The organism is Cupriavidus sp. GW822-FHT06G04 (genome assembly GCF_058799075.1).
The window spans coordinates 171,877-398,550 of the sequence record NZ_JBXALD010000003.1 but is presented as its reverse complement, the minus strand read 5'-3'; the positions used below and the strand labels follow the sequence as shown (position 1 = coordinate 398,550).

Below are 226,674 nucleotides of genomic sequence, written 5' to 3'. Positions count from 1 at the left end.
CGTCGCCTTTACGGCGGCATTGGCATACCTCGTCGTTGCGCTTCCTTTGTTCCGGATCGTCGTGGGCTCGACACCAGAGGTGGTAATTGCCACGATGGCTAGCGTCGGGGTATTGATGGGGATGTATGGCAGCGCGCCGTTCTGCATGATGACGGAGTTGTTTCCGACACGCACACGCTACAGCGCCATGTCGGTAGGCTACAACGTGGCCATGGTGCTATTTGGCGGCACCGCTCCTTTAATCAGCGCTTCTCTGACGAAGCTGACCGGAAACCCTTCATCACCCGCCTATTTCATGATGGGGGGCGCAGTGTTGTCTATTTTTGCCATCTTGGCGTCTCCTGAAACGTCACGAGTACCGATTGATGAGCTCGGACAGTCGGACGAGCACATTCGCCGCGTGCGCATGGCGCTCAAGGCATCGGCTCGCGTTGAGTGATCTCCTGATTATGAAAACCGCTACATACGACTACATTGTTATCGGCGCCGGCTCGGCAGGGTGTGTTCTCGCTTCTCGGCTGAGTGAAGATCCCAGCGTCAAGGTACTGCTGATAGAGGCGGGCGCTCCCGCGTCATCCATCTTTGTTCAGATGCCGGCAGGGATCCGGGTTCTCTATAAGAGCCAAAAATTCAACTGGCGCTATTGGACGGAGCCCCAGACACAACTGGACAATCGGAATATTTATATACCCCGGGGCAAGGTGGTGGGCGGTTCATCCTCGATCAATTCCATGATTGCTATCCGGGGGAACCGATCCGATTACGACAACTGGGCATCTCAGGGCCTGTCGGGCTGGGACTATGAATCCCTTCGTCCGTACTTTCGAAAGATTGAGGATGCATCACTGGTAACGAAGGCGAGGAATGACGATCGCGGGTACGCGGGTCCGATTCGCCTGTCATACGGCACGCAGCAAAACGCCATATCGACTGCGTTCATAGAGAGCGCAGTATCGGCCGGTATGCCGGAGAACAACGGATTCAATGGGGCGTCGCAGGTAGGCGCAGGATTCTACGAGCTTACGATTGCCGAGGGAAAGCGATCCGGTGCTTATCGTTACCTGGATCGAGCAGGTAACCGATCCAATCTGACATTGATGGCGAACTGTAAAGTCCGCAGGATTCTCCTTGCCGGAAAGCGAGCGCAAGGCGTAGTGATTGAGGATGGATGGGAGGAGGTGGAGCTTCGCGCGGACCGCGAAGTGATTCTGACAGCAGGGGCCATTGCCTCACCGCAACTCCTGATGCTTTCGGGGATCGGACCGGCCAAACATCTGCAGTCGATTGGTATCGCTCCCGTGGTCGATCTGCAAGGCGTCGGTGAGAACCTTCAGGACCATCTTGATTGCGCGATTCGCTTAGAAGCGTCGCAGCCCAATACGCTCACGCCCTATATCGGCCTGGTAAGAGGCGGAATGGCAGGAGCTCGCTATCTTCTTTCAGGAGGCGGGCCGGCTTCCTCTCAAGGCGTTGAGGCAGGAGCATTTTACAACTCCGACAGAAATCCGGATCTGCCTGAGTGGCAGGCCCATCTGATCATTGCGCTGCGCAATCCACCGCCTAACGAAAAAGTTCCCCACGGATTTGCAGTCCGCGTATGCCAGCTGCGTCCAAAAAGTAGAGGCGTGCTGCGACTGCGTTCTTCAGATCCGTCCGATTCTCCCCGAATCGACCCTCGCTTCCTCTCAGACGAGTCTGACCTGGAGAGTTTGGTGCGCGGCGTGGAACGCACGTGCGAGATTGTCGACCAGCCGGCGCTCCGGAAGTACATCAAACGAAGGCTCGACATCGATGCTTTCTCCACCGGTGCAGCCCGTAAGGCATGGATACGCTCGCATGCGGAAACCATCTATCACCCGGTTGGCACGTGTCGCATGGGAGTCGACGACAACGCTGTTGTTGACGAGGAGTTGAAAGTGCGCGGGGTTGAGAACTTGAGAGTAATTGATGGATCTGTGATGCCAACGATCATCAGTGGGAACACGAACCTTCCCATTATGGCCATGGCAGAGAAGGCCGCAGACTTGATACGAAATTCACGCACATCCGCTCGTTGAAGTTTTCGGAGAACTCTGTTCACTGGCGTTTCGAGCTTGCTCCGTCGCCTTCTTCCCGGTTGTCCCCTTACACGGGGACGAAAGGTTGCAGCATAGATTTCCCAGCATCGAATGGGAACGTCTACGGGCTTGCGTCGTTTGATGGAAGCGTTGGGCCACACCCTTTCTCTCAAGCGCCGAAACCGCCGGAATGCCAAAGCGCGGGTTCCAGCAAAGAGGACCACGTGAACAAGGGACTCGCCAGTCAACACATACCCATCACGGGCGCGTCACAGGGCATCGGCCGCTGGACATTCCCTGTACTTCAATAACCTTAAGGAGATAAGAATGGTCAAGTTCACCTATCTGGTACTCACGAACGCGGTTCCGGGGCGTGAAGAAGAGTTCAATCGCTGGTATACCGAGCAGCACCTTCCAGACGTGTTGCGCGTACCGGGCGTGGTGAGCGCACAGCGCTTCAGTCGCACGGAGCAGCAGCGAAAAGCGGGGCCTCATCCGTGGCAGTACCTGGCACTCTATAACTGCGAGGCCGCTGACCCGCAGGTCGTCACAGATGGGATCCAGGCTCGCGTCAACACAGCGGAGATGCAAATGAGTGACACGGTGGGCGATGTCAAATATGGTTGCTATTTCGAGCCAATCACCGAGGTGATTCGCAGTAAGTAGACGGCATGGAAGTACCTGCTTTCCCGTCGTCTCAAAGATGAGTCGGGTAGAAGCTCAACAGCTTCTCCGCCACGTGAGGCGACGGGCCAGGGCGGGTCGCTTACTCCGCCGTAGCGGCGATGGAAGGCCATGCAACCCGGTGCGAGAGCTTGGGACTTGGGCCGAGGAGGCCAGCCTAAAACCTTCAGCGCTGCAATCACATGGGCGACTGCGCTGTTGCCCGTAGCGGATCACGCATCCATTTCGCGGCGCCAGGCTTGCGGGCTCTGCGATGTCCATCTCCGGAATGCGCGAGTAAATGCACTGTGCTCCGAGTACCCAAGTATCCAGGCCACCTCAGCGAGCGAAAGCCGTGGATCTTTTAGGTAATTCTCTGCAATCCGGCGTCTCGTGTCGTCACGTAGCTCGCGAAATTTCAGACCCAGTTTGTCGAGTCGCCGCTGCAACGTGCGGGGGGTCATGTGCATGGAGGAAGCCACTGTTTCAAGGCTCACTTCGCCTTGACGCGCGAGCCCGGCTACCGCTTGCCTGATGGCATGTTCCATGTCATCCATCTTCGGCATGGCACCCAGCAGAGCCTGTACCTGAAGCTCCATGATTCGCAGTAGCGCTTCATCAGGTTGACGCAGAGGCGCCTGCAAAAGGTCGACGGGGAAGCGCAGACTCGTCTCCGGTTGGTCGAACTTCACCGGGCAGCCGAAGTATGCAAGATAAGGGGTGGTGTCTTGAGGTGTTGCGTTAACAAAGCACACCTCCTCCAGCCTCACATCACCATCTGTCATGGCTCGCGTGAAACGGGTCATCGCAGCCAAGGCCGTTTCGTCAACGAGCGGCCCCGTTGGTTCCGTCGAACGGGGCCACGTCATCACGACGGACTTACCTTCGGTTCTTAGCTCCGCCGGCGTTACGTTTGCAACCACACGGTCGTACTGTTGCCAGCGTTGCAAGACAGCCCCGACGTCAGGGCAAGCCCCAAGTGCGTATCCAAGCACGCCGAGATGCGCAGGCGCAATGCGCTGGCCAACGTGCAATCCGAGGAGCGGATCATTGCAAACCTCGGCGGCACGCTCAAGCAAACGCCGCCAGTGATCGAGCGCGTAGAGTCGCACTTCCTGGCAATTAGGGCTGGATTCCCCCAGCACATGCACGGCATCCAGCCCTTGGTCCTGCAAGTAGTCGAAAAGCAGGTTCACGTAGGTGCTGGCGTAGTAAGCGGTGGGCGCGGACATGGGATGACAATGAACAATGTCGCGAAGTGTCAAGAAAGTGTCGAGGACTGTCAATGCGGAGGGTCACCAGTTTGATCAAACTGTCGGCAAGCCAAGCGAACAGGAGTCTAAATTGCCGTCCGATATGATGAACTGGCTGCATTCCATATTTGGGAAGTCCGTGGATTGGAAGCAGGCGTTCATGCTCAGCATGGTTCCTCTCTTCATCATTGCATTCAGTCTCGAGACCCTGATCAATCGAAGGCGTAGAGCCGAATCGACACTGAACTGGAAAGAGGTGTGGGCGAACATCGCATTGGGCACCACTTACCAGATCATGGAGCCCCTGGGAGTGGCTCTTGTGACAGGATCCATCTATGCGTGGGTATATTCAAAACGTTTGTTTGATATCCCGGTGGACGGTTGGACCATTCTCCCAATCATTCTGTCGGTCGAGTTCTGCTACTACTGGTTTCATCGCGCCAGCCATCGAATCCGCTGGTTTTGGGCGGCGCACGTCGTTCATCATACCGGCGAGAACATGAACTTCACTACGGCGGCACGACAATCGATGCTCAATGTGGTCGCTGGGAGTTTCATCTTTTTCCTTCCTCCCGTGCTCCTCGGTGTGCCGCCGGCCGCAGTCGCACTCATCCTGGCCGTGAATCTGTCCTATCAGTATTTCATTCATACCGAACTGATCCGCCGCCTTCCTGGCTGGATTGAGTACATCTTCAATACACCGTCCCATCACCGTGCCCATCATGGCCGAAACGACCAATATATCGACAAGAACTACGGTGGCATGTTGATCATTTTCGATCGCATGTTTGGCACTTTCGAAGAAGAACGGGAGACGGTGCAATACGGCATCACCCAACAGATTAAGTCCTACAATATCCTGGTGCTGAATCTCCACGAGTTTGTCGACATGTGGCGTGACGTGATGTCACCGGGGCCCGTGTGGCAGCGACTGCAACACCTGTGGCGGCCGCCGGAATGGGTGCGCCGTGGTCATGAACCCATCCACACATGGACGGTGGACAGGAACGAGCCGACCGGCAGTGAGTCGACACCCACTCCGTCAACGTCCGCTACCTGAGAGCCAACTCATGCATCGCCTCTCTCAAATATACCTGGCCGTTTCGGCACTGGCTTTCCTGCTAATTGGCTTGCATACGTTTCACGACCCCGCTACGGCAATGGCGGGCCTCGATATGCAACCCCATTCGGTGAATGCCTTCAATGAGATCCGTGCCAACTACGGTGGCATGCATCTCGGTATCAGTCTGTTGCTGGCCCTGGGTCTACTCTCGAAGGCGTGGCGAAAGCCCTCGATGTGGATCAACGTCGTGTTCACCAGCGGCCTGGTGCTCGGGCGGCTGGTCAGCATTTCCGCTGACGGGTGGCCAAATGATCTCGTTCGAATGTTGCTTGGAATCGAAGCAGCAGCGGCATTCACCGGCCTAGCGCTGTTGTGCTTCCTCAACAAACATGATGCGCGCTCTTCCATGAGATGAGCGCTCACTTTGAGCGCCCGCGACGCGTGGACATGAGGTCATCGTTCACCCAGTCCTATCAAGTTAAACTCGCACCGATCAACCTCCACCTGTCCTGATACCGGTCTTGCGGACAACGCGCGAGATATCCGCGTTGACGGGCTTCACCGCTTTCTAAGCATCCTTTCATCGCGACGGGTCCGACGCAGCGAAGAGAACGCTAGCTCTCCCGAGAGCAGTCAAGGTGTTGGGGCCTGGCCCCAGTAGAGACTACGGAGGTTGCGTCCAGGACCGTAGTGTTCGGTCTCTTCTGGGGTCTTTCGATGCCGTGTCTGCAATTGCCACCCTCTGCGAAGTGCTTATTAGCAGGCGCAGATCTTTGCCGGCATCCGGCCGCCATTGTGAGAGTATAATTTCACGATAGTGAAACAACACAGAAAACCGCTCTCCACGCTGGTGTTCCTTTTGCAAGAACGACCTCCATGCCACGACCACTACCTGATCCGAAGCCACCGTCGCGTGCGACGATTCGCACCATTCACCAACTGGGCGACCGCATTCGAGCAACGCGGGCAGGGAAAAGGATGCCCATTGACCAGGCGGCAAGACATTGCGGGGTCTCGGTCGGCATGCTGTCCAAGCTCGAGAACGGCAAGGGCGTCAATCTCGAGCACGCCCTGCGTGCGTTGGACGGACTGGGTTTGGCGATGCTGGTCGTTCCCAGGGCGCATGCGCCTTGGCTTGAACAGGCAGCGGCCCATACGGCCAAGATCGGCGAGGACGCGGCCAGGCGACAGCACGCCTGGCTGGAAGAGTAGTAGAGGCCTGCGATCAGGCTGGGCATCAATCTCTGATGCGATCCCAGATCGGTGCGGAAATGCACTTCGCTTGGTGTGCTGACGCGCCTTATGCTTTCCTGATCCATCCGATGCGGTGCCGCTCCTGCGTGGCCTCGTGCCGCGCATCCTCTTCGCTGTGCAGATAGCCGCTCGTCGTCGACAGCGAGCTGTGCCCAAAGTTGTCGCGCACATAACGCAGGTCGACCTGCTGGTCGGTCATATGCGAGCCGGCGGTGTGGCGCAGCCAGTGGGCCGAGGCGCTGGCCAGCACCGCGGCCTGCGCCCCCCACTCGGGCCCGCGCGCCCGCAGGCGCTCCGCGGCCATGCCAAACACCTCTTTCAGGATCAGGTGCAGCGCGCCGCGTGACAGGGGTTTCTCGCCACCCTCTCTGCCAATCACCGGCAGCACCAGTGGCCGCGTCTCCCCGAACTGCGGGGTAGGCGGCAGGTCGTGGGCGCGACGGTAGCGCGCGAGTTCGGCAATCAGTTCGTCGGTCGCCGGCACCAGCCGGGTCTTGTTGCCTTTGCCGGTCACCTCGAGCCACCAGCGCTCGATGCCCTGGCCATCGCGCCGGCAGAAGAACGCGCCCATGGGGGTCGCCGTCAGCTCGGAGGCGCGCAGGCCGCCCAGATAGAGCACGGTCAGCACCCACCGGCAGCGCGCGGCGTGCCGGCGTTCCCGCGCGGTCTCGGTCGGCATGGCCGCGACGGTGTCTTTGACCGTTTCCCACAGGTCGTGGCTCAGATAGCGGGTGATGCGCGCTCGGGTGGGGGCGCGCCGGCGGCGGGCGAGGGCAAGCGGGTTGCCGGCCAGGTAGCCCGCCTCGGTCAGCCAGGCGAACAGCGCGTTCAGGATCACCATCGCGTGGCGCACGCTGGACGGCGACAGCGGCCCGGCAAACGGGCGCCAGTCGGGGTGGCCGCGTGCAAGCTTCTTGCTGCCGGCCAGCACCCAGCGCGCGGCGGGTTGCGGATCGGCGAGGAAGCGCTCGTAGGCGAGCAGGTCTTCGTGCGTCAGCGAGGACAAGGGCTTGCCCACCTGGAGCACGGTCCACAGGATCAGCCGCTCCACCTCGCGGCGATAAGTGGTGAGCGTCGCGGTGCTGTCGGCATAGCGCGCGAGCCAGGCGGTGACGGCGGCCAGGTCGTCGGCCGCGGCGATCCGCGTGGCGCTGGCGGGCGCGCGGTTGCTGCCGGCCGCGCCGGACAGCGCCGGGGTCAGGCGCAGGCGCTCCAGCGGGGTGGGAAGCGGGGCGGCCAGGCCATCCAAAGGTTTAATCGGGAGCAGTTCCATGGTGTATCGGCCTAAGCGTCGGTTTGCACAAATTTGTTCCCGCTGGTCGCACGCCAGCAAGCCGATTGCAGGGCGATGGTAACAATATTGCGTCGAGAAACGCTGCAAGAAATTGTTCCCCCAGCCGACACTTGAAGCAATTTTGTACCTTCCCCCAACGCATCGGTCCGTCGTCAGCCTTCACCCCGCCGACGGCGCGGGGCGATCCGATGGACGGGATTCAGCTGCGCAAAGCGATGACGTTCGCCGTCAGGCGTGCCACGCAAGCTAGCCGAGTCACGCCGCGCCTGCCGCCGGTGCGTGCGCTCCAGCGCGCCAGCCAGGCGTGCCCATGGGGGTCGGGAACAAAATTCTGCAAAAAGAGGGCACAAATTTATGCATACCGACAGGGGCAGCGTGGGGAGGCGATTCGAGCCAATATTATAGACATAAGCGTACTTATGTCTAAACTTTTACACGAATCTTGTTATCCACTACGTATTACGTAGTAATATTTAACTCTGAATGTCCAAAAAGGTGCTCGACCATGACGCCAGACGCTGTAGATCCCCTTCGCCTCGAAGCCGAGGTCGAGCAGTTGCGGCACCTTCACGCCGACACGCGCACGCTCTACCGCGAGGTGTGCGGGCTGCTGTTCTTTCGCTACGGCATCACGCCCACCACCAACAAGCTCTATCAACTGGTGCGCAAGGGCAGCATGGGCACGCCGGCCCAGGCGCTGCAGCAGTTCTGGCAAGACCTGCGCGCCCGTTCGCGGGTCACGATTGACCATCCCGATCTCCCCGACAGCCTGAAGCAGGTGGCTGCCGACGCCGTCCAGACCATCTGGCGCGCCGCCGGCGAAGCCGTCTTGGCCGAACTCGCCGCGACGCGCCAAGACATAGAGGCGCAGGAGCAAGTCGTCGCGGCCGAGCGGGATGCCGCGCAGATGGCTTTCGCCGACGCTCAAGCCGCGCTCACCGCGCTCGAGCGCGAGCGCGAGGCGTTGCGGGCTGAATGCCGCCAGTTGCAGGAGCAGGTGGCGCAGGCGCGCGGCGCCGAAGCAGCCGCATCGACGCACCGGGAGGCCTTGCAGAGCGAACTGCTGGCGGCGCGCGAGCAGGCGGGCGCCGCGCGCAGTGATTTCCTGGCGGAGCTGGAGCGCATGCGCGAGCAACTCGAAGCGATGGAGGCGCGCGGGGACGCTGCCGTGCGGCGTGCCCAACTGGAATTGGACCAGGAACGCACGGCGCGGCGCCAGAGTGACCGGGGACTCGATGCGGCGCGGGTGGAGGTGGATCGCTTGCGCGACATGCAGCGGCAGGAAGCGGTGGCCGCGGCCGAAGCGCTGGGTAGTTGGCAAGCCCAGGCGCAGGCGGCGCAGGTACGTTGCGCGGCGCTGCAGGACGCGCAGGAGAGCGGACAGCAACAACTGGGTGCCGCCCAGGAGGCCTTGGCAGAAATGACCCGGCGGGCCGAGCGTGCCGAGACTGAACGGGACCTGTCGCGCGAGTTGCTGGGCAATTGGCGCGACGGCGCCAAGGTGCGATCCGGGGCACGGCGCAAGGCCGCCGCCTAACCGCTTCGAGCCACCGCCCATGCACGCGCCCCATGAGATTGCCCGCGCCGACGCCATTCGCTGGGTGCGTATCAAGATGGCGCAATCGGGCCTGACACTGGCCGATTTATTGGCGGCCGGCTGTTTCGCGCCCACAGCGGCACGGCCACGCTACCGCAAAATGCCGAGGGGCAAACCTGGGATGGGCGAGGGGAGCGTCCCGACTGGTTTCAGCGGGCCATCAACGCCGGACAGCAGCCGGAATTCTTTCAGATCGACTGAGGAATCTGCGCCAAACGCCCCTGGCTCAATGACGCGGGGCGCGCTTGCGCGGGGGCGTCACGTCTGGCACGCGAAACAGTTCCGCGACCGGGACTTCCAGGGCGAGCGCCAGCCGTTCAATGACGTCGATCGACAAATTGCGGGCCGCCCTTTCGACGTGTGCCAGAAACGAACGGTCCATGTCCGCTTGCCAGGCCAGATCTTCCTGCGTCCATGCATAGGCCGCGCGCAGTCGCCGAATATTCAGGGCGAGCAATTCACGAGCGGAGGGCTGATGGACACGGGACATGCGTCCATATTGCGGACCGTTCCCTTATCTGTCAGTGGTCGTTGAGTCACAATATTTTCCTGCTATATAAGCTCGCCGTTTCCATGAAAGACAAGGCTTTCCGAACATATTCTTGCGTCAAGGTCTTCTCATTCTGTAGTCGTTGAGACACAATGCCGCCTTTGCAGCGGCCCTTAACCAAGGGCTTCGCGCGGCGTCACACTGCTGCGCACACCGATCGCCGCCCCGCGCGCATAGCACCGAGAGGGCCTGCCGCCGAACGGCGGATCTGGGGCGGCAGGCACGAGCGGCTACGCATTGCCCTGCGTCAGCGCAACGACACGATGCACGATGATTTTGTTTCTGGACTACGACGGTGTTCTGCACCCCGATGCGGCCTATCTGGTCAATGGCCGGCCTCAATTGCGTGCGGCAGGCTCGCTGTTCATGTGGGCGCCGATTCTCGTGGAAGCTCTCGCCCCCTATCCCCAGGTCCAGATTGTTCTCTCCACGTCGTGGGTGCGCGTGCTCAAGAGCTTCAGCCGAACCCAAGCCTATCTGCCCGCTGCGTTGCAGGCGCGCGTGATCGGCGCTACTTGGCATTCGGCCATGGCGCGACACCATGAGGGTGCGCACCGCATCGACGCGAGCTGGTTCAGCGAACTCACGCGGTATGCCCAGATCGCGCGATACGTTGCGCGATCTGGGCTGCGGGCCGAACATTGGCTGGCCATCGACGACGACAGCGAGGGCTGGCCCGTCGCGCTGCGCGACCACTTGGTCGAGACGGATGGGGCGCTGGGGCTTGCGAGCGCGTCGACACGGTGCGACCTGACCCAGCGACTGCAGGGGATGGCCGCAAGCACGCTCAGCGGGAAGTGAACACCATGCTACGCGTGACCGTGGAACTCATTCCAGACGGACAGGAAGACTGCCGCCGAACACTTGGGCAGCTTGAGATCGAGAACATCGCGGGCGATTCGCTGGTGACCGGTGCCTACCGAATCGTCATGGACGAGTTCGATGCGCGGGGCCCGGGGCCGCGCACAACGTTCCGGACCATCGCATCGCTAGACAATGTGGAACGGGACCTCGTTCGCCCAATGCAATTGGTCGGCATGGCGCTTAGCGTCGTGGCACCGGTTAAGCGCACGATGCATCGTTCGGAGGACGTGCCGCAGGGCACCGTGCTATCGCGCGAGTCGATCTAAGACGGTTTCGAGTTGCTGGGAGGGGTACCATGGCTGAAAAATTTGTATTCCGAGACCTGGCGTTTCGCGCGGGTGCACACCTATGGTCCAACCCCAAACTGCGCGGCACCCCGGCGGAAATCCCTATCATCCTCGCGCGTCCGACCCTGTTTGATGTGGTCCAACTCGCCCAACGCTACCCGCTGGAAACGTTGTACCGGGCGAATCGCCGGCTCCGGGCGACCCGGGAGATTTCCGAGCGCCAGTTTCTTCGCACGCAGGAGATTCTGCGCAACATCCAACGCGCAAAGAATGATGGTGCGCTCAGTTGCGAAGATTGCGTGACGGCGGTGACCGTAGGTTACGAAGATCCTCCGAGGGAGGAACGAACGTCGACACCAGCGCAACGACACTGCGCATTGGCGAATTGGTTGCCGGGCGGACTGCAAACCATCAAATCTGAACCCGAAGAATACATCCGCCTTGACGACGTGCCGTCGGAGTTCACGGTGCCTCTCCGTCGATGGCTACGGTGGCAACTCGATTGCGCGCCGGGCCAGTCGTCGGGGTGGCTGATCGATACGCCTGACGGCCAGGGTCTCTCACACGGCGGATGGTGCGCTTTCCTGTCCTGGCTAACCGACGCCTTGCTTTGTCGATTAGATCAAATCGAAGTTGGTATGTGACGAGCATCGCTCCGCCGCCGCTTCGACAACTTTCATGTAGCCGTCCGATGCAAAACTCTCTCGTTGTTCTTTCCCTTCCGGGCGCGTGGGTCTCCCGTGCCGAATTTCTATCCGCGCTAAGTTCTCAAGCGCCAAAGTATCGTCTTGTTGACGGCATGCTCACGGATTTGCACACGGGGGAGAGCGTCCTCATCGAGTTTCGGAAAGGACGTCGTAGGAATACCGTGCTGGATTTTTGGTGTTTTGGTCTGCACTGGCACGACACCAGCGAGATGCGTGCAGTGAGGCAGCACGCGTCGTGCGTCATTATCAAGGGCGCGGGGGGCAGTTTGCATCGGATGATGCATCTGATGGCTGCGGCAAGCGCTGTGGTTCAAGCTGGGGCGCTGGGTGTGCTCGTCGAGCACGTCGGCATTGCCCATACGCCGCAAAAATGGCTGGACTTCGCGAGCGAGGGCGTCGATGGGATTCTTCGGGCGTTTGTCGTGACGGTCGATGGGGCCGGCAGCGGTGCCTATAGTTGCGGTATGCATAATTTTGGGATGAAGGAAGTCAGTGCCCCGGCCGAAATCCCAAACTGTGCGAATGTTGTCGGAATCATTACCCGGCATTTGTTGGTGAAGGGCGCGAGCATTGCCCGCGGACAAACTATCGCCATCGGCGGGAAGGCAGACCGGTATCAATTTTGGGATGTGCGATCTGCGGTGGCTCCCGATGGGGCCGTATTCGACCACCAAATTGGCACGTGGAAGCTGCTGCGTGCCGAGGCCATCCATTAGAGTTCGAGGCAGCGCTGTGGACTGACGAGAACGGCCGTAGGAGGCGCCCTTCACCGACGTCAAATGCCGCCGTCCCGTACGACACTCTTGGTCGCTCATCATTCATGCGCCGAGAGTCCAGTTCGTGACTGAAAGGCGGTGCAACTCCCAACAGTCCCGGAAATCGATGTGTTTTACCGCTTTGTAAGCAGGACGGAAAATCAGCGTTCATGAACACTGGGCCGGGCAGTTAAGCGCTTAGCGGTCTCCTCCCCGAAGTCATTGTCGGGTGCTGATTCCGGGAGCCCGGCGAACGAAATCGTGGTTCGCAATTTGATCAAACATGAATTTGGCCAAGTCTTCACGGGCGACCGTCAGCGAATGCTTGGCGTGACCATACAAGCCGACGTTGAGTTGCTCCGCGGCGTGGCGATTCTTCAATACAGCCGCTCGAACCATTGTCCAATCAAGCGACGAGATACGGATCGCTCTTGCAAGTCCGATCATATCTTCGTAAGCACTTGGCATCGCGAACTTGATGATTGCGGCAGGCAGCCAGATCTTGAGGTCGAAATCATCGCCAGGATCAGCGGCTGTCCCGGTCGAGACCGCGATGAACCGCTTCACCTGCTCGCGTTCCATCGCTGAGATGATTGCCCGGGTCGCCGTAGTGATTGGCATACCTTTCGGGTGTGGCTGCCTGGCAGGGCCCAGCGCCGAAAGCACCGCATCTGATCCACGGATTGCGTCTCGCAACAAGTCAATATCGGTAAACTCGCCTCGGACAATCTGCACATTGGCGTTCTCAAACTTACTGCTGGAACGTGCAAAGACGGTGAGTTCGAAGCCGCGCTGCAGGCCCTCGTTTACAAGGGATGGCCCGGTTTTCCCGGTCGCTCCGAAAAGGGTAACTTTCATCTCTCTCTCAATTGCCGCTTCACAGCCTCAGGTGCTAGTGGCCCGATCAAATTTGATAGCATTGCATACGTGTTCGAACCACGGACAGTTGCTCCGAGCTATCGAGCGCTGTCGATGATCGAGCCGCCGTCGGGGGTAAGGCTGTATCCGGTCAAAAACTGGGCATCCTTACTCGCCAAGAACAGGACGACAGGCGCAATATCGTCTTCCGGCGAACCATAGCGGCCGAGCGGGTTGGTCGGCGGAGGGACGTTGGTTTCCGGACCCCATGTCTCGGCCACCGGCAGTACATTATTCACCGTGATCTTGTCGGGGCCCCACTCACGGGCAGCGGTGCGGGTGAGAGCGCGCACTGCCTCTTTGGCCATGTTGTACGGACCATATCCCACCAAGCCCAGGACACCAGCCATTGAGCCGAAGTTGATGACACGTCCTTCACCGCTCGCCTTGAGGTAGGGGTACGCCGCCTGCATCGTCCGCAGATACGCAATCGGTCCCATCTCGAAATTGCGCTGCAACTGTTCCGTCGACAGATCGGTAATGGAAGAGAACGGCGCGGATGAGTCGAAGGCATTGTTGACGAGGATGTCGATCCCGCCATAGGTAGCGACGACTTTATCCACCGCTGCCTTAATCTCGCCGGCATTGGCGATGTCGCAAAGCGCGCCGATTGCCGTTCCGCCATCAGCGCGAATGTCGGCAACGACCGCATCCACATTGGCCAGGGTGCGCGAAAGAACGGCCACTTTGGCGCCTTCTGCGGCAAACAGTTTTGCGGTGGCGCGGCCGATGCCGCGGCCGGCACCAGTGATGATCGCGACTTTTCCGTTGAGTCGAGCCATGGTTGATCTCCGTTAGTTGAGGGATGTTTGGCGCTCCGCAAATGGAGCGTAGGGGGACGGGGTCTCGCGAGCGATGTTCTGTGTTGCGAACGACGAAACGAGCAGCACAACGCCGACTACCGCAGGCAGCGCACCTCTCAGTTCACGGACGCCAAGGTGAGCCAAACCAGACAGCAGCAGGTGATAAAACATGCCGGCGTAGGCCAGGTCGCTTAGCGGCGCGCTGACGCGCGCCAAAATGGCGGCCACGCCCAGGAGCTTTACCGCAGTGAGAAACGGTACGAGATAGCCGGGATAGCCAAGGTCTGTAAGTGCCTGGACAACCCAAGCCCGTTTGGCTAAATACATCGTCGCGGAAGCGAGATAGAGCAAGGAGAGCAGCGCCGTGCTGATCCAGTACACGTAACTTTGAGTCATGAGGTTTCCTAAAGCTGGGGGATTGCATCGACACGCAACAGAATGTCGTCTAAGCTAAAAGTCAGCAAGTAGGATGAAAAACTGGTGGTTAGTATGGAAAAGAAGACTAATGGCGGCGATGAGATCAACATGCACGAGGAAATGCGCCGGGCATTTGCGCTACTGTCGGGAAAGTGGAAGCTGGAAATCATGTGGCTGCTCAACCAGCGGATCTATCGCTTTGGGGAACTGCGCAAGGCCATACCGGGGATCACTCAGCACATGTTGACGGCACAGCTTCGTGAATTGGAGGCGGATGGCCTAATATCGCGCACGGTGTTTGCTGAGGTGCCGCCGCGCGTCGAGTACGAGATCACGGCAAAGGCGCGCGGCTTGGGGGCCACGATGGAGGCGCTGACAGCGTGGTGGAATGAGTATGGGAGAAGTGTGCCGGCGAAGCCGACGTCGCGCGGGCGCAGGGCAAAGGGGAGTTAGCGCATCCGGCATGAGACTGCGTTTGCCCCGGCACCGGTTCGCATCACGCTCGCCAAGCGCAGGGGTGAGCATCGTCAACCCGCTAGTGAGGGAGAGTCTTAACGTGCCAGGAATTACACAAACTCCCGTCAACGGCGACCTGGAGTTCTCGTGCTTCGCATTGCGCGCCCCCATACGCCGGCACAACATGCAGTCAGAGGGCTATACCGCTGCTTGCCGTTGACCATCCCCAGCGACGAGCGGCTCAGAGCCGCAGCGGGCTCAATGAAAGCCGTAATCGATCAGTTGCCTGCCCGCGACGAAGCGCCCATCGTTGGAGGGTGCGCCGAGAACCACAGCGAAAACACGTCGCATCGCTTTGCCCTTGGCCACCGAGCGCTTTGCCGTGACCGCCAGGCAATAGCCTGCCTTGGCAGTATGGCCCGTCTTCAGGCCATCGATAGTTGGATCGTCCAGCAGCCGATTCTTGTTGTGTCTGGTGAAGCTGCCATAGCTGAAATCCCGCTGAGCGGAGAAGGCCAGGTAGACCGGAAAATCCTCCGTCAAGCGCACCGACAGGTGGGCAATGTCTCGGGCAGTCGAGTAGTGGTTTGGCGTGGTAATGCCGGAAGGGGTGGCGAAGTGACTGGCACTCAGCCCTAGACGATTGGCGTAATCGTTCATTTTCCCTAGAAATGCGTCCTCCGACCCGGCGACCGTACGGGCCAGGACCATTGCCGCATCGTTTGCTGAGACAACAATGAGACCCGTCAGTAGGTCCTGAATGCTGATGATCTGGCCGGCCTGGAGGCGCATGGTTGCCTCGTCGCCGCCCACATGAGCAAGGTCGCTGGCCTCCACACGCACCAACTGTTCCCACTTGATCGTGCTCGCCTTCAGGGCGTCAAGCACGACGTAGGCTGTCATCATTTTAGTTAGCGACGCGGGCTGTAGACGCTCGTCAGCATTCTTCTCGAGCATGACGCGATGCGAGCCGCTGTCGAGCAAAATGTAAGAGCGTGCTGCAATCTGTGGAGCCTGCGCGGCCGTTGCGGGGAGGGGGAGGGCGCCGAAAGCAAATGCCGAGGCGGCAAGAAAACGAGTGAAGCGCAAAAAAGGCATCAATGAACTGTCGTGCGTGGGCCGAGGCGTGAGGCCGCCTCGAGGAGAGCATTGTGTAGGTGACTACGCCTGGGCGGAGGACGCTAGCTGGACGCACCGTTTTGCAAGGACATCAGTTGGGTCCACTAGTGCGACGCTCGCGCTTCCGACCGGGAAGCTGTCGGTCTGCGAGAAAACGAGCGGGAGTTCGGTGCAGCCGAGGATCTGGACTTGCGCACCCTTATTTTGGAGGTGCTCGATGGCTGCCCGAAGCGACGCTGCACAGTGCCCCTGCGTGTAGCCAGCCTTCACGCCTGTCGGGCCATAGATTGCCTCCATCACCATCGCCTGGAAGTCGGGCGGCGGTGTGATCAGTTCTAGCTGCCCTGCGGCAGCATCGTGATATACCCGACTCTCCACCGTGCCCGACGTCGCAAGAAGTCCAACTTTCGTTCCCTTTCCATACTTGCCGACGATGTGTCCGATGGTTTCCGTCAGCATGTTGACGATCGGAATCGAGAGATGCGGCTGAATCCGCTCAACATACGCATGGGCGGTATTGCAGGGGATCGCAATGGCGTTTGCCCCCTCAGATTCCAGACGTTTGCAGGTTGCGTAGAGTGCAACTGTCGGGTCCGCTTCGTGGCGCAGCAGATTTGCCGTGCGATCCGGGATTTGCGGATTCTGCTCCACGACCATCTTAATGTGATCCTGGTCCTTGGACGCAACGGTGTTGCTCACGATCTTTCCCATAAAGTCCACCGTTGCAGCCGGGCCCACGCCGCCGACGATGCCGAGCTTGAACGCCGGATTGAATTGTCCGTCCGCCAGCGACGTCGCATAGTCAGCGTAGATCTGGTTCACGTCGACAATGGGGATACCACGACGTTGCAGGGCGGTGGCGACCAGTGACAGTTCGGTCATGCCTGGGACAATCAAGGAGGCCCCGGCGTCAAGCAACTCCAAGCACGATTGATGGACGTGCTCCAAGGAGAGCCCCTCGGTATTGCCGGCTTTGATGCCGTCGGCGCCGTACACCGCCTCCATCAGCACGGCCTGTGTCGTGGTGGTCGGATAGACTATCTCATAGCGTTGTCTGAAGTGTGTATCGAACAATGCGGCAACGCGAACGTAGTCTGATGCCAGGACACCAATACGCCCACCCTCCGGCAATGCGTCGCGCAACGCCTGGCCCAGTGCATCCATCATGTTGACAATGCGAATGGACAACTCCGACTGGAGTTCATCACGGAAGGTGTGAGATGCGAAACAGGGCATAAGCACCGCATCAACCTTCCTGCTCTCGAATGACTGGCAGGTCTTGAACACGTAGAGCTTACGGCTCGTCATGTTTGCGTCGCGGGTGAGCGGCTCCGCGACATCTCGAAAGGGATGCTGCTCGAACAGGAAGTGATATCGGCCCTGGTCGGCCATGACTGCACGGCTTTTCACAAGCTTGAGGAAAAGATCAGCCCCGGCAAGCGTCCCGAGGCCGCCGATCATTCCAAAGGTAAGGTCTTGCATTGCGTCTAGGTGATCCGGTTTCGAGGCTGATTTCGTGCAGAGAGATTCAAGCTTAGTTCATGGATGCGTGGCGGCTGACCTGTGCGGCGATCGCCCCTGCCGGCGCGACATCTGCGTCATCACCGACCGTTCCAGGTGACGTCTCGTTCTCAAGTTTTGCCACGACAGCGGTGGCGACACTGTTGCCAACGACGTTGGTCGCGGTCCGACCCATGTCGAAGAACTGGTCGATGCCAATGATGAGCAGGAGGCCAGCCTCCGGCAGATGAAACATGGGCAGCGTGGCAGCGACCACCACCAGCGATGCCCGTGCAACGCCAGCCATGCCCTTGCTCGTGACCATGAGCACCAGGAGGATGGTCAGTTGCTGGGTCAAGGACAGTTCGATGTTGTACGCCTGGGCAATGAACATGACGGCGAAAGCCTGGTACATCATCGACCCATCGAGGTTGAACGAGTATCCCAGCGGCAGGACGAAGCTCGACACGCGCTTGGAGACGCCAAAGCGTTCCAGGGCCGTGATGGTCTTCGGGTAGGCCGATTCGCTGCTGGCGGTCGAGAATGCGAGCAGAATGGGTTCACGAATCAGCTTCCCGAGTTGCCAGGTCCTACGGCCGAGGAACAGGAAACCCACACCGAACAGCATCGCCCAGAGGATCGCGAGCCCGAGGTAGAACTCGCCGATCAGCTTGCCGTAGCTGGCCAGAACACCGACGCCTTCCACCGTGATGGAAGCCGCCATCGCGGCGAAGACGCCGACCGGCGCGAAGCGCATCACATAGTCCGTAATGCGAAACATGACCTTCGTCAGTTCTTCAATTGCGTTGACGAGGGTGGAATTGCCGCTGCCCTTTACAAACGCCAACGCCGCGCCGAAGAAGAGTGAGAACACGAGAATCTGCAGAATCTCGTTGTTGGCCATGGCTTCGAAGATACTCTTCGGGAACACATGTGTGATAAAGCCCTTCAGGCTGAAGTCTCCAACCCTGAGGTTGGTCGCTGCCGCGCTGGCTTCGGGGATGGTGAGATTCAAATGGGCACCTGGCTGGAACAGGTTGACCAGCAGTATGCCAAGCGCGAGGGAGATCGCCGAGGCGGAAACGAACCAGACCATGGCCTTCAGGCCAATTCGGCCGACGGCGCCACCGTCAGCCATGCTGGCCAGCCCACCAACCAAGGTGGCGAACACCAGGGGGGCAATGATCATCTTGATCATGCGCAGGAAAATGTCGGTCACGATGCCGAAATAGCCGGCGATTTCCTTTGCGGCCTGGGCATCCTTGGCCAGGCTGTGGCACAGCCAGCCAACGGCTATGCCGGCCACCATTGCAACCACGATATGTGTGGTCAGTCGCTTCGTGTTCATTGTGTCCTCCACCTACAGATGGTCTGACCGGGAACTCGTCGATCCCCGGTGCTTATTTATTGAATGCGATCGGCGCGCGGGGCGACGTCAAGACTTCCGGCCGGAGAATCTCGTTCAGTGCTTCCTGCGACAGCAGGCCTCGCTCCAACACGATGTCGGCAACCTTGCGGCCCGTTTCTAGCGCCTCTCGTGCGACCTCGGTCGAATTTGCGTAACCGATGTAGGGGTTCAGCGCGGTCACAAGCACGATGGATCTGTCCAGCATCTCTCGCATATGGTCACGGTTCGCCGTAATGCCGCGTACGCACTTTTCCTCGAGCGTAGCGCAAGCCTGCGTCAAATGGCTGATACTGCGGAACAGCGAATAGGCAATGACCGGCTCAAAGGCGTTGAGCTGCAGTTGCCCGGCTTCAGCGGCCATCGTGATGGTCATATCATTGCCGATAACTTCAAAGGCCACCTGATTCACAACTTCCGGAATCACGGGATTTACCTTGCCAGGCATGATGCTGGAACCTGCCTGCACCGGCGGCAAGTTAATCTCGCCCAGCCCAGAGCGTGGACCACTCGAGAGAAGGCGCAGGTCGTTGCAAACTTTGGAGAGCTTGACGGCTATCCGCTTGAGCACCCCCGAGAGCTGAACGAATGCTCCGCAGTCTTGTGTCGCCTCAATGAGGTAGGGCGCGGTATGCAGCGGGAGTCCGCTTACGGTGCACAGGTGCTTGCGCACGAGCACTGCGTAGTCCGGATGGGCGTTGATGCCGGTGCCGATCGCTGTCGCGCCGAGATTCATTTCGCTGATGAGTGGCAGTGCTTCGCCCAATCGCTGGCGGTCTTCATTCAGCATGACGGCGTACGTACCAAACTCCTGTCCCAGCGTCATGGGCACGGCGTCTTGGAGTTGCGTGCGACCCACCTTCAGCATGTCGCGGAACTCTGCGGACTTGCGTTCGAAGGACGACTCAAGCAGCGCCATCTGGTCCAGCAATCGCAGCACGCTCCGACAGGTGGCAATCTTAAGCGCGGTTGGGTACACGTCGTTGGTCGATTGACTCATGTTGACGTGTTCATTCGGATGCAGCGCGTCGTATTCACCGCGCTGGCGTCCGAGAATTTCCAGCGCCTTGTTGCACACGACCTCATTGGCATTCATGTTGTGGTCGACGTGCCCGCGCCGCCCTGAATCAGATCGACGGCAAACTGGTCGGCGTGCTGGCCCGCGCGAATGGCCTTGCAGGCCTCGACAATGGCGTTGGCGCGCTGCTCATCAAGCAGTTCCAACTCGCGGTTTGCAAGCGCCGCGGCCTCCTTGATATCGACCAGGGCCACAATCAGCTCTGGGTACTTCGAGATTGGGTCGCCAGTGATCGGGAAGTTCTCCAGTGCCCTCAGCGTATGAATGCCGTAGTACGCGTCTGCCGGCACCTCGCGGTAGCCAAGCAAGTCATGCTCGCGCCGCGTTCCCTTGAAATCTTGTTGAATAGCCATCGCATTCCTCATCAGTGCGCCTTGTTTGCCAACCGGATTCTAGGAGCGCAATGGAATCCACTTTATGAGGATGTAAATTGAAACTATTCCATACCAGAATAGTTTTGCTTGGAGCGCCACATAGCGCACTTTATGCTGTACTTTGATGATCAGGATTCGCTTATTTCTTGCGTTTTCGGTCCATACATGGGGTTTACGTGGGCGTTCGGCTGCCCACTTGGGTACGTGTGACCCTCAGCGGCAAAGAGGTGCCAAATGCAACTGAAGTGGATCGAAGATCTTTTGGCGATCGAACAGACGCACAGCTTCTCCCGGGCCTCAGAGCTCCGATTTGTTACGCAATCAGCACTTTCTCGACGCGTAAAGTCGCTGGAAGATTGGGTTGGCGTCGAATTGGTAGACCGAGGCACCTACCCGGTCGAATTGACGCCTGCTGGCCGCAGGTTCTGCGAGCAAAGCAAAGAATCCGTCGGTGCCATTACGGAACTGCGTTCGGAACTGCGCCAGGAGGCAAAGATGCCAGGCCGTTCCATCCAGATCGCCGCCGGCCATACGCTCTCGTTGACGTTCTTGCCAAGGTGGTTGAAGCAGTTCCACCAACAAACCGGTGATTTCAATGCGCGAGTCGTCGCAGCGAACGTTCACGATGCCGTCGTCGCATTGGCTGAAGGCAGTTGCGACTTGATGATCGGCTATCACCATCCACTCGTGCCGATCCTGCTCGACCGCGACAAGTTCGCCGGCATCACGTTAGGCCATGAGGATTTCATCCCTGTATCTGCGCCAGACGACCGCGGCAAACCGATCTTTTCGCTGCCGGGCACGACCGACGCTCCGCTCCCGTACCTCGCGTACACGGCCACGACATTCATGGGACGCGTTGTCGATATGATCTTGAACAGCGCCGACGCACCGTACCATCTGCGTAGCTGCTACGAGGCGGACATGGCGATGTTGCTGATGAAGATGGTGGTCGAGCGATACGGCGTTGCGTGGTTACCGGTAAGCGCGGTTGCGGAGGAGATCGCAGCGGGACGCCTCGTCCAGGCGGGCCACGACACCTGGACTGCTCAATTGGAAATCAGGTGCTACCGGGCGATTGCCAACGCCAACCCTACGCTGCAAGACCTGTGGCAGTCATTGGACAATACTTCATCGTGTGAACACGTCGAAGATGATGCTCCAGTCTGAACAAGCGGCGAAGGGAAGGGGAGTCGCTGGGACCTGTTGGCAGAATGCGGGGAAGCAATGACCGCGGAATGGTTGCAAGGGTCATCCGTCGACACAGAACTAGAAAGGCCTACAGAATGCGCGCGTTCGAGATCGAGATCTCAAAGCCAACGAATGCTGACAGCTTCGAAAACATGTGCACGGATGTCTACGGTGTCGTGTTCGACGATCCGACTCCAAAGAGGAACGGCAGATCAGGGCAGAAGCAGGGCGGTGTAGACATTTTCGTTACATCAAGAGCCGGTCGAATTGGCATCCAGTGCAAGCGGTATGTCGATGGCGGGGTGACCACCAAGACAATTGATGATGAGGTTGCCGCGGCCGACGCGGCGGGTTGGAAGATTGTCCGTCTCATAATTGCCACGACAGCTGCAAGCGACACGGCGCTCGTCAAGCACGCACAGGAAGTCAGCGACCTTCGGCAGGCCAATGGCCAATTCTTGGTCGAAGTGGAATCGTGGACCGAGATATGCAACCACATCCAACGATACGACGCATTGCATCCGAAATACTCCCCAAACAGCGCGGGCGGTGCCATTGCGGTGCTACGTGAGCAGGGAGAAAGGACTGGGGCGCAGATCGCTGCCATGCCTGCGACGATGGAAGCAACATTCAAGGCGGCACTATTGCAGATGTTGCCTACAGGTCGGACAGATTCACCGAATGGGCTTGTGACGAGGCAGCTTGACAAGGTGAACGACCTGCTGCGCGGCCTGAAATTTCAGGCTGCGCAGGAGTTGCTTGCCACTCTCGAAACCGAGATCGCGAGCTTCGACAGACATCAGAAGGCGCGCTGGACTCTTCAGAATGGCATTGCACACTGGCAACAGAATCGTGAGGAGGTCGCTGCTGAGTGGTTTCTACGTGCCTATGACCTGTTTTGGGATGACGAGCGCATCGCCGCTAACAAAATCCGAGCGCATATCATCCAGGGAGACCTCAAGCTTGCCAACGCTGAAGGGGCACGCCTGCTAGGCCTATTCCCGCTTTCGCTCCATGTTTGGCTAGCGGCTACCAATGCTCGAATCTGCGAGAACGAGGACTTGACGGAAGCCGAATTGCCGGCGCGCTTCAGAGAAGAAGCAGATGCGCTGCAAATGATGGCCTACGCCTTTTATCGGCAACAGAGCGACTTGGCGGTAACCTACGCACGGCGAGCTTTACGCGCAAAGGATGCAGGCCTTTTCACCCGCAAAGGGGCCGCAGGCATCATCGTTAGCGTCGCAGGAAAGGACGGGATTTCCGCGGACTTCGACGCCTACGCCGAAGATTTGCGTGAGGGTCTCGATGAGGTAATCGCCGCGTTCGAGCCTGCGGCAACAGAACTATGGCGGATCGAAAATAGCCAGCACAGGGCCGAAGCTGCCTCGCACGTGGCGCTTGCCCACATGCTAACCGGCAAGCCTGGCGTGGCGCTCGCCATATGCGAGCGAATCGAAACGGAAATTCCTGAGTATGCCGATAACGTGGCCGCCCTACACATCGGATCCTTGCTCTTCCTCCGCCGGCACGAGGATCTTGTTAAATTTTCCATAGCCCACCTCAATGCGCTGGACGAAGACGGATTGCTCCTTGCGGCCGAAACGGCCGCAAACCGAGGCGAGTCCGAGGCATTTGCTCGCATCACTCACGCATTGCGCGAGCATGCGCCGGACGAGAAACCGGTTGTCAAGCTGCTTGAAATGGTGTGCGCGTGCAACTCCGGCCAATCCGAAAAGGTGGTCAAGGAAGTCAGTGAGACGCCCGCTGATGGCCTTGATCTGATTACACTCAGCGCCTTTGCGGGGCTGATGCTCAATGCCGGCCGTGACAGCGAAGCGCTCCGGTTTGTCGAGGTCATAAAGAAGCGAGTCTCCACCCATTCGAGTTCGCGCGAGCGTCTGATCGTCGCGGATATTTTGATTCGCGCCGATCAGTTCTCCGACGCCGTCGGCCTCTTGGAGTCGGTGGACCCCAGCGGCCGCAGCCTACCAATTCAGACGCGACGACTGCGTGCCCTATTGTTTGGTGGGTACCGGCGAAAGTCAAAAGACCTCCTGGAAAAAGTGCCACCCGAATGGCTTTCAGATGACGCCTTCCGCCGCCTAGCGATGGGCGTCGCACAAGAAGCCAATGACTGGAGCCAGCTCGAACTGCTTGCGAGACTGCATCGCGAGGCCCATCCAGAGCGGGCGGAAGCATGGGTCTTTTGGTACCAAGTTGTTCTTCATACCAGACCACCCGCACAAATCCGAAACGCCTTCAGCGAGGCGCCCGAGCGTCTTACGGGGACCCTGAAGCAGATCGCGCACTTGGCGGCGGCAGAGTTGCAGTATGGCAAGCCAGAGGTCGGGTACGCGCGGCTTTATCGCATGTTCCGCTCGAACATGGACGACGTCAGTGCCGCCTCCTCCTATCTAATGGGAGTTTTGATCGGTCACCGAGCCAGACACGGTAGAACACACTTTCCGGAGGTGAGGCCTGGCTCCATGGTGACGCTTGAGGGCGCGGACAGGAGCATCGTAAAAATCGTGATCGATCCTGCAGGCATGACGGATCTGCCGAAATCTGCGAGATTCCTTGCTGCGGACAGCCCGCTGGCGAAAACGATGCTAGGACTGGCATGCGGCGACACCGTTGACATCGAGGGAACGTTCGATGTTCGCAATTTCACGATTCGTGAGATCAGTGATGCTCATCAAGGACTGGGCGAGTACGCGCACGAACTCTTGTCGAAATCGCTAGAACCCGCGCCTGGTCTGCAGCTCTTCAGCCTGACCGAGAAAGAGGATGGGAACCTGGATGTCTCGCCCATCCATGACCGACTCAAGGCGCAAACGCAACGTAGCAAATCGGTAATGGAGCAATACGCCGAGAGCAAGCTTCCGCTTGGCTTGTGTGCGCAAATGCTCGGCGCCGACGGCATGCAAATGGTCTTCAGTTGGGACCAGCGCAACCCTCCGCTCGCAAGTGGTGTCACCACAGCGCCAGAGCTTGAGGCCGCAAGTGCATTGTTGCTCGACCAATCGTTCCCCGTTGTGATGGACGCGCTCACGCTGGCTGAACTTGTCCGCTTTGGACAGGGTGATCTTCTCTCAGTGTTGCCACGGGTGTATGTTTGCCGGGGGACCTACGATCGATTCAAACAAGCGGAAGTCGAGGCGTTGGATTCTCGCGCAGAGGGACATGCGGCCGATATAGATGGGCAGTTCGCATTCTTGCCTATCACGGAAGAGGCTCGCAAGTGGAAGGCAAGCCAATATACCGAAGCATTGAGGCTAATGGACGAACACTGCGAAGTTTGCCCGGTGTATGGGCCGGAGCAAATGCCTCACGAACTCATCCTTCTAAAGGATCTTCTCGATACAGATACCTATGACGCGCTCGCGTTGTGCCTCGAAAAGGGGGCAGCCTTGTTCTCGGTGGATGAACGCCTTAGGAACTGGGTCTATGGAGTGTTTGGTATCAAGGGTGTGTTCCCCTATCTCGTGGCGATGAAGGGCTTGCAGGACGGCAAGATCTCACGTGGTGATCACGCAGAGTTCGCCCTCAACTCGGCGCTGCACAATCGCACCGTTTTCGCCCTTCATGCAGATGACGTCTTTTGGGGACTCCAGCAGCCGCAGATGGCGGCGCGGACGCTTGAATTTGTTGCCACCCACCTCGCAACCGCGCTCAATCGCCGGTACGCGATCGGCCTAGCGCGCGACCTGATTCAAGGAATGCCAAACGTGTCCATGCAGTACGGCGCAGTTGTAGAGTTCGTGAAATTTATCGCCAATGGCTTGTTTCGCAGAAAGGATAACGTCACAGGAATGCGCGAGGGCTTTGCCCGATGGTTGCGGCAAGTAGCGGACATGTTGTTTGCTTATACCTCGCCGTATCCCGCTACACGAGAGATTCCCAGGGAAGACAAGGCTGAATTTCTCAACGTGCTGGAGCATGGCTTAGAAACGGGAATTGCATTGGCCGGGGAGGGCGGCGCGATAGAGCCGCCCGCGATCGGAGCGCTCTATTGCAGAACCGGCTTCGTCGTTCATCAGCCAAATGCGAAAGCGCTCACAAACGTCACGGTGTCACCGGCAACGGCAAGCTAATAGGACGGCGACGGGTCAACGCGTAGGGCAGGGCAGGCCAGCTTTCGTCGCATCACCTATACGTTGCGCATGAATGACGCACGTGCATTTGGCAATCCGCTGATATCGTGGCAGCAATGCGTGGCTAGTAGTCAATCATAAGCGTTCTGCTCGCGTCCACCGACGCTTTGCCGTGACCGCCAGGCAATTGGCTGCCTTGGCAGTGCGGCCCATCTTCAGGCTATCGGCGGCAGTTGGAATCTGCCCCCGTCTGCGAGATAGATGAAGCCCTGCTTCGCGATGGCATAATGGAAGCAGGCCTAGCCTACGAGGCCACCCCAATGTCTCATTGGTGGCCGCCAAAAGCCCGCGCAAGCGGGCTTTTGTTCGTCTCTATGGCTCAGAATTGCGCTGAAGGCGAACCTGAGCACTCGAGCGTGGCGCGATGTGTGAACGAGAAATAGCAGTTAGAGGATTTTCAGATTCAGCGCTAGTTGGCGGCGGCACAACACTCCACAGGCTCGTATAGCCGGTAACCCAGCCAGTGACAACGATGCCGAGACTATTCGCGTATCCATATGCCGAATGGTGGTGCCCTGGGCGGGTGCAGCGGTGCCGATATGCCGTAAGCTAAGCACTCATCCTTGGGATTGCGTAGACATTTTGCCGAGAATCTACGTTCATTCGACGATACGTGACCCTCAACCAATGGGGAGTTGCCTTCCTAAAACGGGCAGCTTCATCCGGATTTTTGTGTTCGATCCTGTCGGCAACGAGGTTCACGGCGTTTTTTACTATTCCATAGATTGAGTCCCGGCCTAAAGGAACAGCTTGCTCGTCTCCGTGGAGCCGGGATACCAAGGGCGTTGCTGACGGAGGAGGAGGAATGTGGATACCACGTGCCGCCAAGTATCTGTAAATGGCATACTTGGCCGAAGGATTCAGGACAATCTTCCTTGCCTGCTGCCCGCTCGCGTTCCTTAAAGAAAGCGACCACGTTTCATCTCCGGAGCTTGGTGACTTGTAGCAAAACAAATCGGACAGGCGGATACAGGCCAACTCCTCCCCGCGGATGCCAGTGTTTCCCATGAACCGAATTACGAAGAGCATCCGCTCGGCCTCGTCATGCGCTGGATGTCCGACTGGAAACTTCTCGCACTCTAACTCGAGCTCTCGGAGTAATCGAACAAACGACAAAAGGGGCAGGGATCTCGAGGGCTTTGTGGATCCCATGGCACTTTTCTTCCGACGGATTCGTCGCTCGCGGAAGAGGTTATATTGGATGTGCCGGAAATCGACCAGAAACGAAAATAAACTTTCCAAGACGCGAAATGCGAATGAGCAGCTCGCGTCCGACAAAGCTCCCTCGAACGGCCGCCAATCTCCGGCAGTACGACGCCGATTGCGCATTCCGCACCAGGAGTCTGGAGGATCCCGGAGAAATGCATCATAGAAGTCTAGGTCTGACGGGGTGATTTCGGCCAACAGCTTTCGATCGATGAAGAGCGCCCAGCAGTAAAACCTATGGACTTCCTTCTCATAGGCACGCTCCGTAGCATGGGTAGCAAATCCAGACAGCCACTGCAGTACAGTCCCCAGCTCCTGATACGCGCCATCATGTAAAGCGCGATCGACGGGATCGCAAGGATGCCCTGGTTGGCATAGAGTTCGGAGATCCCTCAGGGAAGAAGGAAACGGTGAGATGCTTAGCCCATCTTCTTGAGCGGCCATGTAAACTCCTGCGGCACGTATGCGTTGGACATCATCGCACGGGTCGAAGGCATTCGGCCGATAACAAAACTGTGGGCAGTAAGGGATGCAAATGAAAAAGTATGTTTGTTTTGGCGCGTATGAGCCGAAGAGCATTCGGACACGTATTTACGTCGCGATCAAACATAGTTTTGCGTCTTTCGACTGTTTGGACTGTTCCTGCCGGCTGCTCTGATATTCGTTGAATTTTACATAAGACAAATTATGCACACAGAGTGTGTAGCGGCAAAGTTGTAATGTCCGGTTCTGGCAAAGTTCAAATGTCCGCCTGAGGCGCCCGTCCATGGTATTCAGCCTGCCCGGTTGAATGCAATGGAGACGCCAGAGGATGGCTAGACCCGAGGTCATTACAGTAAGCATGCGTGAGTTAGACAGGCTCAAGACCGTCCAGGCGGTCGTGGATGGTCAGTTGCGGCCCGGCGTGGCCGCCGAACGGTTGGAGATCACGGATCGGCAATTCCGGCGGCTGCTGGAACGGTACCGACAGGAAGGCCCGTCCGGACTGGTGTCCCGCAAGCGCGGCCGGCCCAGCAACAACCGCCTGTCGACGGACCGCGAATCCGTGGCCCTTAGGCTGATCCGGGAACACTACGCCGACTTCGGGCCGACGCTTGCCTGCGAGAAGCTGCGCGAACGCCATGGAACCACGTTGTCCAAGGAGACGATCCGTCGGCTGATGACCGCGGCCGGGCTGTGGGTGCCGCGCAAGCAGCGCCCGCGCAAGGTCTACCAGCCGCGTAACCAGCGTGCCTGCCTGGGCGAGCTGATCCAGATCGACGGCTGCGATCACCGCTGGTTCGAGGACCGCGCGCCGGCCTGCACCCTGCTGGTGTATGTCGATGACGCGACGAGCCGGATCATGGAGCTGCGCTTCACACATTCAGAGTCTACGTTCACGTACTTCGCCGCAACGCGCGCCTAGCTGGAGCGCCATGGCAAGCCCGTGTCGTTCTACAGTGACAAGGCCAGCGTCTTCCGCGTCAACAAGCCGAGTGCGACCGGCGGCGATGGTCACACCCAGTTTGCCCGGGTCCTGTTCGAGCTGAACGTCGAGGGCATTTGCGCCAACAGCAGCCAGGCCAAGGGCCGCGTCGAACGGACCCACCTAACTCTGCAGGACCGCCTCGTCAAGGAACTGCGCCTGCGCGATATCAGCACCATGGAGGCCGCCAACGCGTTCATGCCGGAGTTCATCGCGGACTACAACTCGCGCTTTGCCAAGGTGCCGCGCAACAGCCATAACGCTCATCGTCCGCTGCAATCCGATGAGAACCTGGACCTGATCTTCACCGTGCGTGAGCCACGTTGCGTGTCCAAGAGCCTGACGATTCAGTACGACAAGATGCTCTACCTGCTGGCCGATACTCCGGAACATCGCAAGCTGGCTGGGCGCTATATCGATGTCTACCACTACCCGGATGGCACGATTGAGCCGCGGGCCAATGGCGCTGCCCTGCCCTACACGACCCATGACCGTCTCTCGGAAGTCGACCAGGGCTCAATCGTGGACAACAAGCGCCTCGGGCACGTGCTGCAATTGGCGCAATACGTTCAGGAGAAGCGCGACAATCGACGATCGCAATCTGTGCCACGACCCGACGGGACACCACGTAGGCGTGGCCGACCTCCCGGCACCAAAGCGCAGCGGTCGCTGGACCAGAACGACATGCTGGAAGCATTGCAACGACTTCAGCAGCAGCCGTGGCCGCTTAACGGGACTGAGAATTGACTTTCAGCCGCCGCTGGAACTTACATGCAGCGACTCCAACGCCATGCCGATTATTTGATGTATGAGGAGAAATTCTTGATGTAGTCATCAAGATTCTCCTCGAGCATAAGACGGTATTGCTCGCAAAAGTACCCTGAGGGTTTCTTCCTTTGCCATAGCCATCTCTTCCCCCCGAGGCAAAACCGCAGGCGCTGACCCACGCATTGAAACGAGCCGCCCCATACATCATGGATGCGCTCACCGTTCCCTAACTACCCACATTTCCGAGCTGCTCATTTGAGAGATGAATGTGTGCATTCGCTCTGTCGTAAAACGCTCTCGGGCGAGCCCCCGCGCCCGGCCAAGGTTCCCTTGAACGTCAGGCGCCAGCGGCGGATCAACCGGCTCGACCTGGAGCGCGCTATCGGGGACGCGGCGCGCCCCACCCTGCTCCCAGCTCAAGCGTCGCCGGCCAGCGCCACTGCCTTACCGCCCCCCCAAAAAAGCCAACGGTGGCGGATAGATGGCCGGACGGGACTTCTGTCACGGCGGCGCGGACAGCCTGGGCCATCGGCAGCTTCCCCGCATGCTAGAGGCGCAGGCACGGGCCCTGATCCATGCCCACTACGCCGATTGCGGCCCCACTCTGGCCTGCGAGAAGCTGCGCGAGCGACACGGCATCGATCTGGCCAAGAAAAACGGCGCGCCTAGCCAGTGAGAGGACATTCTGGTTTAGCCGGAACATCAGGTTTGTAGAGGGTGATGTGGTCGCGAATCTCGCGCGACGTGACCCCGGCGGGCGAGGATTCGACGGAGTGGCGGATAGCACCGGCCATGATCGTCATGGGAATTCCTAGTTCGTTCTGGGTTGTCAGAAGGCGTCCAAAATGTGAGAGCCCCGGTGCCACACCAATGAGCACGGGGCTAGGCCGCAACTGCTCCCCACCGGAACCTGTAGCGTCGTTCTTCTCTGCCAGCAGCATGTACGCAACGACGCGCTGCGTCGACTCAACCTCACGGCGCAGTCCGGTGAAACGTTCTTCTGCACGGCGCGGCCTTCATCATCACCGCGTTGCGAAATTACGGACAGTCGGACTGGCCGTTTTCCCCACGCGATCCACTCGCCCCCCTGTTCAGCACTAGCCGTCGCAGCACCTACCATGCATTCGCATCTCGAAAAAGCGAAGGGCTCCGATTTAATGATTGACGACAAAAACGCCGGGGATTTCACAGGATTTTGGAGTGGCGTGATTGACGTTCTTTGGGTGCGACCCTAGATTCTTCGCGCTATAGCTGCGGACGCAACGATTTTACCGCGTGCCTTTCAACCGGAATGGGATGTGTGTATGAATGCAGTGACCAAAAGCTTCACCGATACGCTGCGCCACCCGAGCGCGCGTCTGAGCCAGCATCTGCGGGTCTGGGTCGGGACTCGCGAACACGACTTCGACGTGGTGAAGTTCCGGGTGCGGGGAGGCTTCTGCAAGGACTATACGGCTGACGTGACGGTGACTTCTTCGCAGCTTGATCTCGACGGCAGGCAGTACGTCGGGCGGCGCGCCGGGCTGCAGGTCGACGAGCGCGTGGCCGTACCCTCCGTCAGCTATGTCGAACCCGTCGATCGAGAAGCCGCAACCTTCAACGGGGTGATCACGCGCATCGAGCGTATTGGCGTGAGTCGCGACGAAGCCACCTACCGGCTGCGCATCGAGCCGCGCTTTGCCGCCCTCTGCAAGCGGATCATCAAGTCAGATACCTTCAAGGACGTGACGCTGCAGGAGATGATCCGGCAGGCGCTGGTTGATCGCAAGAATTTCGACGCCTTTGACGTGGCGTTCCAGATCGAAGGCCTGCTGGAGAAGATGGAGCAGGTGGTGATGTACGAGGAGTCCCTGTGGAGCTTCATCACCCGGCACTGCCGCCGCAAGGGCGTTTTCTGGTTTTACAAACAGGGGCGCGGCAAGAATGGCCAGCTCGACACGATTGTCTTTGCCAACAATCCGCGCGCCTATATCCGTTCGGTCGAGGTCCCGCTTATCCCGGATTCAGGCCTCTCGGCCGGGTGCCACGAGGCAGTGCTGTCGCTCAATGACGCGCGCACCCTCGTGCCCGCCACCATCGAACTGTACGAGCGTAATTACCGCACGCCGGACGACCCGTTACGGGCGACGGTGAACGTCTCCAGTGAAGCCGGCGACCGCTCGGTGTTCGGACAGGTCAGCCGCAGCGCGGAGTTTCACCTGACGCAGCAGCAAGGCGAAGCACTCACGCAGATGCGGCGCGACGAACAGATCGCGCGCCAGGTGACGCTTTCCGGCACGACGAACGCCCTAGGCATTGCACCGGGCGTCGTGATGAAAACGACCAATGTGAAGGTGCCGCGCGCCGAATACGGGTTCGTGGTCACGTCGATGGTCATGAAAGGCAGCCGCACGACACCGGCACACGCCCGCTTCAAGGCGATGCCCGCGCATCTGACTTACCGGGCCAAATTTGACTACGAGCGTGACTGGCGTTTTCTGAAGGGCCCGATTGTCGGCGTGGTCACGACAAGCGACTCTGCCCCATACGGCGACATGGACGAGCACGGGCGCTATAGCGTGCTGCCGAAGTTCCTGCAGGGCGCGGACAACACCGACAACAAGTTGCTGAAACTGCGTTTGGTGCGTGTGTCGTCATCGGACCAGGGCGGTTTGCATGCGCCGCTGCTGCCGGATACCGAGGTGCTGCTGGAGGGGGCGCATGCGGACGTGGACCGTATGCACATCAGCGGAGCCCTGCACGACTACGCCCACCGCGATCCGGTTCGGGGCACAGATGCGTTGTTCAGCTATGCGATCTGGCGCTCGCCACTGCTCGGTGCCGAGGTCGTTTTCAACGATCTGAAGGACAAGGAAAGCGCACGGCTGGCTACTGTGTACAGCCAAACGGCATTTAACCAGGGCTACCTGCTCAACGGTAAAAAGCTCGCCCGTGGTGAGGGGTTCGAAGCGACCACGAAATCGTGGGGCACGATGCGTGCAGCGAAGGGCCTGTTCTTCACGGCGGACGCAGCAGCCGGTGCTGACACGCCGCACCTTGAGATGCCCGCTGCCGTCGCGCAGCTCAAGGCGGCGCTGCAGCGCGTGACGGATCTTGCTGCGGCAACGACGCGGGCCGGGGCCGATCCTGCTGATCGTGCCACGCAGTTGGCGCTGCTCGACGGTCTGAACCAGCTGCGCGACGCGGGGCTGCTCGCGAGCGCACCGGGCGGCATGGCGTTTGTGACGCCGAAGTCGGTGCAGCACTCGGCGGGCGAGAACCTGATCGCGACCGCTCGGGACATGGACGTCAGCATTGCGAAACGTCTGCGCATGGCAGCGGGCGAGCTGATCTCGTTCTGCGCGCACAAGCTCGGTATCAATCTGGTCGCGGCGAAGGGGAAGTTCACGGCGTCGGCGTTGACGGACGGCATGGACCTGTTCGCTCAGAAGCAGCTCCGCATCGCGAGCGAGAGCGAGGACGTTCAGGTCGCGGCGAAGTCGAAAATCACACTCAACAGCGGCGGAGCCTCGCTTGAGATCGAAGGCGGCAACATGACGTTCCACTGCCCCGGCGCGTTCACCATCAAGGCAGGCTCGTTCACGTTCGTTGGCCCGGCTAACGTGCCCGCAGTGCTGCCAGTCCTGCCGAAAAGCAACCTAACGCTCAATGAGCGGTACTCCCATACGAACTGACGCGCCATGATTATCAGCCCTCCGTTTTTGCCTGAATCCGGCCTTACGTCTAGCGACCAATCGAAGCCGGACCCCATGATGGACGCCGTCGACGAGTTCGAACTTGCTCACGGTATTTACCCAATTGCGTTTGACCGGCGCTGGCATTGCGGTGCCCATCTCGCCCCTGACACGCATGGCCCTGTGTATGCCATCGCCGATGGCGAGGTGGTCGCCTACCGGGTCTGCCAGCATGCGATGGACTCGGGCAATGGCAACGCGGGCTTCGTCCTGCTGAAACACTCGACCGAAACGGGCGAAGGTCGCACGATGACGTTCTATTCGCTCTACATGCACTTGCTGCCGCTCGCCGAGTACCAGTCGTTCGGGCACGACGCAAAAGGATTGCCAGAGTTCCTTCGCAAACCTACCGGCCAAGTCGCCCAAGGTGCGGTGGAGCCTGCGGTGGCTGGCGGTGGCAACAAGGTGCGGCGCAAGGACGTTATCGGTTTTCTCGGGCAGTATGAAGGCGTGGTGTATATGCACTTCGAAATCTTCATGATGCCGGGGGATTTCGATACGTACTTCAGCCATACGGCGCTCGGCAATGCCGCGCCAGACACGCCGACGACCTCGGATTGCTGGGGGCATACCTGGTACACGATTCCCGGCGGACAGCAGTTCTATGCCCTGCCGCCGGGAACGGACGCACACAACAAACTGCATGGCATCAATTTCGACGCGGGTCACACCGGTACAAATCCATTGCCGCTCGTCGTCGAGACCTACTTCAGCAAGGGCGGGAAGTACACCAACGTCTGGAGCGTCGCGACGGGCGGTTCGCGTACGCTGCTAACTGCGCAGCCAGTAGTTGAAGCCGATTACGAATACGATCTTTATCGTCGCGCGACGGCACTCTACAGCGCCTGCCCGAGCGACGGATACGAGATGCTGCGCTTCGGGCGCATCCTCTCGACGCCGGCGACGCTGTCCGGGAGAGACTGTGCGACATGGGTGAAAGTGACCTACGCCCCGGGAGTGCAGGGTTACATTGATATCAACAACACCTCGGTTAAGAAGTTGTCTGACGCAGATTTCCCGTCGTTTATGGGCTGGCAGAAACTTAGCGATGGCGCTACGCCCTTTGGCAGCGATGGGCTGTGCGATATCGACGCACTCAAGAAAATCGTCAAGGATGCAGCGGCCAGCAAACATGAGCAGACGGTAGTTATTGAAACGATAGAGGTACAGAAGGCGGACGAGCTTTCCGGCTACGTACGGTGCAACGATCAGGTACGGCAGGCGTTGCGCGGGTTTATCTGCAATGCCCCGAGCGAATGGGATAGCACGAACAACGAGACGCGTTACGCGAAACTGCTCGATGTAGGCGGTTTCTATCACGGCAACGATCAGGGTTACAACGACTTTCTTAAGTATCTTAAGGAAATACAGTTCTGGGGCGTGACGGGTCTCCCCGCAGGGCAGAAGCTGTGGTTCTTCCACCCGCTTGCGTTTATCCGGCATTTTAGGAAGTGCGGATGGCTTAGTTTGGACGAACTTACGCAGCTTCTTCCCCGTCGGTATGGTTTGAATCATGCTGGAGCAACGTTGAGCTGGCAGACGGCTCGCGGCCGATTGAGTGGCGGCACTATTGCTTATGCTGAGTTCTGCAAGGCATGTCGAAAATATGGAATTACGACGCCAGAAAGACAGACGGCATTCTTGTCGCAGACCTATATTGAGACGGGATTACTGAGAACGGCGATTGAGGATGGCCAAGGAAATGCGACCACCGGAAATGCGCAATATTACCAAGCATTCTATGGTCGTGGGCTAATGCAGCTTACTTGGCCGACGCTATATGACGACTATGGCAAATTTCGTGGGTTTGCCGGAAATGAATCTGGACACTATGTTGACCCAAGAATTACCACTGTTTCGACGCATTATTGGTCTGGACCGCCGGCTGTAGATTCTCACGGGCGTACGTACAGTGGCAGAAGACAATGGTATCCGCGCTACGATCCTGACATCGTTGCCTCAAATCGTTCAAATTCTTGCGATAGCGCCGGATTTTTTTGGGTCTGGAAGCATTTCATGGGGGCCTCGAATATTTCACGCGTAGCCGATAACGGTATTGATACTGAAACGATTGGTCGGGTATCCGTGTTGGTCAACGGAGGCGGGAATGGATACGATGATAGGCAGCAGTATGCCGCCTTTATCCTTCGTTATCGCGGGGACACGACGGAGGCGGTGATGAGTAAAACATTGACCTATGCGAGACAGAGAATCGTCCCGGTTCCAAATCGCTCACCAACGTGGGGCGCGTCGACAGCGCTCTCGCAGGTCTTCGTTGACTTTACCGCTCAAAGCCCGTTATGAAGGGAGGATATTACTCATGAAAATTTTCGCCGTCGTAATGCTATGCGCTTTGTTTTCCACATTCAATACCAGTGCCAATTCTAGTGCCGCGGCACTTGGGCCGATGCCGGCGATTTCAGACGTTTCGCCAAAGTTGAAAAAAACTCTTGACGCGCTGAGGACGCAGATTGAATCCGATGCTAAAGATTGCGACGAAGCGGCAAAAGCAATGAATTCAAATGGGCGATATAGTTCTTCCATAAAAAAAAATATCGACACGGGTAAGATAGTTGCTCTTCGGGTTTCTGGAGTCGTGATGTGTGATGGAGTACATTCTTCGTCGTTTCAATATGGCATTACTTTCGAAAAAGCAAGTGGGAAACGGCTTGATTTGAATCTAATATACAATATTGCTATCCGACAAGATGGGCGTCTATTTGTTAGACCCGATCTCATCGATTCGGTGAAGACTAGCTATAGGTCAGCTAACAAAAATAACCCGTCCTGTCTTTATGCAACGGAATGGGAAGATGAACTGGCTAATCTTCCAATCACGTTTTCTCCACTTCCCGATGGATCTATTGCTCTTTACTATGCGGCGCCGGATGTATCTGCCGCTTGCTTTCCCGCTTTGCGGTTGGAGCCGAAGGAGTTTTCGAAGTTTAGAGATGCGAAACAGGCGACGCAATACGCATTGCCGTAGCCCCTCTTTTCAATACTGATTCGAGGGACTTGTAATTAAGGTTGGTTATGTTGATTTGGAACGGCAACTTGATTTCACTCGATCTGCGAAAGAAGTTATTTCGTGAGAAATTTAAAGCAGCTGGGGTAAGACGGAATTTGGTCATGCTGACATCCGTTTTTTTGCGGGAACTGTCCATGCAGATAATACGTATAAAGTGACTGGTTCATCAATAACAATCGACAACTCAAGAAAATGCGCGCTTGACAAACCTGTGCTTTATGCAATCGAGAGCTTCGATAAATCGGCGGTAATGGTCTCAGAAACTGGGTATGTTGCCAAACAGGACCTAGCCACTTGCCAAGCTGGGCGGGCCGCACACGTCCTCTCGATCCCGTCAAATGTAGGGGTGCTATCCGACATCAATCTCTCAGCCGGTATTTATGTTGCCCTTGATTTTGTTAGCGTGCGGCCATTCGCATATCTGGCTACTGTTGCACGTATCGGCACCTCGCGGAATCTTGTTTCGCTAAGGGAAGCGTATGTTTCAGGCCGGAAACTTGGCGAACTGAGGGAGTCCGCCTTTGGTGGAACCGGCGACGCGGGGACTGCGATCATCTCCGCTGATGGACGCTATGTCGCGCCAAGCGGCGAGATAGACTGTTCGCAAGACGCTTATCCAGGGGTGTGGGGCGTTCGGGGCAACCGACGTGTCACAGCGACGGACGATGCCTGCGCGTCGCTTTTTAAATAAAACCAATCTCTCGACATGAAATCCCCTATCCGCAAAGGCGACAAACTGGAAAACGGCGGCGAAGTGACCGGTGGCTCCGAATGGTTCGTATTCATGGGTCGCCCGCTGGCCCGCAAGGGCGACGAAGCCCTTTGCGACGAGCACGGCCCGACCGTCATCGACGAGGGCTACGCAAAGTTTCCCGACCGCGACGGCAGGCCGGTCGCCCTCCACCACTACCGTTGCGCGTGCGGCTGCCGCCTGATCTCGTCGCTCCAGAACGTCAATATCGAGTAATGCCGGTCGATCTGTCTTTGGCCGGACGCCCCAGTGCCTATCCACGCCGCCCACGGTTCTGGCCGTGGTGGTTCTGCATCTGGCTTGTCTGCAACGTTTTGGGCGTTACCGTTGCCATGCTGCTCTGGCCGAAGGGAGAGCCCGTGAGTGGCGCGCCGTTCTGGTTCTGGTTCGTTGGGGTACCTAACGGTGCGTTCCTGCTCCTGTTTGCCATTGAGCGCGCTGGCTACGAGGGTCTCTGGTATCGGGCGTACTGGCGCAACTTTCATCGTAGCCGTTGGCTGGCGGAGCGGTTGTGTAGAGCACAAAAACCCCTCCAGGTACTCGGTGTCGGCTACTGCCTGCCGCTTGGCGAACAGACGCTTGCCGGTGCGATTGCTGCCAGGGAACGCATGCCTGCAGCGCAGTTGCCCCGTACAGGTGCTGAACTCGTCTTTCACGCTCGTTTCGAGGACGCGGACTGGAGGGTCGACGAACCTGATGCGGTCGGTCTTAAGGTGGGCGAAGAAAGCATTGAGGCGGGCCGGATGCCGAAGAAAATTGAGTTGCTGACGCTCAAGATTGCCGATTCGCTCAAACCGCTTGTGACGAGCCTACGCGCCCTGACGCGCTACGAGCGGCAATGGTGGCCGCAGATTCGCGTACTGAGCGCAACGGGAAGCGAGCAGCGGGACGTCGCGCGGGTCATTGACGCACTGCGCATTGCGGGCCTGCCGCCGCTCGCGGTGCAAGCGGTAGCGGCTACGGATGGCCTGATGGTCGCCGATGCGTGGCTCGACGCAAAGGACGCGCGTCCGCTGCTCGTCGTCGCGACCGCATGGCACGAGGCGGGACCGCCCGAAGGCAGCACCGAGGGGTGCGTCGCCGTACTTCTGACGGCGGGATATTTCCGGCTGCCGGACACGGTCAAGGTCGCCGCGCTGCTTCACAGGCCCGTTACCGCACTCGCGGGCGAGGTCGAATACGGCTTCGCCAATGCTGCGGTATGGGGTAAGGCCGACTTCGCCTCAATCGTTCGCGCATGGATAACGCGTCCTGTAGATGGAGGCGACAGAGCATTACGCGCGGCCAATATGAATTCCATTTCAAAAGACGAGGCGCAGCGACGCCCCGACCGCATCGCCGGCGACCTCGGTGACGCAAACGGCTGGCTGTCCATCATAGCGGCGATCGAATCAGGCGCGGCAGATGGTCCACAACTCATCATAGACGGCTTACAGTCCGCAGTCCTGCGCGTAACGCCCGCAATAAACGATAACAACCGGAATACCGATGAACGACCCCAGGCTTACCCTGCGCTCGCTTAAGCCTCCAACCGCGAACGAGGAATCCGCGCCGTCGAGCCGTCTGCCAATCTGGGGAATACCCGTCGGGGCGCTGATCGTCGCCCTGCTCGCAATCGGCTTCGTATCGCTGCGCGGCGACATGGTTGGCGTTACCGCAGGCGAGTCGCGGCTGAAAGCGATCATCGTCATCCTGTCAACCTTCGCAGTCGTTGTCGTCGTTCACCTCGTCCTGTTCGCGACCGGCGCTTACGGCTTCGCGGCGCGACTCTTTCGTAGTGAGACTGGAGACCGTGAGGCGGCGAAGCCGCTTAAGCGCGACGCGCGGTTGCAACACATGTATGAGGAGCTGCGTGTCTCGCATGGCTGGTTCTGGCGCGGCCGTCTGCGCTGGCTGATGGTCGACGGCACCGATGAGCGCGTCGATCAGGTGGCCCCCGGCCTCAAGCAGGCAGGCGTCATGCACGTTGGCGAAATCGTCCTTGTTCACGCCGCGCCGGACGGAATCGAGAAAGAAAAGTGGCTTGGCCAGATCCGCCGGTTGTGCCGCCGTCGCCCGGTGGATGGCCTCGTACATGTGGCTCGCGCTGAAGAAGCCGGTACGGGCCTGCCCCGCGAACTCTCAATGATCGCGACCGCGCTTGGTTGGGCTGCGCCCGTCACGTTCCTGCATCCGGTCGAGACGAAGGGTAGCCTTTCCGAACGCTTCGACGCGGTCGGTGCCTTCATGCCGAACGAGTCGCGCAGGCAGGCGCAGGAGGCGGCCGCCAGGGCGCCAGAATTGCTGACCACGGTCGAGCAAGGGTCGGCAGACGCTGGCGTGCGCCTCTATACGCGGGAAAAGGCGACCTGGTTGATGGAGGTCTCGAAGTACATCAGCGACCACGCTGAACGGATTGGTGGAAACCTGCGTGCACTCGCCGCCTCGAACTGGCTGCGTGCGCCGCTCGCGGGTGTCCTGTTCGCGCCGGTCTTTCCGGGCGCCGCTGTCGTACCGGTGCCGGTGGCTAATGGTGTTGACGATGCACCAGCACGAGCCGTGACGGCGTGGCCGATGGCCGACGTGCCTCGCGAACAGCCGCGCGCCCTGCTGCCGGTGTGGCAGCAGATTGCGGCCTGGATGCCGAGCTATCGGAGTCGCCGCATGGGGTTGTACTGGCCCGACGTGCTTGCGTGGTGCGTCGTGATCGGGGCCATCGTGTGGATCATCCTGATGGCGATCTCGGGGCTGGGCAACCGGGCGCTTGTCAAGGATGCCGAAGCAACTGCCACCCTGGCGCTCGCGGCCACGCCCGGCACAGCGCCTGCGCTGCGTGCGCAGCTTGCGCTGCAGAACGAGATCGCAACGCTCGAATATCGCCAGCAGCATGGTGCGCCGTGGTACCTGCGCGCGGGCCTGTCGCGCAACGATGACCTGCTCGCTGCGCTCTGGCGGCCGTACCAGACCGTGGCGACCCGCAACCTGCAGCAGCCGGTCGTACAGGCGCTCGAAGGGCAACTTGGCGCATTCTCGCAAGTACGCGCCGACGAACAGCAGAGTCACGACGCCCAGCAGCAGGCGTACAACCGCCTCAAGGCGTATCTCATGCTCGCCACGCCGGCGCGCACCGATGCGCCGTTCCTGAAAGCACAGATGCTCGCAGTCTGGCCCGCCGTCGCCGGCATTCCCACGGGCGAATGGCTCGACACCTCACAGCGGCTCGCGGGGTTCTGGTCGAATCGCCTGAAGACCCATCCGGAGTGGCGTATCAACGCATCGATGCCGCTCGTCACGCAGATGCGCTCCACGCTCGTGAACCAGATCGGCCTTGCCGCGAGCGATGATGTGCTCTACCAGCGCGTACTCGATCAGGCGCGCGGCAAGTACGCGGACGTATCACTCGCGACCCTGCTTGCTGGCACCGACTCCCACGGACTGTTTACGACGACGCAGACGGTACCTGGCATCTTTACGCGTGCCGCCTGGGAGGGCGTAGTCGAGAAGGCCATCGATGACGCAGTGAAAGGACAGCGCGTCGAGGGCGACTGGGTACTGACCGGGCACCAGCCGACCGAGCAGATCAGCGCGACCGCCGTGGAAGTTGCGGTCGACGCGGCGAAGACCGCTGTCGATGACAGGCAGAGTGCCGACGAGCTGAGAAAGCGGCTGCGCGACCGGTATTTCACGGACTATACGGCAGCGTGGGCGACCATGCTGAATAGCTTCCGGTGGATCGGGGCGACCACCTTCTCGGGCGTGATTGACCAGCTTACGCGTCTGACCGATGCGCAAACCTCACCGCTGCTGGCGGTCATGAAGTCGGTGCAGTATCAGGGCGAGGCAGGCCGTCCCTCGCAGGCGCTGACCGCCACGCTCGTGCGCAAGGCGCAGGGACTGCTGGGAGGGAGCGGAAGCGATCAGGTGCAGGCCCCCGCGGTGAACCCGCTGGACCGTACATTCGGCCCGCTGCTGGCGCTGATGGGCGACGTGAATCCGCCTGCGGCCCGCGGCAATGCGGGGAACGTCCCGGGGGCGAATGCCGCCGCATTCAGCGGCGTCAGTCTCTCGCGCGTACTGACGGCCGATACGACGGTGCGCCTGAAGCTGCAGCAGATCCAGGCGAGCCCGGACGCGCAGGCGATGGCGCGCTCGCTTGCGCAGGCGATCTTCCAGGGCAAGCTTTCCGATCTGTCGCAGGCGCGCGACGATGCCGCGTTGACCGCCGCGAGCCTGGGCGCGCAGTGGTCGGGCTTCGGGCAGACCCTGTTCGTCCAGCCGCTCGATGCAGCCTGGCAGGCAGTCCTGCAACCCGCCGCCGCGAGCCTGAACGACGCGTGGCGCGCCGCCGTGGCAGCCCCGTTCCAGTCGTCGTTTGCCTCGCGCTATCCTTTTGCATCAACGAGTGCAGACGCGTCCTTTGCCGAGTTCGGCCGCTACGTGCGCCCCGACACAGGACTCATCAACCGCTTCATCGACATCGAGCTGACCGGCGTGCTCAAGCGTCAGGGCGACCAGTGGGTGCCGAACGAACTCGCGCCGCAGTCACTGCAGTTGGATCCGAAATTCCTTGCGATGTTGCGCCTCATCGGCCCGATGGGTGCGCGCCTCTATGCGAGTGGCGAAGCGGGTTATCACTTCAATCTCATGCCGCAGCCAACGCCCACCGTGACGCGCACGGAACTGACGGTGGACGGCCAGCCGATCGTCTACTTCAACCAGCACGAAACCTGGTCGCCGCTAGCATGGCCTGGCAACGGCCTGAACGGCCATGCGTCGTTGAACTGGCAGTCGCTGGACGCTGGGACGCGCATCGCATTCGATGCGGCCGGAGACTGGGCGTTCCTGCGCATGCTGGAAAAGGCCCGCGTGAAACCGCTCGACGATACGCGCTATGAACTCGTCTGGAACGCTGGGGCTGATGGCGACGCGGCGAAGGCCGCTTCCACCGCCTCTGCAGCGACCGGCACTGCCAGTGATAGTGATAGCGCGGACGGCAGGACGGCACCACTGCGCTATGTGCTGCGCACGCAGGCAGGGTCCGGGCCGCTGGACCTGCTCAAGCTGCGCGGCTTCCAGATGCCTGAGCGAATTTTCATAACGGGCCAGGCCGGGCAGATCTCCGGACGCCCTTCCCTGCCGCCATTGCCTCAGGAGTTGCAGCCATGACCGCACCGTTGAAGGAGTACCAGGCCGACCAAGCGAATCCGTTCCTGACGAAATTCGATAGCGAGATGCGCTACCTGCGCGCAGCCGGTCGCGAGTTTGCGCGCGACCAGCCCGATGCTGCACGGCGTCTCGGCATTCAGTATGGCCAGGAGGATGAGCAGGTCCGGGCGGTCAACGAAGGCTTTGCGTTTCTGGCGGCGCGGCTGCTTGGGAAACTCGACGACGGGTTGCCGGAAATCACCGAGGCGCCACTCGACAACCTGTTCGAGTATGCGGCACGACCAATCCCGTCATTGTCGATCATCGAATGCAGTCCCCTGAACCGCAACGCCACGACGACGGCGCAGATCCCGGCCGGCGCCGTGGTGCGTTCCGCGCCCATCGGCCCCAAGCAGGTGCAGTGCCTCTACCGGACCACGCAGGCTGTCGAACTGCTGCCGCTCTCGGTCGAGCATGCAGAGGTCGCGGTGCGTGCCGATGGACGCACAGTGATCCGTCTTACGTTCGGTCTGTGGCTCGGGGAACAGCGCGAACGGATCGACCTGTCGCGTATCCGGCTGTACCTGCACGGCGACCGGCCCGCCGCCGCGGCGCTCTACGCGGCCCTGATCCATCAGATGGAGTCCGTTGGACTGCGCCTGCCATCGGTACGTGATGGCGCGCTGGAGCGACTGAGGCGGGTGAACTTCGAGCCGGCAGGATTCGGGCCGTCGACACGGCTATGGCCGATCCTGGACCCGAAGCGCGACGAGGAACTCGATCGCGAGCAGACGATGCTGGAGTACTTCGTGTTTCCGCAGAAATTTCACTTTGTCGACCTGTGCGGCTTCGATAGCGCGGTGCTACCCGCCGGAGAAAAGCAGATGGTCTTCGAGATCGAACTCGACGGCCGCATCCCCGGCGACCATCCCGTGACCCGCAGCAGCTTCCGCCTGTTCTGCACACCGGTGATTAACGTGTTCGAGGTCGACGCGCTGGCGCTGCGGCCTGCTGGCTGGCACGACCGGGAGCACCAGATCCGCGTGCAGGAGGGCCTGGCGGATCATGTCGAACCCTATGACGTGCTTGCGCTGGATGCTGCCGACCCGGAGGACAGCGCACAGTATTCCTACAAGGCGTTCACGAGTTTCCGGCATCGCGGAGGGATGCTGCGCTACGAGAAACCGGAGCGGTACTTCCATACCTCAACGCGCTTCGGCCCGGTGGGGCGGCAATTGTGGGTGTCGCTCTCGGGCCAGCTCTGGGAGGGCACAATTGCCGACGCGAAGAACGATAAGGACCGTCCAGCGCCTGACCGCTACCTGACGGTGCGGGTGTTCGCCAACAACGGGCACCTGCCGCGCATGGCGCTGTCCGAGGCGACTATCACGGAGACGGTCTCGGGCTTTACCGGCGTCGCGTCGGTGCGCAACCTCACGGCACCGAGCCTGCCACTCTATCCGCCGCGCTATTACCCTGGCTACGATTGGCGCGTACTGGGCCACCACACCGCGGGCGGAGCGAACGAACTGAACCGTATCCATCCGGAGGGCGCACCGGCGTTGCGCGAGGTGCTGAAGCTTTACGACTGGACGCCGGAGGATGCTGCGGCACGGCGTATCGACGCGATCCGTGACGTGCGGGTGTCCTGGCGGCGGGTGCTGGCGCATGGCGGCCCGCTCACAGAGGTCCGTCTGCACGTCGATCTCGACGCCAGTGCCTTTGACGGGCCGGGCGACGCCGTGCTGTTCGGCGATGTGCTGAATCATTTCATCGGGCGTTATGGGGCCGTCCATCATGCGACGGGGCTGACGCTGGGCATCGACGGCCGGGAGATTGTCTATCCACGCATCGAATTCGAGGGGGCACCGTTCTGATGCACAAGAAGATGATCCGGGGCGCGTGCGGCGTCATCCTCGCGCTGGCACTCAGCGCATGCGGTGCGTGGCAGTCCGTGAAGGATGGCTCCGTGGCTGCCACGCAGGCGGTGTTCGAGACGAAGGTCAAGCAGATGGATGTCGTCGTCACGGCACGTAGCGCGCTGAACCCGGACGCGCGGGGCGCGGCGCTGCCGGTCATGTTGCGGATCTGGCAGTTGAAGGACGACAAACCGTTCGCAACGGCGACCTATGCGCAACTGCTCGGTGGCGAAGATGCGCTGAAGGCGTCGACGCTCTGGAGCCGCGACGTGACACTCGGACCTGGACAGACGCTAAAGCTGTTCGAGCCGATGGACGATGCGGCGAACTACGTCGGTGTGGCGGCGTTCTTTCGCGATACGGCTGATGCCGAGTGGTCGGTGCTGATTCCGAAATCACAGTGGAAAAGGACTGACCCGGTGAGGTTGGTGGCTGCGGATCGCGCGCTTGAAATCGACTCGGAGCACCGATGAAACCTTTGCGCAGATAGATGGTTGCCGTTACGCTGGCCGGTCCGAGGTCGACCAGAGCGCAATTGTCGACAACAAGCGACTGGACCATGCGCTGGAAATCGCCCAGCGCGTGCAGCCCGGTGACGAAGACCTGGCGCGCATTTACATGGCGCAAGGTCTCACACAGCCTGTCGCTGCAGTACGCCAAGGTGCTGTACCTGCTGGAAGATCTCCCGCAACACCGCCGCCTGATCCGCCGATACATCGAGGTGGCCGGGTATCCGGATGGTCATGTCGAGTTGCGGGCGGATGGCACTTCCCTGCCCCCAACCGTCAGAAAAACGGCCTCTCTAGTCGAGACGAATTTTCAAACGGTCTATCAAACGCTTCCATCGAGCACGTTCTTGACTTATGAAATTCATGAACGCTGCCGGCGGTGCATGACTTGACTCGAAGCCAAGATCAGCAACCGCAGCATGAAAGCTCGGATCCAAAGAGGCCGAAGCAACTACATTGTCTAAGCGCATAACTGCGGACTGAGGGGTGCCTCGGGGAGCGAGCAGCCCGTACCACCCTTCCACCCGCACGTCGGGCAAACCTTGCTCCGCGAAGGTCGGTAGCTGAGGATACATCGACAACTTTGCGGGCCCGGCGACCGCAATCGCGCACAGTCGCCCAATTCCTACGTACTTCAAACTGTCAGCCCCGGCGAACACGACGTCGGTGTCGCCAGCAATCACACTTTGGACCGAGTCGCTGCCGCCTTTGTAGGGCACATGGATGACATCCAGGCCTGCGCTCTTGGTGAATTGCTCCAACGCCAAGTGGCTAGTATTCCCGTGTCCGGCGGATGCTATCGCCAGTCTGCCCGGATGCTCCTTTGCGTAGCGGACGACAGCCTGAATCGAACAAAGACCTTTGCTCGGATTCCCGTACATGACGAGAGGTACCTTCGCGACCAACGAGACTGCCGAGAAGTCGCTCACGGAGTCGTAAGGAAGGTTCGCATAAAGACTCGGATTTATCGCATGCGCGGCGGCAGCCATAAGCAGCGTGTATCCGTCCGGCGCAGCTCTGGCGACATACTGCGTCGCAATGGCTCCACTTGCTCCCGGTTTATAGAGCAATACTACGGGCACACCAAGAGCCCTCTGCATGCTCGCAGCAAGCGGCCGGGCCAAGACATCGGCCGTCCCGCCAGGTGGGTAGGGGATGACAATCGAGATGGCACGATCAGGGTACGCTGCACGGACGCTGCCACAAGTCAACGCGATGCAAAACCATGCGACGCAGCGAATAAATGCAAGCACTTAGGGAACCTTGTCACGGAGTTGGTTGGCAGCCGGCCATTCTGCCCTAACTCTTGATCGCGGAGGCGTATCCGTAAATCAACGACTCCATCATGCGTAAAGTTGTCACAACCGGTAAATCTGAGCCTCGCCTCGACCAGCCGTAAGCTCGCTTGGCGCGTCGCGCCCGCCAGATCGCTTAAGCAAAGGGGAACGGCCCTTCGAACTGGTCCACGTAGCAGAGGTGCGTTACGCCCTCGCTCGTATCGGCCGCCCAGCGATGCAGCAGGAATGCGGCTGGTTCCAAGTATGAGGCTGGCCGGGCGTCCTCATGCACACGCAATGCAATCTGAGTTGTGGTGCTCGGACACGTTGACACCGGTACTGCACCGATCCTAGTCTGCATCATTCGGTGAACATGACCCGCGATAATACGGTCGATATTGTCGTGCCGAGCAATCAGATCGCGGAAGGGAGTCAGATCGCGCAATCCGTATTTATCGAGATAGGGAATGCCGGTGCTGAACGGCGGATGATGCATGGCAACGACACACCGTCTGTCCTTGTTTGAATTAAGTTCGTGACCGAGCCACGCCAGCGTTGAACGATCGAGCTCACCATGGTGGAGTCCCGGAACGGTGGTGTCGATGGCAAGGAAGCGAACGGCGCCGATGTCGAATGCGAAGTTGAGAGGGCCTTCTCCTGATTGCGAAGGCCAAGGCTGATCGTGAAATGCCTCCCGTAAAGATCGTCGTTCGTCGTGGTTACCCGGCATCAGCAAGTATCGAGATTCCAACATGCCAAGAATCTCTTTTAGCATGGCATAGGCCTCAGGCGAGCCGTCGTCGGTCAGGTCGCCGGTAATCAGGACTGCATCAGGGGCCGGCCGCAGGCGATTGATGGCTTCAATAGCCGACACGAGCATTGCATTGGAATCCACGAGGTTTTGATACAACATGCCTCTGGGCCGGATATGCACATCCGAGAGTTGCGCAACGACGGTCATGAGATTTCCTTTTTGTTGGTTGTCCTGAGTCCGGCCGGCTTCGCTCCAGGCTCATATCCTCGTACAGACGATGTAACATGCCCCACACAGGGTCCGCATGGGCAAGGTCCCCGACTTGCACGGTGGGATCGCCACTCATAGGTCGAGTTTTGGGGCGCCGATCTCGCCAGATTTAAACACAATGGCTAACGGCGGTCCCATCCTGACTTACGCCGCGTACTAGCTCATACGGGAGGCGGTGGCGATCCCCAAGCGCAGGAACTGCGCGGGGCTGCCTTGATGATCGGACAACGGTGCGCCAGAGTTCTGGCACATAAAAATTTCCAGGAGCCGACTAACGGTTCCGTTCAGTCAGGTAAAACTGTGACCAAGAAGACTTCGATACCCAAGACATCCAGGCAGCGGCTAGAACAGCTTTCAGCTCGTCGAAACATGAAGATGGCGAGGTCTGCCCATGCATACGTGCGAGGAAGCACTACACGCTTCTACCAATGGTTAAATGAGACGAGCGTCTCAGCTCTGCCTCAAGGTCCGGCCATTTGGATCTGTGGTGATTGTCATACCGGAAATCTCGGCCCCGTTGCCAATACAGAAGGCGACGTGGAAGTACAGATTCGGGATCTGGACCAGACCGTGATTGGAAATCCCGTCCATGATGTCATTCGGCTCGCGCTGTCGTTGGCCACCGCGGCGCGGGGCTCAGATTTACCGGGTGTGACAACTTTACGCATGATGGAGTCGTTGATTTACGGATACGCCTCCGCGATCAAGCCTGGAAGGCACTCTCCGGATTTGTTTCGACCTCCGAAGCCGATTGAGCTTACGGTCAGGCAGGCGACAGAACGAACGTGGCGGCAACTGGCGCGAGAACGCATCGAAGACACGCGCCCCAGCATACCGTTGGGCAAACGGTTCTGGCCGACAACCAAGCGCGAAACCAAAGAACTGAACGCGTTGTTTCGCACCGAAGACGTTGCCGATCTCGCGACGGCTCTTCGCCATCGTCCGAACGCTGGTAAGGTAAAGCTGCTTGATGCGGCTTATTGGGTAAAGGGCTGCAGTTCCTTGGGGAGGCTGCGGTATGCCGTGTTGCTCGACGTAGATGGCGGCACAGTAGTAGGTGACGATCTTTGCCTGATGGACATTAAGGAGGGCGTGACCGCCGCCGCGCCGCGGGCCAAAGGGCCAGGCATGCCCCGCGACAATGCTGCCAGAGTGGTAGAAGGCGCTCGCAACTTGTCACCGGCACTGGGCGAACGGATGCGCGCAGCCACGCTGCTTGAGCGCTCTGTCGTGGTAAGAGAGTTGCTGCCGCAGGACCTAAAGCTGGATATTGAGCGTCTGAGCAGGCGTGACGCAATGGATGTTGCAAGGTATTTGGGGGCGGTAGTTGGAAAGGCGCACGCACGACAACTCGATTCGGACGATCGAAAGGCGTGGCATCGAGCCTTGGAAGTGCGGCGTTCGCGGACGCTCGACGCTCCGAGTTGGCTATGGCGTAGTGTCGTAGAGTTGATGGCGACCCATGAAGCCGGCTACCTTGAACATTGCCGGCGATACGCCCTCGGCTAATCGCAAGCGATATGCAGAAGGATGAGATCGTTCGCTTGGGACGAGCTCCGCGCGAGACGCTCGCAACGAACGCGCGGGGCTTTGTTGTATGCCGGCGTCAGTCGGGGCGGCGTGACGGCGTTCGTGTACTCGGACCTCTCTGATTCTTTAGATCGAAATCTCTAATATTGCACACGTTGGTTTTCAGGTCGTCAGCACGATCTTGCCGACATTCTCGGCAGACTCCATGCGGCGATGCGCGTCCGGCGCATGCATGAGCGGGAACGTGCTGTCGATGATCGGCTTCAGACTCGTACCGGCATTGAAGTGATCGAGCCAATGTTCGCGGAAGCGCCGCGTCATCGCTTGTTTCTCGGCCTGGGTGCGGGACTTCATCACGGTGCCGATGATTTGCAGATGGCGGTACAGGATCTGCGCGAGCTCGACCTTGATCTCACCGCCGCCGCCTAGCAGACCAACCTGGACGAGTCGGCCGCCATTTGCCAGCGATGCAATGTTTTTCTGAAAATACGGCACGCCGACGAAATCGATCACGACATCGACACCGCGTTTTTCGGTGTATGCGGCGATGATTTCCGCAAAGTCTTCGTTCCGGTAGTCGATGACGTGATCAGCGCCGAGTTGCAGCACTGCGTCACGTTTCGACGCCGCAGTCGTGGCAAACACGGTCGCCCCCGTCGCACGGGCGAGCTGAACCACGGCTGAGCCGACGCCGCTGGCAGCGGCGTGTACGAGGACCGCATCGCCCCGCCTGAGTCGTCCAAGGTGCAGCAGCGCTTCGTGGGCTGTGATGAAGACCTCGGGAATGGCAGCCGCATGGACGTAATCAAGTCCGACAGGGATCGGCATGGCCATGCGCCAGTCGATACGCGCGATCTCGGCATATCCACCGCCGCCGACAACACCCATGACGCGGTCGCCAATGCGGTAGCCCTCGACTTCAGAACCAATATCGATGACTTCGCCGGCGATTTCCAGCCCCATCAGGGTCGAGTCACCGAAGTCCGCACGGCCGTAGCCGCCGCGGCGATGCGTGAGATCGGCGCGGTTGACACCTGCCGCATGGACGCGCACCAGAAGGTCATGCGGGCGGACATCGGGCGCCGGAACTTCTCCCAGTTGAAGAACGTCGGCGTCGCCGAACGTGCTGAAGACGATGGCTTTCATCTGTATGCTCGCTTCGTTGTTGCTGTCGATGCACTGATAGTAGAGCAGCAGACAGTCAAAACCATGATGCAAAAATGCATCACGGCGAAGGCAAAGTGCAGGTTCCGCACAGCTCCGATACCGCGCTAGACTTTCTGATCTTTGAAGGCTTCGACGATCTTGTCGATCATGGCACGGACGCGTGCGGTGTGCCGCAGGTCCTGATGGGTCACCAGCCAGACCTCATAGCGTCGCGCGCGCTCGCGCTCAGGCCAGATGCGCACGAGGCCGTCCCGCTCGGCAATCGGCACTGGCACCTCGCCGATGGCCCGACCCATGCGGATCATCGCGCGCAGCATCAGGCTGGAGTTGACGGACGAGACCACGCGACCGGAGTCGATCGGCAGACCCACGAGAGTCGGCAAGACACGCGACGTCAGAAACGGCTCCCACATCACGAGATCGTGGCCAGTAAAGCCGTCTACACGACGCGGCTCGCCGCGTTGCGCCAGATACGAAGGCGAGGCGTACAGGCCTACCGGCCACCGTGCCAGCCGGCGCGCGACCAGGTCGGGGTTTTCCGGCTTCTGGTTGCGGATTGCGATATCGGCCTCGCGCCGCGCGAGGTTGAGCAACTGCGTGGACGTGTTGAGGACGACGTGCACATCCGGATGCTCGGCGTGGAGCCGTGCAATCGACGGGATGACGAACTCAAGCGCAAGCGTGTCGGTGGTTGTCACCTTTACCTCGCCAGCCAGGCGCGTGTCGGTACCCTGCGCCTGCCGCACCAGGTCGTCGGCGAACTTCTCCATCTTCTCCGCCGACTGCAGTGCGTTTTCGCCGGCGGGCGTGAGGACGTATCCCTCCGACGTGCGCAAGAATAGCGTGGCGCCCAGCGCGCGCTCCAGGGCCGCCACACGGCGTCCGACCGTGGCCTGATCGACGCCAGCCACGCGCGCGGCACTACGTAGCGTGCCTTCACGCTGAAGCGCGAGGAAGATGCGAGTATCGTCCCAGTTCATGAGGCCGCATTATGCCGCATCAGAAGAAATGCCTGACGCCGAAGCGGAACCGTTTGATTCGACCCTGAACCCACACCAAGAATTCAATCCCGCACAAACCGCACGCCCGTACTGACATCTAAAAATGGCCAGCCGTACGACATTTTTAGCAAAGCCTAGACAGAGTGTGCTGGCAATTATCGGCAATGTGGCGAATAGAAATGTCCTGCCCTTAGTCCCTTTCCGGCATGCTGGCGACTCCCCCATTTGTTGATCATCAAGCGGCAGCGGCTCGCCAATCGGCTCGATCTGGAGCGCGTGATGCCACACCATCCACTTTTCGCCACGCCTGGCGACGAGCGCACAGAAGGCCCGCCCGGCGGCTGAACGGCGGCTTGCGACCCGATAGCGGTCTACGGCGGGAGCACCGTACGAACGTGCCCTGCTGTTGCAGTGCAATGCCTCGGATCGGTCCATGAGCCGCCAATCGACATCCAAAGTCAGTTCGCGCCGGAGCATCCGCTTGCGTATCGAAGATGTCGGAAAAACTGGCAGGGGCCAGGTCCAGACCGATATCGGCGGTCTGGAGCCGGTCAGAACTGCATCGATGCGTTCATCAGGAACGTACGCGTCGATGCCGGCAGGACGAAGCCGTCGTATGTCGTGGTCCAGTAGCGGCGGTTGAACACATTGTTCAGTGCCGCGCGCACGGTCACCTGCTTGCCGGCGACACGCGTCGTGTAGCGGGCGCCCAGGTCGGCCGTGGTGTACGACGGGATCTGCTGCGTGTTGGCCGAGTTCACGTACATCGAACCGGTTACCTTGGCACCGGTCCACAGTGTCAGGCCCGGCACGACTGGGGTGTCGTACTCGACGCGGCCAGAAACGATGTAGTTCGGCGTGGCGAACACGCGGTTACCGTTGACCGTCGGATCATCCACGTCCTTGGTCTTGGTGTTCAGCCACAGCACGCCACCCATCAGGCGCACGTCACGCGTCACACGCCAGAAGCCGCTGGTGTCCAGACCGGTGAACTGCTGCATGCCGTTCTGCACCACGTAGTTGGCCGAGTTCGTGTACGAGTAGCCCTTCTCCACGCGGAACAGCGCTACGTTGGCGCCCCACTTGTCGCGATCAGTCTTGAAGCCCATTTCGTACTGGCGGCTTTTGAGAGGACCGAAGGTCTCGCCCGCATTTGCGGCGGTCGGGCCAGCCGAGGCACCCGGCTCCAGCGACTCCACGTAGCTGAAGTAGGCAGTCGAGAATTCGTCGGTCTTGAACATCACCGCCGCAGTCGGCGTCAGCGGGTTCGTGCTGTAGCGCGACGTCTTGACTGCCGAGGGGTCGTAGTTGTCCTGGGAGAACATGTTGTAGCGCACGCCGGCAAGCACCGACAGTCGCTGCGTGATCTGCACGGTATCGCTCAGATACACCGACTTCTGCTGGATCTTGTAGTCGCGATACGGCATGTAATCCTTGCCAACGCCGGGCTGCTCGGGCAGGTACACCGGGTTATAGAGGTTGTTCATGCCCATGAAGATGCCGTTGCCGCCCAGGCCGCTGTCGAGCTCGCGTACCTGCGACTGATAGCCCAGGCCGGCGACGATCTCGTGCTTGAGGCCGCCCGTGTTGAATTTGCCCTGCACCATGGCGTCGTACGCCTGGTAGTAGTAGGCCGTCTTCCAGCGATAGTTGGTATCGGAGAAGTTGCCTGCGTCGTCGCTTACGTACAGGAAGCTGTCCGCGTTCAGGCGATTCTGGCGCGAGAAACGGTACTTGAAGCTCGTCTTCCAGTCGCTGTTGATGCGGTAGTCCACACCGGTGCCCACGGTCAGCGTGTCGGTCTCGTGCGACGACCATGGCTGAGCCAGGTTGCGCGCCACGCTGCTGGCGGCAGGGATGGTGGTCGGGCCGAACGACAGGCCGAAGATCGTGCCTTGCGACTTGCGCTTCCAGTACATGACATCCGCACTCCACGTCAGGTCCGGCGTGATGCGGAAATCTGTGGCCAGCGAGAACGTCTGGCGGCGCACGTGCACGTTCGGCTCGTTGGTATTGCCGTCCTCGTTCACCGCGTTGACGCGGTAGCCGAAGCGATCATCATTGCCGAAGCGGCCACCGATGTCGACTTTCTCGCTCCAGACGTTGTTGGTCTGGTAGCCAAAGGTCACCTCGCGCAGCGGCTTGTCCGTGGGCTTCTTGGTGACGTAGTTGATGATGCCGCCCGGCGAGCCGAATCCGTACATGAAGCCCGAGAGACCCTTGAGCAGCTCCACCTGTTCAAACGGCTCCAGCGGGATGTCCGCGTCCCAGGTCACGAAGTTCTGGCCATCGACCTTGGTGCCGTCGAGCATGTCCACGCGGATGCCGCGCACGGCGAAGTACGAGTTCTCGGTTCGAGCGTTGTCGCCCAGCACCTGTACAGCGGGGTCGTACTTGAAGACGTCGTTGGCGGTCTGCGCCAGGCGCTGCTGGATCTCGTCGCTCGATACCGCATTCACGGAGAAAGGCGTATCTACAGCCTTGCGATCACCGAGCGCACCGCTGCTCACCCGCTCCACCTTGACTGCTTCGCCCGTACGGTCTGCCACGACCGTGGCAGGCGGCAGCGTTGTCGTGGCGCTATCGGGCTGGGACTGGGCCTGAGCCTGGACCGCGCCTGACAGGGTCAGGCCCATCACGGCGATGGCAACCGGCGACAGGACAGTGGACAGACGCGGCGCGCGCACGGCGGCGCGTCCGCTGGAGAAGCGGTGTTTAGACATCGAATTCCCGGATTTTTGTTGAAAATGGGCCAGATATGCAGCGTGAAGCACAAACGGGCCGCATCAAGGTGATCCTGATGCACAATGATAATACGAATTGTTCGCATTTATTGCATCGAAAAGCCTCACCTTCGACATGTGTTGAACCATCAACGAGATCATTGTTGCGAGCGCCCAACGATTGGGGCAGAGCATTGCAATACGAACGGTGCGGCCCACGCGGGGTCGAGGGCCACCAACGGCAAGTTCAGGCGCTGGCCATCAAGCTGCCGCCGCAAGCCGCTGGCGATACCCATCTGCTGCCCTGAACGCCTGCAGGCTGGAAGCAAATGCAAAACGGCGACGCCACCAGGCGTCGCCGTTCGACTACCAGCCAGCGCTACGTTTCAGATACGTCTCAGCCCACCTTCCAAACGGGCTGAGGGTTCTTGACGCCGGCGCCGCTCAACCTTACTTGGCCGCGGTCTTGACCGGCGTGCCCGTGTAGCTCAGCGAAGACAGTTCTTCCTTCGCATTTTCCGGGGTCTCGAGTTCGAGCACGACACGGCCCACCATCAGGCCAAGAGAGGGGGAACTACGCACATACTTCGTTTCACCGGCATCGAGCACGAAGCTGAGCGTCTTCTCGGTTTCCGTAGCTGCCGACGCAATGTACTTGCCAGCCGGACGATCGACGAAGAAAAAGCCACCGGGCTTCGATTCGCCCACCACTTCATTGTTCAGACGGATATCGGGCTGAATGGCCGCGCCGAACATCGATGCGGAACGCAGAAAATAGATGCGCCCTTCGCCCGCCTTCACGGTCGGAATGGATGCGGCCATCTCGCTATGCTTGACCCCCGAGGCGCAGCCAGCCAACAGCGACGTAGCGGCCACTGTGGCAAGCAGCATGCGCGTGATCTGTTTCATTGAATTTCTCCTGTTGTAATAGGAACTGCAGTGGAAAGAGGTGAATAGGTTTGCTCACCCGGAAGGTAGAAGCCGACAAGCTGCTTGTCCTGAATAACGAGATACGCCTCGTGTACCTGGCGGCCTTCGATCGTAAAGACCGTGCCGGCGGGCCGATACACCGTCCCCTGAGGCAACCGCCCTACAGGCTTCCAGATCGAGCTGCTGGCAAGCATTCGTGTGTATCCGGTATCGAGACGGAGGTCAGCGTTGTTCTCAAAACGGATGGCTGGCGTCGCTGCGCTTTCCGTGAGCGGCGTGAGATCGACTGGCGCGGATTGGATCATCGGCGCACAACCGGCGAGTGCTACCAGACCAATCAACGAGAGTTGCTTTTTCATAAATTGTTTATCGTTAATGCTCCGCGCGTGCGATCGCTTCGGCAGCGTCAAGTAGTCAACGAGCCGAGAAAGATATCAAATGACAGCACTGCGTAAAATGACGCCGTGCCCAATCTGATGAGATTTGTATGGAAATCGCAACGTACGCTGAACACACCCAAAATTCTATTCAGCTCCATTTCCAATGCTTCAAATCACCGCCGACAGGATGGACCATTCGTCGAGCCTACATCGGCCTGTGTCGGGCTAAAGCCGAACAACCGTCGTGCCGAATTACGTTCCGTTTGGCCGAATCGCTCGCGCCGCTGTGCCTCTTTCTCGGTCAACGCTCAGCCCCTCCCCTCTAAAGTGGGATTGGCAGCAATACTGGGCGATCCTTCTCTTTTGCCCTGTGGGTCTTTGTGTCCCGGGTCTATCGCTTTCGCGCAGTCGAAGCAGTGATCGCCGAACTGCCGCGAAGCGCGCCGGCCATACTGGGCGATGCTCTCGCCTTCAACTAGCGCAAGGTAATCCTTCGCTATATGATTGCTCCGCCATTCGCTTGACAACCGGCCACGCCAGGCCGGCCCGCGTAGAGCGCCCGGCCTTTATGGAGATATTCATGTCTTTAACTAGTGCAGCGCAGTCGTTCCCTGCCGGTTTTCACGCGCAGGACATCTCCACCAACGGCACCACGCTGCATGTGCGCAGCGGCGGCGCGGGGCCAGCTGTTGTCTTGATGCATGGCTATGGGGAAACCGGCGACATGTGGGCCGCAATGGCCGCGGATCTTGTGCGCGACCATCTGGTGATCGTCCCCGATCTGCGCGGTCTTGGCCTGTCGGCGAAGCCTGCGGACGGCTTCGACAAGAAGAATCAGGCAGTCGACCTTGCCGGCGTGCTCGCGGTGCTCGGTGTCGAGCAATTCGATCTCGTCGCGCACGACATCGGCAACATGGTGGCCTTTCAGTTTGCCGCGCAACAGCCCGAACGGGTCAGGCGTCTCGCGCTGATCGACGCACCGCTGCCGGGCGTCGGCCCATGGGACGACATCCTGAAGAGCCCGATGCTGTGGCATTTCCGCTTTGGGGGGCCAGATATGGAACGATTGGTCGCGGGCCGCGAGCGCATCTATCTGGATCGATTCTGGAACGAGTTCTCGGCGAATCCGGCGCGCTTCAGCGAAGCGGCCCGCAACCACTATGCGGAACTCTATGCATTACCGGGCGCGATGCGCGCTGGCTTCGCGCAGTTCGCTGCATTCGACCAAGACGCGGCCGACAACCGCGCCTGGCTTGCTAGCGGTTCACGGCTCCGTATGCCGGTGCTAGCGGCCGGCGGTGAGAAATCGTTCGGCTCGACGATGGCCGTCGTGGCGAGATCAGCCGCCGATGACGTGCGTGAGGTCATCGTGCCCGACTCGGGCCACTGGGTAATGGAAGAGAATCCGCAGGCAACCATCGCACTGGTGCGCGACTTTATCACCGGGAACTGAACAAAGCGTGGGGCGGATGCGCAGCGCAGGCGATGGCGCGCCAAGCACGCCGCCATCGTTTTTGCGCGAAATCGGTGAGCCGAGCGGATCCGATTCCGCCATTCCGCGCCAAGGCCAATCCCGGTTGAGCAGCGTCACGCGTTGCACGCGCTAAGCTTCCCATTTCATTCTCCTCAGCCTTATTGACTGGACATCCGGGACATATCGACGAACACAACTTCCCAGATGTGGCCATCCGGGTCTTCAAAACTGCGACCGTACATGAAACCGAGGTCTTGCTTGGCGTTGATGTCCGGTTTGCCCCCGTGCGCGCCGGCAGTCTCAATCATCTTGTCGACACTTCTACGATCCTCCGCGCTTAGCGCCAGCATTACCTCGCTTTCCTGCCGGGAGTCCGTAATCGGTTTTTTCGTGAAATTCGCCCATTTTTCATGCGTCAAGAGCATCACGAAAATCGCGTCCGACAACACCATGCAGGAGCTCGTATCGTCACTGAACTGCGGATTTCTGACGGCACCGATGGCAGCATAGAATTCCGTCGCCTTTGATAGGTCCCGTACCGGCAAGTTGATAAATATCTGCCTAGACATAGGTATTTCACTCCTTTCCGTAAAGGTTTAAAACACTTCTGACGATAGCCAGCCCCAGTCCGGGCGAGCGATCCTGTACCACCACCTTGTTCATTCGCGTCGCAGCGCGCGAGTGGCGGCATAGCGCCAGACTGCGGCCAAAGATGGCGACAGTCGCGCCCACCATCCCGCAGCACCCTACTCCATCTTGTCCGTGCGCACGCTGTAGGGAATTCGTTCCTCTTCGTAGAGCCGGTAGATCAGCGCGAGCATTTCCCTGATATCACGTGACTCGTCCATGGCGCGCATACTCATGATGATGGGCGACGTGAGCGTCGGGTCATCCAGTTCCATGTAGCTCACGTCGTCGCGCTTGAGCCCGTAGACACTGCTCGGCACGACGGAAATCCCCTCACCCGCCGCCACCAGTCCCAACGCAATCTGCAATTCACGGACCTCATAGATGCGCCGCGGCGTCAGCGCACGCTCCTGAAATGCAGAGAGAACCTGGTCCGCATAACTGGGCCTCGGGGTCTTCGGAAAAACAATAAGGGTTTCGTAGATCAGGTCCCGAAGCGATAGCACCGGCTTGGACACGGAGAGCGGGTGGCCAACCGGAAGCGCGACAATCATCTTCTCCTCACGCAGAATCACCCGGCGGATGTTCGCGTCCTCATGGCGAATGCGACCGAATCCGATATCGATGCGACCGTCCTTGAGCGCGCGAAGCTGGTCCATCGTCGACATCTCGTGCAGGCTGAGTTCCACCGATTTGTTCTCGTCGCGAAATCGCCGGATGATCTTGGGCAGCATGCCGTAGAGCGTGGAACCGACAAAGCCCACGGACAGGCTACGCTCAATGTTGCCCACACGCCGCGTCATCGACTCCAGATCGTTCGTCTGCGCAATGAGTTGCACCGCGTGCGAATAGAAGAACTTGCCGGTCTCCGTAAGCTTGAGCGGGCGAGAGTTCCGTTCGAATAACTGCACTCCAAGAATCTCCTCAAGCTGCTGGATTTGCCGACTAAGCGGCGGCTGCGCGATATGGAGCCGTTGAGCTGCACGTGTGAAGTTGCGCTCTTCAGCAACCGCCACAAAATAGCGCAGGTGCCGTAGCTCCATACAATACCTCCTGGATATAGCCCGATACTAAAACGGTGTTGGACGGGTCCGTTTTGCGCCCCTATTCTGCTTTCACGATCTGTTTCAGCGGCCGATTATACCTTCCAGGTAGCTCTGGATCGACCTGAAATGAGGGTTAACCCCATCAAAAAATACAGAGACTTAGGAGCAGACATGAGTGCCAAAGTATTCGCCACGAAGGAAGTGCAGGACCTGCTGAAGGCCGCAGCAAATCTGGATAGCCCAGAGGGCAACGCGCGTGTCAAAGAGATCACGCATCGTTTATTGGGCGACCTCTTCAAGGCCATCGACGACCTGGACATGACGCCCGATGAAATCTGGGCCGGGGTGAATTACTTCAACAAGCTCGGCAAGGATGGCGAGGCTGCGCTCCTGGCTGCTGGCATTGGTCTCGAAAAATATCTCGACATCCGCATGGACGCAGCCGATCGTGAAGCCGACATCCACGGCGGCACGCCGCGCACCATTGAAGGCCCACTGTATGTCGCGGGTGCTCCCGTGCGCGACGGCGTCTCGAAGATTGACATCAATCCCGACGAAGATGCCGGCCCCCTAGTGATTCGCGGCACGGTCACGAGCCCCGACGGCAAGCCCGTGGCCAATGCCATCGTCGAGTGCTGGCATGCCAACTCGAAGGGCTTCTATTCGCACTTCGATCCGACCGGCGCGCAAAATGACTTCAACCTGCGTGGCGCAGTCAGGACGGGCGCCGACGGTAAGTACGAATTCCGCACGCTGATGCCTGTTGGCTACGGGTGCCCGCCGCAAGGCGCGACACAGCAGTTGCTTGACGCGATGGCGCGCCACGGCAATCGCCCGGCGCACGTGCACTTCTTCGTGACCAGCGACAAGATGCGCAAGCTGACAACGCAGATCAACATCGAAGGCGATCCGCTGATCTGGGATGACTTCGCATACGCCACGCGTGAAGAGCTGGTACCGCACGTGATCGAAAAGACCGGCGGCGCCGCGCTTGGACTCAAGGCCGACGCATATAGGGAAATCGAGTTCGACATCGTGTTGACCCCGTTGGTCGAGGGGAAGGACAACCAGCTCGTCAATCGCCCACGCGTGTCCGCCACCGCGTAAGCGCTCCGCACGGCGGCCCGCATTGACAGGTCGCCAACTCCTCCGCAAGAACTTTCCGAACCGTGCGGGCCTGACCACCAGGCCCGCCTGGGGAGACGACTCATGCCTGCAACTATCGACAAAGCCCGCCAACTGGACGATCTGTTGAGCAACGCCGTTCAGGATGACAAGGAGAACGGCGTCTTCCGCTGCCGCCGCGACATCTTTACGAACGCCGACCTGTTCGAACTCGAGATGAAGCACATCTTCGAGAGCAATTGGGTCTATCTGGCCCACGAAAGCCAGGTCCCTGAGATCAACGACTACTACACCACGTGGATGGGTCGCCAGCCGATCGTCATCACGCGGGACAAAACCGGCGAACTGCACGCCGTGATCAATGCGTGTGCGCACAAGGGCGCCATGCTGTGCCGTCGCAAGCATGGCAACAAGGGCAGCTTCACGTGCCCGTTCCATGGCTGGACCTTCTCCAACGCCGGCAAGCTCCTGAAGGTGAAGGACGAGAAAACCACGGAATACCCAGTGCAGTTCAACAAGCAGGGCTCGCACGACTTGAAAAAGGTTGCGCGCTTCCAGAACTACCGAGGCTTCCTGTTCGGCAGTCTCAGTGAAGACGTAATGCCACTCGAAGATTACCTGGGTGAGACAAAGGTCATCATCGACCAGATCGTCTCGCAGGCGCCGCAAGGCCTGGAAGTGTTGCGCGGCAACTCTTCTTACATCTACGACGGCAACTGGAAGCTACAGATGGAGAACGGCTGCGACGGCTATCACGTCAGCACCGTGCACTGGAACTACGCCGCAACGATGGGCCGCCGCAAGGTCGAGGGCACCAAGGCCGTCGATGCAAACAGCTGGAGCAAGTCGGTGGCGGGCGTGTATGGATTCGAGCACGGTCATATCCTGCTCTGGACCAGGACGATGAATCCCGAAGTGCGCCCGGTCTACCAGCACCGCGACGAAATCGCCTCGCGTGTCGGGGAAGACAAGGCCGACTACATCGTGAATCAGACGCGCAACCTGTGCCTGTACCCGAACGTGTTCCTGATGGATCAGTTCAGCACGCAGATTCGCGTGGTGCGTCCTATCAGTGTCGACAAGACCGAGGTCAGCATTTTTTGCTTCGCGCCGAAAGGCGAAAGCGCCGAAAGCCGCGCCATTCGTATTCGTCAGTACGAAGACTTCTTCAATGTCTCCGGCATGGGCACCAGCGACGATCTGGAAGAGTTCCGTGCATGTCAGGCAGGCTACGCGAGCACGACGTCGATGTGGAATGACATGTCGCGCGGAGCGCCCTTGTGGGTCCGCGGTCCCGACGCAAACGCCAAGGGCATGGGCGTGAATCCGCTGATCTCCGGCGAGCGCAGCGAGGACGAAGGCCTGTTCGTCGTGCAACACGAATACTGGATGCAGGTGATGCGCGACGCCCTGCGCAAGGAACGAGCAGAGGCAGACGTATGACCATCGACTATCAAGACATCTGTCAGGCGCTCTTTCAGGAGGCACGCTATCTCGATGACCGTCAATGGGACGAGTGGCTGGCCTGCTACACCGATGACGTCACCTACTGGATGCCCGCCTGGGACGACGACGACAAGCTCACCGAAGACCCGCAAACGGAAATCTCGCTGATGTTTTACGCGGACCGTGGTGGCCTGGAAGACCGCGTGTTCCGTATCCGAACCGAGCGCAGCAGCGCCTCGATGCCGGAACCGCGCACCAGCCACAATGTGACCAACGTCGAGGTGCTGGCGCAGCGCGACGACGAAGTCGACGTTCGCTACAACTTCAACACGCTGAGCCATCGCTACAAGGTGACAGACCAGTTTTTCGGCACGGTCTACCTTACCTTGCGCAAGCGTGAAGATCGCCTGCTGATTTCCAGCAAGAAGGTCGTGCTCAAGAATGACTATATCCGCCAGGTGCTCGACGTCTATCACGTCTGACGGCACGGGTTGGAATAAAGACAGGACGCAGGAGGCAACATGTCCAGCTACAACATCGCACTGAATTTTGAAGACGGCGTGACCCGCTTCGTCGAATGCAAGGCGGGCGAGAAAGTTCTCGATGCCGCGTTTCGCGCCAAGATCAATCTGCCGATGGATTGCTCCGACGGCGTGTGCGGCACCTGCAAGTGCCGCGCCGAAAGCGGCAGCTACGACCTGGGCGACGACTACATCGAGGATGCACTGAGCGATGACGAGAAGGCCGGCGGACTCGTGCTCACGTGCCAGATGGTGCCGCAGAGCGACTGCGTGATCGCGGTTCCGGCGTCGTCGACCGTTTGCAAGACCGAGCAAAGCAAATTTGCCGCAACGGTCACCAAGATCGAACAGCACAACGATGCGGCCGTGGTCCTTGAACTGAACGTCGACAGCATTCCCCCGGTCTTCCTGGCGGGGCAGTACGTCAACATCGATGTACCGGGCAGCGGCCAGCATCGCTCGTATTCGTTCTCTTCCGCGCCTGGCGCAGCGACAATCAGTTTTCTGATCAAGAAGATTCCGGGCGGGGTGATGAGCACGTGGCTGGAATCGGCCCGGCCCGGCCACCACGTACAACTGACCGGCCCGCTGGGCAGCTTTTATCTGCGTGCCGCGGAACGGCCCTTGCTGTTGCTGGCCGGCGGCACCGGCCTGGCTCCTTTCCTCTCGATGCTCGAAGTGCTGGTGCGTGCGAACTCGCAGCAGAAGGTGCATATGATCTACGGCGTGACGCGGGATCTCGATCTGGTCCAGGTCGAGCAAATCAAGGCATACGCCGCAAAGCTGCCTCACTTCACCTTCAGCACCGTGGTTGCGGAAGCGGCATCGAATCACCCGCGCAAGGGCTGGGTGACCGAGCATATTCCGGCGGAGTGTTTGAACGATGGGGATGTCGACGTGTACCTGTGTGGGCCGCCGCCGATGGTCGACGCCGTGCGCAAGTACTTTGACGACCATGGCGTCAAGCCCAACAGCTTCCATTACGAGAAGTTCACGCCCAACGCGGCCCCGGTGACGCCATGAGCGCCCGACGATTCGAAGGCAAGGTGATGGTGGTCACTGGCGCAGCCCAGGGTATTTGCCGTGGGGTGGCCCTGCGCGCAGCGGCCGAAGGCGCCAAGGTCCTGTTTGTCGACCGCGCCGACTTCGTTGCCGAAGTCGCTGCCGAAGCACAGGGGGCCGAGACAGCCGGCTTCATTGCGGACCTGGAAACCTATGACGGCGCCGCCGCCACGATGGATTTCGCGGTGAAGATATTTGGCCGCGTCGACATTTTGATCAACGGTGTGGGCGGCGCCATCCGCATGCGGCCTTTCGCCGAATTCGAACCCGACCAGATCGATGCCGAGATTCGCCGTTCGCTCATGCCTACCCTGTACGCATGCCATGCGGTGCTGCCGCACATGCTTGCCCAAGGTGGCGGCACCATCGTGAACGTGTCCTCGAACGCTACGCGCGGAATACGTCGCGTGCCGTACTCGGCGGCCAAGGGTGGCGTCAACGCCATGACGCAGTCCCTGGCGATGGAATATGGCGAGCACAACATTCGCGTGGTTGCGGCGGCCCCCGGCGGGACCGAAGCGCCTGCGCGACGCGTGCCGCGCAACGCCGCGGGCGACAACGCACAAGAGAAGGCCTGGATGCGCGAGGCGGTCGCCCACGTGACCGGGTCTACGTTCTTCAAGCGATACGGCACGCTGGACGAGCAGATCGCCCCGATTCTCTTCCTCGCCTCTGACGAAGCGGGTTACATCACGGGCGCGGTGCTGCCGGTGGCCGGCGGCGACAACGGCTAGCGCCCTGCCCCGCCGCAGGCCCTGCATCAGCATGCGGCCGGCAAACTCAACGTTTCAGCCTCGAACGGCCGCTGCCGACGTAATTCGTCGCGCTAGCGATTGGCGTCAAGCATTGCGCATGCTGCGCCATTCCGCCCATTGCCACGACAACAGCGCCGGGATTCCGAACGCCAGCTCTCGCGTGCGCTTCACCAAGGCAAGCGCCAGCGATGTGGGCGGATCGATCCCCAGAGTGGTTCCCAGCGCCACCAGCACGGCTTCCTGCACGCCCAGCCCCGCCGGGATGAAGAACGCGATCTGGCGCGCCGCCAGCGTCAATGCTTCGATCGCCAGTGCGTCGCCAAAGTCGACTGTCTGCCCCAGCAGCGACAGTCCCCACCACACTTCCAGCGTCCCCACTACCAGACTAGCCAACTGCCACGCCAGCGTGCTCGCCAGCAGGCGTCCACGTCCGCATAGGGATCGGATTTGCCAGTCGAAGCGCTCGCCATCCAACCGCGACAGCAGACGGTGCTGCTCGCCAAGCATGCGTCGCGCGGCGGCTTCAAGCCACGCAAACCATGCCCCATGACGTAGCGCATAGGCGAACAGGGCAGGCACCGGCAACGACAGCAGCAGGCCCACCGTCACCAGCACGATGTTGCCGGTAGCCGGTATCGTCGAGATAAGCAGCAGTGAGCCGGCGAGCGCGAACAGGTAGTGCGCGAACATCGTCACCATGACCTCGACCAGCACACTGGCGGTGACGGCGCTGCCGTCGGGCACCCGGCGCAGAGCCAACCGGATGCCAACGATCTCGCCGCCGACCCCGGCAGTTGGCAGTAGTCGGGAAACGGCCTCGCGCACGGCGGCCACCCAGAGCAGGAAGTTGGTATCCGCGCGCGCATCAGGGTCGGCCGGCGCCAACAGTGTTCGCCATCCGCGCGCGTCCAGCCAGAGCGCCGCGGCGTGGATCGGCGCCAGCCATATCAATGGCCAGCCGGCATGAGCGAGGATATCGAAGACCTGGGTCAGCGCTTGCCGCGCCACCACCACGGTGAGGATCAGCAAGCCCACCAACGCCCCCGGCAAGGCAAAGCGCTTCCACGTCATGCAGTGAGCAAGTCGGTAAAGCCGCCTCGGCGCGGTGCCACCCGCTCCGCCGCCGCACGCACGCGCGGAGACAGCAAAGCGGCCAGTTCATCGGCATGCCGATAGTCGGGCATCGACGCACCGATGCGGGCACCCGAGGTGACCGCGGGATGCAAGTACATTTCCACCACGCCCGGCGGCAGCCGGTCCAGCGCCGCCAGCACCGCGGCCTCGTCCATCGCGCCGCTGCCCGACAGTCCCAACACAAAGTCGTTGTGTGCGATGCCGGCACGCTCCAGGCGCCGTCGCAGCAGGGCCAGCCACGGTCGCAGGAAGACGGCGCCCCCGACCTCGCGAGGCAGACGCATGGCGCGCAGGCCATAGTCGCGGCCGACGCGGAGGATCAGGCCCAGAATGGTCGGGTGCAGATGAAAGTGCTTGTGCGCGTTCACGTGGTCCAGGGTCAGTCCTGTTTGCCGGAACGCTTCGAATTGCGCCCGTATCTCCAGCGCAAGCTGCGCGCGCGCCGCGGGAAACAGGGCAAAGCGCAGACCGTCGCGCACCATCGCATCGCCGAAGCGGCCATCGATATCGACCAGATCGGGAATCGACTCCCACGGCAGCGTCGACCAGCCATCGGCCAGTACCAGATGCAAGCCAACGCGCAGTCCCGGCAGCCGGTGCGCGCGGGCCACGGCATCGGCGGCAGCTGGTGCGCTCACCATCAGGCTCGCGGCGTTGAGGATGCCGTCGCAGTGCGCCTGCTCTACAGCCGCATTGACATCGCCGTGCAGACCGAAGTCGTCGGCGGTGACGATCAGCATCGTGCGGCTGGCCACGTCTCAGGCCTCGTGAGAATGCAGGAAGCGGAAGAATTCCACGCCTTCGCGCAGTCGCCGCCGGGTCATGCTCCAGCTACCCATCATCTCCCTGACGATTTCCCAGATTTTGGACGGGCGGAAATAAAAGCGCCGGTAAAACGTTTCTACGCCGTGATAGATCTCCTCGCGGCTCAGATGCGGATAGCTGATGGCGGCCAGCTGCACGCCCTGGTCGTTCACGAGATGGATCACCTTGTTTTCCTCGAGCCAGCCGTTATCGACCGCCTGCCGGTAGAGCGTGGTGCCGGGATACGGCGCCGCCAGCGATACCTGGATCGTGTGGGGATTGATCTCCTTGGCGTAGGCGATGGTCTTCTCGATGGTCTCGCGCGTTTCGCCGGGCAACCCCAGGATGAATGTGCCGTGGATCTGGATGCCAAGCTTGCGGCAGTCCTCGGTGAAGCGCCGCGCGATGTCAGTGCGAAGCCCTTTCTTGATATTCAAAAGGATCTGATCGTCGCCGGACTCATAGCCCACCAGCAGCAGGCGCAGGCCGTTCTCCTTCATGATCTTGAGCGTGTCATACGGCACATTGGCCTTGGCATTGCACGACCATGGCAGACCGATCTCGCCCAAGCCGCGCGCAATCTCTTCCACGCGTGGCTTGAAGTCGGTGAACGTGTCGTCGTCGAACATGATCTCGCGCACTTCGGGCATGTTCTCCTTGATCCACCGGACCTCGTCGATCACGCTCTGGGCCGATCGCGTGCGGTAGCGATGCCCGCCTACGGTCTGCGGCCACAGGCAGAACGTGCAGCGCGAACGGCAGCCGCGCCCCGTGTAGATCGACACATACGGATGCAGCAGATAGCCGATGAAGTAATTGCGGATCTTCAGGTCGCGCTTGTAGACCGGCGCGACGAACGGCAGCTCATCCATGTTTTCGATCATGGGGCGCGACGGATTGTGTTCGATCGACCCATCCGGCAGCCGGAAGCTGAGGCCGGCGATCTCGCGCAGGGGCTTGCCCGCCGCCACTTCCTGGCACGTGTAGTCGAATTCCTCGCGGCACACGAAATCGATGGCAGTGGTGGCCGAGAGCGTGCCACCGGGGTCCACCGCCGCCTTCGCGCCCACCATGCCGATTATCAAGCCGGGACGACGCGCCTTGAGCTGCTCGGCAAACCTGGCGTCGGTGGGAAACGACGGGGTGCTGGTATGGATGATCACCAGGTCGTAGCCCACGGCGATATTGAGCGTCTGCTCAACGCCCAGTCCATCGGCCGGCGCATCGAGCACGCGGCTGTTTGGCACCAGCGCGGCCGGTTGCGCCAGCCAGGTGGGATACCAGAACGACTTGATCTCACGCTTTGCCTGGTAGCGCGATCCGGCGCCGCCATCGAACCCATCGAACGAGGGCGCCTGCAGGAACAGCGTTTTCATCGGGTTTCATCCTGTAGATGGGGATGGGAGGAAGTTGCCAGTTCATGGGACATGGCGGCGTGTGCCGTTGCCTGCACGATGCCTGGGCGGGACGCGGGGTAAGCGCCAGGATGTCCGGGCGGCGCATCCATCGTAGCCATCACATGGCCACGCCAGTGCACGTGGCCATTGCCCAGCGCGGCGGCCCATTCGACCAGCAGCAGCGTGTCGCGCAGCGGGGCCATCAGGGCTCTGCCCGGGCGGCCCGCCAGCGCGCAGCGTGCCAGCACGCCGGCCAGCGCGATAACGAATACCACCGGCAGCGGGGCCAGCAGACAGCCCAGCAGCAGCATCGGCCACGTGAACGTGATGAACATGAAATAGAAGCCGGGTGCGCTGAGCGATCGGATCGTGCGCAGCCAGCGCAGTTCGTGTCGCCACAAAGCTGGCAGGCTGGTTTCGGTCACGTCGGTATCGACCACCACCTCTGAGAGAACAGTCTGCCAGCCGCACTGGCGCGTCAGCTCACCAAGCCAGAAATCGTCGGCCAGCCGGTTGGCCAGTGCGTGGAAGCCACCGATGGCGTTCAGCGTGTCGCGCCGCAGCGCGATCGTCGCGCCAAAGCCGAAGCGCCGCGACCCGCCGGCATGGGCCACGCGCACCGACGGTGCAAACCAGTCGTCGATGAACGCGGCGCCGAGGCGGGACCAGACGCTGTCGACGGCGCGGCCCCGATACAGACAGGTGACCACGCCGACATGGGGATCGCTCAGCGCGCCAGCCAGCCGTTGCAGGTAGTCGGGCGGCACGGCGATGTCACTGTCCGCGATGACCAGGTGTTCATGCCGGGCCGCCCGGTAAAGGTTGATCAGGTTGCTGACCTTGGGATTGCGGCCATGAACGCGGGCATCGACGACCAGCGCGATATCGCAATCGGGAAACTCGGCTTGCAGCCGGTGCACCACGCCAATGGCCGGGTCATCGGCGGCACATACGCCAAACACCAGTTGGAAACAGGCGTGTCGCTGGCGGCAGAGTGTGGCGAGGTTCTCGTACAGGTGCGGCTCGGCGCCGCAGAGCGGCTTGAGCACGGAGATCGGCGCGTAGTGACGGGGCAGCTCGGACGGTTTGAGCGGGTGCCGGCTGACGCTGACGGCGACGATGGCGTACACCGTGGCGGCTTCGACCAGCAGTTGTCCCACGGTAGCGGTCCAGACGGCGCTCATCTTGCCCCTCGCATACAGGAGATGCCCTTGAACTGTTGCTGCCGCGAGGTATCGGTAGCGCCGTCCCCGTTGCCACTGAGACGCCGGCAGTCGCCCTCGCATTGCCGGCACTACTCTGTCATCCAACTGTTAAGCGGACATTAACCCTCAAAGAAAATTGTGTGATACCAGACACGCCGGCGCACGGTGGAAGCATTGCAGCCCCAAACAGAATGGAGCGTGATGGATGGAGAGCTATGGGCGCTGCCACGCGGACGGCCGGGCGCATCGACCATATCGCTACCGGTAGGCGTGGTCGTCCACGACTTTCGCTACCGTCCGGAGCGCGCGCCGGAGCGTCTCAAGACTGACGGACCCAAGTGCCAGGCGGATGGCGTGCGGCACCTGTTTGGTGGCGGCGTAAGGATGCGCGGTAGAGACGGAGATACGCTCTTCCAGCAAGGTCTTCGTGATCGAATCGGCACGCGCATCCTCAGGTAGCGGCAGCCAGACGAAGTATGAGGCGGGATGCCGGACAAGATCGAGATGCCCGAGCACTTCGGTCACGATGTGCTGGCGCACCGCGGCGTCGCGTCGCTTTTCCGCCTCCAGCCGCGCAACCGTTCCATCCTCGATCCAGCCACAGGCAATCGCTGTCATCGTGGTCGGCGTATGCCAGGTGGTTGCTCGGATCGTTCGCTCGAACCTGGGAATCCAGGCCTGCGGTGCGCAAACCGGGCCGACGCGCAATCCAGTGGCCACGCTCTTGGAAAGACTCGATACGTGCACCGTGATTTCCGGCGCCAACGCTGCCAGTGGCGGTGGAGCGTCGGCTGCCAGGAATGCGTATGCCGCGTCCTCTATCAGGATCAGACCATGCTGGCGGGCTATGGCCACCAGATCGCGCCGCCGGCGCGCGCTCATGACCCAGCCAAGCGGATTGTGCAGCGTCGGCATGGCATACACGGCACGCACCCGGCGTTTTCGGCACAGCCCGGCCAGTGCGTCCAGGTCCGGGCCCTTGGTGCCCGCCGGGATCGCCACCAGTTCCAGCCGGCACGCTTCGGCGGTGAGTTTGAAGCCCGGGTAGGTCAATGCGTCGACCGCGACCACATCGCCGGGCTCCAGCAACGCCATCGCCGTAACCGTCAGACCGTGCTGCGCGCCACTCACCAGCACCGTGTTGTCGGCCTTCGCGGGCAATCCGCGTCCGGCAAGATGCCGCGCCATCGTTTCGCGGTCACGCGTTCTGCCGCCATGCGGATGGTATTTCAGCAACGCTTCCAGATTGCCGGCACCGGCCAGCTCGCGCAGGGCCGTCCTCAGCAAGTCGCCTTGTCCGGGCATCGATGGATTGTTGAATCTCAGGTCAACGGTGTCATCGCTCCAAGGCTGGAGGTCGATGCCGTGTCCACGCGGCAGCACTTCCTTTACGAACGTCCCCCGCCCCGTTTCGCCGCTTACCAGCCCCATCTCGTTCAGCTCAGCGTAAACGCGCGTCGCCGTGACCAGCGCCAGTCCTTCGCGGGCGGCGAGCTCGCGGTGAGTCGGCAGCCGCGTGCCGGGACGCAAACGCCCTTCATGGATGTCGGCCGCAAACTGATCGACCAGTTGTTTGTAGCGGTGTCGAGGCATGGCGAACGGATGCAGGACATTCGTGGAAATGTCCTGATTATGAGCCGCGATCGGATGTCGCACAAAAGCATTCGTCGTCTCTGGTACGCGCTTGCTGGCCAGCACGTTCTACACGCGTCCCGCGACTTGTATCCATGACAATGATTTGATTGTATTGAAACGCCACCCTACGATGGTCTCCAATGCGTTAGCCGCAAGCCTAAGCCCTTGTTGAAGCCATCATGGAATTGAATACCACCACCATCCTCGTGACGTTCGTCGGCGTCTTTCTGATCTGCTTCATGAAGGGAGCCTTTGGCGGAGGCTTTGCGATAGTAGGTATTCCGCTGCTGTCGCTTGTGATGGACCCCGTATCGGCGGGTGGCCTGCTCGCGCCGCTGTTTATCGCGATGGATCTCTTCAGCCTGCGCTACTGGAAACCGTCGACGTGGTCCAGGCCAGATCTGCTTTTGCTGGTCCCCGGACTGGTAGTCGGAATCGGCGTCGGCTACTTACTGTTCCGCGTGCTTGACCACCGCGCCATCTCCATCGTCATGGCCGTGGTCACACTGAGCTTTGTCGGTCTGTGGCTGTTACGGGGCGCAGAGGTTGCGGTTCAGCCCCGCTCTTCGCCCAAGGCGGTGGCAGCTGGCCTGACCTCGGGAATCACCACCATGGTCGCTCATTCCGGCGGTCCCCCGTTGGCGATGTACCTGTTGCCGCTGGGCCTGAGCAAACAGGTCTACGCGGGAACCACCAGCATGTTTTTCACCGTCGGCAACATCGTCAAGGCCGTGCCATGGCTGGCGCTGGCCAAGCCCGCAGGCGCCGTGTGGACGCTGATGACAATCTGCCTTCTTGCCGTGCCGGCCGGTGTTTGGCTTGGTTGGCGTCTGCAAGGCCGACTGAATCAGCGCCAGATGTATCGGGCATGTTATGGCCTGCTGGTTTTGACCGCATTAAAGCTGCTGTGGGATGGGACCACGGGATACCTCGGTTAGCAGCAACGTGGCGGGTCGACGCAAAATCACCCAGTCATCGCCAGGGTAACTTCAGCCGCGCCGCCAGCGTATCGAGTCAAGTCGACGCGCCCGAAACCCTGCGAAAGCCCCGAGGGGCACTGGCCGCGGCGATCGCGGCGGGCACCTGCCGCCTCAGCCACGCATGCGCCGGGTCCGCGGAGTGGCGCGGATGCCAGGCCATCACCACGGTCTCGCCACGCGGCAGGAACGGCAGAGGCACCACCACGAGGCCCAGGCCGGGTGCCATCGCCCGCCCCAGTCGTTCGCTGAGGGTGGCGACGAAGTCGCCGCGCGCGGCAATCACGGGCGCGGCGCTGGCGTTTGCGACGGTGAGCACGACGCGCCGCGTCAACCCGTGCGCGGCTAGTGCCTCGTCAACGGCCGACGGCGCTCCAGGACGCCGCTGCACGTCAATGTGCAACTGTGCTGCGTAGCGGCGCGCGGTTGCAGGGCGGGCGGCGAACGGATGACCGGCCCGCACCACGGCGATCAAAGCCTGAGGGTACAACTCGACCACTTCGATTTCCGGCTCTCGCGGCCTGAACGTGCCGATGTCGAGATCGACGCGGCCGTCGCGCAGTGCTCCGTCGTCGTCTTGTGTCTCAGTCACAAAGCGCAACTGGGCGCGGGGCATCTCGATCGCCAGTGCGGCGCCGAGGGCACCGCCGAAGGCAATTGCAAAGCCGTCCGGCGCGCGCACGACGAAGCGCCTTTCAGTGCTCGCCAGGTCGTCGACGCGTGGCGGCTGGACCAGCGCCGCGGCCTGCGCAATCCACTGCGCCACCGGTTCGCGCAGCGCCAGCGCACGCGGCGTAGGCACCAGGCGCCGGCCGGCGCGCACAAGGAGCGGATCGCCGGTGAGTTCGCGCAGGCGGGCCAGCGCGTGACTGGTGGCTGGCACGCTCAGATGAAGCCGCTCGGCGGCACCGGTGACGCTGCCGGCCGCGAGCAACGCGTCAAGGGTGCGCAAGAGGTTGAGATCGTATGTTTTCATACCGTGCAATATTGGGTTCAGAACATTGCACTGGTCAAGTGGGTTCGGCAGATCCAGACTAGCCGCCATCGCACCTCACAACTCACGCGATCCCCTTCATCCCTGATCCCAAAGGAAACGTCATGCGCTCCCCTTCAACACACGATTCCCCCATCCTCGTAACCGGCGCCGCCGGTGCGGTCGGCGCCATTGGGCGCAGCGTCACCGAGATGCTGCTCGCCCGGGGCCATAAGGTGCGCGCAATGGTGCGACGCGACGACGCACGCGCGGAAGCCCTTCGCCTGCTCGGTGCCCAGGTGACCGTGGGCGACTTGACCGACCTCGCTTCGGTGCATCGCGCCATCGAGGGCTGCAAGCGCATTTACTTTGGCATGTCGGTCTCCGCTGCCTATCTCGAGGCGACTGTGAACGTTGCCGCAGTCAGCCGTCACCATGGCGTCGAGGCCATCGTGAACATGTCGCAGATGACGGTCTCGCAAATGAGCATCACCGAGACCACCGACAGCCCCCAACACAAGCTGCACTGGCTCGCCGAGCAGGCACTTGCATGGTCCGGCCTGCCGGTCGTCACGATACGCCCGACGGTGTTCCTCGAAGGCTTCTTCCAGGCGGCCGTCGCGGGGAGCGTGCGCGACGGCGATGCGCTCATCCTGCCGCTTGGCAGCGGCCGCACCGCGCCGATCTCTGCAGTGGATGTCGCGTTAGCAGTTGCTTTGGTGCTCCACGCGCCGGCCACGCATATCGGTCGCATCTATGAGCTCACGGGCCCGGAGTCGGCCGACCTGACGTACTTCGCGAGGGTCTTTTCCGAGGTGTTGGGACGCGAGATCCGCTATCGCGATGTGCCCGTCGATACCTGGATCGGACGAATGCGCGAACTCGGTCTTCCGGCCCACGTGCTATCGCATCTGGCGGCGATGGCGCGCTTGCATCAGCAAGGGCGCTACGACCGCATGACGGACGACTTCACGCGGCTGACTGGCTGCGCGCCGACAAGCATGCGCGAATTCGTACAGGCGCGCGCCGCGGAATTCACGCGGCCCGTGATGACCGCCTGAACGAAGCGCATGCATCCGGAGCGCCTCCCAGGTTTCCACGCAACCAAGGAATATCAAATGATCCGAACACGCATGCTGGTGGCGGCGGTCACAACCGTCGCTTTCGCCAATGTCGCCGCTTTCGCCAATTTCGCCACCACCGCTATCAGTCGTCCCTTGGCGACGATCAACCACCACGCTCGCCTGCCGTCGGTCGGCGCACCTCGGCCAAACGCCAATAGCGTCAGCGAGATCGCTGGCGACCCGCTGGACAACGCGCGCGAAGGCGACGGCACGATCTACGGGTATCGCGTATAAGCCTGACTTATATGGTCATACCGATGCTCCGCCATCGCGGCAAATGATGAATTCGGCGGAGGCCGCGCTGTGGGCATTCATCGACGTCGTAGTGCCAAGAATGCGGGAAAGACTTGGCGTGGCGCTTCCTGATGCGTAGGCCGATTTAACAACGGCCGACCCCGCGGAAACGACGAGGGCGAAAGCGCCGAGTCCGGCCGCGGATTCAAGCGGCGCAACGCCCCGCAATAGTCCTATCACCGCGCCCCCGCTTCCGACGCATCCGGCGCGGCGAGCGCGTGAAGGCAGATCCCAATCATGGTCTCGATCCAGGCGTCGTTGGCCGGTGGCGACTCCGGCAGCAGCAAGCGGTAACGCCTCGCGCCCCACACCGCCATCACCAGGGTTTGTACGGTCTCCGCAGTGGCCGGTGCAGGCAACTCCGGACACGCGTCGAGCGCTACCTGCCAGGCGCGACAGAATTCGTCGAATACGCGCCGGTGATGCTTGGGCTCGGCAATGCGGTCTTCGCTTTCCAGCATGGCAAGGTCGAAGTACGGCAACTGCAGGTCGGGGTCGCAGCAGGTGAGGCGTACGAGGTGGCTCACCCGCGCGCGCCAAGACAACGCCGTGGCTTCCGTCACCTCGGCGCGGATGCGGGCCAACATGGTTTCGACGATGTGACGCACGTAGCCGGACAGCAACGCGTCGCGGTTCGGGAAGTACTCGTACAGCGTGCCGACCGAATAGCCCGCTTCCAGCGCCACTGCGCGTGTGGTGGCGGCGGCCGGTCCATCGCGGCGCCAAATCCGAACAAACGCGTCGTAAATGGCCTGCACCGTGAACCTGGCGCGCGCCTGCGATGGACGTTTCAGAGGTTTGGCGCACCCTTCGGAGGGCTCGGCGTCGCCGTTGGTTTTTCCGAACCCGGTGGCGGTCCTGCGCCGATAGAGTGAAGTCATGAATTTGACGGACAGGAGACTAAAAATGACTCAGCTTACACAAGGTGCCGGCCAACGGCTTCTCACTCGCAAGAGCGCTCTCGGCGATAGCCGCGTCGAGAACATCAACGCATTGCCCGATGCCAGCCTCGCGGACGGCGAAATCGCGCTGCGCCTCAGCCGCTTCGCGCTGACCACCAACAATATCACCTACGCCGCGTTCGGCGACGCCATGCAGTATTGGGACTTTTACCCAACTGGCCAGCCGGAGTGGGGCCACATGCCAGTGTGGGGCTTTGCCGACGTGGTGGCTTCCACGGTGGAGGGGGTGAATCCGGGCGAGCGCTTCTACGGCTACTTCCCGATTGCGAGTCACGTCCGCATGCAGCCGGAGCGCGTGACTGACCGCGGTTTCTACGATGGCGCGGCGCATCGCAAACCGCTGGTGTCTGCATACAACCAGTACACCCGCGTAAGCCATGATGCCGCCTATGATCCGGCGCTCGAAAATTACCAGATGCTGTACCGGCCGCTATTCATCACGTCGTACATGCTGGCCGATTTCCTGCAGGACAACGAGTTCTTCGGTGCGCGCCGGCTGGTGTTCTCCAGTGCGTCAAGCAAGACAGCGTATGGCACGGCATTCTGCCTGCAAGACGTGCCCGGCCTCACGCTGACCGCACTAACCTCGGCCGGCAACCAGGCTTTTGTCGATAGTCTGGGCGCTTACCACGAAAGCGCTACGTATGGTGAACTGGAGAGCCTGGCGGCGGACGTGCCCACCTTATATGTGGATTTCTCCGGCGACCCAGCGCTGCGGCGCCGCATCCACGAGTACTTCGGCGTGGCGCTCGTCTACGATTGTTATGCCGGCTCCGCGCAAAACACCGACTTCCTCGAAGCGGAGGATCTACCCGGTCCCGCGCCAAAGTTCTACTTCGCGCCGGTGCAAATCCGCAAGCGCAACGCCGACTGGGGGCCGGCAGTCGTCAACGAGAGATTCAATGCCGCGCAGCGCCGATTCATCGACCACGTCCGCGAACCTTCGCGTGGGTGGCTGACGGTGGTTGAAGAGGCAGGCATGCCAGCGGCGCAGCAGCGTATCGCCGCACTGCATGCCGGCAGGTCGGACCCGCGCGAAGGGTACGTGATCCGCCTCGGCTGAACAGAGCAGATATCGACCGATGGCCGCAAGGCGCAAGGCAGGCCATCCTCGCCTACGACTACCGGACCGGGGGGCCATACCAGCGCCCCATTTCCGATTCGGAGCGCAAGGCAACAAGTCCATCACGCGTGACAACGGCGAAATGCCATAGCCGGACGGCATGCGGCCAAGCATCCGTCGCGCTTCACCCTCCCCATCGCTGGGCACGCATGCCCCACGGCACCATCGCGACGCACGCTGACGTGGGCGACGTCGGTGTTTACGCCCGGAAACCGTGCGCGGCGCGAGCGCGCATGTCGATTTGACGATTTCCCCAATTTCCCTCGCACCGCCCGCAAAGCGTTGATATGGCAGGCCGACGTCGCCATGCCGGCGTGCGATCGCCGGCTGGCCCGGGTGGTTGGCACGCCGTTTGCTGTCTTGTATCCAAGATTGGATATGAGATGGCACACCATGCCCCTGCGCACCACAACGACTGAAAACACTGAACCCGACGCCGCGTGGATCACGCGCTTCGAGGCGCCCATGACTGCTGCAACGACGCCCTCTTCCGCGCTGCTGGCGGGGCTGCGTTTCGCCGCCAAGGACAACATCGATGTCGCGGGCGTGCCCACCACGGCCGCGTGCCCGGCATTCGCCTATACCCCCGACCATAACGCGACCGTCATCGATCGGCTGCTTGCGGCCGGCGCCATGCTGACGGGAAAGACCAATCTGGACCAGTTTGCCTGCGGCCTCAATGGCACGCGCTCGCCCTATGGCGCCGTCCGCAATGCGTTCAACCCCGTCTATGTGAGCGGCGGTTCCAGTTCGGGCTCCGCGCGGGCCGTTGCAATCGGCGAAGTCGATTTCGCCCTGGGCACCGATACGGCGGGCTCGGGGCGTGTTCCGGCTGGTCTCAACAACATCGTTGGCCTGAAGCCCAGCAAGGGATTGATTTCCGCCCACGGCGTCTTTCCGGCAGCGCAAAGCGTGGACTGCGTGTCGATCCTGGCGACAACGGTGGCGACGGCGGTGCGCGTGCTAGAGGTGGCAGCGGCCCATGATCCAAAGGACCCATACTCGCGCGCCCTCGCTATGGAACGTACGCCATTTGCCGCGGCGTTTCGCTTTGGCGTGCCTGCCGATCCCGAGTTTTTCGGCGATGCACTCGCGCGCCGCGCCTTTTCGAATGCGGTAGCGGCGCTGGAAACGCTTGGCGGGCAAGCCGTCGAAATCGACTACGCACCATTGGCCGAAGCCGCGGCATTGCTCTATGACAGCGCGCTGGTCGCCGAGCGCTATGCCGCCGTGCGGGGCTTCTTCGACCGCTCCGCCGACGCCGTGATCGAGCCGGTGCGCTCGATTCTGGCCGCTGGCCGTCGCTACAGCGCGGCGGATGTCTACGATGCCCAGCACAAGCTTCAGGCGCTTGCGCAACGCGCCAGTGCGATGTGGGCGCAGATCGACGTGCTTGTGGTGCCCACGGCGCCCACGCATTGCACGATCGAAGCGATGCAGGCGGACCCCGTGGTGCGCAATCGCGAACTGGGTCACTACACCAACTTCGTCAACCTGCTCGACTACGCGGCGCTATCGGTGCCGGCAAGCATCCGTCCGGATGGCCTGCCGTTCGGTATCACGCTGATTGGCCGGGCCGGCAGTGACTGGCAGCTTGCCGATCTGGGCCAGCGGTTTCACCACGCCACAGGCCTGCCGCAAGGCGCGACCGATCGTCCATTACCTGCACCCGTTCCCATCGCGGCGCTGACGCCTTCGCCGGCGACGCACCTGCCGCTCGTGGTGGTGGGTGCGCATTTGTCCGGCATGCCGCTGAATGGCCAGTTGACTTCGCTCGGCGCCACGCTCGACTGCGCCACGGCTACCGCCGACCGGTATCGCCTGCATGCCCTGGCCGGCACCACACCACCCAAACCAGGCTTGCGCCGCGTGGGCGACGACGAAGCCGGCGTGCCGATCGAGGTCGAGGTGTGGCAGGTGCCGCTTGCCGGCGTCGGTCGGTTCCTCGCACTTGTGCCCCCGCCACTGGCGTTGGGCAGTATCGAACTGGCCGACGGGCGCTGGCTGCATGGCTTCGTCTGCGAAGGCCACGCGCTTACGCACGCGCCCGATGTCAGCGCTTTCGGCGGCTGGCGGGCCTATATGCGATCGCTGGCCAACTGATAAGACGTCCTGTCCCAATACCCATCCAAATCCGACCAGGAAACCAACATGACCCACCCGACCCGCCGTCTCGTCCTGAAAGCAGGCGCCGCCGCCATGGCCACGCTGGCCGCCCCCGCCATCGTCCGCGCGCAAGGCACGCCAAAAGTGCGCATCGGTTATTGGCCGGTGGCCTCGGGCCTGCCGTTCTTCGCTGCCGTCGAGAAGGGCTTTTTCAAGGACGCCGGCGTCGCCGTCGAGCCGATCAAGTTCGCCAGTCCGCAACAGGTCATTGAAGCCATTCTTGCCGGGCGCTGCGACGGCAGCGCCAACGGCACGGCGTCGGCCGCGCTGGCGATTGGTGATATCGCGCAACCTGGCCTATTGAAGATTTTCTGCACAAATCCCACCAACGCCAAATTCGTGCTCGATGAATTCATTGTCGCGAAGGACAGTCCCATCAAATCCGTTGCCGAATTGAAGGGCAAGCGCGTGGCGTGCGGTCCCGGCGTGCAGAACGTGGTGTTGGCCAAAACCATGCTTGAACGCGCGGGCGCGGGCAAGATCAGCGTCACCGAGTTGCCGATCGGCCAGCATGTGGCGGCACTGGCCGCCGGCCAGATCGACGGCGTCTATTCGCTGGAGCCGACCGGCACCATCGGCCGGCTCAACGGCACCACACGCACACTGGAAGCTGGCGTAGTGGCGCGCTATATCCTTGGCGACGCCATGGCGCCGTGGCACGGCGGATCGGCCAGCCTGACGACTGAATTCCTTGCCAAGCACAAGGATGTGGCCAAGACCTACATGACCGCCTACAAGCGCGGCGTAGACCTGGTCCGCCAGAATCCGAACGACGCCCGTCCGCACCTCAAGGGATACACCGCGATCGAGGGCCAACTGACGGCCGAGGTGCCCATGTCCAACTACCTGTTCTTCGACGAGTTCAAGCCGGCCGACGCAGCGTACTTCCAGAAGTTCTATGACCTGTTCACCGAGAAGGGCATCTTCTCGCGCAAGGTCGACGTCAATACCCTGCTCTACAAGGCCTGACCATCATGTCCGAGCTATCCAACACCGCGCCGGTGCAAAACACCGCGTCGGCCACCGGCGCTGGCGCCCAGCCATGGGCGCCGCCGGCATCGCACGACGCCGCACCGCGGGCCTCCGTGGGAGAACGCTTCCTTCCCGCGATCGGCCCCCTCGCACTATTCATCATCTGGGATCTGGTAGTGCGCTTTCACCTGGTGAAGCCGATCCTTCTTCCCAGCCCCGCCGATACGATCACGGCGCTGCTATCGGGCCTGGCCGGTGGCGCACTGCTAGCGGATTTCGCGGTCACGGTGTCCCGCACCTTGCAGGCATTTGCCATCGCGGCCGCCATCGGCATGCCGCTGGGCGTGCTGTTGGGCAGCAACGAACGGGCCTATCGAAGCGTCGAATTCCTGATCGACTTCTTCCGTTCCACGCCCTCGTCGGCGCTGATCCCGCTGTTCCTGCTGATCTTTGGCGTCACCGATATCAACAAGGTAGCCATCGCAGCGTTTGGCGCGCTGCTGATCGTGGTGTTCAACAGTGCGTACGGCGTCATGAATGCGCGCAAGCAGCGCGTAATGGCCGCGCGCGTAATGGGCGCGTCGCGCTGGCGCATCTTCCGCGACGTGCTGGTGTGGGAAAGCCTGCAGCCGAGCTTTGTCGGCCTGCGCTCTGCCGTGTCGATGGCGCTTGTCATTGTCATCGTGGCCGAAATGTTCATCGGCTCGGAAAACGGCCTGGGCCACGCCATCATCGACGCCCAGCAAGTATTGAACGTCAAGACGATGTACGCGGCCATCCTGGCAGCCGGCGCACTTGGCTACCTGCTGAACATCGCGTTTCTGATGCTGGAGCGCCGCATCATCCATTGGAGTGGAAGGTAATCATGAGCACAGTCCTGTCCCCCGCACGCCATGCCGACGTCCCCGCCGCGCCTTTTCGCCCCGGGCCGCCCGGCACGCACATCACCATTCGCGGCCTGACCAAATATTTCGCGGGCTGGCCCCTTTACGAGAACTTCGACCTCGATATCCCCAAGGGCAAGATCGTCTCGGTGTTTGGACCAAACGGCTGCGGCAAAAGCACGTTGATCAACATGATCGCCGGGCTGATCCCGATCGACCGCGGCGAAATACTGTTCGACGGCAAGTCGCTGAAGGACACACGCATCGGGTACGTATTCCAGAACTACCGCGAGGCACTGTTTCCTTGGATGCGCACCATCGACAACATTGCCTATCCGCTACTGCTCGCCGGCCAAAGCAAGGCGGAAGTGGACAGGCGGATGGCTGAACTGGTGGCGTCATTCGACGTGAAGTTCGATCTGAACCGCTACCCCTACGAGCTCTCGGGCGGCCAGCAGCAAACCGCATCGATCATGCGCGCCCTGGCGCCGCGTCCGGAGGTGCTCTTTCTGGACGAGCCGTTCTCGGCGCTCGATTTCGAGATGACGCTCTTTATTCGCGAAAAACTCCAGGAAGTCTTCATGCAGACCGGCACCACGATGTTGCTGGTTTCGCACGATCTGGAGGAGGCGGTGTATCTGGCCGACAAGATCCTGCTGCTTACCAAGCGCCCCACGCGCGTGGCCGAGATACTCGACTACGACGAAGCGCGGCCGCGCACCGTGGAGACGCTCTCGCAGCCCAGCTTCGTGGACGCCAAGCGCCAGAGTCTCGAAATCTTCCAACGCGAGGTCCGGCGCTGAAAGCGCGCATGAGCGCTCCCCTTCCGGCAGGCCCAGGCCTGCCGAGCCCCACATATCCAGCTACGATGCGCCATTTCAATGGTTCCGCGCGCCCACCGCGCACCGCTCTAACCGACGCCGACTCCCTTGCAGCGATCGACACGGGATCCACCGCGGCGATCGATGGCGCACGCACTTCGCGTGCCGATGATGTCTATGCATGGCTCAAGCGCGACATCGCCGACTTCCGTCTGGTGCCGGGCGACCGTTTTACCGAGGCCGAGGTATGCGAGCGACTGGGCGTGTCGCGTACGCCAGTGCGGCAAGCATTGTTCCGACTGAAGCAGGAGGGCTTTGTCGACGTCAATTTCCGCGCGGGCTGGAACGTCTTGCCATTCGACTTCGACAAGTTCGAACAGCTCTACGATCTGCGCATGGTGCTTGAAACCGAAGCGGTTCGAAGACTCTGCGCGCTGGCACCGCAGAATACGCACGCGGCGCTGGCAGAACTGGCAACGATATGGCTGGTGCCGCGCGAAGAACGACTGACCGACATGGCGCGCGTTGGCGAACTCGACGAGTCGTTTCATTGCACGCTGGTGGAAGCGGCAGGCAATCACGAGATGACGCGTGTGCACCGCGACGTGACCGAACGCATCCGCATGATCCGCCGGCTGGACTTCACCAAACCGGCGCGCGTGGAAGCCACGTACGAGGAACATGGCCAGATTCTTCGGGCAATACTCGTCCATCGCGCCGACGAGGCTTGCGGCTTGCTGCGTGCGCATATCGGCGCAAGTCAGTCCGAGGTGCGCACGATTACCCTGCATGAGGTCTATCTGGCGCGCAACCGGGCACGGGAGTCGAACGGATAGCTGCGACAGGTGCGATCGTTGCGAAAGATGCGGCAACAGCAACGCCGCGTACAGGCGCTCAGTCGCGGGCCGATGGCGGCGGAGCGCACGATTCACGCAGGATCATCTGCGTGGTCAGTCGTGCTTCCTGTCTGCCTTGCGTTGCCGCCTCACCGCGACTGTCGCCGCTGCCGATCGCACGCAGCAGGATTTCCGCCGCGGCCGTGCCCACCGCCTCCAGATCCCAGCTGACGGCGGTGATCGCCGGGGAATACAGTTGCGGCAGGTCGCCATCGCCGACGCAGATCAGGCTGACATCATGGGGGACGCGGCGGCCGCTCTGGCGCGTCGCTTGCAGCACGCCGGACAGGATGCGCGTGCCCAGGCAGATAAAGGCGGTGGGGCGTGAAGGGGAGGATAACAGCGCCAGCGCGTCGCTGAACGACAAGTCCATCGCGGAGCGGCTGGCGCGCACGAGCGACTCGTCCAATGCCACGCCGCGCTCGGCCAGCGCCGCGCGATATCCGTCGATCCGTTCGCGGCCGGGTCGCAAGGCACCGTCGGAAGTCATCAGCGCGATGCGCGTATGTCCCAGGTCCAGCAGATATCGACACGCTTCGTAGGCGCCGCGGAAATGATCGACATGGACGCCGGACCCGCTCGCGCCGAAATCTCGATCCATCGCCACCACGGCGAGATCGCGCGAGACCTGCTCCAGATAGTCGGCGCGCTCCACTTCACAGGGGCCGAGAATCAGGCCATCCACGCGACGACGACGGAACAGGTCCACCATTAATTCTTCCTGCGCCCTGCTGTTGTGCGTATTGCCGACGACCATCGCGCAGCCTTCGCGCTGCAGGCGCATCTCCACGGCAGTAATGATGCGCGCGTACAGCGGGTTGGCCAGATCGGAGACCAGCAGCCCTACCACGCCAGACGTTCCGGTGCGCATGCTCTGCGCGATGGGATCGGGCGCATAGGCCAACGCCTTTGCCGCGCGCTCAACCGCGTGTAGCGCTGCTTCGCTCACGGGGCCGCTCCGATTGAGCGCCCGTGACGCCGTGCCAAGCGACACGCCCGCCGCACGCGCCACGTCACGAATGGTGACGCGGGGCGGGGTGTCAGCGTTGGCGTTGCGCGTGCGGCTGGTCATCAATCATCCTCGCAAAAATAGCAAACAGGTCGCGGTGTCAGTGGCAGTGTCGCTGGCGATTATCGCTGAAAAAGCCGCGCAAAAACGGCGCATTGCGTCGCTGGCGGATCATCGCCAGGTCAGTACATCGCCCGCCCACCGCTGATGTCGAACACGGCGCCGGTGCTGAAACTGCAGCGTGCGGAGCACAACCACGCGGCCAGCTCGGCCACTTCCTCCACGCGTACAAAGCGCTTCATCGGCACGCGCTCCAGCAGTCGTGCCTGGAGCTGCGCGCGCTGGCCGGGGTCGTATGCGCCAAAGATGTCCGTGTCCGCCGCGCTGGGCGTGATGCAGTTGACCAGCACCCCGGACTCTGCCAACTCCTTGCCCAGGCTCTTGGTCAGCGAGATCAGCGCCGCTTTCGATGCCGCGTAGGCGCCCGCAAAAGGATTGCCCTCCTTGCCGGCGATCGACGCAACATTGACCACGCGTCCGTAGCGCTGGTGCACCATCGTGGGCACAATCGCCTGCACGCACTGCAATGCGCCAAAGACATTCACGTCGAACACGCGCTTCCACTCGTCGACGGACGCCTCGACGGTAGGACCGTTGCGCCCGAGAATAGCGGCGTTGTTGACCAGCACGGTAGGTGCACCCAGCGCTTCGATCGACTGCGCGAGTGCGCGATCCACCTCGGCGCGATGCGTGATGTCGACGGGCACGGCCAATACGTTCGCCCCGCTCGATTGCAGGGCCTGCGCGGCATCTTCAAGCTGCCGTGCATCGCGATCCCACAGCGCGATGCTGACCTCTTCGGCCGCGAGCCGGCGGCAAATGGCCAGGCCAATGCCGCGCGCCGCGCCGGTCACCACCGCGACGCGCTGCGACGGTTCGCGCCCCGCTTCCTCGATCATTGCGGCGCTCCAATGCGGCGGATCGGATCGGCGCCATCCCAACCTTTTGCCGCAGCGGCAATCGTCGCGAAATACTCGCCCTTGCCGCCCGCCATCTCTGAAATCTCAACAATGTTGCCCGGCAGCGCGGCATGCACGTAATAGGCAAATCGGCCGCGCATCCCCATGCGCCCGCCGTGCCCCTCGACATAGCCACGCGCACGCAACGTCGCCGCGTAGTCATCGAAGCGGTCGTCGGTCCAGTAGGCGATATGCTGCATGCATTCCCCGCCGCGCTTGAGCGAATCGAGATAGAGCGACGGCGCGTCGTTGCGCTGCTGGATCAGTTCGATCTGGACACCGCCCGAATTGGCCAGCGCAATCGACAGGTCCGGCAAAGCCGATGGCAGCCCGTAGTAGCGGAATTCCGTGGTGCCAACGGTCTGCTTGTAGAACCACGGCCCCACGCCCAGCACCTCGCCCCAATGTTGCATGGCCTTCTCGATGTCGCGCACGACGTAGCCAATCTGACGCACACCCCCGAACAGCAAGCTCATCGCAGCTCCTGCAGATTTTGGAAACGTTTCCACTTTTAGAGTTTAGGCGACTTTAAGTGGCTGAGCGCTCCGCGTTAACCATGATTGGCGCTAACGTCTACGATATCCCATAGTGGTTTGGAAACGTTTCCACACGTATGGAAACGGAACAATATGTCCGCATGCAAGACGGGCAGCTACCGATGGAGACAGACATGAACAAACTCGTTGCGTGCGCGCTGCTCGCCGTAACCGCCACCGCTGCCCATGCCGGCGACGCGGGCAGCTATCCCGATCGTCCCGTGCGGATGTTGCTGCCGTTCTCGGCGGGCGGCGGCGGCGATATCCTCGGCCGCCTGCTCGCGGAGCGTTTCGCGGCGCAGTTGAAGCAACCGGTGGTAGTGGAAAACAAGCCCGGCGCAGCGGGCACCATCGGCACGCACGCGGTGGCCACCGCAGCGCCGGACGGCTACACGATCATGATCGGCGGCATGTCGACCCATCTGCTTGCACCGGCCACCTACGCGAAGCTTCCGTACGACCCGGTACGCGATTTCCAGAGCCTCGGCGCTATCGGTAGTTCGTCGATCGTCATGATTGCGTCGAACCAGTACCCGGCCAACGACCTCAAGGAACTGATCACGCTCTCGCGCAAGGACCCTGCGCCGATCCAGTACGCGAGTTGGGGCGCGGGATCGACGGGCCATTTCTGCGGCGAGGTATTGCGCCAGAAAGCCGGCATCGCGATGCAGCACGTACCGTACAAGGGCACTTCGCAGATCGTTACCGACATCATTGGCAATCACATCTCGGTGGGCTTCGTCGACATGGTGACCGCCACGCCTTTCGTGAAGGAAGGCAAAGTCAAGGCGCTGGCGGTATGCACGCGCCGTTCGCCAAGTCTGCCCAACGTTGCCAGCTACAAGGAACAGGGCGTCGACTTCGACCGCGAACTGAACTGGGCGATGTATGTCCCTGCAAAGACGCCAAAGGCGATCGTCGACAGGCTTTCGCACGTGCTGGACACCACGCTGCGGGAGCCCGAAGTCGTGAGCAAGCTGCTGTCTCTCGGTATCACCGCCAAGTACGTGCCGGGATCCCAACAACAGGCCAGCAATGCGCGCGACATTCCGATGTGGAAGGCGATTGCCGCGCAAGCCCAGATCAAGCTCGACTGAGCCATTAACGTTCAACGCCGCGACCGAGCCGCGAGTGCGGCGACATCGCGCTCGCACTTTTAGTGCAACCGCTGTTCCCTACAGGAGTTCTGCTTCATGTCAGCAACGCTTGACGCCGCGCGCATCCAGACCGTGCGCGATCACATGACCCTGGAATGCGTGCACGACTGGGATGCCGTCATCGAAACCTTCGCCCATCCGCGTTACGAGATGCATGGCAGCGGCGTAGTATTCGATGGCGAAGCCGAGGTGCGCGGATACTTCGACGCATCGCGCGTTCCGTTCCCCGATCTGACCAATGAGATCATCGCCATCGCGGCCGCCGACGACACCGTGCTGGTCGAATTCTGGCTGCAGGGCACGCACCTGGGTCCGCTCCAGGCCAACGGCAAGACCTTTGCGCCAACCGGCCGCACGTTCCGGGTGCGCATGGCGGCAACGTTTGAATTTGCGCCCGGGTCGGACAAGATCATCTGCGAGCGCCCGTATTCCGCGCCGGACGCCAAGCTGCGCGCACTCGGCCTGCTCTAGCGCGGCGCCCGTAACGCACGTCCCGCGTCAACCGTTCTGCGCAAGCTGGCCAAGCTGCCGCTGCGCCGCGGCGGCAGCTGCCGTGCGCGTTTCCACCCCAAGCTTCTCGTAGATGTGTTCCAGATGCTTGTTGACGGTGCGCGGGCTCATGCCCAGGATCTCCGCCACGTCGCGATTGGTTTTGCCGCGCGCCACCCATGCCATGACCTCAGCTTCGCGCGCGGTCAGCGCGAGGCCGGACGACGTACCCGCTTCGGATGCGATGCCAGCTGACGAACGTGCCACAAGCTCCACCACCATCCAGTCCGAACCTTCTCCCGTCAGTCGTCTCAGGCAAAGCTGATCGATCGCGGCCTGTCCGGCAAGGCGCAGTTGCCGCAGCGCATCGGCCAGCGCGTGCGGCACCATCGCACCGGCCGCCGGCGCCGGCCAGCCATGCGCCTGCAGCAACTGCGTGGCACTGCCATTGCTCCACAGCCAGCGGCCATCGGGGCCGGCCGCAAACATCGGTGTGGCGCTGCCCAGCACCACCTCGCGTGCACTGCGGGCCAGCCGCGCCTTGCTGGCGTGAGATCGCACCCGTGCCACCACTTCCGCGATGACGACCGGCTTGGTGACGTAGTCGCATGCGCCCACTTCGAACCCGCGCACGATGTGCCCGGTGTCGCTCAGTCCGGTCATGAAGATCACGGGAAGATCGGCGTGGCGATCCATCAGCGCCTCGCAGGTGGCAAAGCCGTCCATGCCCGGCATGTCGACGTCCAGCAATACCGCATCGGGCGCAAAGAACGCCAGTGCATCGAGCGCGGCGTTGCCGCTCGACGCAGCGTGCACGAGCATCGCTTCGCCGCCAAGCGCGCGGCTCAACATGCAGCGCGCATCGGGGCTGTCGTCGACTACCAGCACGCGCGTGCCAACCGCGGCACAAGGCAATGGAATTTCAGGATCGGGTTGCATGTAACGCCTCGCCAATTGAAGCGGCCAGGGCCGCCGCGTCCGTTCGTGCCAGTGTCAGCATCTGCCGCGCCCAGGCGGCCACGGCGCCGCCGTCCTGTGCCATTTCCGCCAGATACGCCTCCGCCGCGCGTAGGCGGCCCGTTGCGCCCATCGCCAGCAGCTCGCGCAATGTCTCGTCATCGGGCTGGGCTGGTTGCGGCGCGGGAGCCAGCGCAAGCGCCCGGTGCACCATATCGATCAGTTCCGGCTCGCGCACCGGCTTGCTGACGAAGCCAAGGTAGCCGTGCAACAGGCGCGCCTCCTCCGTATTTTCATGGGCGTTGGCAGAGACGATGACCACCTGCGACGTCGGTTGCTCGGCGCGGATTTGCCGGCACAGATCCCAACCCGATGCATCGGGCAGGTTCAGGTCCAGCAGCACCAGCTGCGGCCGCCACTCGCGCAACGCTGGCATGACCTGCGCGCCTTCGCCCACCTCGCGAACGGCCAGGTCGAGCGGCGCGAGGAAGCCGCGCAGCACGGCACGATGCGCGACGCGGTCATCGACAATCAACACGCGTGCACCGGTTGGCACCACCGGTGCGGGCATGTCCTTGCGCGGCACGGCTGCCGCCGAGACGGCGGGGAGATAGAGCCGTACCAGGAATTCGCTGCCCTCGCCCGGCGCGCTGCGCACCTGGATTTCTCCGCCCATCAGATCGGCCAGCAGCCGCACGATCGCCAATCCCAGACCGATGCCTTCGCGATCGTCGTGCGGCGTCACGCGCTCGAACGGATCGAAAATTCGCGCCTGATCCTCGGCGGGAATGCCAGGGCCGGTGTCGTGCACGCTGATCGTGCCGAGTTCGCGTTGATGGCGCACCGTCAGCGTCACCGCGCCGTGGTCGGTGAACTTGATTGCGTTGCTGACGAGGTTGATGACAACCTGCCGCAGCCGCTTGGAGTCGGCATGCACGTGGCGGGGAAGGCGGCCGACCACGCGATAGTGAAACGCGAGCCCGCGTGCGGCGGCCAGCGGCCGGAACATCCGCACCAGATCATCGAACAGCGATTCGAGCGAAACGGCCTCCTGTTCAAGGCGGAGCTTCCCGGCCTCGATGCGCGACAATTCCAGCAGGCCATCGACCAGGCTCGACAGGTGTTCCCCAGCCCGGCCGATGGTGCGCACATCCTCGCGGCACGCGCCGGGCAGCGCCGGTGCGCGCAGCAGCAGTTGCGAGTAACCGAGGATCGAATTGAGCCCCGCGCGCATTTCATGACTCATGCCGGTTATAAAACGGCTTTTTGCCACATTGGCTTTTTCGGCCACTTCCTTGGCGTTTTGCAGCAGCGCATCGGTCTGCCGGTGCGCGTCGATTTCCTTCTGCAGCAACATGTTCTGGCGCTCGGATTCCTCTTGTGCCACCGCGCGGCTTTCATTGACCAGTACCAGCCACCACGCGGCCACCGCGGCAAACAGCGTGAGCCCCGCGCCGATCTTCAGGAATAGCGCACCACCGGCCCCGCCGGCCGGATCCAGCACGCTCGACAGTTTTTCCTGCGTGTATAGCAGCCACAGCAGCGTACCGAAAACGAACATCATGCCGGCCAGCAACAGCACAAACTGCCCCACGCGGCGCGCGGCATCCGGCGGCGTGCCAGCCGGCAGCACCCGGGTCAGCGCCGTGGCAATCTGCTCCTGCGCGCTGGCGCCGGGCTTGCAGCGGTCTCCACAACGGGCGTCCAGCGTGCAGCACAGCGAGCAAATTGGCCCGCGATACGCGGGGCAGCCTGCCATGTCTTCGCGTTCGAAGCGGTTGCGGCAGATGGTGCAGCGGATCACCGCATGTCGCGCGCCGAAATCCACTGGCGTGCGCGCCATGAAATAGCGGCTTTTCGTCAGCAGCGCGATAAGCGGCGGCAGCAGCGTCGACAACAGCAGCGATACGCCGATCGACGCGGGACGCAGCGCATCGCCAAAGACGCCCACATGCATCAGCAGCGACAACGCCGAGGCCAGCGCCATGCTGCCGAATCCGGCGGGATTGATATCGAAGAGATATGCGCGTCGGAACTCCACATGGCGCGGCGACAGACCCAGCGGCTTGCTGAGCACCAGATCGCCGAATATCGCACCCACCCAGGCCACGGCCAGATGCGCATAGAGCGCCAGTACCTGCTCCATCGCCTCGAACACGCCCATGGCCATCAGCATGACTGCAATCACCACGTTGAACGCCAGCCATACCACGCGACCGGGGTGGCTGTGCGTAAGCCGCGCGAACACATTGGACCAGGCGAGCGACCCGGCATAGGCGTTGGTGATATTGATCTTGGTTTGCGAAACCAGCACCAGCAAGCCGGTCAGCACCACTGGCGCCCAGGTTGGCCAGCCATCGCCCAGACCGCGCGCAAAGCCCGCCAGATACATCTGCGTCGGCTCCAGCGCGTGGGCAATCGGCAATTCCGCCTGCAGCACGATAAACGCCAGAAACGCCCCGCCTGCCATCTTGCCGCACCGAGCACGATCCAGCCCGGGCCGGCGGCAATCAGCGCGCTCCACCAGCGCACCCGGTTGTCGCGCGTCAACGGCGGCATGAAACGCAGGAAGTCCACCTGTTCGGCGATCTGACCGATCAGCGCCGCGGCCACGGTGGCGGCCGCGCCGAAGGCATGCCACGAGAAGCCGCCGGCATCGGCCAGGCGACCGTTCAGCGTCAGGAACGCCGCATAGTGCTCGGGTTCGCGCCACAGAATCAGCGCATAGGGCAGCACCAGCAATACCAGCCACAGCGGTTGCGTCCACAACTGAATGCGCGACAGCAACGTCACACCGTGCGTGACCAGCGGGATCACGATTACCGACGACAACAGGTAGCCGATCCAGCGGGGCATGCCGAACAGCAGCTCGAACGCCTGCGCCATGATGGCCGCCTCGAGCGCGAAGAAGATAAACGTGAAGCTCGCGTAGATCAGCGATGTGATGGTCGAGCCCAGGTAGCCAAATCCGGCGCCCCGTGCCAGCAGGTCCATGTCGAGCCCATCGCGTGCCGCGTGATAGGCGATCGGCAGACCGGTCAGAAACATCACGACGCTGACCGCAAAAATCGCCCACATCGCATTGGTGAAGCCATAGCTCAGCGTGATGGCCGCACCAATCGCTTCCAGCGCCAGGAACGCCACTGCACCAAAAGCGGTATTGGCCACCCGGAACGCGCTCCATTTGCGGAACGACCTTGGTGCATAGCGCAAGGCGTAATCCTCGAGCGTTTCGTCGGCAACCCAGCGGTTGTAGTCGCGCCGGATCTTGCTGATGCGCTGCACGGGCTGGGTGGCACTCGGCATATCGGTGGATGCGGGCAAGGTCGAACCGTCCAGCGAATGCAAGAGGTGTGCCGTGTCCGGCCGAAACACTGGGCCCCTGCCCTGCGCATGCGCATACGTTGAATGACGTATTCCGCGCGCAGCATGCGCGCCGCATGATCCGCCCCAACGCAGCACCACCACCCACCTGCCTCGAAGGAGCGTTGAACATGCGTGACAAGAAAGACTACGGGTCGCCTGCCGCGGCTGCGGCCGAAGAGCGAGCGGTATCGCTGAACCGACGCCGCCTGATGCAGGGGCTGGCCGCCCTGCCCGCGCTGCCGCTGGCCGGCATGGCTGCGCAGGCGCACGGCGCCAACCTGCCGACATCGGCCGTCAACACGACCAAGCTGGCAGTGACCGATACCGAGGTCACGGTGGGCCAGCTCCATTCCGCCACGGGCACGATGGCGATTTCGGAAACCGGTTCGATTCAGGCCGAGCAGCTTGCTATCGACCAGATCAACGCCGCCGGCGGCATCCTGGGCCGCAAGATCAAGATCATCAAGGAAGACGGCGCGTCAGACTGGCCCACCTTCGCTGAAAAGTCGAAAAAGCTTCTCGTCAACGACCGCGTGGCCGCCGTGTTCGGCTGCTGGACCTCGGCTTCGCGCAAGGCCGTGCTGCCAGTGTTCGAGAAAGAAAACGGCCTGCTCTATTACCCCACCTTCTACGAAGGGCTGGAGCAATCCAAGAACGTGATCTATACGGGCCAGGAGGCTACGCAGCAAATCATCTGGGGACTGGACTGGGCAGCCAAGCAGAAGAATGCCAAGAGTTTCTTCCTGATCGGCTCGGACTACATCTGGCCGCGTACGTCGAACAAGATCGCGCGCAAGCACATCGAGAACTTCCAGAAGGCGAAGGTGGTGGGCGAAGAGTATTACCCGCTGGGCCACACCAACTTCAATTCGCTGATCAACAAGATCAAGGTTGCCAAGCCCGACTGCATCTACGCCATCGTCGTGGGTGGGTCCAACGTGGCGTTCTACAAGCAGCTCAAGGCGGCCGGCATCACCGCGGACAAGCAGTTCCTGCTGACCATCTCCGTGACCGAGGATGAAGTGCTGGGTATCGGCGGCGAAAACATCGCCGGCTTCTACGCGGCGATGAAGTACTTCCAGTCGCTCGATAACGCCAACAACAAGCAGTTTGTCGACGCGTTCAAGGCCAAGTACGGCGCCAAGTCCGTGATTGGCGATGTCACGCAGGCCGCCTACCTGGGCCCGTGGCTGTGGAAAGCCGCCGTGGAAAAGGCCGGCAGCTTCGACATCGACAAGGTGGTAGCCGCATCGCCGGGCATCGAACTGAAGAGCGCGCCGGAGGGCTACGTGAAGGTGGATCCGAACCATCACCTGTGGAGCAAGACCCGCGTGGGCCTGGCGCAACTCGACGGGCAGTTCAAGGTGGTGGCCGAATCGCCGCAACTGATTCCGCCGAATCCGTTCCCCAAGGGTTACCAGTAATCGTCCACGCGGGAGCACGGTCATGAATCTCTCCGACATGCTGAACATCGGCCTGATGCAGGGCTTTGCCGGGCTGAGCCTGTTCTCGGTGCTGCTGCTGATGGCGCTTGGCCTGGCCATCATCTTCGGGCAGATGGGTGTCATCAACATGGCCCATGGCGAGTTCATGACCATTGGCGCCTACACGATCTATTTAGCCTCCACGACCGTGGAGCGGCTGTGGCCGTCGTTGATGTCCTGGTATTTTCCGGTGGCGATCTGCGCGGCCTTCGGCATTGCCTTTGCGGCCGGGTGGCTCTGCGAATGGGCGCTGATCCGGCACCTTTACAAGCGTCCGCTGGACACCCTGCTGGCCACCTGGGGGCTGTCGCTGGGCATGCAGCAGGTGTTTCGTTCCACCTTCGGGCCCAAGGAGGTCAGCCCAACGCTGCCCGACTGGCTGATGGGGTCATGGGCGCCCGCGCCGGGGCTCGATATCCCCATCAACGGGCTGTTCGTGATGGCGCTGACGCTGGGTGTCACCGGGCTGGTGTGGCTGGCGCTGCATCGCTCGCGCTGGGGATTGCGCGTGCGGGCCACCACGGCGAACCGCGCCATGGCCAACGCAGCCGGCATCAATACACGGCGCACCGACCGCGTGACCTTCGCCATTGGTTGCGGGATTGCCGGGGTGGCCGGCGCGGCATTCACGACCATCGGATCGACCGGGCCCACCAGCGGCGCGCTCTATATCGTCGATTCGTTCCTGGTAGTCACCTTCGGCGGCGCAGCCAGTCTGGCGGGCACCGTGGCGTCGGCATTCGGCATCGCGCAAACGCAGTCTATTACCGAATTTTTCATGACCGGATCGATGGCGCGCGTTTTGACGCTGCTGATCATTGTGTCGATCCTGATGATTCGCCCGCAAGGCCTGTTCGCCCCGGCCGTGCGCCGCTGATCCCGATTCATCCCGTTTTCGGAGTTCGATGATGTCACCCACTCAAACGCTGCCGCTGCGGCAACGGCTGCGCGCCATCAGTGGCGAATGGATCGGCTACGCGCTGCTGGCGCTGGTATTGGTTGTCGTGATGCCGCTGACGCTCGATGTATTCCGTCTGAATCTGATCGGCAAGTACCTGAGCTATGCGTTCGTGGCCGTGGGCCTGGTCATGCTGTGGGGCTATGGCGGCGTGCTGAGTCTCGGCCAGGGTGTGTTCTTCGGGCTTGGCGGCTATGCCATGGCGATGTTCCTGAAGCTCGAAGCTTCGGACGCGAAAAGCACCGCCATCCAGTCGACGCCGGGCATTCCCGACTTCATGGACTGGAACCAGATCACCGCGCTGCCGTGGTGGTGGGAGCCGTTCCGGCATTTGCCCTTTGCGCTGCTGGGCGTGATTGCGGTGCCCGTGCTGCTGGCGTTCGTGGTCAGCTTCGCGATGTTCCGGCGTCGCGTCGGCGGCGTCTATTTCGCGATCATCACGCAGGCCGTGGCGCTGATTCTGTCGGTACTGATCATCGGGCAGCAGGGCTATACCGGCGGCGTGAATGGCATCACCGACCTCAAGACGATGCTGGGCTGGGATATCCGCACGGACAGCGCCAAGCTGGTGCTGTACTTCGTCAGCGTGGCGCTGCTGTTCGGCACGATGCTGCTGTGCCGCTGGATCCAGCGCACCAAGCTGGGCGTGCTGCTGCTGGCGATGCGCGACAAGGAGGACCGCGTGCGGTTTTCCGGCTACGACGTGGCGATGTTCAAGGTCTTCGTGTTCTGCCTGGCCGCCGCGCTGGCGGCTATCGGGGGCGCCATGTTCACGCTGCAAGTGGGCTTCATGTCGCCCTCGTTCGTGGGCATCGTGCCCTCGATCGAAATGGTGATTTTCGTGGCCGTGGGCGGGCGCATGAGCCTGGTGGGCGCCGTATGGGGAACGATGCTGGTGAACGCCGGCAAAACCTACTTTTCGGAGAGCTTTCCGGACCTGTGGCTGTTCCTGATGGCGGCGCTGTTTATCGGCGTAGTGGTGGCTTTTCCCGATGGCCTTGCGGGCCTGTACAACAAGTACGTTGGCCGCAAGCGCCGCCCCGCCAAACCTACCGAGCCTGCCGAAGGCATGCCGGCCACCACGGTCTGACCCGGAGCGATCATGAGCAACACCGATTTCATGCTGGCGGTGGAAGACTTGTCCGTGTCGTTCGACGGATTCAAGGCCATCGACAATCTCACGCTGTATGTCGATCGCGACGAACTGCGCGTCATTATCGGCCCGAACGGCGCGGGAAAAACCACGCTGCTGGACCTGGTGTGCGGCAAGACGCGCGCCACCGGCGGCAGCATCAAGTTTGCCAATCGCGAAATGACCGGCTTGTCCGAATACGCGATCGTGCGCGCCGGCGTCGGCCGCAAGTTCCAGACGCCATCGATCTACGAGAACCTCTCCGTGTTCCAGAACCTCGCCGTGTCGTTTCCGCGCGGACGTGGCGTGTTTGGCGCGCTGGCGTTTCGCACCACCGACGACGTGCGCCAGCGCGTAGACGAGGTCGCAGCGGAAATCGGCCTGTCAGATGCACTGGAGCGCGAGGCCGCGCAGCTTTCGCATGGGCAGAAGCAATGGCTGGAGATCGGCATGCTGCTGATGCAGGAACCGCAGTTGCTGATGCTGGACGAGCCGATTGCCGGCATGAGCGTGCGCGAACGCGAGCTCACCGCCGCCCTTCTCAAGCGCATCAGCCGCGGCCGCGCGGTCATCGTGATCGAGCACGACATGGATTTCGTGCAGCAGATCGCGGACAAGGTCACCGTCATGCATCAGGGCCGGATCCTGGCAGAAGGATCGATGGCCCAGGTGCAAAACGACCCGCGCGTCATCGACGTTTATCTGGGCCACTAGGCCCGCACGCCACCTGTAAGGAGAACATCCGCATGCTGACCGTCGACAACGTGGTGGTGAACTATGGCCAGAGCGAAGCGCTGCACGGCGTGTCGTTTGCGGCCGCGCAGGGCGAGACCGTCGCCATCATGGGCCGCAACGGCATGGGCAAGACCACGCTGTTCAAGGCCATGATCGGCATGCTGCCACTGCGCGCCGGGCAGGTCTGCGTGAACGGCCACGACGTATCGCAAGACGAAAGCTACCGCCGCGTACGCGCCGGCATCGGCTACGTGCCGCAGGGCCGCATGATCTTTTCGCACCTGACCGTGGAAGAGAACATCCTGACCGGCATGGAACAGGGCAAGACCCGCCGCATCCCGGACGAGATCTTCGCCATGTTCCCGGTGCTGTTCGACATGCGCCGGCGCAAGGGCGGCAATCTGTCAGGCGGCCAGCAACAGCAGCTTGCCATTGCACGGGCGCTGGTCTCCAACCCGAAAGTGCTGCTGCTGGACGAGCCCACCGAAGGCATCCAGCCGTCGATCATCAAGGACATCGCGCGGGCGCTCAACGAGATCCGGCGCACCCGAGACATCACGATCGTGTTCTCCGAGCAGGTGCTGAGCTTTGCGCTCGATGTAGCGGACCGCCTGTTCGTCATCGAGGGCGGCCGCTTCGTCCACGAAACGCAGCGCCACGACACCGACGTGGCGCACATCCGCGAATACCTGTCCGTCTAGCTTCGCGCCCGGCAATTCCCGCTTCAACCATTTATTCACCTGCACCCATCCAGGAGGCAACGTCATGACCGATACCCTGATCAAGGTCGATCTGGCCCAATCGCCGTACGAAAACCCCGACGTCCACAACCGCTGGCATCCAGACATCCCGATGGCATGCTGGGTCAAGCCGGGCGACGACTTCATTCTCGAAACTTACGACTGGACCGGCGGCTTTATCAAGAACAACGATTCCGCCGACGACGTGCGCGACATCGATCTATCGATCGTGCACTTCCTCTCGGGCCCGGTTGGTGTGGAAGGCGCCGAGCCCGGCGACCTGCTGGTGGTGGACCTGCTCGACATCGGCGCCAAACCGGACAGCCTGTGGGGCTTCAATGGCTTCTTTTCGAAGCAGAACGGCGGCGGCTTCCTGACCGATCATTTTCCGCAGGCGCAGAAGTCGATCTGGGACTTCCACGGCATGTTTACGTCGTCGCGCCATATTCCTGGCGTGAACTTCGCTGGGCTGATCCATCCGGGCCTGATCGGCTGCCTGCCGGACAAGGCGATGCTCGATACGTGGAACCAACGCGAAGCCGAGTTGCTGGCGACCGATCCGAACCGCGTGCCCGCGCTGGCCAACCCACCGTTTGCAGCCACCGCGCACATGGGCAAATTGCAAGGCGACGCGCGCGACCAGGCGGCTGCCAGTGGCGCGCGCACGGTGCCGCCGCGCGAACACGGCGGCAACTGCGACATCAAGGACCTGTCACGCGGCGCCAAGGTTTATTTCCCGGTCTATGTCGACGGCGCCGGCCTGTCCGTGGGCGACCTGCATTTCTCGCAGGGCGATGGCGAAATCACGTTCTGCGGCGCCATCGAAATGGCCGGATGGGTGCACATGCGCGTTACGCTGATCAAGGACGGCATGGCCAAATACGGCGTGCGCAATCCGATCTTCAAGCCCAGCCCCATCACGCCCAGCTACAACGATTACCTGATTTTCGAAGGCATCTCCGTCGACGAATCGGGCAAGCAGCATTACCTCGATGTCAACGTGGCATATCGCCAGGCATGCCTGAACGCCATCGAGTACCTGACAAAGTTTGGATATTCGCGCGCACAAGCCTATTCGATCCTCGGCACCGCGCCCGTGCAGGGACATATCAGCGGCGTGGTAGACGTGCCCAACGCCTGCGCCACGCTATGGCTGCCGACGCAGATCTTCGACTTCGATATCCGGCCAAGCGCGAGCGGACCGACAAAGATGACCCAGGGCGGCATCGACCTGCCGCTGTCGCCCGACAAGATCTAAGCCCGCAACCTAGCTGCCGAAGCCACCATGCCCACCTACGACTATCGTTGCCACGACTGCGGCACCTTCACAGTGATGCGCGCCATGGCGCGACGCGACGATCCGGCGCCCTGCCCCGACTGCGGCATGGCCGCGTGCCGGGCATTGGTGGCCGCGCCAGCACTGGGCCGCCTCAGCGCTGCCGCGCATGCCGCACACGCGACCAACGAGCGCAGTGCCGCGGCGCCAAAGGAAAGTCGATCCCACGGTGCCGGCTGCGGTTGCTGCGCGCCGGTGAAACTTGCGAGCTCATCCCAAGCCCCCAAACAGCCAGGTGGTCGGCCCTGGATGATCAGTCATTGAGTGATCGCGTGGACGGTGCTGATGGCACCGTGTCGTGATGTGGCGCGGGGCACTTTCTCGGTTGCCGGCTCAAGCAAAAAAGCCGCCTTCAAGATGAAGTGCGGCTTTTCTGCTGTTCACCACTGACGTGGTGGCCCGAATTATCCTGCAAGCATTGCCGGCTCAGAACGCCGAGCGAACGACACCGCCGTCTGCACGCAGTGCCGCACCAGTGGTGGCCGACGACGCTTGGGAGCACACGTAGACCACCAGATTCGCGACCTCTTCGGGCTTGGTGAATCGCTTCAGCAACGACGACGGCCGAGCCTCTTCGAAGAACGTTTTCTCGAAGGACTCGAACGATTGGCCACCGGACAGCTTGTCGACAAACTCGCTGACGCCTTCGGAACTGGTCGGCCCCGGCAATACCGAATTCACCGTGACGCCCGTACCCGCGCAAGATTCCGCAAGCCCGCGCGAAATCGCAAGCTGCGCGGTCTTGGTCATGCCGTAGTGAATCATCTCCACCGGAATCTGAATACCGCTCTCGCTGCTGATAAACACCACGCGGCCCCAATTGCGCTGCTTCATCGCCGGCAGATACGCCCGCGCCAGCCGCACACCGGACATGATATTGATGTCGAAAAACTTCTGCCAGTCCTCGTCCGGGATTTCCTCGAACGGTTTGGGATCGAAGATGCCGAGGTTATTGACGAGGATATCGACCGACGGAAATTGCCCCACCAGCTTTTCCACGCCAGCCACCGTCGCCAGATCCCCCGCAAAGCCGTGCACGCGCGCCCCAGGAACATCAGCCTTCAAACGCCCCAGCGCCTCGGCCACGGACTGCTCGGACCGGCCGTTCAAAATCACCTCCGCCCCTTCGCGCGCCAGCCCCAAAGCGATGGCGAAACCGATGCCCTTCGTCGAGCCGCTAACCAGCGCCAATTTGCCCTGCAATTGATAGTCCATTTGCCTTTCGCTCCTGTTTTAGGTGTGCGCTGCGGGGCATCCGGCCCTGGCCGCTGCGCGCGCTGCGTGGTTGGATGAAACGGTGGTTCGGTACGCTACCACGATGCGGGTGCGTTTGCTGGTCCTGTGCTGGGGCACGGCGCGGTTGCGGGGCGGGTGAATGCTTTGGCTTTTCGTATTGCCAGGTCAGTTGGACCGGCGGTCTCCTAGGCTCTGTGGGTATTGGGGGTGAAGTGGCTGGCCGAAGGTGAGGTTTTCGCTTATTGATTCGACTCTTGGCGCTATCGGCGCCGGCTAGTAGCCGGCTTCACTGGGGCAACTCTATCCCGGGCCAGACGAAGTATCCAGCCTGAAGCGGCTGGCATTCAGGTCCCTCCGGTTATGCTGCGAAAGAGGCGCGGCCTACCGGCGCAAGAACGCTTCTTCGTCTCGCCTATACCAAGCCGACTAAAAATGGCCGCTTTCGTCAGCCCAACCGTGCTTGGAGCTCATCCACGAGTATCGACGAGTTGCCGTGCGTGTGGACAACGTGGACCTCAGTTCTGGCTCGGCTTATGCCCACATAGAACAACCGACGACTTTCATTAAGCTCCTCAGAGCTTGCGCCAGCCCGCGGCAATCGCCCGTGATCAATCCCAAACAGAAATACGACGCGGAACTCTCGACCCTTTGCGCTGTGAAGCGTGGACAGCATCAGCCTGTCGAATGTATGTTCGCCCGCAAACTCAGCAACAGTCATCTCCGCGTAGTCGGCACTTGCTGAGACTCTCTCCAGCAACGAACCCAGGAGGTTGAGCTCATTCCTCAGGTTCAGGGATAGTTGGGCATACTGGTCCACCACAGTGCGTATGAATCGCTGTAGCCAGTCATACAGCACCATGTCGGGCCTTCTCATTTCCCATAGACAAGCCACTAGCGCTCGATGAAATGCCGCTGCATCCGATTCTGCTCGGATAGCATCTCTGAACAGCTTTCGCCCCTCCGATACCAACTGGGAAAACCGTGGACTACCAGTACGCCACCCGCCGCAACACCATTGAGCGCATCGTTCCAACCACTGCATCAGCCGGCTCGACCGCGGATACAACGCATTACCATCCGTACGAATAAATGGAACTTCAGCGGTGCGCGCCATCTCTGCGACAGCATTGCCAATCCAAGCGGCCGGATACAAGATGGCAATTTCATCGTAGCGAACACCTGGCTCACGCGCCATAGCAGCGGGAACAAGTTCTGTCATGAGACGGCGGGCCTGCACCTCGTAACTACCCACGAGGGAATGAAAGTAAATTTCACCTTGGGGTGCCCCTGCGACTGCGGCATATCCACGATCCACTCCGAGTGCAGCGCCAGAAGCTGCCACGATTCGATGTCCGCTTCGATAGTTGCGCTGGAGACGAATGGTCTCCACGTCATCCCTCTCGGCAAGGCGCTGCAACATTTGCGGCTGAGCTCCCGTAAAACCGTATATCGACTGGTCCACGTCCCCTACTGCGAACAGCCGCATACCGGTACCAAAGCAAAGGCCCATAACCATGCGGTGCAGAGCCGCCCCTAGGTCCTGGTATTCGTCAACGACCAGAACAGGGTATTTCGCAAGCAATGCGGTTTGCAGCCAAGAATTCTCCCTCAGAGCGCGAACTGCGAGCAAAGGCATGTCATCGAAGTCAACGAGCCCACGGCCGCGTAGGTCCGCCTCATAGGCCTCCGCCAACTGCGCCAAACGGGGATTCGTATCGCGCCATAGATCGCTGTCTCGATTAAGAATGGATCGACGATAGCTCCCCATTTGCGAGCGCGCGGTTTGCATATTGGGCGCCACACCCCACACGCGCTGCACAGCATCATTGAATGCCGCTGAGCATTCCGCGTTGGTGGCGACAAGGAAATCCTCTGGCAACCCCAAATTCGCCACCTTCGCGTAAGGAAGAATGACCTGCGTTAGCGAGAATGAATGTATTGTTCCTACGAAAATACGCCCGCCTGGATCTACGCCCAGCGAAGAAAGGCGCCCCTCCAGCTCACGAACACATTCGTTGTTGTACGTAATGCATGCGACACCGCGGGGCTCGGCCACGTCCTCCGCTAGAAGGCGGGCCATTTTAATAGTGAGAGTCTTCGTCTTGCCACTACCGGGACCAGCCAAGACTACACAGTGTCCTCGCGATTCGTAAGCTGCCCACTGCCCAGGATTGTCGCGAAGTTCCTCGGCAGCTTGCAGATAGGCGGCGCGATCAGACACGACGTACTACGTAGGAGATTGCGCCAGCAATATAGGCTGGAGGCGTCAAACCTTCGATCTTCGACGCAAGCCGCTGGGCGAAGCGTCCTTTTCCGATGATTTCGATCATCTTGAGATAGTTCGCATTGTTCAGCTTCTCAGGGTCCGCCTCCCATGCATCGATCCATGCACGACGTTCATCGCTCCAATTCGACTCTCGGAGAGTCGCTATAATCGCATCGGTAAAGTCTTCGTCATCAAACAAGTCGACTTCCAAGGTGACAACGTTTGAAAAGATGCCAAACTCCTCACACCTCTGAACGAAGGCCTCGTAGTCCGCTATGGCGAAGAGTTCTTGCGCCAACTGCGGCTGCGCAACCCCGGTCCGGGTCTGCTCTATGTTCAGCGCAAGCCGCAATGATCGGTTGAGCCCCAGTGGTTTCTTCCCTGCTCGCGGATCCCAGTCCGTAATGATGGAGAAAGGAATGCCCAAGGCAGTGAGGAACTTTGCGTATGGGGTAAAGTTCGTCCCAGAAACCGAACATATCGTGATACCCAGGTGGTCAAGGTCGTGCCCCATAGAGGCAGCCATCACAGGCAGCAAGAACTTTTCAGCATCCCCTTCGACCAGAATGATGCCCCTCGCAAACAGCATTTCTGCCCGCGTAACATCGAGATAACGAGCGAGGTCATCCTCCTCATCATGGGTGAGAGGAATCGCAGCAGAGGATGTCCCTACAGTGCCGTGCTCCGCAGATTCCCGCAACAGAACAAGGGATCTTAGAGGCGCCACGCTAGCGATATGCGGCGAGTGCGTTGTGAGCATAAGGGAAAGCTGTTCTCCTCCTGCTCCGGCGAAATCCTCGAAGAGGTGGCGATACACAGACCTTTGCAAGTGAGGATGCAGATGAGCCTCAGGTTCCTCGATGGCCAGCACAGTGTGGTCTCGGCGGTTCTCGCGCATCAATTGCTGCAATTCTAGGGTCTTAAGAGTCAGAAACGCCACGTTGGCCGACCCCAGGCTCGCGTCACTAATGGTTCTAAGACCGCCATCGATGAGCAGCTTCAGATTCCTGATAAGGCGGGTTACATCCGTGGTACCGAAGCCAAGAGCTGGCTGAATGTCCTGTTTAGGACCGCTCATGGAGACGAACAGAGATCTCAAACGATCCTGCAGAGATTGCACCGTAGGGAACTCAGCCAGTTGCTGCGTTGCTTGCTGAACCACATCCCTCACTTGCCGTAGATCTTGACTGGGAACCTCCGCGAATGCGCGCTCCAGCAAGGGCCTAAGCGGCGAACGGCGCCAAACTGCAAGGTCGCCCTCCGCATCGCGCAACGCCGGAAGCAGGTCCATTGCAACACGCCGGCGCACATCGTGCCCAAACCGCTTGATTTCCGACTCTCCGCCATAGCAGATGAACTCATAGTCCTCATCTGCCTGTGGAAATCCAGCTAAGCCAGCTATAGGCCGGAACTCGTAGGTCAGCCGCACGGTGTCGGGGTCGTCATCCAGCCGATAGTCGGTTAGGACAGCAAGCAAATCCATATCGTCTGCAAACTCAACAAGTTCGACGAATACGGTAATGCGCTCGTTCTCCAGAGGTTCACCAAGGCGATCACAGAAATCCCCTTGCCCCAACTGGCGAGCGCTATCAGGGAGGCTTGGATCCAAGATAAGACGCAGGGCGAAAAGCAGATTGCTCTTGCCAACCCGGTTTTCACCGACCACAACGACGCTTCCGTCCAAGGCAACGTCAATCCGCTCGAAGTTGCGAAAGTTGCTGATATAGATGCGCTTTAACTTCATGGTTTCGAGAGAATAGGCTTCGCTTGGTAGGTTCTTGTAGGGCCTCTTGCGATGCACTTTACTTGGGAACTGCGCTGCCAGCACATGCATGTGCGCGCGAGGCGAAAGATCTAGATGCGCAGGCGCCTATTCTGCTGGCGACTTAGCACTATGGCCATCCCGCGATAGTAGGAGGCTGAGCTGGTGAGCATCCGGTCCGCTGGAAACCTTCGCTTTTCTGCTACTCGCTCCCATCTCTCTTCGCCGACGGGCGTCGAATGGCCGAGGCACGCGGACCGTTTCCCCGATAGAACGCAACTTTAGGTATTTCAGCTGAGACGAGTTTTTCCTAACAACACACATCCGTATCGATAACAAGCACTATCAATCCCGTTGCATAACAAAAGAACCCTAAAGGAGGGAATCCCGCTACTTCCAAATCCACACCGCCTTGTCGTGCAACTTTCAATGCCTACGCCTTAAAGCCTCACCGACAACCACTCGCTATAAGCGAACGCGGCCCGGGCATCCTCCACCAGCGCAGTCATTCTCGAATCATCTTCCACGATTGGGCGTGCAGCGTCCCGCAACATCGTCTCCCAATGCATGGCAATGAGTCGTGCGGTGGTTGCGATCCAGGCGGTTGCCGCCGCTGCGTCCACGCCGAAATGGCTAGCTGCCCCCGCGAGTCGATCCACGCCGGCCCGCGCCGAACCATCCGCGCCAGTTGCCATGGAAAGCATGGGGCCCTCGGCGCTCATTGGCTGCGCGGCTGACATGGCGGGCGTAATGTCGAATGCCGGAGCCAGGTGCCAGCTGCGTTGCGTCCCGCCGTCGTGTAGCAGACCGTGGTTCAGTGGATGATCGTCGGTGTTGCCCACTAACGCGTTAAAGGCCATGCGCCGCCACAACTCTTGAAGCTGCGCGGCAAGGTCTTCACGGCCCCGTGCCCATACACGCAGAGCATCTCCGAGGTTCAGATAGGAGCGTCGCGGGTCGCCGCGGACGGCGTCCAATGGAAGTCTGAGTGCGGTATGGGCGCTGGCGAATAGGCGGCGCTGTGGGCGATATGGGTCGCCCGCACGATCAAATCGATCGACAAGTAAGACCTGATGGGAGCCAAACGTATGCAGGACGACAGGTGCCACGTCGAGGCCGGCCATCTGCGCCAATCGCATGGCGACAAACTCCCTCGCCGGCATCGCCAGGCGATCACCGCGGTCCTGCATCTTTGCCAGCCACAGTCGACCGTCGTGCACCAGCGTCGCTTTTGGACGCTCTCCGCCGGCGCTGGTATCGAGATCAGCGTTCAAGCGCCGTATTGCTCGGCTGGCGGGATCCGCCGCATCCAGTTCCTCTGCCAATTGCTGGAGTTCTTCCAGACCCTTGGGCTTCCAGGCAAGTTTCCGATCAATATCGGTGCACACCTCGATTGCGCCAACACCGTCCGGAACGCCTCGCTCAAGCAATTCGATGCCGCTGAGTTCCCTTCCCGCGTGCGCAACCAGCCGGTCGGCCCCGTAACCGGCCGGCTTCGCGTCGCGTATCACTCCGGGCAGGCCATCCGCCGCAGCAATCACACTGCCGCGCGTGTTGCGAACGAGACGGAGCTCGACGGGATCGAGCGGCAGCGCCTCGTCGCGAGCAAGAAAGTCGCGCGAATAGACAAATCGTAGTGTGCGCTCGAGCACAAGGTCGGCTGCATGTGTGGGGCTATCGCTGCCGGGTAGCCAGGCCCATACCGGAACGGTCGTCATCGGCGGTGACCTAGTTGTCGCTCTGCAAAGGCAATGGCTTCGGGATCTTGTTTCGCATCGAGAAGCCCTTCCAGTTGGTCAAGCAACTGGAGGCCCTGCATGACCTTCAGAAAGTTGCCAATCGAAACGCCGTCGCTGCCCTCTTCCAACGAGCGAAGCGTCGACGGGGATACATCGGACAACGCCGCCAGTTGCTCCTGGGTCATTTCCCGCAACTTCCGGGCGAAAACGAGTCGGGCGCCCAAGCGCTCGAGCGCGCTTTTGACCAGGACGGGCGTGTGTTTGGGCGGGCGGCGGGGGGTGGAGGCTGGCATATGGCGAAAATAGTCCGCAATCGCCATAATGTCAACGAAAACCCCTTAAAAAACACTGCTTTTATGTCGAAATCCGAAATGTGTTTTGAGCGGATAACGCCACTTTTTTTGGCTGCCGCCCTTCAATTCAGCGCGAAGTAAGGCACGCCTTCGCGACCCGCCGCCGAGCTGCCTCCCCCGCCCATCAATACGCCCCCAACGCCTGCGGCGCCGCCCCCAGCATCACGCGGGGTGCGACAACAAACGGCGTAGGCGCCGGGCTGTCGCGCAGCAGGTCCAGTTCCATGGCCATCTTTACGAGTTCCGCGAAGGTGCGCGCTGCCATCTTGCGCATGGCGCGGCTGCGGTGGATTTTGATCGTGACTTCGCTGATGCCGATGCGGTCGGCGATCTGTTTGTTCATCAGGCCGGACACCGCCAGCGTCATGACCTCGCGTTCGCGCGCGCTCAGTGTTGCGAAGCGCGTGCGTAGCATGTCGCCGCAATGCCATGCCAGTCGATTGCTGCGATCGACCGCGACGGCGTCGGTGACGGCGTCGAGAAAATCCTGATCGCGGAATGGCTTGGACAGAAAATCCACCGCACCAGCTTTCATTGCGCGCACTGTCATCTGGATATCGCCATGGCCCGTGATGAACACTACCGGCAGGCAGACGCCGCGGCGCGTCATCTCGCGCTGGACTTCCAGCCCGTTGGCGCCGCGCAGGCGCACGTCCATCACCACGCACCCGGGCACCGGCTCCACTGGCGCGGCCAGGAAGGCGTCCGCTGACAAGAACCCGCGCGAGCGGATGCCGACCGATTGCAGCAGATCGGCCAGCGCGTCGTTCATGTGCGGATCGTCATCGACGATGTAGACCACCGAATCGCAAGCGTCTCGGCCGCGCGAGGTCTTTGATGTCATGGCATTCACAATGGACTCCGTTGTCTGTGCGAGCAAACGAGCGAATCGCACCGTGTCTGCCGACAGGGCACAGGGCGACGCGACTGTTGCTGCAAGTCTAGAAAGCTCGCGATCACGCAACAAGGCATCGCGGATGGAGGCGGCGTTTCCACGCGCGCACCAATCGGAAAAGTGCGCGAACGAAAAAAAGGCCGACGTCCCCGGAGGAGGAAGGCGTCGGCAATCGGGACTGAGCAACAAAAGAAGAGGTCGCTGAAAGACATTGCGGCCCGGTGCGCGTTCCACGGAGCGCTGCGCACCTGCCGGCTCGATGCGATGGGCTACTTCACCAGTTGCAGCAGCGGGGCGCCCTGCTTCTTGATGAGAAAGACGACGAACTTCGCCGGCTGCGTGGTGCTGGCATTGCGCCCGACGGTGTGGATGTCGTTCAGGCCTTCATGGAAGATCTCGCCCGGTTTCAGCGTGACTTCCTTCCCGCCCTTCACGCCCATCACGATGCTGCCTTCGAGCACATAGACGAAGGCGTCGGCGTCGTGGCGATGCACCGGGTCGTATCCGCCCGGCGGATACTCGACGACGATCATCTCGACTTCGTGCCCGGGGAACTGCGGCAGCGGCGTGGTCGTCAGCGGCGTGACCTTGGCGTCGAACGATGCCGCGCTGGCCGGCACAGCCAGCAGCATGCACGCTGCGGCCAATGCGGCGGCAATGGAAATAACGCGCTTCATCGCATCACTCCAGACCAGCCTTGTCGAGACCAAACATCTTGTCGGCCGAGCCCGGCTCCATCTGGAATGCCACGTTGAGTCGGTTCCACGCGTTGATCGCGCCGATCTGGAAGGTCAGGTCCGACAGTTCCTTCTCCGAATACTGAGTGCGAACGCGCTCGAACACGTCGTCGGGCACGCCGTGCGTGGGCAGATGCGTCAGCGCCTCCGTCCATGCCAGGGCAGCGCGCTCACGCGGAGTGAACAGCGTCGACTCGCGCCAGATCGCTACGTGGTGCAGGCGCAGTTCACGCTCGCCGTGGATCTTGGCCTGCTTGATATGCATGTCAACGCAGAAAGCGCAGCCATTCAGCTGCGATGCGCGAATCTCGACCAGTTCGCGGATGTGCTGCTCGATCGTCGTCTTCTGGAACAGCCCGTTCAGCTCGATGAGCTTCTTTGTCAGTTCGGGCGATTGCTGGAAGTAGTTCAAACGTTGGGACATGTTTCTCTCCTGCCGTATCTGGTAGTCATATGGAATTGGGCTCGCCGGCACCGCAGCGACTTCGATGCGGGAACAGCTTGTAGGCATCGTAGTGGCCAACACCGCGCGCCGGTAGTGCCGTCGCGGTGCCCAGTCTGTTGCCGTGCCGACACCAATCCGTGGCGATGTCGTGCAGCGGCGCGGCCAGAGTGAATCGCCACGCAATCGGGCAATCAGTCGATCACGCTGACGATGCTGTGCATGCCCTGCCGCGCCATCTTGGCGTACGGACAGAAGCGTTCGGTGTCGCGCACGAGTTCCTCAGCACGTTCGCGCTGCACGCCGGGCATGCGGATACGGATCTCGGCAATCAGCGCATAGCCGCCGTCTACCGGATCGCGGCCGAAAGAGACTTCCACCGCGACGCTCGCCCGCGCCATGTCGATCTGCGCGCGTTGGGCAAGCAGCGCGAGCGCCCCATGAAAGCAGGCGGCGTAGCCGGCGGCAAACAACTGCTCGGGATTGGTGCCGCTGCCGGGACCACCCATCGCCGCCGGCAGCCGCAAGTCGAGCACAAGGTTGCCATCGTCGGAGCGCGCAACGCCGGACGCGCGGCCATGCGCGGCCTCGCCTCCGGTCACCGTGACGGTGGTGGTGTACAGCGCGGTGAATCCTTGACCCCGATAGCGGTCGAGCAGCGTCAATGGCGGAGGTTGCAACCTCTCGTTATCCATGTCGTTGTCTCCGGACTATTTTTTTTGTCGTGCTTGCGCCATCCATTCTTCGAAGCGGATGTGTCCCAGTCGCGCCGCGCCCTCCGGCACCAGCGTGTCCGGCTGGAGGTCGGCGCCGAAATACTTGGCGGCGGGATCGGACACGACGGTGCGGTGGTCGCCGGTGGCTTCGAGATAGCGCTGCACAAGCTCGCTCATGCGGAAGCGTTCCGGGCCGGCAATGTCGATCATCGCGTTGCGCGGCGTATCGAGCGCGGCGTCTGCCACGGCGTGCGCTACGTCGTCCGACGCGATTGGCTGGATCAGCGCTGGCGTGATCCGGATCGTGTCTTCCTGTGCCGCCGAGTGAGCGATGCTCGGCAGAAATTCGAAGAACTGCGCGGAGCGTACGATCGTGTAGGGGATGCCGGACTGGCGGATCAACGCTTCCTGCGCGATCTTGGCGCGGAAATAGCCGCTCTGCGCCAGTTTGTCGGTGCCGATCACGGACAGCGCAACGTGGTGCGCCACGCCGGCTTCCTTTTCGGCGGCGGCCAGATTGCGGCCCGATGTTTCGAAAAAATGCAGGACGGCCTGATCCTCGAACGACGGCGAATTGGCCACATCTACCACCACCTGCGCGCCTGACAGCGCTTGCGCAAGCCCTTCGCCGGTCAGCGCGTTGACGCCCGTAGCAGGCGATGCCGCCAGCACGTTGCGCCCTTGCGCGGACAGCCGCGCCACCACCTTACTGCCGATCAGACCGGTGCCACCAATCACTACGATTTTCATGATGCATCTCCATGTCAGGAAAGTGGAAATAGTCCACGTGCCTGCATGCTATGGGGCACCATTCACCGACACCAGTCCGGCGCGCAGCGCATGATGTTTCCCTTTTTGCACCAATCGCGGCGACGGCCGGGCTAGCGATTGACCTTCAGCCGGTATTCGCTCGGCGACAGCCCGAAGTGGCGCTGAAAGGTCACGCGCATCCGTTCCTCGCTGCCGAATCCGCACTCGCGCGCGATCACGTCGATCGGCCGGCCCGGATCCTGCAATTGCCGCCGCGCCGCTTCCAGCCTGAAGTGCTCCACTCCCTTGGCGGGCGTGCGACCGGTCTTTTCCTTGTATACGCGCGCAAAGTTGCGGGGGCTCATACCGACATACTCGGCCAGCTGTTCGACGCTCAGCTCTTCGCGCGCAAGGTTCTGGACGATCCACAGGTGCAGCGATTCGAACACCGGCACCTGCCGGCTCTGCGAAATAAGGATCTCGCTCAACTGCGGCTGGCCACCCGGGCGCTTCATGTAGACCGCCAGTTCCTTTGCCGAGTTGAGCGCCACCTCGTGCCCGTAATCGGCTTCCACCATGGCCAGTGCCAGGTCGATGCCGGTGGTCACGCCGGCCGAGGTCCACAGGTTCTGTTGCTGCACGAAAATCGCGTCGGGATCGAGATCGACGGTGGGAAACAGCTCGCGAAACCGGTCCAGCATGGCCCAGTGGGTGGTGGCGCGCTTGCCGTCGAGCAGCCCCGCGAACGCCAGCAGGAACGCGCCGCTGCACACCGACGCCATCCGGCGGGTCTTGCTGGCGGCCTGGGCCAGCCAGTCGATCAGCGCCGTCTCGTTCCTGGCCACTTCAAGGATGGTGGGCGATCCCGGAACGATCACCGTATCGACCACGCGCAGATCGAACGACGCCAGCGACACCGAACTCATTGCGGTGCCCTCCACCGTTGCCACCATGCCGCCGGAAAAACTGGTGGTATGGCATTTGTAGCCCGCCATGCCGCGCGCGCGCGCGTAGTTGGACGCGGCCCAGAACACGGTCTGGGGTCCGGCAAGGTCGAGCAGGCTGACATCTGGATACGCCACGAACAGGATGTTGCGCGGCATGTCTTCAATGTTTCCGGAGACAGGGGGCGATTGGGTCTGATGCATGAGAGGTCTTGCTGTAATCGGGCGATGCTATGTCAAGGGGGCAATCAAGTGCAAGCCTGCGCCTGAACCGTGACACCGGGACTGCCGAGCGCATCGCTCGCGCCGTGCGCGACGTGCGGTGGGCACCAGGCACAGGCTGCAGGAAGGACTCAAGCATTGGCATTGCTGTCATGGTTAGGCTCCCGTCGGTCACGGCCCGTGGCATAGCGCGGCCCGCGGATCAGGCGGGCGGCGCGAAAGCGGCAAGGCAAGTCGGCGGCGAGTCTAGTCAGGGTGACTTCTTATCACAAGCAGGGTAAAGGGGCGGCGCTGTTTCCCTTTTTTCACCAATCGCCGATGAAATGCGTGCGGCGTGGCCCAGACGGCTGGCAGAGTGGCAGAAAAAACGGGAACGCTGTCATTTACGCTCATTTAAGCGCTCATTAACATCGTGTCGAGGTCGGCCAAGGGATGGTCAGTAGCAGCGCCGGCAGTCAATCCAACAGCGAGAACAAACATGACACACGCAGTTCGCGTCGCGGTGGTGTATCACAGCGGCTATGGGCACACGCGCAAACAGGCGGAAGCGGTACACGCCGGCGCAGGCAGTGTGATGGGAGTACGAAGCACGCTGATTCCCGTCGAGGACATCGACGCCCACTGGAGCGAGCTGGACACGATGGACGCCATCATCTTTGGCGCGCCCACTTACATGGGGAGTGCCTCGGCGCCGTTCAAGGCCTTCATGGATGCGTCCGCCCAGACCGTGTTTGCACGCAATGCATGGAAAGACAAGGTTGCGGCGGGTTTCACCAATGCGGCGTCGCGCTCGGGCGACAAGCTCAACACGCTGCAGCAGTTGGCCATCTTCGCCGCACAGCTAGGCATGCACTGGGTGAACCTGGGTCTGCCGCCTGGACACAACAATTCCGCGTCGAGCGAGGCCAGCATGAATCGCCATGGCTACTTCCTCGGCGCTGCAGCACAGTCGGACGCCGACGTCGACGCGGACGACGGCGCAACGCCGGCAGACCTCAAGACATCGGCCTATCTGGGCGCACGCGTGGCGCGTGTCGCGCTGCAACTGGCCGCCGGACGCGCTGAGCTGTCCAAAACCTCACTGACCGCATAGCCATGCTTGCCGAGGAAGAGGCGCCACAGCAGCCGGCCGCCAGCGCAAGACTTCCCGATGCCGAGATCGCTGGCCAGGGCCAGTTGCATGCCAACCGGCTCGCACTGCTGGGGCGATGCATGGCCATGATCGTCCATGATGCCGTGCAGCCGGTGGCGTCGGTGGCCACGCGCGGCCAGTCGGCACTGCGCTGGCTCAGGCACGATCCTCCCGATATCGCCGCCGCCACAGCCTCGCTGGAACGTTTGGTGGCCGACGCGCAGCGCGCCGCCGCGGTGCTGGCGGAACTCGGCGCGCTGGCGTCGCCCGCACCGCGGCCACGCCAGCCGCTGCGGATCGATGCGCTGCTGCGCGACACGCTGCACTGGATGGAAGACGATCTGCGGCGTCAAGGCATCGATGTGATGCTCGATATTCCCGACCAAGGCATCGTCGTGATGGCAGAGCGCGCCGCACTGCACCAACTGTTCGTGAACCTGATCGTCAACGCGATGCAGGCCATGTCGAACACGCCGCTGCACGCGCGCCAGTTGACAGCGCGTCTGTCAACCTGCGCAGGCGAGGCCGTGGCGACGATCAGCGATCGCGGCTGCGGCTTTTCCGCCGAAGCTGCGCCGCGTCTGTTCGAAGCGTTCTACACCACCAAGGACGACGGCATGGGCGTGGGCCTGGCCATCTGCCGGCACATCGCCACGTCCCACGGCGGGGCCATCCGTGCTGAATCCCGCCGCACCGGCGGGGCGCGTTTCGTCGTCAGCCTGCCGTTGGCCGATCAGGCCGCGTGCTGCACCTTAGCGAGGTAGGCATGGATCTGCGACACGAGCGCCGCGCCCTCGCCCACCGCCGTTGCCACACCTTTAGTGGATCCGGAGCGAACGTCGCCCAGCGCAAACAGCTCGGTGTGCGCATGCTCGGTGAAAACACGCCAGCTGGATGACGAGAATGCTCAGGGGAATAAAACATGGAATCGACGCAACAGGCGGGCACCTCGGACCGCAATTTCCGCATCAGCCTGCCCAATCGGGCTGACGCGCTGTCCACCAGCTTTGCCGCAAGCTACGCGGGCATCATGGCGTTCATGGCGGTGGCCAGCGAAGGCAGCTTCGCCAAGGCGGGCGAGCGCCTGGGCATCGGGCGCTCGGCTGTCAGCCGCAACGTTCAGAAGCTGGAAACGCAACTGAGCACGCGGCTGTTCCTGCGCACCACGCGCACCACGCAGCTGACGCGCGAAGGCCAGCGCTTCTTCGAGAACTGCCATCAGGGCGTCACGCATATCGTCGAGGCCATGAACGACATGCTGGAACTGCGCGAAGGGCCGCCGCGCGGCCTGGTGCGTATCAGCGCCACTGTCGGCTTCGGGCGCAAGGTTGTTGCGCCGTTGCTCGACCTCTTCGTCAAGACCTATCCAGACATCGCCATCGATCTACTACTCGACGACCGGCCGACCGACTTTGCCTCCGAACGGATCGACGTGGCGTTTCGCAACGGACGGATCGAGGACTCCAGCATCATCGCCAAACAACTGATTCCGATGCAGATGGCGCTGTGCGCCGCGCCATCGTACGTGGCGCGACATGGCCTGCCGCAATCGCTGGACGAGCTGACCGAGCATGAATGCATCAACTTCCGCTTTTCCAGCGGACGCATCTTCGAATGGGAGTTCAAGATCGACGGCATCGTCCGCAAGTTCATGCCCAAGGCGCGCATGACGTTCAACGACGCGGACCTCGTTCTGCATGCGGTGCGGCAGGGATGGGGCATCGCGCAGATGTCGGGCTACCAGATCCGCGACCATGTGGCCGCAAACGAGCTGGTCATCGCATTGGCGCGCCACGCCCCGGACGACCGTGGCCACTACATCTGCTACCTGAGCCGCCAACACCTACCCACGCGCATCCGCGTGTTTATCGATTTCATGACCGAAAAGATCCGCGCCCTCAATATCGACTTTCTCACCAACTTCAATCCGGACTCTCTGCCGCCGCCCGGCCCCGATGTATCGACCGACCACGTTACAGGGGTGGCGGCATGAATGCCGTGGCATGGCTATGCGCGATGGGCGCGATTCTGCTGTGGGCGTCGTTTGCTACGTTGGTATCGTTTGCGCCGAACGTGCCGCCGTTTCTGCTGACCGGCCTTGCGCTATGCACGGGCAGCCTGACCTGTTTGCATCGCGTGCGCGAATGGCGCGTGCCGCTGCGCACGCTGGCATTCGGCGTGACGTGCCTGTTCGCGTACAACGCCGGGCTGGTTTTGGCATTCCGTCTCGCGCCCATCGTCGAGGCCAACCTGATCAACTACCTGTGGCCGCTGATCCTGGTATTGCTGGGCACCACGGTGTGGCACGGCGTCGATTGCATGGCCAAGCTGCTGGGGGCGCTGCTCGGCTTCGGCGGCTGCATTCTCGCCATCACGTCCGGATCGGGCTCGGTGGCGTTCAGCGGCGACTATGCCGTCGGTTACGCGATGGCGCTGCTGGCGGCGCTGGTCTGGGCCGTCTATTCGCTGGGCGCGCGATGGCTGCCGCCGTTTTCGTCATGGGCCGTTGGCGGCTTCTGTCTGGGCGCCGGGTTGCTGGCCATCGCCAGTCACCTCGTGTTTGAAGACACAGTTGCGCTGTCCGGCGTGGAGACTGGCTGGATCCTGGCGATTGGCCTGGGTCCGCTTGGCATCGCGTTCGTGCTGTGGGATCGCGCCATGCGTAGTGCAAACGCGGCACAGGTAGGCATACTCGGCTACTGTACGCCGGTGCTGTCGATGATCTGCCTGGCACTTGCTGCACAGGTCACGGAGCGCAACTGGTCGATGGTGTTCCTCGCGTGTGCGTTGATCATGGCGGGCCTCGGCGTGGCCACGGTAGGCCCCGACGTCTGGCGGCGCATGAGCGGTGTTCGCATGCGCAGTGAATGATCGGCGCGGCGCTGAAGCGGGACGCGAGCGCTAGCGGTGTCGCGTGCGCTGGAGAAGCAGCAGTCCGGCCGCCAGCAGTGTGCCGGCCAGCAATGCGTTCTGCACCGCGCGTCCGCGCTGCGCGCCGCGCCAGCCGCCGTCGATCGACATGCTGCCCTTGCTGGGTTCGAACAGGTTGCCGGCCGTGACCGGAACCTTGGGCGCGTTATCGAGATAACGGCGCAGCGTACGGAATGACACGACGCGCACGCCCGCCGGCGCAACGGCATTGGCGATCTTGGCGAGTTGCGCAACCATGCCGACCGTCACGGCGCGACGGCGCGCGTCTTCGATGGCGCGCACGATCGCATGCGCCACTTCGCGCGCATCGTAAAGCGGACGCGGCGGCTTGAGCATGCGCCCCGTGTAGTTGGCTCCGTGACGAAATCCCGGCGTATCGATCACCGATGGAAAGATGTCGCACACGCGGATCTCGGGCCACGGCACCAGTTCCAGCCGCAACGCCTCGGAGAATCCGCGCAGCCCGTACTTGCTCGCGGAATACGACGTGGCCAACGGCGAAGGCGCCCACGCGCCGAGCGACAGCACGTTGACCAGCGTGCCGCGTCCTACGCGCTTGAAGTACGGGATGACCGCATGCGCGCCGTACATGTAGCCAAGAAGGTTGGTGCGGATGACGCGCTCGTGCGCTTCGGCCGGAATATCCTCGATCTGTCCTACTGCGCCAACGCCGGCGTTGTTGATCCACACGTCGATTCTGCCGTCGCCAAACTCGCCGGCCTGCGCCGCAAGGCGTTCCATCGCCGCAGAATCGGTCACATCGGTGGGCACCACCAGCGCGCGTGCGCCTTTTTCGCGGCACACCGCCGCAGTAGCCTCCAACGCCTCCTCGCGCCGCGCCGCAAGCACCAGGCGGATATCGTGATAGGCGAGCGCCTCTGCGGTGGCCCGGCCGATTCCGCTGGACGCGCCGGTCACGACAATGGTTGTGGGTCCTTTTGCCAGCATGGTCTTCCTCCGGTAAGTGGCGCGATGCCAAGCATATTTCGGTCCCGTCCGCGCGCCATGCGCCGTGGACCGTTTGCAATGGTGCGCTTGTAATCGATGCCGGTCACATGTACATAGCGGCTGTCCGTGTACTGCGTTGGCTTGCACCGGGTTTCCCTCGCGCGCGGCGTGTCGCACTCACGGGCACGCTCCGTGCGTCGGCGAGGTTTCCCCGGGACCAGCCCTCGACTGGTTCTGCCGACGATCACTGCCTGGAGCCGAATATGAAAGCCCTTTGCTGGCACGGCAAGCACGACATCCGCTGCGATACCGTTCCCGATCCTGCCATCGAACACCCGCGCGACGCCATCATCAAGGTCACCAGTTGCGCCATTTGTGGATCCGACCTGCACCTGTTCGACGGTTTCGTGCCGGGCATGGAAAAAGGCGACATCATGGGCCACGAGTTCATGGGTGAAGTCGTGGAAGTCGGTGCGGAAAACACCCGCCTGAAAGTAGGCGACCGCGTCGTCGTACCGTTCACGATCATCTGCGGCGAATGTGACCAGTGCCGGCGAGGCAACTTCTCGGTGTGCGAACGCACCAACCGCAACAAGTCCACGGCGGACAAGGTGTTCGGACACGCCACGGCGGGCCTGTTCGGCTACACGCACCTGACCGGAGGCTACGCGGGCGGGCAGGCCGAATTCGTGCGCGTGCCGTATGCCGACGTCGCCCCCGTGAAGATCCCCGATGGCGTCAGCGACGAATCGGTGCTGTTCCTGGGCGATATCCTGCCCACCGGCTGGCAGGCCGCAGCGGCTTGCGAAATCCAGCCCGAGGATATCGTGGCGGTCTGGGGCGCCGGTCCCGTCGGCCAGTTCGCCATCCTGAGCGCAAAGATCATGGGCGCGCAGCGCGTGATCGCCATCGACAACGTGGCCGAGCGGCTTGCCATGGCGGAGCAGCTTGGCGCGTCCCCGCTGAACTTCGACGCGGTCAATGTGGTGGAAGCCCTGAACGAGCTGACCAACGGCAAGGGGCCGGACAAGTGCATCGATGCCGTCGGGCTCGAAGCCCACGCCACGGCATCGCTCGATTCCGTATACGACCGTATCAAGCAGGCTGTGATGCTGGAATCGGACCGGCCGCACGTGCTGCGGGAAATGATGTACGTGTGCCGCCCGGCTGGCATTCTTTCGGTTCCTGGCGTTTATGGCGGCTTTGTCGACAAGATTCCGATGGGTGCTGTCATGAACAAGGGCCTGACCCTGCGCACTGGACAGACCCATGTGAATCGCTGGACCGACGATTTGCTGCAGCGAATCCTCGATGGGCAGATCGATCCGACCATCATCATCACGCATCGCGTTGCGCTGGAAGACGGCCCTGAGATGTACAAGACGTTCCGCGACAAGCAGGACGGCTGCGTGAAAGTTGTAATGACGATGTAGCCGCGCGACGGTGCCAAGCAAGCCCTGGGGCATGGCAGGCGAGCCGCGCCCCGGGGATGCTGCGTTCGTATCGATCGCGAAACTCAGCGCTTGCCTGCAGGCTCGCCGCGCATGTCCGCAGAACCGCCCGATCCGGCCGTGGCGCCGGTACCGGGAAGGCCATCGCTGCCGCCCGCGCCGCGCGATCCCTGCGTGGCGGCGGCACCTGCGGAGTCCGCAGGCCTGGTCGAGGTGGCGGCGCCAGCCGCCCCTGCAGCGGAGGCGGCATGGTTGCTTGCACGGGCCCCTCTGGCTGGCGCAGGCGCGGTGCTGGCGGGTCGGCTCGCTTGGCGGCCATCGGCAACGGAAGCGGCCAACGCGGGGCCGTTAGCGATCAGCATCGACGCAACCAATACCGCAAGCGCAGCCAAAATCGCGGCAGGCGCGCCACATTTCAGGTATCGGGCATCGCGACCGTTTCCTATCATTTGCATCGGGATCACCTCCGTCAGGCCACGCATTTGGTGCGCCATACGCAAGCAGTGCGCGTGCCATGCGACGCGCCGTGTGAAGGGGATGTCACGAATCTTGCTGTCATAGCGGGGTTTTAAGTCACCCGGCCCAATCAGGAGGACCGATATGCAAGACCCATTTCGTCCGTCGCGGCGCCGGCTGTTGAAAGCCATTGGCGCGACAGTGCCGGCCAGCGCCGCCGTGCTGGCCGCCGCGCAAGGCTCCACGCCAAGCGCCGCTTCGCCGCATGGAACGGCGCCTGCCGCGCAGCCGGCAAGTGCGCCGCAAGGTGCCGCGTTGGAAAATCCGGTAGCGCTGTTCTTCAATGCCGACGAAAGAATTACTGTCGACGCCATCGTCGCGCGCCTGATTCCGGCCGACGAACTGGGCCCCGGCGCCAAGGAAGCCGGAGTCACCACGTTTCTGGATCGACAGTTGGGGGGCGCCTATGGCGCGGGCGCCCATTTCTATCGGCAGGGTCCGTTCCAACCCGGTACGCCGGAGCAGGGTTATCAGCTACCGCTGACCCCGGCCGAATGCTACCGGCTTGGCCTGGCGGCGCTCGACCGCGCATGCGAGACGCAATACGGTGGGAAGCGCTTTGCCCAGTTGGACGTCGCCACGCAGGACACGGTGCTGAGCGCGCTGGAAAGCGGCAAGCTGGCGCTGGATCCGCTGCCCGGCCCCGTTTTCTTCCAGATGCTGCTGGACGGCGCCATCGAAGGGTTTTTTTCCGACCCGGTCTACGGCGGCAACCGCGACATGGTGGGATGGAAGCTCGTCGGATTTCCGGGCGCCATGGCCAGCTTTGCCAACGACATCGAACGGCATAACGTCGCCTATGTACGCGCGCCGGTGTCCATCGCCACGGCGCGTCCGCACGCGATGGAAACGCCCTCGCCGTCGAAGCACGCGCAAGGCGCATCGCTGATCGCTTCGGCCGACGATGCGATCTGCCGCAGTCCCGCAGCACCCACCATGCCGCTGACCAAGGACATCCAATGAGCAAGACATTGCCCGCAGTGGATGCCGTCGTGATTGGCGGCGGCTGGACCGGCGCGATCATCGGCAAGGAACTGGCCGCCCGTGGCGTGCGCGTAGTGATGCTCGAACGCGGTCAACCGCGCTGGCCTTCACCCGACTTCCAGGCGCCCGCGATTCACGACGAACTCAAGTACACCCGCCGCCACGCCCTTCATCAGGACACCGCGAGCGAAACCTTCACGTTCCGCAATCGCAGCGACCAGACCGCATTGCCGATGCGGCGCTGGCAGTTTGCCTATCCGGCCACGCATCTCGGCGGCGCTGGCAACCACTGGTCCGGCGCGTATTACCGCTTCGACCCCACCGATTTCAAGCTGCGCAGCCACTACCGGCAGCGCTATGGCGATCGCATCTTCGATGCGGACCTGACTGCCCAGGACTGGCCGCTGACCTACGACGAACTGGAACCGTACTACGACCGCTTCGACTACCTGATCGGCGCCTCGGGTTTTGCCGGTAATCTGAAAGGCAAGCTGCAGCCGGGCGGCAATCCGTTCGAACCATGGCGGTCGCGCCCCTATCCCAATCCGCCGATGAAGGTGCCGTTCGCTTCGGCGCTGTTCGGAACGGCAGCGGCATCGCTCGGTTACCACCCCTATATCCAGCCGTCGGCGCTGTCGACGCGTCCCTACGTCAACAGCGAGGGGCTGCCGATGAGCGCGTGCGTGTACTGCGGGTTCTGTTCGAATTTTGGCTGCGAGCATTTTGCCAAGGCATCGCCGCAGGTGTGTATCCTGCCGGCCGCGCTCAAACAGAAAAGCTTCGAGTTGCGCACCAATGCACACGTGCTCAAGGTGGAACTGGACCGCGCGGGCAAGCTGGCGCGCGGCGTGAGCTATGTCGATGCCGGCGGACAGACGGTGTTCCAGCCGGCGCAGATGGTATTCCTGTGCGCCTTCAGCGTGAACAACGTGCGCCTGCTGCTGTTGTCCGGCATCGGCAAGCCCTACGAGGCCGCGACCGGCCAAGGTGTGGTCGGTCGCAACTTCACGCACCAGACCACGTCGGGCGTGAATCTGTTCTTCGACGAGAAGACCTTGCTGAATCCGTTCATGGGCGCAGGGGCCGCGGCCGTGACGATGGATGATTTCAGCGCCGACAATTTCGATCACGGCCCGCACGGCTTCGTAGGCGGCGGCTACTTGCAAATCCAGGTGGTCAGCGGCGCGCCGATCGGCTATCACCCAACGCCGCACGGATCGCCGCAATGGGGCAGCGCGTGGAAGCGCAACGTCAAGCGCTATTACAACCATTCGGCGTCGATCACGATCACCGGCTCGGCAATGCCCACGCGCGGCACCTATCTCGATCTGGATCCCACCTATCGCGACGCCTTCGGCCAGCCGCTGCTGCGCATCACCTACGATTTTCCTGACAACGACATCCGCATGTCGGCGTTCCTGACCGAGCGCGGCAATGCCATCGGCAAGGCCATGAAAGGTGTGGTGTCGACCGAACCGGGCCCACGCAAACGGCCCTACACATCGACCAGCTATCAGTCCACGCACCTGACCGGCGGCGCCGCGATCGGCGACGATCCGGCAACCAGCGTCGTGAACCGCTTCGGGCAATGCTGGGACGTGCCCAACGTGTTTGTGACCGGCGCTAGCCTGTTTCCGCAGAACTCCAACTACAACCCGACTGGCACCGTGGGCGCCACGGCCTACTGGATCGCGGACGCCATCCACAACCGCTATCTCAAGTCACCGGGGAGGTCGATGGTATGAACGACATCCCCCCGAGCACGTTACCGCGGCGGCTGCCCGTCGTAGTCTGGCTGATCCCTGCGCTTGGTATCGTGCTGCCGGTGGTCGCCGTGTGCTACAACCTGCTGCTCGATCGCAGCGGCGCGCCGGTGCAACGTGCGGCATCGACACAGACGCCCACGCAGGCGACGTCTCCAAGCGCCTCCGAACCATCGGCCGCCAGTGCCACGCAAGCCGAACGGCGCGCCACCGATTTCGTGCCGACACCGGCCGCATGGTCCGCGCTGCTGGCCGCCGCCGCGCCCGCCGATCCCGCACGCGGACAACGGCTGGTAACCCAGGGCAACGGCGCGAGCATGCCAGCGTGCGCCAGTTGCCACGCGCCGAACTCACCCGCGCCGCAGGCGTTCCCCGTGCTGGCCGGCATGCCGGTCGAATACCTCGTCAAGCAGGTGCTCGATTTCCGGCAAGGCTCACGGCAGTCGCCAATCATGCAGCCAATTGCCAAGGACATGACCGACGCGGATATCGTGGCGGCGGCGCGCTACTACGCCAGCCAGCCGCGCCCGCAGACGCCGACATTGGCCACCGATGGCGCTGGCGCCAAACTGCATATCGCTGGAGACAACGCACGCGCGCTGCCGGCTTGCACCAACTGCCACGGCGTTTCCGGCGAGGGAGGCGGCCCCGTGCTTCCGCCGCTGACCGGGCAGCCCAAAGGCTACGTGGCGGCGCAGCTCAATGCCTTTCGCACGCACACCCGCGCCAACGACGACGGCGGCGTCATGCAGGCATTTGCCGACAGACTGACCGATGCCGACATAGCGGGGCTCGACGCGCTCTATACGGGCGCGCCCGCGCCTGCGTCGGCATCTGCGTCGTCTCCGGCTGCCGCGCAGACGGCCGGCAAGTGATTGGGAGCCCAATGCCGGCCGCTGACATGCCGTGGTGTCAGCTCCGGTTCACCATAAGCGCGATCAGCGCCCACCACCCGCCCCGCCGGCGCCACCCGCACCACCGCTGCCGCCGGGGCCACCACCCGATCCACCAGAGCCACCGCCCATGCCCCCGCCCGATCCACCCATCCCGCCGCCAGGGCCAGTGCCCGTCGTGCCGCCGGTGGTGCCTGACATGCCGCTACCCGTTACACCGCTGCCGGACGAACCGGCGCCATACGGCGCATTCCCGATGCCGCTGCCAGTGGTCGGCCCTGATCCCATCGTATTCCCGGAAGTGCCGCCGACCGATGGGTTTCGCTTCAATCCCGGGTTTGCCTGGCCGCGCTGCTGCGTGATGCCGCCCATCGATCCCGAACCAGGAGCGGTCGCACCGCTGTTCGTCGAACCACTGTTGGTGTTGCCGGTGCCGGTCGTACCGCTGGTGCCGGCCGATCCCGATCCAGTCTGGGCGATGGCAGCACCACCGAACAGCAAAGCCATGGCGGAAATACATACGCGTTTTGCAATCGGCATGATCTTCTCCTGTAGACATCGCGATTTCCGAGGCGCTGCGCGCCGCGAAGCTTAACCACCGCAACGGCCGTGCCAAACACCACCCCGCAGCGCTGGCACACATGGTGCGAGTCAGCATTCCCTACGCCGTAACCATCCGCGCAAACTCGCCCGCTTAGTCAATGAATACAGCCCCGCTATTTCAGCTCTGCTCGCCGCTTACGGTAATTTCGCCGCACCTCGACGACGCGGTGTTCAGTTGTGGATGCCTGATCGCAGCCTCCCCCCAAACGGTGGTCGTCACGGCGCTGGCAGGGGTGCCGGAGGTCGACACCAAGCTCACGGATTGGGATCGCGCGGCCGGCTTCAACAGTTGCCAGCAGGCCGTTCTGCAGCGTCGCCAGGAAGACGCACGCGCTCTCGCCTTACTCGGTGCCACACCCGCATGGCTGGATTGCCTCGACGGCCAATACGACAAGCATCAGACGCCGGAACTGATCCTGAAGGCGCTGGTGCGCTGCGCAGCGATCCATCGCGGCGGGACGATCGTGGTGCCGATGGGGCTATTCCACAGCGACCACATCCTGGTGAATCGCGCCTGCATGATGATGGTGATGATGCGGACCGCAACGCTGGCCATGCCGCCGCCCGCAAGTGCAAGTGATGGCGTTGACGACGGCGATGCCGCAGCGCCGACGCAGTGGCTGTTCTATGAGGATGCAATCTATCGCCGGCTGCCCGGTATGCTTCAGAAACGCCTGGTCGACTGGTGGCAGGAAGGTCTTGTGGCGCGGCCGGTGCAGTTTGCCTCGGACGCCCACCACCCGCTGAAAATGCAAGCGGTCGAGGCTTACCAGAGCCAGCTACCGCTATTCAATGTTGAACAGCTGGCCGACATCGGCGCGCCGGAGCGGTATTGGTCGCTCCATCCCGCCACTTGCTACGACAACGACTGACGCACGCCATTGGCGTGCGGAATCGGCGTCATAGTGGTGACGCGAAGTCGACCCGGTACGTTGCGGCAGACGCCGCAACGCTTGGACCCTGGGCGACGCCCTACCCTATTTCCCGTCCACCTTCTTCTTCATATCGCGCGCCATCTGCAGATGGTTCTCCAGATCGGGCAGATGCTTTGCGGCAAACGCCTTCACGTCCGGGTCTTTCGCATTGCGTGAGGCTTCGCGGAATTTTTTCACGGTGCTTTCATGGGCGGCCACGCCAATGCGAGACGCGTACATCTTGTCGAACTTCGCGCCGTCCAACGCGCCGAGCGCCTTGATTTCGCCCTTCTGCATCGTCGATGGTTCCTGCGGCGCGGTCACGCCCTTCGATGACGCCAGCGAATCCAGTTCGCTGCCTACCTTGCCGTGGTCCTCGATCATTTTCGCGGCAAACGCCTTGACGTCCTGATTACCGCTCTTCTGCTGCGCCAGTTTGCTGGCCTCGATCTCGGCATGACCGCCCTGCGCTGCGTCCTCGATGAACTTGCGGTCGCCGCGGGCGATCTGGGACTTGCCCGTGGGCGCCGCGCTGGCGCCGCGCATGCTGTCCGTTGTAACGTTGCCTGTGCTGCCGGCTTGCGGCGTGACGCCCGAGCCTTGTGCCATGGCCGTCGCCGACACGAAGACGCAGGCTGCGGCCAGAGTTCGTAAAAGCGGTTGTCGCATGGGAATCTCCCTCCGTTGGACGTGTGAGCGAAGCAGTGCTTCGCCTGGTCTGGCCAACGTTGCGACGCAATAGCCATACCAGTGCCCACCGGCGTGCACGATCACTTGCAGCTAGGATTTAAATGGCGGAAAGCGGCGGCGGCGAGACGCCGCGATGGCGGCCGTGTAAGGGACGGACGTAAGCAATGCATTTACTACATCCGGCAAGCCCGACGCGATGGATCGGCGCCCCGTGTCGAAAGCTCGCTGTACAGGCGTTTCAATCGCCTGATGACAAACGCGCGCCGATGGCGGGATCGTCGCGCAAGCCCAACACAAGGCGATGCATACCACGCCGGAGGCGCGCGTTTAGCACGCCTGTTTAGCGTCCGCGCGATGCGTTGGCCGCGCGCGTAGCCGGCTCCGCCAGCGACTGCTCGACTACACGCAGCACTTCGCGCGCCGTGTTTTCAGAATGCTCGCGCAGGATGGAGGGCAGACGCTGACGTCCGGGCTCGCGCAAGGCCGCCATGATGGCTTCGTGTTCCTCGTGCGATTCCTGCCAACGCAGCATGTCCGCATTCGCCGCGCCACGCGCGCGATGCACCTTGCTCATCAGCGTGGCGTAGATGCCAGACAGCACCGCGTTGCCCGTGCTATCCACGATGAGTTGGTGGATTTCCTGATTGGTACGGAAGTAGTCGGTGCGGCGGCCGGCGGCGTGTGCGTCGATCATCGACTGATGCTTGCGTTCGATCCTGGCCAGCGCCACGTCGGTGAGCCGCTGCGCAACCAGTTCGCCCGCGTAGGCCTCCAGTCCGTGCAGCGTTTCGAAGGTGGAGCGCAGTTCCTCGAGGTCCAGCGGCGCCACGCGATATCCGATGTACTGGCGATGCAGCACCAGCCCCTCGGACACCAGGATCTTGAGCGCCTCGCGCAGCGGCGTCTTGGAAACGTCGAAGGCATCGCAGAACGCCTTTTCGTCGATCCGCACGCCGGGCGGCAGTTCACCCTCCTGGATCATCGTGCGCAGACTCGCGGCGATTTCGGCGGACATGCCGAGTGTGCGCAGGCGGGCGGTTTTGGGAAGGGCTTGTGTCACTGACGTCACCAGAATAGGGAATCTGCACCAGACCGAAGACTATCACACCCACATTGGTGCTTACCCTACAACTATATAAATCAATAACTTACATCCGTTGTAATTACAGATTACGTATCCTATACTCCGTCCCAGTTGCGCGACACACCCCTTCAAACGCCTAGACCACGCAGCACCAGGGAAGCAAGGAGACCCCCGTCATGTCCACCACAAGCCAGGCCGCCACGATGTCGGCCACGCGCAGCAGCGTCCGCTGGAAGATCTTCCTGATGATGTTGTTCCTCATCGCCATCAACTACATCGACCGCGCGTCGCTGTCGGTGGCGATGCCGCTGATCGCAAAGGAATTCGACCTCAGTCCCACCATGCAGGGGCTGATCCTGAGTTCGTTCTTCTGGACCTATGCGCTGATGCAGGTGCCGGGCGGCATGCTGGCCGACAAGTACAAGCCGCGCATCGTGATTGCCACCGCGACGATCTTCTGGGGCGCGTTCCAGGCGCTGGCCGCCGTGTGCACCAGCGCCACCACGCTGCTGTTGACGCGCTTGGGTCTGGGCGCTGCCGAAGCGCCGATCTACCCGGCCGGCGGCAAGCTCAACGCGATCTGGATGACCCAGAACGAACGCGGCCGCGGCGCCACGCTGCTCGATGGCGGCGCGCCGCTCGGTGCGGCGCTCGGCGCGATCATCATCACCTGGCTGATCGCCTCGCTTGGATCGTGGCGCCTGGCCTTCGTCGTGGCTGGCGCGGGAACCGTGGTGGCCGGCATGGTGGCGTGGTGGTACATCCGCAATGCGCCCCGCGAGCACGCCGGTGTCAACGAACTCGAAGCGCGCTACATCGAAGAGGCGCAGGCCAGCGAGTACCGCGCCGAGCCCGCCAACCTGTCGGGCCGCTCGCTCGACTTTTTCAAGTACCGCTCGGTGTGGTGCATGGCGATTGGCTGGATGTGCTTCAACACCGTGTTCTATGGTCTGCTGACGTGGATGCCCAACTACCTGAACAAGGTGCATGGCTTCGACATCAAGGCCATGGGCGGCGCCAGCTTCATCATCTTCTTCTGCGGCTTCATCGGCGAACTGATCGGCGGCTGGATTGCCGATAAATGGAAGGAAGCCGGCGGGCGTCCCAACGTGGTGATGCGCACGCTGTTCGGCATCGCCGCCGTGGTCGCCACCGTGTCGATCTTCTCGGTGGCCTACGTGACCAACCCGGTGGTGGTCGTGGCGCTGCTCTCGTCGACGCTGTTCTTCCTGCGCTGGTGCGGATTGTTCTGGTGCATCCCGTCGATCCTCGGCACGCGCAACAAGATCGGCTTCCTCGGTGGCGTGATGAACCTCGGCGGCAATATCGGCGGCATCAGCGTGCCCATCATCGTCGGCATGATCGTGCAGTTCACGGGCTCGTACTTCCTGGCGCTGATGTTCTTTGCCGCCGCCGGCGTGGGCCTGCTGCTGGCGTCCACGGCCATCGACTACGAAAAGAAGATTCCGGTCTGACATGCAGACGCTGGCGGAGAACCTCATGCAACGATTGTCCTGCCTCGCCGCGGCGGTGCTGCTGTCAGCCGGCGCACTGTACGCGCAAGCTGCGCCCGCCGCGCCGGGCGCCCTTCCCACTGCCCAGCCGGAGGCGGTCGGCGTCGATTCCACGCGGCTGGTGGCGCTGTCCGAATGGATCCGGCGCGACCGCCTGGACGTGCGCAGCCTGGTGGTCGTCAAGGATGGCAAGGTGGTCTTCGAGCGCTATAGCGAAGGCGCCGGGCGCGACTACAACCACGAGTTGTACTCGGTGACCAAGTTCATCAGCGCGCTACTGGTTGGCACGCTGGTGGGCGACGGCAAGCTCGCCGTCAGCGACGCCCCGGCGCCGCGCCTGGCGGCGACGCGCCCTGACCTCGCGCCGGCCCTGGCCGACAAGCAGCGGATCGAGTTGCGTCACCTGATGTCGATGGCAAGCGGCCTGTCGTACAAACTGGTCGAAGGCACCGACACGCTGTACTACGGCGTGCCGGATCGCCTCAAGGTAGCGGCGTCAGCCAGCGTAGGCAAGGCGCCAGGCACAGAGTTCGACTATATCGACGTGAACCCGGTGCTGGTGGGCGCCACGATCAGCCAGGTCGCCGGCATGCCCGAGCAGCAGTACGCGGCGAAACGCTTGTTTGAACCGCTGGGCATGTCTCACTATCGCTGGGACGGCGCCGATGGCAAAGGCGCCGTTTCGGGTGGCTGGGGTCTGCGCCTGAGGTCGATCGACATGGCGCGGCTTGGCATGCTGATGCTGAACCAGGGCCGCTGGAACGGGCAACAAATAGTGCCCGCGTCGTGGGTGGCGCAGATGACCACGCCTTCGGGTCCGGCCCGCGACTATGGCTATTACTGCTGGGTCAACAACATCGTCACGAGCGAGCGCGAATTCAGCGCGATGGGATACAAGGGCCAGTTCATCACAGTGCTGCCGAAGCAGAATGCGGTAATCGTGATGAACAGCATCATGTCGACGCAGGGCGGACTTCGTGACGCGAAGTATCTGGACCTGTATCGTCAGATGGTCAACCAATACGTGCTGCCTGCGCTGCAGGCAGGCAATACCGTCAAGCCCGACGCCGCGCGCCGGGCCGCGTTGAACAAAGAGCTGGAGCTGGCACGCGCCAGTCACGGCGTGCCCGGCACGCAGCTCGCGTTCAACGACACGCCAGAACAATAAAACCAATATCAACTTGAGGCGCTGCGCCCAGACGGCGCCCGACAACTCTTGAGAACCAACCATGAGCAAGCAGATTCGTCTCGGCATGTTGACGCCGTCTTCCAATACCGCGCTGGAGCCCATTACCAGTGCGATGGTTGCCGACCTGCCCAATGTCAGCGCGCATTTCTCGCGCTTCACGGTCACGGAGATTTCGCTGCGTGACCAGGCGCTGGGTCAGTTCGACCTGGAAAAGATCCTCGGGGCGGCGCGGCTGCTGGCCGATGCGCGCGTCGATGTGATCGCGTGGAATGGAACGTCGTCGGGCTGGCTCGGTTTCGACCGCGACCAGGCGCTGTGCAAGCAGATTACCGAGGCCACCGGCATTCCCGCCACCACTTCGGTGCTGGCGCTCAACGAAATCCTGGAGAAGACCGGCGCGCGCCGCTTCGGCCTGGCCACGCCGTACCTGGACGACGTGCAGCAGCGCATCATCGCCAACTACCAGCGCAGCGGTTTCGACTGCACGGCCGAGCGCCACCTCGACCTGCACGTCAACTACAGCTTCGCCGAAGTCGAGGAAGACACCATCCGCGGCATGGTGCGCGAACTCGCGCGCGAGAACGTGCAGGCCATCTCCACGTTCTGCACCAACCTTCACGCCGCGCATCTGGCTGAAGAACTGGAAGCCGAGACCGGCATCCCGCTGTACGACACGATCTCCACCGTGGTGTGGAAGTCGTTGCGGCTGGCGGGTGTCGATACCAGCGCCTTGAAGGGCTGGGGCCGCCTGTTCCGCGAAGTGGCATAAGTAGCAAAAGCATCGGAGAGCGATGACCATGCCCGCAGATAACAATCTTGATCTGGTGATCCGCAATGCTGACGTGGTCACCGCTTCCGACCGCTTCCGCTGCGACATCGGTGTACGCGGCGGGAAGATCGTGGCGTTGGGCCACGGCCTGCCCGCCGCGCCGCAGGAAGTCGACGCCACGGGCCTGCTGGCCCTGCCCGGCGGCGTCGATGGCCACTGCCACCTGGACCAGCCCATGCCCGACGGCATGCGAATGGCCGACGATTTCTTTACCGGCACGCGCGCGGCCGTGTGCGGCGGCACGACCACGGTGATCCCGTTCGCCGCGCAGGAAAAAGGCGCGTCCCTCAAGGCTGCCGTGGCCGATTACCATCGCCGTGCCGACGGCCGTGCGGTGATCGACTACGCGTTTCACCTGATCGTAGCCGACCCCACGCCCGCGGTGCTTCAGGACGAACTGCCCGCGCTGATCCGCCAGGGCTACAGCTCGTTCAAGGTCTACATGACCTATGACGACCTCAAGCTGTCCGACCGCGAAATGCTGGAGGTACTGGATGTCGCGCGCCAGCATCAGGCGCTGGTGATGGTGCACGCGGAGAACGCCGACTGCATTTCGTGGCTTACCGACAAACTCACCGGCGAGGGCCGCATTGCACCGCGCTTCCACGGCCTGGCGCGACCGGCGGTGGTTGAGCGCGAGGCGACCCATCGTGCCATCTCGTTTGCGGAACTGGTTGACGTGCCGATCCTGATCGTCCATGTATCGGGCAAGGAAGCCATCGAACAGATCCGCTGGGCGCAAGGCCGCGGACTCAAGATCCTTGCCGAGACCTGCCCGCAGTACCTGTACCTGACCGCAGAAGACATGGGCCTGCCCGGCGACGACGGCTACGAAGGCGCGAAGTGCGTGTGCAGCCCGCCGCCGCGCGACCCTGAAAACCAGGCGGCCGTCTGGCGCGCGCTGGCCAATGGCGTGTTCAGCGTGTTTTCGTCGGACCACGCGCCCTTCAATTACGACGATCCCGAAGGCAAGAAGCTGGGCGGCACGGCGCAGCCGTTCGACCATATTCCAAACGGCGTGCCCGGCATCGAGACGCGCCTGCCGCTGCTGTTCGATGGCGTACAACGGGGCAAGCTGTCGCTGCATCAGTTTGTCGAGCTCACGTCGTACCGGCCCGCCAAGATCTACGGCCTGTACCCGCGCAAGGGCACCATCGCCGTGGGCGCCGACGCCGATATCGTGCTCTGGGATCCTGTGCGCAAGGTGCGCATCGCCAACCGGGATCTGCACCACGCGGTGGATTACACACCGTACGAAGGCATCGAGGTGACCGGCTGGCCAATGACCACGTTCTCGCGCGGCGAGATGATCGTGCGCAACGGCGAATACCTGGAACCCGCGGCCGGGCGCGGCCGGTTTCTGGAAGCGGGACAGCCCGAACTCTGATGCGGCGATCGACGCCATGACTACGAAGAATCCGATGAACCTATTGATCGTCAATCCGAACATCAGCGCGTCGGTAACGGACCTGATCCAGGCCGAAGCGCTGCGCACCGCGTCTGCGGAGACGCGTGTCACGATGGCCACGGCCAGCTTTGGCGTGGCCTATATCGAAACGCGCTTCGAGGCGCTGGTGGGCGGCTACGCCACGGCCTGCGCCGCCGCCGAACACGCCGGCAGCTTCGACGGGCTGATCGTCGCCGCGTTTGGCGACCCCGGCTTGGCCGGCATGAAGGAACTGTTCGACGTGCCGGTGGTAGGGATGACCGAAGCCGCGCTGGCCAGTGCCTGCCTGCTGGGGCAGCGCTTTTCGATCATCGCGATCTCGCACCGTATCGAGGCGTGGTACCGCGAATGCGTGGCCGCGAACGGGCTGTCGGCGCGCCTGGCCAGCATCCGCTCGCTGCAGTCGCCATTGCGCGACATCGGCAGCGTGCAGGAAGACCACGCCGCGAGGCTGGAAGCGTTGAGCCTGCAGGCCGTGCGCGAGGATGGCGCCGACGTGATCATCGTCGCCGGCGCGCCGCTGGCCGGCCTGGCGCGCTCGCTGCAAGGGCGCATTCCGGTCCCGGTGGTGGACGGCGTGAGCAGCGCCGTGCGTCATTGCGAATCGCTCGTGACGCTGCACGCCGGCCACGCCCGCGAAGGCAGCTTTGCGCGGCCTCCGCGCAAAGCCAATGCCGGATTGCCGCCGTCCCTGGCCGGATTACTGGCCTGAAGCCGCGAGCCGGATTTTCCGCGCCTGAGGCGCCACCACCCAAAAAACCGCAAATTTTGCCGTTGTCTCCCCCACTACAGTGGGGCATACGCCGCACCCCTCCTGGTAAAGCCAGTCGCTACTATTTCGCGCCCCCGTGCGATACAAAAAACGCTCGGGATTTGCACTCTACAAGCGGAAATAGCGATTTTTGAACCGGGAGGTCACCATGCAACAACGTCAATGGGCCAGCGCGCTCTCACTTGCCACCGCCGTACTGCTCGCCAGCTGTGGCGGCGGGGACGATTCCAGCACCAACGCCAACACCACGGCAGCTCTGCCGGCTGCAACCTTGTCCGGCACCGCCGCCACTGGCGCGCCGATCGCCAATGGCAACCTGCTGCTCAAATGCGTGAGCGGACAAGCCAGCCTCACCACGGGCGCGGACGGCAGCTGGAGCACCACCACGGCCAATCTCGCACTGCCCTGCGTGATCCGCGTGCGAACCCCGGGCGGCGACTACCTGCACTCGTATATCGAAAATCCCGGCACGACCAATGTCACGCCGATCACCGAACTGGTAGTGGCCGCCGCATCGGGCAATCCCGATACGGAAGCGTTCTTCTCCAATTTCTCGGCGACGTCGGCAGCGGCCGCAAGCGACCGTCTGGCGCTGGCGATCACGCAAGTCAAGCAGCGACTGTCCAGCCTGGGCGTGAACGCGGATGCGCTGAATCTGCTGAACCAGAAATTCAACCCGCGCAATGGCGACGTCTATGACGACCGCCTCGAAGAAATCGCCACCCAGCTCAAGCTGACCAACAGCACGCTCGCGACGCTCTCAAGCGATGTGGCGCAGGGTGTCGTCGGCCCGATTGGCCCGAGCGGCCCGACTGGCGCCACGGGGGCCACTGGCGCTACGGGTGCCAGCGGTGCGACCGGGGCCACCGGTCCGGCTGGTGCAACGGGCGCAACGGGCGCAACAGGCGCAACGGGCGCAACCGGTCCGCAGGGCGCGCAGGGCGTGCAAGGCGCCACTGGAGCGACAGGCGCGGCCGGTGCGACTGGCGCCACGGGCGCCACCGGAGCGACGGGCGCGACGGGTGCCACGGGCGCAACTGGCCCTGCCGGCACCGTCCCCGGCCTCGGCAACCTGCCCGGTTCGATCAACGACGGCACGCCAGCAGCGGAATGCACGATGGGCACGGTGTGGCTGTCGGCCGGGGCTTTCGCCATTGGCGGCATGCGCGCCGATGGCCGAATCCTGGCGATCAACAGTAATACCGCGTTGTTCTCGCTGCTTGGAACGAAATTTGGCGGCGATGGCATGAATACCTTTGCGCTGCCCGATTTGCGCGCCCTGGAGCCAACCGGCCTGTATTACACGATCTGCGTGAGCGGCTATTACCCCTCGCGGGCCTGAAGCGCGGCTGCCGGAGGCCGCGGCACCGCTGCGGCTTCCGGCAACCTGCCATCACAGGACATCGCTCAGTCCATCAACGCCAACGCCTGCGGCAGCGACAGCACCGTGGAACGCGATTCGAAAGCCGTGGAGAAGAGATGGTCGTGCACGATCCGGTCAGGGTCGTAGCAGCAATCCTTGACAGTAAAGAGACGGAAATCCGCATCGCTTGCATAAGCCAGCGAAGAAAGCACCACGCCGGTGGATGCGATTCCCGCCATGATCAGCGTATCGATCCCTTGCGCGGACAGGCGCACCTGCAGATCGGTGCCGAAGAACACGCTGGCGCGATGCGCGACGATCACCGGCTCGCTGGCCTGCGGTTCCAGTTCGGGCGAAATCCTGTCGTCGACGAACCGCCCCAGTTGCCTGATGCCCTGCCCGTTCTTGTTCAACGGGCTCACTTCCGGATAGCCGGGGGAAAAGTGGATTTTGGCGAAATAGACACTGACACCCCGGGCGCGCGCGGCGTCGCACAGCTTGCGCGTATTCGCCAGCAGCACGGGCGCCACGTCCGGAAACAGCGCCATGATGTCAGTCTGATAATGCATGATCAGTAACGCTGTCTGCGCGGGAACGATGCTCGGTGGCTGCATGGTCATGGGCGGTGGCGTAGGGTTGTATCGACGCGCCAGCTCAACTGGTGCGGCGCTGCGGGATATTGATGGACGTCCATTTGGAAGCGCCGATGCTAGCCCGTTTGCATGACGTCGTCCAGCTTGCGAGCGCAGGCCGACGATGGGCACGGAAAGACGCCCCGGAGATACATCGTTGCGCAGCGGGACGACATGAAACGTTCGCCGCCACGCGCCCGAACCGGCGCTGGTTCAGCAAGGCCCATGGGTAACCCGCACCGCGTTTTGTAGAAAACGACATGCCTTCGCTCGCGCGGCGCGACGCTTCGTACGTGAGCGCCCGCGCCCCGGCTCGATCCGCCCAAATCCACGCGGCAAGCCGTTTTCCAGCCGCCTCGCCTGCCAGACGCGCCCCTTCCGGGAACGCCGCTGCCGCGCTGGTACGGCGCTTGCAATCCACGATCCGGCAAGTCCCGATCAATGCGCCACCAGCAGCGCAAACACTTCCCTACGGAGATCTTCATGGACAAGTCGAAAATTCCAGTCGAGCAACGCGCAGCCCTTGGTCTGTTGATGGACGATCATCGCGCGGTCAAGAAGCTCTTCAAGCAGTTCGAAAGCGCCAAGGACGCGGAAAAGCAGTCGATCGCCATGGAAACCTGTCAGAAATTGACGGTCCACGCGCAGATCGAGGAAGAGATTTTCTATCCTGCCCTGCGCGGCGTCTCGGACAAGATCGACGACATGCTCGATGAAGCGAAGGTCGAGCATGGCGTCGCGAAGGAGCTGATTGCGAAGATTGAAGGCGGAGAGCCGGACATGCTGGACGCCAACTACAAGGTGTTGACCGAATACGTGGGCCACCATGTGGAAGAGGAAGAAGGTGAACTGTTTGGCGCCGTGATCAAGGCGAAGGTCGATCTGCGCGAGATCGCCACACAACTGGAAGCCCGCAAAACCGAGTTGCTTGGCGAACCCGCATAAGCGGCTGCCTGGGCAGTAGCTGTGGCCCCTGCGATGCGCGCGGTGTAGCGCCCGCGCGTCTCAGGGTTCCGTCGTCATGCCCGCGGTCGCGCGCGCGTGAATCGTTGCTCGATCACCGGCGTGCCCCATTGCTGCCCTTGCGCTTCTTCAGCCAGGCGGAAGCCCACCGATTCGTATAAATGTCGCGCGGCATCGAGACCTTTAAAGGTCCACAAATACGTCTCGTCGAAGCGCGCATCGACAAACGCCATCGCCCGTTCAATCAGCCGGCGCCCGATGCCCGAGCCGCGCAGTGAATCGTCGACGATAAACCAGCGTAAATGCCCAACGCGGGTCGTGGCATCGCCATCAATGGCCACCGACGCCAAGGACCTGCCGTTCTCAACATAGAGCCAGAGCGCGCAGTCGGAATTGGGCAAAGACTGCGCAAACGTCGCCAACTCCGTCGCTACCTTGTGTTCGAAAAATACGCCGAAGCCCCAGTGTTTTGCGTAAAAGCGCGCATGCAGGCTTGCCACGTCGCCAATACAACCGGGCTGATAACCCTCCACGATGCGGCCCGTTTCCGCGCGAGCGTCAAGCGACGCTTCGCCGTTGTTATCCAGCGCCAGCGCATCGGCGTAAAGCGACATCGACCTGACCAACGTGCGCTGATCTGCCGGCGCCAGCCGCCGCAACGCATGAGACACCTGGTCGGTCGCAAAGGCGTCGATGCGTCGTCGCAAGTCCTGGCCCGCATCCGTCAGATACAGCTCGGACGATCGTCCGTCCTGGTCCGATGCTCTTCGTGTAACCAGACCGCCTGCTTCGAGCTTGGCGATCTGACGGCTCGTATTCGACTTGTCCAGCCGGAGGATATTGGCAAGGTCGCGCGCCTGAATGCCCGGGGTCGCGCCGATTTCGATAATGGCATGCACTGCCGATGGCGCGAGGTCGCTGTTTGCCAGCGTACTGCGCATAAAACCCAATTCACGGACCAGTTTGCGCGAAAACTCCCGTAATTCCAGAACGGTTTGCTCGCGCGATTGTGCGGGGGTATCGACAAAATCCATAGCGGGCTCCGATCTATTCGCTTGTTTGGCTGCTATTTGGTTGCGCTACGCAACCAATATAATTGCGCTTCGCAACTTTTACAAGGAACCGCTGAGTTCTGGTGGCGGGCGCGACTGTCAGCGTCTAGCCAGTTAAAAGCTCGCTCAGGAAACCAGCACCTTGAAAGGCAGTGCTGTCACATAGCGCAGAAATTCGACGATATGCGTCCGGTGCAGCCAGACGTCATCGAACACGGCAAAAGCGCCGAGCCAGGCCGCGGCCACAATGATCAAATCGCACCGTCCGCTCTTCCACCAGTTCAGCGAGTGACGGCGTGCGATCCAAGGCACACCTAGCGGATTGGGCCAGTCGGCCAGCAGATGCATGACGCCGCCGCATGCAAAGCCAAAAGCCGGTGCGGCGAGCGCATGCGTGCCAAGCGCGTGATAGGACCAAAGCAACAGGCCGATCCAGATGACACCCCAATGTGTCCAGCTGCGATGCGTAATCCATAGCCGACGGGACTTCGACCACCATGCCACTTCCATCCAGTCTGGCGCGGTGGCGCCCGGCAGCGCGGCGACAAAGCCGGCCACGCTCGCCCAATGCCATGTTCCCGCGCCGTGTCGCGCGATGACTGCGGCAGCGATGAAGGCGGCCGCCCATCCGGTGGCGTGGTGAGCTTTGCGCGAAGCCATGATAGAACTGCAGCAACGTGGGCCGTGGTCGATGAAGGGCCGCAATCTTGGCAGAAGCGCAAGCCAAACGCCAGTGGCGAAGCGCGACAAAATGCAATGAGGGCAGACGGATTTACCGGATATTTCGCGCGCTCGGACAGACCAGGAAGGCAAATTGCCAGTCGGTAAGCGGCAATTTTCACGTAGAAAAACGGGCAGAATTTCCGCCCGTTCTTTTATGCGTCGGCACGTCGGCCGATCAGTCCAGCGTGATGTTTTCCCGCTGGATCACCACGGCCCAGCTTGCTTCTTCCTTTTCGATCCGTTTGCCGAAATTCTCGGGATCGACCATCACGACGTCGCCCTGCTGGCTGAGCGCGCCCTTTGCCTTGGCGTCTTCGAGCACACCGCGCGCAGCGGCGTGAAGCTTCTGAACGATCTGCGGCGGCGTACCGGCCGGCGCGAGCATGCCAATCCAGAATGTAGCGTTGAACGGCGCGATACCGGCCTCTTCCACAGTGGGCACATCGGGCAACTGCGTCATGCGCCGCGTCGAACTGACCGCAATCGGCTTGAGCTTGCCGCCCTTGATCTGCGGCAGCGCGCTCCACGTGTCGAACGCCGTATCGAGTTCACCGCTGATCACCGCCATTTCCGCCTGCGCCGCGGATTTGTACGGCACATGAGTGGTGTTGATCTTCGCGCGGTTGTTGAGCATTGCAAAACTCAGATGCGCGATGTTGCCGGGGCCAGCGGAGCCATAACTGATCTTTCCCGGATTCTGCGTGGCAAAGCGAACCAGATCGCCGACCGATCCCACCGCGTTCTTCTGCGACCATTCCGGATTCGTCACCAGAATGAACGGCGCCTCCAGCACCAGCGTCACCGGCGCAAAATCCTTGGCCTTGTAGGTGCCCTTTTTGTAGATATGCGGATTGATCGTGATGCTGCTGGAATTGGTCACCAGCAGCGTGTATCCGTCCGGCGCGGACCGGGCCGCTTCCGTCACGCCGATCAGTCCGTTGGCGCCCGCCTTGTTCTCGACCACTACCGGCTGTCCGAGCGCTTTGGTAAGACGTTCGGACAGCACGCGTGCCACGGTGTCAGTGAACGATCCCGCCGGAAAAGGCACGATCATGCGGATCGGCTTGGCGGGCCATTGCGCCGTCTGCGCCGTGGCCGGGCTGGACAGTATGGCGGGAATGGCCGCCATCGCGGCCAGTGCCAGTCCAATTTTGCGTCGTTGCTGGTTCATGTTGTCTCCGTATTCTGGTGTTGCCTGGAAGGATCTGATCGTCCTGTTTGGGGTTCGCCCGCGCGCGGATTCGCGCAGCGCGGGCTTGGGTCTGCGCTATGCGGTCGCTCTCTTATGCTTCGGCCTGGCGGTTTGTCCTGTGACGCCGCGCCGCTCCAGATCGGCAAGCCGCTCAGTGTCGAGTCCCAGCACACGCCTCAGCACCTCATCGGTGTGCTGTCCGAGCGTGGGCGAAACATGCCGCATCGGCATCGGTTGTTGGCCGATGCGAAACCACGCCGTGCTGGCCGTGTACGCGCCGACATGCGCTCGCTCGACGTCGCGCCAGAAGCCGCGCGCGCGCAGATGCCGGTCCTGCAGCACCTGCCACATCGGCCGCACCACGCCCGCGGCGATACCGGCCTCCTGCAACTGCTGCATGGCCGTCTCCGCATCGCGCGTGCCGCACCACTGCGCGATGGCGGCGTCAATGCGGTCCTGCGCAACCCGGCGGCCTGCCGCGTGCGCGAGCTGCGGATCGTCGGCAAGAGCGCCACCGCCGATCACCGCGCACAATGCCGGCCACTGCGCATCGCCCACGCTTAGCGCGATCCACTCGTCCTCGCCAGCGCAGCGGTAACAGCCATGCGGCGCTGCCATGGGATGACGATTGCCCTGCCGCGGCGCGACTGTGCCGGTTACCGATTGTTCGATGATGAACGGTGCAGCCATCGGCAGCATGGCTTCCACCTGCGACAGGTTGACGTGCCGGCCGCGGCCCGTGCGCTGCTGTTCGAACAGCGCCAGCAGCATCGCCGCACCCGCGTTGAGGCCGCCAACCGGGTCGCCATACGCATACGACGTCATCGCCGGCGGTCCATCCGGATGTCCCGTGTACAGCGGCAGGCCACTGGCCTGTTCCAGCGTGCCGCCGTAAGCGCGGGTATTGCTCCACGCATTGCCAAGCCCAAACGCCGGCATCGACAGCATGACCAGCCGCGCGTTGCGCGCGCGCAGCGCTTCGTAGTCGAGCCCGAGCTTCGGCAGCACCTCTGCCGAGTAGTTCTCGATCACCGCATCGGCATGCGCCACCAGATCGAGCAGCAGCGCCTTGCCTTCGGGCTGCGTCAGGTCCAGCGTGATACCGAGCTTGTTGCGATTCATCAGATGGAAATTCGAGTTCTTTTCATAAAGCCTGTCGCGATAGAACTCCTCAGTGAAATGCGCGCCGCGCCACCAGTCCGGGTACGCGGTGCTTTCCACCTTGATGATTTCCGCGCCGAAATCGGCCAGCGTGCGTGACGCAAGCGGTCCCGCCCAACCCATCGTCAGATCGATCACGCGCATGCCCTTCAGCGGCGCCCGATCGTCTGACGCACGCGCCAGCCGCCGCGCGGGAACGCGATCGAGGGCCGACGTGCGGTACAGCCGATCGTGCTCGCCCTTCGACGGCGCGCGCCCGCCTGGCAGCGGACCCGCATCATCGAGACGCAACGGCACCACCGGCCCTTCGAACACCGCATCGCCAGCTTGCACCGGAACAAACGCGCCGCGTTGCCGATGCACATCCTGGCGCAGCAACTCGTCCATGGTTGGAACGATGACCGTGGGATGCCTCATGCCGCCAAGCAGTTCGAACCACTGCGCTGCCGTGCGCGACCGGAACGCGGGGATCAGTAGCGCGTCGATTTCATCGGCGCGTGCCATGCGATCGGGGCCGCTGGCGTAACGTGGATCGTTCGCCAGGTCTGGACGTCCGATCGCTTCGCATAGCGCCTGCCATTGCGGCAACGTGTGCGTGAAGATGCCGATCCAGCCTTCGGCGGCCTGATAGATGCCGGCGGGATGCGTGCCGCAGAACCGATTGACGCCCAGCCGGCGGAGCGGATGCCGTTTGTCGGGCACCATGCCGGCTTCCATTTCGACCACGCTCAGCGCGCATTCGTGCACGCTGAGCACGTAGCGCCGGCTGCCATGCGCAGCCCCTGCCAGCGCCGCCACCGCAGCGGCGAACGCGGAGAGGCCAGCCGCAATCGCGGTCTGCACGTCGTGCGGCATGTGCGGCGGCCCTTCGACCGGGCCGCTGCCATGCACCGCGCCGGCCAGCGCGCGACACACCGATTCGGCGCCCGCATACTCGCTGTAAGGGCCGTTCTCGCCAAACCATGTCAGGACGATTTCGATCGGCACGTGGCCCGCCGCGTCGGCGGTCCGCCATACCGGCCGCGACAGCACCGCGACGCCCTCAGTCAGTGCGCGCGCGTCCAGCACCACATCGCAGGTCTGGGCAAGCTGCGCCAGCCATGCGCCATCGTCTGCGTCGCCCTCGTGCACGGTGATGCTGCGCTTGTTGGTGTTCAGCCATGCGAACAGCGCGCTCTCGGGCGGCGCCGCATCGGACGTGGCCACCAGCGGCGGCATCTGCCGCCAGGCGTCGCCCGCCGCGCTTTCGGCCTTGATGACCTCGGCGCCGAAATCGGCAAACAGCTTTCCCGTGTAGGCCAGTGCAGGCCCCGCGCCGATTTCAAGCACGCGCAGCCCTGCCAGCGCCAATTGCGATGGATCCGGATTTTTCTGGGTCATGAAAACCTCGTGGCTCATTGCTGGCTCGGTGGTCATTGCGCCGGCGGCTACCATGCGTCGACGAAGCCACGGCGCGCGCGGCGGCCGCGCACTTCCGCCGATGCGATGCCTTGTGCAATCCATTTGCGCGTTTCGGCAGGATCGATCACGGCGTCGATCTCCACGGCTGCAGCCGTGTTGATGGCGTGGCCACGCTCGTACGATTGCGCCACCAGCTTGTCGAACAACGCCTTGCGCTCCGGGCCCTCCGGCAGCGCCTCCAGTTCCTTCTTGAAGCCGAGCCGCACCGCGCCTTCCAGCCCCATCGGTCCGAATTCACCGGTCGGCCAAGAGATCGTGAAGCTCGCCGAGCGGAATCCGCCGCCCGCCATCGCCATCGCGCCAAGCCCATAGCCCTTGCGCAGCGTGACGGCCAGCAACGCGACGCGCAGCTTGGCTGCCGTCAGGAACATGCGCGATACATGGCGCACCTGCGCGCGCGCCTCCACGTCGGGCCCCACCATAAATCCCGGCGTGTCGATCAGCGACACGATCGGCAGGCCATGCGCATCGCAAAGCTGCATGAAGCGCGACGCCTTGTCAGCCGCATCCGCGTCGATTGCGCCGCCCAGGTGATACGGATTGTTGGCCATGACGCCCACCGCCTGGCCCTCCACGCGCGCCAGCGCGGTATGGATCCCCGCGCCAAATCCGCCGCGCAGCATCAGCACGCTACCGGCATCGGCAATGCCTTCGATCGCCTTGCGCGTGTCGTAAACGCGCAGCCGGTTCTCCGGGACCACATGACGCAGCTGAATGGGGTCCGGCGCGCTCCAGTCGGCAACCCGTCCCTGGAACATCGACAGGTAATGGCGCGCCACGCGCGTGGCCTCGGCCTCGTTTTCCACCAGCACGTCGATGACGCCGTTGGCGTACTGCACCGGCGCGGGTCCGACGTCTTCCGGGCGAAAAATGCCAAGCCCGCCGCCTTCGATCATGGCAGGACCCGCCATGCCGATATTGGCGGATTTGTCGGCGATGATCACATCGCAACATCCAAGGAAAGCGGCATTTCCGGCAAAGCATCGGCCCGACACGATGCCCACCACGGGCACTTGGCCGCTCAGTTCGGCAAACGCCGCAAACGATGGCTGGTACAGACCCGACACGGACGGATAGTCGACGTCGCCGGGGCGGCCACCGCCGCCTTCGCCGAACAGCACCAGCGGCAGTTCGTCACGCAGCGCCACCTCGACAATGCGATCGGTCTTGATATGGTTGCGCTTGCCTTGTGTGCCTGCCATCACGGTGGCGTCATAGGCCATCACGGCGCTGCGCGCACGATCCTTGCCGAACAGGTCGCCGTTGACGCTGCCCACGCCGGTGATCAGCCCATCGGCGGGCGTATTGGCGATCAGGTCCTCGCGGGTACGGCGCGTAGCCTGCGCCGCCAGCGCCAGCGCGCCGTATTCGACAAACGTGTCGGCATCGCACAGGTCCGCGATATTTTCACGCGCCGTACGCTGATTGCGCGAACGGCGTCGGGCTACCGCGTCGGGACGATTTTCATCGTAGAGATAGGCATGGCGATCAAGCACACGCTGCAGATCGGCACGGATCGCCGCCGGGTCGTGGGTCTGCGCGGTATCGGCGGCAGCGCCATCGGCATCGGTCTGCTCCAGTACGATCAGCACCTGGTTTTCCGACGCCAGCGCGTTCTTTTCAAGCCGCAAGTCAACGACGCGGCCGGCGCATTCGGCGGCAATCGCATGCTCCATCTTCATGGCATCGAGCACCGCCACGGTTTGCCCAGGCTTGACGATGTCGTTCAACTGCACGGCAATCTCGACCACACGGCCCGTCAGCGGCGCGCGAACGGCCACCAGCCCTTCGTCGATCTGCTCCTCCGGCTCGGCGGCGCGCGGCGCGTGCGCCGCAGCCTGGCGCACCGCGCCACCGAGCAGCGCGTCCTGCGCGCGGCCCGCGTGGGCAATCGACTGCGCGGCTGCGGCCAGCTCCGGCAAAATCGCTTCGAAATGCCGCGTATGAATATCCTGCGTCAGGAAGTCGTCGCGCTGCACAAGCGCGCGCAGCAAATCCAGATTGGTAGGCACCCCGACAATGCGAAACTCCGCCAGAGCGCGCTGCAGCCGGCGCACCGCGGCGTCAAACTTCGGCGCAGCACTGCTAACGATCAGCTTGGCCAACAGCGTGTCGAAATTGGGCGACGGCTCGTAACCGGCATAGGCATGCGTGTCCACGCGCACGTCAGGACCCGTCGGTGGATCGAAACGTTCGAGCCTGCCATGGGCCGGACGCGCAAGGCCCTGCGCATCGGTCATCTCCGCGTTCACACGTACCTGAATTGCAAAGCCACGCGGCAGCGGCGGCAAAGCGGAATTCAGACCCAGCTCCGCCAGCGTGCGCCCCGCGGCCAAGCCGATCTGCAGCGCCACCAGATCGACGCCCGTTACCTGCTCGGTGATTGTGTGCTCGACCTGCAGGCGCGGATTGGCTTCGATAAAGACGAAATTCATCTGCTCGCCATCTTCGGTCTCTTCGACCAAAAACTCGAAAGTGCCGAGACTGCGGTAGTTGACGCGGCGCGCCAGGCGCAGCGCGGCCTTGATGATTTCGTCTCGCAGATGCGGTTGCAGCACCGGGCTTGGTGCGATTTCCACCAGTTTCTGAAAGCGTCGCTGCAACGTGCAGTCGCGCTCGCCCAACGCGATGACCTGCTCGCCGTCGCCGGCAATCTGGACTTCGATATGGCGTGCGCGCGCCACCAACCGCTCCGCATACAATGCATCGACACCGAATGCCGATGCAGCTTCCGAGCGACAGCGCGCATAGGCTTCGGGCAAGCCGTCGCGGTGCCGGACCACGCGCATGCCGCGGCCGCCGCCACCGCCCACGGCCTTGATCACCACGCCCGCGCCGCCCTGCGCATCGAAGAATTCTGTAATGGCTTCCAACGATGCGCCACCTGGCGTCGCGGGCATGACCGGCACATCACCGTCACGCGCCAATGCCAGTGCGCGGCCCTTGTCGCCAAACAACGCCAGCTGTTCCACCGTCGGACCGACAAACAGGATGCCGGCATCGGCGCAGGCTTGCGCAAAATCGGCGCGTTCGCTAAGGAATCCATAGCCCGGATGCACGGCGTCGCATCCGGACCCTTTGGCCGCTGCGATGATGCCTTCGATGTCGATATATGCAGCGGGGCCGGCGCCGTCGAGCGCAACGGCTTCGTCGGCCAGGATGCGATGAAGCGCGCTTGAATCGTCCTGCGAATAGACCGCCACGGTGCCAATCTCGAGATCGCGCGCCGCGCGCAGTACGCGCAAGGCAATCTCCCCCCGATTCGCAATCAGCAATTTTTTCAAACCAGTCTCCTTATTTATTTTGGAATGCAGTCACGCCCAATCGATATGGCGAGGGCCGCTCAGGGCCGGATGCCGAAGCGGCTGATGCCAGGCTCGCGCAGCGGCGCCGCGAGATTGGCGAACTCGCAGAGCAACGCGCGCGTATCGCGCGGGTCGATGATGTCTTCGATGACAAAGGCCTCGGCGCTGCGGAACGGCGATGTCAGGCTGCGTACGCGCTGTTCTATCTCGGCACGCTTTTGCACCGGATCGTCGGCGCCTTCGATTTCGGCCTTGTACGCGACGTCGAGCCCGCCTTCGATCGGCAATGCGCCCCAGTTGGCCGATGGCCACGCGTAGCGAAAATTGAAACGTCCCATGTGCTGATGCGCCGCGGCGGCCACGCCGTAGGCGCGTCGCACGATCACCGAGCACCACGGCACGGTGGCTTGATAGACCGCCGCCAGCGCACGTACGCCATCGCGCATCACGCCGGCCTGCTCGGCTTCGATGCCAATCTGGAAACCGGCGGTATCGACCAGATTGACCACGGGAAGATGGAAGGTCTGCGCCAGATCGACCAAACGCGTGAATTTCTGCGCCGTCGCGCCATCCCAGTTGCCACTGTGGAACGCAGGATCGCTGGCAATCAGTGCGACCGGCCAGCCGTCGATGCGCGCCAGGCCCGTGACGATGGCCTGCCCCCAATGCCGGCCGATCTCGAAGAACGAATCGGCATCGACCAGCGCTTGCACGATCGGGCGAATCTCGTAGTCGACGCGGCCATCGCGCGGAATCGCCGACAGCAGCCATTCGTCGCGGCGCGCCGGGTCATCGCCGCTTGCCATGCGCGGCGCCAGTTCGTGCACTGATCCCGGCAGGTATGACAGGAACTGGCGCGCCCGCGCGAACGCTTCGTGCTCGGTGGCCACCTCGTCGTCCACCACGCCGTTGCGCGTATGGATATGGCTGCCGCCCAGCGCATTCCTGTCGACAGGCTGGCCGCTGCGCGCCGCGATCGACGGCGCACCCTCGCTGAACAGTTGCGAGGTCTCCTTCACCATCATCGAATAGTGACTGGCCGCCACCCGCGCCGCGCCCATGCCAACCACCGAACCCAGCGCGAGCGACACGACGGGCACCGTCGACATGTTTTGCACGACATGCTGCCAGACCTTCATGGTAGGCAGCAGCGTGTGACCCTTGATTTCGATATTGCGCACGCTGCCGCCGCCACCGGTGCCATCGACCAGGCGCACCATCGGCAAGCGCAATTCGTGCGCCATCTTTTCGGCGTGGATCAGTTTTTCTCCGACCGCGCCCTCGTTGGCTCCGCCCCTGACCGTGAAATCGTCGGCCACCAGCACCACAGGTCGCCCGTCGATTTGCGCGCGTCCGGTCACCAGATTCGATGGCATCACGTCCAGCAGCCGGCCGTTGCTGTCATAGCGACCACTGCCGCTCAGGCCGCCCACTTCGCGGAACGATCCGGCATCGGCGATAGCCGCCACGCGTTCGCGCACGCTCAACCGCCCTGCGGCCTTGTGGCGCTGCAGCTTTTCCTCGCCACCCATGCGGTCGGCCAGGCGGCGGCGATGCGCCAGTTCGTCGATCTCGGGCTGCCAGCTCACGGTGTCTCCGTTTTTGTTCTTGGTGTGTTCACCGCTAGAACACCGCACAACCCGTGCCAGCGTGGCGCATGCTGCGCAGCGCTTGATTTCATTGAGGATTCCAATCGGCGCCGCTATGATGTCCGCCATAACGACAAAAAGTGTCCGCAACATGGACACTGACAGGAGACAACGGTGTCCTCGGAGACAACACATCCCGCCTTATCGCCCCCCGCGCTTGGCGCCCTGATCCTTTCACGCGATGGCGCGCAAGTGGCCGCCATCGGCGTCTGCACTGATCCCGTTACGGCACGCGCTGCGCAAGCGGCTTGCGATCATGCCGCCCACGCGGCCGACGGCCGCCGTCTGTTCCCCGTCGATGCCGGCACGCAGCGCTACATCGGGCTGTCGCTCGAAGACGATGCGCATCGGGTGATCCTCATCCACGCGATGGACGCGCAAGCGGTGCTGTTTGATCTGCTGGCAACCGTCCCCTTTGCGGGCGCGATCCTCGACCACTTCCTCAACGATCCCTACCACGCCATCACGGTGGTCGATAAGGACGGCCGGATGCGCTTCCTGAGTCCGGTGCACGAGAAATTCCTCGGCCTTGAACCAGGTGGCGGCATCGGCCGTCATGCCGCCGACGTGATTCCGAACTCGCGATTGCCGCAGGTGGTCGCCAGCGGCAAGGCCGAAATTGGGCAGTTGCAGCAGATGAATAACGGCGACGCGCGCGTGGTTAACCGCTTTCCGATCCGCCACGACGGGCAGGTGGTGGGGGCAATCGGACAGGTCATGTTCAAGGGACCAGACGCGCTGATCCGCATGCATGAAGAGTTGTCGGCATTGCGCTCTGAGGTGGCGCGCTACCAGCGCCAGTTTGACGGACTGCGCGAAGCGCCGGCCACGCTCGGACTGATTGGCGAAAGCGCGCCAATGCAGCGCCTGCGTCGCGAAATCCATACCGTGGCACGCCTGGACGTGCCGGTGCTGATCCTCGGCGAAAGCGGCACGGGCAAGGAACTGGTGGCGCGCGCGATCCATGCTTCGGGGATCGAACCCGTCAGCGAGCGGCCGCTGGTCAGCCTCAACCTGGCCGCGCTGCCGGCCACGCTGCTCGAATCGGAACTGTTCGGCCATGCGCCGGGCGCATTCACGGGCAGCCGCCGGCAGGGCCAGGCCGGCAAGCTCGAAATGGCCGCAGGCGGAACGGTATTTCTCGACGAAGTGGCCGATATCCCGATGGAAATGCAGGTCAAGCTGCTGCGCGTACTGGAAGACCATATGGTCGAAAGGCTTGGCAGCGGACGGCCAAAGCGCGTCGATTTCCGGCTGGTGTCCGCCACCAATCGCGATATCTCCGAACTGATTGACGCTGGCCGCTTCCGCCTGGATCTCTACTACCGGATCAGCGGCGTGGTGTTGCGCATCCCGGCGCTGCGGCAGCGCAGGGAAGATATTCCCGCCTTGTTGCAGCATTTTGTCGATGCCTTCTGCGCCCGCAACGGCATGCCTGCGCCAAGGATTGACCACGATGTGGCGCGTTATCTGGCCGGCCAGCCGTGGCCCGGCAATGTCCGGCAACTGCGCCAGCGGATCGAGGAAGCGCTGGTCTTTTGCGATGGACGCACGCTGCGCGTGGCCGATTTTGCGCGCGGCGAGGCGGCCCGGAACGGCCCGGCAAGTGCCGGGATGCTCGACGAAGCTACCGCGCATCCCACCCCAGCCGCGTTTGCGTCCAACACCGTGCAGCAGCAGCCGTTGCGCGCGTCGTATGCCGATGACGGCGGTGCCGACATGAGCGAACTGGCCTACGCCGCGGTCATCGACGCCATCGCACGACACGGCGGCAACAAGAAGCGCGCCGCCGAGCAGTTGCGGATCTCGCGTTCGCACCTGTACAAGATCCTCGCGCGCGGTGCACCGGGCGGTACCGCGCATGGGGACGCCTAGCGGTTTTGCATCGCTACGGTCAGGGCGAATGTGAAAAGAGATCGCGCGAAGGGATGGACGGCGCTCCGTCCGCGGCGCTAACATGCTCTGGCCGATTAACCGGGGAGATTTCATGCCGCTGCGCCGCCACGTAAGCCAACTCGTTCTGCTCGCGGCATTGACGCCGCTGTTTCACGGACATGCACAGACCCCGCCGACTTCATCGTCGGACGACGCCGCGATCAACGACGCGATCTCCGATGCCGTGCGCGGCGGCACCCAGCGCTTTCAGCCTTCCCCTTCGCAGCCGATGTCGCTCGACGAACAATGCAATCGGCTGGCCCAGCAAATCGGCCAGGAGCCGCGCCGCAGTTACCGGCCGTCGGGCGCACCGGTCGAGAACAGCCAGGGCAACGACATCACCACCGTCGAGCGCGACCGCACGCGCAGGCAGCTGCAGCGCGTATATCAGGACAAATGCACGCAATAGGGACACTGCGCAACGGCATCGCGGCCGATTCGCTGCAGACGGCACAGAATCTGACGCTAATGAATATCGCCCTCCACTTTCGCATTTCAGAACGGGCGATGAATAAAAACGCGCGATGCACTGCAAAGGAGTTGAAAGGAGTAGAGTCGGGAACGTGGATGCTGGTATCGAAAGGCGATGCCAATCCCTAAAACATTTCCGCCATGACCCCTGCTACCGCGCAATCCAGTTTTCTTTGCACGCTTACCGTAGATGGCCTCGGACTTCCCTACCATGTGGCTGTCAGCAGACATCCGCTGGCTATCCGCTTCACCAGCTTCATAGGCGCCTGCCGCCGCTCGTTCGCGATTCTCGGTCCCGACGAAGTTGTCGCCGACGAAGCCACGCTCTCCACCGAAGGGCTATGCCGGATCGCGATTGGCCAGGTCATGCGCGACATCCTGTATGACAAGGCCGGACAGGGCGACTATGTACTGGACCTTGCCACGCCAGCTTGGGACGGCGCCCTTCGCGTGGTGGCAATGGGCAGCAGCGGCCGCGCCGTTCAGCATCGTCGCCAGGGCGCCATCGCAACCGGATCGCAGACGGCATAGGAACCGGCGGCCCGGAACCGAACCGCCTTTCCGACAGCGCTGACACGCGAATCGTTGCGCTCGAATTTTGCGGCCAACGTTTGCAACCAACCTTCGCGTCCGACTTTTCCCGCCAACCTTTTCTGCCGACAATTTCACAGACGCCGACGCCGGACGCCGCGGCGTCGCGCCCATTGCGGCACCCGTTACAGCGCCATCGCCCACCGGATTGCCAGCGCGCAACTGCCAGCCGAATCGCTCGGCAATTTGCCAATCGCATCGCGAGGCGATAACCCGAAAATCCGGACCACGTGATTGGCCTTGGATCGATTCAGGACAAATTAGCGACACTCACCACTCTGTTTGCCAGAAAAATTACTGTGCAGGCGAGATTTTTTTTACTGTTCGCTGCTACACTCCGCCTCCATCGAAAATCACTCTATGGAGAATATCCGCATGGCCATCAAGAAACTTGCAGCAACCCCCGTCAAGCGCGCAACGAAGAAAGTTGCAGCCCCGGTAAAGAAGGCAAGCGCCTTCGACCGCGAAGTGAAGGCTGCCCAGAAGCAACTGGACAAGCTGCGCGCAGAACTGGTCAAGCAGGTTGCTGCCGGTAAGAAGGCCATCGTCAAGGCGGTTGCCGACCTGAAGAAGCTGAAGGAATCGGCGCGCGCCGCAGTCGTGGCAGAAAAGGCCGCCGCCAAGGAAAAGGCTGCAGCCGCCAAGGCAAAGGCCAAGACGGCAAAGACCGCCAAGGCAGCCAAGCCTGTGAAAGCCGCCAAGCCGGTGAAGGCAGCCAAGGCGCCGGCAAAGACCGCCAAGGTGGCAAAGCCCGTGAAGGCTGCCAAGCCCGCAGCCAAGGTCGCGAAGGCAGCCAAGCCGCAAGCCGCAGCCAAGCCGGCCGCGAAGCCGGTGGCAAAGGCACGTCGCGCCAAGGTTGCGCCGGCTGCAGCACCGGCCGCCGACACCGCAGTGGCCGCCTAAATCAGCGTCTGCGCGGGTCCCCGGCCATCGTGCCGACGGCCCGCACCGCCAGCCTTCCCAGAGCAAGGCTGGCTGATTTGACAGATCGCGCCTCGACAATCATTGTCGAATTCGAGCCCCCGCCAGCAATGGCCGGGGCTCGTTGCATTGGCGATGCGTGCGAGAATGCCGAACTTCGACATTCGAAAAAGCGGGATCGCTCATGTCGCAAATCAGGGGCGCAGCCCCCGGGGTATTGACGCTGACCCCGACCGTTTCCTCCGACGCCGTCGCGCCGGACGCACCCGAATTCTCCATCACGCTACGGCACGTCAGCGTAACGCTGCCCGACGGCCGCGCGCTGCTGCATGACCTCAATGAAACCTTCCAGTGCGAGCGCGTCGGCCTGCTCGGTAGAAACGGCACGGGCAAAAGCGTGCTGGGCAGGACGCTGGCCGGCCTGATTTCGCCCGATATCGGCCAGGTGGTGCGCCACGGTGCGATCGCATATGTGCCGCAGGAAATCGTGCCCGCAGCGGGCGCGACGGTGGCCGATGTCGCCGGCCTGACCGCTTTGCTCGATGCGCTGGAACGCATGGAAAGCGGCGCGCCGCTTGCCAGCGATTTCGATCTGCTCGATGGGCGATGGACCATACGCGCCAGCCTGGAGCAAGCATTGGCGGACAGCGGGCTGGGCCATTTGCAGCCGCACGATCTGGCTGTATCGCTGAGCGGCGGAGAACTGACGCGCGTGGCATTGGTCGGCGCACTCCTGGCCGACGTGCAAGGCCTGGTGCTTGATGAACCGACCAATCATCTCGACAGCGACGCCCGCCGCTGGCTGCATGAGCGGCTACAACGCTGGACGGGCGGCCTGATTCTGATCAGCCATGATCGGGAACTGCTCGACGCGATGGACCGGATCGTGGAACTGGCGCCGAATGGACTGCGCAGCTACGGCGGCAACTACACGCTTTACCTTGCGCAACGCAGCGCACAGGCCGCTGCCGCGCAAGCATCGCTGGACCATGCGCGCGCCGAACGTGCCGCCGCCGAACGCGCACTGCATCGCCAGCATGATGCGCAGCAGCGCCGTGCCGCACAGCAATCGCGCAGTGCGAAGGACGCCAATATCCCCGGCATCGCGATGGGCCGCCGCAAGGATGGCGCGCAAGCGTTTGCGGGACGCGAGCGGCTACGCTTGCAGGACACGCAGGCCCGCTTCGATGACGCAGTGCAACTGGCGGCGCGCCGTGTCGAAGCGGACCGGGCCGTCGCGCTTGTCCTCCCCGGCACGGCCATTGCCGCGGGAAAGCGCGTGATTTATCTGGAAGACGCCGTCGCGCCGTTTCCGCAAGACAGCGCGGCGCTGAGCATGACGCTCAACGGGCCGGTACGCGTGGCGATCACGGGGCCCAACGGCTGCGGCAAGACCACGTTGCTGAAGATGCTGGCCGGCACCATCGCACCGGTTTCGGGCATTTGCGAAACCGGCGTGCGCAGCGCGTGGCTGGACCAGCAAGCCACCAGCCTGCTGCCGCCGCAGTTGTCCGTGCTCGATCGCCTGCACCAGTTGCGCACGCCGCTGCCCGATGGCGTGCTGCGCAGTCATCTGTCATTGCTGGGATTGCATGCCGATCTGGTGCGCGTGCCATCTGGCGCCTTGAGCGGCGGCGAGCGGCTGAAGGCCGCGCTGGCGTGCGTACTGTGGAGCAACGACCCCGCGCAGCTTCTGCTGCTGGACGAGCCGACCAACCACGTCGATCTGGAATCGAGCCAGGCCATAGAGCAGGCGCTGGACGATTACCCCGGCGCATTGATCGTGGTATCGCATGACGCACGCTTTCTTGAGTCGCTCAGGTTGACGCATCGGCTGGAATCGAACGGGAGGCAGTGGCGGCTCATATCGGCCGCCGACACCGGCTTCTGATCCGCGCCGCTAGCGCCGGAACCACAGCAATGACAGCGTGCCCGCCGATATAAGTAGGACGATGGCGGCCCCGGCCAGTAGCGCGCCAATCTCGGTCTCGCGGCTTTCCAGCGCGAAGCGCGCGCTGAGCTGCTGGTAGACGCGGCTCAGGTCCGCCGCCGACCCGGCCTGGAAATACTCTCCGCCGGTCATGGTGGCCAGCGCGCGCAGGGTGGGCTCGTCAAGCTGCATGAAATAGGACAGCCCCGGCTCGGACGGCGCGCCCTGGCGCGCGCCGAATCCCACCGTATAGACCCGCACGCCGCGCTGCATCGCCAGCCGAGCCGCTTCGAGCGGATCGGGCCCGGTAGTCCGGCGGCCATCGCTGAGCAGAATCACCGCGCCATGCCGGTACGAGCCCGGCTGCGCCGGCGCGCGCTCCGCGCGCCGCTTGCGCAGGGCGTCCGCGGCCGCCGCTTCGTCCAGGGGAACCGCCGGCCGGCCCGAAGACGCGGCTCCGCCGTCGAACAGGATGGCCTCCAGATCGATACCGTCATCGGGAAACAGCACGGCCAGCGCCTGGATCAGTCCGCTGCCGGTAGCGGTGCCGCGCTGCAACTGAAAGCGGTCGATCGCCTCGAGCATGTCGCGCCGGTTGTCGGTGGGTGGCAATACCACCGTGGCCGTTGTGGCGAACGAAACAATGCCAAGCCGCACGCGCGCCGGCAGCCCGGCAATCAGGTCGCGGGCCGACTGTTGCGCGGCCTGGATCCGCGTGGGCGCCACGTCGGTTGCCTCCATGCTGCGCGATACGTCCATCGCCAATACTAGTGTGATGGCGTCGGAAGGCAGAGTAATTGTGGCGACGGGCCGCGCACATGCCAGCAATGCCGCGCCCAGCGCCAGTAGAAGCAACAGGGGAGGAATATGGCGCCGCATGCGTTGGCGCGGGCCAATCGCTGCGCGGGCCAGCGCCAGGCTGGCATAAACGAACGCGCCCTTCTTGCGTCGCGCAAGCAGGTACACGTAAGCGGCCACCAGCAGCGGAAGCGCTAGCAGCAGCCAGAGCATTTGCGGCCAGATGAACTGCATGCTCCGCTCCTTGGCGCATCGGTGAGACGATGGTACTGTATTTTGCAGAGCTGGACGGACGTCGGGAGTTGCGATGAAACGAGTGACGGTCTTCGGTGCAGTCTTCACGGCGCTCGTGCTGGTCTTCGTCGCAGGCGCCGGCGCAGCATGGCTCCTGCAGCCAAAGCCCCGCGCACTGACGCAGGCCGATATCGACGCGGCCGTTCTCCATACATTGCAGACAAAGAATCTCCCGGCACGCAGCGCACGCGCCGCCGAAGCCGTGCGCGAATCGGTCGTTGAAATTTATACCCACGACAAGCAGACGGTGGTCGCGTCGAATCCGCGCAAGCATCGGCGTGATGCACCATCGACACGCCCGAAGGCGTTGCCGCGGTCGCCTGCACCGCCACACGAGGACCAAGCGAAGGACGAGTCGCCCGAGCGCAAGGGTCAGCCCGACGAAGACGGCGGCGACGATCACATCGGTTCCGGCGTGGTGGTGACCGACGACGGCGTGATCCTCACCAGCTATCACGTCGTAGCCAACGCCAGCCGCGTCGACGTGAAGTTTCACACTGGCGAGACCTCCGAGGCCACGCTGCTGCAGGCCATCCCCGAAAAAGACCTGGCTGTGCTGAAGGCCCGATCGTTGCCCGATGACCTGCCCGCGGCCACGCTTGGATCGAGCCGCGACCTTGTGCCGGGCTCGGAAGTGGTGGCCGTCGGCTTTCCGTTCGGCATCGGCCCGTCGGTGTCCGCCGGCGTGGTTTCCGGGCTCGATCGCCAGTTCGTCTCTCCGGATGGCAAGCAAACGCTTCAACACCTGATCCAGTTCGACGCGGCGGCCAATCCCGGCAATTCGGGCGGCCCGCTGGTGAATATGAGCGGCGAAGTGGTCGGCATCGTCACCGCCATTCTCAGTCCCGGCAAGGCGGGCACCTTTATCGGTATCGGCTTTGCAATGACTATCGAAAGCGCGGGGGCCTCGATCGGATCGTCCCCATTCTAGGAATTGCCCTTTCTGAATCAGCCACCCGCTTCACCAACAGGAATCGACGCCCATGAACGACCAAGCGACGCATGCCGCCAACCAGGCCGGGCTGATGGAACGCCTGCTGTACGAAGTAAAACGGGTAGTGGTGGGCCAGGACCACTTTCTCGAACGCGTGCTGGTGGCGCTGCTGGCGGGCGGCCACCTGCTGGTGGAAGGCGTTCCCGGCCTGGCCAAGACGCTGACGGTCAACACGCTGGCGCGCACCATGAGCGGCACCTTCAAGCGGATCCAGTTCACGCCCGACCTGCTGCCCGCCGATCTGGTCGGCACGCGCATGTACAACCAGGCCAGCGGCGAGTTTTCCACGGTGCGCGGGCCGGTGTTCGCCAACCTGCTGCTGGCCGACGAAATCAATCGCGCGCCGGCCAAGGTACAGAGCGCATTGCTGGAAGTGATGCAGGAGCGGCAAGTCACCATCGCTGGAGAAACGCATCTGGTGCCGTCGCCGTTCCTGGTGATGGCCACGCAGAATCCGATCGAAACCGAAGGCACGTACCCGCTGCCCGAAGCGCAGGTGGACCGCTTCATGATGAAGGTGCTGGTCGGTTATCCGAGCGAAGAGGAGGAAGTGGTGATCGTCAACCGCGTCACCGGCCCGCGCATCGAGGTCAACCCGATCGCCACGCCCACTCAGTTGGCCGACCTGCAGAAGCAATGCCGCAAGGTCTATGTCGACCCGGGCCTGGTGCAGTATGCGGTGCGCGTGGTGGCCGCCACGCGCCGGCCCAGCGCCTACGGCGTGGCGGATACCGACCGCTACCTGTCCTTCGGCGCAAGCCCGCGTGCCACCATCGGCCTGATCGAAGGCGCGCGGGCTTTGGCGTTCTTGCGGGCGCGCGATTACGCGCTGCCGGAAGACGTGATCGATCTGGTGCCCGACATTCTGCGTCATCGGCTGGCGCTGTCCTACGAGGCCCTCTCCGACGGAATCAGCGCGGACCAGATCGTCACGCGCATCGTGCGCGCACTGCCCGCACCCGAACGCCCGCTTGATTCCCATGTTCGCGCGACTGTGGCCTAGACGCCGGACGGCGCACGAACGCCCGCAGCAGGCCGCGGCATCGCCCGACGCCCCCGCCGCACTGCCCGGCACCGGCCTTGGCGCAAACCAGACCGAGGCGCTGGTCCGTCGCCTGGAATGGACGGTCGTGCGCCGGCTCGATGGGTTGCTGCAGGGTGACTGCCGCACGCTGTTTCGCGGCTTCGGCATCGATCTGGCCGATCTGCGCGAATATCATCCCGGTGATGACGTGCGCCATATCGACTGGAATGTCACCGCGCGACTGCAGATCCCGCATGTGCGCGAGTATCAGGAGGATCGCGAAGTTGCCGTATGGTTCCTGCTGGATCTGAGCGGATCGATCGATTTCGGATCGGGCACCACGCGCAAGCGCGACATGCTCAGCGATTTCACCGCCGTGATGGCGCTGCTGCTGACGCGCTACGGCAACCGCGTGGGCGCGGTGCTCTACAGCGGCACCGGGCACGGCGTCACCGCCACGGTGCCCGCGCGCGCCGGGCGCCGCCACCTGCTGCATGTGCTCGATCGCATACGCGGCACGTCGGCTCTATCGCCTGGCGAGACGCATCTGGCCGACCTGCTGGACACGGCCAGCGCCATCGTCAAGCGGCGCTCGGTGGTGTTCGTCGTCTCGGATTTCCTCAGCGCGCCGGGCTGGCAAGCCGCGCTCGACAAGCTGGCGCGGCGCCACGAGGTGGTGGCGGTGCGGCTGGTCGACCCACTGGAGACCGCCATGCCCGATCTGGGCCTCGTGGTGATGCAGGATGCCGAAAGCGGCGAGCAGTTGCTGGTCGACACCCATGACCCCTCCTTTCGCAAACGCTTTGCCGCAGCCGCCGAGGCGCGCGAGGCGGAACTGCGCCAGGGGTTCGACCGGGCGGGCGTCGATTGCGTGACCCTTTCCACCTATTCGCGCCTGGATCTCACGCTGCTTCAGTTTGCGCGGGAACGTCGCCATCGCCAGGGCGCCATCCGGGGCACGCCGTGATCGACGCCGTCAGCCGTCTGCCCACCTTCAGCTTCCTGTGGCCAAACATGCTGTGGCTGCTGGCGTTGGCGCTGGTGTTGGTGCTCGGCTATCTCTGGCTCGACGCGCGGCGGCAACGCGCGGGCGCCGCGCAGCCCCACCTTCCGCCTGCGTACACGCACGCGGGCCGCAAGCCCGACTGGCGCCGCCATGTTGGACCGCTGTTGGCCTTGTCGGCGCTGATTGCGCTGCTGGTGGCGGTTGCACGGCCGCAGGCGGTGCTGTCGCTACCGTCGCGCATCGACACCGTTATCTTCGTGATGGACCTTTCCGGCAGCATGCGCGCGCAGGATATCAAGCCCAGTCGTTTTCGCGCTGCCCAACAGGCGGCGCACATCCTGCTCGATGCGCAGCCGGCCGGCGTCAAGGTAGGCGTGGTGTCGATAGCGGGCACCGCTGCCGTTGCGCAGGCGCCAACGCGCAGCAAGGACGACGTCGCCAAAAGCATCGAGCGGCTTCAGGTGCAAGGCGGCACCGCGCTCGGCAACGGCTTGCTGGTGGCGCTATCGACGCTGGTCCCAGAGGCCAGCGTGGACGCCACGCTCCTGATGGGCGACGACGACACCCCAATGCCGACGCGGCCAACAACGGGCGACGGCGCCGCCCCATTGCCGGGATCGTTCGCATCGGGCGCGATCATCGTCTTTTCCGATGGCGAGAGCAATGCCGGACCATCCGCAATGCAGGCGGCGCAGATGGCCGCCGACTACGGCGTGCGCATCTACACCGTAGGCGTTGGCACGACCGAGGGCGTGGTGCTGAAGGCCGACGGCTGGTCGTCCCGCGTCAGGCTCGACGAAGCCGTATTAAAGAAGATTGCCGACACTACCGGCGCGCAATACTTCCGGCTGGACGACGCCGCTGGCATGAAACAGGTTTACCGCGCGCTGCGCACCACACTGGCATTCGGCAAGCGCGACCAGGTTGAAATCACCGCGCTGTTCGCTGCCGCCGGTGCACTGCTGGCGGCCTTTGCGGGGTTGCTGTCGCTTTGGTGGTTTGGCCGCGTGCTCTAGCCGGCAGCCGCGCGGCTATACTGCGCGGTATTCGCCAATTCGGATAGCCCCTTGTGAGCACACGCCAGAGCCACGCGCCTCACCGCGACGACTACGATTTCACCGAGCAGGTTGGACATCTGCTGCGCCGCGCGTATCAGCGGCATGTGGCGATTTTTCAGCAGACCATTCCAGATTCCCAACTGACCGCCGGCCAGTTTGTGGTGCTCTGCGCCATTCAGGCGCATACCTCTTGTTCGCTCAGCGAGATCGCGCGCGCCACGGCCATCGATCAGGCCACAGTGCGCGGCATCATCGAGCGATTGAAGTCCCGCGAGCTGATCAAGGTATCCCATGACGCGCGCGACCGCCGCAAGGTGGTGGTGTTGCTGACACCGGCCGGCCAGGCGCTGGTCGCCGACGTGGTGCCGTTTGCGCAGGACATCAGCGAACGCACCATGCGCGGGTTGAATCCCGCCGAACGCGTCGCCCTGCTCTATCTGCTGCGCAAGATGAGCGATCTCGACGACGAACCGGCCGAAGCCGCCCAGGACGCCGACAGCCCCGCCGACTGACTGCGCAGTAACGGCAGCGCTCGCTACGCCCGGGTTCCGGGCGCATCGGGCCGCACCCCACGCGCCAGCACCAGTCGCCGCATCGAGCGGCCCGGTGCGCGCCCAGGCGCCGCCCGCATCGTACGCAGCGCCTTGCCGATGCGAACCACTTCCCGCTCCGACAAACCTCCTACGAGGTCGCCGCTCGCAATCGTCATCTTAGAGATCGAATAATAGTTGACAAGCCGTTGGCAGGCGCTAGTATTACGCCATGTACTTCGATATCTAAGTTATTAGAAGTGCGGCAACCACCATTCAGGAGCCAACATCCATGTATGACATTTTCGCCACGGACAAGTTGATCGACCTCTGGCTGACCGAGGACATCGGGATCTGCGATCTCACCGTTCACACCATGATCGAGCCCGGCGAGACCGGCACGTTCTGCATGAACGCGCGCGAACCGATGCTGATCGCCGGCATCGACGTGGCCGCCCGTATCTTTTCGCGCTACGACCCCACCCTGTCGCTGGACGTGCGCGTGGCCGATGGCGACAAGGTGGAGAAAGGCGCCGTGCTGCTGAACGTAAGCGGCAACGCGCGTAGCGTGCTGACCGCCGAGCGCACCGCGCTCAACATCATGCAGCGTCTGTGCGGCATCGCCAATCACACGGCGAAGTATGCCGAAGCGATTGCGCACACCAAGGCGCGTCTGATCGACAGCCGCAAGACCACGCCGGGACTGCGCGCGCTGGAGAAGCACGCGGTCACGTGCGGCGGCGGGCTGAACCATCGCCTGAGCCTGGACAATGGCGTGATGATCAAGGACAACCACATCGCGGTGTGCGGCAGCATTGCAGCGGCAGTGGCGCGCGTGCGCCGCAAGCTGCCGGTGCTGACCAAGCTCGAGGTCGAATGCGACCGCCTGGAGCAGGTGCATGAAGCGCTGGCTGCTGGCGTCGACGTCATCATGCTGGACAACATGTCGGTGCCGGACATGAAGGAGGCGGTGCAGATCGTCGCCGGCCGCACCAAGGTGGAAGCATCAGGCGGCATCCGGCTGGAAACCATCCGGGCCGTGGCCGAAACCGGCGTCGACTACATCTCCACCAGCAAGATCACGCAGTCGGCCCCCGCCGTCGATATCGGGCTGGACGACGCCTGATCCGCGCGGACGCTCCGCAAGATCGCGCCTTCTACCCGGGAGGCTTTCCCTTCGATGGCATGGCCATCGAAGGGCTTTTGCGCTGGCCTCAAGCACGCGGGATACACGCAAGGTCAGCGGCGGCGGCGTCAAAGGTCGGCTAGCAACCGCCCCACTTCCTGTGTGGACGGCACGCGCCGGCCGCGCTCTGCCAGCGCCATCTCATCGGCCACCAACCGCTGCGCGATCGTAATCAGCACGCGGCGCGTAGTCAGCACGTCTTCCTCGCTTACCCCTTCCACGCTGAGCGTGTTGACCTCCGTGGCCAGCGGCTCCAGCTTGCGCCGTAGCGCACGTCCGGTCTTGCTCAGGAACACGTGCACCTTCTTCTTGTTGCCGGGCAGGTGCGTGCGTTCGACATAGCCCAGCGCCTCCAGCGCCTTGACCGCGGCGAACGTGGTGGGCTCTGTGACGCCGGCACGCTCGCTCAGTTCCCGTTGCGACAGTCCGTCGTGACGCCACAGGATCCGCAGGATGGTCCAGTGGCCATACGACACCGAATGCTCGGCCAGTCGCAGCTGCAGCGCGCGGATATAGGCGCGCGCGGCGTCCTTGACCAAATGCGCAAGGCGTTCCTCTTCGATTTCTGCTTCAGGCGTCAGCGTGACGGGGCTATCCAGCTTCTTTTTCGTGGCCATGGTTTTTGACAGGCGATAGGCGTAGGCAGCGCACATGATAGCGCCTTGCGCGCGGCGTCGCCGCCACGCACGCGCGCGCCCTCGATGTAGCGCTCACTACATCAGTGCGCGATGCGCGTTGTCGATGCACGCGGCACCGTCAGCGCGCAGGCCGGCACTGCGCGTTTTCCCTGAGAAATCCCTCAATCCCGCGTACACACTGGATTTCCGGGCGCTGGCCCGCCCCTTGCATTAACTTAGACATCGAACTTCTCTTGACAGGCCCGGGACCGGTGCTAGCATAGCCCTACAACTTCGATGTCTAAGTTAAATATGAACGAGACCGGCACATTCTTCCTGGTGGTAGGGCCCAGCGGCGCGGGCAAGGATTCCCTGATCGACGGTGCACGCGCGATTCTGGGCAATGGCTATCACTTTGCGCGGCGCGTGATTACGCGGCCCAGCGGATCGCCTGGCGAGGACCATGAAGGCGTGTCGGACATCGAGTTCGCAAGACGCCAGCAGGCAGGCGAATTTCTCGTGACGTGGGACGCGCACGAATTGCGCTATGGCTTGCCAACGTCGCTGACCGATGCGCTGGCCGCCGGAACGCATGTCATCGCCAATGGCTCGCGCAGCGTGGTGGCGGAACTGTCGGCGCGCCTGCCGCGCTTTTCAGTAGTGCTGGTGACTGCGCCGCAGGATGTACTGGCCCGCCGCATCGCCGCACGCGGCCGTGAATCGGGCGAACAGGTGGCCCGGCGCGTGGCACGCCAGGCTGCGCCGCTGCCGGACGGCGTGGCATGCATAACCGTGTCGAACGACAGCACGCTGGAGGTTGGCGTGGCGCGTTTCGTCGCAGCGCTGCGGCAGGCGGCGCCCTCGTCCGTCTGCCTTGCATCGGCGCCCGCCGATAGCGCACCCGCGAGCCGCGTCAATCTGCGGGCCAAGCTGCGCGGCGAAGCACTGGACGAAGCCGCCTATGTTGGCGTATTGCGCGATGCAATCGCCGGCCGCTACAGCGACGCCGAGCTGACCGCGTTCCTGATCGCCGCCACGGGCAGCCTGAACGACCAGGAAGTCGTGGCGCTGGCGCGTGCGCGCACCGCATTTGCCACGCGCATCGAATGGGATGAGCCGTTGGTGGTCGACAAGCATTCGATGGGCGGTGTGCCGGGCAGCCGCATTACGTTGATCGTGGTGCCGATCGTCGCGGCGTACGGATTGGCGATGCCGAAAACGTCGTCGCGCGCCATCACCTCCGCAGCCGGCACCGCCGATGCCATGGAAACCGTGGCGCGCGTCGACCTGACGCAGGAAGACGTGCGACGCTGCGTGACGCTGGCGCGCGGCTGCATCGCCTGGAACGGCCGCCTGAACCATTCCGTGATCGACGACGTGATGAACCGGATCACACGCCCACTGAGGCTCGATTCGCGGCGCTGGGCCGTCGCATCGATCCTGTCAAAAAAATATACGGCCGGCGCCACCCACGTGATGGTCGATCTGCCTTATGGACCGGACACGAAATTGGCTTCGCATGCCGACGCCTGTGAGCTCGGGGCCCTGTTCGAGCGGGTGGGTGCCGGACTTGGCATGAAGGTGCGCGCACTTGCCACCGATGGCAGCCGCCCCATCGGCCGCGGCATCGGTCCGGCCCTCGAAGTCCGCGACGTACTGCAAGTGCTCGATAACGATCCCGATGCGCCGGCCGACCTGCGCGCGAAGGCGCTGCGCTTCGCCAGTGAAATTATCGCTTTCGACCCGCGCGTGGGTAACGCCGAGCAAGGCATGCGAATTGCGACTGCGCTGCTGGATGAAGGCAAGGCGAAAGCCGCGTTCGAACGTATTGCCGTCGCGCAGGGCAAGCGGCCCGCACCAGTGATGCCTGGGGCGCATACGCATGACATCGTCGCGCCCTGCGCGGGCCGCGTGCAGTCGATCGACGGGCTGCGCATCTCCGGCGTTGCACGCGCAGCGGGCGCGCCGCGCAGTGCCGGTGCAGGCGTCGACCTGCTCTGCACGATTGGCGCGCATGTGGCGCAGGGCCAGCCTCTGTATCGCATTCACGCCGATGGCAACGCGGCGCTCGATGCCGCACTGGTCCAGGCCAGCGGCGAGTGCGACCCGGCGGTACGCATTGTTCCCGATTGACCGGTCTTTACCTTTCCTTCACCCTAACCGACGAGGCTTATCCATGAGACCCCTATCCGTCGTCAGCAGTCTGGCATCGCTACTGTTTGTGGCTGGCACCCTGGGCACCCTGCCCGGCCGTGCCGAAGCCAACATCGCGAGCACTTTCCCGCAGAAACCGATCCGCATGGTGGTCACGTTCCCGGCCGGCGGCGGGACGGACGTGCTCGCGCGCCTGATCGGCGCCGACATCAGCAAGGCGCTGGGCCAGCCCGTGGTGGTCGACAACCGCCCCGGCGCCAGCGGCAATATTGGCGCGGAGTTTGTCGCGAAGAGCCCGGCGGATGGCTACACGCTGCTGATCGTCAACAGCAGCTTTGCGATCAACCCCAGCGTGTTTCGCAAGCTGCAATTCGACCCGAAGTCCGACTTCAGCGCGGTGATCACCTTTGCCTCGGTGCCTTCGGTGATCGCGGTGCCCTTCCAGTCCAAGATCCGCACCTTCAGCGATCTGGTGGCGGCCGGCAAGAGCGCATCGCCGCCTAGCTATGCGTCGTGCGGCAATGGCACGCCCCAACATCTGGCCGGAGAACTGCTGAAGGTCTCGGCAAAGATGGAAATGCTGCATGTGCCGTACAAGGGCTGCGCGCCCGCGATGGCAGACGTGCTGGGCGGACAGGCCGATGTCAGCGTCAACACACTGACCAATACGATCCCGTACCTCAAGAGTAACAAGCTGCGCGCGCTGGCGGTGACTTCGAAAGCGCGCTCGCCGTTCCTGCCCGATGTGCCAACCGTCAGCGAGCTTGGCCTGCCAGGCTACGACGTGGACCAATGGTTCGGCATTCTGGCCCCCGCCAACACGCCGCCCGAGATCGTACAGAAGCTCAACGCGGAAATCGCCAGGGCCATCGCCAAGCCGGAAATCAAGGCATCGCTCGCACATCTTGGGTTCGCCACGACCACCAGCACGCCAGCGGAATTCCAGAAACTAGTGACCAACGATATCGATCGCTGGCAGAAGTTCGCGACCAAGATCAACCTGCTCGTCGACTGATTTACCGGGGACCCGCCGAGGCTTCAGCAGGCACACCCCAACTCCCCTTTTACTGAATCGCTGCTACGCGGGCGCTAGCCGGCCCCGTGAGAGTGCGTTCGCCCCTGCGTCCTGACATTCGGTCTTCAGGCGCTGGATGCGTGCGCGCTGCTCGCGGGGCAGGCACCCGATTCCAACCCCATTGCAAAGAAAAAAGAAATGAGCCAACCACTTCGCCATTCCATTCCGCATCTGGCCCTGGCAGGCGCGGCCATGCTTGCCGCGCACGGTGTGCAGGCGCAATCGTCGGTGACGCTGTACGGCGTGGCCGATGTCGGCGTCGAGTTCCTGACCCATGCCGATGCGAACAACCGCAGTCTCACGCGCATGACGTCCGGCAACCTGTCCGGTTCGCGCTGGGGCATTCGCGGCACAGAAGATCTCGGCGGCGGCCTCCAGGCGCTGTTCGTGCTGGAAAATGGCTTCGATATCGACGCCGGCACCGCGGCGCAAGGCGGCCGCCTGTTCGGTCGCCAGGCGTTCACGGGGATCTCTTCGCAGTACGGCCGCGTTACGCTGGGCCGGCAGAACAATATTCTCTACGACATCCTGATCAACTACGACGCAATGGCGGTGTCGCCGCGCTACTCGATCTTCACGATGGATGCGATGACCGCGGGCCGCTATGACAACACGGCGAAGTACGTGGGCAAGTTTGGCGGCTTTACGGTCACGGGTCTCTATTCGTTCGCGCGCGGTACGTCGTTGTCGGGCGGCGCGGTGGCCAGCGAAGTGCCCGGCGACCCGAAGAGCGATCGGGCCGTCAGCGGCGGTGTCGAATACAACGTCGGCAAGGCGGGCATGACGGTGATCTACGACATGCAGCAGGGCACCAGCGGCATCGCGGGGCAGAACACGTCGCAGAAAGATCAGCGGCTGGCGGTTGCCGGAAGCTATTCGTTCGCCAGTGCGAAACTGTTTGCGGGCTATCGCTGGTTCAACGGCAACATCGGCGCCACCGCAACGGTGCCGTCGCGCCGGGCGGACTTGTTCTGGATTGGCGCGGGATATCAGCTGACGCCCGCGCTGTCGTTAAGTGCTGCGGGATACCTGCTCAACGACCGGCGCGGCAACGGCGATGCGTGGAGCGCTTCATTGCTGCTCGACTATGCCTTCTCGAAACGCACCGACGTGTATGCGCAGATGGCCTACATCCGCAATGACGACGGCGCACGCATTGGCCTGAACGGCGCGGCTACGTCAATCGGCCCGGCTGGAACCAATCAGTTCGGCACCGTGGTGGGTATCCGGCACAAGTTCTGACAGTAGCCCTCTGCCGCGCGCGGCAGAGGGCTACGCCCACCACATCAGGCGAGGGAAAGCGCGGTGGCGCAGCCTTGCCTGACCGCCTCGGGGGTAAACGGCGCGCGCGTAAATCGCACGCCGGTGGCGTCGAACAGCGCATTGGCAATGGCCGGCGCACCGGGCAGAGATGCCGACTCTCCGGCGCCCAGCGGGCTTTCTTCCTGGCGCGGCATCAGCAAGACTTCGATGTTGGGCACATCGGGAAAGGCGATGATCGGATAGCTGCCCCACTCGCGGCTGGCCACGCCCTGGTCGTCAAAACGCACCTGCTCGCGCAGCACGCGGCTCAGGGTCTGCACCACATTGCCGTGGATCTGATGGCGCACACCATCCGGGTTCACCATCATGCCGGTGTCCTGTCCCACGCACAGCCGGGTCACCCGCACGTTGCCGCTGGCGGGATCCACCTCCACATCGACGATCCACGCCGCCCACGCCGCACCGAAGCCCGGAAACTTGCTGTGCACGTAGCGGGCATACGCAATACCGCGCCCGCGCAGCAGCCCATCGGCGTCCGGCTGGCCGCGTGATCCGCGTGCACCTTCGCGCCATTCGGCCGCCTGCGACACCGCAACCAGGAGTTCGCACGCGCGCGTATCGGGCAGATGCCGCAAGCGGAAGGCTAACGGATCGGCGCCGCAACGATGCGCCATTTCATCGATGAAGGACTCGTGTGCGAACGTGTTGGGCAGCGCGGACACCCCACGCAGCCACGACGCCCGGGCGATGGCCGGGATGTCGTCGCACGCGATATCGAGCGACGCGTAGCCATAGGCGGGCACCGCAGTGCGATCGCCCATTTCCAGCATGCGCGGCGTGGCCGGCACGCGCCCGGTCAGCAGCAACGCCAGCACCGGCGCATCGTTGGACGGATAGCGTGTCACGAACTGGTAGGCCGTCAGCGCGCCGTCAGCATCAGCGCCGCCGCGTACGTCCATCAGCTGTGCCGCGCCTTTCGGTTCCCAAAGGTGTTCCTGCTCGCGCGTCAATTGCACGCGTACCGGCCGACCCACCGCGCGCGACAGCAGCACCGCGTCGGCACATACGTCGTCGGCACAATTACGGCCGTAGCAGCCGGCGGCCTCCATGCGCACGATTTCGATCGCGCCTTCGTCGAGCCCGGACAGCCGGGCCATGTCGATGCGCAGCACATGCGGATTCTGCGTGCCCGACCATAGCGTCAGATGATCGTCGCGCCAATCGGCGACCGCGCACGATGGCCCGATCGATCCATGCATCTGGTAGGGCCAGACGTAGCTGCGTTCGATGCAATGCGCGGCTTCGGCCAGCGCGGCCGTGGTGTCGCTGGTCTGCAGCAGCTGACGTCGTCGCGCCGGCACGGCGCGCAGCGCGGCTTCGGGCGTGTTGAGATCGGCGAGCGGCGGCACCGCCTTCCAGCGCACCTTGAGCCGGCGTGCGGCCTCGATTGCCTGCTCCTCGCGCTCGGCCACCACGCCAACAAAATCGCCTTCCACATACACGCGCACGACACCGGGCACCGCGGCAATCGATGTCTCGTCGATACCAATCAGACTGGAGCCGACGAAATCGCCGCTGTCGCGTCCCGCATAGGGCGGCCGTATCACGCGGCCGTGCAGCATGCCGGGCACGCGCACGTCGTGCACGAACGTCAACTCGCCGGTTGCCTTGGCCGGGATATCGACGCGCGGCGCACTGCGCCCGACCACGCGATACTGCGCGGCGGGCTTGGTCGGGACATCATCGGCAAGCGGCAGTTCGACATGTTCGTCGCTCAGCAGCGCCGCAACATCGATCGGGCCGCCCGCAGCGCGCGCCACCAGCCACGCGCGCGCCTGCGCCGCGGCGCGGCGTAGCGGCAACGCCGAAATCTGGATCGATGCACTGGCAATGGTCGGGCCCTGATTGGGCGTGGCCTCGGTATGGCCCAGCACCATCGTCACGGCATCGGCTTCGACTTCGAGTTCCTCGGCGACGATCTGCGCCAGCGAGGTGCGAATGCCCGTGCCGAGATCGACGTGTCCGTTGAAAGCGAGGATCTGTCCCGACGCCCGGATCGCCACGAAGATATCGGGCAGATCGGAAATGAAATCCGAGGCGGCCCCAGGCTGGCCCGGCGATGGGCGCGGCGCGGCGGCCGCCGGACGCGTCACCAGCAGTACGCCGCGCTCCTGGAACAACGCTTCGCGCAATGCACGCGGTGTTTGCGATGGCTGTTGCATCGATCTTCCTTCACTGCCGCGCCGCTACGCGGCGCACGGCTATACTGGCAACGCGCTGACGGCCCACGCGCCGGCGCATTGCTGGAATTTGTTCGAACCTGTCGGAAACCATCCCCAACTCGGCCCGCATGCCCAAAGACATCACCACCGCCCGCGCCCGGCCCGGCACCCGGGCCCGCCAGGCCCAGGACACGCGCGCCAAGATCCTCAAGGCGGCCACCAAGGTTTTCGCCCAGCACGGCTACGACGGCGGGCGTATCGAGCGCATCTCGTCGCTGGCCAATACCTATGACCGGATGATCTATTACTACTTCGGCAGCAAGGAAAAGCTGTTTATCGAAGTGCTGGAGACCATCTACCTGCAACTCAACGAGGCCGAGCAGAAACTTGAACTCGATCCCGAAGACCCGCTCCGCGCGCTGACGCAACTGGTCGACTTTGTCTGGCGATACTACCTCGATCATCCCGAGTTCGTCGCCATTCTCAACAGCGAAAACCTGAGCCGGGCCCGTCACGCCAAAAAGTCGGTACGCCTGAACGAAATCTCGGCGTACGCGCTGTCGGTGCTGGACGGCATCCTGAAGCGTGGTGTGGGCGCCGGCGTGTTTCAGCCTGGTCTCACAGCGCGCGACGTCTACCTGATCATCGCGTCGCTGGGCTATTTCTACAACTCGAACCACCACACGCTGAGCGCTTTTCTGGGCGAGCCGATCATGAGCGAGGCGGCCATCGCGCATTGGCGTGACGTGATGCAGCGCACCGTGCTCAACGCCGTGTGCCACGGTGCGCAGATCCCGGCCGCAGAGACCGGCCACGTGCGCCGGCCACGCGGCCGCCCGCGCCGCGCGATGTCCGCCTAGGCCGCCGCCGACGCCACGTGCGGCACCGCTCCGATCGACGCGAGCGCAGCGTCGCGCGTCATCACGGTTGCGTACTTCTGCTCCATGTCGAACAGGTTCGCTTCATGCGGACCGATGGCGCGATCGCCAACGCAGTCGGACAGCACCAGCGGACGAAAGCCATACGACATCGCATCGACGACACTGGCGCGCACGCAGCCGCTGGTCACGCAACCGGCCACCAGCAACGTCTGCACACCACGCTGCGCCAGCCATGCCGCCAGCGAAGTGCCGAAGAACGCCGACGGCACAGTCTTGCGCACCACCAGCTCGCCGTGTGCGGGCGCCAGTTGCGGCACGATCTGGCTGGTGACGCCGTCCTCCTTCAGCGTCAGCATGCCGGGCACCTTGAGCGTGAAGATGTTGTGATCGGCGTCGTCGTCGGCAAACACGATGCGACTATGCGCGATCGGCCAGCCCAGCTTGCGCGCCGTGGCCAGCAGCGGCTGGGTATTGGCGATGGCGTCTGGAATATTGCCGCCGCCGAACACCGCCGGATCCGCAAAGCCGTTGACGAAATCGATGATCAGCAGCCCGTAAGGCGCCTTCGGCTCCATCGCGGTGCCAAAGCCCTGGCGACGATAGGTTTGTACTTCATCATGCATGAGCAGACTCCTGGCTGGCATGCGCGCCGCCGTCCAGCACCTTGCCGGCGGCCACCACCGGCTCGCCGTCGAGGCTGACGGTGCAACGGCGCAAAGGAATGTCGATATGGCAAGCGGTGGTGCGACTGCCGCCCGCCTCGTTGTTCGGTCCGAACGAGCAAAGGAAGTTGCCTTCGAAGGCGCGCGCGTCCATGCCGATGGTGGCCTCGCGGTCGTACATCGCCAGCGTGGACCAGCGCGCGCGTGGCTGCAGGCCCCAGCCGATATGCGACATCGCGTACGACTCCGGATCGTTGAACGACGCCATGTAGTCGGCCAGCAGCTCCGCATCGAGACCGCCTTCGATAGCGGTGACGTAACCGTTCCGGAGCGTGACGTGGATCGGCTCCTGCACGTAGGACTTCATCGGCAGCAGGATGTCGCCTCGGTCCAGCACGAGGTGGCCGTTGGTACCGCCTTCATTGGGCCACGTCAGCACGAAACCGCTGGGCCAGTGGTCCCAGCGGCCGGGCTCGTCGACGAAGCCGTACTCGCTGATGGCGGGAAATTCGCCCAACGCGCAGTGCAGGTCCGTTCCCGCTTCCGATGTAATGTGCATGCTGCGCGCGCGCCCAAGCCGCGCGGTCGCGGCCTTCACGCGCGTGCGGTCCGCCTCGGTGGGCACTAGTCGCGCCAGCACTTCGGGCGGCTCCACCGCCAGCAGAATCTTGGTGCCGGCCGACAGGATGTCGTGCTGTTCGGGCGAGAACAGCAGAGTCATCAAGTCCAGCACCAGATCGCTGGCCTTGAGCGCGGCGATGGCGGCACGATTGCCGGTCAGCGGCGTGGTGCCGAGATAGGCCAGCGCATCGCGGCTCAGCGCCTTCTCGCCATTGACAGGCGGAAGATCGAGCCGGTTGACGATGGCTCCCATCGACGCGGCAGCCACCAGCGCGGTGCGCAGCGTCTGCGGGTGCGTATCGGCGCCGGTCAACACCGTCACCGTCTGGCCCGCTTCAAGTTTGGACAGCGTGAGAACCTGCTTCCATGCGCAGGTCAGGTCGTAGTCACTGACAGCCATGCTTGGCTCCTTGCGGTGAGTGCTCAGTCTGCGAGCGGTGCGCCGAGAAATTCGCCGAACGCCTGATAGAAACCTGGCTCGTTGTCCCACGGAATCATGTGGCCCGCGTCGGGCACGCGCACTTCTTGCAAACCGGGACGCAGCGCGCGCAGTTCCTCCACATCGGCCGGCAGCACCACATCGCCGCGCGCCGCGGTGATCAGCAACGTCGGCACGCTCACGTGCGGCAGATCGGCGTGGATGTCATCGGTATGGAAACCTTCGAAACTCGCCAGCATGGCGCGTTCATCGCACGTGTGCAGCCATTCGGCGCGCAGCTGCCGCTGCTCCTCGGTCCACGTCGGGCAGAAGCGGCGCATGCCTTCGGCATCGGTGCCCTGCACGGCAAGGCGGATCGAATCGACATACCACGGCAACTGCGCGGGATACGGGCGACGCCCGGGTCCCGACACGGGCGGGTCGACCATTACCAGGCGCGTCAGTCCGGCAGGCGACGAGCGCGCCGCGCGGATGCCGATGCGTCCGCCCATCGAATGGCCGACGATCTGGTAGCGCGCCAATCCCAGCGCCTGGGCAAACGCGATGACGTCGGCCGCCTGGGCATCGAGACTGTAGTCGAGCGTGTCGCCGGCCGAAGACAGGCCTCGGCCACGCACGTCCAGTACATAGGTATCGAACTGCTTGCCGAACTGCTCGCCGACAAAGCCCCAGGTGATGGCCGGGCTGGTGATGCCGGGCACGATGATGACCGCATCGCGCCCGGTCCGTGCGCCGCCGTAGCGCAGGTAATGCTGGCGGATGCCGTTGGCGTGCACATTGCCGCCGTAGAGAAAGGTGCTCATCGATGGCTCCGTTCAGTACGCGCCCGACAGCAGCGTGCCGCCGCCCGGCACCACGGCCTCCAGATCGAGTTCCTTGAGCAGTGCATACGTGGTGGCGATGGCCGCGGTAATCACCGGCTTGCCGGTCATGGCCTCGACCTTTTCCACCACCGGCAGCGACGGCATCTGCACGCATGCCGACAGTACGACCGCATCCACATCCTTGGTGTTCATGGTGGCAACGATGCCCGGCAGTCGCGACGGATCGTGCCGGCCGACTTCGAGGTTGTCCGGGATCTCCAGCGCGCGCCATTCGACCACTTCGAAGCCTTCATGCTCGATGTAATCGACCACGAGTTCGGTCAGCGGCTTCATATAGGGCGCCACCAGCGCAATGCGCTTGGCGCCGATGACCTTGAGCGCATTGACCAGCGCACCGGCGCTGGTCACCACCGGCGCGCTGCCGCCGTTTTCTTCGGTGCGCGACTTCAGGCGCGTTTCCGACGTGCGATGGTAACCGCGCCCCATCGACATGATCGCGACCAGACAGGCATAGCCGAGCACATCGACGCGGGCGTCGCTCAACTCGAGTGCGCAGCGGTCGGATTCGGCGTCCATGGCGGCCAGTTCCTCCTTCTTGACCGTCTTCATGCGCATGCGGCTGGAATGAAACGTGAAGCGCTCGGGACGCACGAGTTGGCGAGCCGCCAGCATGGCCGGAATCTCGGTCTCCATCGTGGTGTTGGAACTGGGGACGATCTGTCCGATCCGGAAAACTTTCTGCACTTGTCACTCCATCGTCTGTGTCGTTGTCTACCCACTCGCCCTGCGGCGCGGGACGCATGGCGCACGGCTTGGCGCCCTTCCGGAAAATTCTAGTGTACACACCTTATTTTTACAACAACCATTCATTCTGGAAAACCCGCACTCATTCAGTGCCCTCTGAATGAATCAATCCCTTTAATGGCGCATTATTTCGCCATTTACGGGCATACATCGGATGTGTCGATTAAATCGTCAGGGTTTTCCACTAGCGCGGCAAAACCATTCTTTACTTGGAAATTTATGGTGTGTACACTCGATTTCAACGTGACAGACCAACTCAGGAGAGACGTCGTGCAAGGCAATACTCGAATTGCAGTGATCGGTGCGGGCCTGGGCGGGACGGCGGCAGCCGCCCTGCTCCAGCGTGCAGGGTTCAATGTGAAGCTGTATGAGCAGGCGCCGGCCTTTTCGCGCCTCGGCGCGGGCATCCATGTCGGGCCCAACGTGATGAAGATCCTGCGCCGCATCGGCATCGAGGACGCGATGAACGCGATGGGTTGCCATCCGGATTTCTGGTACAGCCGCGACTGGAAGACCGGCGAGGTGATCGCCCAGATTCCGCTTGGCGACTACGCGCTGTCGCATTACGGCGCCAGCTACCTGACGGTGCACCGCGGCGATTTCCACGCCTTGATGACCGAGGCCGTGGAACCCGCGCGTCTTGTATTCAACAAGAAGCTCGAAAGCGTCGAGGACCTCGGCGATGTCGTGAAACTGACGTTTTCCGATGGATCTGTCGAGGAAGCCGATATCGTGATCGGCGCCGACGGTGTCAATTCGCGCATCCGCGAGCACCTGCTCGGTGCGGAGCCGCCCAAATACACTGGCTACGTGGCGCACCGCGCGGTGTTCCCGATCTCGCGCGTCAAGGGCTTCACGCATGACCGCTGCACCAAGTGGTGGTCCGACGACCGCCATATGATGGTCTACTTCGACACCAAGCAGCACGACGAGATCTACTACGTGACCGGCGTGCCCGAGCCCGAATGGGACATGAGCAAGAGCTGGGTTCCCAGCAGTATCGAGGAAATGCGGGCCGCATTCGACGGATGGCACCAGGGCGTGCAGTCGCTGATCGAAGGCACCGTCGAAGTCACCAAGTGGCCGCTGCTGGAGCGCGACCCGCTGCCGCTGTGGAGCCGCGGCCGCCTGGTGCTGCTCGGCGATGCATGCCATCCGATGAAACCGCACATGGCGCAGGGCGCGGCAATGGCCATCGAGGACGCCGCGATGCTGACGCGCTGCTTCGTCGAAACGGGGCTGAGCGACCACGCCTATACTTTCGCGCTGTACGAGGCCAATCGCGCTGAACGCGCCAGCAAGGTGCAGAAGGTGTCGCACGACAACACGTGGCTGCGCACCAACGAAAATCCCGACTGGTGCTTTGGCTATGACGTGTTTTCGGTGCCACTGCGCGAGCCGACGGCACGGCCCGTGCCGGCTGCTGCCTGACCTGTAATCCAAACGCCCCCAACCACCGATGACCGCGCCCCGCCCCCTGAAGTTGCGCGTGAACCGGAACACACACGACGTATGTGTGGATCCGCAAACGCCGTTGCTCTACATCCTGCGCAATGACCTGGCCTGCAACGGCCCGAAATACGGGTGCGGACTGGGCCAGTGCGGGGCGTGCACGGTGCTGATCGATGGCGTGGCGGCACGCTCGTGCGTCGTGCCTACCGGCGCGGCGGTGGGGCGCGCCGTGACCACGCTGGAAGGACTGGGCACACGCGAGGCGCCGGATCCGGTGCAGCGGGCGTTTATCGACGAGCAAGCCGCCCAGTGCGGGTATTGCCTGAACGGCATGATCATGAGCACCAAGGCGCTGCTCGCAGTGAATGACGACCCAAGCGACGACCAGATCCGCGAGGCGCTGCGCTTCAATCTGTGCCGCTGTGGCACGCACATGGAAATCCTGCGCGCCGTACGTCGAGCGGCTGTGCTGGTACGCGAGTCGAGCGCGGCGCGCGAGTTCGAGACGCTCCGATGAACGCCCGCACACGCGAATCGGTACCTCTCGCGATACCGGCGGCAGCGCTGACCGGATATGCCGTACGGCCCGCCGATGGGCCTGCCCGGCTGGAGCGCTTCGACGCCGATGCCGCGCGCCGCTGCGCGGGCGTGGTCGATATCGTCGTGCGTGGCGACTTTCTTGGTGTGGTGGCTGCCACGCCGGAGCAGGCCTGGCATGCCGCGGCAGCGTTGCGGCCCGTCTGGCAATCGGCCACCACGTCGACGCTGCCAGCGGCCCCGCATGTCCAGCGCGTGGCTTCGCACGGCGATGCCGCCAATGCGCTCGCGCGCAGCGCGCAGCAGGTGGAGGCCACCTATCGCTGGCCGTTGATCAGTCCGCGCCCCGACGCGTCGGGCGCCGCCACGGCCGACTGGCGCGATGGTGAACTTCACGTATGGCTTGCCTGCTCCCAACCTGGCGCGCTACGCATCCATTTGGCAGCATTGCTCGGCATCGCGGAATCCCGCGTATCGATCGTCTGCGATGCGGACCCGCCGTCGTATCACGATGACTTCTGCGCGCAGCAGGCCGCTGCCGACGCAGCGCTGATGGCGCACGCGGCAGGACGCGCGGTGCACGCCACGTTCCATGCCGCGGATGCCGGCATGCGCGGTCCGAAACTGACGCTCGACGTCGCCAGCGCGCTAGCCCCGGAGGCGGTGTACCGCGTTGTCGCGTCGGCAACGCACCAAGGCAGCGTTCCGCTCGCGCTCCAGCAGATCGGCGTCGTGCCGCCATTGGCGGACGCGGCGCAGATCGACCCAAGCCTGGTGCCGCCCTATGCCGTCCGGCACCTCGATGTCTCGGCGACATTTCCGCTCGATGTGCCGGTCGATATCGCTGCGCGCGGCCATGTCTTCGCTCATGAATCCCAGCTCGATGAACTGGCGACGCAGTCGCAGCTGGACCCCGTGGCACTACGGCTGCAATGGCTCGACGATGCCCAGGGCATCCAGTTGATCGAACGGGTGGCCGCGCAATCCGGCTGGCAAGGGCCGCTGCAAGGCCATACGCACCCGGACAACGGCATTCGCCGCGGACGTGGCTTTGCCTACGCCAGCGTGATCGATGTCGAGAGCGGCCGCCCGGCGCGCACGTGGTCGGCATGGGTGGCGGATGTGGAGGTCGACGGGCGAACCGGCGATATCAGCGTCACGCGCGTCACCGTCGGGCACGAGCGTGAGGCGCGCCAACCCGACGCACAGCCGCACCCTACCGCGCTGCGCGACGACGTGACCACCGCTACACGGCAACTGATGGCAGGCGGCCGCAGCTATGACGATTGGGGCGCGGGTGGCGCAGCCGAAGACACCTTTGCGCTGGCCGCCCAGGAACCCGGCCACGCACTTGCCGCGCAACCGCGCGTCGAGATCGTTGGCGCGCTGGCGGGGGGCGCGGCGGCAACGCTGCCGGCCGCCGCGGCCGTGGCTAACGCGATTCACGATGCCACGGGCGTGCGCCTGCGCGAGCCACCGTTTAGCGCCGGCCAGATCCGGCAAGCGCTGGCCGATCAATCCGCATCACGGAGCCAGCCGCCCAAGCGGCGCTGGCTGCTGGCCGCGCTGGCACCGTTGACCGCCTTGGCCGGCCTGTGCGCGACGGTCATGCCGTGGCGGGCGCCCATCGCGCCGGTGGCGCCGCCCGAAGCCGGTTTCTATTCCGCCGCCACGCTCGAACGCGGACGGCTGGTGGCCGCCGCCGGCGATTGCGCGGTGTGCCACACGGCGCCCGGCGGGGTCCGCAACGCCGGCGGCCTGCCGCTTGAAACACCGTTCGGCACCGTCTACAGCACCAACATCACGCCTGACGTCGAGACCGGCATCGGCAACTGGTCCTTCGCGGCGTTCGAGCGCGCGATGCGCGAAGGCATTCATCGCGACGGCCGGCACCTGTATCCGGCTTTCCCGTACACCGCCTTTGCAAAAGTCAGCGATGCCGACATGCAGGCGCTGTATGCCTATCTGATGGCGGCCGAACCGGTTGTGTCCCGGCCGCCCGAAACACGGCTCGATTTCCCGTTCAACCTGCGTCCCGCACTGGCCGGATGGAACACGCTGTTCCATCGCAACGAGCCGTTCACGCCCGACGCGAACCGCTCGGCACTGTGGAACCGTGGCGCCTATCTTGCCGAAGGTCCGGGACATTGCAGCGCCTGCCACTCGCCGCGCAATGCACTGGGCGCCGAAAAAGGCGGCAAGGCATATCTCACCGGCGGAGAGGCCGAGGGATGGGAAGCGCCGGCCTTGACGGCGCTGTCCAAGTCGCCACTGCCGTGGACCGAGGAGGATCTGTTCCAGTACCTGCGCACGGGATATGCGGCGCGGCACGGTGCGGCCGCCGGCCCGATGGCACCGGTCGTCGAAAGCCTGCGTGAGCTTCCGGAAAGCGATGTGCGGGCGATCGCGCATTACGTGGCGTCGTTCGGCACGGCGTCCAGCCAATCCGCGGACGAGCCGGATACGACGCAGGTTGCTGAGGTGGAAGCGCGCAGCGATGCCGCAGCACTGCGGCTTTCAGGCGCCACCGATCGCCTCTATCAGAGCGCGTGCGCGGTATGTCATCAAGGCAATGCCGGCGTGCCGCAGTTCGGCGTCAAGCCGTCGCTGGCGCTGAACAGCAATCTGCACAGCACGCGGCCAGACAATGTGATTCAGGCGGTGCTGCACGGCGTATCGGCGCCGCCGCACGCGGGTATCGGCTATATGCCGGGCTTTGCCGACAGCCTCGACGACGCACAAGTCACGCAGCTCGTGCATTACCTGCGCGACCGCTTCGCGCCGGACCAGCCGCGCTGGCATGGCGTGGAGGAGACGGTCGCGAAGATTCGCAAGCAGTCCACGCATTGAGGACGCCGTGCGTTGCAATGATGCGCTGGCGCACCACAAAAACGCGGGCGCCAGCAGCAGACGTTTGGAAGTGAAGCAGTAGAGAGAATCGATGCCAAATCGATCGCATGACGGCTGGCGCGGACCTTGCGAGAACAGCGAGACCGCCCGGCACGGCCAGATCTCGGGTAGACAAACCACGGCGGACACGCCATAAGGAGCGACAATGCAATCCCCGTATCACGACCTCGCAGCTGCCCTGCCCCCTGCGGCGGCTGCGACCCCACGTTCCGAACGCGCGGCGCACAGCGCGTCGTCTGCGGCCGTATCGCTGGAAAGCGGCATCCGCGCTGCGGGCGTCGGCAAGTTCCAGTACCGTCTGTTCGTGATCTTCGGCCTGGTGTGGTTGGCCGATGCAATGCAGGTGCTGTCTATCGGCTTCAGTGCGCCGTCGATTGCCAAGACGTTCGGCATCACGGTGCCGCAGGCGCTGCAGACCGGCACGTTCTTTTTCGTGGGCATGCTGATCGGTGCGTTCGTGTTCGGGCGCCTGGCAGACCGCATCGGCCGCCGGCCCGTGCTGATGATGGCTGTGGTCATCGACGCCGCGTGTGGCGTGGCGTCGGCCTTCGCGCCGGAAATGGCATGGCTGCTTGCACTGCGCTTTCTGACGGGCATCGGCGTGGGCGGCACGCTGCCGGTCGACTACACGATGATGGCCGAATTCCTGCCCAGCGACCGCCGCGGCCGCTGGCTGGTGCTGCTCGAATCGTTCTGGGCCATCGGCACGATCTGCCTGGCGCTGCTGGCGCTGGCTGCACTGTCCTACGGTGATCAGGCTTGGCGCGTGATCTTCCTGGTCACCGGCGTGCCGGCGCTGATTGGCGTGGTGCTGCGCTTCTACATTCCCGAATCGCCGATGTTCCTGAATCGAAACGGGAAGTCCGACCAGGCGCGCAAGGTGCTGGAGCGCGTGGCGAAGGTGAATGGCAACAACGTGGAGATCCCGCCGCTGCAATCGGAAGCCGCCGCGCCGAAATCGATCTTCGCGCTGTTCTCGGGAAGTTTCCGCCGACGCAGCATCGCGTTGCTGGTGGCATGGGCGCTGATCTCGATCGCCTACTACGGCGTATTCGTCTATCTGCCCATCAAGCTCAGCGCGGAAGGCTTCGGCTTCATGCGCGGGCAAGTGTTCCTCGTGGTGCTGGCCATCGTGCAACTGCCGGGCTTTGCATTGTCGGCCTATGGCGTGGAGCGCTGGGGACGCAAGCCGACGCTGATCGGATTCCTGCTGCTCAGCGCGGTCGGCTGCATGCTCTATAGCCTTGGCACAGCGCCGACAGTGGTGATCGGATCGACGCTGCTCATGAGCTTCTCGCTGCTTGGCACGTGGGGCGCGCTGTACGCCTTTACCCCCGAGGTCTATCCCACCGACCTCCGCGCCACGGGCATGGGCACGGCCGGCGCGGTCGCGCGTTTCGGCGGTCTGTTCGCCCCGGCGATCATCGCGCCGGTGATGGCCACGCACTTCACGCTGGCACTGGTAATGATTTCCACCATGCTGCTGATCGGCGCATTCGCGATTGGCGCGGTCAACGTCGAATCCAAGGATCGCGCGCTCGATTGAGCGACGGCGTCTGCCGGCTCGCCTCAGCGCGGGCTGGCGACGAAGCACGACGATTGGCCTCGGACGAAGGCGCGGAACGTGTGTCATACAGCGCTTCCTCAACGGAATCGTCGTATCGCGCGTCGGTCGCCCCGCATGATTCGTCATCGGATGCAGGCGACCGCCAAAAAAGATATCCCGTTGCCGCTCGATTAAGAGCGTATGCTGGGCGCATCATCGAAGCGACATCAGGAGATGCACCATGGCAAAGAGTCAATTGCGCGGCAATCGCGAAGCCAAGAAGCCCAAACAGCCGAAGAAGCCCGTGCTACCCGCCAGTCCATTTGGTGCGGTGCACTCGCGCGTCGGCAATGACGGCGTGGGCAAGAAGAAGTAATTTCAGCGGGGCGCAGCATCATGATCTATCGCCACACCGAACGAACGTTCCGCGGGCTGCCGCTTACGGCGGAACAGCAATCCGTCGTCCGCCACTATCAGCACCAGCGGCAGCGACTCGGAAAGCCGTGGAACACGCCGGAACTGGACGAGATGATCGAGGATATGCTGCAACCCCCTGGCGTCGACGACGACGGCGAATCCGATTTGATAGCCCAATCGTCGGCCGCCGCCGAGCGGGCCGCCGGCTTTGTCGACCAGGATATGGAACCCGTTGAAGCCTTTGAAGAATGGCAAGCGGCGATGGAATCCGAAGCCATGAAAGGCGACAAGCGCTGATCCCGCATGGCGCACCGGCGCCGACCGACGGGGGCCGCGTGGCACGGCTACCACGTGGAAATGGCTTTTGTCGTGAACACCGGTAATTCAATGCCCGCCGCCGCATCGGTCATCGGTTCGATGCTAACCAGCGGCGCTTTCGATTCCACTCTGCCAAAGATCGCCGCGAACGGCATATCGGCGGCATCGCGGCCGGTGCCGATGCGCAGCAGCCCCGTGGGGATCGACACACCAGATGGATCGAACAGATACCACTGGTGGGACAAATACACTTCCACGACCGCATGGAAATCGGGCGGCCCAGCACCGGGGTCCGCACCATAGTCGAGGCTGCTTGACATGCGTGCCGGGATACTCAGCGCCCGGCAGATCGCAATCATCAGATGCGCAAAATCCCGGCATACGCCCGTGCGCTCCACCACAGTATCGACTGCCGACGTGCGCTCGTTGGTGGACCGCGAAAGAAACCGTACATGATTGCGCACCCATTCCCGAATGGCATATACGCGCGCATAGCCGCGCGGCATCGCGCCGAACTCCCGCATCGCAAATTCCATCAGGCAATCGGACTGGCAATAGCGGCTCGGCGCCAGATACGGCCAGACATCGAACGGCAACTCTGCCACCGGCACTTCGGATAGCCGCTCGCTGTCGTCGAGGCGATGATCGATGTCGACAACCGCCTCGTACTGGATCGCGATCTCTCCCTTCGGCAACTGCATCCTGAGCATGCGGTTGCACAGTACAGGGTCCGTAAAACGGTCAACGCGCGCCGACGGCGGCAACACCAGTTTCTCGCCGACGACAAACTGCCGGGATGTTTTGGCGGCCTCGATGTTCAGCAGGAAGTCCACCTGAGGATCGATGACTTCGTAGGCGAGGCTCACCGAGTAGCGCAGACGGATCATTGCGGCCCTTATGTTCACGGCGATCGGATGAAAGAGACGGATGCGGCTTGCCGCGAACGCCTGGGGTCCAGTGTAGTGCGAGGACGATCTCCGCGCGCATCGCCGGCCGAATGAATAACACTTATGGGCAGCTCGTTTGTAAGCCATCCGCCGCCTATACTGAAAACGCGTGGCGGCCGCGAATCCCGGTGGTTCGCGCCCCGCCCCCACTCGTTTCCGGGCATTCCCCCTCGACGACGTCTTGGACCCGTGACTCCATTTCCGTCACGCATGGGGACTTTCGGAAAACGACATGCCAGATGCCGCGCGGCGACCGATGCTCGCCCGCTTCCATATATTCCCCATCAACGCCTGCTTCGGGTTTTCAGCCACCCGGCCACTTGTCGCTTGCCCGCGCGGTCGACGCGCGATGCGCGCGATATCGCCGGGCGTCACCCGTCGAGCGGAGGTCACCCCATGAAAGCACTGCTGTATTTCCAACTCGACGATATCGCGACCGCCCGCACCCTCATCACGCGAATCGGCGAGCTGGACGAAACCTCCACGCATCACGCCGAACCGTGGTTTGTGAGCGCAGATGGGCAACCGGTAGACGGATTACCGCGCATCCATGCCACGCATACCACCTATAGCGATGAAATCGCGCTGGCCGCGGCGTGTGCCGGGGCCATCGTCGGCACGCTCGCGGTATTTCACTACGGGGTATTTCACGGCACGGGATCGATGCTCCTTGCCTACGCGGGAGGCCTGACGCTCGGCGCCATGCTTGGGTGGTGGATTGGCGCGCTGGCAGGCGCCAAGATCGAGCGCGCCGGGCTGCGGCGCCAACGGCGCCAGTTGATGCCGGGTCAGATGGCGATGGTTGTGCTGTGCGCCGCGGAATCGCGGGAGACCGTGCGCGCGCTGGTTTGCGAGCAAAGCGGCGTGGCCGAAACCGATGCCCCGATGCCGCACGCCAGATGGACCTTGTGGAGCGCGTGACTACGCATGGCCGACTCCATATCCTGATCGACGCGCCAGATCGCAACGCTTCTCTAGCGCCAGAATCCCGCGTGCGGCGCGGCCGCTTCCTCTTCCAACATCGGGCCCGCCACGGCAATCTTGCGCTGGCCGCGCGCAAAAACCTCCCGGCACGGCAGCGCAAACGTGGGGTTCTCGGCGTGGTCGCCGGTCAGATTCAGCAGCGCATGTTCCGACAGCGCATAGACCACGCGGCCGATTCCTGTCCAGTAAACCGCTCCCGCGCACATGCAGCACGGTTCCGCGCTGGTGTACAGCGTGCAGCGCGCAAGCTGCTCGGGTGGCAATGCACGCGCGGCGGCAGCCACGGCAACCAGTTCGGCATGCTGCGTGGGATCGCCTTCCGGCGGCATGGAATTGTTGCCCGCCGACGTGATGATATTGCCCACCTCGTCCGCCACCAGCGCGGCAAACGGATGCCGGCCGCGTTGCCGCGACTCATACGAGAGCGCGATCGCACGGCGCAGCAATTGAAGGTCGAGCGGCGAGACTGAATCGGCAAAGTCCGCGTGAGTCGTCATGCAAGGCTCCTGTCACTGAGGCGGGATAGCGGCGGTCGGTCATCGACCGTCAACGATGTTGCGTCGGATCGCGACGATGCGGCATCATCCCCCCAAACTTATGGGTACGACAAATCAGGAGACATCGATTTTTTCGATGGAACGCGCAATGCCATTTTCCATGGACCAGCTTCAGGTATTTACCGTCGTGGTCGAGACCGGGTCTTTTTCCGCAGCCGCGCGACATCTGGGAAAGACGCAATCGACCATCAGCAGCGCCATCGCGAATCTCGAGATCGATCTCGGCGTGACGCTGTTCGATCGCACCAGCCGCAATCCCGCGCTTACCCAAGCCGGGCGCACCTTGCTGACGGAAGCCCACGCCGTGCTCGAGCGCTGCCTGTCGCTCGGAGCGCACGCCGCCAGCCTGGCTGACGCCAATCCCGTCGAACTGACGCTTGCGATCGAAATTCCCTACAACACGGTGATGCCGGTACTGGTCGACTTCGAGCGCGAGTTTCCATATGTCGACCTCACGATCCGCAACCCCACCTATGGCGATGTCAGCGATCTGGTAAAACGCGGCGAAGCCAACCTCGGCGTCGCCTTCGCGCAGCCCGGTTATCCGCCGGAACTCACTTTTGTTCAGCTCGGCAAGCTGATCATGGCGCACGTCACCCATCCCGCGCACCCGCTGGCCAGCCTCGATGCCGTGACCTTTGCGGACTTGCACGCCCATCGACGTCTTGCATTCAGCGCGCATGCCGACAAGCTGCCCACCACCGAATATCTGCGGGCCACCCGCACCTGGCAGGCCGAAAGTTATCTCGCATTAATGGAAATGGTCAGCAACGGTCTTGGCTGGGCAACGCTGCCACGCCAACTGATCCGCGAGGCGCTTGCCAAGGGCGAGCTTGTCGAACTCCAACTGGCTGCCTATCCGTACACCGACTGGCTAGTGGGCGTGGACCTGTTATGGCGCGCCGCTGGCCAATGCAGCCGTGCAGAACGCTGGCTACGGCAGCGCTTCCAGCAGCACATGATCTTCGAGGTCGGTGCGGGCGGACAAAAGACAGTCCGATGAGCAGCTCCAAAGTCCGGCGTTTACTTCGCATGCAAACCATATATACTTCGCATGCGAACTTAACATTGGAGAAATCGGATGGCTTCGGAGATTCAGATTGAACAGGCTGGCAGCGTACTGACCATTACGCTGAATCGTGCGGACAAGAAGAACGCGCTGACGAATGCAATGTACGGGGCGCTCGCTGATGCGATCGAACAGGCCGCGCACGACGATGCGGTGCGGGTGATGCTGCTGCAGGGGGAAGGCGACAGCTTCACGGCTGGCAATGATGTCGGAGAGTTTGCTGCGATTGCGTCGGGCATGCACAGCGGCGAGCGGCATGTGCATCGGTTCCTTCATGCGCTGGCGAAATCGGCCCTGCCGATCGTAGCCGCCGTGCATGGCAAGGCAGTCGGCATCGGCACCACCATGCTGCTGCACTGCGATTACGTCCTGCTGGCCGAGGATGCCGAACTGATCACGCCATTCGTCAATCTTGCGCTCGTACCGGAAGCGGCGTCGAGCTATTTGCTGCCGCTTCGCATCGGACACGCGCGTGCGTTCGAGATGTTCGCGCTCGGCGGCCCACTCGACGCACAGACGGCCGTGGCATGGGGGATCGCAAACAAGGTCTGCAGCAACCAGACGCTGCGCGCCGATGCACGGCGCGTGGCCGAACAACTGGCCGAGAAGCCCGCCGGATCGCTGCGCGCGATGAAGCGGCTGATGCGCGAGGCGGAAGCGTTGATTTCGCAGATGGATGCCGAGAGCGCCGTATTTCAGGAGCGCCTGGGCAGCGCGGAAGCGAAGGAAGCGTTCATGGCCTTTGCACAGAAGCGCAAGCCGGATTTTTCGAAGATCGCCCAGCGCTAGGCATTGAGGCAAGGCGCGTCAACCCGGCCTGAGCGAAGCGCGTTTGCGCCGGGCACGCGAAGAACGGCACCACTGCCTTCAGCCCTCGTCAGCCACCGGGAACTTGGTCTGCAGGCTGGTCAGCCACCGCGCTACCACGTCGATCTCGGCCTCGGTGAAGCCGTCGGTCAGAATCTCGTTCAGATCCTTCATGCGGGATTTGGAGCGCTGGCGCGCGAGCCTGCCGGAATCGGTCAGCCACAGGCGCGAGACGCGGCGGTCGGCATCGTCCGCGCGGCGCTCGATCAGGCCGGCCTTCTCGGTACGGTCGGCCAGCCCGCTCATGCCGGGCGCTCCCAGGTCCAGCGCGGCCGCGGCCTCGCTCATCAACGCGCCGTCATGGGTGCCCAGGTAGAACAACAACCCCGCTTGCGCGGCCGTCACCCCGCCAGTGGCCGCGCGCGCTTGAGAAAAGCGTTGCAGGCGGCGCTGGCCGACATTCATCAGATAGACGAGCCGATGTTTCATATTTGCGCTGGACGAGGATGCCGGTGAATTGATTCGCATGCGAATCATATCATCGCCAGTGCGCCACGAGCTGTCTCTGTGTGGAAAGGTGGGTTATCGGACGGCGCTCTGGCCGCCGGCGTCAACGATGCCCAGCGCCTCGGCCTTGAGGACGAAATCGGCGAGCGAACGGGCGCCCATTTTTTTCATCGCCTGCGCGCGGTGGATCTTTACGGTGATCTCGCTGAGCTGCAATTCGGCGGCAATCTGCTTGTTCAGCAGGCCGCGCACCACGTAGGCCATGATTTCCTTCTCGCGCGGCGTGAGTTCGGCGTAGCGTACGCGCAGGTCCGCCTCGCTGCGATGCGCATGGCGACGCGCCACATCACGCGCCAGCGCGCTTTCCACGGCGTCCAGCATGTCCTGATCGCGAAACGGCTTGGCCAGGAAGTCGGTCGCGCCGGCCTTCATCGCCTTGACGGACATCGCGATGTCACCGTGGGCGGTCATGAAGATGATCGGGATCGGCATGTTGCTGGCGGCAAACTGCTCCTGCACGGCCAGACCGCTCTGCCCCTTGAGTCGCACATCGAGGATCAGGCAACTGGGCGCGTCCGCCAGCGGCGCGGCCATAAAATCGGCCGCGCTGGAGAAGGCCGCCACCTGATAGCCGACCGAGCGCAACAGCATCGACACCGCCGTGCGCATCGATTCGTCGTCGTCCACCACGTACACCATCGACGGATGGCTGCCGGAAAAAGCCGCAGTATTCATGGATTCACCTTCGTTCCGAAGCGGCAGCCCCATATGAAAGCTGGCGCCTGGCTGGCCCGGTTTTGTCGGGATGCCTCGCTTGCCCGGCGCGCCTGTCGCGGGGCGTTCTTATGGGCGGCGGGACAGCGACCCCGCCAGCACGCCTTCCAGGCAGTCCTGGATTTCCGCGCCGACGACGGGCTTGCACAGAAAAGCCACGGCGCCGGCGCGAAGCGCCTCACGCCGAATGGCATCGGTGCAAAACGCGGTGATGAATATTACCGGAACATCGCTGCCCCGCGTATTCAGAATCCGCAGCATCTCCAATCCACTCATCACCGGCATCTGGATATCCGAAATGATGCACGTGACCGGAGTGGCTTCATTGGCGTCCAGGAAATCCTGCGCGCACGCGAAGGTCTGCGCCTGCCAACCCAGTGAACGCACCAGTCGGGAAGTCGCAGCGCGTATGGAATCATCGTCGTCAACGATCGCGACGATCAGGTTCTTGGCCAAACCGGTACCTCACTACTGTCTTGTGCGGCCATGTTAACCACCTCGGCCCACGCCCAACACTATGCCTTGGTATAGGAGGCCGGCAAGGCCGCCGTCGATGGCCGTGCATGCACCCTGCGTTGGACCCCGGTCATACCTTGGTTTAATGCCGCACTACCCAGTCGGCAATTGTGTGCAACCCGCGCCGCTTCTACGATCTGGTTAATCGACACGTCAGTAGCCGCCAGGGGAGCTTGTAATGACACATGCATCGACCATAGAACCTGAACTGCCCGCGCCCCTCCAGCGCGGGATGCGCCGTTCGGGTGCAACGCCAGGCAGAGGCCCGGCGCCCGCACCAGGCTTTGTCCAGCGCGAACGGCAGTGGCGCCAGCCCCCGGGCGCAGCGTCGCGGCAGGACGCCATTGTGGTGTCGCGCTGGACCAGCGACGGCGACGCCCCGGTATCGGTGTCCCACCCCGGCGATCCCGAGCGCCATTGCATCACGCTGGTGCTGCGGTCCACGTCGATGCGGCTGGTATGCGGCGGCAAGCTGATCCTCGACGGACGCGTCAGCGCTGGCGCCATCCAGGTCACCGCCCCCGGCACGGCGGCCAGCGCCGTTTATGGCAGCGCCAGCGATGTCCTGCACCTGTTCGTCCCGCAAGCGGTGCTGGACGCGTGCTATCTGGACCAGTTTGGCGAAGAGCCCGACGATGCGGCGCGTATCGACGATCCGTCCCTTTACGCTGATCCCGCGCTGGAGCGGCTGGGCCAGGGCCTGGCCGTCGCGCACGCGCAGGACCCGGGGCTGGGCCGGATCTTCGCCGATAGCGTGGCCATGGCGATCGTGGCCCGCGTGGTGGCAAACCATTTCCAGCGCGCCGCATCGGCCGCGCGCGCGCGCATCGCGCTGCCCCAATGGCGTCTGCGTCGTGCGATGGAATTCATCGATGCCAACCTGGCCGCACCGATCGGGCTTGCCGACATCGCACGCAGCACCGGCCTGACGCGCATGTACTTTGCCGCGCAATTCCGGCTCAGCACCGGCATGCGGCCGCACGAGTACCTGGTGCGCCGGCGCATCGAACACGCGCAGGACCTGCTGCGCCATGGCCGCGGCAGCATGCTTGAAGTAGCCATGCATTGCGGGTTCCGATCCCAGGCGCACTTCACCACGGTGTTCAAACGGTTTGTCGGTCACACGCCCTACTCGTGGCGTGTCAAGGTCACCTCTCACGCGGAGCCCTCACATGGTTGATACCCTGACTGCGCGGCCCAGCCGCCGCGAACATGCCGAAACCCACGACGCCGCATGCCATGCGTGGCTCCATACAATCGCCCTGCTGCATCCGCAGAGCGCGTTGCGCGCGTCGTGCACCGGGGACGGCGCCCACGCGGCGCGCGCCCACGCGCCCATCGTCACCGTCATCGAACGACCCAGCGCAACCACGGCGGTAGTGAGCTGGCGCGATGCGACGCACTGCCGCTACGGCGCACAGGTCTGGACGCTTGGCCTGGCGCGCGCGGCCGGCGTATGCGCGCTGACCGGCCAGCCGATCGCAAAGGCCGACACCGTGTACCGGCCGCAACGCACCCGCACGCCCGCGCTCAATGCCGACGCCATGATCCGGGCTCAAGCCATGCACGAGGCCTGCCTCGTTATCGCCGCGCCTACGGCGCGCTGACGCACCATCTTTACCCTGCCACGCGCCGCCGGACCCAGAACGGCGGCCGCCAGGCCCGCCATGCCATCCACGGCGCGGCCGCCGAACCATCCAGCATCCCGACCGATGCGATATGGCCCATCATGGCGCATCATCGACGGCCGGGATTTTGCCGCACGACGATACTTTCAAAAATGCCCAGACATCACTCATACTTTCATATGATTTATCGAGCAGTCATTCAGGGCTAATATTGGCTGCGGAACATGCCCCGGTACCGGGTGCGTGACTGCAAAAACAAGCAAGAGGTGAACGGCAGGGGCATGTACAACGCAACCACCAATCGGCTGCTTTTCGCTGTATCTGGCGCGCTGAGCGTCTGTGTGTTCGTCATCGACGCATTCACGCCTCTGGATTTCGCCGTCGCGGTGGTCTACGTGCTGGTGATACTGTTGACGGCGCTGACCGGATCGATCCGTGCCACGCGGATCGCCGCGGGCGCGGCGTTGGTGCTGACCGTGATCGCGTATGCGTGCTCGCCAAATCCCGACACCGATCATGGCCAATTGGCCCGCTTCCTGTTTGCGCTGCTGGCAATCGGCACCACCACGCTGCTGGCCCTGCGCAACCTGGCCGACATGGAGCGCTGCCGGCGCACCGAGGCGGCGCTGGCACGCAGCGAAGCGTTTCTGGCCGAAGCGCAGCGCCTGAGCCATACCGGCAGCATCGCCATCCGCGTGCCGGCGAATTCGATGGCATGGTCCGACGAGACCTATCGCATCTTCGACTACCCGCGGGGCGAGAAGCCGCATTTCAGCATGGTGCTGGCGCGTGTACATCCCGACGACCTGGCCGAAGTGCAGCGGGTCCACGGCGCCATGCTGGGCGGCACGCCTTCCGTGGACCTGCAGCATCGCCTGCTGATGCCCGATGGCGCTACGCGATATGTGCACCTGGTGGCGCGCCGGACCGGCCCGATGGGAGACCAGCACGACTACGTGGGCGCGCTGATGGATATCACCAACGCCTTCCACACCCAGCAGGCCCTGCATCGCACCATGACCGAACTGGCGCATGTATCGCGCGTGACAACGCTGGGCCAGCTTGCCGCATCGATCGCCCATGAAGTCACGCAACCGATGGCGGCCATCGTCACCTGCGGCGGGTCTGCGCTGCGCTGGCTGCAGCGTGCGCAGCCGGAGATTGCCGAGGCGACCGAATCGATCGAACAGGTGATACGCGACGCCACGCGCGCCAGCGACATCATTCGCCAGATCCGCGCCTTGGCGCAGAAATCGGAACCGAAGTACGTCGACATCGCGGTCGACAGGCTGATCGCCGATTCGCTCGAGCTGGTGCGCCGCGAACTGCAGGACCACCAGGTAGCGGCGATCGTCGATCTCGATGCCGACGACGCGCGCATCTACGGCGACCGCACGCAACTGCAGCAGGTGCTGGTCAATCTGATGGTGAATGCCGCTCAGGCGATGTCGAGCGTGGCGGGCCGTCGCCGTTTGACGCTGACCAGCCGGGTGCTGCCCGGCGACACCGTGCTGGTCGTGGTCAGCGATACTGGCCCTGGCATTCCGGCGCAGGCGATGGAACGGCTCTTCAATGCGTTTTTCACCACCAAGGCTGACGGCATGGGCATGGGGCTGTCGATCTGCCGAAACATCGTGGTCTCGCACGGCGGCAGCATCGAGGCCGAATCGCCGCCGGAAGGCGGAGCAAGGATCATCGTGCGCCTGCCGCTGCGTACCGCGGACGACGAGCGCGCGGAACAGGCGGCGGCCTGACTGCCGGTCCGCTCGCGCCATCCCGATACCGGAACTGGCTGCACGGTCCGACTGCGCAATTTCACGTCACCGACCATATCGCCGTGACATAGGCCATCGCGCAGCTTGCCGCGCACAGGCCGCACCACGCGGCCCCCAGTACGAAATGCGACGCGAGCCGGCGGCCTGTCGGCCGCGCTGGCCCCTCTGCGCCTGCGGCGAGAGGGGCGCCGAACTCCGGCTCCGCTATCATGCCGGCGCGTTGCCCGGAGGCGCAGAGACACCGCTCAGATCCTGCCCGGTGCGAATGAAGCGCCCCTGATCGGCAGGCGGCACGATGTAGCGCGCGCCTTCGGTGTATACATCGCGTGCACGGTCGATGTTGTACGTCTGGTGAGCTTGCGAGGCCTGATGCTTGGCTGGCTCGGCAGCGTTTGCCATGCCCGAGGCAATCGCACTGACGGCGGCAATGCCGCATGCCACGACGACTGGCAGAATGTGTTTTGCAATCATGGTGAACTCCTGAATGCCATCTCATCTGTGAAAGGCGGGCTCCATGCCGGAGCCTCCGCCGGGGCCTGCGGCGCAAGCCCGTGAACACATGGTATGCAGGGCCGTCACGCAGCGCATTCGTACCTCGGTTGTTCCCCAATAGTCGATTTGTTGGGACAAATCATGCTTTGGTTTGATGCGCCGGCTCGACGAATGACCGGGCTTCCGCAAAACCCACCGTCGCCGCGTTTGCCGCACCCGTTGTAGTCCCACGCCAACCATTGGTGCGATCGCAGCGGCGGCGGCATCCTCGCCGTTCTCCAGCGCTCGCCTGTCAGGCCCCCAGTGCTCGCTTTCCGCCTGCGGCAGGCTCGACCGATTTCCCACGTAAAATCCGCCGGCGGCCGCGATCCAACTCGGCGCAATGTCTTTACATTTCCGATGTACGTCGACCTCCTCACCCTTTATCTGCTTGCCACCGGCACACTGCTCGCCAGCGCCGCGATGATGTTCTGGGAGCAACGGTCCAATCCGACGCGTGGCAGGTCGCTGCGGATTCTGGCCGCGGGGTTCGCTACGCTGGCCCTGGGCTGCGCCGCCGCGCTGATGCGACGCAGCCTGCCCGGCGTGCTCGGATCGGCCCTCTGCAACCTGATCATGCTCAGCGGCTATCTGCTGGTGCTGGGAGGCGTGGCATCGCTGCGTGGCCGGCAGTACCGCGCCGCGTCGCTCGCCGTGCTCGTGGTCATGGCGTTGGTCTGGGCCGTTTCCGGCACACGCTGGCAGGACCTTGTCTGGTTCCATGTCAGCGCGCTGCCGATCGGGCTGATCAGCGCGATGACCGCGTGGGAAATGTACAAGTGCGATGCGATGAAGCCGCTGCATGCGCGCCACATCATCGTGGCGGTTACCAGCGTGCACGCATCGTTCTATGTCGCCCGGACATTCGTGCTGCCGTGGCTGGTGGCCCACTACGGCCCGGCGCTGCAATCGATGGCCAGTAAGATCACGGTGTATGAAGGGGTTCTCTATTCCGTTGTCCTGCCGATGGCGCTGCTCAAGCTGATCCGCGAGGAAACGCATCGACAGCTACTGTTGGAAGCGCAAACCGACTATCTGACACGGCTTGGCAATCGCCGCTGGTTCTTCGAACACGGTGCGCGCCTGGTTGACAGTCGCGGCGGCCGGGGTCCGCTTGCGGTGCTGGCGTTCGACCTCGACCACTTCAAGGCGATCAACGACGTATACGGCCACGCAATCGGCGACCGCGTATTGAAGGCGTTTGCAGATATTGCACGGGGCGTGATGGGCGAAGATGCGGTTTTTGCACGGATCGGCGGAGAAGAATTTGCCGCCCTGCTGCATGCGGACAAGGCGCGCAACGCAAAGGATGTCGGCGAAGCCGTGGCGCGTCGTTTCGCCGAGGCCATTGCGCAGCACGTCGACGGCATGGACGTCCCCGCCACCGTCAGCATTGGCATGGCGCTTTATCAGGACAGCGTGCCTATGCTTGCCGATGGACTTGCCGCCGCCGACCGGGCGCTTTATCGCGCCAAGGCGCTGGGCGGAAATCGTCTCGAATTTGCAGAAGAATCAGAATCGATAACCGCATAGCGACCGATTTGCGAAGCGGAAATGGTGGCATGCCGGCGGCGAATTCACGATTATTCGCAGGCATTTTCACCGCATGCGTCAAGTAAAATCCGCAAAAGCGTTGCAGCCACCCACCACAACGAATTTTCTAATATCGCGGCGAAGTTATTCTAAATTCTCATCGGTACGGCGTTGGGAGAACATAGCGCATCTCATAGAATGGGTGCCGTTCGCCATGCTCCGTTTCCGTTCCGATCGCTTCGACCTCGTTGTGCATAGCACGCTTATCGCCGCCGCATCGCTGTTGCTCGCGGCCCCGCCGATGGCCCTGGCGCAAACCGCCAAGCCCCCCGCCGCCGTCAGCAAGACCGTGCCGCCCGGCCCCGTTGCGGGCACCAGCATGCCCGACTCGTACATTCGCAACCTCGCGAAGATGGCTTACGTATGGGGCTGGCCGCTGGTCAATCTGCACAACCGCCATCTGGTTTTCTCCAAGGTTCCGGAAAACGGTCTCGGCGATGGCGTGCTGCCGGTGGCGCCGCTGAATTCGCTGACCATGCTGACCGATTACATCAAGCCTGAAGAACGCGCGGTTGCCACGCCGAATCAGGATGTTGTCTATGGCTTCGGCATTTTCTCGCTCGATAAGGGACCGGCCGTATTCCAGGTGCCCGATTTCGGCAACCGCTTCTGGGTATATCAGCTCGGCAATCAGCGCACCGACACGCTGGGCGGCGTGGGCAAGATGTATGGCTCGAAGCCCGGCTTCTACATGGTAGTGGGCCCGGACTGGAAAGGCACCGTGCCCAAGGGCATCAAGGCTGTGTTCCGCTCGCCGACCAACATCGCCTACATCATTCCGCGCGCATTCCTGGACGACACCGCCGAGGACCGCAAGGCCGTGCAGCCGCTGGTCAGCCAGATCATGGCGTATCCGCTGAGCGAATATGACGGCAAGATGAAGAGCAAGGACTGGTCGAAGATGCCGACGCTGGCAGACCCGGCCGGAGGCAAGCAAGGTAGCGGCGCCGAGACCCAGTGGGTCAAGCCGGAAGCATTCTTTGCCGAGCTGCCCGCCGTGATGAAGGAAGTGCCACCGCAGCCGGGCGAAGAAGCGCTGTACGGCTGGTTCCGCTCGCTGCTGGACGCCGCCGCAAAAGATCCCCGCATCGCCGAAACGCTGAAGCAGGCCGCCATCGACGCCGACAAGGAAATGATGACGGAGATGCACCAGTACTCGCGCGCGGGCGTGCCGGTGGGTAACGGTTGGGTGGCACCGATGAACGGCGCGGAATTCGGCACCGACTACTACAGCCGCGCCGCCGCCGCGAAGGCCAACATCTTCGTCAATCCGCGGCGCGAATCGGCCTACTACGGCGCCGAATACGACGGCGACCAGAAACGTCTGAACGGCGCTTCGTCGTACCAAATCACCTTCGCCAAGGGCAACCTGCCGCCGGTCAATGGCTTCTGGTCGATGACGCTCTACGACAAGGCGCACTTCTTCGCGCCCAACGCGCTCAATCGATTCTCGCTCGGCACCAAGAACAAGGATCTGGTGTACGGCGCAGACGGATCGCTGACGCTCTACGTCCAGCACGAGCGCCCCGCTGCGGACAAGGTCGCCAACTGGCTGCCGGCTCCTGCCGACGAATTCGAGCTGTTTTTGCGCGCCTATTGGCCCAAGGAGGACATCCTGAAAAACAAGTGGGTGCCGCCGGTCGTCACCAAGGTGCAATAGGTGTAATAGGCGCGATAGGCGTTGTCGGCGTAATGGACCGACGCGGGCTGGCGCCAAAGGCGCGGGCCCGCAGCATTCCGCGCCGATATGCCTGGAGCTTTGCGTCGCACCGTCCGCCCATTCACGATTCGCGCTTCATGCGCATTTCGTCTTTCATTCAACGGAACCCAAGAATCATGCGTACACCCACGCCGTTTTCCATCTCGCTTGCCGCCGGTCTGCTCGTCCTGGGCCTGAGCGCCTGCAGTGCCCCGACTCAGAATGCCACGCCGTCGCCAGCGACGTCGGCGGCCACCAAGGCGCCCGCCACGGCAGCCGTCACCGACGAACAGATCGTCGGCGCATGGAGCTACCTGTACGGCCGTTATCTGGTGCTGCAGCAGGAAAACTACGACATCAACGTCGAAAAAGTGGGCTACAACAAGATCAAGTACAACCCGCTGGGCTCTGCAGAATTCGTCAATCCGAATCTGGACGTGGCCTATCTGGAAGCGTGGATTGCGGCCGATAAGGATCACGCCGTGATCCTCAACGTACCGCACGTGAAAGGCCGCTACTACACCGCGCAGCTGCTGGACGGTTGGGGCGAGGTCATCACCAACATCAATGAACGCACCTTTCCCAATCATCCGTCCGGCAAGTTCGCACTGGTGATCAAGGGCACCAATCCGCCGATCCCGGCTGGCGCGCAGAAGATCGAGCTGCCGTCAGCCAAGACCAAGATGCTGGCGCGCGTGGAGCTTCAGCGCAGCCCGGCCGTCGCGCAGAAGCTGCAGCGCGAGTTCACGCTCGACGTGCCTGCCGGCATCCAGATCGAGCCGCCGCTGCCGGTGCCGAAGTTCACGGCGCACGCACCAATCGGCGGCGCGATTTTCGATAACCTCGACGCGGTGCTGGCTTCGTACCCTGATGCCATGCCGAAGGCGCCCGCCATGCAGGCCGCCGCACGTCAGGTGGCGGCGTACCGTAACAGCAGCGACGCCGCACGCGCCCGCGTCGACGAAGTAATCAAGTCCAAAGCCGTGCCGGAATTCCTGTCCTACGCCAAGGGCTTTGGCACGCAGAAGGACGGCTGGTCGGTGAGCTATGTCGCCGGCAAGTTCGGCGACGACGTGCTGGCGCGCGACATCGTCAACTACGGCGGGCTGTGGGCCAACACGATCAGCGAAGCGATTTATTTCATCGGCCTGGCCGACAGCGACAAGCAGCCGCTGAACGGCAGCAACACGTACGAAATCCGCTTTCCCAAGGGCGGCATGCCTGACAAGCACGTCAATGCCTTCTGGTCCGTCACGCTGTACAGCGTGCCCGACTATCGCGTCGTGCCCAATCCCGCAAAGCGCTACAACCTCAACAACCATTCCGGGCTGAAGGCCAATGCAGACGGCAGCACCAGCATCTGGCTGGCGCCGACGCGACCCGCCAATGCGGCCGAAAGCAACTGGCTGCCGACGCCCCCGGGCAAGGGCTTCTCGCTGAACTTCCGCACTTACGTGCCGAAGGCGGAAGTGCAGAAGGGCGAGTGGTTCCCTGCGCCGATCCGGCGCGTGAACTAACTGTTCGACAAAGCGCGCCTGGCAGTCGCCCGGCGCGTTCCACATAACCCGGCCAGCCGCATCGCGCGCTGGCCGTATTGAAGAAATCGATGAACTTACGCTGCGCCGTTGCCGCCACCCTCGCCGGCTTGACCTTGCCTGCCATGGCGCTTGCCGATGGCCCGTCCGCGGACGACATGAATGCGTCCAACAATCCGCTGTCGCCGATGGTCACGCTGAATCTGCAAGACCAGTATGTCGGCCGCTCTTATGGATTGGACGACAAGGAGAGCAACGCGGTGCTGTTGCGCGGCACGCTGCCGCACAAGCTGTTTGGCTTGCCGCAGATCCTGCGCTTCACCATGCCCGTCGCCACGTCGCCGAACGTACCCCCCAGCGGCAGCCGGACCGGCCTGGGCGACCTGAACCTGTTTGACCTGTTCCTGACCAAGGCCGGCGGTGTCGAACTCGGCATCGGCCCGCAGTTGACGATTCCCACCGCCTCGCACGATCAGACCGGCACCGGAAAATGGCAGGCCGGCCTGGCAAGCGTCGTGATCTCTCCGCACAAGTGGGGCCTGCTCGGCGGCCTGGTCACGTGGCAGCGCTCGTTTGCTGGCGATGGCAATCGACCATCGCAGGACAATGTGTCCGCGCAGCCGTTCGTGATCTACAACCTGCCCAACGCCTGGTATCTGCGCAGCACGGCAACCTGGAATTTCGACGTCAAGCGCGGCAACTATTCGGTGCCGGTCGGTATCGGCGCCGGCAAGATCTGGAAGTCTGGCAAGGAGACCTACAACGTCTTCGTGGAACCGCAATGGACGGTGGCGCACGACGGCGTGGGCGTGCCCAAGTTCCAGGTATTCCTCGGCCTGAACGTGCAGTTTCCGCTCTAACGCGCGGCGACAGTACTCGCGGCTTCAGAGGACAGAAACCACCGCAACCGGCCGGGCGTGGGCCCGCCGGCTACTAGGGCGAGTGACCTGGAATCAGTTCAACGATCCCGGATCGGAAGCCGTGCGACGTTGCTTGGCCTTGGCCACGAAATACGCGCCCACCTGCCGCTGCGTCACGTAGCCCTTCTTCTTGGTGTCGATCTTGTCGAAGTTCTTTGCCACTTCCGGCATGCCGGCCTCTGCCTCCTGCCGGGTAAGCTTGCCGTCGTTGTCGGCATCGGCCTGCCGGAATTTCTCTGCAAAGGCCGCCTTCATTTCCTGCGCGTTCATGGGCTTGGCTGGCGCCTGTTGAGCCTGTGGCGCCGGTTGAGCTTGTGGCGCCGGTTGCGCCTGTTGAGCCAGTGCGCCCCACGACATCGACGCCAGCGTTGTCACGGCAAACAGCAATGCGGTCTTCTTGATCAGCACGGTTGTCTTCTCCCTGGATGGAATCACACGCGGCAGACCGCCAATGACCTGCCGGCAGGTTGGCGCACCAACCTTCCGACTCTATTGCAGTTTTCGCGCGCAGGGGTAATGAAGTTTTGCGACGCGGATCTGAATTGTTTCTGCAGACACTGACCGCACCCCGCATCGCAGCGCAGCGAAAACGGCCGCATGCAAATGCCGCCGTGCGCAAGTCGGCACGCCCGGATGTCTTGTTGCGGCGCGCAGTTTACGATGCCAACCGCGTCGTCGCCCTCAGGTCGCGCTGATGCCCTTGCTCTTGACGATAGCGCTCCAGCGGTCGAAATCCTTGTTGAGGCGCGCCTGCATCTGCTTGCCGTCCTGGAACGATGCGATGGCGCCGGCGCTGATCAGTTTCTGTTGCAGCTCCTTGTCATTGCCGACGATCTCGCGCGTGTCGCTCGCGATGCGGTCAACGATGGCCTGCGGCGTATCGAGCGGCGCGATCAGGCCACCCCACGAATCGAAGTCGAAACCCGGAAAGCCTTGCTCGGATACGGTTTTCACACCGGCGAGCATTTGCCGGGCGTTCGGCGAACTCAGCGCGATCGCCTTCAGTTTGCCAGCGCGGATATGCGGCAGCGCGGCCACCACATCGGCAAACATGATGCCAACCTGTCCGCCCAGCAGATCGGCCACCGCCGGCGCGCTGCCGCGATACGGCACGTGCAGCATGTCGAATCCGCCGAGATCCTTGAGCTGCTCCATCGCCAGATGCCCGAAGCTGCCCGTGCCCGAGCTGGTATAGCTCAGCGGCGTCTTGCTGGCCTTCGCAAAGCGGATCAGGTCCGGCAGCGTCTCCACGCCAGGCACGACGCCAGGATTGATGACGATGGCCATCGGCAATACGTAGACGGTGGCCACGGACAGGAAGTCCTTCTTCACGTCGTATGCGTTGGTCTTGTACATCAGCGGCGCCAGCAGCGCGGGCATGCCGAACATCGACAGGTTGTACCCGTCCGCGGGGCTCTTGATGAACTGCGCCGTGCCGATGGACCCCGATGCGCCGGGCTTGTTTTCGATGATGACCTGCTGGCCAAGGCGCTCGGACAGCTTCTGCGCCACGATGCGCGCTGCGGTGTCGGTCGGGCCGCCCGCGGGAAAGGCCACCACCATCTTGATGAATTTGTCGGGCCATCCGGCCTTGGCCATCGCGGCCGGCATCATCGCGGCCAGCGACGCGGCAGCGCCTGCCTTGAGTACGTGTCGGCGGCTCAGCAGCTTGGTCATTGTCTTGTCTCCTGTCGATCGAAAAATTCTGGTGGTCAGATCACGCCTTTGGCCTGTAGCGCGGCGATGGCGGGGTCGTCGAGTTGCAGCAATTCCTTGAACACTTCGCGTGTGTGCTCGCCCATATGCGGCGGCGGACGGCGCACCGGCATGCGTTGTCCATCGAACGCATATGGCGGTGCCAGTACCGCTTGCGGACCGGCTTCGGTGTCGTCGAAGCGGTGCAGCAGGCCGGCCTGCGCGGTGCGTTCGGACTGTAGTGCTTCGAGCATGCCGAGCACTTCGCCGCAGGGAATTTGCGCGGCCGTCAGACGTTGCAGCAGATCGGCGCGCGTGTGCGTGCGCAACGCTTCGCGCACCTGATCGAGCAGGATGTCGCGATGCGCCGAGCGCGCGGTGTTGGTCGCAAAGCGTTCGTCCTCGGCCCACTCTGGGCGGCCGATCACCTCGCGGCAAAAGCGCTGGAACTGGCCATTGTTGCCAACGGTGATCACCAGTGGACCGTCCGCGGCCTCGAACACGCCATAAGGCACGATTGACGGATGGGCATTGCCGAACTTGGGCGGGTCACCGGCCTTGAGCAGCGCCTCCATGCCGTAGTACGACGTGATCATCAGCCCGCTGTCATACAGCGCCATCTGCACGTGACGTCCGCTGCCGGTCGACTGACGCGCATAGAGCGCAGCAAGGATGGCCTGCGCGGAGTACATGCCGGTAAACATGTCGACGGCGGCCACGCCGAATTTCAACGGGCCCTGCCCTGCTTCGCCGTTGGTCGCCATGACGCCGGATTCACCTTGCACGACGAGGTCGTAGCCGGGGCGCTGCGCCTCGGGCGTGAATCGCGCGTAACCGGAAATCGAGCAATAGACCAGGCGCGGATTGATCGCGCGAAGCTGCTCGTAGCCGAGTCCCAGCTTTTCCGCGCCGCCAACCTTGAAGTTCTGAATCACAACGTCGCTCTGGGCGGCAAGCTGGCGAGCCAGCGCCAATCCTTCCTCGTTCTGCAGATCCAGCGTGACCGAGCGCTTGTTGCGATTGGCGCTATTGAAGTACGAGGTGTTGCGCGTGCCGATTCGAACGCCCCAGTCGCGCGTGTCGTCCCCGCGCCCGGGATGCTCGACCTTGATCACGTCCGCGCCCAGATCGGCCAGCGCCATCGCGCACATCGGCCCGGCCAGCACGCGCGACAGGTCCAGCACGCGCACGCCGGCCAATGGCAATGGCAATGGCAGCGGCGGCGCACCTACAGGTTCTTGATTCATGCCTTGTCTCCCCGGCCCAGACGTTTCCTGAGCGGAGGTCCGGTTGTTTGATTGGGGAGAGATTGTCCATATGTTATTTATGTTTGACAATTGCAACGACTTTTCACGATATATGCATACTCTGAGTTGACAATGGACTTAAATGCACTGTCCCTGCTGGTCGACATCATCGAGGCGGGCAACCTGAGCCGCGCCGCAAACCAGTTGGGCATGAGCCGCGCCAATGTGAGCAAGCGGCTCAATCACTTCGAACGACAACTCGGCGCGGAACTGCTGCGCCGCAGCACCCGCCAGCTCGAACCCACCGAACTTGGCTGGCAGTTGTATGAGCATGGCCGCGCCATCCGCCACACGTTGCAGGCGGCGCAGGAATCGGTGCAGAGCCTGGGCAAGCGCCTGAGCGGCACGGTGCGCCTGAGCGTGCCAAGCGGCTTCGGCCAGCACACGATGTCGGCCTGGTTTATCGAATTCATGACCATGTACCCGGCGATCACGCTCAATGTCATCTTCGACAACGACATCGAAGACCTGATCAAGGGCGCAGTCGATTTTTCGATCCGCGTGATGGGCGAAACGCCGACCAATGCGGTGGCGTGCAGCCTGGGCGATGTCGATTACGTGGCCTGTGCAACGCCACAACTGGTCAGTGAATACGGCATGCCGCAAACGCTCGACCAGTTCCGCGACCTGCCGCTGATCACCTCGGAACTGACGGGCCAGAAACTCCATGTGGCGGGGCGCGCCGCCAGCGCAGGCGGCACGCCGCCGATCCGGCCGCGCCTGATGTCGGCGAATTTTTTCTTTCTGCGCGAAGCCATCCTGCAGGGGCTTGGCGTGGGCCTGGTACCGCAATACATGGTGTCGCAGGATCTGGCGCGCGGCACGCTGCTGCGTCTGCCGCTGCCCGCGCAGGACCTCGCCTTCTTGCGCACCACCATGTACCTGCTCTATATGCCGGCGCGCTATCAGACGCGCGCGGTTACCACGCTGATCGCATTCCTGCGCGACAAGGCATCGCGCGCGCCGATGACTCAGACCGCAGCGGCTGCGGACGAAAACACCGGATCGTCGGCCGGAGGGGACGACCGCCCCGCATAGTGCCCGGCCATGAAATCGATGAACGCCCGTGCGCGCGGCGTCAGGTGACGCGTATGTGGATACAGTGCGTAATAGTGGCTGGTACCGATGCGGTGTTGCGGCAGGACCCGCACCAGTGCGCCGCGCGCGATTTCCGCGTGCGCCGTGTGGGCGGTGAACGCGGCGATGCCCGCGCCGGCAAGCGCCGCGGCGTGCAACGCGGGAATCGCGTCGCTCGACATCGCGCCATGCACCGCCACGCGCTCGGTCTTGCCATGGTGATCCACCAGCGTCCACTCGCCGGCGCTGGCTGCGCCGGTGAACACCAGCAGTCGATGGTTCGATAGGTCCTCGACCGATTCAGGCGCACCGTGCTGCGCCAGATATCCTGGCGAGGCCACCAGCACCGTGTCGGACACCGTCAGCACCTTGGCCATCAGGCTGCTGTCGGCCAGCGGCGCGCTGCTGATACGCAGGGCCACGTCGAATCCACCTGCCACCAGATCCACGAACTGGTCGCTGCATGACATCTCGAGCGCGATGTCGGGAAAGCGCTCGCGAAACGCGGGCAGCCAATCCTGCAATTCCAGCGTGCCGATCGCCAGTGGCACGCTCACGCGCAAGGCACCGGCAAGATGCTGCCGCTCGTCGGTCATGGCCAGCGACATCGCCTCCACGCGCGCGAGGATGTCTACGCTGTACTGGTAGTAGCGCTCGCCGGCCGCGGTCAACGCAAAGCGGCGCGTATTGCGGTTCACCAGTTGCACGCCCACAGACGCCTCAAGCTGCTTGAGCTGGCGCGAGACCGTGGAATGCGACATGTCGAGTCGTTCGGCGGCAGCCGAAAATCCCCTGGCTTCCACCAGACAGCAGAACATCCGCATCGACTGCAACGGGTTCATGGCGTACTCCGCTTCGGAAACAAAAAACGCCCCTTGGGGCGTATCGCACATCTCGCACAAATCGACGACAGCGCGTCGTGTCAGCGTAGCGGCAGCCGGGTGATGTCGGCAGTGGTCATCACATCGCCAAACGTATCTTCGATCTCCGCCAGCGCGGCGCGATGCAACGCGTCGCTGTTCACGGTCTGGCCGTTGGCGCGCGCGATATCGCGCGTGGCGGAGGCGTCGGATGCTACCACAACGTGATAGCCGAGCGGCACCACATCGCGCGCCGCGCCGGCCACGCAGGCATGCGTCATCAGGCCCGCCACGATGATGGTTTTCACGTTCATCGCCTTGAGCCTGCGGTCGAGATCCGTGCTGGCAAACACGCTCACCGTTTCCTTCTGCAGGACGATGTCGCGCGCGCGCGGCAGCATGCCGGGCTGGAATTGCACCGTGTCGCCGTCGATCGCGAACAGCGGCGAACCGGCCGGCGCCACATGCTGGATCTGGAACACCGGCATGCGCGCGGCATCGGCAAATGCCACCAGCCGTTGCGCGTTTTCCAGCGCGCGGGGGCCGTCGGCGATCGGCATCTTTCCCGAGAAGTACTCCTTCTGAAAATCGACGACAATCAGCGCCGTCGATGCGGGATCGAGATGATCGACCGGCGCGGCGCCCAGCATTGTGCGAATGGTGGGATGCTGCGGTGTGGACGGCCCGGCGTGCGCCGCACCGCTGGCAACCGCCGCCAGCGAAAATCCTGCGGTAGCGATCTTGAAATAGCGAATCAAGCTGAACGTCATGGAACAAGCTCCTCGTGGATGGCAATGCGAGGCGCCAGTCTAGGTTTGCACCGGTCCCGCAACAACGGCGCGGCCCGCACAGCAGTTGTTCGGCGCGCGCACAGGTGCTGCGGCGCCCCGGCCGAATGCCAGTGCGGCGGCCTACGGCGACAGTTCGCCGAGCATGGTCGGAATCAGCTCGGACACGGTGGGATGAATGGCCATGGTGCGCGCCAGTTGCGTGTAGGGCGAATCGGCAGCCATCGTGGCAAGAATCGCGTGCACGGCCTCGTCACCGCCGGGGCCCAGGATCGCGGCGCCCAGGATGCGCTGCGTATCGGCATCCACCACCACGCGCATAGAGCCCTGCGCCTCGCCCTTTTCCACCGCACGCGCCACGCGCGTCATCGGACGCTTGCCGATACGCACGTTGTGCCCCGCCTGCCGTGCCTGCGCCTCGGTCATGCCGACGCGTCCCAGCGGTGGGTCCGTGTAGAGCGCATAGACAGGAATGCGGTCGGCCACCGAGCGATGTTCGCCATCGAGCAGATTGGCCGCGACGATCTGGAAATCGTTGTACGCCGTGTGGGTAAACGCGCCGCGTCCATTGCAATCGCCGAGCGCCCAGACGCCCTCGACACTGGTACGCAGTTGGTCGTCCACCACGATGTAGCCATGCGCATCGGTGCGGATACCTGCGTTGTCGAGCCCCAGGTCATCGGTATTCGGCTGGCGTCCCACCGCCACCAGCACGTCGCTGCCGATCACCGCAGGCTCGCCAGCCTCGCAGTCGATGCCCACTTCGACGCCATCTGCATTCGGCCTGACCGTGATGCAGTTCGCGTCGGTGCGAATCGTCACGCCTTCGGCCTCGAGTATCTGCCGCACCTGCAGCGATACCTCCTCGTCCTCGCGCGCGATCAGCCGCGCACCGCGTTCCACTACGGTGACGTCCGCGCCGAAGCGCCGGAACATCTGCGCGAATTCCAGGCCGACATAGCTCCCGCCGATCACCACCAGATGGCGCGGCACGCGAGCCATCGACACCATGTCGACGTTGGTCAGGTGCGGCGTCTGCGGCAAACCGTGAATCGCTTCCGGCACCGACGCACGTCCGCCGACATTGATGAAGATGCGCTCCGCGCTGAGCGTCCGGTCGCCCACGCGCACCGTGTGCGCATCTTCGAAACGCGCGTGGCCGCGTATCAGCGTGGTGCGGGGCATGCCCTCGATCCAGTGCGTCAGACCATTGCGGCTATTGGCGACGATGCCCTGCACGCGCGCACGCACAGCTTGCATGTCGACGCGCGGCATTGCGTCGAGCATCACCCCATATTCGGCGGCGCGCGCCGCCATGCGCGCCGCATAGGCACTCGCCACCATGGCCTTGGTCGGCGTGCACCCCACGTTGACGCAGGTGCCGCCCACCAGATCGCGCTCGATCACGGCGACCGACATGCCGGCCGCGGCGAGTCGACCGGCCAGCGCGGGCGCCGCCTGACCGGTGCCGATCAGGATGGCGTCAAAGTGATCGGAAGCGGGCATCGAGCACTCCGGCAGATGGTGGTCGATCGATTATAGGAAGCGCCATCGCGCGCGTCGGTTTTCAGCGGGAGCCGGGCTGAAAGGCCGACGGCGGTGCGCCCAGCGCCTTGCGGAACATCGTGGAAAACGCGTTGGGGCTGTCATACCCGAGGTCGAGCGCGACGGCGGTGACCGAGTTGCCCGCCGCCAGGCGCGACAATGCCGCCAGCAGGCACGCCTGCTGGCGCCACGCGCCAAACGCCATGCCCGTTTGCTGCCTGAACAACCGGCTGAAGGTGCGTGGACTGATGTTTAGCTGCCGCGCACAGTCGTCGGGCGACATACGGATGTCGGGCCTGGCCAGCAGCGCGGCGCAAAGCTCGGCCAGTTGCGGATGCCTTGGCATCGGCGCAAACAGCGGCAGTGTCGGCGCGGCGGCCAGCTCGTGCAGAATCAGCCGCATCAGCGCGCCATCGCGGCTTTGCGGGCGGTAGTGGGCCGGCACGCCGGCCGATGCCAGCAGCAATTCATGGAGCAACGGGCTGACCACCAGCACTTCACAACCGTCGAAGGGTCGCGGCGACGCTTGCGGCAGCACGTAGACACTGCGCGTGCTGACGCCATTCATTCGTACGCGATGTGGCGTCTCGGGCGGAATCCACACGCCCGTGTACGGCGGCACCACCCACGCGCCGTCGTCGGTCCCAACTTCCATCAGCCCGCTCATGCCGTAGAGAAACTGCGCGCGGCGGTGACGATGGGTGTCCAGCATCGTGCCAAACGCATAGTCGGTACCAATGGCCAGCGCCGCGCAAGGGCTGTCGTCGACGCTGTCGAGAGCGATGTTGAGCATGGGGGGCGATCCGCTCTGGTTGGCTGAAGAACGAAGATTATTGTCCATCATTCGCAGGCCGGCCAGCGCCGCAGCGTCTATCGTGACGGCTCGAAACAACTTGGGAGACGCTATGTATGCGGTATTGCTGGCTTGCGGTGGCTTGGCGGGTGTGACAACCGTGCTGTTCGGCTTCGGCGGCGGCTTTGTGGTGGTGCCACTGCTCTACGCCATGCTCAGGACACTGCACGGTCCCGACAGCGCGGCAGGTGCCGCGGCCATGCACATCGCGGTTGCAACCTCCACATGCGTGATGATCTTCGGCGCTTCGCTGGCAACCTGGCGCCATCATCGCGCGCGCAATGTCGACTGGAGCCAGGCACGCATGCTCGGTGGCTATATCGCCGTGGGCGCCGTGCTTGGCGCGGCCGCGGCAACCTGGCTCAGCGGCGCATGGGTGCGCTGGGCTTTTGTCGGCTATTTATCAATCACCATCCTGGACAGCACGCTGCGCCCCGGCTTTATGAACGGATCGCCGGAGGCCGCGCCGCCGATGTCACGCGGCGCCACGGCCGCCATCGGCGTCGCAATCGGCACCATCGCGTCGTTTCTGGGCGTCGGCGGCAGCGTGATGACGGTGCCGCTGATGCGGCGACGCGGCGCAACCATGACGCAGGCCACTGCCATGGCCAACCCGCTGTCGCTGCCGATGGCAATCGCGGGCACAGTCACCTATGTCGCGCTGGCATGGCGGCAGGGTGCCGCGCTGGGCCCTGGCCACGCGGGCTATGTCGACGTGATGGCGTTTGCCACGCTGGCGCTGGGATCGTGGGCCGGCATCCGGCTGGCAAGTCCGTTTATCGGCCGGATTCCTGACCGCATCCATGCGATTGTTTATGTTGCGCTGCTGGCCGTCGTGCTGCTGGTAATGCTGCTGGTCTGAGCGCGACCGCAGACATTGCATCGGTGTCGCGTTGCGCCGCGCAAATTCGGCCGCGGCCCAGTCGAGAAGAACAAGCGCTGGCAATTCTTTGGGGATTATCGGAGCCTCGTCATGTCGCTAAAAAACGCGACGCTTCATAAGAAGCGCCGCGTCTTCATGGTTTCGTCAAACGCATGGCGGTTAATAGCATTATTTATCCCATTTCCGAAACAGCGAATCCCAGCGCAGAGACTTCACATTGCCCTACCGAAGCGCCATCATCCGGGGTTATCCAAAAATCGAACGAGTCTCCCCATGATCGAGCGTCGTTACGGCGCCCTGGCCTTGTCGGCCTGCGGCCTGATTGTTCTTGTCTGTCTGGCCGCCACACATCGCCTGTCGTGGTGGTGGGCGGCGGCGCCGCTTGCGCTGTGCCTGTTGGGCGTGCGCGACATGACGCAGCAACGCCATGCCATCCTGCGCAACTACCCGATCTGGGGTCACGCACGCTTCTTCCTGGAGTTCATTCGCCCGGAAATCCGGCAGTACTTCATCGAGGACGACACCTCGGAGGCGCCCTTCTCGCGCGCGCAGCGCAGTCTGGTGTACCAGCGCGCCAAGAACGAAGTCGACAGCCGCCCGTTCGGCACGGAGTTCGACGTCAAGCGTCCCGGCTACGAATGGATCAGCCATTCGCTGGCGCCCACGCGCATCGCATCGGCCAATTTCCGCGTGACGGTGGGCGCCGACCGTGCGCAGCCCTATTCGATGTCAGTGTTCAACGTGTCCGCGATGAGCTTTGGCGCGCTGTCCGCGAATGCGATCCGCTCGCTCAATCGCGGCGCCAAAATCGGCGGCTTTGCGCATGACACCGGCGAGGGATCGATCTCGCCCTATCACCGCGCCGAGGGCGGCGACCTGATCTGGGAACTGGGGTCGGGATACTTCGGTTGCCGGCGCGCCGATGGCAGCTTCGATCCCGAACTGTTTGCGCGGCAGGCGGCCGACCCGCAGGTCAAGATGATCGAGGTGAAGTTGTCTCAGGGCGCCAAGCCCGGACACGGCGGCGTGCTGCCCGCGGCCAAGATCACGCCGGAAATCGCCGCCACGCGCGGTGTGCCGATGGGCGTCGATTGCGTTTCGCCCGCGGCGCACAGCGAATTCTCCACGCCGCTGGAATTGCTGCAGTTCGTCGATCGTCTGCGCAACCTGTCTGGCGGCAAGCCCACCGGTTTCAAGCTGTGCATCGGCCATCCGTGGGATTTCTTCGGCGTGGTCAAGGCCATGCTGGAATCGAACATCCTGCCGGACTTCATTGTCGTGGATGGCTCCGAGGGCGGCACCGGCGCGGCGCCGCTGGAGTTTGTCGACCACATCGGCGTGCCGCTACAGGAAGGCCTGCTGCTGGTGCATAACACGCTGGTCGGCGCAAATCTGCGCAGCAGGATCCGCATCGGTGCCAGCGGCAAGCTGATCAGTGCATTCGATATCGCACGCACACTGGCGATGGGCGCGGACTGGTGCAACGCCGCGCGCGGATTCATGTTCGCGCTGGGCTGCGTGCAGGCGCAGAAATGCCATACGGACCGCTGCCCGGTGGGCGTTGCCACACAGGATCCGGTTCGCCAGCGCGCCATCGTGGTGCCGGACAAGGCGGAACGCGTGGCCAATTTCCATCGCCACACCGTGCATGCGCTACAGGAATTGCTGCAGGCCGCCGGCCTGCATTCGCCGGCGGAACTGACGCCGCATCATATCGTCAGGCGCGTATCGCCGAGCGAGGTCAAGCCGATGTCCGAGTTGTTCGATTTCCTGCAGCCCGGCGATCTGGTCAACGGCAACCTGCGCTTCAGCCTGTGGGAGAAATACTGGCCGATGGCGCGGGCCGATCGCTTCGGCATGCCGGCCTGAGCGGCCGGCGCTCAGAATTCGCGCAGCAGCCAACCGCTGATGTACGCGAAATATTCGCGTAGCCACGCGTTATAGCGCAGATAAAGCGGTGTGGGCGCGGCGACGCCAGTTACGGCGGTCAATCCGGCCTTGCGTGCGATGCGCTCGGCGCGCATGACATGAAAATCGCTGGTCACCAACAGCAGCGGCGCATTGGCGTCGATGCCTTGAGCAGCCAGCAACTGGCGACTGAACCGCAGGTTCTCGTCGGTGCTGGTGCTGCGATCCTCGCGCACCAGCCGTTGCGGCGAGATCCCGCGCGCGACGAGATAGTCCGCCATCACGTCGGCTTCGCTGCAATGCAGGCCGAAGTCCTGACCGCCGCTGACGACGACCGGAATCGCGGGCATCCGCTGTGCCAGTGCGAGCGCCTTGTCCAGCCGCGCCGCCAGCGTGGGCGACGCCGTGCAATGCGGCGTGCCCGATCCAAGCACGACGATGGCCGCCGCACCGGTAGTGCGTTCGGCCGGCGCGTCGATGCGGCCGCCGATGAAACGGAAGAACAGCGCCACCGTCGCCAGCCAGACGGCAAAGCCAATCCAGCCCGCGCGCCACAGCCATTGCCTATGCGGCCGCGCGGCTCGCCAGCGCGCCAACGCGTGCCAGCGCCACGCCAGCCACAGCGCGGCCACGCCGATCAGCGCCGGCAGCACCACGCCGAAATTGAACAGCCCCAAGCCCATCAAGGCAATGGCGTCGCCAAGCAGCACCACGCCCAGCAACGCCATCGTCCACTGCCACCCTCTGAAGCCCATCGCCAACCTGTCCTCGCGAAATCAGTCAGGCGACGATGCTACAACCGATCGGCCATCAGGCAGCCAGAAACTTCAGCACCGCTTGCGTGAAACCGTCCACCTGCTGCAGGTTCGACAGATGCGCGGCGTACAGCTCCACGTACTGCGCACCGGGAATGGTGTCGGCCAGATAGCGTCCATCGGCGGGCGGCGTGGGAATATCGCCCGATCCGGCAATCACCAGCGTCGGCGTGACGATGCGCTGGATCTGCTCGCGCAGATCGGAATCGCGCACAGCAAGGCAATTGGCTGCATAGCCGCGCGCGTCGGTAGCACCGAGCATCGTGCGCAGGTGCTGCACCAGTTCCGGCTGCTGCGCGGCGAAATCGGGTGTCAGCCATTTGTCGACCACGGCAGCGGCAATCGATGCCACGCCATCGCGTTGCACGGCTGCGGCGCGGTTGGTCCAGTTTTCCGGCGGTCCAATATACGCGGCGGTATTGCACAGGATCAGCTTGTTGAGGCGATCCGCATGGTGCAGGCCCAGCCACATCCCGGTGATGCCGCCCATCGACAGGCCGCAGAAATGCACACGCGAAAGCTTCAGGTAATCGAGCAGCGCGATCACATCGCCGCCCAGTTGCGCGATGCTGTACGGCCCCTCGGTAACCGACGACTGACCATGGCCACGCGTGTCGTAACGCAGCACGCGATAGTGCTGCGTCAGCGCGGCAATCTGCGGCTGCCACATCTCGAAGCTGGTGCCCAGCGAATTGGACAGCATCAGCACCGGCAGACTTTCGTCGCCATCGAGCCGGTAATGCAGCGTGACGTCGGAAAGCTCGGCAAACGGCATGGCGATCCTCTCCTCAGTTCTGGGCGATTGCCGAGCCGTGCTGCGCCAGCGCGGTGACCTTCATTTCCATGTACGGATAAAGCGGCAGCGCAGTCAGCAGCGCATGCAGCTCGTCGGCGTCCTTGACATCGAAGATGCTGACGTTGGCGTACAGGCCGGCCACACGCCACAGATGACGCCACTTGCCCTCGCGTTGCAGCTGCTGCGAATACGCCTTTTCGTCAGCCTTGATCTTCTCTGCCACTTGCGGGTCGAGCGATTGGGGGATACGGACGGTCATTTCAACCATGAACAGCATGGCAGGCTCCTATTGGATCGTATGGATCGTGTGGATCGGGGGACGACGAAAACATCGGGACATCAGACGGTGGCCACCGGCGTGACCGGCGATCCCATCGCGCCGGGCAGGCGCAGCGGCGGCGCCGACAGAAAGAAGCGATGACGGCGCTCGGCACGCAGCCACGCCGCCAGGTCGCGCAGATACCAGAGCTCGCCCAACGGCAAACCCAGTTTGAAAAGGCAATGGTGATGCAACGGCAGCATTGGCACCGGGCCCTTGTCTGCCGCCACCGCGCGCGCCGGAAAGCGCTCCACGGCATAGTTGTCCGCCGCGATGGCTGCGATGCCCGAATCGGTGATCCATTGCAGCAGCCGCTCGTCGCGCCCGTCGAGCGCGCAGCAACTGTTGTGCAGCAGCTCGGCGTCCGGCTTGCCGGCCATCTCGACCAGCATTTCGGCAAACCCGGTGCGCAGCACGAGAACATCGCCGCTGCCGACCGACAGGCCGTCTGCATCGATGACACGCATCAGGTCGTCATAACCGACCGTGCGGCATTCACGGCCATAGTGCTCGGCCAGATCGACCAGCACGCCGCGGGCCTGGATGCCATGCGCGGCGAATGTCTCGATGCCGAGCGCGTCGGCGTGGCTGTGATCATGCCCGCACGGATGCGCCGCGAATGCATCGGCTTCCGCGTAGTCCACCGGGCCGACGATATCGGTGTTGGGGCGAAAGCCGTTGTAGTAGACGCGTTCGGCCACACCATCGCCGTCGGCGTCGAACAACGCGCCGACGTGCGCCAGGGAGTCCCATTGCGTCGAGTACTGCATCGACAGCAGTACCTGATCGTCGCTGAGCACATCGAGCGCGCGCGGATCGACCTTGGCCAGCGGAAAATTCACATAGGCCACGTCGTCTCGGAACGTCGGGCGCAACACCGGCGGATGGCGGCGCGGATTCAGCACGTTGCCGCCCGGCAAATCGAGCGGCAGCGACAGGCAGAACGTGCGGCCGGTGCGGATTTCCTGCGCGGCCGCGCGCACGCGCTCGGCGGTGATCAGATTGAGACGGCCTAGCTGGTCGTCATCGCCAAAGTCGCCCCAATTGGCGCCTTCGGGCCGTTGCTTCCATCGTTTCATGACTGCCGTCCGCGCTTCAGATGTGGCAAACGCCGTCCAGATAAGCCTTGCGCCAACGCACGATCTTCACCTGCGCAAACAGGTCGGCCGTATGGAACGGATCGCGCTCGATAAACGCCTGCGCGGCCTCGCGAGAATCGACGTCGACGATGTAGACGCCGCCGCCGCCATCCGTGCCGTCGTCGTTGAGCTTGGCGCCGCAGGCCAGCAGCAGCGCCTTGTTGGCCGCGAGGAAATCGAGATGCGCGGGCCGGTTGGCCTGGCGCACGTGCTGATGATCGGGCTTGTCGAACGTCTCGATGAAATACGGCATGCGAAAGTCTCCTTGTCAGTTGGCTGCGGTATGGCGGTACGACGCTACGTCAGTGCGTGAGCATGCCCCAGGCCAGCAGCGCCGCGATGTAGATCGCGCCTACCCAGAACATCATGATCACGGTGTAGCCCATCACGTCCTTGAGCTTGAGCCGGGACAGCGCCAGCGCCGGCAGGATCCAGAACGGCTGCACCAGGTCGTTCCAGGCATTGCCCAGCATCACCGACATCGACGTCTGCGCCACCGAACTGCCAATGGCCTTGGCCGCGTCGATCATGAACGGCCCCTGGATCACCCAGTGCCCGCCGCCCGACGGCGCGAAGAAGTTGATCACGAACGAGCTGACCAGCCCCCAGAACGGCAGCGTCTGGGGCGTGGCGATATCGACGAACACGCGCGAGATGGTATCGACCAGTCCCGAGCCCGCCATCACCGCCATGATGCCCGCATAGAACGGATACTGCAGGATGATGCCCGAAATCGTCTTGATGCCTTCGTTGAGCTTGGCAACGTAGTTGGCGGGCGTGCCCAGCAGCAGCACGCCGATAAACAGGATCAGGAAATTGATCAGGTTCAGGTCCAGGGTGCCGCCCTGCGTGAAGTACAGCACCGCGTACGCCATGCCGCACAGGCCGATCAGCAGGCTCAGTACGCGGCTGTTGTTCATGCGAGCGGCCAGCGTGTTTTCGATGCCCATGCTATGGCCGCCTGCCGCGGGACCGTCTTCGGCGATATTTTCCTGGCGGATTTCCACCACGTCGCGGGTATCGCGCGGGTGCAGCATCGCATTGAGCAGCGGCAGCGTGACGATCACGGCGAGACTGGTCAGCAGCATCGGCGTCGAGAAGATCGTGTCCTTCAGCGCGATCACGCCCATCAGCTTTTCCATCGGATGGCCCGGCGTGGAGATCAGCACCGGAATACTGGCCGACAGACCCAGTCCGTACATCGTGAAGCCGCTGTACGCCGATGCGATGATCAGCGGGTAATGCACGCCCTTGACCTTGAGCGCCAGCTTGCGCGCGATGATGCCGCCGATCACGAGACCGAAGCCCCAGTTCAGATAGCTGCCGATACCTCCCACCAGTGTGGCGACGATGATGGCGCCGCGCGGCGTCTGCACGCGCGCCACGATGCTGTCGAGGAATCGGTCCACCAGCGGCGCAGTGGCGAGCACATAGCCCATCGCCAGGATCACGGCCATCTGGGTGGTGAACGAAAGCAGGTTCCAGAACCCCTTGCCCCAGTTCATGATGACCGCGCTGGCGCCCTGGCCTTCCACCAGCATAGCCATCACCATGCTCAACAACGTGAGGCCGATGGCAAATACAAAGGGGTCCGGCAAATACCGGCGCATCAGTTCCGTAAAGAACCCGGCGACCTTGTTCAAGGCGTGTCTCCTAAATTCGAAATGACCGCATATCGAACCCGCGTTCTATATGCGAACGTCTTCTATACAAGGTCGGCAGCGTAAGACTTCGCAGGACGCAATGTCAAGGTGATAAATCGCCGCATTAAGCTCATTGAAAGCAATGATTCGATGTTGCGATGCAGCGCAACACAGGCAACGCGCGCATGAAAAAAGCCCCGAAAACTTCGGGGCTGGGGGATTTTGCGATGCACCAATCGTTATGAAAGTGGCGTCAACGCATAGCCGGTATCCGCACAGAACAGAGCGCGTTGAAAGGTTTGGCCGATGAGCGACTGGGGTGGAAGCGGTGCAATCGGCGTGCTGGCAGCGTGTGGCATCGTCATTCGGATCGCGATGTCCGCACGCGCAGCCGGTTGTCGACGTCCTTCACGCCGGCGACATGGTCTGCAATCTCCTCGATGCGCAACTTCTGGTTACGGTCGCACGCCTCGCCGGTCAGGGTGACCACGCCGCCCGCCACGTTCACCTCTACCTCGCGCAGGTCCAGACGCACGTCGTCGGCCAGGCGCTCGCAGACGTCGTCGCAGATGCGCGGGTCCGCACGTTCGTATCCCTTGGGCCAGACCGGCCGGGATCGATATGGCGCATCGTCGTAACCCCGGTCGGATTCGCGCGGCACGCTCGCCGGTCGGCCTCCAAAGCTGGGCCGATGACGCAGCGCGCCGTCCTCGTGCCGATCCTGCCAGTTGACGTCCGCTGCGCGATGCCAGCCAGCGCGGCCCGGCGCAGTGCGCAGGCCACCGTCCTCGGCGATGCCGTAGGCGGCTGGCGACACGCGCGCATGCGCGTCGGGATGGCCGACCCGCTCGCGCCGCGTGTCCACCCACGGGCGCGGGTAAGATTCGGGACCACCGAAATCCTCCGTCTGGTCATGAACGGCGAAATCGCTGCCTTCGTTGCGCACGCCGGGGCGGAACCATCGATTGTGTTTGGACATGGCGTTCTCCAGTATTCGATGGCATCGATCGCGGATTTTTCGATGCCTACTGTCGCCAGCCGCACGCAAATTCCATTCCTCGCCAGATGCGACGCTGACGGCACCTGAGGCACCTGGCCCGGCCCGCGCCGCATGTAGGTTCGATTCGTCGTGGAAGATTTACTGGCGGGGCGGCAGCGGCACATCGCAACCACCACCTCGCACCGCACTCTGCTTCAACGCCATGGCCGATGCGAGCCGCCATCGCGCCCATCCCTTCTATCGCGCCCTCAGCCGCCTGACCGCCCAGTCGCCCGCGCCCTGCACACCAGTTACCAGCGCAATCAGGATCACGATCACGATGGCCATGGTGGTCGTGTCGAAGCGCTGGTAGCCGTAGCGGATCGCCAGGTCGCCCAGTCCGCCCGCGCCAACCGCGCCGGCGATGGCCGATGCGCCGATCAGCGACACGACCGTGATCGTGAAGCCGCCGATGATGCTGGGCAGCGCTTCGGGCAACAGCACATGCCAGAGAATATGCCGCCGCTCGCAGCCCATTGCCTGCGCCGCTTCCACCAGTCCCCGATCGACCTCGCGCAGGCTCACTTCGGCGATACGCGCAAAGAACGGCGTGGCGCTGATCGCCAGCGGCACCACGGCAGCCCACACGCCGATCGTGACGCCCACCACCAGCCGCGTAAACGGCAGCAGGGCCACCAGCAGCACGATGAACGGCGTGGCCCGGAAACCGTTCACCACCGCGCCGATTACCCGATGCAGACGCGGCGCGGGCCGTAGGCCATCCGGTGCCGTCACGATCAGCAGCAGCGCCAGCGGCAGCCCGGCCAGCACGGCAAACGTGGCGGACGCCGTCACCATGATCAGCGTATCGAGCAGCGCCAGCCACAATCGCTCAAGCGGCATCGCAGACATAGCCGAGCTCCGTAATGTGAGCATCCGGCACAGCCGGAAGCGCGGGGGCGCCTTCGCGCGACACCGGGACCGCCACGCGTAATGACCCGAGGGTATGGCCCTGGATGCGGTCGATGCCGCCCTGCAGCAGCCGGACGCCAGCGCCCAGCCCATGCAACAGCGCGGCCAGATCTGGAGCGCGGTGCGCGCCGGTCATGCGCAGTTCCAGTACGCGATGCCAGTTGCCGGGACCTTGCGGCGTCGCGTGGAGTGTCAGGTCGTCGGGCGAGCGCGCCGCCATGGGCGCCAGCAGCGCGCGCGTGGCATCGTGGCGCGGATCGCCGAACACCTGCCAGACCGGGCCGCATTCGGCGACGGCGCCCGTTTCAAGTACCAGCACCGTATCGCAGATCTCGCGGATCACGCGCATCTCGTGGGTGATCAGCACGATGGTGATGCGCAGGCGCGCGTGGATATCGCGCAGCAATTGCAGAATGGCATGCGTGGTTTCCGGATCCAGCGCCGAAGTGGCTTCGTCGCACAGCAGGATGGCGGGCCGGTGCACCAGGGCCCGCGCAATCCCCACGCGCTGCTTCTGCCCACCGGACAGTCGGCCCGGATAGCTGTGCGCCTTGTGTTCCAGCCCAACCAACTGCAGCGCCTCTGTCACGCGCTCGTCGATCTGCGCGCGCGGCACCCCTGCCACCTTGAGCGGCAGCGCCACGTTGTCCCATACGGTTCGCGCCGACAGCAGGTTGAAGTGCTGAAAGATCATGCCGATGCGTCGCCGCAAGGCCACCAGATCCTTGCCGGCCAGCGTGGCGACGTCGACGCCATCGACAAGCACCCGACCCTGCGTCGGCGTCTCCAGGCCATTGATGGTGCGTAGCAGGCTCGATTTGCCGGCCCCGCTGCGGCCAATGATGCCGAAGATGGCCCCCGCCGGAATATCGAGGTCGATATCGCGCAGCGCGTGCACCGGGCCGGCCGCGCTGGAGTACGTCTTGCCCAACTGTTCGAAACGGATGGCGCCGGCGTGCGCTTGCGCCGTGGCCCTCGCGTGCGCCGCAGCGCGGGCTGGCGCGCGCGCGGCGGCGGGTGCAGCGGCCCCATCCCGCCGCAACCATGCCGGGGCGCCAAACACGGCGTCGTTCTGCTTCATTTGGTCCACGGCAGGCTGTAAAGCTTGTCGTTATTGGCAAACGAGGCGCTCAGCTGTTTGCGCACAGCCGGCGATTGTTGATAGATGCGGACGAACTGCGCCACGCGCGCGTCGTTGGCATTGTTCTCCCGCGTCACAAAGCGAATCGCAAAATAGCTGTCGTCCAAGCCGGAATACAACAAGCCGGCCCCGGCGATCTGCGGCTTGCCCGCGTTGACGAAGTGCGCCGGATAGCCTTGCGCCAGATCCACATCGTCCAGCGCCCGCACCAGTTGCGGCCCTTCCACCTCCACGAAGCGGAGCTTCTTGGGATTGGCGACGATATCGTTGACGCTGCCGCGCGCACCCACGCCATCGCGCAACCGGATCAGCCCAGCCTTCTGCAATAGCAACAGCCCACGCCCCTGATTGACGGGGTCATTGGCGACACCGACGCGCGCGCCTTCCTTCAAGTCCTCGAACCGCTTGATCCGCGCCGAATACAGTCCGATATTGGGCAGCACGCCCACCGCAACGCTGCGAAACCGGTAGCCGCGCTCCTTCACGGCGTTGTCGAGAAACGCCTGGTGCTGGAAGTAGTTCAGGTCCAGATCGCCGGCGGCCAGCGCCACGTTAGGCGTGGTCCAGTCGGTGAATTCCACCACCTTGACGTCGAGCCCCTGCCTGCGGGCCTCGTCGGCCGCCACTTGCACGGAATCGGCCAGCGAGCCCGGCGTGACACCGATCGTCAGCGGCGCGGCGTGCGCGGCGCCCATGGTCAGCGTGGCCAGCCACGCAATCAGGAAACCCTTCTTGAGCATGATGAGCGAATCGATGGTTGCAGAGCGCCCATTCCAGCATGGCGGCGTAGCCATCGCTACGAACGATTCCGAGCATGCTTAGTCGGGTTGGCGCGTATATCGATAGGCGCGGGCGCGCATTAGAATGGCTGGCCCTCGCTCCCAATGCCCCGCCGCCCATGATTCCATCCGTCTTTGCGCTGCACAGTCGCCTGAAGATGCAACACCTGCGCCTGCTGGTGGCCATCGAAGAGCGTGGATCGCTGCGCCAGGCCGCCGACGCGCTGACGCTGTCGCAGCCGGCCGTGAGCAAGATGCTGCAGGACATGGAAGACCTGCTTGGCGTGGCCCTGTTCGAGCGGCACGCGCGCGGCCTGCGCGCCACGCGCTTCGGCGCAGCCGCCACGCGTTATGCCAAGCTGGTTTTTTCCGACATGGCGGGGCTGCGCGACGAACTGGTGGCGCTGGAATCGGGCAAGACCGGCCGTGTGCGCGTGGGCGCGGTGATGGCCCCCACGCCGGGCCTGCTGGCCGGCGTGATCCGCCGCCTGAACCGCGACCACCCGCAGCTCGAAATATCCGTGCAGGTGGACACCAGCGACGTATTGATGCCACTGCTGGAGCGCGACCAGCTCGACATCGTGCTGGGCCGTGTGCCCGAAGGGTGGGACAGCGCGAGCGTCGATTTCGAGCAGCTCGGCGACGAAGGCCTGGCGATCGTGGTCGGCCCGCAGCACCCGCTGGCCCGCAAACGCAAGCCACAGTTTGCCGAACTGACGCGTTACCCGTGGATCATGCAACCACGTCCAAGCCCGATGCGCGCGCTGCTGGACCGCTCATTCGAAGACGCGGGCGTGGCGCCTCCGCCATCGACGATCGAAACCGCCGCAGTGCTGATGACCACCTCGCTGCTGATCGACAGCGAATTGATCGCCGTGCTGCCCGAATCGGTGGCGCACTATTACGCACAACTGGGCGCATTGACGGTGCTGCCGCTGCCCCTGCCGATCAAGCTTGGACCGTTCGGCATCATCACGCGGCGCGGCCGGCCGGTCACTGCATCGATGAGCTTGCTGGTTGATACGCTGCGGAATAGCGCGGGTTGATCGGAGTGGCGTGGTCGGCCGTTTCGCCGTCGCTTGGTGGCACTGGCGCGCTTTCGGGCGACGCGACCGCGACCAATTGGCGTGGCAGCAAATATCCGCCACCATCGATTCGGATAAAACCGGCGCGCGAATCATGCACATACCGATCGAAGAATCGGATCAGATTCGCGGACAGTTCGGGTGGATTCAACCACGCCTTCCAGTACGCCAGTTCATCTTCGGAGAGCGGCTCGTTTGTCACGCGTCGCCCGCCCGCAGTCTCGATCGTGCGCAGGTATTCGCTGCGGTCGGTGTTCCAGAGCCGGGTCAGATAGGAACGCCAGTTCATCGTATCGGCCTCGACCTTCAGGCGTCCGTGGTACTGCTGGATTCTTTGCAGTGCTTCCTGGATTTCGGGATCCGTCGAACACATGTTCTCGTACAGATCGCACGGCGCGTGGCCAAAGCGCACCTTCAGCCAGCCATAAAAAAGACGCATGTGCCGAAAGACCTGATCCTCGATCCCGCTGCATCGGCCAATCGTGGCCATGTATTCATCGAACAACGATTTGAGCTCTTCGTCGTATTCGAAGAGCTCGGCGGTTGTTTTCGCCAACTCCGTGGGCGGTGTGAATGGCACCCCGCACATGACCGCCTCCAGCCGCATGCGATTCAACGCGAGGCGGCCGAGCAGATCAGATCGACCCTGCTCATTGGGACGATAACCGCCGCCAATATCCGAGTGCACGCCTGGAAAAACCAGCTCCTCGCAGCTTGCGGCCGTGTCGCCCACCGGCGTCAGCGGGAAACAGGCACGCAGTTCGTGGCCCGAGACAATATGGCAGCAGCGCTCGACCTGTTCGGGAATATGCACAAGCATGTCGCTCAGGTTATGCGCTGGCAGGCCGACCGATTCCACCGTGTCGAACAGCCCGAGAAAGCGGATATGCAGCGGCGCGGACTCTCCGTCCAGTGCGGTCCCACACGGCCAGTGCGGCACACCATCCTTCATCGTGCATTTGGCAAGCAGCCGGTTGACGAACGCGCGCGCCAACGTCGCACCGCGCGAGAAACCGAATACGGCGATGTCGATGCGGGTGACTCGGTGGTTGGCGGTCAAAGCAAGACTCATGTTCTCCTCAGCTTTTGATAAGCGTACATCCCAGCCCAGACCAGCACCGCCGCCAAGCACCTCGCTGTCGCGCAGCCTTTCCCACCAGGTCGGATTGCTCGCATTGAGCGGCGTGCCGACGCCGGGGTAGTAGAAGTCGTTGATAAGCGGATCTTCGCTCTTCTTCACATGCCCCAGGTAGAGGCGAGCGACGTTGGACAATTTGTTCAGTGGCTCATCAAGATCACGATTATTTCCAGTGCCGTCAAAAAAGAAGCTGAACCAAGGTTGTTCTTCGCAGGTCGCGCATACCTCGAAGTCTCCGCCGTATAGTCCGATCATGGTTTCAACCGTCCGTGCAAACGACTCGTGGGAGTCTGTGAACCAGTCCTGCATCCTCATTCCCCTTTTTGACGCATCACGCGTTGACCTGAAAACAGCTTGTCGACGCGTGGGTTTCTGGGGTCCAGATCGACTGATGGCACAAGCTCAACTTCCACTTCATGACAGGGAAAGAATCGCACCAATGCATAGCTATGTGTCTTCGTCTCTTTTGGCATGGTCCCGCTCACCACTACATCCCGGCTATACGTCCTCCACTGCGCCCTTTCTTCTCGACGCCCACCCACACGCCAGACAACCTTGACGGTCTGACCCACGCCCGGCATCAAGCCGCAGCAGATGTTCCCCGTCGTTCCGCCTTTCGAAAATTCGTTAAGGAGGACACTTCCGACTCCCGTATCCCTGCCGTCTTCCGCGTAAATCCACAAGTCATAGATGAAGTCCTCTGTATAGTTCGCAGCCCACGCCGACGCCTCCACCCACCCGCGAGGTTGCCCGATGGCACATCCACCCAACATCACCAACCAAACCGCCACTACGATCGCCTTGATAAATCCCGTCATGCTTCTCCTTTTCTTGTGTAATTGACCCCAGAGTCGTGGGAGTCTGTGAACCAATCCTCCATATTTATTCTCCTTTTTGACGCATCACGCGCGGACCTGTAAAGAACAGCTTGTCGACACGTGGATATCTCGCGCCGCGGGGATCGTCTCCCGGAATAAATTCGGCCTCCACCTCATGATCTGGGAAAAATCTCACGATCAGATAGCTGTGCCGGCTTGCGTTCCTCGAGACTTGTCCCGTGACAACGACGACCCGTTCATACGTTCTCCACTGCGACTTGTCCTCCTTACGCCCGCCCACACGCCAGACCACCTTGACGGTCTGACCCACGCCCGGCATCAAGCCACAGCACTCCTGCCCCGTGGTTCCCCCACGGGAGAACTCCCGAACCAGAGCCCCGGTCACTCCAGTGCGCTTTCCGTCGACCGTTAGAACCGAGAAGTCATAGATAAAGTCCTCTGTATAGTTCGCGGCCCACGCCGACGCCTCCACCCACCCGCGAGCTTGCCCGATGGCACACCCGCCAAGAGTCGCCAGCAACAGCGCCACTGCGATGGCCTTGATAAATCCCGTCATGCCTCTCCTTTCTTCGCGTGATTGAGATCGTCCTTTCCCTTGTGCATGACAACGGCTTGTCCGAACTTTCCGAGGTAAATTTCCAGCACGCCGGATTTTTCGTCATTGGGAAGCTCGCCCTTGACAACAAGCTCCCGCCGATGCGGCGTACACATGGAGCGTCCCGACCCATATGCCGTGGACTCGTCCCACCTCAGGATCAGCTTGTCGCCAGGAAGCGGCGACAGCACGGCATCTTTATCGAGCGTGGACTCGCGATATGGGCTGCCTTCGATGCTGCCAAGGAACTGGCGTTGGGCGTGCATGGGTAGGTCAATAACCAGGCCGTAAATCGTTCCACCTGTGTCATTGACGATGCGAGCGCGCAGTCGGACGTGTCCGGCTTTCTTCATTGCGGCTTGTCGGGCGCATATCTCGCTAGCCTCGACACGCTGCCGCGCAGTGGCAGCGAGTTCGCTCCAGACCTCATGGTGAACATCGCGGTACGCCTTCTCCAGCGGCTGACTCCTCGCCGCCGCATCGGTCAGCAGCGCCTGAAGGCGCGGATGCTTGTCGTAGTCCACCTTGAAGCGCAAACCGTAGACCACAAACGTCTGCACATCCTGCTTTCCGGCCAAGCCGTAATTGAGCGCCCGGTCGACCAGTGGCTCAATTTCCGCCAACTGCTCGTTGTGGGAAGGTATGCCTGTCAGATTCAACCGGGTTTTCCGCACCCATGCATGTACCTGTGCGGGCATGGCTGCGCGCTGCAACGCAGTCACCACGTCGGCGGGAACAGGAAGCGCCTCCCATGGCGTCGGGATCGGCAGGCTATCGCCCGCCAACTCCACCAATGAACGGTGCCGATCGAGCATCCACCAGGCGTGAATGGGGCCGAACATATAGCGGCGTGTTGCCTCGGGCAGCCGTTCATGCAGGACCCTCAGATGAGATGGTTGATAGAAGAAAAACCAAGCATCTTCGTCGTCCGGACCCAGACGCGCATGCAGCAGCGTTTGTAGGTGTTCCACCAGCCCGGCCATCTGATGTGGCGACCATATCCACGTCACATGCGATGTATTGCGGGTGCTGAGGCCCAGCAGATTTACAAACGCATCCGCGGCAGTCGGCGCGTGCGCAGAAAAACTTGAGACGGTCAGCATGCCGGTGCTGCGCAGGTCCGGCATCGCCAGCAGCACCGGCCCCGTCGCCTCAAGCCCCTCCAGACCCGAGCCGGCATAAAGCGGCATGCGTTGCAGCGGCGCTAGCCACCGAGATCGGTCCGGGACCTCGTACCAACGCAGAGCAACCGGATCAACCAACGCATACAGGTTCGCCGGTGTGTCGGCAGCGACAAGATCTCGATGCTTGGCGCGGAAGCGTTCCAACATCGCATTTTCGTAGTCCAGGTACTTCATCAGAGTTCCAGCTTTGCAAACGGGGTTCCGGAACGGCTCTCACGTAATGCACATTGCGCGGCTTGCGGCTTTGGCAGTACGGGCAGCGTGGCCAGCCTCTCGGACGCTGGGCCCTGCTTGCTCCAGGCGATGCATTTCTGGTAGATGTCGCCGGGCGTACCGCTCTCGATGCGCCCCGGTGTAATGCGAATGTACGAGCCGCCCGCGCCGATCCAGACTTCTTTCGCCGCCGACAACACCAGCTTGCCGTCCTCGCTGCTGATCGTGACGTCCTTCAGTGCGGTCAACGCCATCGCATCGCCCTGTGCCTGTATTTCCACCTTGCCTCTGCTCGCGAATAGTTTCATGCCGAGCTTTTGCGTGAAGAGTGAAATCCCATTGCCCGCGGCAACTGCAAACTTGCGCAATACACCGATGTCGGCATCGCCGCGCGCCGTTGCCATGAGATTGTTTGCGGCGCTCAATTGCAAATCCGCACCGGAAGCCAGCGCCATGCCCGCGGGTGCGCTCGCCAGCAGGCCAGACGCCTTGAGTTGCTTCAACGTGTCGGACAGGAGCGCTTTTTGCCGTGCGCAGTCGGCAGCCAGCGCGTTGGCGGCCTTGGCGGATCTCGACAGCGTCTCCGCTTGCTCGAGCGCCTCTTGGAGCAGCTTCAGGGCGGCATCCATGTGCAACTGATGACCTGCCGCGCCGGGCTGATCATCCGCACTCAAAAACAGCCCCTTCCCGCCGCGAATCGCGCCCCAGCCAGATGTGCGCAGCTCGAACCCATCGCCGCGCTTCTTCTTGGTATGGTCGACCAGGTAGCCAAGATTCAATTGCGTCGTGCCATATTCGGTAGACAGCTTGATGCCTTCCTGGCCTTCCCAGTCCTCCATGCGCAGCTTGTTGTTGCTTTGCGTGCGGATGACGTTGCGCGACAGCCATCGGTCCCGGTTTGTGATCGGGTCCGGGTGGCGACTGTTGTGCTGCACGTGCGCGATGTACGGCTTGTTCGGATTGCCGTCGCGGAACGCCACGTCGACGTATGTGCCGTCAATCAGCGGGAAGTGGAAGCCGGTCTGCCTTGCGCCGGCGAACGGCTTGGCGAATGCCAGCGGCACACTCTCCGCGCCCTTCGGCCATGTGTCGAAATCGAAATCGAAGCGGACGATGTAACGACCGTCCTGCGTCAGGTACGCATACTTGTATTGGCCTGGCGACGTGATGCGCGCGCTCAGCGTCCCTCCGATGCGCGGCCATTTCTCCTCATCGATCGGCAGGCGGAAACGGCGGTCGCACGGGATGGCCTTGTATGTGTTGCGATAGGCCGCATCGCGCGCGCCGGTGTGGAACACTTCGGTGATCGTCTGCCCGTGCGGCGCATCGGGCAACGGCTGGTCCATGCGCAGGATGCGCGCCGGGCACAGCGCCAGCACGTTGGTTTGCCCGGTGTAGACAAGTTGCCCCGCAAACGTGGCCTCATGGCGCAACTGCGCCTCCCATTTGGCTTCGTCGAAATCCAGCGCGTGCGCGCCGTAGACATACGATTCGCCATAGCTGGTTTTCTCGGTGCGCGCGACGTTGGCCTCGCCGGTTACGCGCTCCCACGCCTTGTCGGGATTGAAATCCGCCACGCGGAACGATCCGGGCATGGTCCGCGCGTGCGTCTCCAGCGCGAAGATCGCCTCCCTTCCCGATTCCAGCCCCGCTGCCTCCCGGTATGGCACGCGCAATTCCGGCAGGTAAATGTAGTGATCGATGTCGTCGCCAAAGACGATCAACTCGCCAAATTTTCCAGGCGTGAAAAAGCAGTAAATGCCCGATTGCTCCATCAGCAGACGGATGTAGTCCCAATCGGACGTCTGGTGCTGCATGCGGAATGCCAGTTGCGGATATTTGCGCCGCAGGCGGAATTCGAACTGGTGGCCTCTCAGCTCATGCCGTCGCAGGATCGCTTCGATGATTTCCGGGACGGTGCAGCGCTGGTAGATGCGGCTGGCCTGCGTCAATCGCAGCCGCGCGACCAGTGGCTCGATGACGATTTCATAACCGCAGAAATCCCGGGTCTTGCGGGTCTGCGAGAAGCGGGTGATGCAGCCGGCAAAGCGGCGGGGTTCGGATCCATCGGAAGGATCGATCAGGAACGCGGCTTGCCGCCCCAGATAGTCGGCTCGATCGAGCGTCAGCGGATGCGTCAGTCGCACCGTCACGACATAGGGCTCGCCTAGCCGCTCCACGGCCTCGAACGACACCACCGACAGTGCCTCGGCGCTGGCTGTGCCGGGGACCTTCAGAAAATATGCCTGATGCCTCGACAGTCCCGCTCGCACGGCATCGTTGAAATCGCTGAGATCCTTCCCTAGATCCGTCATGCGCTGGCTCCGTTGTGGATGTGGTCGCGCGAAACGCATTGGATATTCCTTCTTCAAATCCAATGCTTCGCGCGCCAAACCTTAGAGCCTTTTTCATCGATGCAAACTGCGCACTTACGAGATTTTGTTAGTCATCAATTTTTAATTAAAATAATCAAACATTTATGCCGGCATTATTATTTCCAGCATCCGGTTTTTGCGCCACGCCCACGCGCCCTTCACCCACAACGCCCCACCGCCCCCTAACGCCCCCATCGCAGCACCAGCGGATTGAGCTTTCGCGCGATCCTGAGCAGGCCCTCGCGGGTTGCCGGATGCATGGGCTGCAGCGGATGGCGCACCGCGTCTGACCGGATCACGCCGCCTTCCTGCATCAGTACCTTGGCGGTGGCCAGCCAGCCCTGACGATTCTCGTAGTTGATCAGCGGCAGCCACTGCTGGTAGCGTTCGGCGGCGCCGTCGGCGTCGCCATGCTGCCAGCGATCGACGATCTGCCGGATGCCGTCGGGAAATCCCGCGCCCGTCATGGCACCGGTCGCGCCCGCCTCGAGATCGGCGAGCAGCGTGATGGCTTCCTCGCCATCCCATGGACCGACGATGGCGTCGCCGCCCAATTCGATCAGATCGCGCAGCTTGGCGGCGGCCTGCGGCACTTCGATCTTGAAGTAGGACACGTTGTCGATTTCGCGGGCCATGCGCGCCAAAAACGGCGCCGACAGCGTGGTGCCGCTGACGGGCGCGTCCTGGATCATGATCGGGATATCGATGGATGCCGATACGGTGGCGAAGAATTCGTAGATGGCGCGTTCGGGCACGCGGATGGTTGCGCCGTGGTACGGCGGCATCACCATTACCATTGCGGCACCGGCATCCTGCGCCGCGCGACTGCGTTCGGCGCAGATCTTCGAGCTGAAATGCGTTGTGGTGACGATCACCGGCACGCGCCCCGCCACATGGTCGAGCGCCGTGGTCATCAACAGACTGCGCTCGTCGTCGCTGAGCACGAACTGCTCCGAGAAATTCGCCAGGATGCATAGACCGTGCGAGCCCGCATCGATCATGAAATCGATGCAACGGCGCTGGCCGTCCAGGTCCAGTGCACCATGTGCGTCGAAAATCGTGGGGACCACGGGGAATACTCCGCGATAGACCGGCGTCGTCATGCTGTCTCCTTGTGATGTCTGGGCGCAAATATACGGCGCGGGCCGTGGCGCCGTATATTGAAACGTTGCTATGCGGCGATCACTCCTGGTTATCGCCGCTTCAGAAAAGGTCAGTATTCGTTCGGCACTGATCTCCGTATAGTGGCTTCACGCAGCGACAGACTGCATACGACGGAGACAACCATGAAAAGATGGATGGCTGGCGCGCTGGCCAGCATTGCGGCGTGCGGCCTGGCAATGCCCGCCGCCCGCGCCGACGACACACGGCCGATTCGCATGATGGTGGGCGCTGCGCCAGGTGGGGGCACCGACGTCATGGCGCGCATCGTGTCCGACAAGCTCGCCGCGATCCTCAAGCAGCCAGTGGTGGTGGACAACCGGCCCGGCGCGTCGAACACCATCGCCGCCGATATCACGGCCAAGGCACAGCCCGATGGCAACACGCTGCTGATGGGCGTTTCCACTTCACAGGCCATCGCGCCGCATCTGCTCAAGCTGCAGTTCAATCCGCTCAAGGACTTGGCGCCGGTGGCGCTGGTGGCGCAGGTGCCCAATGTGCTGGTGGTAAACAACCAGGTGGCGGCGCGCGACGCTGCGGCGCTGGTGGCGCAGATCCAGGCCAATCCCGACAAATACCGCTATAGCTCATCCGGCGTAGGCAGCACCCAGCATCTGGCCGCGGCCGCATTTGCGCACCGCATCCACGGCAAGATGCTGCATGTGCCCTACAAAAGCAGCGCCAGTGCACTGGTGGACCTGATGGGTGGACAGGTCGACATGAGTTTTGAAACCATGCCGTCCGTCATCAACCACATCAAGGCGGGCAAGCTGCGCGCGCTGGCGGTCACGTCCAGCACACGCTCCGCGCTGCTTCCGGACGTTCCCACGCTGGCCGAAGCTGGCGTGCCGGAAATCCAGGCCAATACCTGGTACGGCGTCTATGCGACGGCCGGCACGCCGCCAGCCACGCTGCAGCGCATCAGCGCCGCCATGACGCGCGTGATGAAGGATCCGGACACCATCCGCAGGCTCGGCGAAGTCGGCGCGGTGCCGGGCACACTCGATCCCGCGCAATTCGACGCGTTCTCACGCAGTGAATACGCGCGCTACGGCAAGCTGATTGCCGAACTCGGCGTCAAACTCGACTAAATCGACTGACTCGACTGCTCATGACACATCGACCCCGTATTGCCATGGTGCTCGGCGACCCTGCCGGCATCGGCCCCGAACTGATCGCCCGGCTGCTGGCCGATCCGGCTGCCGCGCAGGCCCGCATCCTGCTCATTGCCGACCGCGAAGAATGGCGGCGCGGCATGGCGGTGGCAGGCGTTGACCTGTCGCTGCCTGAAGTGGACCGCCCCGGTTTTCACGGCACGGAAGCGGGGCCGCGCCTCTATCACTGGACGCTCGACGACATCCCGGCGTACCCGCGCGCCATCGCCAGCGCTGAAGGCGGCCGGTATTGTCTCGGCACGCTTAAAGTGGCGCTTGGATTGGCGCAGGCCGATCAGGCCGACGCGATCCTGTTTGGACCGCTCAACAAGAGTTCGATGCATGCCGCGGGCATGGGTCACAACGATGAATTGCACTGGTTTGCCGAACAGCTCGATTTTCATGGGCCATTCTGCGAATTCAACGTGCTCGACGGCCTGTGGACGTCGCGCGTCACGTCGCACGTGGCGCTCAGGGATGTACCGGCCATGATCACGCCGGAGCGCGTCGGCGATGCCATCGACCTGATCGACCATGCATTGCGCCGGGCGGGACTGTCGCGCCCGCGCATCGCGGTGTGCGGTCTGAATCCGCATAACGGCGACAACGGCGCTTTCGGGCGCGAGGAAATCGACGTGATCGAGCCGGCGGTAAAGCGCGCCCAGGCGCGCGGGGTGGCGGCGCAGGGTCCCTTCCCTGCGGACACGATCTTCCTGAAGGTGCAGGGCGACGCCGCGCAACGGCAGTTCGACGCCATCGTCACGATGTATCACGACCAGGGTCAGATCGGCATCAAGCTGATGGGTTTCTCGCGCGGCGTCACCGTGCAGGGCGGCCTGCCGGTGCCGATCACAACGCCCGCGCACGGCACCGCCTTCGACATCGCGCAGCAAGGGCGCGCAAATCCCGGCGCGATATTGCAAGCGTTCCACCTGGCCTGCCAGATGGGTGCGCGACGCCTGGCGCAAACGCAGGCCAGCGCCGCCTGATCCAATTTTCGAAAGAGGCATCACACCATGAAGATCACCAACGTCCGTGCGCGCGTATTCGAATGGAAAGGCAAGACGGTGCCGCCGCAAGCGCATTTCTGCACCAATGCCACCGATTTGCTATTCGATCGCGGCGATGCGATGGGATCGTTCCGCTTTCACGGCTGGCTGGTAGTCGAGGTGGAAACCGATGACGGCCATGTCGGCATCGGCAACTGTGCGCTGGCGCCGCGCGTGGCCAAGCAGATCGTCGACCAGTATCTGGCGCCGATCGTGATCGGTCAGGACCCGTTCGACAACGAATACCTGTGGCAGAAGATGTATCGGCGCACCCACGCGTGGGGCCGCAAGGGCATCGGCATGGCCGCCATTTCAGCCGTGGACATCGCTCTGTGGGACCTGATGGGCAAGGCCACGGGCAAACCCGTGTTCAAGCTGCTGGGCGGCCGGACCAAGGAAAAGATCTGGTGCTACGCGTCCAAGCTGTACAACAACGATGACCGCGACGCCTTTTTGGCCGAGGCGCAGCGCTACCTGGACCAGGGCTTCACGGCGATGAAGATGCGCTTCGGCTATGGGCCCAAGGATGGGCCAGCCGGCATGCAGAAAAACCTCGAACAGGTGCGGCTGCTGCGCGAGCTGGTGGGCGACAGCGTCGACATCATGCTCGAATGCTATATGGGCTGGACGCTCGAATACGCGCGCCGCATGATCCCGCGCCTGGCGGAATTCAATCCGCGCTGGCTGGAGGAGCCCGTGATCGCCGACGACATCGAAGGCTATGCCGAACTGAAGAAGATCAGTCCGTTTCCGATTTCCGGGGGCGAACACGAGTTCACGTCATACGGATTCAAGGATCTGCTGGAACGCCGTGCGGTCGATGTGATCCAGTACGACACTAATCGCGTGGGCGGCATCACCGCCGCACAGAAGATCAATGCCCTGGCCGAAGCGTGGTCTGTGCCCGTGATCCCGCATGCGGGGCAAATGCATAACTACCACCTGACCATGGCGTCGACGGCATCGCCGATGTCGGAGTATTTTCCGGTGCACGACGTGGAGGTGGGCAACGAATTGTTCTACTACATCTTCAAGGGCGACCCGGCGCCGGACAACGGCTTTCTGCAGCTTGACGACAACCTGCCGGGCCTGGGCCTGACCTTGAACGACGCATACCTGCCCGACTTCGACATCATCGAGTAACGGGCAGCGTCAGCGGGGCGCGCTGGCGCGCATGCCAGCCAGCATGGCCGCGGCAGCACGCCCTGCGCAACGCCATCGCACCGGGTCTTCGCGCGGCCATGCTCGCTTGACATGGGCGCGCCCGCGATGCCCATGTCAACCAAGTTTGCTTCAGGCCGACTGCACGCGATAGCGCTCGAGCCAATGCGCATACGGCGCGGGCAGCACCCACGACGGACGTTCGAGCCCGAGCTTCAACGCGGTCTGATACGGCCAATGCGGATTGGACAACATCGCGCGCCCCACCATCACCAGATCCATCTGACCCTGTTCGACCACGCGATTGGCGATCACCGGATCGTCGATGCCCCACGCCGCGGCCACCGGCAGGCCGGCCTCGCGGCGTACACGTTCGGCCACCGGGGCCAGAAACGCCGGGCCCCAGGGGATCTGCGCATCCGGCGTAGAAAAGCCGACGGTGACGTTGAGCATGTCGAGCCCGCCTTCGCGCATGGCGCGGACCAGTTCGATCGATTCGGCAAGCGTCTGCGCGTCATTGCCGTCGTACTCGATCACGCCGAAGCGCGCGGTCAACGGCAGGTTTTCCGGCCACACTTCGCGCACCGCCGCAAGGGTTTCCAGCAGGAAGCGGCCGCGGCCGATGGCGTCGTTGCCGTAGGCATCGGTGCGCGCATTGCCGTGAATCGAGAAGAAGCTCTGCGCAAGGTAGCCGTGCGCGAAATGCAGTTCCAGCCATTGGAATCCGGCGTCGCGCGCACGACGCGCGGCGGCCACGAAATCGGCCTGCACGCGCGCGATATCGTCGAGCGTCATGGCCTGCGGCACCTTGGGCAAATTCGCGCCAAATGGCTTGGCCGACGGCGCGATCGGCGTCCAGCCGCGCGGATCACCATCGGGAATATGGTCGTCGCCTTCCCACGGCCGGTTGGCGCTGGCCTTGCGGCCGGCGTGGGCGATCTGAATGCCCGGCACTGCACCGCCGGCCTTGATGGCCGCTGCAATGCGCGCCATGCCCTGCGCCTGCTCGTCGTTCCACAGCCCTGTGCATCCCGGCGTGATTCGCCCTTCCGGCGATACGGCCGTGGCTTCCACGATCACCAAGCCGGCGCCTCCGCGCGCGAGCCCCGTGTAGTGGGCCAGATGCCAGTCGTTGGTCAGGCCATTGGTGGCGCTGTACTGGCACATCGGCGGCACCGCGATGCGGTTGCGCAAGGAGACGTCTTTCAGACGGAACGGCGTGAAAAGCGCTGGAGTGGTCATATTGCGTGTCCTGAGAGTTGCAGTGCAGCAAATGGTACGGCGACACGCTTATAATGAAAACCACCTCGACGTTATCGAGTCGATAAGATTTCATTATGCTCAATCCGCAATGGCTGCGCTCGTTCGCCACGCTGGCGCAGGCCGGCAGCTTCACCGGTGCCGCTGACGCACTCGGCCTCACGCAGGCCGCCGTCAGCCAGCACATCCGCCATCTGGAAGACGCACTCGGGCCGCTGCTGATCCGGCGTCCGCGCGCGCTGGAACTGACACCGGCCGGCAAGGCGCTGCTGGAATACTGCGGCGACATGGAACTGGCCAACGAGCGCCTGCGCGCACGGCTGACCGAGGATGGCGAATCCGGCGTGGTGGGTCTGATCACCCCCGGCAGCATCGGACTGTTCCTGTATCCGCGTTTACTGGATCTGCAGGCCAAAGTGCCGGGGCTCATCGTCCGGCATCGCTTCGCACCGGACGCGGAGGTGCTCGAAGGCGTGCTGCAGAACCGTTTCGACGTGGGCCTGGTGTCGCTCAAGCCAGACGATCCGCGTCTGGCGGCAAGCCCGTTCAGCGAAGAAGCGCTCGAACTGGTGTATCCGGCCGGCGAGCATGTGCGCAGTTGGGAAGACCTGGAACGGCTCGGATTCGTCGATCATCCCGATGGCAAGGCAATGGCGAAGCGGCTGTTGAGCCGGCATTTTCCCGGCAATCCCGGCGTGCAAACGCTGCCCTGCCGCGGCTTCAGCAATCAGGTCAGCCTGATGCTGGAGCCGGTGGCGCGCGGCTTCGGCTTTACCGTCATTCCGCGCTATGCACGCCAGGCCTTTGCACAGCAAGCGGCGATCGAGGTCATGAACTGCGAGATGCCCGTCATCGACACGCTGTGGCTGATCCGCCGTTCCGAATGGCAGTTGCCGCCCCGCGTGACGCGCGTGGTCGACTATCTGCGCCAGCAGGTCAATGGCGGCTGACGCACGCCGTTGCGGCGTCGCTGCGCCACCTCAGCGACGGCCGAGCCGGGCGATCAATGCGGCGTGGGCCGGATATGACCGCGCCAGTTGCGCCGTATCGGCCAATTCGAATTCACTGAACTCGAAGCCCGGCGCGACGGTGCATCCCGCCAGCGCATAGCCTTCGGCGCCCGCGCGGCGTTCGGCGGCAAACCAGCATCCGGCCGGCACCACGGCCTGGAACACCGCGCCCGGCTGCGTGAGCGGATGCCCGAGCCGATGCGTGACCAGCGCGCCATCGGGCATCAACACATGCACGTCGATGCCGTCGCCCGCGTAAAAGTGCCACGCCTCGTCGGCCCGGATGCGATGCCAGGCGGACCAGGCATCGTCGCACAGCAGGTAATAGATGGCGGTGGATGCCGAGCGTTCCGCGCCGTCGGCCAGCCGCGTGACGCGCGCCGCATCGCGATAGGTCTCGCGATAGAAACCGCCCTCCGGGTGCGGCTCGAGTCCGAGTTCGGCAATCAGGCGGTGCTGGGGTGCGGCGGCTGCATGGGTCATGGCTTTCGATATTGGGTGGTGCAATGGCCCGAACCTTACCGCAAACCGGATCCATCGCCGCGCAATGCGAAAGGCCGGCAGGCATGCGCGGCGCCCAGGATGTCGCAGCCCACGCGCAGTCCACACAGTGCAGAAAACGCCAAGACGGCGCTTGCCGCGCCGCGTTAGTCTCATGGAGAATGCCGCCAAAACGCCTGATGCGGCACGGCCTACGTTATTTTCCGATCGCCCACACCCGCCCTATTGCTGTCTCGTCCACCAATGCCCCGCCCTGTTCCCGCCTGGCTGCCAGCCATGGCTTTCGTGCTGATCTGGTCCACCGGCTTTATCGTCGGCAAGGCCGTGGTGCCGGTTGCCGACACCAGCCTGTTCCTGCTGGCGCGGTTTGCGCTGGCCGCGACGATGTTTGCCGTGGTGGCGCTGGCGAGCCGCGCCGCGTGGCCCGCGCTGCATCAGGTGCCGCGCCATCTGCTGGCCGGCGCACTGATGCAGGGCGTCTACCTGTGTGCCGGCTACGGCGCGGTGGCGCATGGATTGTCGCCGTCGATCATGGCGCTGCTGGGCGCCCTGCAGCCGTTGCTGACCGCGCTGCTGGCGATCCCGCTGCTCAAGGAACAGCCGTCGGCACGCACGTGGCGCGGGCTGGCGCTCGGCGCGCTCGGCGTGGGTCTGGTAGTCTTGCCCGCAATGCGTGCCGGCGCGCCGCATGCGGTATCGCCGTGGATCGTATCGATCGGCGTGCTTGCCATTCTTTCCATCACCATGGGAACGCTCCTGCAAAAAACCTCGATTGCCAAGGCCGATATCCGTGCCAGTTCGGCATGGCAGAACACTGGCGCGCTGCTGGTGGCGGCGGTGGTTGTCGCTGCATCGGGCGGGCCGGCCGCAATGCGCTGGCAGACCGGACCGACACTATGGCTCGCGCTGGCGTGGGCCGCCGTGGTGTTGTCGGGCGCGGGCACATGGCTGCTGTTGGGGCTGGTGCGTCGCGGGCAGGCCGCCAATGCCGCGGCTCTGATGTTCCTGGCGCCGCCCCTTGCAGCCGTGCAAGCTGCGGTGCTGTTTGGCGATCGCCTCGGCCCGGTCCAGTGGCTGGGTATGGGTGTGGCGGGCGTTGGCGTGTGGCTGTGCCAGACCCCGGGGAAACCGCGTCATGCCCAAGCTCGTTGAGCACGCCTGCCCTTTGGTGGAACCGCGCCGCTATCCACGGCGGCCGTTCGGCCATGCGCACGACTATCACCAGTTGCTGTTTGGCGTCGATGGCGAAATCGAACTGGAAATCGACGGCCATGCATACCGCGTGGATGACCGCCACGGGCTGGTGATCCCTGCCGGCGCCCACCACCTGTGTGCGGGACTGACCGACAACCTCCAGCTCGTGGCCGATTTCCCCGCCAGCTCCGTGGCGCTGCCCGCGCGGCTGATGTCCCGGCCACGCTTGCTGCCGATGGATGGTGCGTTCGCCTCGCGCGTGCGCAGGCTGGCCACCGCGCCGCGCGCGCCCGTCGCCCCACGGCAATACGCCTGGCAACATGCTGCCGTGTTGGCCGGTGCGATATCCGCGATGCTCGGTCTCGACGATGACCGGGACGATGCGGCGCGCTTTCCGGTGGCGGCGATCGACAGTTATCTGCGCGCGCACCTCTGCACACCGTTGCGCGTGGAAGCGCTAGCGGCGCGCGTCGGCTGGGGCGCACGCCGCTTCCATACCCTCTTCTGCCAGGCCTTCGGCGACACGCCGCATGGCTACCAGACGCGCCTGCGGCTGGACCAGGCCGTGCAGTGGCTGATGGCAGGCACCATGCCGCTGGCGGATATCGCCATTGGCGTCGGCTATCCCGATCAGACCACCTTCACTCGCGCCTTCTCGCGACGCTTCGGTATGCCGCCCGGCGCGTGGCGCAGCGCATCGGCGTGACGCCGCTGACACGCGCAACTTTTACAAAGAAAAGTAAGCCGCACACGGCCTCGTGGCGTTTGCAGCCGGCAATCGCGTGACGCCGGGGCTCTGACGCTCGCATGCTGGTGGCGTCGGCGCGCGGCCAGCGCGCTTTCCTGCGTGTTATCGGGCCTACCGGTACGAAACTTGCGCAGCGAACCCTTCGCCATGTCGACCCAACCCGATATTCCCCCTGATACCCCGCTATTGCGTCCGGGCCACAATTGCTGGCGCGTCGACCCTTGCCAGCGGCTTGCCATGCTGGTTGATGCCGACGCGTATTTCTCCGCGCTGCGCCACGCATTGGCGCATGCGGAACACACCGTTTTCATTCTTGGCTGGGATATCGACAGCCGCATGCGCCTGTCGGCCGACGACCCTGCCGACGGCTTGCCGTTGGAACTGCGCGACTTCCTCAACGCGCTGTGCAAGCGCCGGCGCGGTCTGCGCATCTACGTGCTGAGCTGGGATTTTGCGATGGTGTTCGCATTCGAGCGCGAGTTCCTGCCCGCGGCCAAGCAGCATTGGCAAGCGCATCGGCGTCTGTCGTTTCATCTCGACGGCAACCATCCGGCTGGCGCTTCGCATCATCAGAAAGTGGTCGTGATCGACCATCGGCTGGCATTCGTCGGTGGACTCGACCTGACCATTCGGCGCTGGGACACGCATCATCATCTGGCCGACGACCCGCGTCGCGTCGATCCAGACGGCAAGCCCTATGCGCCGTTCCACGACGTGCAGTGCATGGTGGAAGGCGCCGCCGCGGCTTCGCTGGGCGAGATGGCGGCACAGCGCTGGCGCGATGCAACGGGGCGTCATCCGCGCGTGCCCGATGTCAGCCGTATCCATGGCACGTCGAACCTGTGGGACGATACCGTCGCGCCCGACCTGACCGATATCGATGTAGCCATCAGCCGCACGTTTCCCGCGCGGGACGATGCGCCTACGATCGATGAAATCCGCGAGTTGTACGTCGACGCGATCGCCGCCGCCCGGGACGGCATCTATCTTGAAAACCAGTACTTCAGCTCCGGCCTGATTGCCGATGCCTTCGCCGCGCGGCTGCAAGAACCGGACGCGCCGGACATCGCGCTGGTGTCGCGCCGCACGGAAAGCGGGTGGCTCGAAGAGGCCAGCATGGGCGTGCTGCGCGCGCGGCTGTATCGGCAACTGCGCGCCGTCGATCCGCGCGAGCGATTCCAGCTTTATTGCCCGCATATACCGGGGCTGGGTGATGCCTGCGTCAACGTCCATAGCAAGGTGATGGCCGTGGACGACCGCCTGCTGACCATTGGCTCGGCCAACCTGAGCAACCGGTCGTTCGGGCTCGATACCGAATGCAATCTCGCGATCGAGTCGAACGGCGATCCGCGCATTGCCCACGGCATCCGTGCGATGCGTGACCGCCTGCTGTGCGAGCACCTGGCCGTTACGCCCGATGCGCTGGCCGATGCAATGGCCGCGCACAGGCGCCTCAACGACACGCTCGCGGCGCTGCATCGCCCCGAAGGACGCACGCTGCAACCGTTCGCACCGACCGTGCCGGCCGACATCGATGCGGCACTGCCCGACGCCACGCTGCTCGATCCGATGGAACCCATCGACACCGATCAGATCATGGCCGAGTTCGTCAGCCACGAAGCACGGCCGCGCGTGGCCAGCCGCGTGGCGATGCTGGTGGCTTTCCTGCTGGTGCTGGCGGGCGTGGCGTTTGCATGGCGGTATACGCCACTGCGCGAATGGGCCGATTTTCGCCATTTGCTGGCATTGGTGGAGCGCGTCGACGACATGCCGCTGGCACCGTTGGCCATGCTGGGCGCCTACGTGCTTGGCGGGCTGGTGATGCTGCCGGTGACGGTCCTGATCGTTGTCACCGTGGTGGTGTTCGGGCCGCTCTATGGCGGGGCAATCGCGCTGGGCGGCACCGTCGCCAGCGCCGCGGCAGGCTATGGCGCCGGACGCATGCTGGGCCGTAACGCGGTGCAGCGCTTCGGCGGACGCCGTCTCAACCGCCTGAGCCAGCAGGTCAGCCAGCACGGCCTGCTGGCGATGGTCGTGCTGCGGCTCGTGCCCGTCGCGCCATTCACGCTGGTCAATCTGGTGGTGGGCGCGTCGCGCATTCGTCTGCGCGACTGCCTGCTAGGTACCGCGATCGGGATGTCGCCGGGCATCATCCTGTCCGCGTCGCTGGTCGATCGCATTGCGGCCGTGGCGCGCAATCCTGGCGCAGGCACATTCGCGCTCTTGGCACTGGTGCTGCTGATTCCGGCAGCGGTCTGGTGGATCCTGCGGCGTCGCCGCCTGCGTCGCGAAGCATCGACCGTGCACGCTCGTACGGCGCGCCGCCAGGCCTCGGACGCGCGCCACTCGCACTACCAGGGCGCGCCGTCTGGCAAGGGGGCCCGGTGAATGCGCCGGCTGCGCATCCGCGCATGCTGCATGCCGATATCGCAGTGGCCAGCTACAACATCCATGGCGGCGTGGGCACCGACGGCCATTTCGTTCCCAATCGCATCAGCGACGTGATTGCAGAACTGCGCGCCGACCTGATCGCGCTGCAGGAAGTGGAAACGCGCGCGACGGGATTCGACATGCTGCGCTTTCTTGCGCAACGCACCGGGCTTCATGCGATTCCGGGGCCGACACTCGTGCGCGACGACGGCGACTACGGCAACGCGCTGTTGTCGCGTTACCGGCCGATGCAGGTTCGGCATATCGACCTCAGCGTCAAGGGACGCGAGCCGCGCGGCGCGATCGACACGTGGCTCGAATGCACGGCAATCGAATCCGGCACCTTCGCGCTGCGCGTCATTGCCACGCACCTGGGGCTGCGGCCCAGCGAGCGCCGCTGGCAAGTGCGCAGGCTGCTGACTGCGCTGGCCGAAGCACCCGGGCAACCGACCATCCTGCTCGGCGACGTCAACGAATGGTTCCTGTGGGGCCGTCCGCTGCGCTGGCTGCACGCATATTTCGAACGCACGCCTCACGTTGCGACGTTTCCGTCGCGCTACCCGCTGCTGGCGCTCGACCGCATCTGGACGTCCCCGCGTGCGCATCTGCTGGGCGTTTCAAGCCACCGCAGCCCCTTGGCTCGGCTGGCGTCAGATCACCTGCCTCTGGTGGCGCACATGCGGCTGACATCACGATAGTGCGCGCGGCACACTGCGGCATCCGCAAGTCTGCAAGCGATATCTGGTGCGCCAATCAACGGTCTGACCACGCAGAAGCATCGTTGCACCGCAACGCGCACCGCCTGCGCACGCGCGCATGGCTTGGCCCGCATGCTTTGCCGCAGGGCCGCAATACGGGTATTTCGCTAGAGCCCAACGCTAGATCGCAGCATGGCGC

General features: G+C 63.0%; 202 protein-coding genes and 2 pseudogenes (1 of these 204 only partly in view). 110 read left to right on the top strand and 94 right to left on the bottom strand.

All coding sequences use genetic code 11. The annotated features are described in order from the left end of the window. The 3 genes from AC1RKI_RS09090 to AC1RKI_RS09080 all read left to right on the top strand — a co-directional run. On the top strand, positions 1 to 439 hold the 3' portion of the coding sequence (locus AC1RKI_RS09090; protein ID WP_063778466.1) for an MFS transporter. Its footprint begins 938 nt before the window's first position; only the last 439 of its 1,377 coding nucleotides appear in the window; its start codon lies off the left edge, out of view; the stop codon is at positions 437 to 439. Then, positions 432 to 2,057 carry a GMC family oxidoreductase gene (locus tag AC1RKI_RS09085; RefSeq protein ID WP_196765235.1) on the top strand — a complete coding sequence of 542 codons (1,626 nt, stop codon included), beginning with the start codon at positions 432 to 434 and terminating at the stop codon, positions 2,055 to 2,057. Before AC1RKI_RS09090 ends, AC1RKI_RS09085 begins: the two co-directional genes overlap by 8 nt. 327 nt (positions 2,058 to 2,384) lie before the next feature. After that, positions 2,385 to 2,723 carry an EthD domain-containing protein gene (locus AC1RKI_RS09080; RefSeq protein WP_052495067.1) on the top strand — a complete coding sequence of 113 codons (339 nt, stop codon included), beginning with the start codon at positions 2,385 to 2,387 and terminating at the stop codon, positions 2,721 to 2,723. Between the two features lie 230 nt (positions 2,724 to 2,953). Here the strand turns inward: AC1RKI_RS09080 and AC1RKI_RS09075 are convergent, their stop codons facing one another. After that, positions 2,954 to 3,952: an AraC family transcriptional regulator gene (locus AC1RKI_RS09075; protein WP_043355323.1), complete on the bottom strand. Its 999-nt coding sequence runs from the start codon at positions 3,950 to 3,952 to the stop codon at positions 2,954 to 2,956. A gap of 16 nt (positions 3,953 to 3,968) precedes the next feature. On the opposite strand from AC1RKI_RS09075, the gene AC1RKI_RS09070 reads away from it, so the two are divergent. From AC1RKI_RS09070 to AC1RKI_RS09060, 3 genes are all read left to right on the top strand, one after another. After that, complete coding sequence (locus tag AC1RKI_RS09070; RefSeq protein ID WP_306418434.1) at positions 3,969 to 5,033, top strand: sterol desaturase family protein; 1,065 nt, start codon at positions 3,969 to 3,971, stop codon at positions 5,031 to 5,033. Between the two features lie 10 nt (positions 5,034 to 5,043). After that, positions 5,044 to 5,451, top strand: coding sequence for a DUF4345 domain-containing protein (locus tag AC1RKI_RS09065; protein ID WP_043355321.1), 408 nt, complete (start codon positions 5,044 to 5,046; stop codon positions 5,449 to 5,451). A gap of 461 nt (positions 5,452 to 5,912) precedes the next feature. Continuing rightward, positions 5,913 to 6,248 (top strand): helix-turn-helix domain-containing protein, encoded by a 336-nt coding sequence (locus AC1RKI_RS09060; RefSeq protein WP_043355318.1) that lies wholly within the window; start codon positions 5,913 to 5,915, stop codon positions 6,246 to 6,248. A gap of 88 nt (positions 6,249 to 6,336) precedes the next feature. On the opposite strand, the gene AC1RKI_RS09055 is transcribed toward AC1RKI_RS09060, so the two are convergent. Then, positions 6,337 to 7,563: a tyrosine-type recombinase/integrase gene (locus AC1RKI_RS09055; RefSeq protein ID WP_043355303.1), complete on the bottom strand. Its 1,227-nt coding sequence runs from the start codon at positions 7,561 to 7,563 to the stop codon at positions 6,337 to 6,339. Between the two features lie 526 nt (positions 7,564 to 8,089). Here AC1RKI_RS09055 and AC1RKI_RS09050 point away from each other — a divergent pair. Both AC1RKI_RS09050 and AC1RKI_RS09045 read left to right on the top strand, forming a co-directional pair. Further along, the gene (locus AC1RKI_RS09050) at positions 8,090 to 9,121 is read left to right on the top strand and encodes a DNA-binding protein (RefSeq protein WP_043358190.1); all 1,032 of its coding nucleotides are present in this window, start codon (positions 8,090 to 8,092) and stop codon (positions 9,119 to 9,121) included. A 60-nt stretch (positions 9,122 to 9,181) separates the two neighbouring features. Beyond that, complete coding sequence (locus AC1RKI_RS09045) at positions 9,182 to 9,382, top strand: H-NS family nucleoid-associated regulatory protein (RefSeq protein ID WP_373424148.1); 201 nt, start codon at positions 9,182 to 9,184, stop codon at positions 9,380 to 9,382. A 25-nt stretch (positions 9,383 to 9,407) separates the two neighbouring features. Here the strand turns inward: AC1RKI_RS09045 and AC1RKI_RS09040 are convergent, their stop codons facing one another. Next, a complete protein-coding gene (locus AC1RKI_RS09040) occupies positions 9,408 to 9,638 on the bottom strand; it encodes a helix-turn-helix domain-containing protein (RefSeq protein ID WP_227461527.1) in 231 nt (76 codons plus the stop codon). Positions 9,639 to 10,001: 363 nt separating this feature from the next. Between AC1RKI_RS09040 and AC1RKI_RS09035 the strand changes: the two genes are divergently transcribed. Genes AC1RKI_RS09035 through AC1RKI_RS09020 form a run of 4 tightly spaced genes read left to right on the top strand, consistent with a single transcriptional unit; the run spans position 10,002 to position 12,305 of the window. Next, the gene (locus AC1RKI_RS09035) at positions 10,002 to 10,532 is read left to right on the top strand and encodes an HAD domain-containing protein (RefSeq protein ID WP_043355300.1); all 531 of its coding nucleotides are present in this window, start codon (positions 10,002 to 10,004) and stop codon (positions 10,530 to 10,532) included. A 5-nt stretch (positions 10,533 to 10,537) separates the two neighbouring features. Further along, the gene (locus tag AC1RKI_RS09030; protein WP_066735635.1) at positions 10,538 to 10,861 is read left to right on the top strand and encodes a hypothetical protein; all 324 of its coding nucleotides are present in this window, start codon (positions 10,538 to 10,540) and stop codon (positions 10,859 to 10,861) included. 29 nt (positions 10,862 to 10,890) lie between these two features. Continuing rightward, on the top strand, positions 10,891 to 11,526 hold the full coding sequence (locus tag AC1RKI_RS09025) for a hypothetical protein (protein WP_043355296.1): 636 nt from the start codon (positions 10,891 to 10,893) through the stop codon (positions 11,524 to 11,526). Positions 11,527 to 11,573: 47 nt separating this feature from the next. After that, positions 11,574 to 12,305, top strand: coding sequence for a hypothetical protein (locus tag AC1RKI_RS09020; protein ID WP_066735637.1), 732 nt, complete (start codon positions 11,574 to 11,576; stop codon positions 12,303 to 12,305). 258 nt (positions 12,306 to 12,563) lie between these two features. On the opposite strand, the gene AC1RKI_RS09015 is transcribed toward AC1RKI_RS09020, so the two are convergent. From AC1RKI_RS09015 to AC1RKI_RS09005, 3 genes are all read right to left on the bottom strand, one after another. Further along, positions 12,564 to 13,202 (bottom strand): NAD(P)-dependent oxidoreductase, encoded by a 639-nt coding sequence (locus tag AC1RKI_RS09015; protein ID WP_043355292.1) that lies wholly within the window; start codon positions 13,200 to 13,202, stop codon positions 12,564 to 12,566. 98 nt (positions 13,203 to 13,300) lie between these two features. Next, positions 13,301 to 14,044 carry an SDR family NAD(P)-dependent oxidoreductase gene (locus AC1RKI_RS09010; RefSeq protein ID WP_224039300.1) on the bottom strand — a complete coding sequence of 248 codons (744 nt, stop codon included), beginning with the start codon at positions 14,042 to 14,044 and terminating at the stop codon, positions 13,301 to 13,303. Between the two features lie 12 nt (positions 14,045 to 14,056). Next, on the bottom strand, positions 14,057 to 14,461 hold the full coding sequence (locus AC1RKI_RS09005; RefSeq protein ID WP_043355290.1) for a DoxX family protein: 405 nt from the start codon (positions 14,459 to 14,461) through the stop codon (positions 14,057 to 14,059). Positions 14,462 to 14,554: 93 nt separating this feature from the next. Here AC1RKI_RS09005 and AC1RKI_RS09000 point away from each other — a divergent pair, with 93 nt between their 5' ends. Beyond that, positions 14,555 to 14,935 carry a winged helix-turn-helix transcriptional regulator gene (locus AC1RKI_RS09000; protein WP_043355288.1) on the top strand — a complete coding sequence of 127 codons (381 nt, stop codon included), beginning with the start codon at positions 14,555 to 14,557 and terminating at the stop codon, positions 14,933 to 14,935. A 261-nt stretch (positions 14,936 to 15,196) separates the two neighbouring features. On the opposite strand, the gene AC1RKI_RS08995 is transcribed toward AC1RKI_RS09000, so the two are convergent. The 4 genes and pseudogenes from AC1RKI_RS08995 to aspA all read right to left on the bottom strand — a co-directional run bounded on the left by AC1RKI_RS08995 (position 15,197) and on the right by aspA (position 20,393). After that, positions 15,197 to 16,036 (bottom strand): D-alanyl-D-alanine carboxypeptidase family protein, encoded by an 840-nt coding sequence (locus AC1RKI_RS08995; protein ID WP_052495066.1) that lies wholly within the window; start codon positions 16,034 to 16,036, stop codon positions 15,197 to 15,199. A 63-nt stretch (positions 16,037 to 16,099) separates the two neighbouring features. Continuing rightward, entirely contained in the window at positions 16,100 to 17,539 is a 1,440-nt protein-coding gene (gene cuyB, locus AC1RKI_RS08990) for a cysteate racemase (protein WP_224039301.1), read from the bottom strand. Between the two features lie 52 nt (positions 17,540 to 17,591). Next, on the bottom strand, positions 17,592 to 18,905 hold the full coding sequence (locus AC1RKI_RS08985; RefSeq protein ID WP_224039302.1) for a dicarboxylate/amino acid:cation symporter: 1,314 nt from the start codon (positions 18,903 to 18,905) through the stop codon (positions 17,592 to 17,594). A 52-nt stretch (positions 18,906 to 18,957) separates the two neighbouring features. Then, a pseudogene (gene aspA, locus AC1RKI_RS08980) lies at positions 18,958 to 20,393 on the bottom strand (aspartate ammonia-lyase). 255 nt (positions 20,394 to 20,648) lie between these two features. Here aspA and AC1RKI_RS08975 point away from each other — a divergent pair. The 3 genes and pseudogenes from AC1RKI_RS08975 (at position 20,649) to AC1RKI_RS08965 (ending at position 29,177) form a co-directional block, all read left to right on the top strand. Beyond that, a complete protein-coding gene (locus AC1RKI_RS08975; RefSeq protein WP_052495059.1) occupies positions 20,649 to 21,584 on the top strand; it encodes a LysR substrate-binding domain-containing protein in 936 nt (311 codons plus the stop codon). Between the two features lie 116 nt (positions 21,585 to 21,700). After that, positions 21,701 to 25,699 carry a PIN domain-containing protein gene (locus tag AC1RKI_RS08970; protein ID WP_043355224.1) on the top strand — a complete coding sequence of 1,333 codons (3,999 nt, stop codon included), beginning with the start codon at positions 21,701 to 21,703 and terminating at the stop codon, positions 25,697 to 25,699. Positions 25,700 to 27,776: 2,077 nt separating this feature from the next. Beyond that, a pseudogene (locus tag AC1RKI_RS08965) lies at positions 27,777 to 29,177 on the top strand (ISNCY family transposase). Here the strand turns inward: AC1RKI_RS08965 and AC1RKI_RS08960 are convergent. Next, a complete protein-coding gene (locus tag AC1RKI_RS08960) occupies positions 29,158 to 29,418 on the bottom strand; it encodes a hypothetical protein (protein ID WP_423782088.1) in 261 nt (86 codons plus the stop codon). The pseudogene AC1RKI_RS08965 and the gene AC1RKI_RS08960 overlap by 20 nt on opposite strands. Positions 29,419 to 29,679: 261 nt before the next feature. Here AC1RKI_RS08960 and AC1RKI_RS08955 point away from each other — a divergent pair, with 261 nt between their 5' ends. Beyond that, positions 29,680 to 29,874, top strand: a complete 195-nt coding sequence (locus AC1RKI_RS08955; protein ID WP_200898993.1) for a hypothetical protein — start codon at positions 29,680 to 29,682, stop codon at positions 29,872 to 29,874. Here the strand turns inward: AC1RKI_RS08955 and AC1RKI_RS08950 are convergent. Then, a complete protein-coding gene (locus tag AC1RKI_RS08950; RefSeq protein WP_157779462.1) occupies positions 29,864 to 30,001 on the bottom strand; it encodes a hypothetical protein in 138 nt (45 codons plus the stop codon). The genes AC1RKI_RS08955 and AC1RKI_RS08950 overlap by 11 nt on opposite strands. 501 nt (positions 30,002 to 30,502) lie before the next feature. Between AC1RKI_RS08950 and AC1RKI_RS08945 the strand changes: the two genes are divergently transcribed. The 9 genes from AC1RKI_RS08945 (at position 30,503) to AC1RKI_RS08905 (ending at position 44,655) form a co-directional block, all read left to right on the top strand. Continuing rightward, entirely contained in the window at positions 30,503 to 32,872 is a 2,370-nt protein-coding gene (locus AC1RKI_RS08945) for a DUF2345 domain-containing protein (RefSeq protein WP_492795928.1), read from the top strand. Positions 32,873 to 32,947: 75 nt separating this feature from the next. Next, positions 32,948 to 35,236: a peptidase M23 gene (locus tag AC1RKI_RS08940; RefSeq protein ID WP_492795930.1), complete on the top strand. Its 2,289-nt coding sequence runs from the start codon at positions 32,948 to 32,950 to the stop codon at positions 35,234 to 35,236. Between the two features lie 16 nt (positions 35,237 to 35,252). After that, positions 35,253 to 35,918: a hypothetical protein gene (locus tag AC1RKI_RS08935; RefSeq protein ID WP_341249751.1), complete on the top strand. Its 666-nt coding sequence runs from the start codon at positions 35,253 to 35,255 to the stop codon at positions 35,916 to 35,918. Positions 35,919 to 36,666: 748 nt separating this feature from the next. Continuing rightward, positions 36,667 to 36,927, top strand: coding sequence for a PAAR domain-containing protein (locus tag AC1RKI_RS08930; protein ID WP_061954256.1), 261 nt, complete (start codon positions 36,667 to 36,669; stop codon positions 36,925 to 36,927). Then, positions 36,927 to 38,234 carry a hypothetical protein gene (locus AC1RKI_RS08925; RefSeq protein WP_222156695.1) on the top strand — a complete coding sequence of 436 codons (1,308 nt, stop codon included), beginning with the start codon at positions 36,927 to 36,929 and terminating at the stop codon, positions 38,232 to 38,234. Before AC1RKI_RS08930 ends, AC1RKI_RS08925 begins: the two co-directional genes overlap by 1 nt. After that, positions 38,200 to 41,856 carry an ImcF-related family protein gene (locus AC1RKI_RS08920; protein ID WP_492795932.1) on the top strand — a complete coding sequence of 1,219 codons (3,657 nt, stop codon included), beginning with the start codon at positions 38,200 to 38,202 and terminating at the stop codon, positions 41,854 to 41,856. Before AC1RKI_RS08925 ends, AC1RKI_RS08920 begins: the two co-directional genes overlap by 35 nt. After that, positions 41,853 to 43,712 carry a type VI secretion system baseplate subunit TssF gene (tssF, locus tag AC1RKI_RS08915; protein WP_492795934.1) on the top strand — a complete coding sequence of 620 codons (1,860 nt, stop codon included), beginning with the start codon at positions 41,853 to 41,855 and terminating at the stop codon, positions 43,710 to 43,712. Before AC1RKI_RS08920 ends, tssF begins: the two co-directional genes overlap by 4 nt. Then, entirely contained in the window at positions 43,712 to 44,227 is a 516-nt protein-coding gene (gene tssJ, locus AC1RKI_RS08910) for a type VI secretion system lipoprotein TssJ (RefSeq protein ID WP_492795937.1), read from the top strand. Before tssF ends, tssJ begins: the two co-directional genes overlap by 1 nt. An 86-nt stretch (positions 44,228 to 44,313) precedes the next feature. After that, complete coding sequence (locus tag AC1RKI_RS08905; protein WP_492796210.1) at positions 44,314 to 44,655, top strand: hypothetical protein; 342 nt, start codon at positions 44,314 to 44,316, stop codon at positions 44,653 to 44,655. On the opposite strand, the gene AC1RKI_RS08900 is transcribed toward AC1RKI_RS08905, so the two are convergent. Both AC1RKI_RS08900 and AC1RKI_RS08895 read right to left on the bottom strand, forming a co-directional pair. Beyond that, positions 44,557 to 45,363, bottom strand: coding sequence for a tripartite tricarboxylate transporter substrate-binding protein (locus AC1RKI_RS08900; RefSeq protein ID WP_492796194.1), 807 nt, complete (start codon positions 45,361 to 45,363; stop codon positions 44,557 to 44,559). The genes AC1RKI_RS08905 and AC1RKI_RS08900 overlap by 99 nt on opposite strands. A 331-nt stretch (positions 45,364 to 45,694) precedes the next feature. Beyond that, a complete protein-coding gene (locus AC1RKI_RS08895) occupies positions 45,695 to 46,501 on the bottom strand; it encodes a phosphodiesterase (protein WP_492795938.1) in 807 nt (268 codons plus the stop codon). Positions 46,502 to 46,864: 363 nt separating this feature from the next. On the opposite strand from AC1RKI_RS08895, the gene AC1RKI_RS08890 reads away from it, so the two are divergent. After that, positions 46,865 to 48,073 (top strand): DUF2252 family protein, encoded by a 1,209-nt coding sequence (locus tag AC1RKI_RS08890; protein ID WP_490715193.1) that lies wholly within the window; start codon positions 46,865 to 46,867, stop codon positions 48,071 to 48,073. A 183-nt stretch (positions 48,074 to 48,256) separates the two neighbouring features. Here AC1RKI_RS08890 and AC1RKI_RS08885 read toward each other — a convergent pair whose 3' ends face one another. The 5 genes from AC1RKI_RS08885 to AC1RKI_RS08865 all read right to left on the bottom strand — a co-directional run bounded on the left by AC1RKI_RS08885 (position 48,257) and on the right by AC1RKI_RS08865 (position 54,274). Then, a complete protein-coding gene (locus tag AC1RKI_RS08885) occupies positions 48,257 to 49,240 on the bottom strand; it encodes an NAD(P)H-quinone oxidoreductase (RefSeq protein ID WP_492795940.1) in 984 nt (327 codons plus the stop codon). Positions 49,241 to 49,365: 125 nt separating this feature from the next. Beyond that, complete coding sequence (locus tag AC1RKI_RS08880) at positions 49,366 to 50,241, bottom strand: LysR family transcriptional regulator (protein ID WP_492795942.1); 876 nt, start codon at positions 50,239 to 50,241, stop codon at positions 49,366 to 49,368. A gap of 572 nt (positions 50,242 to 50,813) precedes the next feature. Next, the gene (locus AC1RKI_RS08875) at positions 50,814 to 52,985 is read right to left on the bottom strand and encodes a TonB-dependent siderophore receptor (protein ID WP_492795944.1); all 2,172 of its coding nucleotides are present in this window, start codon (positions 52,983 to 52,985) and stop codon (positions 50,814 to 50,816) included. A 450-nt stretch (positions 52,986 to 53,435) separates the two neighbouring features. Next, on the bottom strand, positions 53,436 to 53,894 hold the full coding sequence (locus tag AC1RKI_RS08870; protein WP_061954231.1) for a DUF2846 domain-containing protein: 459 nt from the start codon (positions 53,892 to 53,894) through the stop codon (positions 53,436 to 53,438). Beyond that, complete coding sequence (locus AC1RKI_RS08865; RefSeq protein WP_492795946.1) at positions 53,891 to 54,274, bottom strand: hypothetical protein; 384 nt, start codon at positions 54,272 to 54,274, stop codon at positions 53,891 to 53,893. The genes AC1RKI_RS08870 and AC1RKI_RS08865 overlap by 4 nt, the downstream gene beginning before the upstream one ends. Before the next feature lie 601 nt (positions 54,275 to 54,875). Between AC1RKI_RS08865 and AC1RKI_RS08860 the strand changes: the two genes are divergently transcribed. Beyond that, a complete protein-coding gene (locus AC1RKI_RS08860) occupies positions 54,876 to 55,748 on the top strand; it encodes an alpha/beta fold hydrolase (RefSeq protein ID WP_492795948.1) in 873 nt (290 codons plus the stop codon). A 179-nt stretch (positions 55,749 to 55,927) separates the two neighbouring features. Here AC1RKI_RS08860 and AC1RKI_RS08855 read toward each other — a convergent pair whose 3' ends face one another. Both AC1RKI_RS08855 and AC1RKI_RS08850 read right to left on the bottom strand, forming a co-directional pair. Further along, positions 55,928 to 56,338: a VOC family protein gene (locus AC1RKI_RS08855; RefSeq protein ID WP_061954227.1), complete on the bottom strand. Its 411-nt coding sequence runs from the start codon at positions 56,336 to 56,338 to the stop codon at positions 55,928 to 55,930. 177 nt (positions 56,339 to 56,515) lie between these two features. Beyond that, positions 56,516 to 57,439 carry a LysR family transcriptional regulator gene (locus tag AC1RKI_RS08850; RefSeq protein WP_061954225.1) on the bottom strand — a complete coding sequence of 308 codons (924 nt, stop codon included), beginning with the start codon at positions 57,437 to 57,439 and terminating at the stop codon, positions 56,516 to 56,518. A gap of 174 nt (positions 57,440 to 57,613) precedes the next feature. On the opposite strand from AC1RKI_RS08850, the gene catA reads away from it, so the two are divergent. The 5 genes from catA (at position 57,614) to benD (ending at position 62,330) form a co-directional block, all read left to right on the top strand. After that, on the top strand, positions 57,614 to 58,549 hold the full coding sequence (gene catA / locus AC1RKI_RS08845; protein ID WP_061954223.1) for a catechol 1,2-dioxygenase: 936 nt from the start codon (positions 57,614 to 57,616) through the stop codon (positions 58,547 to 58,549). Between the two features lie 102 nt (positions 58,550 to 58,651). Further along, positions 58,652 to 60,010 carry an SRPBCC family protein gene (locus AC1RKI_RS08840; RefSeq protein WP_492795951.1) on the top strand — a complete coding sequence of 453 codons (1,359 nt, stop codon included), beginning with the start codon at positions 58,652 to 58,654 and terminating at the stop codon, positions 60,008 to 60,010. After that, a complete protein-coding gene (benB, locus tag AC1RKI_RS08835) occupies positions 60,007 to 60,495 on the top strand; it encodes a benzoate 1,2-dioxygenase small subunit (protein WP_227461067.1) in 489 nt (162 codons plus the stop codon). The genes AC1RKI_RS08840 and benB overlap by 4 nt, the downstream gene beginning before the upstream one ends. Positions 60,496 to 60,534: 39 nt before the next feature. Beyond that, complete coding sequence (benC, locus tag AC1RKI_RS08830) at positions 60,535 to 61,557, top strand: benzoate 1,2-dioxygenase electron transfer component BenC (RefSeq protein WP_492795953.1); 1,023 nt, start codon at positions 60,535 to 60,537, stop codon at positions 61,555 to 61,557. Next, positions 61,554 to 62,330: a benzoate diol dehydrogenase BenD gene (gene benD, locus AC1RKI_RS08825; RefSeq protein WP_492795955.1), complete on the top strand. Its 777-nt coding sequence runs from the start codon at positions 61,554 to 61,556 to the stop codon at positions 62,328 to 62,330. The genes benC and benD overlap by 4 nt, the downstream gene beginning before the upstream one ends. Positions 62,331 to 62,435: 105 nt before the next feature. On the opposite strand, the gene AC1RKI_RS08820 is transcribed toward benD, so the two are convergent. From AC1RKI_RS08820 to AC1RKI_RS08800, 5 genes are all read right to left on the bottom strand, one after another. Continuing rightward, positions 62,436 to 63,422, bottom strand: a complete 987-nt coding sequence (locus AC1RKI_RS08820) for a lysylphosphatidylglycerol synthase domain-containing protein (protein WP_492795957.1) — start codon at positions 63,420 to 63,422, stop codon at positions 62,436 to 62,438. Beyond that, entirely contained in the window at positions 63,419 to 64,225 is an 807-nt protein-coding gene (gene hpnK, locus AC1RKI_RS08815; RefSeq protein WP_492796196.1) for a hopanoid biosynthesis-associated protein HpnK, read from the bottom strand. Before hpnK ends, AC1RKI_RS08820 begins: the two co-directional genes overlap by 4 nt. A gap of 18 nt (positions 64,226 to 64,243) precedes the next feature. Continuing rightward, positions 64,244 to 65,665 (bottom strand): hopanoid biosynthesis associated radical SAM protein HpnJ, encoded by a 1,422-nt coding sequence (hpnJ, locus tag AC1RKI_RS08810; RefSeq protein ID WP_492795959.1) that lies wholly within the window; start codon positions 65,663 to 65,665, stop codon positions 64,244 to 64,246. Then, positions 65,662 to 66,870: a bacteriohopanetetrol glucosamine biosynthesis glycosyltransferase HpnI gene (hpnI, locus tag AC1RKI_RS08805; protein WP_492795961.1), complete on the bottom strand. Its 1,209-nt coding sequence runs from the start codon at positions 66,868 to 66,870 to the stop codon at positions 65,662 to 65,664. Before hpnI ends, hpnJ begins: the two co-directional genes overlap by 4 nt. 279 nt (positions 66,871 to 67,149) lie before the next feature. Beyond that, positions 67,150 to 68,484, bottom strand: a complete 1,335-nt coding sequence (locus tag AC1RKI_RS08800) for an aminotransferase-like domain-containing protein (RefSeq protein ID WP_492796198.1) — start codon at positions 68,482 to 68,484, stop codon at positions 67,150 to 67,152. Positions 68,485 to 68,705: 221 nt separating this feature from the next. On the opposite strand from AC1RKI_RS08800, the gene AC1RKI_RS08795 reads away from it, so the two are divergent. Beyond that, entirely contained in the window at positions 68,706 to 69,464 is a 759-nt protein-coding gene (locus tag AC1RKI_RS08795) for a sulfite exporter TauE/SafE family protein (RefSeq protein WP_492795963.1), read from the top strand. A gap of 76 nt (positions 69,465 to 69,540) precedes the next feature. Here AC1RKI_RS08795 and AC1RKI_RS08790 read toward each other — a convergent pair whose 3' ends face one another. Further along, positions 69,541 to 70,479, bottom strand: coding sequence for a LysR family transcriptional regulator (locus tag AC1RKI_RS08790; protein ID WP_227461060.1), 939 nt, complete (start codon positions 70,477 to 70,479; stop codon positions 69,541 to 69,543). Between the two features lie 122 nt (positions 70,480 to 70,601). Here AC1RKI_RS08790 and AC1RKI_RS08785 point away from each other — a divergent pair, with 122 nt between their 5' ends. Continuing rightward, entirely contained in the window at positions 70,602 to 71,537 is a 936-nt protein-coding gene (locus AC1RKI_RS08785) for an NmrA family NAD(P)-binding protein (protein WP_492795965.1), read from the top strand. Positions 71,538 to 71,594: 57 nt separating this feature from the next. Further along, complete coding sequence (locus tag AC1RKI_RS08780) at positions 71,595 to 71,834, top strand: hypothetical protein (RefSeq protein WP_492795967.1); 240 nt, start codon at positions 71,595 to 71,597, stop codon at positions 71,832 to 71,834. 236 nt (positions 71,835 to 72,070) lie between these two features. Here the strand turns inward: AC1RKI_RS08780 and AC1RKI_RS08775 are convergent, their stop codons facing one another. After that, on the bottom strand, positions 72,071 to 72,652 hold the full coding sequence (locus tag AC1RKI_RS08775) for a TetR/AcrR family transcriptional regulator (RefSeq protein WP_492795969.1): 582 nt from the start codon (positions 72,650 to 72,652) through the stop codon (positions 72,071 to 72,073). Positions 72,653 to 72,773: 121 nt separating this feature from the next. Here AC1RKI_RS08775 and AC1RKI_RS08770 point away from each other — a divergent pair, with 121 nt between their 5' ends. From AC1RKI_RS08770 to AC1RKI_RS08745, 6 genes are all read left to right on the top strand, one after another. Continuing rightward, positions 72,774 to 73,919 carry a DUF2855 family protein gene (locus AC1RKI_RS08770; protein ID WP_492795971.1) on the top strand — a complete coding sequence of 382 codons (1,146 nt, stop codon included), beginning with the start codon at positions 72,774 to 72,776 and terminating at the stop codon, positions 73,917 to 73,919. A 438-nt stretch (positions 73,920 to 74,357) separates the two neighbouring features. Then, a complete protein-coding gene (gene atzF, locus AC1RKI_RS08765) occupies positions 74,358 to 76,082 on the top strand; it encodes an allophanate hydrolase (protein ID WP_492857527.1) in 1,725 nt (574 codons plus the stop codon). 48 nt (positions 76,083 to 76,130) lie between these two features. After that, positions 76,131 to 77,114: an ABC transporter substrate-binding protein gene (locus AC1RKI_RS08760; protein WP_061954197.1), complete on the top strand. Its 984-nt coding sequence runs from the start codon at positions 76,131 to 76,133 to the stop codon at positions 77,112 to 77,114. A gap of 5 nt (positions 77,115 to 77,119) precedes the next feature. Further along, positions 77,120 to 77,980: an ABC transporter permease gene (locus tag AC1RKI_RS08755; protein ID WP_492795975.1), complete on the top strand. Its 861-nt coding sequence runs from the start codon at positions 77,120 to 77,122 to the stop codon at positions 77,978 to 77,980. A gap of 2 nt (positions 77,981 to 77,982) precedes the next feature. Next, entirely contained in the window at positions 77,983 to 78,804 is an 822-nt protein-coding gene (locus AC1RKI_RS08750; RefSeq protein WP_061954193.1) for an ABC transporter ATP-binding protein, read from the top strand. Positions 78,805 to 78,812: 8 nt separating this feature from the next. Next, positions 78,813 to 79,658 (top strand): GntR family transcriptional regulator, encoded by an 846-nt coding sequence (locus tag AC1RKI_RS08745; RefSeq protein ID WP_233474033.1) that lies wholly within the window; start codon positions 78,813 to 78,815, stop codon positions 79,656 to 79,658. Positions 79,659 to 79,716: 58 nt separating this feature from the next. Here AC1RKI_RS08745 and AC1RKI_RS08740 read toward each other — a convergent pair whose 3' ends face one another. From AC1RKI_RS08740 to AC1RKI_RS08730, 3 genes are all read right to left on the bottom strand, one after another. Further along, positions 79,717 to 80,790: a LacI family DNA-binding transcriptional regulator gene (locus tag AC1RKI_RS08740; protein ID WP_061954191.1), complete on the bottom strand. Its 1,074-nt coding sequence runs from the start codon at positions 80,788 to 80,790 to the stop codon at positions 79,717 to 79,719. A gap of 119 nt (positions 80,791 to 80,909) precedes the next feature. Then, entirely contained in the window at positions 80,910 to 81,686 is a 777-nt protein-coding gene (locus AC1RKI_RS08735) for an SDR family NAD(P)-dependent oxidoreductase (RefSeq protein WP_492795978.1), read from the bottom strand. Further along, positions 81,683 to 82,222, bottom strand: a complete 540-nt coding sequence (locus AC1RKI_RS08730) for a VOC family protein (protein WP_490713681.1) — start codon at positions 82,220 to 82,222, stop codon at positions 81,683 to 81,685. The genes AC1RKI_RS08735 and AC1RKI_RS08730 overlap by 4 nt, the downstream gene beginning before the upstream one ends. Positions 82,223 to 82,416: 194 nt before the next feature. Here AC1RKI_RS08730 and AC1RKI_RS08725 point away from each other — a divergent pair, with 194 nt between their 5' ends. Together AC1RKI_RS08725 and AC1RKI_RS08720 are read left to right on the top strand one after the other, a co-directional pair. Next, complete coding sequence (locus AC1RKI_RS08725; protein ID WP_490713680.1) at positions 82,417 to 83,379, top strand: Bug family tripartite tricarboxylate transporter substrate binding protein; 963 nt, start codon at positions 82,417 to 82,419, stop codon at positions 83,377 to 83,379. A gap of 96 nt (positions 83,380 to 83,475) precedes the next feature. Then, positions 83,476 to 83,910, top strand: a complete 435-nt coding sequence (locus AC1RKI_RS08720) for an ester cyclase (RefSeq protein ID WP_492795981.1) — start codon at positions 83,476 to 83,478, stop codon at positions 83,908 to 83,910. A gap of 27 nt (positions 83,911 to 83,937) precedes the next feature. On the opposite strand, the gene AC1RKI_RS08715 is transcribed toward AC1RKI_RS08720, so the two are convergent. From AC1RKI_RS08715 to AC1RKI_RS08705, 3 genes are all read right to left on the bottom strand, one after another. Continuing rightward, on the bottom strand, positions 83,938 to 84,867 hold the full coding sequence (locus tag AC1RKI_RS08715; protein ID WP_061954183.1) for a response regulator transcription factor: 930 nt from the start codon (positions 84,865 to 84,867) through the stop codon (positions 83,938 to 83,940). Further along, positions 84,851 to 86,119 (bottom strand): ATP-binding response regulator, encoded by a 1,269-nt coding sequence (locus tag AC1RKI_RS08710; protein WP_492857535.1) that lies wholly within the window; start codon positions 86,117 to 86,119, stop codon positions 84,851 to 84,853. Before AC1RKI_RS08710 ends, AC1RKI_RS08715 begins: the two co-directional genes overlap by 17 nt. A gap of 1,091 nt (positions 86,120 to 87,210) precedes the next feature. Further along, positions 87,211 to 88,191 carry a purine-cytosine permease family protein gene (locus tag AC1RKI_RS08705; protein ID WP_492880886.1) on the bottom strand — a complete coding sequence of 327 codons (981 nt, stop codon included), beginning with the start codon at positions 88,189 to 88,191 and terminating at the stop codon, positions 87,211 to 87,213. Positions 88,192 to 88,379: 188 nt separating this feature from the next. Between AC1RKI_RS08705 and urtA the strand changes: the two genes are divergently transcribed. The 7 genes from urtA to AC1RKI_RS08670 all read left to right on the top strand — a co-directional run bounded on the left by urtA (position 88,380) and on the right by AC1RKI_RS08670 (position 94,900). Further along, positions 88,380 to 89,675, top strand: a complete 1,296-nt coding sequence (urtA, locus tag AC1RKI_RS08700) for an urea ABC transporter substrate-binding protein (protein WP_084003852.1) — start codon at positions 88,380 to 88,382, stop codon at positions 89,673 to 89,675. 22 nt (positions 89,676 to 89,697) lie between these two features. Next, positions 89,698 to 90,612 (top strand): urea ABC transporter permease subunit UrtB, encoded by a 915-nt coding sequence (gene urtB, locus AC1RKI_RS08695; RefSeq protein WP_244787893.1) that lies wholly within the window; start codon positions 89,698 to 89,700, stop codon positions 90,610 to 90,612. 31 nt (positions 90,613 to 90,643) lie between these two features. Next, positions 90,644 to 91,783 (top strand): urea ABC transporter permease subunit UrtC, encoded by a 1,140-nt coding sequence (gene urtC, locus AC1RKI_RS08690; protein WP_490713679.1) that lies wholly within the window; start codon positions 90,644 to 90,646, stop codon positions 91,781 to 91,783. Between the two features lie 12 nt (positions 91,784 to 91,795). Continuing rightward, entirely contained in the window at positions 91,796 to 92,539 is a 744-nt protein-coding gene (gene urtD / locus AC1RKI_RS08685) for an urea ABC transporter ATP-binding protein UrtD (protein ID WP_061954179.1), read from the top strand. Positions 92,540 to 92,571: 32 nt separating this feature from the next. After that, positions 92,572 to 93,261 carry an urea ABC transporter ATP-binding subunit UrtE gene (gene urtE, locus AC1RKI_RS08680; RefSeq protein WP_061954177.1) on the top strand — a complete coding sequence of 230 codons (690 nt, stop codon included), beginning with the start codon at positions 92,572 to 92,574 and terminating at the stop codon, positions 93,259 to 93,261. Between the two features lie 64 nt (positions 93,262 to 93,325). Further along, complete coding sequence (fmdA, locus tag AC1RKI_RS08675; protein WP_492795987.1) at positions 93,326 to 94,558, top strand: formamidase; 1,233 nt, start codon at positions 93,326 to 93,328, stop codon at positions 94,556 to 94,558. A gap of 27 nt (positions 94,559 to 94,585) precedes the next feature. Further along, on the top strand, positions 94,586 to 94,900 hold the full coding sequence (locus tag AC1RKI_RS08670; RefSeq protein ID WP_084003851.1) for an FmdB family zinc ribbon protein: 315 nt from the start codon (positions 94,586 to 94,588) through the stop codon (positions 94,898 to 94,900). Positions 94,901 to 95,062: 162 nt separating this feature from the next. Here AC1RKI_RS08670 and AC1RKI_RS08665 read toward each other — a convergent pair whose 3' ends face one another. From AC1RKI_RS08665 to AC1RKI_RS08615, 11 genes are all read right to left on the bottom strand, one after another. Further along, complete coding sequence (locus AC1RKI_RS08665; RefSeq protein WP_251164669.1) at positions 95,063 to 95,851, bottom strand: SDR family NAD(P)-dependent oxidoreductase; 789 nt, start codon at positions 95,849 to 95,851, stop codon at positions 95,063 to 95,065. Between the two features lie 466 nt (positions 95,852 to 96,317). After that, entirely contained in the window at positions 96,318 to 98,093 is a 1,776-nt protein-coding gene (locus AC1RKI_RS08660; RefSeq protein WP_492795989.1) for an ATP-dependent helicase, read from the bottom strand. Further along, positions 98,086 to 99,972 carry an ATP-dependent nuclease gene (locus AC1RKI_RS08655; protein ID WP_492795991.1) on the bottom strand — a complete coding sequence of 629 codons (1,887 nt, stop codon included), beginning with the start codon at positions 99,970 to 99,972 and terminating at the stop codon, positions 98,086 to 98,088. The genes AC1RKI_RS08660 and AC1RKI_RS08655 overlap by 8 nt, the downstream gene beginning before the upstream one ends. Positions 99,973 to 100,340: 368 nt before the next feature. Next, on the bottom strand, positions 100,341 to 101,618 hold the full coding sequence (locus AC1RKI_RS08650) for a type II toxin-antitoxin system HipA family toxin (RefSeq protein WP_492795993.1): 1,278 nt from the start codon (positions 101,616 to 101,618) through the stop codon (positions 100,341 to 100,343). Continuing rightward, on the bottom strand, positions 101,615 to 101,932 hold the full coding sequence (locus tag AC1RKI_RS08645) for a helix-turn-helix domain-containing protein (RefSeq protein ID WP_492857524.1): 318 nt from the start codon (positions 101,930 to 101,932) through the stop codon (positions 101,615 to 101,617). Before AC1RKI_RS08645 ends, AC1RKI_RS08650 begins: the two co-directional genes overlap by 4 nt. A gap of 184 nt (positions 101,933 to 102,116) precedes the next feature. Then, positions 102,117 to 103,121 carry a response regulator transcription factor gene (locus AC1RKI_RS08640; RefSeq protein ID WP_492880890.1) on the bottom strand — a complete coding sequence of 335 codons (1,005 nt, stop codon included), beginning with the start codon at positions 103,119 to 103,121 and terminating at the stop codon, positions 102,117 to 102,119. 35 nt (positions 103,122 to 103,156) lie between these two features. Then, positions 103,157 to 103,564, bottom strand: coding sequence for a cupin domain-containing protein (locus AC1RKI_RS08635; protein WP_492795999.1), 408 nt, complete (start codon positions 103,562 to 103,564; stop codon positions 103,157 to 103,159). A 4-nt stretch (positions 103,565 to 103,568) separates the two neighbouring features. Continuing rightward, positions 103,569 to 104,048 (bottom strand): carboxymuconolactone decarboxylase family protein, encoded by a 480-nt coding sequence (locus AC1RKI_RS08630; protein WP_227461045.1) that lies wholly within the window; start codon positions 104,046 to 104,048, stop codon positions 103,569 to 103,571. A gap of 212 nt (positions 104,049 to 104,260) precedes the next feature. Further along, positions 104,261 to 104,761, bottom strand: a complete 501-nt coding sequence (locus AC1RKI_RS08625; protein WP_227461044.1) for an Ohr family peroxiredoxin — start codon at positions 104,759 to 104,761, stop codon at positions 104,261 to 104,263. A 15-nt stretch (positions 104,762 to 104,776) separates the two neighbouring features. Then, on the bottom strand, positions 104,777 to 105,532 hold the full coding sequence (locus tag AC1RKI_RS08620; RefSeq protein ID WP_492796001.1) for an SDR family oxidoreductase: 756 nt from the start codon (positions 105,530 to 105,532) through the stop codon (positions 104,777 to 104,779). A gap of 131 nt (positions 105,533 to 105,663) precedes the next feature. Next, positions 105,664 to 106,635 carry a GlxA family transcriptional regulator gene (locus AC1RKI_RS08615; protein ID WP_233474034.1) on the bottom strand — a complete coding sequence of 324 codons (972 nt, stop codon included), beginning with the start codon at positions 106,633 to 106,635 and terminating at the stop codon, positions 105,664 to 105,666. A gap of 541 nt (positions 106,636 to 107,176) precedes the next feature. Here AC1RKI_RS08615 and AC1RKI_RS08610 point away from each other — a divergent pair. From AC1RKI_RS08610 to AC1RKI_RS08595, 4 genes are all read left to right on the top strand, one after another. After that, the gene (locus tag AC1RKI_RS08610) at positions 107,177 to 107,791 is read left to right on the top strand and encodes a flavodoxin family protein (protein ID WP_244787898.1); all 615 of its coding nucleotides are present in this window, start codon (positions 107,177 to 107,179) and stop codon (positions 107,789 to 107,791) included. A gap of 2 nt (positions 107,792 to 107,793) precedes the next feature. Then, complete coding sequence (locus AC1RKI_RS08605) at positions 107,794 to 108,594, top strand: sensor histidine kinase (protein WP_227461040.1); 801 nt, start codon at positions 107,794 to 107,796, stop codon at positions 108,592 to 108,594. A gap of 158 nt (positions 108,595 to 108,752) precedes the next feature. Then, a complete protein-coding gene (locus AC1RKI_RS08600) occupies positions 108,753 to 109,823 on the top strand; it encodes a LysR family transcriptional regulator (RefSeq protein WP_492796003.1) in 1,071 nt (356 codons plus the stop codon). Further along, positions 109,820 to 110,701: a DMT family transporter gene (locus AC1RKI_RS08595; protein ID WP_244787900.1), complete on the top strand. Its 882-nt coding sequence runs from the start codon at positions 109,820 to 109,822 to the stop codon at positions 110,699 to 110,701. The genes AC1RKI_RS08600 and AC1RKI_RS08595 overlap by 4 nt, the downstream gene beginning before the upstream one ends. A gap of 30 nt (positions 110,702 to 110,731) precedes the next feature. On the opposite strand, the gene AC1RKI_RS08590 is transcribed toward AC1RKI_RS08595, so the two are convergent. After that, complete coding sequence (locus AC1RKI_RS08590; protein WP_492796006.1) at positions 110,732 to 111,709, bottom strand: SDR family oxidoreductase; 978 nt, start codon at positions 111,707 to 111,709, stop codon at positions 110,732 to 110,734. A 263-nt stretch (positions 111,710 to 111,972) separates the two neighbouring features. Between AC1RKI_RS08590 and AC1RKI_RS08585 the strand changes: the two genes are divergently transcribed. The 4 genes from AC1RKI_RS08585 to AC1RKI_RS08570 all read left to right on the top strand — a co-directional run bounded on the left by AC1RKI_RS08585 (position 111,973) and on the right by AC1RKI_RS08570 (position 117,298). After that, positions 111,973 to 113,142 (top strand): zinc-dependent alcohol dehydrogenase, encoded by a 1,170-nt coding sequence (locus AC1RKI_RS08585; RefSeq protein ID WP_492796008.1) that lies wholly within the window; start codon positions 111,973 to 111,975, stop codon positions 113,140 to 113,142. 618 nt (positions 113,143 to 113,760) lie between these two features. Beyond that, positions 113,761 to 114,639, top strand: a complete 879-nt coding sequence (locus AC1RKI_RS08580; protein ID WP_492796010.1) for a gluconate 2-dehydrogenase subunit 3 family protein — start codon at positions 113,761 to 113,763, stop codon at positions 114,637 to 114,639. Continuing rightward, the gene (locus tag AC1RKI_RS08575) at positions 114,636 to 116,405 is read left to right on the top strand and encodes a GMC family oxidoreductase (protein ID WP_492796012.1); all 1,770 of its coding nucleotides are present in this window, start codon (positions 114,636 to 114,638) and stop codon (positions 116,403 to 116,405) included. The genes AC1RKI_RS08580 and AC1RKI_RS08575 overlap by 4 nt, the downstream gene beginning before the upstream one ends. Further along, positions 116,402 to 117,298 carry a c-type cytochrome gene (locus AC1RKI_RS08570; protein WP_492796014.1) on the top strand — a complete coding sequence of 299 codons (897 nt, stop codon included), beginning with the start codon at positions 116,402 to 116,404 and terminating at the stop codon, positions 117,296 to 117,298. Before AC1RKI_RS08575 ends, AC1RKI_RS08570 begins: the two co-directional genes overlap by 4 nt. Positions 117,299 to 117,361: 63 nt before the next feature. Here the strand turns inward: AC1RKI_RS08570 and AC1RKI_RS08565 are convergent, their stop codons facing one another. Beyond that, entirely contained in the window at positions 117,362 to 117,856 is a 495-nt protein-coding gene (locus AC1RKI_RS08565; protein ID WP_244787906.1) for a hypothetical protein, read from the bottom strand. A gap of 161 nt (positions 117,857 to 118,017) precedes the next feature. Between AC1RKI_RS08565 and AC1RKI_RS08560 the strand changes: the two genes are divergently transcribed. Continuing rightward, entirely contained in the window at positions 118,018 to 118,791 is a 774-nt protein-coding gene (locus tag AC1RKI_RS08560; RefSeq protein ID WP_492796017.1) for a PIG-L deacetylase family protein, read from the top strand. Between the two features lie 105 nt (positions 118,792 to 118,896). On the opposite strand, the gene AC1RKI_RS08555 is transcribed toward AC1RKI_RS08560, so the two are convergent. Together AC1RKI_RS08555 and AC1RKI_RS08550 are read right to left on the bottom strand one after the other, a co-directional pair. Beyond that, the gene (locus AC1RKI_RS08555) at positions 118,897 to 119,502 is read right to left on the bottom strand and encodes a DUF4142 domain-containing protein (RefSeq protein ID WP_061954139.1); all 606 of its coding nucleotides are present in this window, start codon (positions 119,500 to 119,502) and stop codon (positions 118,897 to 118,899) included. Between the two features lie 361 nt (positions 119,503 to 119,863). Continuing rightward, positions 119,864 to 120,538, bottom strand: a complete 675-nt coding sequence (locus AC1RKI_RS08550) for a GntR family transcriptional regulator (RefSeq protein ID WP_492796019.1) — start codon at positions 120,536 to 120,538, stop codon at positions 119,864 to 119,866. Positions 120,539 to 120,783: 245 nt separating this feature from the next. Here AC1RKI_RS08550 and AC1RKI_RS08545 point away from each other — a divergent pair, with 245 nt between their 5' ends. The 6 genes from AC1RKI_RS08545 (at position 120,784) to AC1RKI_RS08520 (ending at position 127,700) form a co-directional block, all read left to right on the top strand. Further along, positions 120,784 to 122,082, top strand: coding sequence for an MFS transporter (locus AC1RKI_RS08545; protein WP_227461030.1), 1,299 nt, complete (start codon positions 120,784 to 120,786; stop codon positions 122,080 to 122,082). A 25-nt stretch (positions 122,083 to 122,107) separates the two neighbouring features. Further along, entirely contained in the window at positions 122,108 to 123,289 is a 1,182-nt protein-coding gene (locus tag AC1RKI_RS08540) for a serine hydrolase domain-containing protein (RefSeq protein WP_492796021.1), read from the top strand. 61 nt (positions 123,290 to 123,350) lie between these two features. After that, complete coding sequence (locus tag AC1RKI_RS08535; protein ID WP_244787911.1) at positions 123,351 to 124,079, top strand: maleate cis-trans isomerase family protein; 729 nt, start codon at positions 123,351 to 123,353, stop codon at positions 124,077 to 124,079. Between the two features lie 28 nt (positions 124,080 to 124,107). After that, entirely contained in the window at positions 124,108 to 125,526 is a 1,419-nt protein-coding gene (gene hydA, locus AC1RKI_RS08530; RefSeq protein WP_227461027.1) for a dihydropyrimidinase, read from the top strand. Positions 125,527 to 125,560: 34 nt separating this feature from the next. After that, positions 125,561 to 126,298, top strand: coding sequence for an aspartate/glutamate racemase family protein (locus AC1RKI_RS08525; RefSeq protein ID WP_492796202.1), 738 nt, complete (start codon positions 125,561 to 125,563; stop codon positions 126,296 to 126,298). Positions 126,299 to 126,506: 208 nt separating this feature from the next. Continuing rightward, a complete protein-coding gene (locus tag AC1RKI_RS08520) occupies positions 126,507 to 127,700 on the top strand; it encodes a phage tail protein (protein WP_492796024.1) in 1,194 nt (397 codons plus the stop codon). Between the two features lie 65 nt (positions 127,701 to 127,765). Here AC1RKI_RS08520 and AC1RKI_RS08515 read toward each other — a convergent pair whose 3' ends face one another. Further along, positions 127,766 to 128,341, bottom strand: a complete 576-nt coding sequence (locus tag AC1RKI_RS08515) for a cysteine hydrolase family protein (RefSeq protein WP_084003848.1) — start codon at positions 128,339 to 128,341, stop codon at positions 127,766 to 127,768. Positions 128,342 to 128,836: 495 nt separating this feature from the next. On the opposite strand from AC1RKI_RS08515, the gene AC1RKI_RS08510 reads away from it, so the two are divergent. Beyond that, positions 128,837 to 129,298, top strand: a complete 462-nt coding sequence (locus AC1RKI_RS08510) for a hemerythrin domain-containing protein (protein WP_061954283.1) — start codon at positions 128,837 to 128,839, stop codon at positions 129,296 to 129,298. Positions 129,299 to 129,372: 74 nt separating this feature from the next. Here AC1RKI_RS08510 and AC1RKI_RS08505 read toward each other — a convergent pair whose 3' ends face one another. The 6 genes from AC1RKI_RS08505 to AC1RKI_RS08480 all read right to left on the bottom strand — a co-directional run bounded on the left by AC1RKI_RS08505 (position 129,373) and on the right by AC1RKI_RS08480 (position 139,799). Beyond that, complete coding sequence (locus tag AC1RKI_RS08505) at positions 129,373 to 130,350, bottom strand: bifunctional helix-turn-helix transcriptional regulator/GNAT family N-acetyltransferase (protein ID WP_061954128.1); 978 nt, start codon at positions 130,348 to 130,350, stop codon at positions 129,373 to 129,375. Between the two features lie 144 nt (positions 130,351 to 130,494). Beyond that, on the bottom strand, positions 130,495 to 131,028 hold the full coding sequence (locus AC1RKI_RS08500; protein WP_150980760.1) for a metal-dependent hydrolase: 534 nt from the start codon (positions 131,026 to 131,028) through the stop codon (positions 130,495 to 130,497). A 238-nt stretch (positions 131,029 to 131,266) separates the two neighbouring features. Then, positions 131,267 to 132,262 (bottom strand): Bug family tripartite tricarboxylate transporter substrate binding protein, encoded by a 996-nt coding sequence (locus AC1RKI_RS08495; RefSeq protein ID WP_420868824.1) that lies wholly within the window; start codon positions 132,260 to 132,262, stop codon positions 131,267 to 131,269. Between the two features lie 96 nt (positions 132,263 to 132,358). Then, a complete protein-coding gene (locus tag AC1RKI_RS08490) occupies positions 132,359 to 134,824 on the bottom strand; it encodes a CaiB/BaiF CoA-transferase family protein (RefSeq protein ID WP_492796027.1) in 2,466 nt (821 codons plus the stop codon). Positions 134,825 to 134,871: 47 nt separating this feature from the next. Beyond that, positions 134,872 to 138,189 carry an acetyl-CoA carboxylase family protein gene (locus tag AC1RKI_RS08485; protein ID WP_492796029.1) on the bottom strand — a complete coding sequence of 1,106 codons (3,318 nt, stop codon included), beginning with the start codon at positions 138,187 to 138,189 and terminating at the stop codon, positions 134,872 to 134,874. A gap of 59 nt (positions 138,190 to 138,248) precedes the next feature. After that, positions 138,249 to 139,799 (bottom strand): acyl-CoA carboxylase subunit beta, encoded by a 1,551-nt coding sequence (locus tag AC1RKI_RS08480; RefSeq protein WP_061954279.1) that lies wholly within the window; start codon positions 139,797 to 139,799, stop codon positions 138,249 to 138,251. Between the two features lie 174 nt (positions 139,800 to 139,973). On the opposite strand from AC1RKI_RS08480, the gene AC1RKI_RS08475 reads away from it, so the two are divergent. The 5 genes from AC1RKI_RS08475 to AC1RKI_RS08455 all read left to right on the top strand — a co-directional run bounded on the left by AC1RKI_RS08475 (position 139,974) and on the right by AC1RKI_RS08455 (position 145,668). Then, positions 139,974 to 141,734 (top strand): sigma-54 interaction domain-containing protein, encoded by a 1,761-nt coding sequence (locus AC1RKI_RS08475; protein WP_492796031.1) that lies wholly within the window; start codon positions 139,974 to 139,976, stop codon positions 141,732 to 141,734. Between the two features lie 112 nt (positions 141,735 to 141,846). Continuing rightward, complete coding sequence (locus AC1RKI_RS08470) at positions 141,847 to 142,203, top strand: hypothetical protein (protein ID WP_061954118.1); 357 nt, start codon at positions 141,847 to 141,849, stop codon at positions 142,201 to 142,203. A 203-nt stretch (positions 142,204 to 142,406) separates the two neighbouring features. Then, positions 142,407 to 142,796, top strand: coding sequence for a hypothetical protein (locus AC1RKI_RS08465; protein ID WP_084003847.1), 390 nt, complete (start codon positions 142,407 to 142,409; stop codon positions 142,794 to 142,796). Between the two features lie 435 nt (positions 142,797 to 143,231). Next, on the top strand, positions 143,232 to 143,759 hold the full coding sequence (locus AC1RKI_RS08460) for a hypothetical protein (protein WP_084003858.1): 528 nt from the start codon (positions 143,232 to 143,234) through the stop codon (positions 143,757 to 143,759). A gap of 202 nt (positions 143,760 to 143,961) precedes the next feature. Continuing rightward, positions 143,962 to 145,668, top strand: a complete 1,707-nt coding sequence (locus AC1RKI_RS08455; RefSeq protein ID WP_492796034.1) for an ABC-F family ATP-binding cassette domain-containing protein — start codon at positions 143,962 to 143,964, stop codon at positions 145,666 to 145,668. Positions 145,669 to 145,677: 9 nt separating this feature from the next. On the opposite strand, the gene AC1RKI_RS08450 is transcribed toward AC1RKI_RS08455, so the two are convergent. Continuing rightward, positions 145,678 to 146,739 carry a VWA domain-containing protein gene (locus AC1RKI_RS08450; RefSeq protein WP_492796036.1) on the bottom strand — a complete coding sequence of 354 codons (1,062 nt, stop codon included), beginning with the start codon at positions 146,737 to 146,739 and terminating at the stop codon, positions 145,678 to 145,680. Positions 146,740 to 146,812: 73 nt separating this feature from the next. Here AC1RKI_RS08450 and AC1RKI_RS08445 point away from each other — a divergent pair, with 73 nt between their 5' ends. The 6 genes from AC1RKI_RS08445 to nadC all read left to right on the top strand — a co-directional run bounded on the left by AC1RKI_RS08445 (position 146,813) and on the right by nadC (position 152,537). Next, entirely contained in the window at positions 146,813 to 147,730 is a 918-nt protein-coding gene (locus tag AC1RKI_RS08445; protein WP_492796038.1) for a S1C family serine protease, read from the top strand. A 52-nt stretch (positions 147,731 to 147,782) separates the two neighbouring features. Next, positions 147,783 to 148,796 carry an AAA family ATPase gene (locus AC1RKI_RS08440; protein ID WP_061954112.1) on the top strand — a complete coding sequence of 338 codons (1,014 nt, stop codon included), beginning with the start codon at positions 147,783 to 147,785 and terminating at the stop codon, positions 148,794 to 148,796. Then, entirely contained in the window at positions 148,774 to 149,784 is a 1,011-nt protein-coding gene (locus AC1RKI_RS08435) for a DUF58 domain-containing protein (protein ID WP_244789121.1), read from the top strand. Before AC1RKI_RS08440 ends, AC1RKI_RS08435 begins: the two co-directional genes overlap by 23 nt. Then, a complete protein-coding gene (locus tag AC1RKI_RS08430) occupies positions 149,781 to 150,839 on the top strand; it encodes a vWA domain-containing protein (protein WP_244787922.1) in 1,059 nt (352 codons plus the stop codon). The genes AC1RKI_RS08435 and AC1RKI_RS08430 overlap by 4 nt, the downstream gene beginning before the upstream one ends. 53 nt (positions 150,840 to 150,892) lie before the next feature. Beyond that, complete coding sequence (locus AC1RKI_RS08425) at positions 150,893 to 151,393, top strand: MarR family winged helix-turn-helix transcriptional regulator (RefSeq protein ID WP_492796040.1); 501 nt, start codon at positions 150,893 to 150,895, stop codon at positions 151,391 to 151,393. Positions 151,394 to 151,703: 310 nt separating this feature from the next. Next, positions 151,704 to 152,537, top strand: coding sequence for a carboxylating nicotinate-nucleotide diphosphorylase (nadC, locus tag AC1RKI_RS08420; protein ID WP_061954104.1), 834 nt, complete (start codon positions 151,704 to 151,706; stop codon positions 152,535 to 152,537). 128 nt (positions 152,538 to 152,665) lie between these two features. Here the strand turns inward: nadC and AC1RKI_RS08415 are convergent, their stop codons facing one another. Continuing rightward, positions 152,666 to 153,214, bottom strand: coding sequence for a MarR family winged helix-turn-helix transcriptional regulator (locus AC1RKI_RS08415; protein ID WP_150980788.1), 549 nt, complete (start codon positions 153,212 to 153,214; stop codon positions 152,666 to 152,668). Positions 153,215 to 153,526: 312 nt separating this feature from the next. Here AC1RKI_RS08415 and phnN point away from each other — a divergent pair, with 312 nt between their 5' ends. The 3 genes from phnN (at position 153,527) to AC1RKI_RS08400 (ending at position 157,685) form a co-directional block, all read left to right on the top strand. Continuing rightward, positions 153,527 to 155,347, top strand: coding sequence for a phosphonate metabolism protein/1,5-bisphosphokinase (PRPP-forming) PhnN (phnN, locus tag AC1RKI_RS08410; RefSeq protein WP_492796204.1), 1,821 nt, complete (start codon positions 153,527 to 153,529; stop codon positions 155,345 to 155,347). A 43-nt stretch (positions 155,348 to 155,390) separates the two neighbouring features. Beyond that, on the top strand, positions 155,391 to 156,383 hold the full coding sequence (locus tag AC1RKI_RS08405) for a tripartite tricarboxylate transporter substrate binding protein (RefSeq protein ID WP_061954100.1): 993 nt from the start codon (positions 155,391 to 155,393) through the stop codon (positions 156,381 to 156,383). 198 nt (positions 156,384 to 156,581) lie between these two features. Then, on the top strand, positions 156,582 to 157,685 hold the full coding sequence (locus AC1RKI_RS08400) for a porin (RefSeq protein WP_492796043.1): 1,104 nt from the start codon (positions 156,582 to 156,584) through the stop codon (positions 157,683 to 157,685). A gap of 44 nt (positions 157,686 to 157,729) precedes the next feature. On the opposite strand, the gene AC1RKI_RS08395 is transcribed toward AC1RKI_RS08400, so the two are convergent. Then, on the bottom strand, positions 157,730 to 159,928 hold the full coding sequence (locus tag AC1RKI_RS08395; protein WP_492796045.1) for a xanthine dehydrogenase family protein molybdopterin-binding subunit: 2,199 nt from the start codon (positions 159,926 to 159,928) through the stop codon (positions 157,730 to 157,732). A gap of 128 nt (positions 159,929 to 160,056) precedes the next feature. Here AC1RKI_RS08395 and AC1RKI_RS08390 point away from each other — a divergent pair, with 128 nt between their 5' ends. Next, positions 160,057 to 160,788: a TetR/AcrR family transcriptional regulator gene (locus AC1RKI_RS08390; RefSeq protein WP_492796047.1), complete on the top strand. Its 732-nt coding sequence runs from the start codon at positions 160,057 to 160,059 to the stop codon at positions 160,786 to 160,788. On the opposite strand, the gene AC1RKI_RS08385 is transcribed toward AC1RKI_RS08390, so the two are convergent. The 4 genes from AC1RKI_RS08385 to AC1RKI_RS08370 are packed head-to-tail and all read right to left on the bottom strand — an operon-like array spanning position 160,785 to position 164,099. After that, positions 160,785 to 161,432, bottom strand: coding sequence for an N-carbamoylsarcosine amidohydrolase (locus AC1RKI_RS08385; RefSeq protein ID WP_227461010.1), 648 nt, complete (start codon positions 161,430 to 161,432; stop codon positions 160,785 to 160,787). The two genes, AC1RKI_RS08390 and AC1RKI_RS08385, sit on opposite strands and share 4 nt — an antisense overlap. Then, complete coding sequence (locus AC1RKI_RS08380) at positions 161,425 to 162,492, bottom strand: 2,5-dihydroxypyridine 5,6-dioxygenase NicX family protein (protein WP_061954090.1); 1,068 nt, start codon at positions 162,490 to 162,492, stop codon at positions 161,425 to 161,427. The genes AC1RKI_RS08385 and AC1RKI_RS08380 overlap by 8 nt, the downstream gene beginning before the upstream one ends. A gap of 23 nt (positions 162,493 to 162,515) precedes the next feature. Beyond that, positions 162,516 to 163,334: an alpha/beta fold hydrolase gene (locus tag AC1RKI_RS08375; RefSeq protein ID WP_061954088.1), complete on the bottom strand. Its 819-nt coding sequence runs from the start codon at positions 163,332 to 163,334 to the stop codon at positions 162,516 to 162,518. A gap of 12 nt (positions 163,335 to 163,346) precedes the next feature. Next, on the bottom strand, positions 163,347 to 164,099 hold the full coding sequence (locus AC1RKI_RS08370) for a maleate cis-trans isomerase family protein (RefSeq protein ID WP_061954086.1): 753 nt from the start codon (positions 164,097 to 164,099) through the stop codon (positions 163,347 to 163,349). 330 nt (positions 164,100 to 164,429) lie between these two features. Between AC1RKI_RS08370 and AC1RKI_RS08365 the strand changes: the two genes are divergently transcribed. From AC1RKI_RS08365 to AC1RKI_RS08340, 6 genes are all read left to right on the top strand, one after another. Beyond that, entirely contained in the window at positions 164,430 to 165,590 is a 1,161-nt protein-coding gene (locus AC1RKI_RS08365; protein WP_341248976.1) for an FAD-dependent monooxygenase, read from the top strand. A 28-nt stretch (positions 165,591 to 165,618) separates the two neighbouring features. Continuing rightward, positions 165,619 to 166,128 (top strand): (2Fe-2S)-binding protein, encoded by a 510-nt coding sequence (locus AC1RKI_RS08360; protein WP_061954082.1) that lies wholly within the window; start codon positions 165,619 to 165,621, stop codon positions 166,126 to 166,128. Beyond that, positions 166,125 to 168,998, top strand: coding sequence for a c-type cytochrome (locus AC1RKI_RS08355; protein WP_492796050.1), 2,874 nt, complete (start codon positions 166,125 to 166,127; stop codon positions 168,996 to 168,998). Before AC1RKI_RS08360 ends, AC1RKI_RS08355 begins: the two co-directional genes overlap by 4 nt. Before the next feature lie 310 nt (positions 168,999 to 169,308). Next, positions 169,309 to 170,604 carry an MFS transporter gene (locus AC1RKI_RS08350; RefSeq protein ID WP_061954272.1) on the top strand — a complete coding sequence of 432 codons (1,296 nt, stop codon included), beginning with the start codon at positions 169,309 to 169,311 and terminating at the stop codon, positions 170,602 to 170,604. Positions 170,605 to 170,845: 241 nt separating this feature from the next. Then, on the top strand, positions 170,846 to 170,980 hold the full coding sequence (locus AC1RKI_RS08345; RefSeq protein WP_263289883.1) for a hypothetical protein: 135 nt from the start codon (positions 170,846 to 170,848) through the stop codon (positions 170,978 to 170,980). Positions 170,981 to 171,000: 20 nt separating this feature from the next. Beyond that, positions 171,001 to 171,318: a hypothetical protein gene (locus AC1RKI_RS08340; protein ID WP_492796052.1), complete on the top strand. Its 318-nt coding sequence runs from the start codon at positions 171,001 to 171,003 to the stop codon at positions 171,316 to 171,318. 47 nt (positions 171,319 to 171,365) lie between these two features. Here the strand turns inward: AC1RKI_RS08340 and AC1RKI_RS08335 are convergent, their stop codons facing one another. Then, positions 171,366 to 172,226 carry a transglutaminase-like domain-containing protein gene (locus AC1RKI_RS08335; protein WP_150980784.1) on the bottom strand — a complete coding sequence of 287 codons (861 nt, stop codon included), beginning with the start codon at positions 172,224 to 172,226 and terminating at the stop codon, positions 171,366 to 171,368. Positions 172,227 to 172,682: 456 nt separating this feature from the next. Between AC1RKI_RS08335 and AC1RKI_RS08330 the strand changes: the two genes are divergently transcribed. After that, complete coding sequence (locus AC1RKI_RS08330) at positions 172,683 to 173,207, top strand: hypothetical protein (protein WP_061954074.1); 525 nt, start codon at positions 172,683 to 172,685, stop codon at positions 173,205 to 173,207. Positions 173,208 to 173,260: 53 nt separating this feature from the next. On the opposite strand, the gene AC1RKI_RS08325 is transcribed toward AC1RKI_RS08330, so the two are convergent. Continuing rightward, positions 173,261 to 173,767, bottom strand: coding sequence for a nucleoside deaminase (locus AC1RKI_RS08325; protein WP_490713656.1), 507 nt, complete (start codon positions 173,765 to 173,767; stop codon positions 173,261 to 173,263). Positions 173,768 to 173,915: 148 nt separating this feature from the next. Between AC1RKI_RS08325 and AC1RKI_RS08320 the strand changes: the two genes are divergently transcribed. Both AC1RKI_RS08320 and AC1RKI_RS08315 read left to right on the top strand, forming a co-directional pair. Next, the gene (locus AC1RKI_RS08320) at positions 173,916 to 174,830 is read left to right on the top strand and encodes a LysR family transcriptional regulator (protein WP_244787931.1); all 915 of its coding nucleotides are present in this window, start codon (positions 173,916 to 173,918) and stop codon (positions 174,828 to 174,830) included. Positions 174,831 to 174,908: 78 nt separating this feature from the next. Continuing rightward, on the top strand, positions 174,909 to 175,685 hold the full coding sequence (locus AC1RKI_RS08315) for an enoyl-CoA hydratase (RefSeq protein ID WP_227461000.1): 777 nt from the start codon (positions 174,909 to 174,911) through the stop codon (positions 175,683 to 175,685). Between the two features lie 78 nt (positions 175,686 to 175,763). Here the strand turns inward: AC1RKI_RS08315 and AC1RKI_RS08310 are convergent, their stop codons facing one another. From AC1RKI_RS08310 to AC1RKI_RS08300, 3 genes are all read right to left on the bottom strand, one after another. Continuing rightward, entirely contained in the window at positions 175,764 to 176,192 is a 429-nt protein-coding gene (locus AC1RKI_RS08310; protein ID WP_150980698.1) for a MarR family winged helix-turn-helix transcriptional regulator, read from the bottom strand. A gap of 93 nt (positions 176,193 to 176,285) precedes the next feature. Further along, positions 176,286 to 176,945, bottom strand: coding sequence for a response regulator transcription factor (locus tag AC1RKI_RS08305; protein WP_227460999.1), 660 nt, complete (start codon positions 176,943 to 176,945; stop codon positions 176,286 to 176,288). 108 nt (positions 176,946 to 177,053) lie between these two features. Continuing rightward, positions 177,054 to 177,440 (bottom strand): response regulator transcription factor, encoded by a 387-nt coding sequence (locus tag AC1RKI_RS08300; protein ID WP_061954066.1) that lies wholly within the window; start codon positions 177,438 to 177,440, stop codon positions 177,054 to 177,056. A gap of 238 nt (positions 177,441 to 177,678) precedes the next feature. On the opposite strand from AC1RKI_RS08300, the gene AC1RKI_RS08295 reads away from it, so the two are divergent. From AC1RKI_RS08295 to AC1RKI_RS08285, 3 genes are all read left to right on the top strand, one after another. Beyond that, on the top strand, positions 177,679 to 178,680 hold the full coding sequence (locus AC1RKI_RS08295) for a helix-turn-helix transcriptional regulator (protein ID WP_492796056.1): 1,002 nt from the start codon (positions 177,679 to 177,681) through the stop codon (positions 178,678 to 178,680). Continuing rightward, complete coding sequence (locus AC1RKI_RS08290; protein WP_150980692.1) at positions 178,673 to 179,107, top strand: DUF3331 domain-containing protein; 435 nt, start codon at positions 178,673 to 178,675, stop codon at positions 179,105 to 179,107. The genes AC1RKI_RS08295 and AC1RKI_RS08290 overlap by 8 nt, the downstream gene beginning before the upstream one ends. Before the next feature lie 302 nt (positions 179,108 to 179,409). Beyond that, positions 179,410 to 180,882, top strand: coding sequence for a sensor histidine kinase (locus AC1RKI_RS08285; protein ID WP_492796058.1), 1,473 nt, complete (start codon positions 179,410 to 179,412; stop codon positions 180,880 to 180,882). A gap of 228 nt (positions 180,883 to 181,110) precedes the next feature. On the opposite strand, the gene AC1RKI_RS08280 is transcribed toward AC1RKI_RS08285, so the two are convergent. Then, positions 181,111 to 181,374 carry a hypothetical protein gene (locus AC1RKI_RS08280; protein ID WP_341248968.1) on the bottom strand — a complete coding sequence of 88 codons (264 nt, stop codon included), beginning with the start codon at positions 181,372 to 181,374 and terminating at the stop codon, positions 181,111 to 181,113. 420 nt (positions 181,375 to 181,794) lie between these two features. On the opposite strand from AC1RKI_RS08280, the gene AC1RKI_RS08275 reads away from it, so the two are divergent. The 4 genes from AC1RKI_RS08275 to AC1RKI_RS08260 all read left to right on the top strand — a co-directional run bounded on the left by AC1RKI_RS08275 (position 181,795) and on the right by AC1RKI_RS08260 (position 187,121). Then, the gene (locus tag AC1RKI_RS08275) at positions 181,795 to 182,967 is read left to right on the top strand and encodes a GGDEF domain-containing protein (protein ID WP_490713653.1); all 1,173 of its coding nucleotides are present in this window, start codon (positions 181,795 to 181,797) and stop codon (positions 182,965 to 182,967) included. 214 nt (positions 182,968 to 183,181) lie between these two features. After that, entirely contained in the window at positions 183,182 to 184,687 is a 1,506-nt protein-coding gene (locus AC1RKI_RS08270) for a DUF1254 domain-containing protein (RefSeq protein ID WP_061954054.1), read from the top strand. 176 nt (positions 184,688 to 184,863) lie between these two features. Beyond that, the gene (locus AC1RKI_RS08265; RefSeq protein WP_084003843.1) at positions 184,864 to 186,243 is read left to right on the top strand and encodes a DUF1214 domain-containing protein; all 1,380 of its coding nucleotides are present in this window, start codon (positions 184,864 to 184,866) and stop codon (positions 186,241 to 186,243) included. Between the two features lie 89 nt (positions 186,244 to 186,332). Continuing rightward, positions 186,333 to 187,121: a hypothetical protein gene (locus AC1RKI_RS08260; RefSeq protein ID WP_061954052.1), complete on the top strand. Its 789-nt coding sequence runs from the start codon at positions 186,333 to 186,335 to the stop codon at positions 187,119 to 187,121. Positions 187,122 to 187,214: 93 nt separating this feature from the next. Here AC1RKI_RS08260 and AC1RKI_RS08255 read toward each other — a convergent pair whose 3' ends face one another. From AC1RKI_RS08255 to AC1RKI_RS08245, 3 genes are all read right to left on the bottom strand, one after another. After that, positions 187,215 to 187,589, bottom strand: a complete 375-nt coding sequence (locus tag AC1RKI_RS08255) for a calcium-binding protein (protein ID WP_223506151.1) — start codon at positions 187,587 to 187,589, stop codon at positions 187,215 to 187,217. A 273-nt stretch (positions 187,590 to 187,862) separates the two neighbouring features. Next, positions 187,863 to 188,858 (bottom strand): tripartite tricarboxylate transporter substrate binding protein, encoded by a 996-nt coding sequence (locus tag AC1RKI_RS08250; RefSeq protein ID WP_150980683.1) that lies wholly within the window; start codon positions 188,856 to 188,858, stop codon positions 187,863 to 187,865. Positions 188,859 to 188,893: 35 nt separating this feature from the next. Further along, positions 188,894 to 190,123: a CaiB/BaiF CoA transferase family protein gene (locus AC1RKI_RS08245; RefSeq protein ID WP_492796062.1), complete on the bottom strand. Its 1,230-nt coding sequence runs from the start codon at positions 190,121 to 190,123 to the stop codon at positions 188,894 to 188,896. A gap of 132 nt (positions 190,124 to 190,255) precedes the next feature. On the opposite strand from AC1RKI_RS08245, the gene AC1RKI_RS08240 reads away from it, so the two are divergent. Further along, on the top strand, positions 190,256 to 191,221 hold the full coding sequence (locus AC1RKI_RS08240) for a LysR family transcriptional regulator (protein WP_227460992.1): 966 nt from the start codon (positions 190,256 to 190,258) through the stop codon (positions 191,219 to 191,221). On the opposite strand, the gene AC1RKI_RS08235 is transcribed toward AC1RKI_RS08240, so the two are convergent. The 4 genes from AC1RKI_RS08235 to AC1RKI_RS08220 form a co-directional block, all read right to left on the bottom strand. Beyond that, positions 191,155 to 192,102 (bottom strand): LysR family transcriptional regulator, encoded by a 948-nt coding sequence (locus tag AC1RKI_RS08235; protein ID WP_492796064.1) that lies wholly within the window; start codon positions 192,100 to 192,102, stop codon positions 191,155 to 191,157. The genes AC1RKI_RS08240 and AC1RKI_RS08235 overlap by 67 nt on opposite strands. Before the next feature lie 80 nt (positions 192,103 to 192,182). Then, on the bottom strand, positions 192,183 to 192,890 hold the full coding sequence (locus tag AC1RKI_RS08230) for a cysteine hydrolase family protein (RefSeq protein ID WP_492796066.1): 708 nt from the start codon (positions 192,888 to 192,890) through the stop codon (positions 192,183 to 192,185). A gap of 141 nt (positions 192,891 to 193,031) precedes the next feature. Next, positions 193,032 to 194,414, bottom strand: a complete 1,383-nt coding sequence (locus AC1RKI_RS08225; RefSeq protein WP_492796068.1) for an FAD-containing oxidoreductase — start codon at positions 194,412 to 194,414, stop codon at positions 193,032 to 193,034. A 61-nt stretch (positions 194,415 to 194,475) separates the two neighbouring features. Continuing rightward, positions 194,476 to 195,246 carry an AraC family transcriptional regulator gene (locus AC1RKI_RS08220; protein ID WP_227460988.1) on the bottom strand — a complete coding sequence of 257 codons (771 nt, stop codon included), beginning with the start codon at positions 195,244 to 195,246 and terminating at the stop codon, positions 194,476 to 194,478. A 112-nt stretch (positions 195,247 to 195,358) separates the two neighbouring features. On the opposite strand from AC1RKI_RS08220, the gene AC1RKI_RS08215 reads away from it, so the two are divergent. Together AC1RKI_RS08215 and AC1RKI_RS08210 are read left to right on the top strand one after the other, a co-directional pair. After that, positions 195,359 to 196,168: a sulfite exporter TauE/SafE family protein gene (locus tag AC1RKI_RS08215; RefSeq protein ID WP_492796071.1), complete on the top strand. Its 810-nt coding sequence runs from the start codon at positions 195,359 to 195,361 to the stop codon at positions 196,166 to 196,168. Between the two features lie 294 nt (positions 196,169 to 196,462). Then, positions 196,463 to 198,058, top strand: coding sequence for an FMN-binding glutamate synthase family protein (locus AC1RKI_RS08210; protein ID WP_492796073.1), 1,596 nt, complete (start codon positions 196,463 to 196,465; stop codon positions 198,056 to 198,058). A gap of 11 nt (positions 198,059 to 198,069) precedes the next feature. Here the strand turns inward: AC1RKI_RS08210 and AC1RKI_RS08205 are convergent, their stop codons facing one another. From AC1RKI_RS08205 to AC1RKI_RS08160, 10 genes are all read right to left on the bottom strand, one after another. Beyond that, on the bottom strand, positions 198,070 to 198,852 hold the full coding sequence (locus tag AC1RKI_RS08205; RefSeq protein WP_492796075.1) for an ElyC/SanA/YdcF family protein: 783 nt from the start codon (positions 198,850 to 198,852) through the stop codon (positions 198,070 to 198,072). 55 nt (positions 198,853 to 198,907) lie between these two features. Further along, entirely contained in the window at positions 198,908 to 199,687 is a 780-nt protein-coding gene (pcaD, locus tag AC1RKI_RS08200; RefSeq protein WP_150980662.1) for a 3-oxoadipate enol-lactonase, read from the bottom strand. A 13-nt stretch (positions 199,688 to 199,700) separates the two neighbouring features. After that, positions 199,701 to 199,985 (bottom strand): muconolactone Delta-isomerase, encoded by a 285-nt coding sequence (catC, locus tag AC1RKI_RS08195; RefSeq protein WP_061954032.1) that lies wholly within the window; start codon positions 199,983 to 199,985, stop codon positions 199,701 to 199,703. A gap of 62 nt (positions 199,986 to 200,047) precedes the next feature. After that, positions 200,048 to 201,106: a cyclase family protein gene (locus AC1RKI_RS08190; protein ID WP_227460983.1), complete on the bottom strand. Its 1,059-nt coding sequence runs from the start codon at positions 201,104 to 201,106 to the stop codon at positions 200,048 to 200,050. Between the two features lie 16 nt (positions 201,107 to 201,122). Beyond that, positions 201,123 to 201,419, bottom strand: coding sequence for a YciI family protein (locus tag AC1RKI_RS08185; RefSeq protein WP_061954028.1), 297 nt, complete (start codon positions 201,417 to 201,419; stop codon positions 201,123 to 201,125). 49 nt (positions 201,420 to 201,468) lie between these two features. Continuing rightward, positions 201,469 to 202,809, bottom strand: a complete 1,341-nt coding sequence (locus tag AC1RKI_RS08180) for a short-chain fatty acid transporter (RefSeq protein ID WP_492796078.1) — start codon at positions 202,807 to 202,809, stop codon at positions 201,469 to 201,471. A gap of 361 nt (positions 202,810 to 203,170) precedes the next feature. Next, on the bottom strand, positions 203,171 to 203,788 hold the full coding sequence (locus tag AC1RKI_RS08175; RefSeq protein WP_492796080.1) for a BON domain-containing protein: 618 nt from the start codon (positions 203,786 to 203,788) through the stop codon (positions 203,171 to 203,173). Positions 203,789 to 204,046: 258 nt separating this feature from the next. Then, on the bottom strand, positions 204,047 to 204,700 hold the full coding sequence (locus tag AC1RKI_RS08170) for a methionine ABC transporter permease (protein ID WP_227460981.1): 654 nt from the start codon (positions 204,698 to 204,700) through the stop codon (positions 204,047 to 204,049). Next, positions 204,681 to 205,841 (bottom strand): methionine ABC transporter ATP-binding protein, encoded by a 1,161-nt coding sequence (locus tag AC1RKI_RS08165; protein WP_492796082.1) that lies wholly within the window; start codon positions 205,839 to 205,841, stop codon positions 204,681 to 204,683. Before AC1RKI_RS08165 ends, AC1RKI_RS08170 begins: the two co-directional genes overlap by 20 nt. Continuing rightward, a complete protein-coding gene (locus AC1RKI_RS08160) occupies positions 205,838 to 206,641 on the bottom strand; it encodes a MetQ/NlpA family ABC transporter substrate-binding protein (RefSeq protein ID WP_150980774.1) in 804 nt (267 codons plus the stop codon). The genes AC1RKI_RS08165 and AC1RKI_RS08160 overlap by 4 nt, the downstream gene beginning before the upstream one ends. Positions 206,642 to 206,799: 158 nt before the next feature. Here AC1RKI_RS08160 and AC1RKI_RS08155 point away from each other — a divergent pair, with 158 nt between their 5' ends. Beyond that, entirely contained in the window at positions 206,800 to 207,726 is a 927-nt protein-coding gene (locus AC1RKI_RS08155) for a LysR family transcriptional regulator (RefSeq protein ID WP_492796085.1), read from the top strand. Here the strand turns inward: AC1RKI_RS08155 and AC1RKI_RS08150 are convergent. The 6 genes from AC1RKI_RS08150 to AC1RKI_RS08125 all read right to left on the bottom strand — a co-directional run bounded on the left by AC1RKI_RS08150 (position 207,674) and on the right by AC1RKI_RS08125 (position 215,212). After that, positions 207,674 to 209,212: a T6SS phospholipase effector Tle1-like catalytic domain-containing protein gene (locus AC1RKI_RS08150; RefSeq protein WP_492796087.1), complete on the bottom strand. Its 1,539-nt coding sequence runs from the start codon at positions 209,210 to 209,212 to the stop codon at positions 207,674 to 207,676. The two genes, AC1RKI_RS08155 and AC1RKI_RS08150, sit on opposite strands and share 53 nt — an antisense overlap. Positions 209,213 to 209,214: 2 nt before the next feature. Beyond that, a complete protein-coding gene (locus tag AC1RKI_RS08145) occupies positions 209,215 to 209,721 on the bottom strand; it encodes a DUF3304 domain-containing protein (RefSeq protein WP_244787950.1) in 507 nt (168 codons plus the stop codon). 64 nt (positions 209,722 to 209,785) lie between these two features. Beyond that, entirely contained in the window at positions 209,786 to 210,298 is a 513-nt protein-coding gene (locus AC1RKI_RS08140; RefSeq protein ID WP_492796089.1) for a DUF3304 domain-containing protein, read from the bottom strand. Then, positions 210,295 to 211,695, bottom strand: coding sequence for a DUF4123 domain-containing protein (locus tag AC1RKI_RS08135; protein WP_492796091.1), 1,401 nt, complete (start codon positions 211,693 to 211,695; stop codon positions 210,295 to 210,297). The genes AC1RKI_RS08140 and AC1RKI_RS08135 overlap by 4 nt, the downstream gene beginning before the upstream one ends. Further along, positions 211,695 to 214,049 (bottom strand): type VI secretion system Vgr family protein, encoded by a 2,355-nt coding sequence (locus AC1RKI_RS08130; protein WP_492796093.1) that lies wholly within the window; start codon positions 214,047 to 214,049, stop codon positions 211,695 to 211,697. Before AC1RKI_RS08130 ends, AC1RKI_RS08135 begins: the two co-directional genes overlap by 1 nt. A 242-nt stretch (positions 214,050 to 214,291) precedes the next feature. Then, a complete protein-coding gene (locus AC1RKI_RS08125; RefSeq protein ID WP_492796095.1) occupies positions 214,292 to 215,212 on the bottom strand; it encodes a dihydrodipicolinate synthase family protein in 921 nt (306 codons plus the stop codon). 183 nt (positions 215,213 to 215,395) lie between these two features. Between AC1RKI_RS08125 and AC1RKI_RS08120 the strand changes: the two genes are divergently transcribed. Genes AC1RKI_RS08120 through AC1RKI_RS08110 form a run of 3 tightly spaced genes read left to right on the top strand, consistent with a single transcriptional unit; the run spans position 215,396 to position 218,616 of the window. Next, positions 215,396 to 216,361, top strand: coding sequence for a Bug family tripartite tricarboxylate transporter substrate binding protein (locus tag AC1RKI_RS08120; protein WP_061956722.1), 966 nt, complete (start codon positions 215,396 to 215,398; stop codon positions 216,359 to 216,361). A gap of 20 nt (positions 216,362 to 216,381) precedes the next feature. Further along, positions 216,382 to 217,413, top strand: a complete 1,032-nt coding sequence (locus AC1RKI_RS08115) for a 4-hydroxythreonine-4-phosphate dehydrogenase PdxA (RefSeq protein ID WP_492796097.1) — start codon at positions 216,382 to 216,384, stop codon at positions 217,411 to 217,413. 27 nt (positions 217,414 to 217,440) lie between these two features. Continuing rightward, a complete protein-coding gene (locus tag AC1RKI_RS08110) occupies positions 217,441 to 218,616 on the top strand; it encodes an L-rhamnonate dehydratase (RefSeq protein WP_492796099.1) in 1,176 nt (391 codons plus the stop codon). A gap of 150 nt (positions 218,617 to 218,766) precedes the next feature. On the opposite strand, the gene AC1RKI_RS08105 is transcribed toward AC1RKI_RS08110, so the two are convergent. Then, positions 218,767 to 219,876 carry an NADH:flavin oxidoreductase/NADH oxidase gene (locus tag AC1RKI_RS08105; RefSeq protein WP_492796100.1) on the bottom strand — a complete coding sequence of 370 codons (1,110 nt, stop codon included), beginning with the start codon at positions 219,874 to 219,876 and terminating at the stop codon, positions 218,767 to 218,769. 95 nt (positions 219,877 to 219,971) lie between these two features. On the opposite strand from AC1RKI_RS08105, the gene AC1RKI_RS08100 reads away from it, so the two are divergent. Then, complete coding sequence (locus tag AC1RKI_RS08100; protein WP_341248822.1) at positions 219,972 to 220,844, top strand: LysR family transcriptional regulator; 873 nt, start codon at positions 219,972 to 219,974, stop codon at positions 220,842 to 220,844. A gap of 30 nt (positions 220,845 to 220,874) precedes the next feature. Here the strand turns inward: AC1RKI_RS08100 and AC1RKI_RS08095 are convergent, their stop codons facing one another. Further along, the gene (locus AC1RKI_RS08095; protein WP_244787956.1) at positions 220,875 to 221,387 is read right to left on the bottom strand and encodes a cupin domain-containing protein; all 513 of its coding nucleotides are present in this window, start codon (positions 221,385 to 221,387) and stop codon (positions 220,875 to 220,877) included. Between the two features lie 261 nt (positions 221,388 to 221,648). Here AC1RKI_RS08095 and AC1RKI_RS08090 point away from each other — a divergent pair, with 261 nt between their 5' ends. The 4 genes from AC1RKI_RS08090 to AC1RKI_RS08075 all read left to right on the top strand — a co-directional run bounded on the left by AC1RKI_RS08090 (position 221,649) and on the right by AC1RKI_RS08075 (position 226,475). Next, positions 221,649 to 222,557, top strand: a complete 909-nt coding sequence (locus AC1RKI_RS08090; RefSeq protein WP_150980618.1) for a DMT family transporter — start codon at positions 221,649 to 221,651, stop codon at positions 222,555 to 222,557. Then, positions 222,541 to 223,305 carry a helix-turn-helix transcriptional regulator gene (locus tag AC1RKI_RS08085; protein WP_341248825.1) on the top strand — a complete coding sequence of 255 codons (765 nt, stop codon included), beginning with the start codon at positions 222,541 to 222,543 and terminating at the stop codon, positions 223,303 to 223,305. The genes AC1RKI_RS08090 and AC1RKI_RS08085 overlap by 17 nt, the downstream gene beginning before the upstream one ends. A gap of 279 nt (positions 223,306 to 223,584) precedes the next feature. Continuing rightward, a complete protein-coding gene (locus AC1RKI_RS08080; RefSeq protein WP_492796103.1) occupies positions 223,585 to 225,735 on the top strand; it encodes a VTT domain-containing protein in 2,151 nt (716 codons plus the stop codon). 23 nt (positions 225,736 to 225,758) lie between these two features. Then, positions 225,759 to 226,475 (top strand): endonuclease/exonuclease/phosphatase family protein, encoded by a 717-nt coding sequence (locus AC1RKI_RS08075; protein WP_492796105.1) that lies wholly within the window; start codon positions 225,759 to 225,761, stop codon positions 226,473 to 226,475. The last annotated feature ends 199 nt before the right edge of the window (positions 226,476 to 226,674 follow it).

What these genes read in the sequence shown, in the direction of transcription:
- AC1RKI_RS08735 (WP_492795978.1), bottom strand. Translation starts at nt 81,686, where the DNA reads ATGATCGAGGAAGCGGGGCGCGAACCGTCGCAGCGCGTCGCGGTGGTG.
- AC1RKI_RS08600 (WP_492796003.1), top strand. Translation starts at nt 108,753, where the DNA reads ATGGAATCGACGCAACAGGCGGGCACCTCGGACCGCAATTTCCGCATC.
- urtD (WP_061954179.1), top strand. Translation starts at nt 91,796, where the DNA reads ATGAGCAACACCGATTTCATGCTGGCGGTGGAAGACTTGTCCGTGTCG.
- AC1RKI_RS08360 (WP_061954082.1), top strand. Translation starts at nt 165,619, where the DNA reads ATGACCGCGCCCCGCCCCCTGAAGTTGCGCGTGAACCGGAACACACAC.
- AC1RKI_RS08205 (WP_492796075.1), bottom strand. Translation starts at nt 198,852, where the DNA reads ATGGGCTTCAGAGGGTGGCAGTGGACGATGGCGTTGCTGGGCGTGGTG.
- AC1RKI_RS08595 (WP_244787900.1), top strand. Translation starts at nt 109,820, where the DNA reads ATGAATGCCGTGGCATGGCTATGCGCGATGGGCGCGATTCTGCTGTGG.
- urtC (WP_490713679.1), top strand. Translation starts at nt 90,644, where the DNA reads ATGTCACCCACTCAAACGCTGCCGCTGCGGCAACGGCTGCGCGCCATC.
- AC1RKI_RS08500 (WP_150980760.1), bottom strand. Translation starts at nt 131,028, where the DNA reads ATGGCTTCGCGCAAAGCTCACCACGCCACCGGATGGGCGGCCGCCTTC.
- AC1RKI_RS08800 (WP_492796198.1), bottom strand. Translation starts at nt 68,484, where the DNA reads ATGCCTCGACACCGCTACAAACAACTGGTCGATCAGTTTGCGGCCGAC.
- AC1RKI_RS08785 (WP_492795965.1), top strand. Translation starts at nt 70,602, where the DNA reads ATGCGCTCCCCTTCAACACACGATTCCCCCATCCTCGTAACCGGCGCC.
- AC1RKI_RS08320 (WP_244787931.1), top strand. Translation starts at nt 173,916, where the DNA reads ATGCCATTTTCCATGGACCAGCTTCAGGTATTTACCGTCGTGGTCGAG.
- AC1RKI_RS09005 (WP_043355290.1), bottom strand. Translation starts at nt 14,461, where the DNA reads ATGACTCAAAGTTACGTGTACTGGATCAGCACGGCGCTGCTCTCCTTG.
- AC1RKI_RS08555 (WP_061954139.1), bottom strand. Translation starts at nt 119,502, where the DNA reads ATGCGACAACCGCTTTTACGAACTCTGGCCGCAGCCTGCGTCTTCGTG.
- AC1RKI_RS08820 (WP_492795957.1), bottom strand. Translation starts at nt 63,422, where the DNA reads ATGACGTGGAAGCGCTTTGCCTTGCCGGGGGCGTTGGTGGGCTTGCTG.
- AC1RKI_RS08115 (WP_492796097.1), top strand. Translation starts at nt 216,382, where the DNA reads ATGACACATCGACCCCGTATTGCCATGGTGCTCGGCGACCCTGCCGGC.
- AC1RKI_RS08160 (WP_150980774.1), bottom strand. Translation starts at nt 206,641, where the DNA reads ATGCTCAAGAAGGGTTTCCTGATTGCGTGGCTGGCCACGCTGACCATG.
- AC1RKI_RS08240 (WP_227460992.1), top strand. Translation starts at nt 190,256, where the DNA reads ATGGACTTAAATGCACTGTCCCTGCTGGTCGACATCATCGAGGCGGGC.
- AC1RKI_RS08120 (WP_061956722.1), top strand. Translation starts at nt 215,396, where the DNA reads ATGAAAAGATGGATGGCTGGCGCGCTGGCCAGCATTGCGGCGTGCGGC.
- AC1RKI_RS08545 (WP_227461030.1), top strand. Translation starts at nt 120,784, where the DNA reads ATGTCCACCACAAGCCAGGCCGCCACGATGTCGGCCACGCGCAGCAGC.
- AC1RKI_RS08295 (WP_492796056.1), top strand. Translation starts at nt 177,679, where the DNA reads ATGACACATGCATCGACCATAGAACCTGAACTGCCCGCGCCCCTCCAG.
- AC1RKI_RS08860 (WP_492795948.1), top strand. Translation starts at nt 54,876, where the DNA reads ATGTCTTTAACTAGTGCAGCGCAGTCGTTCCCTGCCGGTTTTCACGCG.
- AC1RKI_RS08400 (WP_492796043.1), top strand. Translation starts at nt 156,582, where the DNA reads ATGAGCCAACCACTTCGCCATTCCATTCCGCATCTGGCCCTGGCAGGC.
- AC1RKI_RS08795 (WP_492795963.1), top strand. Translation starts at nt 68,706, where the DNA reads ATGGAATTGAATACCACCACCATCCTCGTGACGTTCGTCGGCGTCTTT.
- AC1RKI_RS08210 (WP_492796073.1), top strand. Translation starts at nt 196,463, where the DNA reads ATGATCGAGCGTCGTTACGGCGCCCTGGCCTTGTCGGCCTGCGGCCTG.
- AC1RKI_RS08135 (WP_492796091.1), bottom strand. Translation starts at nt 211,695, where the DNA reads ATGAAGTACCTGGACTACGAAAATGCGATGTTGGAACGCTTCCGCGCC.
- AC1RKI_RS08345 (WP_263289883.1), top strand. Translation starts at nt 170,846, where the DNA reads ATGGCAAAGAGTCAATTGCGCGGCAATCGCGAAGCCAAGAAGCCCAAA.
- AC1RKI_RS08110 (WP_492796099.1), top strand. Translation starts at nt 217,441, where the DNA reads ATGAAGATCACCAACGTCCGTGCGCGCGTATTCGAATGGAAAGGCAAG.
- AC1RKI_RS09070 (WP_306418434.1), top strand. Translation starts at nt 3,969, where the DNA reads ATGTCGCGAAGTGTCAAGAAAGTGTCGAGGACTGTCAATGCGGAGGGT.
- AC1RKI_RS08280 (WP_341248968.1), bottom strand. Translation starts at nt 181,374, where the DNA reads ATGATTGCAAAACACATTCTGCCAGTCGTCGTGGCATGCGGCATTGCC.
- AC1RKI_RS08090 (WP_150980618.1), top strand. Translation starts at nt 221,649, where the DNA reads ATGCCCCGCCCTGTTCCCGCCTGGCTGCCAGCCATGGCTTTCGTGCTG.
- AC1RKI_RS08305 (WP_227460999.1), bottom strand. Translation starts at nt 176,945, where the DNA reads ATGAATACTGCGGCTTTTTCCGGCAGCCATCCGTCGATGGTGTACGTG.
- AC1RKI_RS08455 (WP_492796034.1), top strand. Translation starts at nt 143,962, where the DNA reads ATGTCGCAAATCAGGGGCGCAGCCCCCGGGGTATTGACGCTGACCCCG.
- AC1RKI_RS08465 (WP_084003847.1), top strand. Translation starts at nt 142,407, where the DNA reads ATGACCCCTGCTACCGCGCAATCCAGTTTTCTTTGCACGCTTACCGTA.
- AC1RKI_RS08505 (WP_061954128.1), bottom strand. Translation starts at nt 130,350, where the DNA reads ATGGATTTTGTCGATACCCCCGCACAATCGCGCGAGCAAACCGTTCTG.
- AC1RKI_RS08705 (WP_492880886.1), bottom strand. Translation starts at nt 88,191, where the DNA reads ATGCCGAGTGCCACCCAGCCCGTGCAGCGCATCAGCAAGATCCGGCGC.
- AC1RKI_RS08450 (WP_492796036.1), bottom strand. Translation starts at nt 146,739, where the DNA reads ATGCAGTTCATCTGGCCGCAAATGCTCTGGCTGCTGCTAGCGCTTCCG.
- AC1RKI_RS09000 (WP_043355288.1), top strand. Translation starts at nt 14,555, where the DNA reads ATGGAAAAGAAGACTAATGGCGGCGATGAGATCAACATGCACGAGGAA.
- AC1RKI_RS08375 (WP_061954088.1), bottom strand. Translation starts at nt 163,334, where the DNA reads ATGAGCACCTTTCTCTACGGCGGCAATGTGCACGCCAACGGCATCCGC.
- AC1RKI_RS08720 (WP_492795981.1), top strand. Translation starts at nt 83,476, where the DNA reads ATGTCAGCAACGCTTGACGCCGCGCGCATCCAGACCGTGCGCGATCAC.
- AC1RKI_RS08970 (WP_043355224.1), top strand. Translation starts at nt 21,701, where the DNA reads ATGCGCGCGTTCGAGATCGAGATCTCAAAGCCAACGAATGCTGACAGC.
- AC1RKI_RS08620 (WP_492796001.1), bottom strand. Translation starts at nt 105,532, where the DNA reads ATGAAAATCGTAGTGATTGGTGGCACCGGTCTGATCGGCAGTAAGGTG.
- atzF (WP_492857527.1), top strand. Translation starts at nt 74,358, where the DNA reads ATGAGATGGCACACCATGCCCCTGCGCACCACAACGACTGAAAACACT.
- AC1RKI_RS08390 (WP_492796047.1), top strand. Translation starts at nt 160,057, where the DNA reads ATGCCCAAAGACATCACCACCGCCCGCGCCCGGCCCGGCACCCGGGCC.
- AC1RKI_RS08995 (WP_052495066.1), bottom strand. Translation starts at nt 16,036, where the DNA reads ATGCCTTTTTTGCGCTTCACTCGTTTTCTTGCCGCCTCGGCATTTGCT.
- urtB (WP_244787893.1), top strand. Translation starts at nt 89,698, where the DNA reads ATGAATCTCTCCGACATGCTGAACATCGGCCTGATGCAGGGCTTTGCC.
- AC1RKI_RS08225 (WP_492796068.1), bottom strand. Translation starts at nt 194,414, where the DNA reads ATGCCCGCTTCCGATCACTTTGACGCCATCCTGATCGGCACCGGTCAG.
- AC1RKI_RS08565 (WP_244787906.1), bottom strand. Translation starts at nt 117,856, where the DNA reads ATGCCGATTGCAAAACGCGTATGTATTTCCGCCATGGCTTTGCTGTTC.
- AC1RKI_RS08715 (WP_061954183.1), bottom strand. Translation starts at nt 84,867, where the DNA reads ATGCAACCCGATCCTGAAATTCCATTGCCTTGTGCCGCGGTTGGCACG.
- AC1RKI_RS08790 (WP_227461060.1), bottom strand. Translation starts at nt 70,479, where the DNA reads ATGAAAACATACGATCTCAACCTCTTGCGCACCCTTGACGCGTTGCTC.
- AC1RKI_RS08925 (WP_222156695.1), top strand. Translation starts at nt 36,927, where the DNA reads ATGCCGGTCGATCTGTCTTTGGCCGGACGCCCCAGTGCCTATCCACGC.
- AC1RKI_RS08250 (WP_150980683.1), bottom strand. Translation starts at nt 188,858, where the DNA reads ATGACCAAGCTGCTGAGCCGCCGACACGTACTCAAGGCAGGCGCTGCC.
- AC1RKI_RS08220 (WP_227460988.1), bottom strand. Translation starts at nt 195,246, where the DNA reads ATGCTCAACATCGCTCTCGACAGCGTCGACGACAGCCCTTGCGCGGCG.
- AC1RKI_RS08955 (WP_200898993.1), top strand. Translation starts at nt 29,680, where the DNA reads ATGGCCGGACGGGACTTCTGTCACGGCGGCGCGGACAGCCTGGGCCAT.
- AC1RKI_RS08655 (WP_492795991.1), bottom strand. Translation starts at nt 99,972, where the DNA reads ATGCATGTGCTGGCAGCGCAGTTCCCAAGTAAAGTGCATCGCAAGAGG.
- AC1RKI_RS08950 (WP_157779462.1), bottom strand. Translation starts at nt 30,001, where the DNA reads ATGACGATCATGGCCGGTGCTATCCGCCACTCCGTCGAATCCTCGCCC.
- AC1RKI_RS08440 (WP_061954112.1), top strand. Translation starts at nt 147,783, where the DNA reads ATGAACGACCAAGCGACGCATGCCGCCAACCAGGCCGGGCTGATGGAA.
- AC1RKI_RS08100 (WP_341248822.1), top strand. Translation starts at nt 219,972, where the DNA reads ATGCTCAATCCGCAATGGCTGCGCTCGTTCGCCACGCTGGCGCAGGCC.
- AC1RKI_RS08610 (WP_244787898.1), top strand. Translation starts at nt 107,177, where the DNA reads ATGACACACGCAGTTCGCGTCGCGGTGGTGTATCACAGCGGCTATGGG.
- AC1RKI_RS08540 (WP_492796021.1), top strand. Translation starts at nt 122,108, where the DNA reads ATGCAACGATTGTCCTGCCTCGCCGCGGCGGTGCTGCTGTCAGCCGGC.
- AC1RKI_RS08245 (WP_492796062.1), bottom strand. Translation starts at nt 190,123, where the DNA reads ATGAATCAAGAACCTGTAGGTGCGCCGCCGCTGCCATTGCCATTGCCA.
- urtE (WP_061954177.1), top strand. Translation starts at nt 92,572, where the DNA reads ATGCTGACCGTCGACAACGTGGTGGTGAACTATGGCCAGAGCGAAGCG.
- AC1RKI_RS08855 (WP_061954227.1), bottom strand. Translation starts at nt 56,338, where the DNA reads ATGTCTAGGCAGATATTTATCAACTTGCCGGTACGGGACCTATCAAAG.
- AC1RKI_RS08590 (WP_492796006.1), bottom strand. Translation starts at nt 111,709, where the DNA reads ATGCTGGCAAAAGGACCCACAACCATTGTCGTGACCGGCGCGTCCAGC.
- cuyB (WP_224039301.1), bottom strand. Translation starts at nt 17,539, where the DNA reads ATGCAAGACCTTACCTTTGGAATGATCGGCGGCCTCGGGACGCTTGCC.
- AC1RKI_RS08270 (WP_061954054.1), top strand. Translation starts at nt 183,182, where the DNA reads ATGCTCCGTTTCCGTTCCGATCGCTTCGACCTCGTTGTGCATAGCACG.
- catC (WP_061954032.1), bottom strand. Translation starts at nt 199,985, where the DNA reads ATGCTGTTCATGGTTGAAATGACCGTCCGTATCCCCCAATCGCTCGAC.
- AC1RKI_RS08975 (WP_052495059.1), top strand. Translation starts at nt 20,649, where the DNA reads ATGCAACTGAAGTGGATCGAAGATCTTTTGGCGATCGAACAGACGCAC.
- AC1RKI_RS08635 (WP_492795999.1), bottom strand. Translation starts at nt 103,564, where the DNA reads ATGAAGCGCGTTATTTCCATTGCCGCCGCATTGGCCGCAGCGTGCATG.
- AC1RKI_RS08310 (WP_150980698.1), bottom strand. Translation starts at nt 176,192, where the DNA reads ATGAAACATCGGCTCGTCTATCTGATGAATGTCGGCCAGCGCCGCCTG.
- AC1RKI_RS08615 (WP_233474034.1), bottom strand. Translation starts at nt 106,635, where the DNA reads ATGCCGCGCAACATCCTGTTCGTGGCGTATCCAGATGTCAGCCTGCTC.
- catA (WP_061954223.1), top strand. Translation starts at nt 57,614, where the DNA reads ATGAGTGCCAAAGTATTCGCCACGAAGGAAGTGCAGGACCTGCTGAAG.
- AC1RKI_RS08355 (WP_492796050.1), top strand. Translation starts at nt 166,125, where the DNA reads ATGAACGCCCGCACACGCGAATCGGTACCTCTCGCGATACCGGCGGCA.
- AC1RKI_RS08460 (WP_084003858.1), top strand. Translation starts at nt 143,232, where the DNA reads ATGGCCATCAAGAAACTTGCAGCAACCCCCGTCAAGCGCGCAACGAAG.
- AC1RKI_RS08315 (WP_227461000.1), top strand. Translation starts at nt 174,909, where the DNA reads ATGGCTTCGGAGATTCAGATTGAACAGGCTGGCAGCGTACTGACCATT.
- AC1RKI_RS08415 (WP_150980788.1), bottom strand. Translation starts at nt 153,214, where the DNA reads ATGGCCACGAAAAAGAAGCTGGATAGCCCCGTCACGCTGACGCCTGAA.
- AC1RKI_RS09075 (WP_043355323.1), bottom strand. Translation starts at nt 3,952, where the DNA reads ATGTCCGCGCCCACCGCTTACTACGCCAGCACCTACGTGAACCTGCTT.
- AC1RKI_RS09050 (WP_043358190.1), top strand. Translation starts at nt 8,090, where the DNA reads ATGACGCCAGACGCTGTAGATCCCCTTCGCCTCGAAGCCGAGGTCGAG.
- AC1RKI_RS08730 (WP_490713681.1), bottom strand. Translation starts at nt 82,222, where the DNA reads ATGAGCTTGCTGTTCGGGGGTGTGCGTCAGATTGGCTACGTCGTGCGC.
- benC (WP_492795953.1), top strand. Translation starts at nt 60,535, where the DNA reads ATGTCCAGCTACAACATCGCACTGAATTTTGAAGACGGCGTGACCCGC.
- hpnJ (WP_492795959.1), bottom strand. Translation starts at nt 65,665, where the DNA reads ATGAAAACGCTGTTCCTGCAGGCGCCCTCGTTCGATGGGTTCGATGGC.
- tssJ (WP_492795937.1), top strand. Translation starts at nt 43,712, where the DNA reads ATGCACAAGAAGATGATCCGGGGCGCGTGCGGCGTCATCCTCGCGCTG.
- AC1RKI_RS08275 (WP_490713653.1), top strand. Translation starts at nt 181,795, where the DNA reads ATGTACGTCGACCTCCTCACCCTTTATCTGCTTGCCACCGGCACACTG.
- AC1RKI_RS08140 (WP_492796089.1), bottom strand. Translation starts at nt 210,298, where the DNA reads ATGACGGGATTTATCAAGGCCATCGCAGTGGCGCTGTTGCTGGCGACT.
- AC1RKI_RS09020 (WP_066735637.1), top strand. Translation starts at nt 11,574, where the DNA reads ATGCAAAACTCTCTCGTTGTTCTTTCCCTTCCGGGCGCGTGGGTCTCC.
- AC1RKI_RS08105 (WP_492796100.1), bottom strand. Translation starts at nt 219,876, where the DNA reads ATGACCACTCCAGCGCTTTTCACGCCGTTCCGTCTGAAAGACGTCTCC.
- AC1RKI_RS08435 (WP_244789121.1), top strand. Translation starts at nt 148,774, where the DNA reads ATGTTCGCGCGACTGTGGCCTAGACGCCGGACGGCGCACGAACGCCCG.
- AC1RKI_RS08175 (WP_492796080.1), bottom strand. Translation starts at nt 203,788, where the DNA reads ATGTCCAAACACAATCGATGGTTCCGCCCCGGCGTGCGCAACGAAGGC.
- AC1RKI_RS08985 (WP_224039302.1), bottom strand. Translation starts at nt 18,905, where the DNA reads ATGAACACGAAGCGACTGACCACACATATCGTGGTTGCAATGGTGGCC.
- AC1RKI_RS08075 (WP_492796105.1), top strand. Translation starts at nt 225,759, where the DNA reads ATGCTGCATGCCGATATCGCAGTGGCCAGCTACAACATCCATGGCGGC.
- AC1RKI_RS08920 (WP_492795932.1), top strand. Translation starts at nt 38,200, where the DNA reads ATGAACGACCCCAGGCTTACCCTGCGCTCGCTTAAGCCTCCAACCGCG.
- AC1RKI_RS08385 (WP_227461010.1), bottom strand. Translation starts at nt 161,432, where the DNA reads ATGCATGATGAAGTACAAACCTATCGTCGCCAGGGCTTTGGCACCGCG.
- AC1RKI_RS08185 (WP_061954028.1), bottom strand. Translation starts at nt 201,419, where the DNA reads ATGCCGTATTTCATCGAGACGTTCGACAAGCCCGATCATCAGCACGTG.
- urtA (WP_084003852.1), top strand. Translation starts at nt 88,380, where the DNA reads ATGCGTGACAAGAAAGACTACGGGTCGCCTGCCGCGGCTGCGGCCGAA.
- AC1RKI_RS08125 (WP_492796095.1), bottom strand. Translation starts at nt 215,212, where the DNA reads ATGACGACGCCGGTCTATCGCGGAGTATTCCCCGTGGTCCCCACGATT.
- benD (WP_492795955.1), top strand. Translation starts at nt 61,554, where the DNA reads ATGAGCGCCCGACGATTCGAAGGCAAGGTGATGGTGGTCACTGGCGCA.
- AC1RKI_RS08330 (WP_061954074.1), top strand. Translation starts at nt 172,683, where the DNA reads ATGAAAGCACTGCTGTATTTCCAACTCGACGATATCGCGACCGCCCGC.
- AC1RKI_RS08285 (WP_492796058.1), top strand. Translation starts at nt 179,410, where the DNA reads ATGTACAACGCAACCACCAATCGGCTGCTTTTCGCTGTATCTGGCGCG.
- AC1RKI_RS08170 (WP_227460981.1), bottom strand. Translation starts at nt 204,700, where the DNA reads ATGTCTGCGATGCCGCTTGAGCGATTGTGGCTGGCGCTGCTCGATACG.
- AC1RKI_RS08230 (WP_492796066.1), bottom strand. Translation starts at nt 192,890, where the DNA reads ATGACGTTCAGCTTGATTCGCTATTTCAAGATCGCTACCGCAGGATTT.
- AC1RKI_RS08940 (WP_492795930.1), top strand. Translation starts at nt 32,948, where the DNA reads ATGATGGACGCCGTCGACGAGTTCGAACTTGCTCACGGTATTTACCCA.
- AC1RKI_RS08490 (WP_492796027.1), bottom strand. Translation starts at nt 134,824, where the DNA reads ATGACCCAGAAAAATCCGGATCCATCGCAATTGGCGCTGGCAGGGCTG.
- AC1RKI_RS09080 (WP_052495067.1), top strand. Translation starts at nt 2,385, where the DNA reads ATGGTCAAGTTCACCTATCTGGTACTCACGAACGCGGTTCCGGGGCGT.
- AC1RKI_RS08670 (WP_084003851.1), top strand. Translation starts at nt 94,586, where the DNA reads ATGCCCACCTACGACTATCGTTGCCACGACTGCGGCACCTTCACAGTG.
- AC1RKI_RS08875 (WP_492795944.1), bottom strand. Translation starts at nt 52,985, where the DNA reads ATGTCTAAACACCGCTTCTCCAGCGGACGCGCCGCCGTGCGCGCGCCG.
- AC1RKI_RS09025 (WP_043355296.1), top strand. Translation starts at nt 10,891, where the DNA reads ATGGCTGAAAAATTTGTATTCCGAGACCTGGCGTTTCGCGCGGGTGCA.
- AC1RKI_RS08880 (WP_492795942.1), bottom strand. Translation starts at nt 50,241, where the DNA reads ATGAACTGGGACGATACTCGCATCTTCCTCGCGCTTCAGCGTGAAGGC.
- AC1RKI_RS08930 (WP_061954256.1), top strand. Translation starts at nt 36,667, where the DNA reads ATGAAATCCCCTATCCGCAAAGGCGACAAACTGGAAAACGGCGGCGAA.
- AC1RKI_RS08725 (WP_490713680.1), top strand. Translation starts at nt 82,417, where the DNA reads ATGAACAAACTCGTTGCGTGCGCGCTGCTCGCCGTAACCGCCACCGCT.
- AC1RKI_RS08495 (WP_420868824.1), bottom strand. Translation starts at nt 132,262, where the DNA reads ATGAACCAGCAACGACGCAAAATTGGACTGGCACTGGCCGCGATGGCG.
- AC1RKI_RS08570 (WP_492796014.1), top strand. Translation starts at nt 116,402, where the DNA reads ATGAACGACATCCCCCCGAGCACGTTACCGCGGCGGCTGCCCGTCGTA.
- AC1RKI_RS08085 (WP_341248825.1), top strand. Translation starts at nt 222,541, where the DNA reads ATGCCCAAGCTCGTTGAGCACGCCTGCCCTTTGGTGGAACCGCGCCGC.
- AC1RKI_RS08535 (WP_244787911.1), top strand. Translation starts at nt 123,351, where the DNA reads ATGAGCAAGCAGATTCGTCTCGGCATGTTGACGCCGTCTTCCAATACC.
- AC1RKI_RS08405 (WP_061954100.1), top strand. Translation starts at nt 155,391, where the DNA reads ATGAGACCCCTATCCGTCGTCAGCAGTCTGGCATCGCTACTGTTTGTG.
- AC1RKI_RS08865 (WP_492795946.1), bottom strand. Translation starts at nt 54,274, where the DNA reads ATGAAAAAGCAACTCTCGTTGATTGGTCTGGTAGCACTCGCCGGTTGT.
- AC1RKI_RS08095 (WP_244787956.1), bottom strand. Translation starts at nt 221,387, where the DNA reads ATGACCCATGCAGCCGCCGCACCCCAGCACCGCCTGATTGCCGAACTC.
- AC1RKI_RS09060 (WP_043355318.1), top strand. Translation starts at nt 5,913, where the DNA reads ATGCCACGACCACTACCTGATCCGAAGCCACCGTCGCGTGCGACGATT.
- pcaD (WP_150980662.1), bottom strand. Translation starts at nt 199,687, where the DNA reads ATGCCGTTTGCCGAGCTTTCCGACGTCACGCTGCATTACCGGCTCGAT.
- AC1RKI_RS08380 (WP_061954090.1), bottom strand. Translation starts at nt 162,492, where the DNA reads ATGGCTGTCAGTGACTACGACCTGACCTGCGCATGGAAGCAGGTTCTC.
- AC1RKI_RS08585 (WP_492796008.1), top strand. Translation starts at nt 111,973, where the DNA reads ATGAAAGCCCTTTGCTGGCACGGCAAGCACGACATCCGCTGCGATACC.
- AC1RKI_RS08850 (WP_061954225.1), bottom strand. Translation starts at nt 57,439, where the DNA reads ATGGAGCTACGGCACCTGCGCTATTTTGTGGCGGTTGCTGAAGAGCGC.
- AC1RKI_RS08935 (WP_341249751.1), top strand. Translation starts at nt 35,253, where the DNA reads ATGAAAATTTTCGCCGTCGTAATGCTATGCGCTTTGTTTTCCACATTC.
- AC1RKI_RS08575 (WP_492796012.1), top strand. Translation starts at nt 114,636, where the DNA reads ATGAGCAAGACATTGCCCGCAGTGGATGCCGTCGTGATTGGCGGCGGC.
- AC1RKI_RS08265 (WP_084003843.1), top strand. Translation starts at nt 184,864, where the DNA reads ATGCGTACACCCACGCCGTTTTCCATCTCGCTTGCCGCCGGTCTGCTC.
- AC1RKI_RS08605 (WP_227461040.1), top strand. Translation starts at nt 107,794, where the DNA reads ATGCTTGCCGAGGAAGAGGCGCCACAGCAGCCGGCCGCCAGCGCAAGA.
- AC1RKI_RS08755 (WP_492795975.1), top strand. Translation starts at nt 77,120, where the DNA reads ATGTCCGAGCTATCCAACACCGCGCCGGTGCAAAACACCGCGTCGGCC.
- AC1RKI_RS08550 (WP_492796019.1), bottom strand. Translation starts at nt 120,538, where the DNA reads ATGTCCGCCGAAATCGCCGCGAGTCTGCGCACGATGATCCAGGAGGGT.
- AC1RKI_RS08235 (WP_492796064.1), bottom strand. Translation starts at nt 192,102, where the DNA reads ATGAACCCGTTGCAGTCGATGCGGATGTTCTGCTGTCTGGTGGAAGCC.
- AC1RKI_RS08870 (WP_061954231.1), bottom strand. Translation starts at nt 53,894, where the DNA reads ATGAAACAGATCACGCGCATGCTGCTTGCCACAGTGGCCGCTACGTCG.
- tssF (WP_492795934.1), top strand. Translation starts at nt 41,853, where the DNA reads ATGACCGCACCGTTGAAGGAGTACCAGGCCGACCAAGCGAATCCGTTC.
- AC1RKI_RS08290 (WP_150980692.1), top strand. Translation starts at nt 178,673, where the DNA reads ATGGTTGATACCCTGACTGCGCGGCCCAGCCGCCGCGAACATGCCGAA.
- AC1RKI_RS08900 (WP_492796194.1), bottom strand. Translation starts at nt 45,363, where the DNA reads ATGCAGAGGGCTCTTGGTGTGCCCGTAGTATTGCTCTATAAACCGGGA.
- AC1RKI_RS08840 (WP_492795951.1), top strand. Translation starts at nt 58,652, where the DNA reads ATGCCTGCAACTATCGACAAAGCCCGCCAACTGGACGATCTGTTGAGC.
- AC1RKI_RS09035 (WP_043355300.1), top strand. Translation starts at nt 10,002, where the DNA reads ATGATTTTGTTTCTGGACTACGACGGTGTTCTGCACCCCGATGCGGCC.
- fmdA (WP_492795987.1), top strand. Translation starts at nt 93,326, where the DNA reads ATGACCGATACCCTGATCAAGGTCGATCTGGCCCAATCGCCGTACGAA.
- AC1RKI_RS09055 (WP_043355303.1), bottom strand. Translation starts at nt 7,563, where the DNA reads ATGGAACTGCTCCCGATTAAACCTTTGGATGGCCTGGCCGCCCCGCTT.
- AC1RKI_RS09065 (WP_043355321.1), top strand. Translation starts at nt 5,044, where the DNA reads ATGCATCGCCTCTCTCAAATATACCTGGCCGTTTCGGCACTGGCTTTC.
- AC1RKI_RS08395 (WP_492796045.1), bottom strand. Translation starts at nt 159,928, where the DNA reads ATGCAACAGCCATCGCAAACACCGCGTGCATTGCGCGAAGCGTTGTTC.
- AC1RKI_RS08165 (WP_492796082.1), bottom strand. Translation starts at nt 205,841, where the DNA reads ATGAAGCAGAACGACGCCGTGTTTGGCGCCCCGGCATGGTTGCGGCGG.
- AC1RKI_RS08750 (WP_061954193.1), top strand. Translation starts at nt 77,983, where the DNA reads ATGAGCACAGTCCTGTCCCCCGCACGCCATGCCGACGTCCCCGCCGCG.
- AC1RKI_RS09030 (WP_066735635.1), top strand. Translation starts at nt 10,538, where the DNA reads ATGCTACGCGTGACCGTGGAACTCATTCCAGACGGACAGGAAGACTGC.
- benB (WP_227461067.1), top strand. Translation starts at nt 60,007, where the DNA reads ATGACCATCGACTATCAAGACATCTGTCAGGCGCTCTTTCAGGAGGCA.
- AC1RKI_RS09010 (WP_224039300.1), bottom strand. Translation starts at nt 14,044, where the DNA reads ATGGCTCGACTCAACGGAAAAGTCGCGATCATCACTGGTGCCGGCCGC.
- AC1RKI_RS08710 (WP_492857535.1), bottom strand. Translation starts at nt 86,119, where the DNA reads ATGCGCGCGGGGCTCAATTCGATCCTCGGTTACTCGCAACTGCTGCTG.
- hpnK (WP_492796196.1), bottom strand. Translation starts at nt 64,225, where the DNA reads ATGCTGATCGTCACCGCCGACGACTTCGGTCTGCACGGCGATGTCAAT.
- AC1RKI_RS08630 (WP_227461045.1), bottom strand. Translation starts at nt 104,048, where the DNA reads ATGTCCCAACGTTTGAACTACTTCCAGCAATCGCCCGAACTGACAAAG.
- AC1RKI_RS08665 (WP_251164669.1), bottom strand. Translation starts at nt 95,851, where the DNA reads ATGGACTATCAATTGCAGGGCAAATTGGCGCTGGTTAGCGGCTCGACG.
- AC1RKI_RS08515 (WP_084003848.1), bottom strand. Translation starts at nt 128,341, where the DNA reads ATGACCATGCAGCCACCGAGCATCGTTCCCGCGCAGACAGCGTTACTG.
- AC1RKI_RS08325 (WP_490713656.1), bottom strand. Translation starts at nt 173,767, where the DNA reads ATGACGACTCACGCGGACTTTGCCGATTCAGTCTCGCCGCTCGACCTT.
- AC1RKI_RS08445 (WP_492796038.1), top strand. Translation starts at nt 146,813, where the DNA reads ATGAAACGAGTGACGGTCTTCGGTGCAGTCTTCACGGCGCTCGTGCTG.
- AC1RKI_RS08150 (WP_492796087.1), bottom strand. Translation starts at nt 209,212, where the DNA reads ATGCAGGACTGGTTCACAGACTCCCACGAGTCGTTTGCACGGACGGTT.
- phnN (WP_492796204.1), top strand. Translation starts at nt 153,527, where the DNA reads ATGAACGAGACCGGCACATTCTTCCTGGTGGTAGGGCCCAGCGGCGCG.
- AC1RKI_RS08470 (WP_061954118.1), top strand. Translation starts at nt 141,847, where the DNA reads ATGCCGCTGCGCCGCCACGTAAGCCAACTCGTTCTGCTCGCGGCATTG.
- AC1RKI_RS08740 (WP_061954191.1), bottom strand. Translation starts at nt 80,790, where the DNA reads ATGACCAGCCGCACGCGCAACGCCAACGCTGACACCCCGCCCCGCGTC.
- hpnI (WP_492795961.1), bottom strand. Translation starts at nt 66,870, where the DNA reads ATGAGCGCCGTCTGGACCGCTACCGTGGGACAACTGCTGGTCGAAGCC.
- AC1RKI_RS08510 (WP_061954283.1), top strand. Translation starts at nt 128,837, where the DNA reads ATGGACAAGTCGAAAATTCCAGTCGAGCAACGCGCAGCCCTTGGTCTG.
- AC1RKI_RS08145 (WP_244787950.1), bottom strand. Translation starts at nt 209,721, where the DNA reads ATGACGGGATTTATCAAGGCGATCGTAGTGGCGGTTTGGTTGGTGATG.
- AC1RKI_RS08335 (WP_150980784.1), bottom strand. Translation starts at nt 172,226, where the DNA reads ATGATCCGTCTGCGCTACTCGGTGAGCCTCGCCTACGAAGTCATCGAT.
- AC1RKI_RS08770 (WP_492795971.1), top strand. Translation starts at nt 72,774, where the DNA reads ATGAATTTGACGGACAGGAGACTAAAAATGACTCAGCTTACACAAGGT.
- hydA (WP_227461027.1), top strand. Translation starts at nt 124,108, where the DNA reads ATGCCCGCAGATAACAATCTTGATCTGGTGATCCGCAATGCTGACGTG.
- AC1RKI_RS08625 (WP_227461044.1), bottom strand. Translation starts at nt 104,761, where the DNA reads ATGGATAACGAGAGGTTGCAACCTCCGCCATTGACGCTGCTCGACCGC.
- AC1RKI_RS08155 (WP_492796085.1), top strand. Translation starts at nt 206,800, where the DNA reads ATGATTCCATCCGTCTTTGCGCTGCACAGTCGCCTGAAGATGCAACAC.
- AC1RKI_RS08945 (WP_492795928.1), top strand. Translation starts at nt 30,503, where the DNA reads ATGAATGCAGTGACCAAAAGCTTCACCGATACGCTGCGCCACCCGAGC.
- AC1RKI_RS08520 (WP_492796024.1), top strand. Translation starts at nt 126,507, where the DNA reads ATGCAACAACGTCAATGGGCCAGCGCGCTCTCACTTGCCACCGCCGTA.
- AC1RKI_RS08745 (WP_233474033.1), top strand. Translation starts at nt 78,813, where the DNA reads ATGAGCGCTCCCCTTCCGGCAGGCCCAGGCCTGCCGAGCCCCACATAT.
- AC1RKI_RS09015 (WP_043355292.1), bottom strand. Translation starts at nt 13,202, where the DNA reads ATGAAAGTTACCCTTTTCGGAGCGACCGGGAAAACCGGGCCATCCCTT.
- AC1RKI_RS08780 (WP_492795967.1), top strand. Translation starts at nt 71,595, where the DNA reads ATGATCCGAACACGCATGCTGGTGGCGGCGGTCACAACCGTCGCTTTC.
- AC1RKI_RS08560 (WP_492796017.1), top strand. Translation starts at nt 118,018, where the DNA reads ATGAATACAGCCCCGCTATTTCAGCTCTGCTCGCCGCTTACGGTAATT.
- AC1RKI_RS08525 (WP_492796202.1), top strand. Translation starts at nt 125,561, where the DNA reads ATGAACCTATTGATCGTCAATCCGAACATCAGCGCGTCGGTAACGGAC.
- AC1RKI_RS08215 (WP_492796071.1), top strand. Translation starts at nt 195,359, where the DNA reads ATGTATGCGGTATTGCTGGCTTGCGGTGGCTTGGCGGGTGTGACAACC.
- AC1RKI_RS08260 (WP_061954052.1), top strand. Translation starts at nt 186,333, where the DNA reads ATGAACTTACGCTGCGCCGTTGCCGCCACCCTCGCCGGCTTGACCTTG.
- AC1RKI_RS08130 (WP_492796093.1), bottom strand. Translation starts at nt 214,049, where the DNA reads ATGACGGATCTAGGGAAGGATCTCAGCGATTTCAACGATGCCGTGCGA.
- nadC (WP_061954104.1), top strand. Translation starts at nt 151,704, where the DNA reads ATGTATGACATTTTCGCCACGGACAAGTTGATCGACCTCTGGCTGACC.
- AC1RKI_RS08885 (WP_492795940.1), bottom strand. Translation starts at nt 49,240, where the DNA reads ATGAAAGCCATCGTCTTCAGCACGTTCGGCGACGCCGACGTTCTTCAA.
- AC1RKI_RS08580 (WP_492796010.1), top strand. Translation starts at nt 113,761, where the DNA reads ATGCAAGACCCATTTCGTCCGTCGCGGCGCCGGCTGTTGAAAGCCATT.
- AC1RKI_RS08340 (WP_492796052.1), top strand. Translation starts at nt 171,001, where the DNA reads ATGATCTATCGCCACACCGAACGAACGTTCCGCGGGCTGCCGCTTACG.
- AC1RKI_RS08080 (WP_492796103.1), top strand. Translation starts at nt 223,585, where the DNA reads ATGCTGGTTGATGCCGACGCGTATTTCTCCGCGCTGCGCCACGCATTG.
- AC1RKI_RS08895 (WP_492795938.1), bottom strand. Translation starts at nt 46,501, where the DNA reads ATGACCGTCGTTGCGCAACTCTCGGATGTGCATATCCGGCCCAGAGGC.
- AC1RKI_RS08905 (WP_492796210.1), top strand. Translation starts at nt 44,314, where the DNA reads ATGCGCTGGAAATCGCCCAGCGCGTGCAGCCCGGTGACGAAGACCTGG.
- AC1RKI_RS08645 (WP_492857524.1), bottom strand. Translation starts at nt 101,932, where the DNA reads ATGCCAGCCTCCACCCCCCGCCGCCCGCCCAAACACACGCCCGTCCTG.
- AC1RKI_RS08190 (WP_227460983.1), bottom strand. Translation starts at nt 201,106, where the DNA reads ATGAAACGATGGAAGCAACGGCCCGAAGGCGCCAATTGGGGCGACTTT.
- AC1RKI_RS08650 (WP_492795993.1), bottom strand. Translation starts at nt 101,618, where the DNA reads ATGACGACCGTTCCGGTATGGGCCTGGCTACCCGGCAGCGATAGCCCC.
- AC1RKI_RS08760 (WP_061954197.1), top strand. Translation starts at nt 76,131, where the DNA reads ATGACCCACCCGACCCGCCGTCTCGTCCTGAAAGCAGGCGCCGCCGCC.